Raw genomic sequence first — 230,686 nt, 5'->3', positions numbered from 1 at the left:
GTAGATGCGCGTCTTGAGCATGGCGCGCATGCCTTTGCGCAGGATCTCGGTGGGCACGCCTTCGGCCCACGGACCCAGGGCGTTGCCCTTATCGTCGAGCACGCGAATCAGGCCGCGGGCCAGATCGGCCGTTTCGGCGGGTTCAACGTCGATTGGGGGTTTGCGCACCGTGCCGGCATCGGTCAGATGCAGGTAGGAGAAGTCGGTTTTACAGCCGGGACGGCCCGAAGGTTCAGGGACGTGCAGGCGCAGCGGTTCGTACGCTTGGGTCATGGCTTCTACGCTCGATCTTGTGAATTTCTTGTAGTGAGCTGACAGATTTCGTTCGTTGGAAGAAATCTTGTCCTACAACAATCATAGGCCCGGCCAAGAAGAATATTTCTCTCTGTTTCATTGCGCTCAAGATCATTTGCAGATAAAAAATCTGCATAAACATAAAAAACAGGTGGTTTTGTCTCATGCGCAAACTGGACCGTACCGATATCGGCATTCTCAACAGCCTTCAGGAGAACGCGCGGATCACCAACGCCGACCTTGCACGCTCGGTCAACCTTTCGCCGACACCATGCTTCAACCGGGTCAAGGCGATGGAAGAACTGGGCCTGATTCGCGACCAGGTCACGCTGCTGGACGCCGACCTGCTGGGGCTGCACGTGAACGTGTTCATCCACGTCAGCCTGGAGAAGCAGGTGGAGGAGGCGTTGCAGCATTTCGAGGAAGCTATTTCAGATCGGCCGGAAGTGATGGAGTGCTACCTGATGGCGGGCGACCCGGATTACTTGATCCGCGTGCTGGTGCCGACCATTCAGTCGCTGGAGCGCTTCATGATGGACTTTTTGACCAAGGTGCCGGGGGTGGCGAACATTCGGTCGAGTTTTGCGCTGAAGCAGGTGCGCTACAAGACGGCGCTGCCGTTGCCGGCGAATGGGCTGACGTTGGGTAATTGAAGATCAAAAGATCGTAGGCTTCGCCAGCTCCTACGGGGTTCTATGTGCACCTGTAGGAGCTGCCGCAGGCTGCGATCTTTTGATCTTAAAATTTGTTGATCGGGATTTTCAGGTAGGTCACGCCATTGTCTTCCGCCGGCGGCAGATTCCCCGCCCGCACATTCACCTGAATCGCCGGCAGCAACAGCGTCGGCATGCCCAATCCCTCATCACGCTGGGTGCGCATGGCAACGAAGGTTGCTTCGTCGATGCCGTCGCGCACATGGATGTTGCTTTTGCGCTGCTCTCCGACGGTGGTCATGCACTGCGGTTCGCGGCCCTCGGGCGGGTAATCGTGGCAGACGAAGAGGCGCACGCCGGCGGGGAAGGCCAGCAATTTGTGGATCGAAGCGAACATCTGGTTGGCATTGCCGCCGGGAAAGTCGCAGCGCGCGGTGCCAACGTCCGGCATGAACATTGTGTCGCCGACCAGAATCACGTCGTTGCCGATCAGGTACGCCATGTCCGCGGGGGTATGGCCGGGCACATGCAGCGCCGTGGCCTTGATGTTGCCGATGTGGAAAGTTTCGTCGGGGGCGAACAGGTGATCGAACTGCGAGCCATCGATGCAAAATTCCGGCTCAAGGTTGAACAGGGTCTTGAACACGTTCTGCACCTTGCAGATCGACTGGCCGATGGCGATCCGGCCGCCCAGTTCCCGGCGCAGGTACGGCGCGGCGGACAGGTGATCGGCGTGGGCGTGGGTTTCCAGCAGCCATTGCACCTGCAAGCGGTGCTCGCGCACGAACGCGATGATGCGGTCCGCCTGCGTGGTGTTGGTTCGCCCGGCGGTGGGGTTGTAGTCGAGCACCGGGTCGACGATCGCACACTGCCCGCCATCCGCTTCGTAGATCACGTAGCTGTAGGTGGACGAGGCATCGTCGAAAAAGGCTTCAATCAGGGCAGGCATGAGGGTTGTTTCTTCGTGGACGAGTCATGAGGTTAGTTTCATTTTCCCTGCGCTGACCAGCCCCCGCGTCAATTCTGTTAACGAAAAATCCGGGCGGGCTCTATCCTGTCACTCTATCGATACCGGGCGTTCCCGGCCTTTATCATGGATTACGAGCGTTTTATGTTGCTGGCGAGTTTTTTTGGTGTGGTCATGGGTTTGGTGCTGGGTTTGACCGGGGCCGGTGGCGGCATTCTGGCCGTACCGGCGTTGGTGCTCGGCCTGGGATGGAGCATGACCACGGCGGCGCCCGTTGCGCTGTTCGCGGTGGGGAGCGCGGCGGCGGTGGGGGCCATCGATGGTTTGCGGCATGGCCTGGTGCGCTATCGCGCGGCATTGTTGATCGCGGCGCTCGGCGCGGTGTTTTCGCCGGTGGGCATCTACTTCGCCCATCAGTTGCCGGAAAAAATCCTGATGATCCTGTTCAGCCTGCTGATGGTCATGGTGGCTGCGCGGATGCTGCGGCGTGAGCGCAAGGACGAGGGGCCGAGCGATCACGGCCATGCCAACTGGGGCCAGAAAAACTGCATGCTTGATCAGCACACGGGGCGTTTTTCCTGGACCGCCAAATGCACCGCGACCCTCGCCGCGCTGGGGGCGGTGACCGGTGTCGTGTCAGGGCTGCTGGGGGTGGGCGGCGGTTTTTTGATTGTGCCTGCGTTCAAGCAACTGACCGATGTGCAGATGCGGGGAATCATCGCCACGTCGCTGATGGTGATCAGCCTGATCTCGGCCATCGGCGTGATCGGTGCTTTGCATGCCGGGGTGCGCATCGATGGGCTGGGTGTTGCCTTCATCGTCTCCAGCATTGTCGGCATGGTCATTGGCCGAAAGCTTTGTGCCCAGGTGCCGGCGCGGGCGCTGCAGGTGGGGTTTGCCAGCATCTGTCTGGTGGTCGCCATCTACATGCTGGTGCGCGCCTTATAAGGCTCGGTATTGCAGGGTGAAACCCAGTTCAGCGGTTTGTCCCTGTTCCAGTAACCGCAAGCCTGGTCGACCGGGCAGGTGATGGGCGTTGACCGGATGACTTACCGGTTCGATGCAGAAAAACTCCAGGCCAACCGGGCAGTAGAGCAGATAGTAATCGCTGCCTATGGCTTGGCATTCCAGTGCATAACCAAGATCCGGTTGCTGGATCAGGCATTGGCCATTCCATTCGCAGAAGCCGTTGTCGACCAGCGTTTCGGGGAGCGGCTTGAGTGACTGGAAATCCCAATCGGCGGGCAGGCTGTCGAGCTGCGTCGGCAGCTTGGCGCTATCGCATAACCAGACCTGGCGGGCTGGAGCGTGCAATCGGGTGTTGGCGGTGCGCGGCAGATACGGATGCAATCCCAGACCATGCCAGGCGGCTTGCTCGGCTTGATGGGTCACACTCAATTCGATGCTCAGTTTGCCTTCGCTCAGATGGAAGCGTTGGCGGGCGCAGTAAGCGAAAGGACAGGCGCTATCGAGTTGCAGCACGACTTCATGCGCGGTGGTAGACACCACTTGCCACGCTTGCTGCCAGGCGCTGCCGTGAATCGGTAGTGGATCGGTGAGGCTGTTAGGCGTCAGTGCCAGCCAGCCATCGGGGCAGTCGAAGCCGCCTTCGGCGATGCGGTTGGACCAAGGCACCAAGGGAAAGCAGCCAAGCTTGCCGGGCAAACCGGTGTTGAGGGCATGAGCATCGGCGTGGCGCAACAAGGGTTGGCCAGTGCTGCGCACGGTCCAGTTGACAATGCTGCCGCCCAGTTCAGGCGCGAGGGTGAGGCGGGTGAATTCGTCTTCGAGTTCGAGCAGTGTTGGCGACATATTGACCAGTAATAGAAACGTTGAGTGGGATATGAATGAAATCCCCCGTAGGAGCACGGCTTGCCGGCGATGGCGTACGTGAGATCGCTATCGCCGGCAAGCCGTGCTCCTACAGGACAAGGATTACAACACCAAATGCGGCAACCACAGCGAAATTGCCGGAATGTAGGTCACGGCCAACAGCACCAGGAACAGCACGCCATAGAACGGCAGCAGCGCTTTCACGGTGGATTCGATACTGACTTTACCCACGGCAGACCCCACGAAAAGTACCGCACCCACGGGCGGCGTTATCAAACCAATCCCCAGGTTCACCAGCATGATCATGCCGAACTGCACCGGGTCCACGCCAATGCCGAGAATCACCGGCATCAGGATCGGCGTCAGAATCAGGATCAGCGGCGCCATGTCCATCACCGTGCCGAGCAACAGCAGCATGACGTTGATGCACATCAGGATCACGTAACGGTTGTCCGACAGGGTCAGGAACATCGTGGTGATCTTCGCCGGGATCTGCATCAGCGTCATGATGTAGCCGAAGCTTGCAGCGAAACCGATCAGGATCATCACGATCGAAATTGTCCGCACCGTACGGTGCATCAGTTTCGGCAGCTCGCTCCACTTGTAGTCGCGGTAGATGAACATGGTCACGAAGAACGACCACAGCACGGCAATGGCCGCCGATTCGGTCGCAGTGAAAATCCCCGAAAGAATACCGCCGAGGATGATGACCATTGCCATCAGGCCCCACAACGCTTCACCGCAAATCTTCAGCGCTTCGCGCATCGGAATGACTTCGCCTTTCGGGTAGTCGCGCTTCTTGGCGAAGATCAGGCACAGCACCATCAGGCACGCGCTCATCAACAGGCCCGGCACCACGCCGGCCATGAACAGCGAGGCAATCGACACCGTGCCGCCCGCCGCCAGCGAGTAGAGCACCGAGTTGTGGCTTGGCGGGGTCAGCAGGGCTTGAACCGAACCGCTGACCGTCACAGCGGTGGCGAACTCCCGCGGATAGCCGCGACGTTCCATTTCAGGAATCAGCACCGAACCCACCGAAGCGGTATCCGCCACCGAAGAACCGGAGATCGCACCGAAGAAGGTCGAGGCCATGATGTTGACCAGCGACAAGCCGCCGCGCACGAAACCCACCAGCACCCCGGCAAACGCCACCAGACGCCGGGACATGCCGCCCTCGGCCATGATCGCGCCGGCCAGGACGAAGAACGGAATCGCCAGCAGGGAGAATTTGTTCACGCCACCGGCAACCTGAATCATCAGCGCCTGGAACGGAATGTCGATCCAGAACGCGCCGATCAGCGCGGAAAGCCCCAGCGCATAAGCGACAGGCATGCCGATCAGGATCAACGCGATAAAACTGCCCAACAGAATAAAAGCGTCCATTCAGGCAGCCCCTTCGTTTTCTTCAACGATGTCGAAACGCACGACCCGACGGTTGCTCTGATCACCGAACAGGAGTTTTTCCATAACAAAAATCAGCGTCAGCACGCCGCCCACGGGAATCGGCATGTAGGTGATGCCCACGCGCAGGGTCGGCAGGGCGCTCATGAATTGGTTCCACGTCGACAGGCACAGTTTGGTGCCCCAGATCGCCATGAACAGGCTGATGGTTGCCATCAGCAATTGTGCAAACACACTCATGGCCTTGCGCAGATTCGGTGGCATGCGGTCGGTGAGCATTGCCACCGCCATGTGCGAGCCGGAGCGATAGCTGGCGGCGGCGCCGATGAAAGTGAACACCATCATCAGCAGGATTGCGGTGGGCTCAGGCCAGCTGGAGCCGGTACCGAGTACATAACGGGCAAATACGCCCCAGGGGATGATCAGCGCAATGGCCAATACGGAGAGCCCGGCGACCCAGATACAGGTCATGTAGAGCTTGTCATTGAAACGTAGCAGCAGATTCTTCATCGGGTTCCACCGTAACCGGGCGCGCACTGACAGATACCAACGTCAGTGGCGCCGGGCCTTTCTTGAATGCAGGGAGAGTTACTGAACGGCTTCGATGCGCTTGATCAGGTCGGCGTAAGGTGCGCCGTACTTCTCGCGGATCGAGGCGGTCGCTTCATAGAAAGGCTTTTTGTCGACGGTGATGAACTCGACGCCCGCAGCCTTGAGCTTCTCTTCGCTGCTGGCCGATTTCGCATCCCACAAGGTGCGTTCCTGGGCCTGTGCGGCTTTGGCGGTTTTCTTCACCAGCGCCTGCTGCTCAGGGGTGAGTTTGTTCCAGGTGATCTTCGACATCACGATCGGCTCAGGCAGGATCAGGTGGCCGGTCAGGCTGTAGAACTTGGCGTTCTGGAAGTGGTTGTGTTCAAGCATGGTCGGCGGATTGTTTTCCGCGCCGTCGATCACGCCGGTCTGCAAGGCACTGAAGATTTCGCCGGTGTCCATCGCAATGCCGTTGCCGCCCATGGCGTTGATGGTTTCGATGAACATCGGGTTGCCTTGTACGCGGATTTTCATGCCCTTGAGGTCTTCGAGGGTGCGTACTGGTTTCTTGGTGTAGAGGTTGCGCGTGCCGCCGTCCATCCAGGCCAGGGCGACCAGGTTGAATTCGGAATTGGTGATCTTGTCTAGGATCTCGTCGCCGACTTCACCGTCAATGACTTTGCGCATGTGCGCCTGGTCACGGAACACGAACGGCATGTTGAACACGTTCACGTCCGGCACTACCGGGCCGACGATCCCGAGACTGACGCGAGCCATCTGGATGGCACCGACCTGAGCCTGTTCGACCACTTCCTTTTCCGAACCCAGCACACCGCCGGCGAACATCTTGAAGGTCAGCTTGCCGTCGCTGTCGGCCACCAGGGTTTTACCCAGTTGCTCTTCAGCCACCACGGTCGGATAACCGGCGGGATGGATGTCGGCGAATTTGATTTCCAGCGCATGGGCGGCGCTGCTGAGCGAGAAGGCGAGCGGGAGTGCTGCGGCGAGCAAGGTGCGTTTGAAGTCCATCATTGTGTCTCCGGTTTTATTGTTTTTTTGTTCAAGGCACAGCGGTGTAGCAGAGGGGGTTAAGGCAAATCGTTGAACAGCGGTTCCGGCAAGCCGTTGACGCCGGGGTTGAGGGCGAACACACCACCGGCCAGCGACTGTTCGTCGTGGTCGTCACCGGGGCGAATCGAGGTCACGAACAGCGTGTCCAGTCGACTGCCGCCGAAGGCGCACATGGTTGGTTTTTTCACCGGTACGGCGAGTGAGCGATCCAGTCGGCCGTCGGGGGTAAAGCGGTGAATCAATCCGGCGTCGTTGGCGCAGATCCAGTAGCAGCCTTCGGCATCCACCGCCGCGCCGTCAGGGCGACCGCAGTAGTCATTCATGTCGACAAATACGCGGCGATTGGAGGGGGTGCCGCTGTCGATGTCGTAGTCGAAGGCCCAGATCAGTTGCACATTGGGGTGCGAGTCCGACAGGTACATGGTCTTGCCGTCCGGGCTGAAACCCAGGCCGTTGGGCACGATGAAGCCGCCCAGTTGCGCAGCGAGCGGTCCGCGTTGCCCGGCGCTGTAGCGATAGAGCGTACCGTCAGCGGCATTGGCGCCCATGTTCAGCACCATGCTGCCGGCCCAGAAACGCCCTTGGCGGTCGCAGCGACCATCGTTCAGGCGCATGTCGGTGCGGGCGTGATCAACGTGTGCGAGCAAGTCGCTGTCGAGGCTGCCATCGCTATGCGCGTGCAGATGAAAGAACCCGCTTTCCATTCCCGCGACCCAGCCACCGTCACGGTGCCGGGTGATGCACGCGAGCATTTCCGGCGTCTTCCAGGCGTGGACATGCCCGGTTTCGGCGCTCCAGCGTTGCAGGCCACCGGCGGGAATATCGACCCAATACAGGGCGTTTTCTTCGGGGACCCAGACCGGGCTTTCACCGACGGCGTTACGGGCATCGACAATCAATTCGGCTTGCATGGCAACTCATTCCCTTGGGCTTTTTGTTGTGGGGATCAAGTGGTAAGCGTTGGATGTTTCAGTCGCCGAACGGGCCGGCCGCGCAGAACCCGCCGCCCTGGTAAACCCGCGCCGGGTCATCGGCAGCCGGCATTGGCTGCGCTTCAACCTTTTCGCGAAACACTTCCGAAGTGTCGTTCGGCGCATAGCCCAGGTGCGTGGCATAGCGGTTGTCCCACCAGATGTCCTTGTTGTCGGACATGCCGTAGACCACGGTGTGGCCGACGTTCGGGGTGTACAACGCGCGTTCGAGCAATTGGGTCAGGTCGCCGAAGCTCAGCCAGGTGCTCATCATCCGGCGGTTCTGTGGTTCCGGGAACGACGAACCGATGCGCACGCTGACAGTCTCGATGCCGTAGCGGTCGAAGTAGAACGTGGCCATGTCTTCGCCGTAGGCTTTGGACAAGCCGTAATAGCTGTCAGGGCGATGAGGGGAATGGGCGTCGATCACTTCGTCCTGCTTATAGAAGCCGATGACGTGGTTGGAGCTGGCGAAGATCACGCGCTTGACGCCATGCCGGCGTGCCGCTTCATAGATGTGGAACACACCGCAGATGTTGGCGCCGAGGATCTGTTCGAACGAATGCTCGGTCGACACGCCGCCGAAGTGCAGGATCGCGTCCACGCCTTCGACCAGTTGATGCACGGCTTGCTTGTCGGCGAGGTCGCAGGGCACGACTTCTTCGCGGTCATCGATGGCCGGCGCGATGTCGGCGATGTCCGACAGGCGAATGACGTTGGCATACGGGCGCAGGCTTTCGCGCAAGACTTTGCCCAGGCCACCGGCGGCGCCGGTCAGCAGCAGGCGATTGAAGGGAATGCGGGCGGTTGCAGTGGTCGTCATGGGAATCCCTGGACAAGCGGTTATTGTTATTGAATCGTTGTAGGTTGTCGTACGACTATGCCGAAGTATCGTTAGGCTTTCCGGTTCTTGTCAACGCGACTTTGGTGGAAATGGACGGAGGGTAATCTTCCGCGGCTCGGACATAAGTCTCCAGGCTGGCGCGGACCCTGTGGGAGCGAGCTTGCTCGCGATTGCGGTTTGACATTCAACATCCATGTCGACTGATTCACCGCCATCGCGAGCAAGCTCGCTCCCACAGGGATTGTGTGAATCCCTGCCTTACAGCAACGAAATCGGGTAGCTGATAAACAACCGGTTCTCATCGAACTCGTTGGTGCTGAAGTTCTTGCGGATGCTCGCGTTACGCCATTTGACGTTGAGGTTTTTCAGCGGACCGCTCTGCACGGTGTAGGCCAGTTCCGATTCGCGGCCCCATTCCTTGCCGTCGGTGATGGTCCCGGTGTGCACGTTGTCGCCGCTGATATAGCGGTTCATCAGGGTCAGGCCAGGAACGCCGAGAGCGACGAAGTTGTAGTCATGACGCACCTGCCAGGATTTTTCCTTGGCGTTGTCATAGCTGGAGTTGTAGCTGTCGTTGGCCAGGGTGCCGCCGCTGGTGCCGTTGACCCGCATCCAGACATCGTCGCCGCTGAGTTTCTGCAAGCCGACATAGAAGGTGTTGCCGCCGTATTTGGCTGAGAGCAGGGCGAATGCGGTCTTGTTGTCGAGGTCACCGGCCAGGGCGCTGCCGTCTTCCTTGCCGATGAAGTAGCCGAGGTTGGCGCCGAGGGTCCAGTCGCCGATCGGCTGGCTGTGGCTCAGGTTGAAGTATTGCTGCTGATAGATGTCGCTGAGTTCGGCGTACCACACACCGACCTGGGTGCGTTTTTCGTTGAAGGCGTATTCGCCGCCGCCGAAGTTGAAACGGTCGGAACTGAAGGCCGCCGATTTGCCGTTCATGAACATGTCTTCCATGCTCGCATCGTTGCGCGGACTGTTCTGACGGAACTGACCGCCGTAGAGCGTCAGGCCACTGATTTCGGTGGAGGTCACCTGGCCGCCCTGGAAGGTTTGCGGCAGCGAACGGCCGTCATCGGAGCGCAGGATCGGCAGTACCGGCATCCATTCACCGACCTTCAATTCGGTCTTGGAAATCTTGCCTTTTAACGCAACACCCAGGCGCCCGAAGTTGTCGGCGGGGCGGCCATCACCGTGGATCGGCAGCAGTTGCGTGCCGCCAGTGCCTTTACCGCCGTCGAGCTTTTGCGAGTACAGCCCCAGCACGTCTACACCAAAACCGATCGGGCCTTGGGTGAAGCCGGACTTGGCGTCGAGGATGAAGTTCTGCGTCCACTCTTCCGCCTTGCCCTGCGGGTAGGCCGGGTTGGTGTAGTTGCGATTGAAGTAGGCGTTGCGCAGGTTCAGCGTGGCTTTGGCATCATCGGTGAAACCTTCGGCCTGGCTGGTCATTGGCAGGGCGAGGGCCAGGCTGCTGCAACCGATCAGGCTAAGAGTGTGGCGACGGGCGAAGGTTGGGCGTGGACTACGGACGGAAAAATTGCGGGCGAATTTGCTCACTGTGGCGCTCCATTTTCTTTTTTGTTTTTATTGTTTGTCATACGTCGTCGTACAACATTGGGGCGAATATTTGCGGGATTTTCGAGGGTTGTCAATCGGAAGTTATACGATGACTTGTTGGCTCAGTTCGAAATCATCGGCGGCAGGGTTCCGAGCAGCGAGACCGCCGCTACCGCGCCAAGCCCCAACAACCACTCCAGCATTACGCTGTCGCGCAACGTCGCCAGACGCCGTTCACAATCATCGATCCGCAACCGATTGAACAACGCCAACCCCAACATCGCGGCAACCAGCGACACCTTGATCAACAGAATCAGGGCAAAACCCGACAGCAACGGCGTCGGCCACCAGGCTCCGGTGAGCACCCGCACGTTGATCAATCCGCTGACTATCAGCCCAGCCACTAAGACATAACCAACGCCGCTGAATCGCTGCAACAGCGTGCTGATGGCATGTCCGTCAGGGCGGCGCAGGATCATGACCAGCAGCAACAGGCCGCCGAGCCAGGTGCCGACGCAAGTCAGGTGAATGAGTTGATTGAGGATCAGTAATTGCCCTGCGGCGCCATCGAGCATGGCGCCGTGGCCGACCGGGGAGAGGGTCGCCAATGCCAAGCCGCTGAGGATGACTTGCAATGGCAGATTGTTGCGCTGGGGCGTCAGCAGCAACGCCACCAGCAAGCCATTGAACAGCAGGTGCCAGGTCCAGATTCGCCCAAAAAAGGTATGTGTCAGCACTCGCTGCAAGGTCGACGACTCAAACGCCGCCTCCCACGTGCCAGCCATGCTCGCGGTGACCAGCAGCAACCAGCCAATGCCACTGAGCAGTGCCAGTGTTGCGAGCCAACGACAGACGCGCGCCAGCGACTGATCCAGCGTTGTCTCGCTGCGTAATAGCAGTGGCCTGAACACCCACGCTCCGAACAGCATCAGCACCACGGTGAAATGCAGGAAACGGCACAGCACCATCGCGCTGGTCATGTGTTACTGGGCGACGTCGAACGCGTAAGCGCCTTCGCTCTTGTGAGTATCGACCGACACGACATGCCACTCGACCTTGTAATCACCCGCAGTCAACGGCACAGCCGGGGTGACGATCAGGGTCTTTTTATCAGGGCCTTGGGTGACCAGGCTTTTCACCAGCACATCGGCACCGTCGTGGGTGATCGTGACTTTGCAGAAGTCGGCTTCTACGCCTTCGGAAAACACCAGGCTCAGTTCCGCCGGGGCTTTCACGGTGCTGTCGGCGGCGGGTGTCTGGCTTTGCAAATGGGCATGGGCAAACACCGCTGAAGCGGCAAGCAGCGAGCCGAGCAGGGCGACGGCGGTCAGGGTTTTCGTCAAGCGCATGGTGAGTCCCTCAGCGGCGGGTTCGGGTCAGTTTAGTCGGGCGACGCAGGTTGTACGAAGTTTGCTTTTCCCCTGTCGCCGCAAGCCAGAGCGGATGCTAGTCTTGTTTAACGCTGTTGTCAGGGAGCCCTCATGGGCAATCACAAGATCGAGATTCGTCGCAGTAACGTCGAGAAAATTCTGCTGGGGGCCGAGAAGGTCTTCGCCGAAAAAGGTTTCGGCAGCACTGCCATGGCCGACATCGCCGCCGAAGTGCAACTGCCGCGCTCCAACCTGCATTACTACTTCAGCACCAAGACCGAACTGTACAGCGCCGTGCTGTTCGACCTGCTGGAAGTGTGGAAACAGGACGCGCTGTGCTTCGAGATGTTCGACGACCCGCGCGTGGTGCTCAGCAGCTACATCCGCGCCAAGATGAACCACTCCCGCAGCCGGCCGCATGGTTCGAAAGTCTGGGCCAACGAAATCATCCACGGCGCGCCAACCCTGGGCACAGCGCTGGATGCGAGCCTGTACGACTGGGCCAAGATGAAAGAAGCGAAGATCCGCCAGTGGGTGGAAGATGGCCGCATCCTGCCGGTGGAACCGTCGAGCCTGCTGTACATGATCTGGGCCTCGACCCAGCACTACGCCGACTTCGATCATCAGGTGAGCATTCTCAATGACCATCAACCGCTGTCGGACATGCAGTTTGAGCGGGCGGTGCAGACGGTGACGAGTGTGATTTTGCGGGGGATCGGGTTGGAGCCATAAATCGCAAGATCGCAGCCACGTTTCACTCGACAGCTCCTACAGGATTGCGCGTTCCCTTGTAGGAGCTGTCGAGTGAAACGAGGCTGCGATCTTTTGATCTTCAGCGATCAGACGGCAACATGAAACGGATTCCTCGGATCATGATTCCAGTCCAGAAACGGCTTGCCGTTCTCCATCGGCACCATCTCGATGCAGTCCTCGACCGGGCAGGTGATCTGGCACAGGTTGCAGCCCACGCATTCCTCATCGATCACTTCATAGCTGTGCGTACCGTCGGCTTTTTTCAGACTGGCCACGGCCTGGTGCGAGGTGTCTTCGCAGGCGATATGGCAGCGACCACAACCGATGCACGCCTCCTGGTCGATTTTCGCGATCACCTGATAGTTGATGTCCAGGTACTTCCAGTCCGTGGTGTTGGTTACCGCGCGCCCGGAAAACTCGGCGATGCTGGCGTAGCCTTGGCTGTCCATCCAGCGTGAGAGGCCGTCCTTCATTTCCTCGACGATCCGGAAACCGTGGAGCATCGCCGCCGTGCACACTTGCACCGAGCCGCTGCCCAGAGCGATGAACTCCGCCGCGTCGCGCCAGTTGCCGATGCCGCCGATGCCGCTGATGGGCAGGCCTTGGGTCTGCGGGTCGCGGGCGATTTCGGCGACCATGTTCAAGGCAATCGGCTTGACCGCCGAACCGCAATAACCGCCGTGGGTGCTTTGGCTACCGACCATGGGATTGGCAACCATGCGCTCCAGGTTGACGCTGGTAATCGAGTTGATGGTGTTGATCAGCGACACCGCATCCGCACCGCCGCGATGGGCCGCGCGGGCCGCGACGCGGATGTCGGTGATGTTCGGCGTGAGCTTGACGATCACCGGCAGCGAACAATACGTCTTGCACCAACGGGTGACTTGCTCGACGTACTCCGGCACCTGACCCACCGCCGCGCCCATGCCACGTTCCGGCATGCCGTGAGGGCAACCGAAGTTCAGTTCGATACCGTCGGCACCGGTGGCTTCCACCAGCGGCAGGATGTGTTTCCAGGATTCCTCGACGCAAGGCACCATCAACGAAACGATCAGCGCACGGTCCGGCCAGTCCTTTTTCACCTGGGTGATTTCCCGCAGGTTGATCTCCAGCGAGCGGTCGGTGATCAGTTCGATGTTGTTGAATCCGAGGACCTCTCTGTTAGCCCCGAAGTGTGCCGAATAGCGCGAAGACACGTTCACCGCCGCCGGGTCTTCCCCCAGGGTTTTCCAGACTACACCGCCCCAACCCGCTTCAAAGGCGCGGACCACGTTGTAGGCCTTGTCGGTCGGCGGCGCGGAGGCCAGCCAGAACGGATTCGGGGATTTGATGCCAGCGAAGACAATCGACAGATCGGCCATTTACGCAGCCTCCACGTTGAGCATCAGTTGAGCGTTGATCGCCTCGGCGGCGCGCTTGCCGTGTTGCACCGCTTGCACGGTGAGGTCCTGATCGAGGCTGGTGCAGTCACCACCGGCATACACGCCGGGAATGCTGGTGCGCAGGTTTTCGTCCACTTCAATGCGCTCGCCCTGACGCTTGAGTTCGCGGGCCAGCGGATCGGCGAGGGCGTTGCCGTCGAAGGATTGGCCGATGGCCTTGAAGATCGCGTCAGCCGCCAGTTCGAAAGTTTCACCCGTGGTTTGCAGGCGACCCTCAACCAGATGCGTGCGGGCGAAACGCATGCCGCGCACTTGCCCTTGGTCATCGAGCAACACTTCCTCGGGTTGCGCCCAGGTCAACAGGCGCACTTGATTGGCTTTGGCGATGTCTTGTTCGTGATGCGTGGCGCCCATGTCCTCGACGCCACGGCGGTAGACGAGGTTCACGTCGTGAGCGCCGAGGCGAGCCATTTGCACGGCCATGTCGATGGCGGTGTTGCCGGCGCCGAGCACGATGCAGTGGTCGGCCAGCGGTAACTCGGTCAGGTCATCGGCCTGGCGCAATTCGCGGATGAAGTCGGTGGCGGCGAGCAGGCCGGGCGCGTCTTCGTGCGCCAGGCCCAATTGTTTGCTGGCGGCCAGACCGAGGCCGAGGAACACCGCGTCGAATTGTTGATGCAGGTCGCTGAGGCTCAGGTTCTCTCCGAGTTTTTGTCCGTGCCGGACTTCGATGCCGCCAATGTCCAACAGGAAGTCGAGTTCTCTTTGCGCGTAGTCGTCCACCAGTTTGTATTTGGCGATGCCGTATTCATTCAGGCCACCGGCCTTTTCTCGCGCCTCGAAAATCACCACGTCATGCCCGTGCATGGCGCTGCGGTGGGCGCAGGACAAGCCGGCCGGGCCGGCACCGACCACGGCGATGCGTTTGCCGGTAGCGGCGGCGCGGGGGAAGGGGTGTTCGCTGAAGTGCGCGTTGTCCACGGCGTAGCGCTGCAAAAGGCCGATCAGCACCGGCGCGCATTCGTGGCTGTTATTGCGCACACAGGCTTGCTGGCAAAGGATTTCCGTCGGGCAGACCCGGGCGCAACTGCCGCCGAGGATGTTGGCCGAGAGGATTTTCTGCGCCGCGCCTTGCACGTTGTCCTGATGAATGTTGCGGATGAACGAGGGAATATCGATCTCGCTCGGGCAGGCGTTCACGCACGGAGCGTCGTAGCAATACAGGCAGCGCGAGGCTTCCAGATGCGCCTGACGCTCATTGAGCGGCGGCGCCAGATCGGTAAATTGGCCAGCGAGGACGGCCGCGTTCTCGTAAGGATGCGGGAGGTGGGTCAGGGTCTTGATCACGGTTTTGGCCTCACGGTGATTGAGGTGCTGCCTCTGATGGGCATTTTTTGAATCTTGCTCAGTCCGCTGTAGGAGCTGCCGAAGGCTGCGATCTTTTGATTTTGCTTTTCAAGATCAAGGTCAAAAGATCGCAGCCTTCGGCAGCTCCTACACAGGGATGCGTTTTCCTGTAGTGCTATCCGCGTTTCACAGCAACCGGCTGATTCAACTCAGCCCGCTTGCTCAACAAATCAAACACCGCCGGATACGCCGGCCGTTCTATATACCGCCCGGCACCACGCTCGGCGCGCAAGTCGCCATCGGCCCAGACCACGCGGCCCTGGCTGATGGTATGGCTCGGCACGCCACGCACGGTCTTGCCTTCGAAGATGTTGAAGTCGACTTGCTGGTGATGGGTCTTGGCCGAGATTGTCCGCGTGCCTTGCGGGTCCCACAGCACCAGATCGGCATCGGAACCGACGCGGATCGCGCCTTTGCGCGGGTAGAGGTTGAAGATTTTCGCGGTATTGGTGGAGGTGAGGGCAACGAATTGCTGCATCGAAAAACGCCCGGTGTTCACTCCTTCTTCCCAGAGCACAGCCATGCGGTCTTCAATGCCGGCAGTGCCATTGGGGATTTTGCTGAAGTCGTCCTTGCCGGCGGCTTTTTGCTCGGCGCAGAAGCAGCAGTGGTCGGTGGCGGTGGTGTGCAGGTTGCCCGCTTGCAGGCCATGCCAGAGTGCTTCCTGATGACCGCGCGGACGGAACGGCGGACTCATCACGTAACCGGCAGCGGTCTGCCAGTCCGGGTGCTGGTAGACGCTGTCGTCCAGCAGTAGATGCCCGGCCAGCACTTCGCCGTAGACCGGTTGGCCTTTGCTGCGGGCATAGGTGATTTCGTCCAGCGCTTCTTTGGTGGAGACATGCACCAGATACAGCGGCGTGCCGAGAGTTTCGGCAATCCGGATCGCCCGGCTCGCGGCTTCGCCTTCAACCTGCGATGGGCGTGACAGCGGATGCGCTTCCGGCCCGGTCATGCCTTGGGCCATCAGCTTGCGTTGCAGGTGATAAACCAGTTCACCGTTTTCCGCGTGAACAGTAGGAACAGCACCCAATTCCAGGCAGCGTTCGAAGCTCGCCACCAACGTGTCGTCGGCGGCCATGATCGCGTTTTTGTACGCCATGAAATGCTTGAAGCTGTTGACCCCGTGCTGGCTGACCAGCTCGGCCATGTCTTCGCGAACCTGTTCGCTCCACCAGGTGATGGCGACGTGGAAACCGTAGTCGGACGCCGACTTCTCGGCCCAGCCGCGCCACTGATGAAAGGCTTCCATCAACGATTGCTGCGGGTTGGGAATCACGAAGTCGATGATCGAAGTCGTACCACCGGCAAGACCCGCCGCCGTGCCGCTGAAAAAGTCTTCGCTGGCCACGGTGCCCATGAAGGGCAGTTGCATGTGAGTGTGTGGATCGATGCCGCCCGGCATCAGGTATTGGCCGCTGCCGTCGAGTATTTCGGCACCTGCGGGAATGTCGAGGTTTTCGCCAATGGCCTTGATCACGCCGTCTGCGCAATACACATCGGCGCGATAATTTTCATCATGGGTAACAACGGTAGCGCCACGGATCAACAGAGACATTCCGGATTCCTCGCAGGCAATGACCGACTGATGCCGGTTCTAAATGTTTTATATGAAGCAAGTGCCAACAGGGTTATTCCTGTCAACGCTGTCAGGATTAAACGCTAGCCGCAGTTTGTGGAATCAGCAAGAATATTTTTTATAAGCTTATTGCTGTTTTAACTGATTGATAAATAACGATTTAAAACATAAATCACCAAAATGGTGAGCCCTCTCACCATTTTGACGCACTTGACAGGATCCAAAAATGGTCAAGATTTCTTATGTGAAATCAGCTGTTTGAGTATGGTCTATGGTTGATGCGCGACTTTGAAAAAAAGATCAACGCACCAGATTGAGTCCTGACTGTTCGGACAACTTGCCTGGCATTCGGCCTGAGTGGCACGGCTAATAGTCGAGTCAGTGAATAAAACTGATAAACATCAGTTAGTTGCAAAGTGTTTATGGAACTGCCCGATGCGCAATCGGGGTGTCCGGCACGGTTATTGATGTCGCCAGCCCCTGATGAGCAAAAATAATCAAAAGAACAGTGGAGCGGCCATGCAACAGATCAGATCGCAAGTGACCGAGCGCGACGGCTTGTTTGAGCTTGAAGCCGGCAGCGATGTCCTCGACAGTCCCCGTTATAACCACGACATCGCGCCGACAAAAGTGCGTGAACGAACCTGGAATAAATGGCACATCACCGCGCTGTGGGTCGGCATGGCGATTTGCGTGCCGACCTATACCCTTGGCGGCGTGTTGACCGCGTATTTCGGCCTGAGCGTTGGCGAAGCGCTGCTGGCGATTCTGTTTGCCAACATCATCGTGCTGATTCCCCTGACCCTGAATGCCTTCCCCGGCACCAAGTACGGGATTCCGTTTCCGGTGTTGCTGCGCTCGTCTTTCGGCGTCCTCGGTTCGAACATCCCGTGTCTGATCCGGGCGTTGGTGGCATGCGGCTGGTTCGGCATTCAAACGATGTTCGGCGGCCTGGCGATTCACCTGTTTCTGGGGTCGGTGTTCGAGGGCTGGAAATCCCTCGGCGGCACGGGTGAGGTGATTGGCTTCATGGTGTTCTGGGCGCTTAACCTGTGGGTGGTGATTCGCGGCGCCGAGTCGATCAAATGGCTGGAAACCCTGTCTGCACCGCTGTTGGTGTTGGTGGGCGCAGGGCTGCTGGTCTGGGCCATGCCCAATGTGTCGATGACCGAATTGCTGGCGATCCCGGCCAAGCGTCCGGAAGGCGCCGGCGTGGCCAGTTACTTTGCCGCCGGGCTGACGGCGATGGTCGGGTTCTGGGCCACGTTGTCACTGAACATTCCGGACTTCAGCCGCTACGCAAAAAGCCAGAAGGATCAGATTGTCGGGCAGATCATCGGCTTGCCGCTGACCATGTTCCTGTTTGCCTCCCTCGGCGTGGTGATGACCGCTGCCTCGGTGAAACTGGTGGGCGTGACGGTGTCCGATCCAGTGACGCTGATTGGCCATATCCAGAGCCCGGTGTGGGTGGCCATTGCCATGGCGCTGATCATCATCGCCACGCTGTCGACCAACACCGCGGCCAACATCGTGTCGCCGACCAATGACTTCCAGAACCTTGCGCCGAAGGTGATCAACCGGACTAAAGCGGTGATCCTCACCGGGTTGGTGGGGCTGGGGTTGATGGCCCATGAGTTGCTGAAAAAGCTTGGCCTGATCGTTTCGGACGTCAGCCTCGAATCGGTCTATTCCAATTGGCTGCTCGGCTATTCCAGTTTGCTCGGCCCCATTGCGGGGATCATGGTGGTGGACTATTTCCTGATCAAGAAACAGCAACTGGACCTTGCCGGGCTCTATCGGGATGACGTGTACCCGGCGTGGAACTGGAATGGTTTTATCGCGTTCGGCGTGCCGGTGGTGCTGACGTTGTTGTCGTTGGGCAGCGATGCGTTCAGCTGGTTCTACAGCTATGGCTGGTTTACCGGTTCGGCACTGGGTGGGGTGATTTATTACGGGTTGTGTGCGATGCGGCCCAGTCACTCTGTTGCGAAATCTGCGGTGTGAGGACTGGCCCCATCGCGAGCAAGCTCGCTCCCACAGGGGATTGCATTCCAAATGTGGGAGCGGGCTTGCTCGCGAAAACGGTGACACTGACACCGACAAATTGCCTGAAGAAATCCATAAGAACAGCCTGAGGAGATCATCATGAACGCGGCCGTAGACGTTCTGCAGTCCACCCATCAGCACATCAACCGCGATCGCTTGTGGCAGTCGCTCATGGAACTGGCCAAGCTCGGCGCCACGGTCAAGGGCGGCGTCTGTCGCCTGGCCCTGACCGATCTCGACCGCCAGGCGCGGGACATCTTCGTCAACTGGTGTGAGGAGGCCGGGTGTACCGTCAGCATTGACGCCGTGGGCAACATTTTCGCCCGCCGTCCTGGCCGCAATCCGAACCTGCCACCGGTCATGACCGGCAGCCACATCGACACCCAACCCACCGGTGGCAAGTTTGACGGCTGTTTCGGCGTGCTGGCCGGCGTCGAAGTGTTGCGCACGCTCAACGACCTGAACATCGAAACCGAAGCACCGCTGGAAGTGGTGGTGTGGACCAACGAAGAAGGCTCGCGATTCGCTCCGTGCATGATGGGCTCCGGCGTGTTCGCGGAAAAATTTACTCTTGAAGAAACCCTGGCCAAGGTCGACGCTGAAGGCGTGACGGTTGGCGATGCGCTCAACGCCATCGGTTACGCCGGGCCACGCAAAGTCAGCGGCCACGCGGTGGGCGCTTACTTCGAAGCGCACATCGAGCAAGGCCCGATCCTCGAAGACGAACGCAAAACCATCGGCGTGGTGATGGGCGCCCTCGGGCAGAAATGGTTCGACCTGAAACTGCGCGGCGTCGAAGCCCATGCCGGTCCGACGCCGATGCACCTGCGCAAAGATGCATTGGTCGGCGCCGCCGTGATCGTCGGCGCGGTCAATCGCGCCGCTCTCGGTCATCAACCCCACGCCTGCGGCACCGTCGGCTGCCTGCAAGCGTACCCGGGCTCACGTAACGTCATACCCGGTGAAGTGCGCATGACCCTGGATTTCCGTCACCTGGAACCGGCACGCCTGGACTCGATGATCGCCGAAGTGCGCGCAGTCATCGAAACCACCTGCGAAGAACACGGCCTGACCTTCGAACTCACGCCTACGGCAGACTTTCCGCCGCTGTACTTCGACAAAGGCTGCGTCGAAGCGGTACGCGGTGCCGCACAAGGGCTGGGCCTGTCGCACATGGACATCGTCAGCGGCGCAGGGCACGACGCAATCTTCCTCGCCGAACTCGGCCCGGCCGGGATGATCTTCGTCCCGTGCGAAGGCGGCATCAGCCACAACGAAATCGAAAACGCCGCACCGGATGATCTGGCGGCGGGGTGTGCGGTGTTGTTGCGGGCGATGTTGGCGGCGTCGGCCGCTGTCGCAAAAGGGGAACTGGCGGCCTGAAAAGTGTCGGAGCGAGCCTGCTCGCGATGGACGTCAACGATAACGCGCCCTGTCTGAATAACGGCGTTATCTGGACGTTCTTCGCGAGCAGGCTCGCTCCTACAAGGTTCTTCGCACGAACGCAAAGCCTGGCGGTCGTAAACTTCACAAGCCCTTCGCCCGTGTGGAGTTGTAATGAGCCAGGACGTCCTGACCACCGAAACCAATCGCCGCCAGTTGCAGCAGATCATCGCCGGTCTGTCCGACGGGGTGATTGTGCTCGATCCCGACCAGAGCATTCTCTGGGCCAATGACGCGGCGCTGGCCATGCACGGCGTCGAGCAGGTCAGCGATCTGGGTGCCGATGCCAAGGCCTATGCCAAGCGCTTTGCCCTGCGCTATCGCAATAATCACTTGGTGCCCGCAGATAGCTACCCCGTCAATCGAGTCGCGCGGGGCGAGACCTTCAGTGACGTGTTGGTGCAGGTCACCTCCTTGGCAGGTGAAGACGAGCGTACCTGGTTCCACCGGGTGCGTAGCCTGGTATTGGCCGACAGCCGTGACGAGCCGGAATCGCTGGTGCTGATCATGGACGATGTCACTGACTGGGCCAGCGCCGAGCAGCGTTTCGAGAAGACCTTCGCCGCCAACCCGGCGCCGGCGGTGATCTGTCGCCTCAGCGATTTGCGCTACATCAAGGTCAATCCCGGCTTCCTCGAAATGACCGGTTATGCCCGCGATCAGGTGATCGGCACGTCCACCTATGAACTGGACGTACTGGAACAGGCCGAAAACAAGGACCTGGCCAAGCAACGCTTGCGCGAAGGCGCGACCATTCCGCAGATGCAGGCCGAGCTGTGCATGGCCGACGGTGGTAGCAAGCAGGTGATCGTGGCCGGTCAGCCGCTGGAACTCAACGACGAGCCCTGCATGCTGTTTTCCTTCGTCGACATGGAGCCCCGGCATAAGGCCGAAATGGCTCTGCGCCAAAGCGAGGAACGCTTTGCCAAGGCGTTCCGCCTGTCGCCGGTGCCGATTCTGTTGTGTGGGGCGGGCGATCAGTTGGTGCTGGACGTCAATGAAGCGTTCCTGGAAACCCTCGGTTATCCCAGCGAAGAGGTCATCGGCGAAAGCATCGCGCAGATCGATTTTATCGATGACAAAGGCGCCCGAACCCGGCTGTTCGCAGCGCTCGAGAAGACCGGAAGCCTGGATCGCATCGATGTGCGGGTGCGTAAAAAGGACGCTGGGTTGATCGATTGTGCCGTGTCGGCGGACACGGTGAACATTCAGGATAATCCCTGCTACCTGTTGGTGCTGATGGATATCACCGAGCGCAAACGAACCGAGCTGGAACTGGTGTCCGCGATTGAAGAGGTTATGAAAGACGCCTCGTGGTTCAGTCGCACGCTGATCGAAAAGCTCGCCAATGTGAAAAACGTCAATTCACCGCAATTGCCCAGCGTGTCCTTCACCGAATTGACGGCCCGCGAGCGCGATGTGCTGGGCTTGATCTGCGAAGGTCTGGCCGACAAGGAAATCGCCGCACGGCTCAAACTGGCTCCGAACACGGTGCGCAATCATGTGGCGACGGTGTATTCCAAGCTCGATGTGCACAGCCGTAGTGAAGCGATTGTTTGGGCGCGGGAGCGCGGTCTGTTTTCCGGCACAGGGCGATCGAAAGGCCAGCGGTAAGGTGCAAATGCACTAATGATCGGGGTGCAATTTAGTGTGTTGCTCTGGTGGGGCGGTTCTTAGGCTGGAAGGGTGCGACAGGTATCTGCTGATCGCCTGTATGCCCCTACGAAGCCGCTGAAGGAACCGCCTGATGAATGTGCAATACGGTGTTTCACGCCGCCGGGGTCAATCGCAATGATGACGCTGGCACAGCTGCGAATGTTGATTGAAAGCAGTTTTTCACCTCGAGCCTGTGACTGCAGCATCACGGGCGATCATTCGTTGACCGTGAAACTCTACCACCCGGTGTCGGGACAGGTGGATCTGGTGGTCAGTGGCTTGAACATGGCGACGCTGCAGTCAGCGGACGCGGCGGCTGCGCTGATTGAAGAACTGCGTTACGAACTCGAGAGTAATACCCTGCATCGTCCTGATCCGGTGATGTAAGAACTGCCAGATTTTCAGGGCACTGCTCAATGATTTCGCTATAAGTGTTCCTTCGATATTTTTTTTATGACAGGTGTGAGGATTTTGCACGCCGGTTCTGTTGTCACAAAAAATGTGTCGTTCACTTATCGCGGGTCAACCTATGAAAACTCTTGGGAAACGCGTTTGTACACCTTTGTCGCTGGCATTCTGCGTGGCGATTCTCGGTGGCTGTGCCAGTCCGCCGCCACCACCTCCCGCCGCGCCGCCGCCACCTCCCGTGCGCACCTGCCAGGACCCTATGGATAAAACCGATGTGATGGGGGATGTGCGTGGCGAAAACGGCGAGGTGACGCGAGTCACCACCACTACGCGCTGCGTCACTCAGTAACGCGGGAAACTGGACAATATCCCTGTAGGACCTGCCGCAGGCTGCGATCTTTTGATTTTGTTTTCAAGATCAAAAGATCGCAGCCTGCGGCAGCTCCTACAAGGGAGGGAATCAGGACAGGAAGCCGCCATCCACGTTCAGCGAAACGCCGGTGGTGTAGCTGGAAGCATCGCTGGCCAGGTACAACACGGCGCCGGCCATTTCGCTTGGGTCCGCTACACGCTTGAGCGGGATCTGTTGCAGCGCAGTGTTCAGGATCGCTTCGTTCTTCACCAGGGCCGAAGCGAACTTGGTGTCGGTCAGACCCGGCAGCAGGGCGTTGCAGCGGATGCCGAACTGCGCGCATTCCTTGGCGAAGACCTTGGTCATGTTGATCACGGCGGCCTTGGTCACCGAATAGATGCCCTGGAAAATCCCCGGCGAGACGCCATTGATCGACGCGACGTTGATGATGCTGCCACCACCGTTTTCGCGCATCAGTTTGCCGGCTTCCACCGACATGAAGAAGTAGCCGCGAATGTTCACGTCGACGGTTTTCTGGAAGGCGCTGAGGTCGGTGTCCAGCACGTTGCAGAACTGCGGGTTGGTCGCTGCGTTGTTGACCAGGATGTCCAGGCGCCCGAACTGTTCCTTGATACCGGCGAAGACCTGACTGATCTGTTCCATTTCACCGATGTGGCAAGCGATGGCAGTGGCTTTGCCGCCGGCAGCGATGATCGCGTCGGCCACGTGCTGGCAGCCATCGAGCTTGCGGCTCGACACGATCACATGGGCGCCTTGCTGGGCCAGCAGTTTGGCGATGGCTTCACCGATGCCGCGGCTGGCGCCGGAAACGAAAGCGATCTTGCCGTCGAGGTCGAACAACTGAGTCTTGGACATGGGATTCCCTTGTTATAAGTCTTGTAATGGAACGGATCAGAGGCTGGATTTCTGGATGACCTGCAGGCTCATCTGCTCCAGCAGTTTGTTCATGTGAATGAACTGCGCGAAGCGTTTGTCCTGGGTCTGACCATGGTAGAAGCGGTAGTAGATCTGCTGCACGATGCCGGCCAGACGAAACAGGCCGTAGGTGTAGTAGAAGTCGAAGTTGTCGATCTGGATGCCGGAACGCTCGGCGTAGTAATCGACGAACTCGCGGCGGGTGAGCATGCCCGGTGCGTGGCTCGGCTGGCGGCGCATCAGTTGCACGGGCGCCGGGTCGCCGGCTTCGATCCAGTAGGCGAGGGTGTTGCCCAGGTCCATCAGCGGGTCGCCGAGGGTGGTCAGTTCCCAGTCGAGCACGCCGATGATCTGCATCGGGTTGTTCGGGTCGAGGATCACGTTGTCGAAGCGATAGTCGTTATGCACGATGCTGGAAGTTGGGTGATCGGCCGGCATCTTGTCATTGAGCCAGGCTTTGACCACGTCCCACTGCGGCGCGTCCGGTGTCAGGGCTTTCTCGTAGCGATCGCTCCAGCCTTTGATCTGCCGCGCCACATAACCTTCCGGTTTGCCGAGGTCGCCCAGGCCATAGGCGTTGTAGTCGACCCGGTGCAGCTCGACGAATTTGTCGATGAAGCTCTTGCACAGGGCTTCGGTTTTCGCTGAATCCAGGCCCAGTTCCGCTGGCAATTCCGAACGCAGGATGATGCCGTTGACCCGCTCCATCACATAGAACTCGGCACCGATCACCGATTCGTCGGTGCAGTGCACGTAGGCTTTCGGGCAATACGGAAAGCCGTCGCGCAATTGATTGAGGATACGGAATTCGCGACCCATGTCATGGGCGGACTTGGCCTTGTGGCCGAAGGGCGGCCGACGCAGGACGAACTCCTGTTCGGGGTATTCGAGCAAATAGGTGAGGTTGGAGGCGCCGCCCGGGAACTGGCTGATCTGCGGCAGGCCGCTGAGCCCTGGAATGTGCGCCTTGAGGTAAGGATCGATCAGGCTGGCATCGAGTTCTTCGCCGGAGCGGATACGGGTGGACTGGTCAGTAAGCGCCATGCTTATCCCTTCTGCTTATTCTGGAGGCCTGAAACTATTGGCTAATCTAATGCGCACACCCGGCACCCACAACCACGAACGGCCCTTATAGGTGATCGTGTTGCCGGGCAATCATTGCTTTTGATACAGCTGTTTGAATTGTTCTACACAACCGCGCTGCTGACGCCCTTCGGCATCTCGATCGGAGTCAATACGGGTTGGCCGGAAAAGAACGCCACGAGGTTGCGGCCCACCAGTTCGACGGTGCCTTGGGTGGCTTCGGGTGACAATCCGGCGACATGCGGGGTCAGGACCGCGTTGGGCAGGGATTTCAGCGCATCCGGTACCTGGGGTTCGTCATCGAATACATCCAGTGCGGCACCGGCGATACGCCGTTGCTCAAGCGCGATGATCAGGTCGGCGGTGACCACCACGCTGGCGCGGGCGATATTGACGAGAAAACCCTTGGGGCCAAGGGCGTCGAGTACCTGGCGGTTGATCAGGTGTTTGGTGCCGAGGCCACCGGGAGTGGCGATGACCAGGAAGTCCGAGGCGCGCGCAAGTTCGGTGGGGGTCGAGCAGAAATCGTAGGGCACGTCACTGCGGTGCTGGCGGTTGTGGTAGCACACGTTCATGTCGAAACCTGCGGCCGCGCGTTTGGCGATGGCCATGCCGACGGCGCCGAGGCCGAGAATGCCCAGGCGTTTTCCCGCGAGGGACGGGCGCATGATTTTCGGCCACTCGCCCCGGCGCACAGCGGCGTCGCAGCGAGGAATATCCCGCACCAGCGACAAAAGCAGGGCCATGGCGTGATCGGCGACGGACGAGGCGTTGACCCCCGCGCCATTGGTGACGGTAATGCCACGGTCGGCGGCCGTTTGCAGGTCGACCATCTCGTAGCCCGCGCCGATCACGCAGATAATCTTCAGGTTGGGCAGGGCGGCGATTTCATCGCCATACAGGCCCAGTGGACCACGGGTCAGGACGGCGTCGATCTGGCCGCTGTGGCGGCTGATGGCCTCGGCGCGCTCGGCGGGCGTTGGGGCCAATATCAGGTGAAAACCCTGATGTTCGAGGATGGGCAGGTAATCATTGATGGTTTCAACCAGTACCAGAACGGTCGCGGGCATGCGTGGCTCCTGTGGGCATCGAATATCGGGCTCGAACGTCGCTTGAGATTGCTGGCTCCGCGACGTTTTGGCAATGATCAAAGCCAAGCGTTTCTGGAGCCGCGCTACACAGTGTAGGAGCTGGCGAAGCCTGCGATATGTTCTCTCGATACCGAATATTCAGCAGGAAGCAGGGGATTCAGGCTTTACGGCTGTCAGAAAACGGCGGGTGGCTTCGAGGATTTCATCCGACAGGGCTTCGCCGCGAGTGGCCCGGGCCAGCGTCAGGGCGCCGACCATCATTGAGTACTGCACCAGCGCTTGCTGGCGGTTTTCCTCTGGATCGTCCGAGTCCATCAGTTTGCCGAAGGAGTCGAGCAGCCGGTTGAGCCCCGCCATGAACGGCTCACGCAAACCGCTATCGGCACTTTCGTGGCACATGTCGCCGGCGAAGGCCACCACCGGGCAGCTCTCACCGGGATTGTCACGGCTGTGGGTGGACAAGTAAGGATCGATCAATGCCTTGCGGGCATCGGCTTTATCTTCACCTGTGGCAGCCCGTTCCCGCCAGCGCTCGCCCACCTGCTTGAACGCCCGCTCGCTGGCCTCCCTGGCCAGCGCTTCCTTGGATTCGAAATGACCATAGAAGCCGCCATGGGTCAGGCCGGCCGCGGCCATCACATCGACAACGCTGATGCCATGCAGGCCGCGCTCTCGGAACAGCCGCGTGGCGGCGTCGACGATGATTTCGCGGTTGAGGTCAGCTTGCTTGCGGGAAACTCGGGGCATTGGCGGCTCACAGGTATCAAAGTTGAAAATCAGAGGGCGTACTGGGCAATGCCATTGCCGAACGACCAATTCTCTTTCTTCACTTCCACCAGATTAATGAAAACATCCTCCGGACGCACTGCCAGTTGCTCATTAAGGCCATCGACGATGGTTTTGTAGAGCAGTTTCTTCTTCTCCAGGGTCCGGCCTTCGCTCAGGGTGATCTGGATGATCACCAGATTGCCGGTGCGCTGGATGCCCAGGTACTGCGGGTCAAAGATGAAATGCTGCTCATCGTGTTCATTGAGAATCTGGAAATTATCGTTTTCCGGCACATCAATGGCGCTGCGCAGGGCGGCGTAGATCAACTGCCCGACGCGTTTGGCGTAGGTGGGGTCCTGCTGTTTCTTGAGATCGACGCGAACCAGTGGCATGTGAAGACTCCAGAAGGGTGTGGGTGTATTCAAAATACATGACGGGAAACCTTTATCAAGCATCAATTACGGTTTGGCGATGAAACGCAGGGGTGACATTGCGAATCAACCTGTAGGAGCCGAGCTTGCTCGCGATAGCGGAATCACATTCAACATTGATGTCAGCAAATACATCGCCATCGCGAGCAAGCTCGGCTCCTACAAGGGTTTGTGTCGATCAATCTCATCGAGTTGGCACCACCGTTCCTCACCTAAGTCTTTGCTTCTGTTCACTAATACTCCAGAATCGCGCCCCTGTTTCGGCCAGGGCGCTGCCTGTCGGGTACTCCGACGCGTTCTGGCCGGGTGGAAAGTGACCGGAATGTGGAGATCCCACCGGATGAATGATCAGGCCAATAGCGTTAACGAACGCTATGTAGACGCGACACCAGCGACCCTTTCGAGCTGGAATCGCCAAGACACCACCTGGATGCTGGGCCTGTTTGGCACGGCGATTGGTGCGGGCACCCTGTTTTTGCCGATCAACGCGGGCCTCGGTGGTTTCTGGCCGCTGCTGATCCTGGCCTTGCTGGCATTCCCGATGACCTTCTACGCACACCGCGGCCTGACCCGCTTCGTATTGTCCGGCCGTGAAGGCGCAGACATCACCGAAGTGGTGGAAGAGCATTTCGGCATCAGGGCCGGCGCGCTGATCACCTTGCTGTACTTCTTTGCGATCTTCCCGATCCTGCTGATTTACAGCGTGGCCCTGACCAACACCGTGGGCAGCTTCCTCGAACATCAACTGCACATCATGCCGCCACCGCGCGCCGTGCTGTCGCTGGTGCTGATTCTCGGCCTGCTGGCGGTGGTGCGTTGCGGCGAGCAACTGATCGTCAAGGCCATGAGCCTGATGGTGTATCCGTTCATTGTCGCGCTGCTGTTCCTGGCGGTGTTCCTGATTCCGCACTGGAACGGCGGCATCCTGACCACCGCCACCACGCTGCCTGAGCCATCGGCATTGCTGCATACCCTGTGGCTGGCGATTCCGGTGATGGTGTTCTCGTTCAACCACTCGCCGATCATCTCGGCATTTGCGGTGGACCAGAAGCGTCGTCATGGCGAACACGCCGAGCAGCGCAGCTCGCAGATCCTGTCCCGCGCCCACGCCTTGATGGTGGTGATGGTGCTGTTCTTCGTCTTCAGCTGCGTGCTGACCCTGTCGCCCGCGCAACTGGCTGAAGCGAAAGCGCAGAACCTGTCGATCCTGTCGTACCTGGCCAACCACTTCAGCAACCCGACCATCGCTTTCGCGGCGCCGTTGATTGCCTTCGTGGCCATTTCCAAGTCGTTCCTGGGGCACTACATCGGAGCCAGCGAAGGCCTCAAGGGGCTGATCGTCAAGAGCGGCAAGCGTCCGTCCGCCAAGGCTCTGGACCGCATGACCGCCGCCTTCATGCTGGTGGTGTGCTGGATCGTTGCCACGCTGAACCCGAGCATCCTCGGCATGATCGAAACCCTCGGTGGCCCGGTGATCGCGGCGATCCTGTTCCTGATGCCGATGTACGCGATCCGCAAGGTGCCGGCCATGGCCCGTTATCGTGGTCAGGCGTCGAACGTGTTTGTGGTGGCGGTAGGTTTGGTGGCGATTTCGGCGTTGATCTACTCGCTGAGTGCCTGATGATTTCTTCGGGGCTGTGAATCCGTTATCGCGGGCAAGCCCGCTCCCACAGGGTTTGCGTAGATCCTGTGGGAGCTGGCTTGCCAGCGATGAACGATAACGCGGTCTTCCTGAAGGCATAAAAAAACGCCGCTCATCTCACGATGGGCGGCGTTTTTTATTGCGGTGTAACGTTAGGCTTGAACGACCGGGATGTTGGCGTTCGCTGCAGCTTCACGGAACTCGGCGATCTGGTCGAAGGACAGGTAGCGGTAGACATCGGCCGCCATGCTGTCGATCTTGCCAGCGTATTCCATGTACTCCTCAACGGTCGGCAGGCGACCCATGATGGAAGCCACGGACGCCAGCTCAGCCGAAGCCAGGTAGACGTTCGCGCCGTCACCCAGACGGTTCGGGAAGTTACGGGTCGAAGTCGACACAACAGTCGAGTTCGGCTCAACACGTGCCTGGTTCCCCATGCACAGCGAGCAGCCCGGCATTTCCATGCGCGCGCCAGCCTTGCCGTAGATGCCGTAGTAGCCTTCTTCGGTCAGTTGGTGAGCGTCCATCTTGGTCGGCGGCGACAGCCACAGACGGGTTGGCAGCTGACCCTTGACCTGTTCCAGCAGTTTACCGGCAGCGCGGAAGTGACCGATGTTGGTCATGCACGAACCGATGAACACTTCGTCGATCTTCTCGCCAGCAACGCTGGAGAGCAGGCGGGCGTCGTCCGGGTCGTTTGGCGCGCAGAGCACAGGCTCGTTGATGTCGGCCAGATCGATTTCGATGATTTCGGCGTATTCAGCGTCGGCATCGGCTTCCATCAGTTCAGGGTTGGCAACCCAGGCTTCCATCGCTTGTGCACGGCGTTCCAGGGTGCGCGCATCGCCGTAGCCTTCGCCGATCATCCAGCGCAGCAGGGTGATGTTGGAGTTCAGGTACTCGGTGATCGACTCTTTCGACAGCTTGATGGTGCAACCGGCAGCCGAACGTTCGGCCGAGGCGTCGGACAGCTCGAAAGCTTGCTCCAGCGTCAGGCCTTCCAGGCCTTCGATTTCCAGGATGCGGCCGGAGAAGGCGTTTTTCTTGCCTTTCTTCTCGACAGTCAGCAGACCGTTCTGGATGGCGAAGTAAGGAATGGCATGAACCAGGTCACGCAGGGTGATGCCAGGTTTCATTTTGCCTTTGAAGCGCACCAGGATCGATTCCGGCATGTCCAGCGGCATAACGCCGGTGGCAGCGGCGAACGCGACCAGACCGGAACCGGCCGGGAACGAGATGCCCATCGGGAAACGGGTGTGCGAGTCACCACCGGTGCCGACGGTGTCCGGCAGCAGCATGCGGTTCAGCCACGAGTGGATGATGCCGTCGCCCGGACGCAGTGAAACGCCACCGCGGGTCATGATGAAGTCAGGCAGGGTGTGGTGGGTAGTCACGTCGATCGGCTTTGGATAAGCCGCGGTGTGGCAGAAGGACTGCATCACCAGATCAGCGGAGAAGCCCAGGCACGCCAGGTCTTTCAGTTCGTCACGGGTCATTGGACCGGTGGTGTCCTGGGAACCTACGGTGGTCATCTTCGGTTCGCAGTAGGTGCCAGGACGAACGCCTTGGCCTTCTGCCAGACCGCAAGCCTTGCCGACCATTTTCTGCGCCAGGGTGAAACCCTTGGTGCTTTCGGCCGGTGCTTCAGGCTTCTTGAACAGGTCGAACGCTGGCAGACCCAGTTCGGCGCGAGCCTTCTCGGTCAGGCCACGGCCGATGATCAGCGGGATACGGCCGCCGGCGCGAACTTCGTCCAACAGGACCGGGGTCTTCATTTCGAAGGTGGTCAGGACTTCGTCGGTGCCGTGCTTGCAGACTTTGCCAGCATGCGGGTACAGGTCGATCACGTCGCCCATGTGCATGTTGGAAACGTCGAATTCGATTGGCAGTGCGCCGGCATCTTCCATGGTGTTGTAGAAGATCGGAGCGATCTTGCTGCCGAAGCAGAAACCGCCGGCACGCTTGTTCGGTACGTAAGGAACGTCGTCGCCGAAGAACCACAGTACGGAGTTGGTTGCCGATTTACGCGAAGAACCGGTACCGACCACGTCACCGACGTAGGCGATAGGGAAACCGGCGTTGCGCATTTCTTCGATCTGCTTCATCGGACCGGTGACGCCTTGTGCGTCAGGCACGATGCCGTCGCGAGCCATTTTCAGCATGGCCAGGGCGTGCAGCGGGATGTCCGGGCGGGACCAGGCATCAGGAGCAGGGGACAGGTCGTCGGTGTTGGTTTCGCCAGTCACCTTGAATACGCGCAGGCTGATCTTGTCGGCCAGGGTAGGGCGGTTCTTGAACCACTCGCCGTCAGCCCAGGATTGCAGCACACCTTGAGCGTGAGCATTGCCTTTCTTGGCGCGTTCAGCGACGTCGTGGAACGCATCGAACATCAGCAGGGTGTGCTTGAGTTCTTTGGCCGCTACTGGAGCCAGTTCGGCGTCGTCCAGCAGGTTGACCAGCGTCACGATGTTGTAGCCGCCCTGCATGGTGCCGAGCAATTCAACAGCGCGCTTCTTGTCGATCAGGGGGGATTTGGCTTCGCCTTTGGCGATGGCGGACAGGAAGCCGGCCTTGACATAGGCTGCTTCGTCCACTCCAGGCGGAACGCGATTGGTGATCAGGTCAACGAGGAATGCTTCTTCGCCAGCCGGGGGATTTTTCAGCAGCTCGACCAGGCCTGCAGTTTGTTCGGCGTTAAGCGGCTGGGGAACGATACCCAGTGCTGCACGCTCTTCGATATGTTTGCGGTAGGCTTCAAGCACAGTTATTACCCTCATCAGTGGTCCCAAATGGGTGTCCGGGACGCTCATCCCGAAATTGCCGTACTCATGCGCTGCATGGCGTTGTGGGCCACTTAGCCAGAATTACCGACAATTCCTTACAGAAGCTGCTTTCAAAGTTTTACGCCTGCAGAACGGGAGCTGATGAGGGTTGGCGTTGGACTTTTCCCCGCTGGAAAAACCCCTCGCCAACACCGCTCTGAAGGAACGACTGTGCTCGTGACGCTTTGAAAACAGCTTCTAACGGACATTGGCGCCTAAAAAGGCAGGCTGATTCTACGGCAAAAAAAAATTAAAGGTAAGTCAGTGTTTATTGGACTTTGGTGGTGGCGCTCAGCAGGGGGCCATTGACCATAACCCCTTAACTTTGAGGGGTGATGAATATCGGACAAAGGGCTAACATGCCGGCCTGTTTTGCTTTTTCGCGTTCTGCCTACTTATGCCCAATCAGACCATCAAGACCCCCTGCGTCGGCCTTTGCTCCACTGTTTACGGTGACCTGGTGTGCCGTGGCTGCAAGCGTTTCCACCATGAAGTGATTCACTGGAACGGCTACAACGAGGAAGAAAAACGCGCGGTGTGGCTGCGTCTTGAGCAGCTGTTGTCCCAGGTAATGGCGGCCAAGGTGGAGATTTTCGATCCGGCGCTGCTCAGAACGCAGCTCGAACAACGCAAGATCCGCTTTGTGCCGCATCAGTCCGAGTATTGCTGGGCCTACCAGTTGATCGCGCGGGGCGCGCGGGTGATCAACAATCTGGAAGCCTACGGGATGGTGTTGCTGCCGGAGTTCCGCGACTGGAACCTGCCGGAGTTGCGCGATGCCATTGATCGGGAGTTTTTCCTGCTCTCCGAGGCGCATTACCAGCGCTATATTGCGCCGGGGTTCCTGAAAGACGTCTTCGGCGGCTGAAAAGATCGCAGCCTGCGGCAGCTCCTACAGGTTGAGCGCGATCTTATGTAGGAGCTGCCGCAGGCTCGGGCCGCGATCGGACGATCTTTTGATCTTGCCTCAATGCTTACCCGCAATCTCCTCCAGATGATCCTCGATCTCCTGCGGCTTGAGCACCAGCACATCGCTCTCCACCGCATCGAGCACCACTTCCGCCGTATTGCCGATCAACGTCCCTGAAAACCCGCTGCGCGCCACAGTGCCGATTACCGTCACCGCCGCCTGCAGCTTGTGCACCATGAACGGAATCAGCACATCGGCCGGGCCTTCCTCGATGTGCAGGTGCTCATCGTCGATATCGAATTCCGCCTGGAACGCCTTGCACTGCTCGCGATAGCGCGCCGCGATGGTGTCGCTGAGTTGAAACGTCGGGTCGGCCGACGACAGCATCGGCGACGGATGGGCGCTGATCACGTGCAAGTGGGCCTTGGCCAGGGTGGCGATGTCATAGCCGTGATCGATGATGGTGTTGTGCAGGTGGCGGTGTTCGAGGTCGGAGTTGCCGACGTCGACGGCCGCCAGAATCACTTTGTCCTTCCACGAGCCGGCGGTTTTTACCAGCAGCACCGGGGTTGGGCATTCGCGCAGCAGCTTCCAGTCTGCGGGGGTCAGCAGAGCGCGTTTTAGCGCACTGTCGGGGAAGTGCTGCTTGACCACCAGTCCGCAGCCTTCGGCCTGCTGCACATCGACGATGGTTTCATGCAGGCTCTCGTTCCAGGCCTGTTCAGTGGTGACGCTGTAACCGTCCTCCAGCAATGCGGCCTTGAGCACACCGAGCATGCCGCTGTGATCATGTTTTGGATCACACACCAGCAGGTGCAAATGCGCCTGGGTCACACCGGCAATCAACTTCGCCCGTTTGAGCGCCAGGCTTTCCGAGTGTTCGGGCTCGATGACCACCAGAATGCTGCGTATGGCTTGCATGATCGGGATCTCCTGAAAATGAAAAAGCACGGCGTTGCACAACTATAGTTGCTGCCCACAGGCCTGGGTGTTGATACATATCAACGGTCGGCGACTGGTGGTCTGCCCGCAGGCCGGTATAATCGGCGCCTTTCGTTTTGAACCTTTTATCCCGTGGGCCCCATGATCCTTCCCGAAATTCACGAATTCCTTGGCTGTCGCACCCCCGACGGCTGGGTCCAGGCTGCGCTGGCCGATCAGGAAACCCTGCTGATCGACCACAAGAATTGCGAATTCAAGGCTGCCAGCACCGCGCTGAGCCTCATTGCTAAATATCACTCCCACGTCGATCTGATCAACATGATGTCGCGCCTGGCCCGGGAAGAGCTGGTGCACCATGAACAAGTCATGCGCCTGATGAAAAAGCGCAAGATCGAGTTGCGCCAGTTGTCTGCCGGGCGTTACGCCTCGGGTTTGCGCAAAGTGGTGCGCAGTCACGAACCGGTGAAACTGGTGGATACGCTGGTGGTCGGCGCGTTCATCGAAGCCCGCAGCTGCGAGCGTTTCGAGGCGCTGGTGCCGCACCTGGACGAAGAGCTGGGCAAGTTTTATTTCGGCTTGCTCAAAAGCGAAGCGCGGCATTTCCAGGGTTATCTGAAACTGGCTTACCAGTACGGCGACGCCAAGGACATTGCCCAGGTGATCGACAAGGTCCGTGCCGCCGAGCAGGAACTGATCGAGTCGCCGGATGTGGAATTCCGCTTTCACAGCGGTGTGCCGGCTGCGGCCTGATTTGTTCTCTCTCCCACATTTGGAATGCATTCCCCTGTGGGAGCGAGCTTGCTCGCGATGAGCCATCAGCAACACCACTGAACTCAGCAGCTCAACCCCAGTCGTTCATGCCATTGCGCAATCGACTCTTCGGGATAAACATCAAACTGTTTATCTCCCGGCCGCACCTTGGCCTCGACCCAAGGCGCCCTGGAACTGAGCATCAAATGCGTATTTTCCGGCGGCACCGGCAACGGCGTATCGATTGCCGATGCAAACGGGTGAATCAGTTCCGGCCATTCCGGGCTGAACAGCCACAGCCCCGAACCGCACACCGAGCAGAAATGCCGCTCGGCACTGCTGCGGTGGGCACGCTGCTCACCTTCGCCCTTGAGCAGCGCATGATAAATCGCGATGTTCTTGCGCCCGCGTACTTTCAAGCTGTTGGCGTCGCCGGCAATGTTGATTGCATAACCGCCACCCCCTTGGGTCTTGCGGCAGATCGAGCAATAGCAGCGTTGATAAGGGTAAGGGTGGGCGCTGGTCAGACTGAACGACACTGCGCCGCAATGGCAGGAGCCTTCGAGTTGCATGGCGACCTCCGGCAGGTCTTGGGATTTATCCCATCAGACTAGACCGGTACCAGAATCGCATCGCCGGTTGCGACCAATTTCTGTTGATCTCCCGTTTGCGCGAACAGTTCGGCGCGAGCAAATACCTGCTTTTTTCCGGCCTTGACGACCTTGCCCCGAGCGATGAAAACCTCGCCGACAGCGGGCGCCAGGCAGTTGACCGTAAAGTGTGAAGCCAACACGTTGCCGGCAACCGTTCCGGCGGCGAAACCGCACGCCGTGTCGAGCATTGCACCGATCAGCCCGGCATGCAGGAAACCGGCATATTGCGCCATGTCCTCTTCACGAAACGCCAGGCTAAGTTCGGCTTCACCGCTCTCGGCACGGGTGACTTCGAAGCCGGCCCAGCGGTTGAAGGCTGAGGTTGAGTTGATTTGCTTGAGTGTGTTGAGCATGTCGAATCCCTCCGGTTGAAGCGTCAACATGCGCCGGGATGGAGAGCGTGTCATCGTTGATCAGGAACGGTGATAGTCAGCCGGGATTGTGGTGAATGGGCCGGCCTCATCGCCAGCAGGGCTAGCTCCCACATTGGATTTGTGGCCTTCACAAATTCCCTGTGGGAGCTAGCCCTGCTGGCGATGAACGATAACGCAGACCCACTGGACGACCATGGTCCATCAGGTCAGCATGAACACCCCCGAATCCCGGACCTGACCCGATGCGACGCTTACCCTCCCTGGCAGCCCTCAGAACCTTCGAATGCGCCGCCCGCCATGCCCATTTCGGCCGGGCGGCGGCAGAGTTGTGCGTGACTGACAGCGCGGTCAGCCATCAGATCCGCCAACTGGAAGAACAGCTCGGCGTGTCGCTGTTTGTCCGCGAAGGCCGGCAGATTCGCCCGACCATGGCCGCCGGGCGCCTGATGCAAAGTTTGCAGCAAGCCTTCGAACTGATCGGCGAGGCCTGCGACGAATTGCGCGATCCGTCGTCCCTCGCCGTGTTGCGCCTGGCCGTGACCGCCGAGCTGGCGCAAAAGTGGCTGATGAGTCGCCTCACCGATTTCTACGCGCGTTATCCGCACATCACCCTGCATCTCTACGAACAACCGATCGACGCCACGGCGCCGGGGGAGGACATCGACCTGGCGATCACCTACGGCACCGGGCCGGTGGACAGCAGCGCGTATTTCGTCCGGCCATTGCCCGCGTTGCAGTTCTTCCCGGTGTGCAGCCCCGGCCTGTTCAACCAGGGCTCGCTGAAAACCCCAAAGGATCTCGCGCGCCATTGCTTGCTGCACGACGATCAGGACGGCAAGACCTGGACCGCGTGGCTCACCAGTCATGCCGGCGATCAGCGCCCCGAACGACAACTGTATTTCGCCCACGCCGGGTTGGCGCTGGAAGCGGCAGCGCAAGGGCAGGGCGTGGCCATGGGCGATAACCTGACGGCGCAGGAAGACTTGCTCAGCGGTCGACTGGTGCGCCCATTCACGTCGAGCATGACTGCGTTGGGCCAATATGCGCTGGTGTGCGAACGCGTGCGGCTGGAGCGGCCGGCGGTGGCGCAGATGCTGGATTGGTTCAACGATCAACTGATCGATTGATGAGTTTAATTCAAGTGTTCCGAAATAATCATCGTTGGCGAGGAGGGCGCCGACAACCTTAGCCTGTGGTCATTCCAATCCCCGCTGATGAGGTTTGCCCATGGCACGTTTGCTCGATTCCACTCCCAAACTCGACGGTTTCCGCCTGCCCGGCGAATTCGAATCCAAGTCCGGTTGCTGGCTCGGCTGGCCGGAGCGTACCGATGTATGGCGCAACGGTGCCAAGCCTGCGCAGAAAGTCTGGGTACAGATCGTCTCGGCGATTTCCATGAGCGAACCGGTGACCGTGTGTGCCTCCGCCGCGCAATTCGCCACTGCACGTCGACAGCTGCCGCCGCAAGTGCGGGTGGTGGAGATGACCTGCAACGACACCTGGTTCCGCGACAGCGGCCCGTGCTTCGTAGTCAACGACCAAAGCGGCGAGGTGCGTGGTGTCGATTTCGAATTCAACGCCTATGGCGGACTCGACGGTGGCTTGTACTACCCGTGGGACAAGGACGATCAGATCGCCAGCAAGATCCTCGAAATCGAACGCTTCGACCGTTATCGCGCACCGTTGATTGCCGAACTCGGCGGCATCCAGAGCGACGGTCAGGGCAGTATCCTCACCACCGAGCAATGCCTGCTCAACCGCAATCGCAACCAGCATCTGGGCAAGGATGAAGTCACCCGCCGCCTGACCGATTACCTCGGCGCCGAGCAAGTGATCTGGCTGCCTCGCGGCTGCAAGTTCGACGAAACCGATGGCCACGTCGACGACCTCGCCTGTTTCGTTCGTCCCGGTGAAGTGGTGCTGCAATGGACTGACAATCGCGATGACCCACAGTGGGAAATCTATCAGGAGGCCTACGACATCCTGCGCAGCACCCGCGACAGCCGTGGCCGCGAGTTGACCGTGCACAAACTGCCGCAACCGGATGTGCTGGAGTGGACCGCCGAAGAGGCTGAAGGTCTGGACCAGCAGGACAGCACCCATACCCGTCAGGCGGGAACGAAAATCTGCGCGTCGTACATCAACTATTACGCCGGCAACAGTTCGATCGTGGTGCCGCTGTTCGGTGATCGTAACGACAAAGTGGCAATGGCGACCCTCGCCGAACTGTTCCCACGGCACAACATCGTCGGCATCGAAAATTCCCGGGAAATTCTCCTCGGCGGCGGCAACGTCGCGTGCATCACCATGCCGCAGTACGCGGGCACCGCCAGCAACCAAAAGGGAGCGTAAATCATGGGCCTGCACAAACTGACTCAAGCGTTAATGCTGGTGCTTGCACCCCTGTGTGTGCAGGCCGCTGACACCGCGAAACCGGTGGTCAATCTTTACATCTGGGGCGAGTACCTGGCCCCGGACACCCTGAAGAATTTCGAGGCGAAAACCGGCATCCATGTGGTAGTCGATCACTTCGATTCCCTGGAAACCGTCGAGACCAAACTGCTCACCGGTCGCAGCGGCTATGACTTGGTACTGACGGCGGGGCAGCATCTGTCCCGGGCGATTCAGAGCGGCGCGATCCAGACCGTTGACAAGCAGCAGTTGCCGCACTTTGCCGGGGTCGGCGAGGAATTTCGCCAGCACATGGCGGTGTTCGATCCGGGCAATCGTTACGCCGGAATCTACGCCTGGGGCACCACCGGCGTGGGCTACCAGCAGGAAGCGGTCAAGCAGCGTCTGGCCGATGCGCCGACGGACAGTTGGGCGATGTTGTTCGACCCGGCCGTGGTGTCGAAATTCGCCGATTGCGGGGTCAGCCTGCTCAACGATCCCAACGAAGTGTTCGCGGCGGTCATGAAGTACATGGGCCTGGACATCAACCGCCAGAGCCTCGACGACCTGAAACTGGCCGAGCAGCAACTGGCGAAGATCCGCCCGTACATCCGCTATTTCGACAACGACTTGAACATCAGCGACCTGGCCAACGGCAACACCTGCGTGGCAATGTCGTGGAACGGCAACGTGGCCATCGCTGCCGGCCAGGCCGAAGCGGCGAACAAGCCGTACTCGCTGAAATACCGGATTCCGAAGGAGGGCACGTTGATCTGGTTCGATGCCATGGTCATTCCCAAGGACGCGCCGCACCCTCAGGCCGGACTGGCATTGATGGACTACCTGATGACCCCTGAAGTGATCGCGCCGATCACCGACACCATCCACTACGCCAATGCGATCACGGCGGCGGATGGCTTGATCGACCCGGCGATTCGCGACGATCCGGGGACCTACCCCGCGCAGGCGGTGCGTGCGTCGTTGTATAGCAAGAATGACAATGGCAAGGCCTTCAACCGGGCATTGATCCGGGCGTTCAGCCGGTTGAAATCGGGGTTGTGAGTTCACCCCGATCCCTGTAGGAGCTGCCGAAGGCTGCGATCTTTTGATCTTGATCCTGGAAAAGCAAAATCAAAAGATCGCAGCCTTCGGCAGCTCCTACAGGGGTGAGATGCGGTCTATCGAGTGGACACCCGCCACAAATACCACGCAGCCACAGTCCGATAAGGGCTCCACGGCAACCCGATCTCAATCATCTGCTTGCGCGTCGGCTGCACCTCCAGCCCCTTGAGCCGTCGATACCCCTCACGCACGCCAAAGTCATCGGCCGGCAGAATGTCCGGCCGTTCCAGGCTGTAGATCAACAGCATCTCGACGGTCCAGCGACCAACACCACGCAGGGTAATCAATCGCTCGATCAGCACCTCATCGTCCATGGCCAGCGCCGTGGCGTAATCCGGCACCACGCCATCCAGTGTCGCTTGGGCGATGCCCTGGATCGTCGCGATCTTGCTGGCGGAAAAGCCGCAACTGCGCAGTCGGTCGAAATCGGTGGCGACGATTTGCTCCGGTCGCGGGAACGCGCTCGATGGAAACAACGCCAGCAGCCGACCGACAATCGCATCCCCGGCCTTGGCGTGCAGTTGTTGATAGGCAATCGCCCGCACCAGCGACTCATAGGGATCACGTGCCGCGTGGGGTTGATGCAGGCACGGGCCGACGGCGGCGATATGCCGACGCCAATCGTCATCGATAGACGCCAGGAATTTCGTCGCGGGCAAATAAAGGTCGGACATCAAGCATCCTTGAGTGCTGACGAAGATCAGAGTGCGAGTTGTTCAGTGATCTGCACCGCCGCATTTTCCAGCCTGAGCAGAAACGCCTTGCGCGGCTGGCCACCAGCGTAGCCCGTCAACGAGCCGTCGGCACCGATTACCCGATGGCAGGGCACGACAATCGAGAGACGGTTGTGCCCGTTGGCCAGCCCCACGGCGCGACTGGCGCCAGGCTTGCCGAGGGTCACTGCGATAGCGCCGTAGGTGGTGGTTCGGCCGTAGGGGATTTTTGCCAGCTCGGCCCAGACCTGGCGGGAGAACTCGCTGCCGGGCATATGCAGGGCCACGCTGAATTCAGTGCGGCGACCGGCAAAATACGCGGCCAGTTGCTCTTCGATTTGCTGCAAATGCCCGTTGTGTCCCGGTGCTACGGCGTAGCCATAGCGATTCTGCAGGGCATCCACTTCGCGGGTCAGCGAAGGCTGGTCGAGAAACTCCAGCAGCACCAGTCCACGGCGTTCGGCCATGGCGATCATCGGCCCCAGCGGCGTGGTCAGCCGGGTGAACAGCAAGGGCTCACTGTTGGCGGCGCGGCCCGGAGTGATGTGGAAGGACTTTTGAAACGCATCGCGAAACCCGCTCAAGGATTCGTAACCTGAATCGAACGCCGCGCTGTCGATCGAATCGCCCTGTTTGATCCCGCCCAACGCCATGCCCAGCCGTCGGGTGCGCAGCCAGGCATGAAAGGTCATGCCGAAATGCTGCTTGAACCAGCGGCGCAATTTCAGCGGCTCGATGCCTTCGGCCTGCAACTGGGCATCGGTCCAGCGCAGCTCGGGATCAATGTCTACCGATCTGAGCAGCTTCTGCACCCATTCTGGAGCGATCGCGGCGGCGTCCATGGGTTTGCAGCGCAGGCACGCGCGGTAGCCTGCCGCCAGGCACTCATCGGCGTGGGCGAAGAACTCGACATTCTCCGGTTTCGGGCTGCGAGCGGTGCAACCGGGACGGCAGAAAATCCCGGTGGTCTTGACCGCTGTAAAGAACACCCCCTCGTAGGCAGTGTCTCGTTCGAGCATGGCGCGGACCATCTCGGCGTGGGGCGGCAACAGCGTGTTTTGTAGGTTCATGGGCGCAGCATAGAACGCGTCATGGCCGGCCTCCACCGGAAAATCGACAGGGAATTCAGGCCCGCCGCGCCATCAGCAACACCGAGGCCGCGGCCGACAACAACCCCGCGCAGCAACGGTTGAATATCCGCTTGCCCGACGGCTTGGCGAACCAGCGGCGCATGTGCAGGCCCATGTAGGCGTAGGCTGCGATGGCGATCCATTCCAGCACCAGGAACATTGCGCCCAACACCGCAAATTGCGGGGTGATGGCGCGGGTCGGATCGACAAATTGCGGCAGGAACGCGGTGAAGATCAGGATCGCCTTGGGATTGCCCGCCGCCACCAGAAACTCCTGTCGGGCCAGCGCCAGCAATCCGGCTTGCGCGCCGGTCGATACGTTTTCTACACCGGGGTCAGCTCGCCACAGTTGCCAGGCGAGGTAGAACAGGTACGCGGCGCCCAGAATCTTGATTCCGTAGAACAACAGCTCAGAAGTTTGCAGAACCACCGCCAGGCCCGCCGAAGCGAGTGCGATCATCCCGGCGAACGCCAGCAAACGGCCGACGCCGGCCACACACGCGGTGCGGTAGCCGTAGCGGGTCGAGTTGCTGACCGACAGCAGGTTGTTCGGCCCCGGCGCCATGTTCAGGGCGAAGCAGGCCGGCAGAAAGAGTGTGAGGGTGGCGAGGTCCATGGGGGCGGCTCCTGTAGCGAGAACCGTATTTTTATCACGACTTTCGGGGTGCCCGACCCATACAGTCACGGGAAGAAATCGCCGTACAAGGGGCTGTTTCCTTGCGCCGGTACTGTCCTTGTGAGGCCGGCGGTCTCGTACTATCGTCAATCAGCCGACGTTGGTCCGCGCGGCCCAGTCCTGAGACGAGGGTAGTGCACATGAAACAGGTTCTTGCGTATTTCATCAAACGGGTGATCGCTGGTCTGCTGGTGATCATCCCGATCTACCTGGCCATTCTGGTGTTGCTCAAGGGCATGAAATCCCTCGGGCAACTGGTGCGTCCCTTCACCAAAATCCTTCCGGAGTGGCTGCCTGCCGAACAATTCTTGTCGTTGATCCTGGTGTTGTTGATCTGCTTCCTGATCGGCGCAGGCCTGCGTACGCGATTGGGTAGAGCGGCCCGCGAACGAGCGGAAAAGGGTTTGTTCGAACGCATTCCCGGCTACGGACTGTTCCGCAGCCTGACGCAGCAGGTGGCGGGAGACAGCCACCAAACGGTGTGGAAACCCGCGCTGGTCGAGATCGAAGAGGCGCTGGTCCCGGCCTTCATCATCGAGGTGTTCGAGGATGGCCGCTACACCATTTTCGTGCCGTCGGTGCCCACGCCACTGGCTGGTGCGATCTACATCCTCGAAGCCAGCCGCGTGCATCCGCTGGACGTGTCCTTCACCGACGCCTTCAAGGTCATTTCGAAATGGGGCTCGGGCGCCAAGGACCTGGTGGCGGCCATGGAAAACGCCCGACGGGACCCCGCAGTGACGACGCACAAGGTCGACACGTTGCCTTGAATGTCATTTGGCGAATCGCTTCGCTGCGGCGACGCAGAGGATCACCGCGAGCGTGACGCCAAGCATGCCAATGCTGACGTGTTCGTGCAGCAAGGTCGCCGCCAGTGCCAAACCAAAAAACGGTTGCAGCAATTGCAATTGGCCGACGGCGGCAATCCCGCCTTGGGCGAGCCCGCGATACCAGAACACGAAACCGATCAGCATGCTGAACAGCGACACGTACGCCAGGCTGAACCACGCTGGCGTGCTGATCCCGCTGAACGACGCCGGCATGCGCCACCACGTCAACGCCGCCATCACCGGCAATGCCAGCACCAGCGCCCAGGAAATCACCTGCCAACCGCCGAGCGTGCGCGACAACTTCGCGCCTTCGGCATAACCCAGGCCACAGGCCAGGATCGCCAACAGCATCAGGATGTCGCCCTGCGGTGAGGCGGTCAGGCCTTGGGAGGCGGCGAACCCGACCACCAGCAGACTGCCCAGCACCGAGAAAATCCAGAACACCGGCCGTGGGCGCTCGCCGCCGCGCAGTACACCGAACACCGCCGTCGCGAGTGGCAGCAGGCCGACGAAGACGATGGAGTGCGCCGATGTCACGTACTGCAACGCCAGCGCGGTCAACAGGGGAAAACCGACCACCACACCCAGAGCCACGATGATCAACGGCACAATTTGACTGCGCGCAGGACGTTTTTCCTTGAACAACAGCAGCAGGCACAGCGCCAGAATCGCCGCGATGGTGGCGCGGGCCACGGTCAGGAATACCGGGTCGAATTCGAGCACCGCCAGCCGGGTCGCCGGCAGCGAGCCGCTGAAGATCACCACACCGATCAGGCCGTTGATCCAGCCGCTGGTATTGCTGTCCAGCACTTGGTTTTGCAGGTTCGAAGTCCGTTCCATTTCGCTCACGCTCACTTATTGATTGCACGAAAGCCATCGTATGGCTGAGTATCAATACAATCAAAAAATTGTCATGGATACATCTCGATATGCCCCGTTCCCGCTACAAGACCCTGGTTGACGCCTTTGCCGCCGACATACGCTCGGGGCAACTGCCGCCCGGTACGCGCCTGCCGACGCATCGGCAACTAGCCACCGAGCACGGTCTGGCGCTGGTTACCGCAAGCCGGGTGTATGCCGAGCTTGAGAGCATGGGCCTGGTCAGCGGCGAAACCGGGCGCGGGACGTTTGTCAGGGAAACTTCGCTGCCACCGGGGCAGGGTATTTCGCAATCGGTGATGGCAGCGGGCATGATCGATCTCAATTTCAACTACCCGTCATTGCCCGGTCAGGCCGACCTGTTGCGTAACGCGCTGCGTCAACTCGCGTTGTCCGGCGATCTGGAAGCCCTCCTGCGCTACCAGCCCCACGCCGGGCGTCTGCACGAGCGCGCTTCGGTCGCGCGGCATTTGGGCGAGCGGGGTTTGAGTGTGCCGGCTGAACAGGTGTTGATCGTCAGTGGCGCCCAGCATGGCTTGGCGGTGGTGATGATGACGCTGCTCAAGCCCGGCGACGTGATCGCCGCTGACGCGTTGACCTATCCGGGATTCAAGACGCTGGCCGAGACTCTGCACCTTGAAGTGTTGCCCATTCCCGTGACGGACAACGGGCCTGATTTGGCAGCACTGGAGAAACTCTGTCGCAGCCGTCCGGTGCGCGCCGTTTACGCGATGCCGACTTTGCACAATCCGCTGGGCTGGGTGATGGATGTCGAGCAGCGCGAACGGTTGGTGGCGATTGCGCGCCAGCATGACCTGGCGATCATCGAGGACGCGGCCTACGCGTTTCTCGCCGAAAACGTACCGCCACCGCTGGCTGAAATGGCGCCGGAGCGAACCGTGTACGTCAGCGGTTTATCGAAGAACATCGCCACCGGTTTGCGCGTCGGCTTTATCGCCGCGCCGGTGCAAAGGATTGCCGGGTTTGAACGCACGATCATGGCGACCACCTGGAACACGCCGGGCGTGATGACGGCGATTGCCACGGCCTGGCTCGACGACGGCACCGTGCTCAAACTGGAAGCGCAAAAACGCGCGGACGCTCAGGCGCGGCAAGCGCTGGCGCGCGAAGTATTGACGGGCCTCAGGACCATCAGCCATCCGTCGTCGTATTTCATCTGGCTGCCGTTGGCCGAAGACGCCCGTGCCGACCAGATCGCTATGGCGTTGATGCGTGAGCAAGTGTCAGTGTCGCCCGCCGAACCCTTTGCCATCACCACCCATGTACCGCACGCGATCCGACTGGCGCTGGGCTCGGTGGACATGGACTCGTTGCGCCAGGCGTTGGTGAAGGTGAAGAGGGTGGTTGGCTATTACTCGTAGCGGACGCGCTCAGGGCAGTTTTCTTCAATACGTGCACCACCGGGCTCTTTACCGTGGGGCCTGGTTCAATTGACTAAGAGTAGGTGTGCGATGAGTTTGATCATGTCCATGGCCGCGTTTGCGCTGGCCGCTTCAATCACGCCGGGGCCGGTGAACATCGTGGCATTGAGTTCGGGAGCGCGTTTCGGCTTCAAGGCCAGTCAGCGGCATGTGGCCGGGGCGACCCTGGGGTTTGTGTTGCTGTTGGTGCTGATGGGGCTCGGCTTGCATGAGTTGTTGCAGATTTGGCCGGCGATGACCCAGGTGGTGCAATGGGCCGGTGTGGCGTTCCTGTTGTACATGGCGTTCAAACTGGCGGCCGACAACGGGCAACTGGAGGCGAAGGACTCGGGCCGCGCGCCGTCGATGCTCTATGGCGCGGTCATGCAATGGCTGAATCCGAAGGCCTGGCTGGCTTGCGTGGCCGGTATGGGCGCGTTTGTCGCCGATGGCGAGGCGCGTTTGGTCTGGCAATTCGCGGCGGTGTATCTGGTGATTTGCTACGTCTCGGTCGGGTGCTGGGCCTATGCCGGGACGTTTTTGCGCGGCTATTTGAACAACCCGGCGGGCATGCGCTGGTTCAACCGGGTCATGGCGTTGTTGCTGGCGGTGAGTGCGGTGTATCTGTTGTTGCCTTAATCAACCGCGATACTGTCCCGGCGTCGCCGCCAGATGCTGTTTGAACGCCCGTTGAAAATGCGCCTGATCGGCAAATCCTGCTTCGAGTGCAACATCGGCGATCAGCTTGCCGTTGCGCAATTGATCCCGGGCGAACTGGATGCGCCGGTTGACCAGGAAGGCGTGGGGCGTCATACCGTAATGCTGCTTGAACGCACGGATCAGGTACGACGGCGACAACTGCGCCGCCTCGCAAATGTCTTCGAGCTTGAGCATCTGCGTGCAGTGTTCGCGGATGAAATCGGCGGCGCGTTCCAGTTTGAAATTCGGCTCGCGCAACGGCTGATCGATCGGGTTCAGCCGTAGCTGCACTTCGCTGAAAAACTCCACTGCCGCGCTGTGTTTGCGCAGCACATCCTGCTGCGGATCGACCAGCACTTCATACAAACCCTCCAGCCCCGCGAACAGGTCAACATCAGCGGTATGGGTGATCGCAAATCGGCGAAACGCCAGGTCATCGCTGAAGCCAAGTTGATGCTGCAAATCAGTGAGCCACGCGGTATCGACGTACAGCATCAGGTACGACCAGGGCTGGTCGTCGATCGGATTGCAGGCATGCACATCACCGGGATTCATCAGCACCACGGTGCCGGCGCTGACCTCGAACTGTGATTGCTCGTGGACATAAGTGCTGCGCCCGGCGGTGATCGCACCGATGGAAAAGTGCTCGTGGGAGTGCCGGGTGTAGCAGACCTCGCGCCCATCGGCGATGGCGCGCGCCTCGATGAAGGGCAGGGCGTCATCGCGCCAGAAACGCGGGGCCTTATCGGTGTCCCTGGGCTTGGAGAGCTTCATGGTCAGTCCTTGGCAGATCAGCGTCGAAGTGTATTAGCTCTCGCCATTAAAGGCTCGTTGTAGCTCGGCGATATTCAGTTTTTTCATTTGCATCATCGCCGCCATGGCGCGCTGGGATTTGGTTGTGTCGGGGTCTTTGAGCATCTCCATCATCGCCACCGGCACGATCTGCCACGACACGCCGTATTTATCCTTGAGCCAGCCGCATTGCTGCGCCTCAACCGGCCCGCCAGCGGACAACCGTCCCCAGAAGTGGTCAACTTCTTCCTGGGTCTGGCAGTTGACCTGGAACGAGATCGCTTCGTTGAACTTGAAATTCGGACCACCGTTGAGGCCGGTGAACGTCTGCCCGTCGAGTTCGAAGCTGACCGTCAGTACCGAACCCTCCGCGTGACCGTGAACCTCTTGGCCAGCCTTGCCGTAATGCGTGATGGCGGTGATTTTTGCGTGATCGAAGATCGCACAATAGAAATTCGCAGCCTCTTCGGCCTGACCATCGAACCACAGGCAGGGCGTGAGTTTTTGAGCGTGGAGCATGGCGGGTCTCCTTGGCAGGTTTTTGCATGCTGGACTATCAGCGTAGCCAGCCTCGGCTTGTCTGGTTGTGCCGTAGATCGCCAAGTGTGTTGGGAGATGTGTAAAAAAGAGTCAAATTGACTTCCGCTTTTGTCAATGCGACTAGTTTTTCTTGGAGTCGATATGACTCATGTTTTATCAAGTGATTAATTTATAAGGATTAAAAAACTGGCACGGGACTTGATACACCTTACGTACAACTGAACTGCGACAGGAGTACGGAAAATGTTCCATTTCTTCAGCAATCCTCAGAATGTTCTGCAACTCTCAAGCCGTGTACTCGGCGTCGGCCTGGCGATGCTGCTGGCCGGGATCTACGGCGCTTACCTTTACGAAGGTCACCTGTCGATCATCGCGCTGGTGTCGTTGCACGCCATGACCATCGTCGGTCCGACCTTGCTGAAAATCGGCTATGTGATGCGCCTGTTGTCCCAGCACCGGTTGAGCAAGCCTCTGAAAGTGGCGCTGGCCTGATGCGCAAACTGGCCGCCGCCCCCGTCTTCAGTCTCGGCTTTCGTCCGTTCTTCCTGGCGGGAGCCGCGTTCGCCGCACTGGCGGTAGCGATCTGGGCGCTGTGGCTGTACGGCCGATTACCCGGCGCGCAACCAGTAGGCGGCATGCTTGCGTGGCACCGGCATGAAATGCCGTTCGGGTTCGCCGCAGCGATCATCGCCGGGTTCCTGCTGACGGCGGTGCCGAACTGGACGGGTCGACCGGGGCTCAAGGGCTGGCCGTTGATCGGGCTGGTGCTGGTTTGGCTGCTGGCACGGATCGTCTGGTTGTTGCCGGTTTCTACTGCGGTGTTGCTGTTGCTGCAAGTACCTTTCCTGCCGCTGTTGGCCGGGGTGCTGGGCCGCGATCTGGTGGCTGCACGCAAGCGCGACAATTATCCGATTCTGTTGATGGTCACGTTGCTGGCCGGGTGTCAGGCCATGACGCTGTGGGGGATCTGGCTCGACGACGCCGGCCTGCAACGGCGTGGTGCGTTGGCCGCGCTGTGGTTGGTGGCTGCGCTGATGAGTGTGATTGGCGGGCGGGTGATTCCGTTCTTTATCCAGCGTGGTTTGAATCGTCCGGCTTCACCGATTGCCAATCCATGGCCGACGCGGGTCCTGATGGTGGGTGGTTTTTTTGTTGCGCTGACATTTGCCCTTGGCTCGCACGACGTGCCCAGGCTTTGGCTGGCGGCGGTGTTTTTGTTGATGGGTGTTTTGCACGTATTTCGTCTGTGGCGCTGGCATGACCGCGGCATGTGGGGGGTGCCATTGCTGTGGTCGCTGTATCTGTCTTATGTGTGGCTGGTGGTGGCGGTTTTTGCCATGGCGTTGTGGCACCTGGGCGTGATGCCACAACAGAGTCTGGCGACGCATTCGCTGGCGGTGGGTGGTGTGGGTGGGTTGATTCTGGCGATGATTGCGCGGGTTAGTCTGGGGCATACCGGGCGCGCTTTGGTGCCTTCGAAAGCGATTGTTGCGGGGTTTGTTCTGGTGTTGTTTGCGGGGGTTTTGCGGGTGGTGTTAGTGCCGTTTTCGGGGTTGGGAGTTGCTATGTCGGCGTTGTTTTGGTGTGTGGCATTTGGATTGTTTTTGTTGCGCTATACCGGGATTTTGCTTGGGCCAAGAGATTAGTCAGTTGAAACGCGATACCTGTGGGAGCCAGCCTGCTGGCGATGACGACCTGACAGCCGACCAGAATTTTGCGGATGCGCCAGACCAAAAGATCGCAGCCTCGTTGCACTCGACAGCTCCTACAGAGAAGCGTGGATGCATCAAGAGTCAGCCCGGCCGGTAGGCCGCCTCGCGCCGCCATAAGGGCGGAACCATAACTCGCCGTTACAAAAACAACGGATATATACACCTTCAAAACAACCACCGCCGGCGGCTTAAGTGACCGGTGGTCGATACACCCCAGCCACCCGATCAATTTGCGCTTAGCTGTAGGGATAACCCGAGGCGCGCGTAGGTTCCAGATCACCACAGCGACGCCCCCTTCAGAACACCGTGAGTCTGAGGACCTTCGCAATGTTGACCCTGAACATCAATGGTCAGGACCAGGAGCTGGATGTCCCTGCGGACATGCCGTTGCTCTGGGTCTTGCGCGATGTCGCGCACTTGACCGGGACCAAATTCGGCTGTGGCATGGCCCAATGCGGCGCCTGCACCGTGCACGTCGATGGCGCTCCACTGCGCTCTTGCATCACCCCCGCCACGGCCGTGGCCCATGGGCAAAAAATCCTCACCATCGAAGGCCTTTCAACCGACGGCTCGCACCCGGTGCAACAAGCCTGGGCTGAGCTCGACGTGGTGCAGTGCGGTTACTGCCAGTCCGGGCAGATCATGTCGGCAGCTGCCTTGTTGGCGAAGATTCCGCAACCGACCGACAGCGACATCGATCAGGCGCTGTCGGGCAACATCTGCCGTTGCGGCACTTATCCAAGAATCCGCGCCGCGGTCAAACGCGCCGCCGAATTGGGTTGAGGTGTCCATGAACAGTCTCAACCCGTTATCGCGTCGCGGTTTCCTCAAGGGTTCTGCCGTGTTGGGCGGTGGGCTGGTGGTGGCGTTTGTCATTCCCGGTGCCCATCGTTTTGCCGGGGCGGCCGAGAATCAGGGCAACGTGTTCGCCCCCAACGCCTTCCTGCGCATCGGCAATGACAACAGCGTCACGGTATTGCTCGGCCATTCGGAAATGGGCCAGGGCATCTGGACCGGCCTGACCATGCTGATCGCTGAAGAGCTGGACGCCGACTGGTCGAAAATAAAGGTCGAACATTCGCCAGCCTCAGCCGCCGATTACGGTCTGGCCGGTTTTGGCGGGATGCAGATTACCGGCGGCTCGACCTCGACCTGGATGGAGTTCGATCGCTATCGCCAGGCGGGTGCGGCAGCGCGATTGATGTTGATCGAGGCGGCGGCCAAGCGCTTCAACGTGGCGCCTTCGCAGATTCGCACCGATTCGGGTGTGGTATTCGCCGGTGACCAGCGCGCCACTTTCGGCGAACTGGCCGATGACGCCGGCAAGCTGCCCGTGCCGGACCCGGCGACGATCAAACTCAAAGACGCCAAGGATTGGACCATCATTGGCAGGCCCACCAAACGTCTGGACACACCTGAGAAAATCACTGGTCGGGCGAAGTTCGGCATGGATGTGCAGTTCGACGGCCTGATGACCGCGATGGTCGCGCGCTCGCCAGTGTTCGGCGGTAGCGTCAAATCCTTCGAAGGCGCGGAAGCGTTGGCGGTGCCCGGCGTGCACAAAGTGGTGCAGGTGCCGACCGGCGTGGCGGTGATCGCCGATCACTATTGGGCGGCGAAGCTGGGGCGCGATGCACTGCACGTCGAGTGGGACCTGGGGCCGAACACCGGGCTTGATAGTCAGACACTGCTGGAGGACTTTCGCAAACTCGCCGCCACTCCCGGTCTGCCGGCCAGCAAGGCAGGGGATACTCAGGCTGCGCTGGCAAAAGCGACAAAGAAAATTGACGTCGAATACAGCGTGCCGTACTTGGCCCACGCGCCGATGGAACCGCTCAACTGCACCGTGAACATCACCAAGGATAAATGCGAAATCTGGACCGGCACCCAGTTCCAGACTCTGGACCAGATGATCGCCGGGAAAATCACCGGACTCAAACCCGAACAGGTCGAGATCCACACCGAGTTTCTTGGCGGCGGTTTCGGTCGGCGGGCCAATCCGACGTCGGACTTTGTCGCCGAAGCGGTATACGTCGCCAAAGCGGCCGGTGGACCGGTGAAAACCGTTTGGGCGCGGGAGGACGATATCCGTGGCGGCTACTACCGCTCGGCCTTCCTGCATCAGGCGCAGGTCGGTTTGGGAGCCGATGGCATGCCGGTGGCGTGGAAGCATGTGATGGTCGGCCAGTCGATCATGGCCGGCACCATGCTCGAAGCGGCCATGGTCAAGGATGGCATCGACAAGACCTCGGTCGAAGGTGTGGCGGACAGTCCCTACCTTGAGGGGATGGCCAATCATCAGGTTGAACTGCACTCACCGAAAACCGGCATCAGCGTGCTGTGGTTGCGTTCGGTGGGGCACAGTCATACGGCGTTCGTCATGGAATCGTTGATCGATGAACTGGCCAGCGCGGCGGGCAAAGACCCTGTGGAGTACCGGCGAACACTGCTCAAGGAGCATCCGCGTCATCTTGGTGTGTTGAACCTGGCGGTGGAAAAAGCCAATTGGAAAGCGCCGCTGCCGGACGGCCATGCCTTGGGCGTGGCGGTGCATGAGTCGTTTGGTAGTTACGTGGCGCAGGTCGCCGAGGTGTCCCAGGACAACCTGGCGATCCGCGTACATCGCGTGGTATGCGCAGTCGATTGCGGGATCGCGGTGAATCCGCAGAGCATCGCGGCGCAAATGGAATCGTGCATTGCGTTCGGCCTGGGCTTTACCTTGCACAGTCACCTGACGTTCAAGGGCGGCCAAGTGGTGCAATCCAACTACCACGACTATCAAGTGTTGCGGCTCTACGAGATGCCGGTGGTTGAAGTGCACATCGTGCCCAGCAGCGATAAACCCGGAGGCATCGGCGAGGCCGGCGTGCCGCCCACGGCGCCGGCGGTGGCCAATGCGGTGTTCGCCCTGACCGGTCAACGCCTGCGTGAGCTGCCGTTGCAGCTGTCGGGGGTGTGAGATGAAACGACATCATTGGTTGCTCGGTTCGGTGCTGCTGCTTTGCCTGTTCATCTACGCAACGGAGCTGTTTGCCGATGACAAGTCGGCGCTGAAAGCCTTCGACACCGTGCGTCAGGTCTTCCAGAGCCCGCGTTGCCAGAACTGCCACATTCCCGGCGATTCGCCATTGCAGTTCGATGCCGGAACGCCCCATGCGATGAACGTCGTGCGCGGCATGGATGGCAAAGGCGCGGCCGGTTTGCCCTGCGCCAGTTGCCACGCCAAAGCCAATCCACCAGCCAGTTACGGACCCAAGGCGCCGCCAGGTGCGCCACATTGGAGCCTGCCGCCGGCGGCGCACAAAATGGCCTGGATCGGTCTGCCTCCGGACAAGCTGTGCAGCATGATCAAGGACCGCAAGGCCAACGGTGACCGGGATTTTGCCGCGCTGATCAAACATGTCAGCGAAGACAAACTGGTGCTGTGGGGCTGGAATCCGGGCGGTAATCGCGCGCCAGTGCCGGTGCCGCATGACATTTTCGTCACGCAATTCAAGCTCTGGGCGAATGCCGGTGGGCCGTGTCCGGTGGTGGGTAGCTGACCAACGGCCCGTAAACAGGGAGTCAAACCCGGTATCGAGGGCTCTAAAGAACATACCCACACTGGAGTTTGTGATGCTGATTTCAGGCAAGCCGCACAAAAAAGGCGTCGGCGCAGACCCTTTGCGCACGCCGTTACAGGAACGCGACCTGCTGCGCGACCTGGCCCGCAAGGCTGAAAAAGAGCTGACGGGCGTGCAGATGGCAAGCATGGATGAGCTGACGCTGTTACCCAATCGCCACGGCTTCATTGCGTTGGCGCAAATGGGGCTGGAGGCCTGCGCACAACTTGAGCGGCCGGCGACGCTGCTGTTTTTCAACCTCGATGAGTTCAAACGCATCAACTACCTGTTTGGCCGCGCCGAGGGCGACGATGCCCTGAAAACCTTCGCCGACGTGCTGCGCATTGGTTTCAGGGAAAGCGATGTGATCGGCCGGCTGGAAGGCGCGACCTTTGTAGCGTTGTTGACCGGCTCCGGCAGTATGGATCTCACGGCGATCAAGGCACGGCTTGAAGAGATACTCGATGAACGCAATGCCACGGTGCATCGCGGGTTTGATATTCGTTTCAGCATTGGGCAGATCGAGTTTGATCCGACGCTGCATGGTTCGGTGGAAGAACTGTTGGCTGAGGCTGAAAGGGTGATGGGCCGGTAGCCGTGTGATGCTGCACTGGTCTCATCGCGGGCAAGCCCGCTCCCACAGTGATTTCTGTCGATCACATAGTTTGTGTACACCAAAGGACCTGTGTGCGGGCTTGCCCGCGATGAGGCCCTATCAGGCACTCACTTGGCAAACAACTGCCCAATATCCTTGAACGCCTTGAACTCCAGCGCATTCCCGCAAGGATCGAACAAAAACATCGTCGCCTGTTCGCCCACCAATCCCTGAAAACGAATTCCCGGCTCAATCACGAAGCGCGTCCCCAGCGACTGCAAGCGCTCGGCCAGCGCTTCCCATTCCGTCATCCCCAACACCACACCAAAGTGCGGCACCGGCACATCATGGCCGTCGACGGCGTTGGTGTGCGCGGCTTCTTGTGAGGCGTTTTTCGGCGCCAGGTGAATCACCAGTTGATGACCGAAAAAGTTGAAATCGACCCAATGATCGCTGGAGCGACCTTCTTCCAGGCCAAACACCGAGCCATAAAAGTGCCGCGCGGCGGCCAGGTCGTAGACAGGAATGGCCAAGTGAAAAGGAGAGAGTTGCATCAGGCGAGCCTCGATCATGGGAAGTTGAGTCGAGTTTAGCTCTGTGCATTTTGATTGAAAGGCGATAGTTTTTGCGCCGAGCTCAAATTATTTCGATCAATCGAGGTGTGGCCATGCTGCGCGAGTTGAAGACCTTTATCGCCGTAGCACGCTACGGCACGTTTGCGGCAGCGGGCATGCACATCGGTTTGACGCAGTCGGCGGTCAGCGCGCAGATCCGCAATCTGGAACAGGCACTCGGCATTCGTCTATTCGATCGCACCGGGCGCCAGGCGCTGCTCAATGCGGCGGGTCAACGTGCGTTGCCGATGGCCAAAGAAATGCTCGAGACCTTCAGCCGCATGGCGGTCAGCGATGACGTCAGCGAGTACCGTGGCGAACTGAAGATCGGCGCAGTCGCAACCGTGCAAACCGGGCTGCTGCCCCAAGCGCTGCTGCGATTGCGCCAGCAAGCACCATTGCTGGAACCGAAACTGGTGCCCGGCGTGTCGCTGAATCTGTTGAGCCAGGTGGACACCGGCGAAGTGGACCTGGCGATCATGATCAAACCGCCATTCGAATTGCCCAAGGAATTGTCGGCACAGGTGATCCGTCGCGAACCCTTCGTGCTGATCGTGCCGGCCGATCTTGAAGGCGACGAGCCGTTGCAGTTACTCGCCGCACATCCCCACGTGCGCTACGACCGCAATTCGTTCGGCGGGCGGCTGGTTACACGGTTTCTGCGTGAGCAACAGATTGATGTGCACGTTGCCCTGGAACTGGATGAGCTTGAAGCGATTGTGAAAATGGTTGAGTGCGGTTTGGGTGTTTCGCTGCTGCCCGAGGCCGGGTTGTGGCTTGAACATGGGGCAAAGGTGAGGGTAATCCGTTTAGGCGAATTGACCTTTTATCGGGAGATCGTCTTGTTGCAGCGCTACAGCCAGCGACAACAGCCGATTCAGCAGTTGTTTGCAAGTTGCCTGACGCCGTGAAATCCCAGGCACAAAAAAACCCGCCAAAACAGGCGGGTTTTTTATTGGCTAACCGAAGATCACTCTTCGATGTTGCCCATGGCCGTGGTGTTGAAACCACCGTCCACGTACATGATTTCGCCGCTGATGCCGGAAGCCAGGTCCGAGCACAGGAAGGCGCCGGCGTTGCCGACTTCGTCGATGGTGACGTTGCGACGCAGCGGGGTTTGCGCTTCGTTGGCGGCCAGCATCTTGCGGAAGTTCTTGATGCCGGAAGCAGCGAGGGTGCGGATCGGGCCGGCCGATACGCAGTTTACGCGGGTGCCGTCCGGGCCCAGGGAGCCGGCCAGGTAACGGACGCCGGCTTCCAGGGAAGCCTTGGCCATACCCATTACGTTGTAGTTCGGCATGGTGCGCTCGGCGCCCAGGTACGACAGGGTCAGCAGGCTGCCGTTGCGGCCTTTCATCATTTCGCGGCCGGCTTTGGCCAGGGCCACGAAGCTGTAGGCGCTGATGTCGTGAGCGATGCGGAAACCTTCACGGGTGGTGGCTTCGGTGAAGTCGCCGTCCAGTTGGTCGCCCGGTGCGAAGCCGACGGAGTGAACGATGCAGTCCAGGCCGTCCCACTTCTTGCTCAGTTCTTCGAAGACCTTGGCGATTTCTGCATCGCTGGCCACGTCGCACGGGAAGCACAGCTCAGGGCTCGAACCCCAGCCTTGTGCGAACTCTTCGACACGACCCTTGAGTTTGTCGTTCTGATAAGTGAAGGCAAGCTCAGCGCCCTCGCGATGCATGGCGGCAGCGATGCCGGATGCGATGGACAGCTTGCTGGCGACACCGACGATCAGTACGCGCTTACCGGCGAGAAAACCCATGTGTTGCTCCTCTTTTCAGGTTATTGCGCAGTGGCTGGTGCCAAAAAAGCGGCTTCCAGCAACTGCTGTGTATACGGATGTTGGGGGGCGGCAAAAATGCTTTGCGCGTCTCCCTGTTCGACCACTTGGCCATGCTTGACCACCATCAGCTGGTGGCTCAGCGCTTTCACCACAGCCAGATCATGGCTGATAAACAGATACGTCAGGTTGTACTTGCTTTGCAGTGAACGCAAAAGCTCCACCACTTGGCGTTGCACGGTGCGGTCGAGGGCCGAAGTCGGCTCGTCCAGCAGAATCAACGCCGGTTTTAGCACTAATGCCCGGGCAATGGCGATTCTCTGCCGTTGCCCGCCGGAAAATTCGTGGGGGTAGCGGTTCCGGGTTTCCGGATCCAGACCTACCTCCTTGAGTGCCGCAATGATCGCTTGTTCCTGTTCCGCCTCGGTGCCGATCTTGTGGATCCGCAGGCCTTCGCCAACGATCTGGCTCACGCACATCCGTGGGCTCAGGCTGCCAAACGGGTCCTGAAACACCACCTGCATCTCTCGACGCAGCGGCCTGACCTGTTGTTGCGTCAGGCAGTCTAGCTGTTTGCCTTCAAAACGGATCGCGCCTTTGCTGCCGATCAACCGCAAGATCGCCAGCCCCAGCGTCGACTTGCCGGATCCGCTTTCACCCACAATCCCCAACGTCTGGCCCTGGGGCAGGCTGAAATTGATGCCGTCCACCGCTTTGACGTAATCCACCGTGCGCTTGAGCAGGCCTTTCTTGATCGGGAACCAGACCTTCAGGTCCTCGACTGCCAGCAGTGGCGGGCCGATTTCATTGGTCGCCGGCGTCCCGCTGGGCTCCGCTGCCAGCAGGATCCGAGTGTACGGATGTTGCGGCGCGCGGAACAACTCTTCGCACGATGCCTGTTCGACGATGCAACCGCGCTGCATGACACATACGCGATGCGCAATTCTTTTCACCAGGTTCAAATCGTGACTGATCAGTAGCAGCGCCATGCCCAGGCGGGCCTGCAATTCCTTGAGCAATTCGAGGATTTTCAGCTGAACGGTCACGTCCAGTGCGGTGGTCGGTTCGTCGGCGATCAGCAGCTCCGGCTCGTTGGCCAGGGCCATGGCGATCATCACGCGTTGACGCTGACCGCCGGACAATTCGTGGGGCAGGGCCTTGAGGCGCTTCTCCGGCTCGGGGATGCCGACCATCTCCAGCAGCTCCAACGTACGCTTGGTCGCGACTTTGCCAACCAGGCCTTTGTGGATGCCCAGCACCTCGTTGATCTGCTTCTCGATTGAGTGAAGCGGGTTGAGCGAGGTCATCGGCTCCTGGAAGATCATCGCAATCCGGTTACCGCGGATGTGGCGGATGGTTTTTTCTTTCAGGTTCAGCAGGTTTTGTCCGGCATACTCAATGGTGCCGGACGGATGACGGGCGAGCGGGTAGGGCAGCAAACGCAGGATCGAGTGCGCGGTCACCGATTTGCCGGAACCGCTTTCGCCCACCAGCGCCAGGGTTTCACCGCGCTTGATGTCGAAACTGACGCCTTCGACTACGCGCTGACTGTGATCACCGACGACAAATTCGACGGCGAGGTCGCGCACTTCGATCAGATTGTCCTGATTCATTTCACTTCCTCGGGTCGAAGGCATCGCGAGCGGACTCGCCGATGAACACCAGCAAACTCAACATCAATGCCAACACCGCAAACGCGCTCATGCCGAGCCACGGCGCCTGCAGGTTGGATTTGCCCTGGGCCACCAGTTCACCCAGCGACGGGCTGCCGGCCGGCAAGCCGAAGCCGAGGAAATCCAGGGCGGTCAGCGTACCGATGGCGCCGGTCAGGATGAACGGCATGAAGGTCATGGTCGAGACCATGGCGTTGGGCAGGATGTGGCGGAACATGATCGCGCCATTCTGCATGCCCAGTGCCCGGGCGGCACGTACGTATTCGAGGTTACGCCCGCGCAGGAACTCGGCGCGCACTACGTCCACCAGGCTCATCCAGGAAAACAGCAGCATGATCCCCAGCAGCCACCAGAAATTCGGCTGAACGAAACTGGCGAGGATGATCAGCAGGTACAGCACCGGCAATCCGGACCAGATCTCCAGAAAACGCTGCCCGGCCAGATCGACCCAACCGCCATAGAAGCCCTGCAACGCACCGGCAATCACGCCGATGATCGAGCTGAGCACGGTCAGCGTCAGGGCAAACAGCACCGAAACGCGGAAACCGTAGATCACCCGGGCCAGCACGTCGCGGCCCTGGTCATCGGTGCCCAGCAGGTTGTCCGCCGAGGGCGGCGCGGGGGCCGGGACTTTCAGGTCGTAGTTGATGCTCTGGTAGCTGAACGGAATCGGCGCCCACAACACCCAGGCGTCCTTGGCCTTGAGCAGTTCGCGGATGTACGGACTCTTGTAGTTGGCTTCCAGTGGGAACTCGCCGCCGAAGGTGGTTTCCGGGTAACGCTTGAGCGCCGGGAAGTACCAGCCGTTGTCGTAGTGCACCACCAGCGGCTTGTCGTTGGCGATCAGCTCGGCTCCGAGGCTGGCGCCGAACAGGATCAAAAACAGCCACAGCGACCACCAGCCGCGCTTGTTGGCCTTGAACAGTTCGAAGCGGCGGCGATTGAGAGGGGACAGGTTCATCTCAATGCTCCCGGCTTTCGAAGTCGATGCGCGGATCGACAAAGGTGTAGGTGAGGTCGCCGATCAGTTTCACCACCAGCCCTAGCAGGGTGAAGATGAACAGCGTGCCGAACACCACCGGGTAATCACGGTTGATCGCGGCTTCGAAGCTCATCAGGCCGAGACCGTCGAGGGAAAAGATCACTTCCACCAGCAGCGAACCGGTGAAGAAAATCCCGATGAACGCCGACGGGAAGCCGGCGATCACCAGCAGCATGGCGTTGCGGAATACGTGGCCGTAGAGCACGCGGTGATTGGTCAGGCCCTTGGCCTTGGCGGTAACCACGTACTGCTTGTTGATCTCGTCGAGGAAGCTGTTTTTGGTCAGCAGGGTCATGGTCGCGAAGTTGCCGATCACCAACGCGGTCACCGGCAATGCCAGGTGCCAGAAGTAGTCGAGGATCTTGCCGCCCATGCTCAATTCATCGAAGTTGTTCGAGGTCAGCCCGCGCAACGGAAACCAGTCCAGATAACTGCCGCCGGCGAATACCACGATCAGCAGGATTGCGAACAGGAACGCCGGGATCGCATAGCCGACGATGATCGCCGAACTGGTCCAGACGTCGAAGTGGCTGCCGTGTCGCGTGGCCTTGGCGATCCCCAGCGGGATCGACACCAGGTACATGATCAGCGTGCTCCACAACCCGAGCGAGATCGACACCGGCATCTTTTCCTTGATCAGGTCGATGACCTTGGCATCGCGGAAGAAGCTGTCGCCGAAATCCAGCGAAGCATAGTTCTTGACCATGATCCACAAACGTTCCGGCGCCGATTTGTCGAAGCCGTACATGTGCTCGATTTCCTTGATCAGCGCCGGGTCCAGGCCTTGGGCGCCGCGATAGGCGGAACCGGCCACCGACACTTCGGCACCGCCGCCGGCAATGCGGCTGGTGGCGCCTTCGAAGCCTTCGAGCTTGGCGATCATCTGCTCCACCGGCCCGCCGGGGGCGGCCTGGATGATCACGAAATTGATCAGCAATATGCCGAACAAGGTCGGAATGATCAGCAGCAGTCGCCGAAAAATATACGCCAGCATCTGATTACTCCGTGCCCGCAGGGTCGGCTTGCAATTTGGTTTCGATCTCTATCGCCGGTTTCGCATCGGGCTTGACCCACCACGTGGCCGTGCCGATGTCATATTTAGGCGAGACCTTCGGATGGCCGATGTGGTTCCAGTACGCCACGCGCCAGGTCTTGATGTGCCAGTTGGGGATCACGTAATAACCCCATTGCAGCACGCGGTCCAGTGCACAGGCGTGGGCTACCAGGCTTTTGCGCGAATCGGCGTTGATCAGTTGCTCGACCAGTTGGTCCACCACCGGGTCTTTCAGGCCCATGGAATTACGGCTGCCGGGTTTGTCGGCGGCCGCAGTCATCCAGAATTCACGCTGTTCGTTGCCCGGCGAGTTGGACTGCGGGAAGCTGCCGACGATCATGTCGAAGTCCCGCGAGCGCACGCGATTGACGTATTGCGAGACGTCGACGCGGCGGATCACCAGTTCGATGCCCAGGTCGCTCAGGTTGCGCTTGAACGGCAGCAGCACCCGCTCGAACTCGGTCTGGGCCAGCAGGAATTCGATGCTCACCGGTTTGCCGGTGGCGTCGACCATCTTGTCGTCGACGATGCGCCAGCCGGCTTCTTGCAGCAACTGATAGGCCTTGCGTTGCTGGGTGCGGATCATGCCGCTGCCGTCGGTGACCGGGTTCTGGAACGCCTCGGTGAACACTTGCTCGGGGATCTTGCCGCGGAACGGGTCAAGAATCGCCAGTTGATCGGCGTCCGGCAGGCCGGTGGCGGCCATTTCCGAGTTCTCGAAATAACTGCGGGTACGCGCGTAGGCGCCGTTGAACAATTGTTTGTTGGTCCATTCGAAGTCCAGCAACAGGGTCAGTGCCTGGCGCACGCGCACGTCCTGGAACACTGGGCGGCGCAAGTTGAAGACGAAGCCTTGCATGCCGGTAGGGTTGCCGTTGGGGATTTGCTCCTTGATCAGCCGGCCCTCGGTGACCGCCGGAATGTTGTAGGCGTTGGCCCAGTTCTTCGCGGTCATCTCCAGCCAGTAATCGAACTGCCCGGCCTTGAGGCCTTCGAGCGCCACGGTGTTGTCGCGGTAATAGTCGGTGGTCATCACATCGAAGTTGTAGAACCCGCGATTGATCGGCAGGTCCTTGCCCCAATAGTCCTTCACCCGTTCATAGCGCACCGAACGCCCGGCCTTCACTTCGGCGACCTTGTACGGTCCGCTGCCCAGTGGCATCTCAAGGTTGCCCTTGTTGAAATCACGGGTCGCCCACCAGTGTTTGGGCAGCACCGGCAACTGGCCGAGGATCAACGGCAACTCCCGGTTGTTTTTATGCTTGAACCTGAACAGCACGGTCAGCGGATCTTCGGCAACCACATCTTCGACGTCGTTGTAGTAACCGCGGTACATCGGCGCACCGTCCTTGATCAGCGTCTGGAAGCTGAACACCACGTCTTCGGCGCGCACCGGATGGCCGTCATGGAAACGCGCTTCGGGCCGCAGATAGAAACGCACCCAGTCGTTGTCCGGGGCTTTTTCGATCTTGCCGGCGATCAGGCCATATTCGGTGAAGGGTTCGTCCAGGCTCTGCCTGGCCAGGGTGTCGTAGATCAGGTCGATATCGTTGGCTGACACGCCTTTGCTGATGAACGGGTTGAGGCTGTCGAAACCGCCGAAACCGGCCTGCCGGAAGATGCCACCCTTGGGCGCGTCCGGGTTGACGTAATCGAAGTGCTTGAAGTTGGCCGGGTACTTCGGCGGTTCGTTGTACAGGGTCAACGCATGTTGCGGGGCGGCACTGACCAGCCCGGCGAACAATAGGGCGCTGGCCTGCAAGAGCAGGGCGCTGATGGGTTTCATCGATCTTTCTCCGAAGATTTCAACCACCACGCGCTCAGGCCCAGGGTATAGGGCGGCGTAGTGACGAAGGCGAACCGGTTGCGGTACGCCAGGCGGTGATAATTGAGATACCAATTGGGAATGATGTAGTGCTGCCACAGCAGCACCCGGTCGAGGGCCTTGCCGGCGGCGACTTGCTCATCGCGGGTCTTGGCTGCGAGCAGTTGTTCGAGCAGATGATCGACCACCGGATTGGCAATGCCCGCGTAGTTCTTGCTGCCCTTGACCCCGACCTGACTGGAGTGAAAGTACTGCCACTGTTCCAGACCGGGGCTAAGCGTCTGGTTAAGGGTCATCAGGATCATGTCGAAGTCGAACTGGTCGAGACGCTGTTTGTACTGGGCGCGATCGACGGTGCGCAACCGGGCGTCGATGCCGATGCTGGCGAGGTTCTCGACGTAAGGCTGAAGGATGCGTTCCAGGTTCGGATTGACCAGCAAGATCTCCAGGCGCAACGGTTGCCCGGCCGCGTTCTGCAAGCGCTGGCCGTTGAGCTTCCAGCCCGCCTCGGCGAGCAGGCTCAAGGCCTTGCGCATGGTTTCCCGAGGAATGCCCTGGCCCTGGGTTTGCGGCAGGCTGAACGGTTCGGTGAGCAATCGGGCGGGAAGCTGTTCGCGGTACGGCTTGAGCAGTAGCCATTCATGGCCGACCGGCAGGCCGGTGGCGGAGAACTCGCTGTTGGGGTAGTAACTCATGGCGCGTTTGTAGGCGCCGCTGAACAGCGTGCGGTTGGTCCACTCGAAGTCGAACATCAACCCCAGTGCTTCGCGAACCCGGGCCTCGGCAAACGTCGCGCGGCGGCTGTTCATGAACAGGCCTTGCGTCTGAGTCGGGATCTGGTGCGGGATCTGCGCCTTGATCACCTCGCCACGGCGTATCGCCGGGAAGCCATAACCGTTGGCCCAGTTCTTTGCCTGATGCTCGATGTAGATGTCGAACTCACCGGCCTTGAACGCTTCGAACGCGACGTCGCTGTCACGATAGAACTCGACTTCCATGCGGTCGAAATTGTACTTGCCACGGTTGACCGAGAGATCCTTGCCCCAGTAATCCTTGACCCGCTCGAAGACGATCTGCCGGCCCGGTGTCACCGAGGTAATGCGATACGGCCCGCTGCCCAGCGGCGGTTCGAAGGTGGTCGCCTTGAAGTCGCGACCTTTCCAGTAGTGCTGCGGCAGCACCGGCAACTCGCCCAGACGCAGGATCAGCAAAGGATTGCCGGCGCGCTTGAACACGAACCGAATACGCTGCGGGTTGAGAATGTCGACCCGCAATACTTCCTGAAGATTGGTGCGGTACTGCGGATGGCCTTCCTTGAGCAGCAAACGGTAGGAGAACGCCACGTCGTACGCGGTGATCGGCGTGCCATCGTGGAAGCGCGCTTCGGGGCGCAGGTTGAACACCACCCAGCTGCGATCCTCGCTGTACTCCACCGATTGGGCGATCAGGCCATAACTGGAGGTGGGCTCGTCGCCCGACGGTGCGTACTGGCCGGTGCCGACCATCAACGGTTCGTTGAGCTCGTTGATGCCGTATTGCAGGAAGTTCGGCGTGGCAACCGGGCTGGTGCCCTTGAAAGTGTACGGGTTGAGTGTGTCGAACGTGCCAAACGCCATCACCCGCAACGTACCGCCCTTGGGCGCTTGCGGGTTGACCCAGTCGAAGTGGGTAAATCTGGCCGGATACTTGAGCGTGCCGAACTGCGCATAACCATGGCTTTCGCTGATCGTCGCGCTTGCGTTGGAACTCAAGGCCAGGCTGATCAGGAGCAGGAGCAGGGGACGCTTCAAATAAGAAATCCGATCCGGGCGGCTTGGGCTTGGTGGCCCGTACAGTAACAGCTTGTATGGACAGGAAAAAGACGGCCTTCGAAAGCACTGTTTGGACATAAAAAAAATCGCAGCCTTCGGCAGCTCCTACATGGAATGGTGTTCATCCTGTAGGAGCTGCCGAAGGCTGCGATCTTTTCGGCGCGACATTATTTTAGTGCGGGTTCGATACCGTGAGCATCTGCCCCGGCTTCAGCGCTTGGCCGACCCGCGGATTCCAGCGCTTGAGGTGTTGCATTTCAACGTTGAAGCGCTTGGCCACGATGTACAGCGAATCGCCTTGCTGAACCTTGTACTGCGATTGCGACTTCTTGGCTTTGGTCTTGGAATTGGCCGCAACCACGGTGTTGACGCGACCCGGGCTGCGCTTGCTGGTGTCCTGCAAGACCAGGGTCTGGCCGGGCTTGAGGTTTTTGCCCGACAGCTTGTTCCAGCGCTGGATATCCTTGACGTCGACATTGTTGGCCTTGGCGATGGAGCCCAGGTTGTCGCCGCGTTTGACCCGGTAATTGCGTTTGGCACTGGCCACTGCCGTGTTGTCTGCACCATCGAACACAGGCTTGAGCGGCTTCTTGCTGATCAGCTCTTCCGGACGCATGGTTTGCAGGCTGGTGGTCAGCAACTGCGCCTTGGACGTCGGCACCAGCAAATGCTGGGGGCCGTCGATGGTGGTGCGCTGCTTGAAGGCCGGGTTGAGCTGGAACAGTTCGTCTTCGTCGATGTTGGCCACCGCGGCAACCTTGGACAGGTCCATGCGCTGGTTGATTTCGACGACCTGGAAATACGGTTCGTTGGCGATCGGGTTGAGATTCACCCCGTAGGCTTCCGGCGCCAGCACCACTTGTGACAGGGCCAGCAACTTCGGCACATAGGCCTGGGTCTCGGCGGGCAGCGGCAGGTTCCAGTAGTCGGTCGGCAAGCCCAGCTTTTCATTACGCTCGATTGCGCGGCTGACCGTGCCTTCACCGGCGTTGTAGGCAGCCAGGGCCAACAGCCAGTCGCCGTTGAACATGTCGTGCAGACGGGTCAGGTAATCCATCGCCGCGGTGGTCGACGCGGTAATGTCGCGACGTCCGTCATAAAAGCGGGTTTGACGCAGGTTGAAGTAACGCCCGGTGGACGGAATGAACTGCCACAAGCCAACCGCATCGGCCCGGGAATAGGCCATCGGGTTGTAGGCGCTTTCAATCACCGGCAGCAGTGCCAGTTCCAGCGGCATGTTGCGTTCTTCAAGGCGTTCGACGATGTAGTGAATGTAGAGGCTGCCGCGTTCCCCGGCGTTTTCGAGGAACGAAGGATTGCTGGCGAACCACAGGCGCTGTTGCTCGATGCGCGGGTTGACGCCCACGTTGTCCTGCAACTGGAAGCCCTGGCGCATGCGCTCCCAGACGTCCTGCGGGATCTGCGGGCTCGGCTTTTCGCTGAGCCAGACAGGCTTCTGCTTGGCGCGGGCAGCAATGTTCGGCGTATGTGTCGCTTCAGTCTGCGGAGCATGGCTGGAACAACCCGCCAGAGTGGCGGACACAGCCACCGCTATGGCTTGAGCCAAGCGGGTCAATGCGTCTGAATTGATGGACTTACGTATGGATGACGACATTGGCTGGAAGTAAGTTCCGGGCAAAAATGTCGGGCGATTCTAGAAAGCGCACCCTCTGCGGTCAACCTTTCAGCGTTTTAGGACCATCGTGCAAGCTGTTTAGAACGTGTCTTTCCACGCCCTTAAAGCAGCAAAAACCATATCGGGCGCGGAGTTATCGGTGCCGGTCCGTTCATCCGCTTTTTCTTTAACGGATGTTTCGCCGGTGCGCAAAAACGGATTTGTGCGCTTTTCCAGGGCCACCGTGGAAGGCAGCGTGATGATGCCGGCTTCCCGTTGTCGGGTGACGGTGGCCAGGCGTTCGAGGGTGTCCGGATTACCCGGCTCGACAGCAGCGGCGAAGCGTAGATTGCTCAGGGTGTATTCATGGGTGCAGTACACCCGCGTATCCTCGGGAAGCGCCGCGAGACGCGACAACGAGGTGTACATTTGCTGGGGCGTGCCCTCGAACAAACGGCCGCAACCGGCAGCGAACAGGGTGTCGCCACAGAACAGCAGACCGGGGTGATGATAGGCAATGTGCCCCAAGGTGTGACCGGGTACGGAGATAACATCAAAGTCATGGCCGAGCACGTTGATGCGATCGTTGTCCTTGAGGGCCACGTCCCGCGCCGGGATGTTTTCGCTGGCCGGGCCATAGACTTTTGCGTCCGTCGCTTTCTTGAGCTGTTGGACGCCGCCGACATGGTCATGATGGTGGTGAGTGATCAGAATATCACTGAGTACCCACGTCGGATTTGCCGCGAGCCAGGCTTGTACCGGCGCGGCATCGCCCGGATCGACCACCACGCAGCGCCGGGTGTCGGGGTCTTGTAACAACCAGATGTAGTTGTCGGTGAAGGCGGGCAGGGCAGTGATCTGTATCATCGTCGGATTCGCCAAGCGGAAAACAATGGCGCATCTTAGAACTTCCTGGCGCGTTGGAGAATGCAATGACCGATAAAGCGTTCGCTCAGGCCGATCCTGACTGGCTGGAATTGATCAGCGAGGCCCGCGAGTGGCTGTCCGGTCCGATCGGGCAATTTTTGCTGGATGAAGAACGGCGCATGCTCGAAGAAGAGCTCGGGCGCTTTTTCGGCGGCTATCTGGTGCATTACGGCCCGTCCGCGCAAACTCCGCCGTCGGCACCGCAAGTCCAACGCAATGTACGCCTCGGCGCACCGTTGCCGGGGGTCGAGATTGTCTGCGAGGAACAGGCCTGGCCGTTGAGCGAGCATGCCGCCGATGTGGTGGTGTTGCAGCACGGCCTGGATTTCTGCCTGTCGCCCCACGGTTTGCTGCGCGAAGCCGCGAGCAGCGTTCGGCCCGGCGGGCATCTGTTGATCATAGGCATCAATCCCTGGAGCACTTGGGGCCTGCGTCATGTGTTTGCTCATGACGGGTTGGGCAAGGCGCGCTGCATTTCTCCGTCACGGGTGGCTGACTGGTTGAACCTGCTGGGCTTCGCGCTGGAGAAACGCCGCTTCGGGTGCTATCGTCCGCCGCTTGCCTCGCCTGCCTGGCAGACCCGTCTGGCCGGTTGGGAACGCAAGGCCGGTGACTGGCAATTGTCCGGCGGCGGCTTCTATTTATTGGTCGCGCGCAAGATTGTCGTAGGGCTGCGACCGGTCCGCCAGGAACGCCGCGAACCGATGGGCAAGCTGATTCCGTTGCCGATGGCCAAGGTCAACCGGCGCAATATCGAACCGTAATACCCAATTTCAATTTCCGACCGGGGTTGCCCCGGTCTCGGGCGTTGTCGATCAGCGATCGGCGGGCCACCGCATTTTCTGGATAGATTGGCATGAGCGATAGCGTAGAACTGTTCACTGATGGCGCCTGCAAAGGCAATCCCGGTCCTGGTGGCTGGGGCGCGTTGCTGGTGTGCAAGGGCGTTGAAAAAGAACTCTGGGGCGGCGAAGCGAATACCACCAACAACCGCATGGAGCTGATGGGCGCGATTCGCGGCCTGGAAGAACTCAAGCGTTCGTGCGATGTGTTGCTGGTGACCGACTCCCAGTACGTGATGAAAGGCATCAACGAGTGGATGGCCAACTGGAAAAAACGCGGCTGGAAAACCGCTGCGAAAGAACCGGTGAAGAACGCTGACTTGTGGAAGCTGCTCGACGAACAGGTCAACCGCCACAACGTCACCTGGAAATGGGTGCGCGGGCACATTGGCCATCACGGCAACGAACGGGCCGACCAATTGGCCAACCGTGGCGTGGATGAAGTGCGTGGCTACAAGCAAGACTGATTTTGATCCTGTAGGAGCTGCCGTAGGCTGCGATCTTTTGACTGTGCTTTTCAGGATCAAAAGATCGCAGCCTGCGGCAGCTCCTACGGGGAGCATGTTAATATCCGCGTTTTTTGCACGATTGACCCGTTGAGAGCTGAGCACTGATGGCCACCAGATCCGTTGTACTCGATACCGAAACCACCGGCATGCCGGTGACCGACGGCCACCGGATTATCGAAATCGGTTGTGTCGAGTTGATCGGTCGGCGCCTGACCGGCCGGCATTTTCACGTTTACCTGCAACCGGACCGCGAAAGTGATGAAGGCGCCATCGGCGTCCACGGCATCACCAACGAATTCCTGGTGGGCAAGCCGCGCTTCGCCGAGGTGGCCGAAGAGTTCTTCGAGTTCATCAAGGGCGCGCAACTGATCATCCATAACGCGGCGTTCGACGTTGGCTTCATCAACAACGAATTTGCCCTGATGGGCCAGCACGAACGTGCGGACATCACGCAACACTGCTCGATCCTCGATACCTTGATGATGGCCCGGGAACGTCACCCGGGGCAGCGCAACAGCCTCGATGCGTTGTGCAAACGTTATGGCGTCGATAACTCCGGCCGTGAACTCCACGGCGCCTTGCTCGACTCCGAAATTCTCGCCGACGTCTACCTGACCATGACCGGCGGCCAGACCAGCCTGTCCCTGGCCGGTAACGCGTCCGACGGCAATGGTTCCGGTGAAGGCGCGGACAACTCCGCCACTGAAATCCGTCGTCTGCCGGCCGATCGCAAGCCGGCCCTCATCATTCGCGCCAGTGAAGACGATCTGGCGCAACACGCGACGCGTCTGGAAATCATCAGCAAATCCGCCGGCGCCCCGGCGTTGTGGTTGCAATTGGCCGAGGCGGAAGCACAGGCGTAGGACTTTCGAAAAGATCGCAGCCTCGTTTCACTCGACAGCTCCTACAAGGGAATGCGTAATCCTGTAGGAGCTGTCGAGTGAAACGAGGCTGCAATCCTTTGATCTCCAATAAACCGCACCACTGGCATGCGACGAATGACCCATTTCAGGGCATCACACTCGCCACATCCGCTTCAACCCTCTACCCTGAGGTGATTGGCAGGCTCTGGTCTGCCGCCTCGGGACACTGAGCCTCATGTACAAAGATCTGAAATTCCCGGTCTTGATTGTCCATCGCGACATCAAGGCCGATACTGTCGCCGGCGATCGCGTGCGGGGTATCGCCCGGGAGCTGGAACAGGAAGGTTTCAGCATCGTCTCGGCGATGGATTACACCGAAGGGCGGCTGGTCGCGTCGACGCATCACGGCCTGTCGTGCATGCTGATCGCAGCGGAAGACGCCAGCGCCCATTCTCATTTGTTACACAATATGGCCGAGTTGATCGGACTGGCGCGTGTGCGTGCGCCGGATTTGCCGATCTTCGCCCTGGGCGAACAAGTGACCCTGGAAAACGCGCCCGCCGACGCCATGGCCGAGCTCAATCAGCTGCGCGGGATTCTTTACCTGTTCGAGGACACCGTGCCGTTTCTAGCCCGGCAAGTGGCGCGGGCTGCGCGCAAGTATCTGGACGGACTGCTGCCGCCATTCTTCAAGGCGCTGGTGCAACACACCGCCGATTCCAATTATTCCTGGCACACCCCCGGCCATGGCGGCGGCGTGGCGTATCACAAGAGCCCGGTGGGGCAGGCGTTTCACCAGTTCTTCGGGGAAAATACCCTGCGCTCGGATCTGTCGGTCTCGGTGCCGGAACTCGGCTCTCTACTCGATCACACCGGGCCACTGGCGGAAGCCGAGGCGCGGGCGGCGCGCAACTTCGGCGCCGACCATACCTTCTTCGTGATCAACGGCACCTCGACTGCCAACAAGATCGTCTGGCACTCCATGGTGGCGCGCGATGACCTGGTGCTGGTGGATCGCAACTGCCATAAATCGGTACTGCACTCGATCATCATGACCGGCGCCATTCCGTTGTACTTGTGCCCGGAGCGTAACGAGTTGGGCATCATCGGCCCGATTCCCTTGAGCGAATTCAGTCCGCAGGCGATCAAGGCCAAGATCGATGCCAGCCCGCTGACCAAGGGCCGGGCACCCAAGGTCAAACTCGCAGTAGTGACCAATTCCACCTATGACGGCCTCTGTTACAACGCCGAGCTGATCAAACAGCAGCTGGGCAACAGCGTCGAGGTGCTGCACTTTGATGAAGCCTGGTACGCCTACGCGGCGTTCCATGAGTTTTTCGCCGGGCGTTACGGCATGGGCACGTCCCGCAGTGACGATGGCCCGTTGGTGTTCACCACCCATTCCACCCACAAACTGCTGGCGGCGTTCAGCCAGGCGTCGATGATTCACGTGCAGGACGGTGGCGCCCGGCAACTGGATCGTGACCGCTTCAACGAAGCGTTCATGATGCACATCTCCACCTCGCCGCAGTACGGCATCATCGCTTCGCTGGACGTCGCGTCGGCGATGATGGAGGGCGGGGCCGGGCGTTCGCTGTTGCAGGAAATGTTCGACGAAGCCCTGAGCTTTCGTCGGGCGCTGGCCAATCTGCGTCAGCACATTGCGGCGGATGACTGGTGGTTTTCGATCTGGCAGCCGCCGTCGGTAGAAGGCATCGACCGGGTGGTGACTGAAGACTGGTTGCTGCAACCGGAGGATGACTGGCACGGCTTCGGCGATGTGACCGACGATTACGTGTTGCTTGATCCGATCAAGGTCACCCTGGTGATGCCGGGCCTGACCGCGGGCGGCGCTCTCAGTGAACGCGGGATTCCCGCAGCGGTGGTCAGCAAGTTCCTTTGGGAGCGCGGGCTGGTGGTGGAAAAGACCGGGTTGTATTCGTTCCTTGTGCTGTTCTCCATGGGCATCACCAAGGGCAAATGGAGCACGCTGCTCACCGAGCTGCTGGAGTTCAAGCGCAGTTACGACGCCAATGTCAGCCTGGCGAATTGCCTGCCGTGTGTGGCGCAGCAGAATGTTGCACGCTATCAGGGCATGGGGCTACGCGATCTGTGCGATCAACTGCACGCCTGCTATCGCAGCAATGCCACGGCCAAACATCTCAAGCGCATGTACACCGTACTGCCGGAAATCGCCATGAAGCCGGCGGACGCCTATGATTACCTGGTGCGCGGCGAAGTCGAAGCGGTGTCGATCGATGCTCTGGACGGGCGGATCGCTGCCGTGATGTTGGTGCCGTATCCCCCGGGCATTCCGTTGATCATGCCCGGTGAACGCTTTACCGAGTCAACCCGCTCGATCGTCGACTACCTGGCGTTTGCTCGCACATTCGATAGCAGTTTCCCGGGGTTCGTCGCCGATGTGCACGGATTGCAACATGAAGACGAGGGCAATGGGCGGCACTACACCGTCGATTGCATCAAGGAATGAGGACCTTTCCCAGTATGCAACCGGTCATGAATCCAAATTATCCAGGACTGTCGGTGCGGGTTGCCGACGAAGGTTTTGCCGCTTACATCTGGGGCAGTGATTTCAGTTTTGAAGTCGCTGTCTACGGTGCGCCTGAAATAGGCCAGCCGGTGGAGCAATGGACAGTCACGCCGATTACGCCGTACCGCAAATGCTATGGCATCGATCCTGAAGAGTTCAGCAGTTTCCGCGACGCCGCCGACAGTGCGATTTTCATGGCCTATCTGGATGACGAACCCGTCGGCCATCTGGTGATCAGCACCAACTGGAACGGTTTTGCCCATATCGACGAACTGGCCGTACATGCTCCGGCGCGACGCCATGGCGTGGCCAAGGCATTGCTGGATGTGGCGCAGTTCTGGAGCCGCAAGAAAAAACTGCCGGGCATCATGCTCGAAACCCAGAACAACAATCTCGGCGCGTGCCGGTTGTATGAGCGGTGCGGCTACGTGATCGGCGGCATCGACCACATGCGCTATCGCGGCATCGATCCCAATACCGCCGAGGTGGCGCTGTTCTGGTATCGCGTGTTCGATAACCCGTTGGAAAACCCGATCAGTTCCCCAGCATCGCCGCGGCTTGTTCCGTGATGATCGCCAGCAAGGTCTGGACGGCGGGCGAAGGCTCGCCATTCTTCAAGGTCAAGGCGTAGAGGCTGATCGGAACGGCGGGGGCCAGCGGGCAGGCATCGAGCCCGGCGGATTTGGCGCCGAGGGCGGTGAAAGGGTCGACGATGGCCAGGCCTTCGCCGGCCTCGACCATGCTGCGCATCATTTGATGGGTCTGGACCCGGGTCTGAATCACCGGCGCCGGGCGCAGCGCGTGCAGTTTGTGCTCAAGGGCCGGGCTGAGCGGGTCATGACCTTCCAGACCCACCATCGCCTGACCGGCCAGATCCTGCAGCGAGATGTACTTCTGTTTCGGTTGCAGCCAGCCGTGCGGCGCGAGCAGTTGCAGTTTGCCCTGGGCAATCACCTGGCAATCAATCTCGGCACGGTCCGGGTCATGCAGGCTCAGACCCAGATCGCTTTCGCGCAGCAACAGGCTTTTGACGATATCGCGGGTGGGTTGGCTGAGAAGGGTGCAAGGCGCATCGGGCACGCGTCGACGCAGTGCTGCAATGCTGTGCGGCAACAATTGCTGGGCCAGCGGCGGGGTGCAGATGATACGTAGTGGAGGGGCGAGGTATTGCTTGAGGCTATTGGCCAGACGCTGCACCGGTTCGAGCGCCTCATAGACATGGGCGATTTCAACCTGCAATTCCCGCGCCTCACGCGTCGCCTGCAAGCGCCCGCGCACGCTGGAGAACAGCATGAAGCCCAACTGATCCTCGGCGTCGCGCAAAATGCGCTCGACCTCGGTCACCGGCAACTGCAGCCATTCGGCGGCGGTGCCCAGGTGACCGGTCTGCAGGAGCGCCTGGATCACTTCGATATGGCGTAAGCGCATGCGTGAAGTCCATGTTCAGCAGGTGAAGGAGTCAGTGGCTGAATCCTAACCCAAGTCCGCGCATATGACTTCTGCTCATAACATCGAGTTATGAAACGGCGTTCGTTTCCGGTTCACGGGTCAGGGTGACGCCGGTTTGCACCAGTTGAAACTCGTTTTCATCGAGTTTGTTTACGCGATCGCCAATGGCCAGCTTGTAGGTGGTAACAGGCCCCGAACCTGTCGCCGGGGTGGAATCCTGGAACTCATGCACGGAATAAATGCGGCCTTCCGCGTCTCTTGCATGGAACTGACCGACGAGTACTGCTGCCATCTGCTTAGAACCTCTGGAGATAAAACGCTTGATTTGCGGCTTTGTAGACCGCCATCGAGCACGGTAAGTTTTCCTACATAAAAAAAATAATCAGGACGCAGATATACCTGTGTTCACTGGTTGAACTGTCGTCTGATCATCTATAACTACAGGCTCCCCCCACGGACAATCGAGAGTCTTCCATGAGCAATGTCTATAACGTCGCCGTAGTGGTTGGCAGCCTGCGCAAAGCATCGATCAACCGCAAGATTGCGCTGGCCCTGGCTGATCTGGCGCCGGCCAACCTCAAACTCACTATCGTCGAAATCGGCGACTTGCCGCTCTACAACGAAGACATCGATGGTGATTCACCGCCGGCAGCCTACAGCACTTTCCGACAACAAGTGAGTTCATCCGACGCGGTGCTGTTCGTGACCCCGGAATACAACCGTTCGGTGCCCGCGCCGATGAAGAATGCTATTGACGTGGGCTCGCGCCCTTATGGCAAGAGTGCCTGGAGCAACAAGCCGGGAGCGGTGATCAGTGCATCGCCGGGTGCGATTGGCGGGTTTGGCGCCAACCACAACTTGCGCCAGTCCATGGTGTTTCTCAACGTGCCGTTGATGCAGCAGCCGGAAGCCTATCTGGGCGGTGCCGGTTCGGCGTTCGATGAGGCAGGCAAACTGTCGGAATCGGTCAAGCCGTTCCTGCAGAGTTTCATTAATGCCTTCGGGCAGTGGGTCGAGCAACACAAAAAGATGTGATTGCCGGTTTCCAGCGCTCCAGGCTACGGAGCGCTGGCCAGTCGGCTACAGATCGTCGTTTCCATTTCCGACAGCCAGGCGGCGGTTTGTGCCGCCGTTGGTTGCGCGGTAACGCAATAACGTCGGCCACCCCACGCCATGATCACCCAGGCATCGATGGTCGCTGGCGAGGGTTGCGCTGGCAGGTCGTCACAGGCAGCGAAGGCTTCACGCCATTTTTGCGCCAGCTCATCGAACACTCTTCGATGATGTTTAGGTTCGGCGATCTGGTGTTCGATGAGCAGCACGGCGTGGTTGAACAGGGGCTGGCCTTCATCGTCGGGGTCGCAGGTCAGTCGAATCAGGCGCTTGATTCGGGTTGACCAGTCCTGGTCGTTGGCCTGTACGACAGATTCATCCAGTTCCTGTAGCAGGATATCCAGACGATGGCGGATGTAACCGGATAGCAAGGCTTCCTTGCTCGGGAAGTAGTCGTAAAGCGTGCCGATCGCAACACCTGCTTCCAGTGCCACCTCGCGGGTGGTCAGGCCTGACCAGCCGTCTCGCTGCCAAATCCGAACAAATGCCTCATAAATCGCGTCGACGGTGAAAATCGCCCGGGCCTGAGTCGGCCGTTTCAGCGGTTTTGCGCGGGGATTGACGGTGGGCAACCGGCCCTTGCTGTTTCCGAACCCGTTCTTCATCGGCGGCCACTACGCTGGTGCTACCCGCCACTGTGTCGCAGCAGGAGATTGAAGGATGCAAATCACAAGCACGGTAACACGACTGATTACCCGTAAAGATGCCCTCGACCAAAGCCGCATCGAGCAGATTTCGCGCAGTTTCGTTCCCGCCGCGGGGGAAGTCATTCTGAAGATTGATCGTTGTGCACTGACCACCAACAACATTACCTACGCCGCTTATGGCAATTCGATGAACTACTGGGGCTTCTTTCCTACAGGGTTGGCGGAATGGGGTCACGTTCCGGCCTGGGGTTTTGCCGATGTCATCGCCTCGGATGTCGCAGGCATCAAGGTCGGAGAGCGTTTCTACGGGTATTTCCCGATTGCCAGCCACCTGTGGATGCGCCCGGAACGGGTTACCGAGCGCGGTTTCTACGACGGCGCCGAACACCGGCAAGGTTTGACGTCGGCCTATAACCAGTACACCCGCTGCAGTTGGGACACTTACTACAGCCCCGTTACCGAAAACCTGCAGATATTGCTCAAGCCGCTGTTCCTGACGTCTTCGATGCTCGCCGACTTCCTGCAAGACAAGCAGTTCTTTGGTGCGACTCGGCTGGTTTTCTCCAGTGCATCGAGCAAAACCGCCTACGGCACGGCCGTTTGCCTGGGAAATCATCCTGGTCTGGAAAGAGTGGGGTTGACCTCGGCCGGCAACAAAACCTTTGTCGAGCGTTTTGATTTGTACGAACGCACGGTGTCGTACGAGGAGCTGCTGAACCTGCCCAATGACCGTCCAACGCTGTACGTGGATTTTTCCGGCGACCTGGATCTGCGTGACCGGGTACACCAGCATTTCTCCGGACAGTTGATCTACAGCTGTTTCGCCGGTTCAGCGCAAAGCACCCATGAGGCTCGGCTGACCGCAATCGAGGGCCCGCAGCCGGTATTCTTTTTTGCACCGATCCAGATTCGCAAGCGCAATGCCGATTGGGGGCCGGAAGGGGTCAGTCAGCATATCGGTGAGGGCTTGCTGAAATTTTTCCAGAAGGTCACGGCCACTGAAAAGCCGTTGCTCAAGGTAGTGGAAAGTCGCGGGTACGAAGCGGCGCAGGCCGTTATTTCCCGCCTGTATCATGGCCAGATCAAGCCTGTCGAAGGGCATGTCATAAGCTTGTGAGTTTCAGTTGCATGGCGCTGTGATTTCCAGACAGCGCTTTACTGCATATTCGAAATTCCATATATTCACGCCTCGTTTGTTCAGAGGCGTGTTCTTCATGTCCGACTCCCGCAGTCCCGTCGATGTTTTCAAGGCTTTGGCCGATGACACCCGCAGTCGTGTTGCGTTGCTGATCGCGCGCGAAGGCGAACTGTGCGTGTGCGAACTGACCGCAGCGCTGGACCTCAGTCAACCGAAAATCTCCCGTCATCTGGCGCAATTGCGCAGCAATGGCCTGTTGGCGGATCGGCGACAGGGGCAGTGGGTTTATTACCGGTTGCACCCGCAGCTGTCACCTTGGGTCACCACGATGTTGCAAGAGGCGCTGACGGCCAACGTCGAGTGGCTTGCCGCCGATGTGACGCGTTTGCAGGCGATGGTCGACCGACCGGTCCGCTGCTGCTGATTCTTTCCCATTTTCCGTAAGGCAGTCGCCCATGCTGGTAGCGTCACTGATTTTCCTGCTGACCATCACCCTGGTGATCTGGCAACCCAAAGGCCTCGGCGTCGGCTGGAGTGCGGTGTTCGGCGCAGTGCTGGCGCTGATTTTCGGTGTGGTGCACCTGACTGACATCCCGTTGGTGTGGCAGATCATCTGGAACGCCACCGGCACCTTTGTTGCGTTGATCATCATCAGTCTGTTGCTGGACGAAGCCGGTTTTTTTGCCTGGGCCGCGCTGCACGTGGCTCGTTGGGGGCGAGGCAACGGGCGCAAGCTGTTTGCCTACATGGTGCTGCTCGGTGCGCTGGTCTCGGCGTTGTTCGCCAATGACGGCGCTGCGCTGATTCTTACGCCCATCGTGATTTCCATGCTGTTGGCGTTGCGTTTCTCCAAGGCGACAACCCTGGCGTTCGTCATGGGTGCCGGTTTCATCGCCGACACCGCGAGCCTGCCGCTGGTGGTGTCGAACCTGGTGAACATCGTTTCCGCAGACTTCTTCAACATCGGCTTCAACCGTTATGCGGTGGTGATGATCCCGGTCAATTTGGTGAGCGTGGCCGCGACCCTGGCGATGCTGATGTGGTTTTTCCGGCGCGATATTCCCAAGGCATACGATCCCGAACAACTGGAGCACCCGGAAACCGCAATCCACGACAAGGCGACGTTCTATGCCGGTTGGGCGGTGCTGGTGATACTGCTGCTCGGTTGTTTCGCGCTGGAACCGCTGGGCATTCCCATCAGCGCGATTTCAGCGGTGTGCGCTGCCTTGCTGTTGGCTATCGCGGCCCGCGGCCACAAGATTTCCACGCGCAAAGTGATGAAAGACGCGCCGTGGCATATCGTGATTTTCTCGTTGGGCATGTATCTGGTGGTCTACGGCCTGCGTAATGCCGGGCTTACCGGCTATCTGGCGGGTTGCCTCAACGGCTTTGCCGAGTACGGCGTCTGGGGCGCGGCGATGGGCACTGGCGTATTGACCGCGTTGCTGTCGTCGATCATGAACAACTTGCCGACGGTGCTGATCGGGTTGTTGTCCATTGATGCCAGTCAGGCAACGGGCGTGGTGAAAGAGGCGATGATCTACGCCAACGTCATCGGCAGTGACCTGGGGCCGAAAATTACCCCGATCGGCAGTCTGGCGACGTTGCTGTGGCTGCATGTGCTGGAGCGCAAGAATATTCAGATTGGCTGGGGCTATTACTTCAAGGTGGGGATCGTGTTGACGGTGCCGGTGTTGCTGGTGACGTTGGCGGCGCTGGCTGTGCGGTTATCCCTCTAGACTGTTGAAGAGCAAGATCAAAAGATCGCAGCCTGCGGCAGCTCCTACATTGGAATGCGTACACCTGTAGGAGCTGCCGAAGGCTCGGGCCGCGATCGGACGATCTTTTCGCTACACCTACAAAGTCCGAATCAACCTTGCCCCGGCACATTCGGCCAAAGATCCGCCACCAGAAACAACCGCTCGGCTTCTTCCCAGTCGCCCTTGGCATTTTCGGTTAACCGTACCAGCAATTGCGCCGGGGCCAGCGGGTCGAGGTCGCTCATCCATGCCTTCAGTTGTTCGGCGCCCCAGGTGTGCTCCGCCGTGTAGTGCGCCGGCGCCAGCCAGGCGTGGCGGGGCAGGGGTTGCCAGCGGCCGGGCGGACTTTGTTCGACAAACTCCGGCCAGTCCTTTTGATGCAGCCAGCGACCGCGCAAATGCTGCGGATGTGCGCCACGCGGAGACGCCGCCGGCCCCGGCCATGGATAAAGCAAGTAACCACCCAGCCACAAATGCGCGCTGAACTGGCGGATATCCAGCGCCGCCAGCACTTCGCGGCTCTCCGGGCGCGCCGAAATCGGCAGCTGATGCTCGCTCAGATGGGCCAGTTTGCGGTCCAGCCGATCATGGCAGCCGGGACCGAGCCATTGCGCGGCGTCGTGCCCGTCGCCCTGTTGCGGGCCGAGATACAGCTTGATCGCCAGTTCCAGGTGATGCACGCCGTCGCGATCGCGCAGCAGCATGTCCAGTTCGCCCAGCGTGTGGCCTTCGCGGCGGATCGGCATGTTGGCGGCGATCAGTTCGATGCCGGGCGCGTGCTGCACGGCAAACTGCCAAAGGCGTTCGTAATACAGGCCAAGTCGGCGGGTGCGGGCCTGGGCCAGCCAGTGCAGCAGGCCGTAGCTGTCCTGGTCCAGCCGACGCAGCCAGTGTTCCAGGTGCTCCGGTGCCTGCACCCAGTCGCTGCCGGCCAGCGGATGGCGTTGCGGCCACGGCGTGTCGGCGAGCATCGGCGGCGCGAGGATGACCCACGCCAGGTCGCGCACCTCGGGGTGGCGCAACTGGTGGGGCAACTGCAGCAAATCTGGAAATAGGATCATCTTGCGAGCATAGCCTCAAACAGGAGTACATCCTTGGCGCTGAAAGGATTTTGTCTATCCGCCGCTTTCACCCATAATCGTGTTTTTCGTCGTCGCACAGATCCCCAGCAGGAGCCCCATGGAGCAATTTCGCAATATCGGCATCATCGGACGCCTGGGCAGTTCCCAGGTGCTGGATACCGTCCGCCGACTGAAACGCTTTCTGCTCGATCGTCACCTGCACGTGATCCTCGAAGACACCATCGCCGAAGTCCTGCCGGGCCACGGCCTGCAAACGTCTTCGCGCAAGATGCTCGGCGAAGTCTGTGACATGGTGATAGTGGTCGGCGGGGACGGCAGCCTGCTGGGCGCCGCCCGGGCCTTGGCCAAACACAATATTCCGGTGCTGGGCATCAACCGTGGCAGCCTCGGGTTCCTGACCGACATCCGCCCCGACGAGCTGGAAGTCAAAGTCGCCGAAGTGCTCGACGGCCACTATCTGGTGGAAAACCGCTTTCTGCTGCAGGCCGAAGTCCGTCGCCACGCCGAGGCCATCGGCCAGGGCGATGCGCTGAACGACGTGGTGCTTCACCCCGGCAAATCGACGCGGATGATCGAGTTCGAGCTGTACATCGATGGCCAGTTCGTGTGCAGCCAGAAGGCCGACGGCCTGATCGTCGCCACACCGACCGGTTCGACGGCGTATGCGCTGTCCGCCGGCGGCCCGATCATGCATCCCAAGCTCGACGCCATTGTAATTGTGCCGATGTACCCCCATACCTTGTCGGGCAGGCCGATAGTGGTCGATGGCAACAGTGAGCTGAAAATCGTCGTGTCCAAGGATATGCAGATTTACCCGCAAGTCTCGTGTGACGGGCAGAACCACTTTACCTGTGCGCCCGGCGACACCATCACCGTCAGCAAAAAAGCGCAGAAATTGCGGCTGATCCATCCGCTCGACCACAACTACTACGAAGTCTGCCGGACCAAGCTCGGCTGGGGCAGCAAGTTGGGTGGTGGAGGCGACTGATGCTCGATCCCGCGCGTAGCTACGACCTGATCGGTGACGTGCACGGTTGCGCTCTGACCCTTGAGCATTTGCTCGACCGGCTCGGTTATCACAAACAAGGTGGCGTCTGGCGCCATGCCTCGCGCATGGCGGTGTTCGTCGGCGACATCATCGACCGCGGCCCGCGGATTCGCGAGGCGTTGCATATCGTCCACGACATGGTCGAGGCCGGTCAGGCGCTGTGCATCATGGGCAACCATGAATTCAACGCACTGGGTTGGGGCACGCCCGCGCTGCCTGGCAGCGGCAAGCAGTTCGTGCGCGAACACACGCCGCGCCATGCCCGTTTGCTGCATGAAACCCTGACCCAGTTCGAACACCATCCGGGTGACTGGCATGACTTCCAACAGTGGTTCTATGAACTGCCGCTGTTCCTCGATGCCGGGCGTTTCCGCGTGGTGCACGCCTGCTGGGATGCCGGCCTGATCGAACCGCTGCGGGCGTTGTTCCCCAACGGTTGCATCGACGAGCATTTCCTCCAGGCTTCGGCCGAGTCAGGGTCCTTTGCCTGTACCGTGTTCGACCGCTTGCTGCGCGGCACTGACATGCGCCTGCCCCATGGCTTGACCATGACCAGCGGCGATGGCCTGGTGCGTTCGTTCTTCCGCACCAAGTTCTGGGAAGATGACCCGAAAACCTATGGGGATATCGTGTTTCAGCCAGACGCCTTGCCTGAGCCGGTAGCCCAGACACCTCTGACTTCGACGGAAAAGAACAGCTTGTTGCGCTACGGCGTCGACGAACCGTTGCTGTTCGTTGGCCATTATTGGCGCAGCGGCAAACCGGCGCCGATCCGCCCGAACCTTGCCTGCCTGGACTACAGCGCCGTGCTCTACGGCAAACTGGTCGCCTATCGCCTGGATCAGGAAACGCGGCTCGATCCGCATAAATTTGTCTGGGTCGATGTCGAGCGACCGGAGGTGTTGCAATGAGTTCTGTGGCGGTATTGCGTCTGCCGCTGGCGGTGGACCTGAGCGGCTTCGTCAAATTGCTGCAACGCATGCAAGTGCCGCATCGGGTCAGCGAAGAGGCGGGCGAACAGGTGTTGTGGGTGCCGGACAACATCAGCGAGGACGTTCGCGCCTTGTATGAACGTTTTCCGGCGGGCGATCCCGACCAGCAACTGGACATTCCGGTGGCGCAAACCAGGAAGCGCCCGGGTTTCGTCGAGCAAGTGCGTTATGCCAAGGCGACCGCCGCGATACTCCTGCTGAGCGTGCTGGTCGGTGCGCTGACGATGCTCGGCGACAACCTCAACGCAATGCGCTGGCTGACCTTCCTCGACTTCCGCATCGTCGGCGAATACATCCACTTCACGCCACTGGCCGACAGCCTGGCGGCGGGGCAGTGGTGGCGCCTGGTCACACCGATGCTGATCCACTTCGGCATCCTGCACCTGGCCATGAACGGCATGTGGTACTGGGAGCTGGGGCGGCGCATCGAATCGCGCCAGGGCAGCATCAACCTGGTCGGCCTGACCTTGCTGTTCAGCCTGGTTTCCAACTACACCCAATACGTTTTCAGCGGCCCGAGCCTGTTTGGCGGGTTGTCCGGCGTGCTGTACGGCTTGCTCGGACACTGCTGGATCTTCCAGCTGCTGGCGCCGAACCCCGCTTATCGCCTGCCCCGTGGGGTGCTGGTGATGATGCTGGTGTGGCTGCTGCTGTGCCTGTCCGGGCTGGTCTCGATGATCGGCTTCGGCGAAATCGCCAACGCGGCCCATGTCAGCGGGTTACTCATCGGATGCTTCACCGGTTTGTTGGGTGGTTTGTACAACCGCCGTAAACTGGCCGCCTAATTTCAGAACATGCAATAAAGAGACGGAGACCCAATGTCCTCTTTTAACGAAATGATCAAGAACATCACCCCGGACATCTACCAGAACCTGAAACTGGCGGTGGAAATCGGTAAATGGGCCGACGGTGGCAAACTCACCGCCGAGCAACGCGAACTGTCGCTGCAAGCGATGATCGCCTGGGAAATCCAGAACCTGCCCGAGGAAGAACGCACGGGTTACATGGGCCCGCAGGAATGCAGCTCCAAATCGATCCAGGTGCCAAATATCCTGTTCAAGTCGGATGCCATCCATTGATCGAGATTGGCCGCGGTGCAATCAGCAAAATGTCGGCGCGCCTGGACGGGCCGAACGTGCAATACGCATTTCGTCTGGGTGATACCGAGGTTCCGGTCAATCCGTTGATCGGCACCACGGTGCGCCTGGAATACCTGGGTGCGATCCACTGCACCCATTGCGGGCGCAAGACCAAAACCAGTTTCAGCCAGGGTTACTGCTACCCGTGCATGACCAAACTGGCCCAGTGTGACGTGTGCATCATGAGCCCGGAACGCTGCCATTTCGACGCCGGCACCTGCCGGGAACCGGAGTGGGGCGAGAAGTTCTGCATGACCGATCACATCGTCTACCTGTCGAATTCATCCGGGGTAAAGGTCGGGATCACCCGTGCCACCCAGCTGCCGACGCGCTGGATCGATCAGGGCGCCAGCCAGGCATTACCGATCATGCGCGTCTCGACCCGCCAGCAATCGGGTTTCGTCGAGGACCTGTTCCGCAGTCAGGTGGCCGACAAGACCAACTGGCGCGCCTTGCTCAAGGGCGATGCGGTGTCGGTGGATCTGCCGCAGGTGCGCGACCAGTTGTTCGACAGCTGCGCCGATGGCCTGCAAACATTGCAGGAACGATTTGGCCTACAAGCAATCCAGACAGTTACCGATGTTGAACCGCTCGAAATCCGCTATCCGGTCGAGCAATACCCGGCCAAGATTGTCAGCTTCAACCTGGACAAGCAGCCGATTGCCGAAGGCACGCTGATGGGAATCAAGGGCCAGTACCTGATCTTCGACACCGGCGTGATCAATATTCGTAAGTACACGGCCTACCAGCTCGCCGTGCATAGTTAAGGACTCCAGCATGCGCACCGAACAACCGAAGATGATCTACCTCAAGGACTATCAGGCCCCCGAGTACCTGATCGACGAAACACATTTGACCTTCGAGTTGTTCGAGGACCACAGCCTGGTCCACGCGCAACTGGTGATGCGCCGCAACCCCGAGCGTGGCCCGGGCCTGCCGCCGTTGGTGCTGGATGGTCAACAACTCGACCTGCTGTCGGTGACCCTGGCTGACCGCGAGCTGAGCGAAGCTGACTACCAACTGACCGAGAACCACCTGACGCTGCACCCGACCAGCACCACGTTCACGGTCGACACCAGCGTGCGCATCCACCCGGAAACCAACACGGCGCTGGAAGGCCTGTACAAGTCCGGCACGATGTTCTGCACCCAGTGCGAGGCCGAAGGCTTCCGCAAGATCACCTATTACCTCGACCGCCCGGACGTGATGAGCAAGTTCACCACCACCGTGGTGGCCGAGCAGCACAGCTACCCGGTGCTGCTGTCGAACGGCAACCCGATTGCCAGCGGTCCCGGTGAAGATGGCCGGCACTGGGCGACCTGGGAAGACCCGTTCATGAAGCCGGCGTACCTGTTCGCGCTGGTGGCCGGTGATCTGTGGTGTGTCGAAGACACGTTCACCACCATGACCGATCGCACTGTAGCGCTGCGCATTTATGTCGAGCCGGAAAACATCGACAAGTGCCAGCACGCCATGAACAGCCTGAAGAAATCCATGCGCTGGGACGAAGAGGTCTACGGTCGCGAGTACGATCTGGACATCTTCATGATCGTCGCCGTGAACGACTTCAACATGGGCGCCATGGAAAACAAGGGCCTCAACATCTTCAACTCCAGCGCCGTGCTGGCCCGCGCCGAAACCGCCACTGATGCCGCGCACCAGCGGGTCGAGGCAATCGTCGCCCACGAATACTTCCACAACTGGTCGGGCAACCGCGTGACCTGCCGCGACTGGTTCCAGTTGTCGCTGAAGGAAGGTTTCACCGTGTTCCGCGATTCGGGCTTCTCCGCCGACATGAACTCGGCCACGGTCAAGCGTATCCAGGACGTGGCCTACCTGCGTACCCACCAGTTCGCCGAAGACGCCGGCCCTATGGCCCACGCCGTGCGCCCGGACAGCTTCATCGAGATTTCCAACTTCTACACCCTGACCGTGTACGAAAAGGGCTCGGAAGTGGTCGGCATGATCCACACCTTGCTCGGCGCCGAAGGCTTCCGTAAGGGCAGCGACCTGTACTTCGAACGCCACGACGGCCAAGCCGTGACTTGCGATGACTTCATCAAGGCCATGGAAGACGCCAATGGCGTGGACCTGACCCAGTTCAAGCGCTGGTACAGCCAGGCTGGTACACCGCGTTTAGCGGTCAGCGAGTCCTACGACGCGGCGGCAAAAACCTACAGCCTGACCTTCCGTCAAAGCTGCCCGCAAACCCCGGACAAGGTAGAAAAACTGCCGTTCGTGATTCCGGTCGAACTGGGCCTGCTCGACAGCAAGGGTAACGAGATTGCCCTGCGTCTGGCCGGTGAAGCTGCTGCCCAAGGCACGACCCGGGTGATTTCGGTAACCGAAGCCGAGCAGACATTCACGTTCGTCGACATCGCCGAACAACCACTGCCGTCGTTGCTGCGTGGTTTCTCCGCGCCGGTGAAACTGAGCTTCCCGTACAACCGCGATCAGTTGATGTTCCTGATGCAGCACGACAGCGATGGTTTCAACCGTTGGGATGCCGGTCAGCAATTGTCGGTGCAGGTGCTGCAAGAATTGATCGCCCAGCAACAGAAGGGCGAAGCGCTGGTGCTGGATCAGCGTCTGGTTTCGGCCTTGCGCACCGTGCTGTCCGATGAGTCGCTGGACCAGGCGATGGTCGCCGAAATGCTCTCGCTGCCGAGCGAAGCGTACCTTACCGAAATCAGCGAAGTGGCGGATGTCGACGCCATCCACACCGCCCGTGAGTTTGCCCGCAAACAACTGGCGGATGCGCTGTTCGAGGGTTTGTGGCTGCGTTATCAGGCCAACCGCGACTTGTCCAAGCAAACTCCGTACGTGGCCGAGGCCGAGCATTTCGCCCGCCGTGCCTTGCAGAACATAGCGCTGTCGTACCTGATGCTCAGCGGCAAGCCGGAAGTGTTGGCCGCGACGCTGGAACAATTCGACGCGTGCGATAACATGACCGAGCGTTTGACCGCGCTGGCCGTGTTGATCAACTCGCCGTTCGAAGAGCAGAAGGCCACGGCGCTGGCCAGTTTTGCCGAGCACTTCAAGGACAACCCACTGGTCATGGATCAGTGGTTCAGCGTTCAGGCCGGCAGTGGGTTGCCGGGTGGGCTGGAACGGGTTCGTCAGTTGATGCAGCATCCTGCGTTCAACATCAAGAACCCGAACAAGGTGCGTGCGTTGGTCGGTGCGTTTGCCGGGCAGAACCTGATCAACTTCCATGCGGCGGATGGTTCCGGGTATCGCTTCCTGGCGGATCTGGTGATCAAGCTGAACGGGTTTAATCCGCAGATTGCTTCTCGTCAGTTGGCGCCTCTGACTCGCTGGCGCAAGTATGACGCTGCGCGTCAGGCGTTGATGAAAGGGGAGCTGGAGCGGATTAGGGCTTCGGGGCAGTTGTCCAGTGATGTGTTTGAGGTGGTTAGCAAGAGTTTGGCTTGAGTCTGCTTGCTGTTGACCTTGGCGGCCTTTGGGCCGACCAAGGCCTTGGCTGATTGAGTACATATCCGTTGCTGCGGTAACGGCGGCTTATGGTTTCGCCCTTACGGCGACTCACTTTTTTGACAAACGCCTCAAAAAAGTAAGCAAAAAAACGCTCGCCCCGAGCGTCCGGCCCCTCGCTGGGGCTCGGCGTTCCTTCGCTCCGGCATCCATCCGGGGGCATCGCCTCCGGTTGGCTTCGCTTCAACCTCCTCTCGATGTATGCGGCTTCGCCGCACGGCGCTGCGCGCCTCCCCCCGGATGAACGCCTCCACTCAGCCTTCCGAAGGGGCGGGTGGATCAAGATCAAGAGCGGCAGGCGAGCTAACGCTCGGCCTGTTGAGTGGTGAAGAGCGTGGGTGTACGCCGATCCATTGTAGGAGCCGACAGCCGACCTGATTTTTCGGCTGTATCACGTCCAATGTAGGAGCTGCCGCAGGCTGCGATCTTTTGATCTCGCTTGTAAAAAACAAAATCAAAAGATCGCAGCCTCGTTGCACTCGACAGCTCCTACAGGGAAATGCGCACGAACTAACGACCAGGCCGGCCGGTCGGCCGCCTCGCTTTTGCTTTTGATCTTTTGCCCCTTCGGCAGGCCGAGCGTAGGTGTTCATCAGGGGGTTAGGCGCGTAGCGCCGTGCGGCGAAGCCGCACACATCGAGAGGAGGTCGTCGCGCAGCAGACCGTAGGCGATGCCCCCTGATGGACACCGTAGCGAGGGAACACCGAGCCCCAGCGAGGTGCCGTACGCCGGGGCAAAGCCTTTTGCTTACTTTTTGCTGGGCCGGCACTCCGGCGTTTGAAAAAGTGAGTCGCTGTAAGAGCGAAACCGCCAGCGGCCGTTACCGCCGAAATGGATATGTACACCGAACCCCGAACCCCGAACCCCTAATCACCCCACCTAATACCCAATCATTCAGAGAAAACACATACCCCCCCGGTTAACAAAACATAACGTGCCGTCGATTGTCAGCCCTTCAAAAACACCGATAGGATAAGCCAGCTTCCGAAGGGGCTCTGGATTGCGGGTTTCAGGACTATGCTCTGAAACAGGTGATCCCGGTCAGCACCCTAGCGGCGCCCAGAAAGGTTGAACGACCTAACAATAATAATGGGGGAAGGTCTATGAGTGAGCCTGTCATGGGTGTGGGTATCTGCCGCCCGCTGGCATTACGCAAGTTCGCGTTGCTGGCTACAGCGCTCTCGCTGTTGGGCTCTGCCATGCTGTCAGCACCTGCGCTGGCCGCGGCTGCGCCGGCATCCGACGTTGTTTATTCGATTGAATCGGCCAAGGCCAGCAAAAGCCTGATGCTCGATGTCGTCCACGCAGGCAAGCGCCTGGTGGCGGTCGGGGATCGTGGGCACATTCTGTATTCCGATGACCAGGGCGCAAACTGGACTCAAGCCAAGGTGCCAACCCGGGCACTGCTGACCTCAGTGTTTTTTGTCGATGACAAACACGGCTGGGCCGTCGGTCATGACGCCCAGATCCTCGCCAGCGAGGACGGCGGCGTCACCTGGACCAAGCAATTCGAAGATCTGAAACGCGAATCGCCGCTGCTCGATGTCTGGTTCCAGGACGTCAACAGCGGCTTTGCCGTGGGCGCTTACGGTGCTTTGATGACCACCACCGATGGTGGGAAAAACTGGGAAGATGTCAGCGACCGGCTGGACAACGAAGACCAGTTCCACCTCAACGCCATCGCTGCGGTCAAGGACTCCGGTCTGTTTATCGTTGGCGAGCAGGGCAGCATGTTCCGCTCCGCCGATTGGGGCCAGACCTGGGAAAAACTCGAAGGCCCGTACGAAGGTTCGCTGTTTGGCGTGATCGGCACCGCACAACCTTCTACGCTGTTGGCTTATGGCCTGCGCGGCAATCTGTATCGCTCCACCGATTTCGGTAGCAACTGGGAACAAGTCGAACTCAAGGCCGAACGCGGTGACCTGGAGTTTGGCCTGTCCGGTGGCACGCTGCTCGAAGATGGTTCTATCGTGATCGTCGGTAATGGCGGTTCGGTGATTCGCAGCAGCGACGATGGCGCAACCTTCGAAGTGGTCAACCGTAAGGATCGCATTTCCGTCTCGGCGGTCACGGCGGCAGGCAATGGCAATCTGGTTCTGGCAGGACAGGGCGGCGTTCGCGTCACTTCGCCGAACGGCACCGAGTCGGGCAAATGAGCCGGGTTAATAATAAGAAGGCGCAGCTATGACTTCCTTGAGTACTCATCACCAGGAAAAGGCGACACTCCTAGAGCGCCTGATCTTCAACAACCGCCCGGCAGTGATTGTCATCTGCCTGTTGGTCAGCATTTTCCTGTTCTGGCAGGCGACGCTGATCCGGCCGTCCACCAGTTTCGAAAAAATGATCCCGCTGGAGCATCCCTTCATCCAGAAGATGATGGAGCACCGCAACGATCTGGCGAACCTGGGCAACACCGTGCGGATTTCGGTGGAAGCCACCGACGGCGACATCTTCTCCAAGGAATACATGGAGACCCTGCGCCAGATCAACGACGAGGTGTTCTACATCTCCGGCGTCGATCGTTCCGGCCTCAAGTCGCTGTGGAGTCCGAGCGTTCGCTGGACCGAAGTGACCGAGGAGGGCTTCGCCGGTGGTGAAGTGATCCCGCAGAGTTACAACGGCTCCCAGGCCAGCCTCGACCTGCTGCGCAACAACGTGCTCAAATCCGGTCAGGTCGGGCGTCTGGTGGCAAACGACTTCAAGTCGAGCATTGTCGATATCCCACTGCTGGAGTCCTATCCGGACCCTCAGGACCAAGGCAAGTTGCTCGCACTGGACTACCGCAAGTTCTCCCATGAACTCGAAGACAAGATCCGCAACAAGTTCGAAGCGCAGAACCCCAACGTCAAGATCCACATCGTCGGTTTCGCCAAGAAAGTCGGCGACCTGATCGATGGCCTGGTGATGGTGGTGATGTTCTTTGGCATCGCCTTCGTCATTACCCTGATCCTGTTGCTGTGGTTCACCAACTGCCTGCGCAGCACCGTGGCGGTGTTGAGCACGACACTGGTCGCGGTGATCTGGCAGCTCGGGTTGATGCACTTCTTCGGTTTCGGACTTGATCCGTATTCAATGCTGGTGCCGTTCCTGATCTTCGCCATCGGTATTTCCCACGGTGTGCAAAAGATCAACGGTATTGCCCTGCAATCCAGTGAGGCCGACAACGCCCTGACCGCAGCGCGCCGCACCTTCCGCCAGTTGTTCCTGCCGGGGATGATCGCGATCCTCGCCGATGCCGTGGGTTTCATCACGCTGCTGATCATCGATATCGGCGTGATCCGTGAACTGGCCATCGGCGCGTCCATCGGCGTGGCGGTGATCGTGTTCACCAACCTGATCCTGCTGCCGGTAGCGATTTCCTACGTCGGCATCAGCAAGCGTGCCGTGGCCCGCAGCAAGAAAGACGCGACCCGCGAGCATCCGTTCTGGCGCCTGCTGTCGAATTTCGCCAGCGCGAAAGTCGCACCGGTCTCGATCCTGCTGGCGCTGGTCGCCTTTGGTGGCGGCCTCTGGTACAGCCAGAACCTGAAGATCGGCGACCTTGACCAGGGCGCACCGGAACTGCGTCCGGACTCGCGCTACAACAAGGACAACAACTTCATCATCAGCAATTACTCCACCAGCTCCGATGTATTGGTGGTGATGGTCAAGACCAAGTCTGAAGGCTGCTCGCGTTACGAAGCCATGGCGCCGATCGACGAGCTGATGTGGAAGATGCAGAACACCGAAGGCGTGCAGTCGGCGATTTCCCTGGTGACCGTGTCCAAGCAAATGATCAAGGGCATGAACGAGGGCAACCTGAAATGGGAAACCCTGTCGCGCAACCCGGACGTGCTGAACAACTCGATTGCCCGTGCCGATGGCCTGTACAACAACAGTTGCTCGCTGGCACCGGTGCTGGTGTTCCTCAACGACCACAAGGCTGAAACCCTGGATCGTGCGGTGCATGCCGTGCAGGAATTCGCCAAGGAGCACAATACCGAAAACCTGGAGTTCATCCTGGCGGCTGGTAACGCAGGGATCGAAGCGGCCACCAACGAAGTGATCAAGAAGTCCGAGCTGACCATCCTGATCCTGGTGTACATCTGCGTGGCGGTCATGTGCATGATCACCTTCCGCTCCTGGGCGGCGACCTTGTGCATCGTGCTGCCGCTGGTGCTGACCTCGGTACTCGGCAACGCCCTGATGGCCTTCATGGGCATCGGCGTGAAAGTCGCGACCCTGCCGGTCGTGGCGCTCGGGGTCGGAATTGGCGTGGACTACGGCATCTACATCTACAGCCGTCTGGAAAGCTTCCTGCGTGCCGGTCTGCCGTTGCAAGAGGCGTACTACCAGACCCTGAAGTCCACCGGTAAGGCGGTATTGTTCACCGGTCTGTGCCTGGCCATCGGCGTGTGCACCTGGATCTTCTCGGCCATCAAGTTCCAGGCCGACATGGGCCTGATGCTGACCTTCATGCTGCTGTGGAACATGTTCGGTGCACTGTGGCTGTTGCCGGCACTGGCACGGTTCCTGATCAAACCGGAGAAACTGGCGGGGCAGAAGGGCAACTCGCTGTTCGCTCACTGATCCCGGCGTAAAACAGAAAAGCCGCAACCCAGGTTGCGGCTTTTTTATGGGTCAAATGGCTGGTCCGGGATTACTTGCCCATGGCCTGACGGTATTGCCGGGTGCGCCGGGTGATGTGCAAACGATCGAGAATCAACGCCCAAACCGCTGACACCTGCGGCCGTGTCGTACGCCCGCGACTCAACCGAGCCAGTTGGAATTTCACCACCGCCATGGTCGCCAGCGATGCCAGTGCTTTGCGTTTCCAGCGAATCGGCGGTAGCTGCGGATGGCTGTTTTGGCCTTCGCACCAGTGTTTGACCAGCAGCGGTTCAACGGCCAGCGCGGTGCCGATACCGGCCATGGCGATGCCGCTGTCGAGCACCTGTTCAACGATTGCCAAGCGGCGGATTCCGCCCGTGACCATCACCGGCATCCGCGCCACGCTGGCCAACTCGCCAGCCATTTCCAGAAAGTAAGCTTCTCGCGCCAACGTGCGGCCGTCGCGAGCTTCGCCTTGCATCGCCGGTGCTTCGTAGCTGCCGCCAGAGAGTTCCAGCAAGTCGATCTGCTGTTCGTTGAGCCACTGGATCACTTGCCTGGAGTCGTCGGCGTCGAAGCCGCCGCGCTGGAAATCCGCCGAGTTGAGCTTTACCGAAACGCAAAACTGCGGCGATACGGCTTTACGCACCGCGCTGACCACGGCCAACAGCAATCGAGCACGATTCTCCAGCGATCCGCCCCACTGGTCATTGCGGCGATTGGTCAGCGGCGAAAGGAACTGGCTGATCAGGTAACCGTGCGCGGCATGGATCTGCACACCAGTGAAACCGGCCTTTTCGGCCAAAGTGGCGCTGGTGGCGAAGCGCTGGATCACCTCTTCAATGTCGGCTTCGCTCATGGGTTTCGGTTCGGCGAACATCTTCGAAAACGACCCCAGATCCAACGCCACCGCCGACGGTGCCAAGGCTTGTTGACCGAGGTTGGCCATGGTCTGGCGGCCGGGATGATTGAGTTGCACCCAGAACTGCGCACCACCGGCCCGGCCAATGTTCGCCCATTGCCGAAAGCGCTCAAGGTGTCGTTCATCCTCCAGCACCACGCCGCCGGGGCCGGTCATCGCGCGGCGGTCGATCATCACGTTGCCGGTCAACAACAGACCGGTTCCGCCCTCGGCCCAGGCCTGGTACAAGCGAAACAACGCGTGGTCGGGCGCCTGATCGAGGTCGGCGAGATTCTCCTCCATCGCGGCTTTGGCGATGCGATTGCCGATGGTCTGGCCGTTGGGCAAATTCAACGCTTGGAAGGGCGACATGCTTGACTCCTCATCAGTGATGAGCGGAGGCTAAGCTTAAAGTTAACTTTAATGTCAAGCAGGAAAACGAGGGCACTATGAAGATTGGTGAACTGGCGCAGTTGAGCGGACTGACCGCTTCGCGCATCCGCTTTTATGAGGCTCAGGGCTTGATCCAGCAGGTGCAGCGCTCGGCCAACGGCTATCGGCGCTATCCGCAGCAGGTTCTGCAAACCTTGCAGATCATCCAGTGCGCGCAGCAGGCCGGGTTCAGCCTGGAAGAACTCAAGAATCTGTTACCGGACAATGTGACGGGCGCGTTCAAGCACGATGAACTGATGGTCAGCCTGCAACGCAAAGTCGAGCAGATCGAAGCGATGCAACTGCACCTTGCTCAGAGCAAAGCGCAGTTGCTGGGCTTGATCGAGAGCATCCAGGCACGCCCCGAGGGCATGGCCTGCGATGCGAACGCCGAGCGGGTGCTGGCGTCATTCAAGCACTAGGGACCGTTGGGGCGCAGGAATCGGGTTGCGCATCAGCGTGCCCACCACCAACGCACCGAGTAATGCCGCAAGCCCCGCGACCCACAGCAACAGACTGAAACCTGCGACAAAAGCCTGCCGCGCCAAAGGTTCGACCAGCGTTCGCGCCGCTTCGGGCAGCAGGCTCATTGCCGCGCTCATGTCACCGGCCACCACCCGCGAGGCGACATCCTTGGATTGTTCGAGCAGCGCCGGAGCCTGGCTCGACAGGCCGGTGTGCAGCTGTTGTTCGGTATGACCGGCGAGCAGGGCGCCATAAACGCCGATGGCCAGCATCACCGCACTGAAGCGCATGGTGGTGCTCATGCCCGAGGCCATCCCGGTGCGCTCCCGAGGCACGCAGGCCATGATGTTTTTCTGCGTGTCACCGTTGAGCAGGCCGGCACCGGCGCCGGTCACGGCAATTGCCAGGGCGAAGAGCGGGTAACCGCCGCTGTTGACCGCCCAGGCGCTGAGCAGGTTACCGCTGCCGACCAGCGTCAAACCGATGGCCATCATGTTTGCCGGGGTTACGCGTCCTGTCAGGCGTGCGCCGATTCGCGGGAAGATCAGCATGGTCACCGCAAACGGCAACATGCCCAGCCCGGCCGAAATCGCAGTAAAACCCAAACCGTTCTGCAGATAAAACGGCAGCATCGTCATCATCACCTGGGCGCACGCGGCGTAGGAGAACATCCCGAGCAAGGCGCCGATGAAGCGTGGGTGGCGGAACAATTGCAGGTCGATCATCGGCCGCTGCTGCATCCGCTCGATGATCACGAACAACCCCAGCAGCGCCGCGCCGCCAATCAGGCGCGCATATGTTGCCGGGTTGTTCCAGCCGATGCGGTTGGCTTCGATCAGGCCCCAGATCAGGCATAACAGACTGGCGCTGAACGCGAGGCTACCCCAAGGGTCGAGGCGTGCAGCCTGGGCGTCGCGGGATTCCGGCACCGCGCGCCAGACCATGTACATCAGGAACAGGCCGACCGGCAGGTTGAGGTAGAAAATCCAGCGCCAACCCACGTACTCGGTGATCAATCCGCCCAAGGTCGGCGCCGCGGTCATCGCCACGCCCATGCAGCCGCCCCAGAATGCCCAGGCTTTGGCCCGTTCGACTTCATCGTGGAAGGTGTGGCCGATGGACGCGAGCGCCGAGGTCAGCAGCAGTGCGGCGCCGACGCCCTTGATGGCGCGGGCGATATCGAGAAACAGTGCATTCGGCGCGGCACCGCAACCCAGCGACGCGAGAATGAAAATGCCCAGCCCCCACATCAGGGTTTTCTGTCGGCCAAAACGGTCGGCGAGGCTGCCGGCAGGCAGCAGCAACGCGGCGAAGGCCAGCATGTAGGCGCTGACGACCCATTCGATGTCCGCAAAGTTCGCCCCCAGATCCCGAGCGATGCTGGGCAAGGTAACGGCGACGATGTTGGTGTCGAGCACGATCAACGAGCACACGGCGGATGCGGTGAGCAAGGTCAGGCGTGGGCTTACCTTGGGTTTGACGGACATGGCAGGGGTTCTCTACTGTGGCGGTTCGTGCAGCTTATCGCTCGCTGACGATGTCTTTGTTAGGCGCGCTTCATCACTTCATTACCTTTGAGCTAATGCAAAAATGGACATCCGTCACTTCCGCTACTTTCTGGCCGTCGCCCGGCAGCGCAATTTCACCCGTGCCGCCGAGCAACTGGGCATTGCGCCGCCGACACTGACCCGGCAGATCCAGGACATGGAAACGGAACTGGGCACGCGGCTGTTTTTGCGTCAGGTGCGGGACGTCAACCTGACCGAGGCTGGCGCAGCGCTGCTGATTGAGGCTGAAGCCACGGTGCGGCAATTCGAATCGGCGCAGCGCAATGCCCAACGTGCCGGTCGCGGTGATATCGGTCATATCGAATTGGGCTATGTGGCCTCGGCGGTGTACTCGGGGATATTGCAAAAACAGGTGCAGGGTTTTGCAAGCGAATACCCGGATGTCAGCCTCAACGTGCGGGAAAGCCCCATGGCCAGCCTGCCGAACATGATCCTCGAAGGGCGCTTCGATCTCGGTTACATCCGCTGTCCGATGACCTTGCCTGAGGGCGTCGAAGGCGTGCGCCTCAATGATGAGGGCTTTGTCCTGGCGCTACCGGTCGACTCGTGGCTGACTCGCTTGCCGGTGATCACTTCTGCGCATCTGCAAAATGAGAACTTCATTCTTCCGGAGCAAGTGATTGGCACTTTGCAAGTGGCCGCGCAGGGTAAGTTCGTACCGAAGCTGGGTGCGCAACCGGGTGGATTGGTGGCGGTGATTGCGCTGGTGTCGCTGGGGCAGGGCGTCGCGGTGGTGCCGGAGTCGGTGGTCGGGCATGTCAGTTTGCCGAATGTGGTGTATCGGCAGGTTTCGGACTGCAATTCGTCATCGTGGCTGGCGTTGGTTCATCGGCGGTTTGAGAAATCGCCGGCTGTGGTTCGGTATATCGAGCGTGTGAAAAAGAGTTAAAAGCATCGCGAGCAAGCTCGCTCCCACAGGGATTACGCAATAACCTGTGGGAGCAGCTACAGATCTTGAAATGATTTCCGGCTGTAGGATTTGTCGCTATCACCTGTACGATTCAAGTCCTTTTTTCCTTTCAGGACTTGCATGAACACCCTCACGGAGCCTCCCAGTCATCCTTCCTCCTCGCGCCAACGCGCGGTCTTGATGCACGCGAAACATCCGGTCTTTCGGCTTCTGAACACCCATGACATTGCAGCTCCACGGCCTCTGCGCCGCGCCTTGCCGTGCCCGGCATTCTGAATTCACTGAAGAGATCGAGACGTTTTTATGGAATGGTTAGCTGACCCCACCGCATGGCTGGGCTTGTTGACGCTGATTGTGCTGGAACTGGTGCTGGGCATCGACAACCTTGTGTTTATCGCGATCCTGGCGGACAAGTTGCCGCCGCATCAGCGCGACCGTGCGCGGATCATCGGTTTGTCCCTGGCGTTGTTGATGCGTTTGGGCCTGCTGGCGAGCATTTCGTGGCTGGTGACCCTGACCCAGCCGCTGTTCGAGGTGTTCGACAAGAGCTTCTCCGGGCGAGACCTGATCATGCTGTTCGGTGGTGTGTTCCTGTTGTTCAAGGCCACCATGGAATTGCACGAACGGCTCGAAGGCCATGTCGGTGAACGTTCGTCCAATTCGGCCTACGCGCTGTTCTGGCCAATCGTGGCGCAGATCGTGGTGCTGGATGCGGTGTTCTCCCTCGATGCGGTGATTACCGCCGTGGGCATGGTCGACGAACTGGCGGTGATGATGATCGCTGTGATCATTTCCATCGGCCTGATGATCGTCGCCAGCAAACCGCTGACCCGTTTCGTCAACGCGCACCCGACGGTGATCATGCTGTGTCTGGGTTTCTTGATGATGATCGGCTTTGCGCTGACCGCCGAAGGCCTGGGCTTCCATATTCCCAAGGGCTATCTGTATGCGGCCATCGGTTTCTCGATCCTGATCGAGGTGTTCAACCAGATCGCCCGAGCCCGGCGCAAGCGTTCGATGCAAGGTCTGCGACCGATGCGCGAACGGACTGCCCACGCGGTGATGCGTTTGCTCGGGGGGCGCAAGATGGCGGTGGAGGAGGTGGGTGAAGAAATCGCCGACATGCTCGACAACGGCGAGGCACCGAACGAAGAACTGTTCGATCGCCGTGAGCGGGTGATGATCAGCGGCGTCCTGCAATTGGCGGAACGGCCGATCCGCACGTTGATGACCGTACGCGCCGATGTCGATCACATCGACCTGGCCGATGACGCCGAGGCGATTCGTACGCGGCTGATGCATTCGTCCTACTCGCGCCTTCCGCTGATTCGCGACGGCGCGGTGGATGAGCCGTTGGGCTTCGTACACAAGAAGGAACTGCTCAAGGAGTTCCTGGCCGGCAACGAACCTGATCTGGCGCATCTTGCACGCCAGACGATCAACTTGCTGGAGAGCTATTCGATCCTCAATGCCCTGGAGCAGATGCGCAAGGCGTCGACGCACATTGCGTTCGTGGTCAACGAGTTCGGCGATTTTGTCGGCGTATTGACCATGACTGACATCCTTGAGTCGATTGCCGGTGAGCTACCCGATGCCAGCGAAATCGAAGGCCCGGACGTGATCGAGGAGAAGGGCGGGTTCGTGGTCAGCGGCGCATTGAACCTGGCGCGGGTTCGACAGCACACCGGGTTTGCCGCAGAACCAACCGACGACTATCAAACCTTGGCCGGGTTGGTCGTGAGTCTGCTGGATCGATTACCGATGATCGGTGACAGCCATGAGTGGGAAGGCTGGCGCTTGACGGTCATGTCGGTGGAAGAACGGCGGGTGAAGCGGGTATTGCTGGTGCGCATCGGCGGGTGATTTAGTGGTGGGTTTGAGGGCCCCTTCGCTGGCTTGCCAGCGAAGGCAATGGATCAGGCGACAAAAAACTCAAGCCTGATGATGAAAGGTAAACCGATCCTTCCCCGTATGTTTTGACTCATACAACGCCGCATCGGCCTTGACCAGCGCCTGATTCAAGGTGTCGTCATCCAGTACCCGCGCGAGCCCGATACTGATGGTCACCGGATGCTGTGTCGATTGCTCGCGTACCACCCGGCAAAGCTCCCCGGCCAGCACCTCGACCTCTTCCCGGCGTACCCCCGCCAGATAAATTGCAAACTCCTCACCGCCCAGGCGCGCGTATTCGTGGTGGCTCATTACCGCTTTGATGTCCTGCGCGATGCGCTTGAGTACTTCATCGCCGATGTCGTGGCCGTAGACATCGTTGACCTTCTTGAAGTTGTCGATATCGATCATGGCCAGGTAGTGATCGTGTTCACGTGGCGTGGCGTGCAATTGCTTGTCGGCGCGGGTCATGAACGAACGCCGATTGGGGATTTCAGTCAACGTGTCGATGTACGCTTGATCCAGCAGCAACTTGGACATGATGAAGTTGTAGAGTTTGGCCTTGCGCAAGGTGAGGAAGCTGTAGATGGTCAGTGCGCAAATGAACGTTGTGTAACTGAGCGCCATCACCCCACCGAGCGCCTGCGTTTCGATGCCGGTATCGTAGAAGGGGTTGAGAAATGCCCAAGTGATGAGTTGGGCGGCAAAGAATGCCCAGCGATTCAGGGGCAATACCGATGCGGTGAACAACGTGGTTGATGCCGCCAGCAGCAGCCAGGCGGGTTGGTGGTCTTCGGATACACCTTCGATCAACAAACGCGTGCCTAGGGCGATGGTGAAAATGAACAACAGGTTCAGCTTCTGGAAATGCCGGGCGTCGCGAGTGAACAGCAAGATGATCACCAGGATCGTGAAGACGCCGACAAACATCACTGAACGCCACGTGAAGCTCTGGTTGCCGACAAAGCTGAGAACCAGGTCATAGGTAATCCACACCGCGATACTGGCGATGTAAATCAATACGCAGAATTTGTGCAGGCGGTCGAACTCATGCTGGAGAAACTCGGCTTTCATCGCTGCTGGCGCGGTTTTTTTCAGCACTTCATCTTCAATGGTTTTGTACATCGCTGACCTTGTTCTTGTGTTGATTGTCGAGAATCACCTTGCCCCAAGGCCGGTAACGCAGGGAAAAAACCGCTGTTGGGTGGCAACCCGGCGATGTTTGCAAAATGGCTGGCTCGGCGCGGAAGGGTTGCCCGGCAGCGCTGACCTGATGGAACGCTTCCTGGACGATGCCGATGGAGCAGGGCAAGGCATTGGCGTAGCCGTTGCGCACCAGTGCCGGCAAACGCCCGGTGCCAACCCCGTCCTGCCACCAGACCTGAATCCCGGCGCTTGCCAGCTCACCCAGCCACTGGGCATTCACCTGCGGCGCCAGTTTGCCGACGCTGAAGACGCTGACATGCAGCGGCGCATCGAGTTTGCCGGCGAAGTCCTTGAGTTGGCGTTGCAGGGTTTGCCTGCGGTCAGGTGCCAGAAAGTGCAAATCATCCAGCTCCATCGGCAAGTACCAGCCGTTGACCGGTAGCTTCCATTCTTTGCGCAACTTCTGCTGCTGGGCCAGCGATTGCCCCAATTGTGCCTGCCAGTAACTGGCCAATCCGGCGCTGTCGAGTTCATTGGTGCGTTGGTAATAGGCCGGGTCCATGCTCAAGCCCAGCACCAGGTTCAGGCCTTGCTCGCGGGCGAGTTTCAGGCTGTTGACCAACCAGCCAGTGGCGCCGCCGAAGTCTGAGTCGCCATAAGCGGTCCATTGCACGATCAGCGTGTGGGCACCCTGTTTGGCGGTGTCTCGCCAGATCGTGCGCCATTGGCTTTCGCTGAGGCTCGCGTCGACGTTCAGCGGTTGATAGAAGATTCGCTCGTCAGCTTGGGCCACCGCTCCGCCCAGCAATAGCCACATGATCAGTAAAAATCGCCTCATCAGAAATTCAACTCCACGCCCAGCAGCACGCCGTTGCCGCCCTCATACAAGTTGCCGCCCAACGACTGCTGATACTCGGTGCGGACGGACAGGTGAGCGCGGTAGGCATTGTAGATATCGTCGTCGAACCACCATTGCCAACGCAGGCCGATACCGGTGCGCAGGTCCTGACGCCAGTCGTTGCTCGGGTCCTGACTGGCGAACTCGAGGAAGCCGTAGGGCATGAGGGTTTGTGCACCGTTGAACGGCAGTTTCCAGGCATGACCTTGTTGAAAACGTGAAAGCCATTGATGGTCGCCAGCCTTGGTCCACCAGGCCGCATCGAGGTAGAGGAAACGCTCTTCCCAATCGCTTTCGTCGACGCGCCAATCGTTGCGGAATCGCCCCTGATCGAGAAACGAAGCGGTGGCGCGCAGCAGGTAATCGGTAGTGGTATGGCCGTCCTTGCGGTGATCTTCGACCTGATCCCCGAGTTTTTCCGGAACCAGCATTTGACCCAGGCTCAAGCCGTGGTTGTCCTGATCATCGAACTGACTCTGCTTGTAGATTTCGCCATAGAAGTTGATGTTCGCCGTGCCCCAGGGCTTGTAGCGCAGGCCCACGCCGGTGCCGAGGGATTCGGCGTAACTTGAGCGGCCGACGCCACCGAGCAACACGCGCCCGTAGACCGACAGCGTGCTGCCGGCGCGAGTGGGTTCCTCGCCGAGTGCGTGGTCCCACATGGCCAGTTGCACGTTTTGCGAAGTCGAGCGGCGTCTGGAACCGGTGGTGTCGTCCGGCAGCAGGAAGTCGTTGGTCGAGACACCGGCCGGTGACCAGGTGCTGGCGATGGTGCGTGTGTCGCGGCGGGACAAGGTTTCGTGGGCACGGCGCTGGCGGTAGCGCCGGGCTTCCATGCTGCCGTCCTCGTCGTCGGCGGCTACCGGGTGCTGTTCCAGATCGATCACGCGGCGCAATTCCTTGCGGGCCGAGGCGCTGTCTTCGGCTTCGTCGTAGCGCCAGGCCAGGGTTTCGCCGAGGCGATAGTCTTCCGGAAAGTCTTTGGTCGCGCTTTGCAAATAGGGGATGGCGCGAGCGCGTTCTTCCCGGGTGTCTGCACCGGCCAGGCGCATGCCGTAATCGGCGCGATAACGCGGGTTGTCCGGTTCAAGGCGCACGGCTTCGGCCAGCCACGCGGTGCTCTGTTGCAGGTCGCCGGCCTTTTGCGCGGTGACCGATGCGGCGTAGAAGTGTCCGGCGTCCGCTGACTGTTGCAGAGCGGAGCGCTGGCGCTGCAAGGCGAGGGTGTGATCGCCCCGGGCATCGGCAATCGCCGCGCCCAAAACCCATTCATTGGCGCCACGGCTGCGGCTTTGCTGCCAGTAGCGTTCGGCGGTCTGCGCGTCGCCGGCATTGAGTGCGCTGCGGCTGGCGGTGAGTCGTGCGTTGTCGCTCAGTTCGGACGCCGGGATGCTGCGCCAAATGGCCAAGGCACCGGGTGAATCCCCGGCAGCTTCCAGCGCGTAGGCCAACGGCAGGCGACTGCCACGGTCGCCGAGTTGGTAATACACCACCGCTTCGCCGGGACGCTCCGGCATCGCACAACGACCCAGGGCGCGGTAGTCGCCGGCGCTTTGCGGATGATCGCCGATCGCCTGTCGCACCGCCGTGCACTGGCCACTTTCCGCCAGTTGCGCCAATAGTTGACCGCGAGTTGCGGGGTCGACGCGATTGAGCAGCGACACCATGCGTTGTTGCTGCGCCGGGGTCGGACTCGACGAGGCATACAACCCGGCCAGGCGTTGCAGCAGGGCGGCTGGCAGTTTGCCGTTGTGGCGTTCGTACGCGTTTTCGAGCAGTTGTTGCGCCTGCTCACGCTGTCCGGCATTCAGTGCCAGATAGGTGGCCTGATCGAGAGAACTCAGGCTGCCGGTCTGCTGGTAATGCCGCTCCCAGAGCTGTTGCGCCTCTGCATTGCGCCCCAATGCCTGCACCAGTTCGGCCCGGCGCTTGACCACGTCGGCGGTCTGCGGTTGACCGGCGAGCCAGGCCATGACCTTGTCGCTGCGGCCCTGTTGTTGCCAGACGTTGAGCAATTGCGCTTGTCGACGGCTATCCCACGGCTCGGGCAATCGTGTGCTTTGCAACAGATCGGTGGCTTGCAGGCGCTGGGCGAGGACCAGCCAGGTTTGCGGGTCTTTGTCGGGCCGGCATTTGCGCAGTTGCGTCAGCGCGGCGGGCGGGTCACGCCGGGACAACCACTCGGCTGTCTCCAGGCATGGCCGCTGCAATTCGTCACTCAGGCGCTGGACCGTTGCGCTGTCACCGGTTTCCCTCGCCAGTTCCCACAAGCGCTGGCGCTGGGCCGGATCGGCAAGGTCTTCGGGTGGTAGCGATTGCATCCAGCGCTGCGCCTGCTGGATATGCCCCATGGCAATCGCCCGGTCGACCATGGCCAATCGAGCCTTGCGCGCAGCTTCCGGGCTGGGCGCCTGTTGCAGCAATTGCTGCAAGGGTTGATCGTCGAGGCGTTGCACATAGGCGTTAGCCAGCCGTTGCCAACCTTGGGCATCCAGTTGATTGCTCGCGGCCAGGGGCGCCAGTTCCTTGATGGTGCCGTCCCAGTCGCGCAACTGTTCGGACCAATTGGCGCGGGCCATTTGCAGGATTCGTTGATCACCCTTTGGCGCGAGTTGCGCCAGCCAGTCGTGGGCCCGCGCCGCGCCGCCGAACTTGGCCAGGCTCAAGCTGTAGGCCTGCCAAAGGCGTATGCGCTGGGTCATGTTGCTTGTGGCGATCCACTGTTCTACCTGCTCACTGCCCGGTGGATCCTGTTCGATCCAGGTCAGGCGCAGGTTGAGCAGGGCATCGCTGTTTTGCGGGTTGTCCGGCAGCGCTTGCACGGCGTCCTTGTAGCGCCTCTGTTTGGCCAGCGCCTCCACCAGCAGGGCGCGCGCTTCATCGTTGTTCGGCACGATGCCGAGCAGGTGGCGCATCAATCGTTCGACTTCGGCCCAGTTACCTTTTTTCGCTTCGCGATAGCTGCGGTCCATGTAAGGGAAACTGCGGAACTGCTCAAAATCGGTCAACGGTTCGGCCTGCACCCACGCTGCGGTGCAAAGGCTCAGCAGCAGGCTGCCGACCAGCAGGGCGTGACGCTTGCCTGGCTTCATTCGACCTCCCGGGCAATGCCGAAGGCGGCTTGCTGTTCAGCGGCCTGATCCTCAAGCGCCTGTTCGAGCACTTGCTGGGTAATGATGCCGCGCGAGATCAGGTGTTCGCCCAGCGACATGCGCTCGGCATCAAAATCGATCAAGGCCTGATTGAACAGCGACGGCGGGACCATTCCTCGTACTTGCAGCAAATTCCCCAGCAGCACTTGATGGTGACTGACACGCTCAAGCAAGGCTTCATCGTCCTGATGACGCTCAAGCACTTCAAGCATGTGGTGCACGTCTGCGCTTTGCCGGGCGCTGGGATACCAGAACCGGATGCCCAATGTCACCCGGCCCTGAGGTGCGAGACGGCAGCGAACCGGGCGCTTCAACTGGCGGCTGATGGCGCCCAGCGACACCTGACTGACCGGGCCTTCGGAGGCCAGCACCAAGGTGTTGCCTTCTTCGGCGGCGGGCAGCACGCCGTAGTGGGTGGCAACCTTGCGCGGCACCGCGTCGATCAGGCGTTTGTCGAGTTTGAACGGATTGAGCGGCGCCCATTCCATGTCCAGTTGTTCGGCCAGGGTCTGCACCAGTTGCGTGGTGTCGATGTGGCCGCGCAGCAGCAGCTCGTGGCCGAGGCGCCGACGCACCGGGTTGGTGATCGCCGCGTCCAGTTGTTCTTCACTGAGCACGCCTTTTTCAACCAGCCGATGGCCCAGCGGGGTGCGTTGCGCCTGGGCCAGGGCCGGGAATTCATGGGTGGTCTTGTCCCACGCAACGCGGCGCGAATCGCCCATTTCCATGACTTGCCGCAAGGCCCGCAGATTGGCGAAGAAATTGACGAAATTGCTCCACATCATCCGCGGCGCCGACAGCAGGCCTTCAACGATTCCGTAATAGCGGGTGACGAACCAGCCACGCTGGAACAACCGGTTGAGCAGCATCAGGCCGTTGAGCCAAAGCAGCGTCGTGAGCAGGGTGCTGTCGGTGAGGATCGACGGGTAACGCCAGGCCTCGGGGAAAATAACCGTCACCAGCCACATCGCCAGCAAGACCAGCAACAGCAGGTTGACCAGGAAGCTCAGCAGGTACGCGATCAGTCCGCGACGATCACGCCAGAGGAAATAATTGAGCAGGCCGGTGGGGCTCCAGCCGAGGTTCTTGGTGCCCTGGAACACGATGCCGACGATCCAGCGGGATTTCTGCCGGATCGCGTGCTGCAAGTCGCGGGGGAAATGTTCGCGTACGCAGATCACCTGGGAAAAGGCGCGGTTCATGCCGAACACCCAAGGCTGTTGGAGTGCCAGTTTCGGGTCGCTCACCGAGTAGCGGGCGAAGATGCACTTCATGCCTTTCTGCTTGAGGCGGAAGCCGATGTCGTAGTCCTCGGTCAGGCTCTGCACATCGAAGGCAATGCCATCGCCATCCTCGAGCAAGGCACTGATGGCCTTGCGGCTGAAGCAGGTGCCAACCCCGGCACTGGGAACCTGGCCGGTCAGCGCCTCGCGGACAATCACATCCTTGCCGTGATTTTCGGCGAACTCGTCGACGTAATGACCTGCGGTGAAACCTCTCCATTCGGGTGCATAGGGGTAGACCGGAATCTGGATCAGGTCCTTGTTCGGCAGCAGGTAGTTGAAGAGGCGCAGCTCCATCGGCGAGATCACATCTTCGGCATCGTGCAGGATGAAACCGGCAAACTGGATTTTCGCATCGCTTTCAAAACGCAGGATGGCGTCGATGATGTTGTTCAGGCAGTCGGCCTTGCTGGTGGGGCCGGGGCGGGCGCAGATCACCTTGTGCACATTCGGGTAGTGCTGGCAGACCGCGTCGACGTCGGCCTGGGTCTCGGCATCATTGGGGTAGGTGCCGACGAAAATCTGATAGTTCTCGTAATCGATGGTCGAGGCCGCCAGCCGCGCCATTTCACCGACGACACCGACTTCATTCCACGCCGGGACCATGATCGCCAGCGGCTTTTCGCTGATGGTGTAGAGCCGCTGTTCATCGGCGCGCTTGAATTTTTCATAGTAGCGCCAGCGGCGGATCAGCTTGCGGGTCCAGTAGACGACGTCGATGAACAAGTCATCGAGCCCCAGCACGAACATCAACAGCGCCAGGGCAATTGCGAGGTATTTGAGGCCGAAGAGCACATAGGCGAAGAAATCGACCAGGCCCAGACTCATGCTCCTTTACCCGCTACGGCGCGGTGTTTGAGCCACACACCGAGCCGATTGGCGATCCGTTCGCTGGCATGACCGTCGCCGTAGGGGCTGTGGATGCGGCTCATGCGCTGGAAGGTTGCGTCGTCATCGAGCAACAGGCTGGCTTCCTTGACGATACGGTCGGTGTCGGTGCCCACCAGCAGCACCGTGCCGCCTTCGAGCACCGACGGCCGTTCGGTGACATCGCGCAGCACCAGCAACGGTTTGCCGATGGCCGGAGCTTCTTCCTGGATGCCGCCGGAATCGGTAAGGATGAAATGCGCGCGATCCATCAGCCAGACAAAGTGTTGGTAATCCTGCGGCGCCACCAGATAGATGTTGGGTTTGTTGGACAGCACGCTGTACACGGCATTTTGCACCTGCGGGTTGAGGTGCACCGGGTAGACGAATTGCACATCCGGGTAACGCTCGGCGAGGGTGGCCAGGGCCAGGCAAATATTGCGAAAGCCGCCGCCGAAGTTCTCGCGGCGATGGCCCGTGATCAGTACCATGCGCCGCTTGTCGTCGAGCACCGCCAGTGGAGAATCGGCCGCCGGATGCCACTGGATCTGCTGTTGATGGGTGCGCATCCACACCAGTGCATCGATCACCGTGTTGCCGGTGACTTCGATGTTGGCCTTGGGTACGCCCTCGCGCAGCAAGTTGTCTTCGCTCTTGGTGGTCGGCGCGAAGTGCAGGTCGGCGATGACGGCGGTCAGGTGCCGATTGGCTTCCTCCGGCCACGGGGCGCGCAAATTGCCGGTACGCAAACCGGCCTCGACATGGCCGATGGGCAATTGGCGATTGAAGGCGGCGAGGGCGGCAATGAAGCTGGTGGTGGTGTCACCATGGACCAGCACAATATCCGGCTTCACCCGCTCGTAGGCTTTGTCCAGATGTTCCAGCAACTGCTCGGACAGACCATTGAGGGTCTGGCCCTGAGTCATCACTTGCAGGTCTTCGTCGACCACCAACTCGAAGGAGTCGAGCACCTGCTTGAGCATCTCCCGGTGCTGGCCGGTCGAGCAGATGTTCAGTTCGATACCGGGCCAGTTACGCAAGACTCGAGCAAGGGGTGCCATCTTGATGGCTTCCGGTCGTGTTCCGAACACCACCATGACTTTGAAGGACATGAACCCTCCCGGGACAACACACGCCACCACGCGTCGCCACTGTTAAGACTGTTTATCACTTGTAGATTGAATAAAGCAGTCGGATGGGGGGTTGTCCAATGCCATTGGCTCCGGGAAAGTTTTGGTGTCGGACTGCACCTTATTCGTTCACCGAAGCACACATTGTGAACTTGATACCCGTAGGCTGTAGCCATCGGTAGCGGGTTCTTGCCTGTGCGTTTGGTAACGCATTTTCCGTACGATCGCGCATCCCCCTGATTCAGAACACTTTTCAATCCCCCCTACATTCCCTTCACAACCTGTGGCACACTTTCTGCTGTCTATTCCGTTGTTACATACCAAGTTCCGGTATAACGGAATAAACATCACCCTGGAGTGCTTGCCATGCATCGCCGACCTTCCTTGTTCAAAGCGTGTGTTTTTCTATTTGCAGCGTCTGCTGCTGCCATGGGCGTGGCCCAGGCGGCGGACAGTAAGCTCGATAGCGTTCTGGCCCGTGGCAAATTGATTGTAGGAACCGGCAGCACCAACGCGCCGTGGCACTTCCAGGGTGCCGATGGCAAGTTGCAGGGCTTTGATATCGATATTGCGCGCATCGTGGCCAAAGGCTTGTTCAACGATCCGAGCAAGGTCGAGTTCGTGGTGCAATCGTCCGATGCGCGGATTCCCAACCTGCTGACCGACAAGGTCGACATGAGTTGCCAGTTCATCACTGTGACCGCCAGCCGTGCCCAGCAAGTGGCGTTTACCCTGCCGTACTACCGCGAAGGCGTCGGCCTGCTGTTGCCGGCCAACAGCAAGTACAAGGAAATCGAGGACATGAAAGCCGCCGGCGATGGCCTGACCGTGGCGGTGCTGCAAAACGTCTATGCCGAAGAGCTGGTGCATCAGGCGCTGCCCAAGGCCAAGGTCGATCAGTACGACAGCGTTGACCTGATGTATCAGGCCGTGAACTCCGGTCGCGCCGATGCGGCAGCCACCGATCAGTCGTCGGTGAAATACCTGATGGTGCAGAACGCCGGCCGCTATCGCAGCCCGGCCTACGCCTGGAGCCCGCAAACTTATGCATGTGCGGTCAAACGTGGCGATCAGGACTGGCTGAACTTCGTCAACACCGCCCTGCATGAAGCCATGACCGGCGTCGAGTTCCCGACTTACGCGGCGTCGTTCAAGCAGTGGTTCGGCGTAGACCTGCCGTCGCCAGCCATCGGTTTCCCTGTCGAATTCAAATGATCCCGTGAGAGCGGGGCGGTGTTGAATCGCCCCGCTCAAGGTACTGCCGACCATGAATTATCAGTTGAACTTTGCCGCCGTGTGGCGCGATTTCGACACCTTGCTGGCGGGGCTCGGTCTGGGTCTTGAGCTGGCGCTGGTGTCTATCGCCATCGGCTGCGTGATCGGCCTGCTGATGGCGTTTGCTTTGTTGTCGAAGCACCGCGCGTTGCGGGTGCTGGCATCGGTGTATGTGACGGTGATCCGTAACACGCCGATTCTGGTGTTGATTCTGTTGATCTACTTTGCGTTGCCGAGCCTGGGGATTCGTCTGGACAAAATCCCATCGTTCATCATCACCCTGTCGCTGTATGCCGGGGCGTATCTGACCGAAGTGTTCCGTGGTGGGTTGCTGAGTATTCCCAAGGGCCAGCGTGAAGCCGGGTTGGCGATTGGCCTGGGCGAGTGGCAGGTCAAGGCCTACGTCACTGTGCCGGTGATGCTGCGCAATGTGCTGCCGGCGCTGTCGAACAACTTCATTTCGCTGTTCAAGGACACCTCGCTGGCGGCGGCGATTGCCGTGCCGGAGCTGACCTATTACGCGCGCAAGATCAATGTCGAGAGCTACCGGGTGATTGAAACCTGGCTGGTGACCACGGCGTTGTATGTCGCGGCCTGCTACCTCATTGCCATGATGCTGCGTTACCTCGAGCAGCGTCTGGCGATCCGCCGATAGGAGGCCCCATGTACGAATCCCCCAGTTGGTTGCATGAGTTGTGGGTCGCGCGCGAGCCGTTGATGCAAGGTTTTTTGACCAGTGTGCAGGCGTCGGCACTGGCGATTTTGTTCGGCACGGTGATCGGTGTTTTCGCCGGGCTGGTGCTGACCTACGGCAAGTTCTGGATGCGTGCGCCGTTTCGTTTTTACGTCGATGTGATTCGCGGCACGCCGGTGTTTGTGTTGGTGCTGGCCTGCTTCTACATGGCGCCCGCGCTGGGCTGGCAGATCAGCGCGTTCCAGGCCGGCGCCTTGGGCCTGACGCTGTTCTGCGGCTCCCACGTCGCCGAGATCGTGCGCGGTGCCTTGCAGGCATTGCCGCGCGGACAGATGGAAGCGAGCAAGGCCATCGGCCTGACGTTCTACCAGTCGCTTGGCTACGTATTGTTGCCTCAGGCACTGCGGCAGATCCTGCCAACCTGGGTCAACTCGTCCACCGAGATCGTCAAGGCCTCGACGCTGTTGTCGGTGATCGGCGTGGCCGAGCTGCTGCTCAGCACCCAACAGATCATCGCCCGGACGTTCATGACCCTGGAGTTTTACCTGTTCGCCGGTTTTCTGTTCTTCGTCATCAACTACGGCATCGAATTACTCGGCCGGCACATTGAAAAGCGGGTGGCCTTGCCATGACTCAGACTCAAACCAATCCCCAGAACGGCCAACCGCTGCTGGACATTCGCGGCCTGCACAAACGCTACGACCAGCTCGAAGTGCTCAAGGGCGTCGACTTGACCATGCAGCGCGGCAACGTGGTGACGTTGATCGGCTCCAGCGGCTCGGGCAAGACCACCTTGCTGCGCTGCGTGAACATGCTCGAAGAATTCCAGGGCGGGCAGATCCTGCTCGACGGCGAATCTATCGGCTATGACGAGGTCAACGGCAAACGCATCCGTCACCCGGAAAAAGTCATCGCCCGCCATCGCGCCATGACCGGCATGGCGTTCCAGCAGTTCAACCTTTTCCCGCACCTGACGGCGTTGCAAAACGTCACCCTTGGTTTGCTCAAGGTAAAAAAGCTGCACAAGGACGAGGCCGTGGCTCTCGCGGAGAAATGGCTGGAGCGCGTTGGTCTGCTGGAGCGCCGCGATCACTTCCCCGGCCAACTGTCCGGCGGTCAGCAACAGCGCGTGGCGATTGCCCGGGCGATCGCAATGAACCCGAGCCTGATGCTGTTCGACGAAGTCACGTCGGCCCTGGACCCTGAGCTGGTCAGCGAAGTGCTGAACGTGATCAAGGGCCTGGCGGATGACGGCATGACCATGTTGCTGGTGACCCACGAAATGCGCTTTGCCTTCGAGGTCTCGGACAAGATCGTTTTCATGAATCAGGGGCGCATCGAAGAGCAGGGTCCGCCCAAGGACCTGTTCGAGCGTCCGCAATCGCCGCGTCTGGCTGAGTTTCTTAAAAGCACGCGGTTTTAAACACTCGATTTTCAATCAGGAGAAACACTCATGAGCATTACGCGTTACGGCACCGGCAGCGCCGCCGCAGGCGGCACGCCTCGTCCTTTCGCCCGCGCCGTTGAGGCTGATGGCTGGCTGCACGTTTCCGGGCAGGTGCCGGCGGTGGACGGCGAGATCATTGTCGGTGGCATCGTCGAGCAGACCCACCAGACCATGAAGAACCTGGTCGCCATTCTCCAGGAGGCCGGTTATGGCCTGGAAGACGTGATACGTGTTGGCGTGTGGCTGGAAGATCCGCGGGATTTCACCAGTTTCAACAAGGTTTTCTCCGAGTACTTCAAACCCGAACACGCCCCGGCGCGGGCCTGTGTGCAGGCGAACATGATGGTCGACTGCAAGGTTGAGATCGACTGCATCGCCTACAAGAAAAAGGTCTGAATCGAGGCGGCTCTTGTAGGAGCTGCCGAAGGCTGCGATCTTCTGGCGTTTTTTGAGGCAGCTGCCAGAGCAAGATCAAGAGATCGCAGCCTGCGGCAGCTCCTACAGAGCACTATTGAGTGAGCATGAAAATGACCGAAGACACCATCAAGCGCCGGGCACGCGGTCTGGACCGGGCGTTCGATATCCTCGATTTCCTCAAGGAAGTCGGCCAGCCCCTGCGCCCGAACGACATCGCCAACGGCATCGGCAGCCCGAAATCCACGGTCTACGAGCTGGTGGCTTCGCTGCTGGAACGACGGATTCTTGAGCCGGTCGGCAAGGACGGTCACGTCTACCTCGGTCGTCAGCTGTACTTCCTTGGCCAGGCGCATTTGCGTCATTTCGACCTGACCCGCGAAGCCGATCAGGCGTTGCAGGAAATTGTCAGCCAGACTCATGAAACCGCGCAGATGTGCCTGCTCAACGGGCGCAAATACACCGTGGCGCTGATGAAAGAGGGCGAGCGGCATTTCCGTATTTCCTCGGACATCGGCGAGAACGCACCGATCCCATGGACCGCTTCCGGGCGCCTGCTGCTGGCGCACCTCAGCGATCAGGAAATCATCGACCTGATCGACCACGACGACTTCATCCTGCCCGACGGCGAACGCTTGCCGCTGGAGCAGTTCCTGAAGGAAATCCGTCAGGCCGGTATCGACGGATTCTTCTCGTTCGATAGCGTTGCCGACACCTTTACCCATTGCTTCGCCGCCCCGGTCAAAGACCCCAACGGCGTGGCCATCGCGACCCTGTGCATCGTCGCCCCCCGGGCCGATGCCAAGAACAATTACAACGACTACCGCCGGGTGCTGATCGAAAGTGCGAACAGCCTGGCCCGTCGCATCAACGAATAACCGCGGCCGTTTGCGGCCGCGAAAATGAGGAATTCGACCATGTCTACTGCCCCCAATACTGCCAACGTGGATAAAGGCGCGGCCCGGATCGGCGCCAGCCTGGTGCGTGACGTCAGCCTGCCGGCGCTGGTGCTGCACCGTGAAGCGCTGGAGCACAACATTCGCTGGATGCAGGCGTTCGTCAGCAACAGCGGCGCGGAACTGGCGCCCCACGGCAAAACCAGCATGACCCCGGCGTTGTTTCGTCGACAACTGGACGCCGGCGCCTGGGGCATCACCCTGGCCAGCGCCACGCAAACCCGTGCGGCCTATGCCCACGGCGTGCGCCGGGTGTTGATGGCCAACCAACTGGTGGGCACGCCGAACATGGCGCTGATTGCCGATCTGCTGGCCGACCCGACGTTCGACTTCTATTGCATGGTCGATCACCCGGACAACGTCGCCGACCTCGGCGCCTATTTCGCTTCGCGCGGCGCGCGCCTGAACGTGATGATCGAGTACGGCGTTGTCGGCGGACGTTGTGGTTGCCGTAGCGAACAGGAAGTGCTGGACCTGGCCAAGGCCATCGCTGCGCAACCGGCGCTGGCATTGACCGGGATCGAAGGCTACGAGGGTGTGATTCATGGTGATCACGCTGTCAGCGGGATCCGTGCGTTTGCCGGGTCTTTGGTGCGTCTGGCAGTGCAGTTGCAGGACAGCGGTGCGTTCGCCATCGCCAAACCGATCATTACCGCTTCCGGCTCGGCGTGGTATGACCTGATTGCCGAGGAGTTCGAAGCGCAAAACGCCGCTGGGCGTTTCCTCAGCGTATTGCGTCCAGGCAGTTATGTGGCCCACGATCACGGCATTTACAAAGAGGCGCAATGCTGCGTCCTTGATCGCCGCAGCGATTTGCAAGAAGGCCTGCGGCCGGCGCTGGAAGTCTGGGCGCACGTGCAGTCGTTGCCGGAGCCGGGCTTCGCGGTAATTGCCTTGGGTAAACGCGATGTGGCTTACGACGCCGGTCTGCCGGTGCCGTTGCTGCGTTACAAGGCTGGCGTGGTACCGGCCAAGGGCGACGATGTCGGCGCCTGCAAGGTGACGGCGGTGATGGACCAGCATGCGTTCATGACCGTGGCGCCGGGGGTTGAATTGCGCGTGGGCGACATCATTTCGTTCGGCACTTCGCACCCGTGCCTGACGTTCGACAAGTGGCGCACGGGGTGTCTGGTGGATGAGCAGTTGAACGTCATCGAAAACATGGAAACCTGTTTTTAAAGGTTTGAGACCGAGGTGCTGCCATCGCGGGCAAGCCCGCTCCCACAAGGTTCTTCAGTGTTCCCAAAACCTGTGGGAGCGGGCTTGCCCGCGATGAGGCCCGACCAGACAACACCGAAACACCAGAGACCCCACAACAATGAACACCATCAACACCCTCGGCCCCAATACCCCGCGCATCGCCCTGATTGGCGAATGCATGATCGAGCTACAACACCGCGCCGACGGCAGCCTGCAACAAAGCTTCGGCGGCGATACCTTGAACACGGCGGTCTATCTGTCCCGCGAACTGGGCGAGGCCGGTTCGGTGGATTACGTCACCGCCCTGGGCGATGACAGTTTCAGCGATGCCATGTGCCAGAGATGGGCTGAAGAGAATATCGGCCTGGACATGGTCCAACGCTTGCCCGGACGCTTGCCGGGTTTGTACTGCATCCAGACCGACGCGGCCGGCGAGCGGCGTTTCCTGTATTGGCGTAACGAAGCGGCGGTGCGCGATTGCTTCGCCACCCCGTCTGCCGAGCCGATCCTGGCGGCACTGCCGGATTACGATGTGTTGTATTTCAGCGGCATCACCCTGGCGGTGCTGGGCGTGCAAGGCCGGGAAAAACTACTGCTCACCCTGATCGAAGCCCGGCAACGTGATGCGCGAATCGTCTTCGACAACAACTACCGGCCACGGCTTTGGGCTTCGGTGGAAGAAGCGCGGGCGGCTTATCGCAGTGTCTTGCCATACATCGACCTCGCATTGCTTACTGTCGATGACGAGCAGGCGCTGTTCCATTTTGCCGATGATGAAGCGGTGTTTGCCGCGTACGAGCAGATCGGCACGCCGGAAGTGGTGCTCAAGCGCGGTGCCGAGGCGTGTCTGATTCGTTGTGCTGGTGAGTCATTCCAGGTGCCGGCGCAGAAGGTCGAGCGAGTGGTGGACACCACGGCGGCGGGGGATTCGTTCAGCGCGGCGTATTTGGCCTCGCGGCTCAAGGGCGGGAGCCCGGTGGAGGCTGCCGAGGCGGGGCATCGGTTGGCGAGTCGGGTGATTCAGGTGCCGGGGGCTTTGATTCCCAAAAACTGAAACCCGATCCCCGTAGGAGCTGTCGAGTGAAACGAGGCTGCGATCGTTTGATCCTGTTTTTTAACGATCAAAAGATCGCAGCCTCGTTTCACTCGACAGCTCCTACAAGAGTTTTTGTGTATCTCAATCCCGGTAAAACACCTGCACCAGGTGATAGCCAAATTTGCTCTTGATCGGCCCATGCACCACCCGCAGTGGTTTCTTGAAGATCACCGCATCGATCGCACCGACCATCTGCCCCGGCCGCACTTCACCCAAATCACCGCCGCGCTTGCCGGACGGGCAGGTCGAGTACTTCTTGGCCAGCACATCAAAGGCTTCGCCCTTGGCGATGCGTTGCTTGAGTTGCTCGGCTTCTTCCGAGGTTTTCACCAGGATATGGCGGGCTTGAGCTTTCATGGGGCGAATACCTTGTAACGGTGGTGACAATGCTGGTGAGAAAGAGGGCGCGCGCGATTATGCCCTAACTCACTCGGGTTGGCCGATCATCGTGCGAATCTTGTTGGCCAGCAGATCAATGGAAAACGGTTTGGCTACCATGTCCATGCCTTCCTCAAGGAAACCCTGGCGCTCGGCAGCCATCTGCGCGTAACCGGTCATGAACAGCACTTTCAGTTGCGGGCGATGTTGGCGGGCGATCTCCGCCAGTTGCCGACCGTTCATTCCCGGCAGGCCGACATCGGTGACCAGCAGATCGACGCGTAGGTCGGATTCGAGCAAGGGCAGGGCGGCCTTCGCATTTTCGGCTTCGTGGGCGCGATAACCCAGTTCCTTGAGCAGGTCGAGCACCAGCATGCGTACCGCTGGATCGTCCTCCACCAACACCACGGTTTCCCCGGCAATGGCAGGCGGCGCTTCGCTGATGACTGGCGACAGAACATCTGCCTGCTCCTCATCATGCAGGCGCGGCAGGTAAAGGCGCACGCTGGTGCCCTGGTCCGGCAAGCTGAACAGGCTGACGTGGCCCCCCGACTGCTGGGCAAAACCGTAGATCATCGATAACCCCAGTCCTGTGCCCTGGCCAATGGGTTTAGTGGTGAAAAACGGTTCGAACGCCTTGGCCAATACCTTGGGCGTCATGCCGGTGCCGTTGTCGCTGACGGCGATCATCAGGTAATCGCCGGCCTTGACCGGTTCCAGGGTGTTGATGTCGCTGCTGTCGAGGTAAACGTTGGCGGTTTCGATGCGCAATTCACCGCCATCGGGCATGGCATCCCGGGCGTTGATGACGAGGTTAAGCAGAGCATTTTCCAATTGACTGACATCTGTGCTGACCGGCCAGACGTCGTCGGCCAGTTGCAGCTTGAGTTCGATATGCTCGCCCTTGGTCCGGCGCAGCAGGTCTTCCAGGGAATGGATCAGGTCGTTGGCATTCAGCGGCCTGCGATCCAGCGACTGACGCCGGGAGAACGCCAGCAGGCGATGAGTCAGCGCGGCAGCGCGGTTGGCCGAGGACACGGCGGCCTCGGTGAAACGGCCGATTTCTTCCGTGCGCCCGTCGGCGATGTAGCGCTGCATCAGGTCGAGGCTGCCGATGATCCCGGTGAGCATGTTGTTGAAGTCATGGGCGATGCCGCCGGTGAGCTGCCCCACGGCTTCCATTTTCTGCGCATGGCGCAAGGCGTCTTCTGCGCGTTCGCGCTCGAACATCTCGTTTTGCAGGCGCTGGTTGGTCTCGGCCAGTTGCTGGGTGCGGGCGGCGACCCGTTCTTCGAGGGTTTCGTTGAGGTTGCGCAGGGCTTCTTCGGTCTGTTTGCGCTCGGTTTCGTCGATCACGAAAATGTAGAAACCGTTCACCGCGCCGTCCGCACCATGGCGCGGCAAGTAGTTCATCAGCGCATGCCGGATGCTGCCGTCGCGGTGTGGCGTGTTGATGCTGAAACAGCACGATTTGCCGGTCAGCGCCTGGGCGATATGCTCGGCGCGCAAGGCGTAGGCCTCATCTCCCAGTACCTCGCGAACTGTCCGGCCGAAGAGTTCCTGGGGTGTGAGGCCGTACCAGTCCAGGTACGCGGCGTTGTTCAGGCGAAAGCGCTCTTCGCGATCCACATAGCTGATCAGGATCGGCATGGCGTTGATGATCAGCTGCAACTCGGTCTGGCTCTGGCGCAGGGCCTGCTCGGTGTTTTTGCGATCGGTCAGGTCAAGCGCGGCGCCGAGGAAACGGATCGGCCGGCCGTGATGGTCCTTGTAGCAACGCCCGCGAGCAAATACCCAGCGCAGCTGACCGTCGGCTTGCAACAAGCGATATTCCTCGGCGTATTCGGTGCCGTGGGTGATGCAATGCTTGATGCTGCGGGCGATCAAGGCGCGGTCTTCGGGGTGAACGCCGTGCAGGTAAGCGCTGATCGGCAATTGGCCGGCCATGGCCGGATCGATGCCGTGCAACTGGGCGAAATGCGCGTCGGCGATGAAACGGTCTTCGCTGATGTCCCAATCCCAAGTGCCCACCGCATCGGTGGCGGCGAGGGCCAATTGCAAGCGTTCCTCGGTTTCCTGTTGCGCCTTGAGGCTCGCGGCCGAGCGCTGTTCCAGTTCCAGGGCGATGCGCCTACGCTCGTTGGTTTCGATGGCGGTGACCAGAATTCCCGCGACTTCGGCATTTTCGTCACGGATCGGGCTGTAGGTCAGGTCAAGCCAGAAGTCGGAATCCTTGCCTTCGCGTTGCAGGGTAAAGCGCTGCTCGCTGTAGGTCCGCACCTGGCCTTGTAGGACGGCGCTGTAAATCGGGTCGGCAAAGTCTTTGAGTTCTGGCCAGATCTGGTGTGTCGGCTGTCCGAAAGCGTGCGGATGCTTGCTGCCGGCCAGCAGGGCGAAGCCGTCGTTGTAGATCTGCGTCAGCTGCGGGCCCCAGAGCAACAGCATCGGCATTGGCGAATGAATCACAATGTCCACGGCGGTGCGCAGGCTCTGCGGCCAGGTACTGGCGGCGCCCAAGGGACTGTTTGCCCAGTCCAGTCGGGCAATCAAGGCCTGGGCATCGCTGCCGGTGGGTGATGCGTTCATCAAGGTGTCCTGCACATGAGTCGGTGAGGCGGTATCTACTATTCTTGGTTGACGCTGAATGCCCCGATTCGGGTCATTTTTTTTCATTGAATGCTTCGCAGGTGTTTTTTGCCATGGAAATCGATGCGTTGTTAAAACGCCTGGCCAGCCAGGATGGCTCCGATCTTTACCTGTCCACCGGCGCGCCACCCTGTGCGCGTTTCGACGGGGTTCTTGCGCCCCTGACCGATCAGCCGTTCAAACCGGGGGACATCGCGGCGATTGCCGGGTCCATCATGGACGCCGAACAGCGCCTGGAGTTCGATCGTGAACTGGAGATGAACCTGGCAATCTCTTTGACCGGTATCGGGCGCTTTCGGGTCAATATTTTCAAACAGCGCAACGATGTGTCGATGGTCGTGCGTAACGTCAAACTCGACATTCCGCGCTTCGAAGACCTCAAGTTGCCGCCGGTGTTGCTGGACACCGTAATGCTCAAGCAAGGCCTGATACTGTTCGTCGGCGCCACCGACTCGGGCAAGTCTACCTCGCTGGCGGCGCTCATCGACCACCGCAATCGCCATAGTCGCGGGCATATCGTCACCATCGAAGACCCAATCGAGTACATCCACCGCCATAAAAAATCGATCATCAATCAGCGCGAGGTCGGCGTCGATACGCGCAGTTTCCATGCTGCGTTGAAAAATACCCTGCGTCAGGCGCCGGACGTGGTGCTGATCGGCGAAATCCGCGACCGCGAAACCATGGAACATGCCTTGGCCTTCGCCGACACCGGGCATCTGGTGATCTCCACGCTGCACGCCCACAACGCCCATCAGGCGCTGGACCGCATCATCAACTTCTTTCCCGAAGAGCGTCGAGGGCAATTGCTCAATGATCTGGGGAATAACCTCAAGGCCTGCGTTTCCCAGCGGCTGGTGCGTAGCGGCGATGGGCAACGGCGGGTGGCGGTGGAGGTGTTGCTGGGGACGCCGACGGTTGGCGACTTGATTCGCCGCAACGAATTCTCCGAGCTCAAGGGCATCATGGAAAAGTCGCAGGCACAAGGCATGCAGACGTTCGATACGGCGCTTTATGCATTGGTAATGGAACAAGCGATAAGCGAGGAAGAAGCGTTAAAACATGCGGATTCGGTAAACAATTTGAAATTGCGCCTGAGGCTACAGTCGGAAACATCCGTCGGATCGCAGGTTCCTCCCGATGATTGGGGGCTGATGGAGTGAAAGGCGCTCGTTTGATTGCCGCGCCCCCGAAAACCGGGGCACGATATCAGACTTGGCTTGCAGGCCGTGAATGCTGTTGTCAGCTTTTGAACGAGCTATCAAATGCGTTCACGCCAAACAGTATCCAGGGGTTTTTTTCATTCAGCTGGAATTTATCAAAGTCAGCCTGAGAGAAGAAACCGTTGAAATAGTCGCCGTAGTTATTTGAAGTAAGAATCTGGCTATAGTTTTTTTCAGGCGCGTCAGGAAACGCCAGTTTTTGTCGTTGGGATATTTCACGGGGAAGCTCTTTTTCAAACGCTCGTCGCAACGGCATTTTTTCGATGCCGTTAACTATCTTGTTTTTTGCTGACAGGCCCATGGCCAGACTCGTAACGTTTCTGTCCAGGAAAGGAAGTCGGACCTCAACAGAGGATGCCATCGATAGACGATCTTCATGACATAACATTGCACGCAGATGATTATTTACTGAGAACTGAGTCAGTAATTCTAAGGGGTCTCTTCCTGATGTGTCGGGTAGGTGCTCTTCAATAATTACCTTGATCTCCGATTCGGTAAGGAAAAAGTTTAGTCCGGATTCGATTGCTTTTTTGAAGTAATAGTTATGCCATTCGTGTTTGAGTATCGCGTCAGTTTGGGTTGGAAAATCGTAATGCAGGTTGTAACCACACCAGAACTCATCGGCGCCTTGTCCATTCAATGCTACTCGAAGTCCGTGTTTTGAAACGGCTTGATAAAGCAGGTATTGAGAGATGTAAACTTGATCCAGGAGGGGTTCTTCGAGCGAATAAGTAACTTTCGAGAACAAATTTCTTCCGTCGTCGTGTGACACGCAAACGTCATTTAAAGTTGTGTTCTTCAAGGTGCTTATCAGTTTTTTTGCACTGATGAGGTCTTCGCTCTCAATGCCGTGGTAATAAGCAGTGAATGCTTGAAGGTTTGTAGAGTGCTGGTCGAGTAGAGATGTAATTATGCTGCTGTCTAATCCGCCAGATAAAATGGTGGCCGTTGGAAACCTATCCGGTATCTGACTTTTAACCGCGCTAGATATTGCAGCGTGCAATCCTTCATCTGTGTAGGAGGTGTTGACGGTTGAATTGATTTTTAAAAATTCAGTAATGTTTCCAGCGCAGTCTGCGGCGTAGATAACTCCGGGGTCGGCATTATGAATGTTGTTAAAGTAAGTCTCAGTGCGAGGAGAGTAAAAGCCGAAAATGAAGTCCTGCCACACTCGCTTCGAGTGGGTGTTGAATTCGATGCCAGGAATGTGCTTGAAGGCTTTTGATTCTGAGCCTATGGCTAACACCCCCGCGCGTGTTTGCGTCCAGGTCAGTTGTTTTTCCCCGTAGGGATCACGCCCAAAAAAAAGAATATTTTTCTTGCTGTCATGGATGACTAATGCATAACACCCGGTGATGTTGCGTAAATACTCAAGGCCGAAAAAATATATTGCTTTGATCAATGCTTCGCTATCGGATTGGGTGGTAAGTGTGACGCCTATTGATAGCAGCTTTTGTTTGATCTCTTGAGTGTTGTATATCTCACCGTTATAGACCATTCGCAGATGCTCAAACTGAAGTGGCTGGTGGCTTTTAACAGGTGCATCAGCAATAGCCAGTAATGTATGGCCGAGGGCAATTTTTCCGTCTGTCGAAATGTAACTATGGCTGAAATCCGGTCCGCGATGGTTTAGCTCCGCGAGGGCTTTTGCGACATGTTCAGGTTGCACGCCCGAGATTGGGGAGTATACGGCAAGTATTCCACACATTATGGCAGTCTCATTTATAGGGTTTACAGCTATCTTGGTTGCAGGGAATTGCTATTCAAGAGATGTCAGAACGCTGCTCGGAAGTGGGTTTTGCCAATATGTTGTGGTTACGTCGGAATAGGTTGTTGGGGTCGTATTTTTTCTTCGCTCTAATAAGTCTGCCGTTGTCGCTGAAAATGGACTTGCTGTTTTTGTCTTCGTTAAGTGTGTAGTTTGAGTATGAGGAAAATTTTCGATTGTCTGCAAGACTGGTGGAAGAGTCCTTCACCCAGCAAATATTCGTTTGGTCGTCGCCTGCAGAGGGCCAGCGAGCGGAAAATAATATCCCGAAGGATTTTGTTGTAATGGGGAGTGCTGATTCAGCAGGTTTGCATTTTCTATTGGATGGATTCAGGTGCTCTATAGTAATGCTGCAGTTTTGGCCAGGTGCATTTTTTATACAATCCAGTAATCGATGCGCCACATCATGTTCCATGACGTCAAGGCATATCGATTTCCAATATCCTCTCATGGGTTGGGAGAAGCGATCGTCGGACCATGATTGCCAAAGCACGAAGTCATCCGTCAGAAACGTGTGTTTGATTAGCGGTCCCAGGTGGTCTTCGAGAGTGTACAACTCGGATTGATCGTTAGAATCGCTCAAACAAAAATCGATGGACAGTCGCGACTCTCCGTTACTCTTGTCGTGTTGAAGGAATGGCGCCACAACCAGGTTCATGGGGCAATGGTTTTCCAGATAAGCAATCAGCTTGCTTAACGAGGTCTCAATGTGTTTGTCGGGGATATCTATAGTTCCGCAATAGACTTCGGGGAGTTTGGATAGCTGGAACCTGAACTCGAGCACAATACCAAAATTACCTCCGCCACCTCTGAGCGACCACAATAAATCTTCGTTGCCAGGGTCTTCGGCCTTAACAACAACACCTGTGGCCAGGAGTACATCAGCGCCAACCAGGTTTTCACAGGTAAAGCCGTGTGTTCCTAGAAGCCAACCAATCCCACCGCCTAATGTCAAGCCGGCAATCCCGGTATCACTAACCGTTCCGGTGGGTATGACGTAACCTCTTGGGCAAAGGGCAAGATCAACATCGCTCAGGCGGGCGCCAGGTGATATACGTACAATCTGGTTTGCTTCATCAATGATGATGTCGTTGTAAGGGGATAAATCAAGTAATATTCCACCTTGTGTCGAGCCGAAACCAGCAATGTGATGGCCCCCGCCCCGTATCGCAAGTTCGATGTCGTTCAGTGTGGCGAAGCTTATAATCTCTTTTAGTGCCAATCGATTCATTGTGCGGATTATTATCAGTGGGTAGAGGTCATGCATCCTGTTGTAGACTTGTCTGGCATCGTCATACAGAGAATCGCCGGGGCGGATAATGGTTACGTTTTTGTAGTTGTTTTCGAGGTTGTTGCAAAAATATTCGTAGCTCATGCGTTCTGGCTCGACACTGAAGGATGCAATTAACATTAATAAAGAGAAATGCTGGGATCTTTATTAGCCTGCCATTCCAGCTTATTGAGTCGTTGCCAGATCTGTAAAGCATTTCGCTGAGTGTAATATTCGACCGGATATTACGAGTGGTTTCGTAATTGTTTGAATAATGGTGTTGTAACTTTAATTGTATAATCTTGTGTGCTTTAGAATGTTCCTCTTGGGCTTTCGGGAAGTGGCCGCACCTTGGACAATATTTCGCAGATGGGCCACTTTGAGTGCCGGGTTACGGGCTTCAATCGTTAAGTTCCGTGCGTCCGCGAAACTGCTCTAATGCCTCGGGATTAGCCAGCGCATCGGTGTTCTTCACCTTCTGTCCATGCACCACATTGCGCACCGCCAACTCGACGATTTTGCCGCTGATGGTCCGGAGGATATCCGTCACTGCGACAATCTTCGCCGGCACATGGCGCGGTGTGGTGTTGGCGCGAATGACTTGGCGAATCTCTCGCTCCAGCGTCTCATTCAGCTCGACGCCATCGCGCAAACGCACGAACAGCACCACCCGCACGTCGTCCTGCCATTGCTGACCGATGGCCACGCTGTCCAGCACCTGCGGGACTTTCTCCACCTGTCGGTAGATTTCCGCGGTGCCGATGCGCACGCCGCCGGGGTTGAGCACCGCGTCGGAACGGCCGTGGATCATCATCCCGCCGTTAGGCAATTGCTCGGCGTAATCGCCCTGCGCCCAGACACCGGGAAACTGGCTGAAATACGACGCCTTGAGCTTTTCGCCGTCGGGGTCGTGCCACAGGCCGATGGGCATCGCCGGAAAGTGCCGGGTGCAGACCAGTTCGCCTTTTTCACCAATCACCGGATGACCGTCGTCGTTCCATACCTCGACGGCCATGCCCAGGCTTTTGCCCTGCATTTCGCCACGACGCACCGGTTGCAGCGGATTGCCATTGGCAAAGCACGAAACGATATCGGTGCCACCCGACATCGAAGCCAGGCACACATCAGCCTTGAGATCTCGATAAACGTAATCGTAACTCTGTGGCGATAGCGCCGAGCCGGTGCACAGCAGGGTTTTCAGGCTACCCAGATCATGGCTGTGCATGGGCTTCACGCCGCTGCTTTCCAGGGTTGCAAGGAATTTTGGGCTGGTACCGAAGACACTGATGCGCTCGTCGTCGATCAGATCGATCAGGCGCTCGGAGTCAGGCTGGAACGGCGAGCCGTCGTACAGCACAACGGCGCTGCCCACGGCGAGGGCCGAGACCAGCCAATTCCACATCATCCAGCCGCAAGTGGTGTAGTAGAACAGGCGTTCGCCGGGACCGAGGTCGCAATGCAGGCCATGTTCCTTGACGTGTTGCAGCAACACGCCGCCGGTGCTGTGGATGATGCATTTCGGCACGCCAGTGGTGCCGCTGGAATAGAGAATGTACAGCGGGTGGGCGAAGGGCACGGGGACGAAATCCGGCTCGCCGCCGGGGAAGTAGAAGTCGTCCCACAGCGTGACGTTGGCTGCTGTGTGGAAATCTTCGATGCGCGCTTCGGGCCGTGCGTAAGGGACGATGACCAGTTGCTGCAACGACGGCAGGCGTTCGAGGATTTCGTTGACCTTGACGGTCTGGTCGATCTCTTTGCCGGCGTAACGATAGCCGGCGCAGGTCACCAGCACTTTCGGTTCGATCTGGCCGAAGCGGTCGATCACTCCCTGCGTACCGAAGTCCGGCGAAGAGCAGGACCAGATCGCGCCGAGGCTGGTGGTGGCGAGCATGGCCACCAGCGTCTGCCAGGTGTTGGGCATACACGCCGCCACCCGATCACCCAAGCCGACGCCGGCGGCGATCAAGCCGCTTTGGAAACCGGCGACGTGCTCCGCCAGTTCGGCCCAGGTCAGGTGTTCGCGCTGGCCGTTTTCCGCCACAGCCACCACCGCCACGGCGTCGTCGCGACGGCGCAGCAAATGTTCGGCGAAGTTCAGGGTCGCACCGGGAAACCACTCGGCGCTGGGCATTTGCGCGCCTTCGAGCAGCACCGCGTCGGGTTGGTCATGGAAGCGAATATCGAAGAAGTCGACGATGGCTTGCCAGAAATCCTGGCGTTGATCGATGGACCACTGATGCAGGGCAGGGTAGTCGTCGATGTGCAGGTGATGCCGCTGACTGATGAAGTGCCGAAAAGCCTCCATGCGGGTCTTGCCGATGCGTTCGGCGCTGGGTTGCCACAGGATCTCGGACATGGTTTGCCTCTTTTTGTTGGCGAGTGCTGCGCACTCGATCGCTAGCAAACTCGCTCCTACAGACACCACAAAACCTGTGGGAGCGTGGCTTGCCCGCGATGAACGATAACGCGGTTTAGCGGCCAATCACTGCGCCAACCACCCACCATCAATATTCCAAGCTGCACCCCGCACCTGAGCCCCGGCCTCGCTGCACAAAAACAGCACCAACTCGCCCAATTGCGGCGGAGTGACGAACTCCAGCGACGGCTGTTTCTCGGCCAGCAGATCATGCTGCGCCTGCTGCGGGTCGATCCCGGTCGCGGCGCGATCATCGATCTGTTTCTGCACCAGCGGTGTCAGCACCCAGCCCGGGCAAATCGCGTTGCAGGTGATGTTGCTGGTCGCGGTTTCCAGGGCGACCACTTTGGTCAGCCCGATCACGCCGTGCTTGGCCGCAACATAAGCGGCCTTGCCCGTCGAACCCACCAGGCCATGCACCGAAGCAATGTTGATCACTCGGCCCCAGCCCTTGGCGCGCATGCCAGGCAAACTCAGGCGAGTGCTGTGAAACACCGACGACAGGTTGATCGCGATGATCGAATCCCAGCGCTCCACCGGGAACTCGTCCACCGGCGCCACGTGCTGGATGCCGGCGTTGTTGACCAGAATATCGACGCCGCCGAACTCACGCTCGGCGTAGGCAATCATGTCGGCGATCTGCGCCGGGTCGCTGACGTCGGCCGGGTGATGGCCGACTTTGCCGCCGAACTGCTCGACCTCGGCGATCACTTTGGATGCATCGCCAAAACCGTTGAGGATCAGGTTGGCGCCGGCCTTGGCCAGGCTCAGGGCAATGCCCAGGCCGATGCCGCTGGTGGAGCCGGTAACCAGTGCGGTCTTGCCCGAAAGAGTCGTCATGAATACCTCACACAATGCCAGTGGCGTAGAAAGTACCGATCACCACGAAAACCGCCAGGGTCTTGATCAGCGTAATACAGAAAATGTCTTTGTAAGCCTCACGGTGGGTCAGGCCGGTGACCGCGAGCAAGGTGATCACCGCGCCGTTGTGCGGCAGGGTGTCCATGCCGCCACTGGCCATTGCCGCTACGCGGTGCATGACTTCCAGCGGAATGTTGGCGGCGTGGGCGGCAGCGATGAATTGTTCGGACATGGCTGCCAGGGCGATGCTCATGCCGCCCGATGCAGAACCGGTGATACCGGCCAGCAAGGTCACGGTAACTGCTTCGTTGACCAGCGGATTAGGAATGCCCTTGAGCCAGTCGGCCAGCACCAGGAAGCCCGGCAGGGAAGCGATCACCGCACCGAAACCGTATTCCGAGGCAGTGTTCATCGCCGCGAGCAACGCACCGCTGACTGCGCTTTTGCTGCCTTCGGCGAGCTTGCTGCTGATCGCTTTGTAGCCGAACGCCAACACCATGAGGATGCCCACCAGCAGCGCAGCCTGAACGGCCCAGATCGCGGTGAGCTTGGCGATTTCGGTGGTCACCGGTGCGGCCATGCCCGGCAGCGCCAGGCTGTGGGTCTTGCCGTACCACTGCGGAATCCACTGGGTGAACAGCAGGTTCATGATGCCCACCGCCAACAGCGGCGACAGGGCGATCCACGGGTTGGGAAGTTTGATGTCGGCAGCGGTTTCCGGCTCGTTGCGCAGGTCTGTGCCATAGCCTTCACCGGAACGCTGGGCCTTGTTGCGTTGGCGCTGGAGGAACAGCATGCCGGCGCAGAAGACGAAAATCGTCCCGATCACACCCAGCCATGGCGCGGCCCAAGCGGTGGTGTTGAAGAAGGTGCTGGGGATGATGTTCTGGATCTGCGGGGTGCCGGGCAGGGCGTCCATGGTGAACGAGAACGCGCCGAGGGCGATGGTCGCCGGGATCAGGCGCTTGGGAATATTGCTCTGGCGGAACATCTCAGCGGCAAACGGATAGACCGCGAACACCACCACAAACAGCGACACGCCGCCGTAGGTGAGCAAGGCGCAAACCAGCACAATCACCAGCATCGCCTGACGCGTGCCGAGCAAGCGGATGGCGGCGGCGACGATGGAGCGCGAGAAGCCGGACAGTTCGATCAGCTTGCCGAACACCGCGCCGAGCAGGAACACGGGGAAATACAGTTTGATGAAGCCGACCATTTTCTCCATGAACACGCCGGTGAAGGCGGGTGCAACGGCGGAAGGGTCAGTCAACAGGACGGCGCCGAGGGCGGCAATCGGGGCAAAAAGGATAACGCTGTAGCCACGGTAAGCAGCCAGCATCAGCAGCGCGAGGGCTGCCAAGGCAATGATCACACTCATGGTGTGTCTCCTGGGATTGTTATTTTTTTAGGTAGTACGTTGTGGAGGGGCTATAGCGAGTTTCGTGCCATAAGCCTAAGTCATTGAAGTATAAGGATTTAATATTCTGAAAAGGATTGCTTGTCTCTGTTGGGAGATTTTTTGTGCCTGAAAAGATCGCAGCCTGCGGCAGCTCCTACAGAGAAACGCTGAAACCCTTGTAGGAGCTGCCGCAGGCTGCGATCTTTTGATCTTGAAAAAATCTACAAATAGAGACATGTATCTCTTTATAGAGACTCGACAATCCCCAACGCCACCATCTTCTTGTACAACGTCGACCGCCCCAGCCCCAGCCGCGCCGCCGCGTCGATCACCTTGCCCCCGCATTGCGCCAGGGTCGCTTCGATCAATTGCCGGTCGAAACGCTCCCGCGCCGCGCTGAACGTCTCGTGTTCCAGCGGTTCGATGGTCAACGGCGCCACGCGCTCAACCGGGGTAAACGTGCCGATCGCCGCGCGGATGTCCGTTGCTGAAAGGCGCAGGTCATCACTGAGCAGTGCGGCCCGTTCCAGCACGTTGCGCAGTTCGCGGATATTGCCCGGCCAGGCGTGTTGACCCAGAAGCGCCAGCGCTTCGCTGTGGAGCTCGTGCTGGCTGCGCAGCTCTTCAAGGATTGCTTCGCTGAGGGCGGGCAGGTCGTCGAGACGGTCGCGCAGCGGCGGCACGTGGATCGGCAGGACGTTGAGGCGGTAATACAAATCGGCGCGAAACTCGCCGCGTTTGATCGCCGCTTCCAGGTCGGTGGAGGTTGCGGCAATGACCCGCACATCGCTCTGGATCACGTCGTTGGAGCCGACCGGTTCGAATTCCTTTTCCTGCAACACCCGCAGCAGTTTGCTTTGCAGCGGCAGCGGCATGTCACCGATTTCATCGAGGAACAGCGTACCGCCCTGAGCGATCTGCAATTTGCCGGCGCGGCCCTTGCGGTCGGCACCGGTAAAGGCGCCGGGCGCGGTACCGAAAAATTCGGCTTCAAGCAATGATTCCGGGATCGCCGCGCTGTTGATGCTGACAAACGCCTTGTGCGCACGCGGCGAAGCGTTGTGGATCGCCTGCGCCAGCAATTCCTTGCCGGTGCCGGTTTCACCAAGCAACAACACTGGCGATTCAGTGCTGGCACTGCGCCGGGCGCGACGTTTGACTTCCAGGCTGGCGGCGCTGGTGCCGATGAAGTGAGCGAAGTTGTATTTGGTCTGCCTTGCCCGCAACAGCGAGCGGGTCGACGCCAGTTCTTCCTGCATGCTCATGTAGCGTTTGAGCATCGGCGACAGGCTGCGCAACTCGTCGAACAGGGCAAAACCGATGGCGCCGATCACTTCGCCGGCGTCGTCATGAATCGGCAGGCGCATGACCACCAGTGGCTCTTTGGGGGTGTCTTGCATGTCGAGCAGAATCGGTCTTCCGGTGCGCACCACTTCACGTAACAAACTACCGGGAATTACGCTTTCGCAGGCCTTGCCGATGGCGCCCTCGGCCGATTGCAGGCCGAAACGCCGGGCATAACGCTCGTTCATCCAGACGATGTTGGCGTCGCGGTCGACGATCACCGTGCCTTCGCTCGACTGCTCGATGATCTCGAACAACGAACGGATCGCCAGCAGGCGAACGCGCTGGTAGTCCTTGAGGCTTTCGGTGGTGTTCATGGTGTGCATCCATTTTTAGAATCAAGGTCAAAAGATCGCAGCCTTCGGCAGCTCCTACAGGGGAATGCGGTCGGTGTAAGAGCTGCCGCAGGCTGCGATCTTTTCGGGAAGGTTATACCTGCCCCACATGCGCCGCCGCCAACAGCTCCTTGGTATACGGATGCTGCGGCGAATCGAACACGTCGTGGCTGGCGCCGCTTTCCACCACTTTGCCGTCCTTGACTACGATCATGTCGTGGGCCAGGGCGCGCACCACCGCCAGGTCATGGCTGATGAACAGATAGGTCAAACCGTGTTTTTCCTGAAGCTGGCGTAGCAGGGCGACCACCTGTTTTTGCACGGTACGGTCCAACGCCGAGGTCGGTTCGTCCAGCAGGATCAGCGCCGGTTTCAACACCAGAGCGCGGGCGATCGCGATGCGCTGGCGTTGGCCACCGGAAAATTCGTGGGGATAGCGATGGCGGCTTTGTGGGTCCAGACCGACTTCTTTCAATGCACGAATCACTTCGGCGTTGCATTCCTCGGTGCTCAACTCGCTGTGCACCTCCAGGCCTTCGCAGATGATCTGCTCCACGGACATCCGTGGGCTGAGGCTGCCGAAGGGGTCCTGGAACACCACCTGCATTTTCTTGCGCCACGGCCGCAACTGTTTCTGCGTCAAACCGTCCAGCGCCTCGCCCTGAAAGCGAATGCCGCCCTCTGAGTCGAGCAGGCGCAGGATCGCCTGGCCCAGTGTGGATTTGCCGGAGCCGGACTCGCCGACGATGCCCAGTGTCTTGCCTCGCTGGATGCTCAAGCTGATGCCGTCCACGGCTTTGAGATAGGTCTTGCGCTGGAACAGCCCACCGCCAACGGCAAACTGCACGCGCAGATTTTCCACCTCCAGCACGTTTTCGCGCTCGTCACGGGGCAACGCTTCGCCTTCCGGTTCGGCGTTAAGCAGCACGCAGCTGTACGGGTGTTTCGGTTCGGTAAACAGGGTTTCGCAAGTGGCCTGCTCGACAATTTCGCCGGCCTTCATCACGCAGACGCGTTGGGCGATGCTGCGCACCAGATTGAGGTCATGGCTGATCAGCAGCAGCGACATGCCGAGCCGCCGTTGCAGCGACTTGAGCAGCAACAGAATCTTGCGCTGCACGGTGACGTCGAGTGCGGTGGTGGGTTCGTCGGCGATCAACAGTTCCGGCTCGCAGGCCAGGGCCATCGCGATCATCACCCGCTGACGCTGGCCACCGGACAATTGATGCGGGTAGGCCTTGAGGCGTTCTTTGGGTTTCTGGATGCCCACCAGGTGCAGCAACTCAAGAATCCGCGCCTGCGCCGCTTTGCCGGCCATGCCTCTGTGCACCAGCAAGGTTTCGCCGATCTGCTTTTCGATGCTGTGCAGCGGATTGAGGGAGGTCATCGGCTCCTGGAAAATCATCGCGATGCGGTTACCGCGCAATTCACGCAACTGGCGGGCATCGGCGCCGACCAGTTCCTTGCCGCGATAGCGGATGCTGCCGGTGGTTTCAGTGCCACATTCAGGCAGCAATTGCAGGATCGAATGGGCGGTCACCGATTTGCCTGAACCCGATTCGCCCACCAGTGCCAGGCATTCGCCGCGGCGGATATCCAGGCACAGATTGCGCACCACGGTCTGGCCACTGAAGGCCACGCTGAGGTCACGGATTTCGATCAGGTTGTCACTCATATCAACAGTCCGCGTCAGGCTCTTGGATCAAGAGCGGGGGTCAAAGGCGTCGCGCAACGCTTCGCCGATGAACACCAGTAAAGAAAGAATCAACGCCAGGGTGAAAAACGCTGTCAGGCCCAGCCACGGTGCTTGCAGGTTCTGCTTGCCCTGACCGATCAACTCGCCCAGGGATGCACTGCCGGCGGGCATGCCGAAGCCCAGGAAATCCAGCGCAGTGAGCGTCGAAATGGCCCCGGTCAGAATGAACGGCAGGTAACTCAAGGTCGCGTTCATCGCGTTGGGCAGGATGTGCCGCACGATGACTTTGCGATCGGTCAGGCCCAATGCGCGGGCGGCTTTCACGTATTCCAGATTGCGTCCGCGCAGGAACTCGGCACGCACCACGTCCACCAGCGCCAACCAGGAAAACAGCGCCATTATCCCCAGCAACCACCAGAAATTCGGCTCGACGAAGCCCGAGAGAATGATCAGCAGGTACAGCACCGGCAACCCGGACCAGACCTCCAACAGCCGCTGACCGAGCAAGTCTACCCAGCCACCGTAGTAGCCTTGCAGGGCACCTGCGGCAATGCCGATCAGCGCACTGACGAAGGTCAGCATCAAGGCAAACAGAATCGATACCCGCGCGCCGAAAATCACTCGGGCCAATACGTCCCGCGCCTGATCGTCGGTGCCCAGCCAGTTCACATTCGTCGGCGGGCTCGGGGCAGGTTTATTGAGGTCGTAATTCGGCGTGTCATCGCTGAACGGAATCGGCGGGAACAGCAGCCAGCCGCCGTCCTTCTTGATCAGATTCTGCACGTAGTCGCTGCGGTAATCGGCCTGGAACGGCAGTTGTCCGCCAAACTCCTGCTCGGTGTAGCGTTTGAGCGCAGGGAAGTACAGCGAGCCTTGATAGCTGACCATCAGCGGCTTGTCGTTGGCGATCAACTCGCCGCCGAGGGTCAACAGGAACAGGCCGACAAACAGCCACAACGACCACCAGCCACGGCGGTTTTTCTTGAAACGTTCGAAACGACGACGTCCCAACGGAGAAAGCTTGAACATCAGGCGTTCCTCGCGGCGAAGTCGATACGCGGGTCGACCAGGGTGTAGCACAGGTCGCCGACCAGTTTTATCAGGAGGCCGAACAGGGTGAAGATGAACAGCGAGCCGAACACCACCGGATAATCCCGTGAAACCGCCGCTTCGTAGCTCATGCGGCCCAGGCCATCGAGGGAGAAAATCACTTCGATCAGCAAAGACCCGGCAAAAAACACGCTGATGAACGCCTGCGGAATCCCCGACACCACCAGCAACATGGCATTGCGGAACACGTGGCCGTACAGCACGCGGCGCTCGCTCAAACCCTTGGCGCGAGCGGTGACCACGTACTGCCGGGTGATTTCATTGAGGAACGAGTTTTTTGTGAGAATGGTCAGGGTCGCGAAACCGCCGATCACCAGCGCCGTCACCGGCAGCACCAGGTGCCAGAAGTAATCGGTGATTTTGCCCAGGGTCGACAGCGACTCGAAATTGTCCGACACCAGGCCGCGCACCGGGAACCAGTTCAGCGAAGTGCCACCGGCGAAGACGACGATCAGGAACATCGCAAACAGGAACGCCGGCATGGCGTAGCCGATGATGATCGCGGTGCTGGTCCAGATATCGAAATGACTGCCGTGGTGTACGGCCTTGCGGATGCCCAGTGGAATCGACACCAGGTAAGTGATCAGCGTCGCCCAGAGCCCGAGGGAAATGGTCACCGGCATTTTTTGCAGGATCAGGTCGGTGACGGTGGCGCCACGGAAGAAGCTCTTGCCGAAATCCAGCTGAGCGTAACTGGTCAGCATCAGCCACAGGCGCTCGTGTGCCGGTTTATCGAAACCGTACTGTTTTTCGATGTCCTTGATCAATTGCGGATCAAGGCCGCGACTGGCGCGGGAGGTGGGCATCGCCTCGCTCGAACTGCCGCCGACGCTGGCACCGCCAATGCCTTGCAGGTGTGCGATCGCCTGTTCCACCGGACCACCCGGCGCGGCCTGCACGATGACGAAATTGACCAGCAGAATGATCACCAGCGTCGGAATGATCAGCAGCAAACGTCGCAGTATGTAAGCCCACATCAGTGCGGCCCTCCGGGTCTGCCACGGCGAATGCGCTCGGCGGTCATTTCCTGGTTGGTCAGCGGCGTGGTGCTCACTTCCCACCAGCTCTCGATGGCTTCGTCATTGCTGGCTTGCACGTCGGGAATGCCGAAGCGGTTCCACCACACGGTGGATGTTCCCGGCGGGTAATAGTTGGGGATCCAGTAGTAGTTCCATTGCAGCACCCGGTCCAGCGCATGGGCGTAGCGCAGCATGTCCTGCTGGGTGTTGGCGCGCACCAGACCGTTGATCAAAGTGTCCACTGCCGGGTTTTTCAGCACCATGTAATTGTTGGAACCGGGATCGTTGGCCGCGGCCGAGCCGAAGTAATTGAACAGCTCGCCGCCCGGAGAGGTGGTCACCGGGTAACCGGTGACGATCATGTCGTAGTCGCGGCTCATCAGACGGTTGACGTACTGGGACGAATCGATGCGACGGATATTCAGGTCGATGCCGATCTGTTTCAGGGTGCGCTTGTACGGTAGCAGCAAGCGGTCCATGCCGTTCTGGCTGACCAGGAAAGTGAAGCTCAGCGGCACACCGTCGTTGTTGACTAGTTGATCACCTTTGGGTTTCCAGCCGGCCTGTTCGAGCAGGTCCAGGGCCTGGAGCTGCTTGTCGCGAATCAAGCCGCTGCCATCGGTTTTCGGTGCTTCGAATACCTTGGTGAAGACTTCGTCTGGGATTTGCCCGCGCAACGGTTCGAGAATCGCCAGCTCGGCGGCATCCGGCAGTTTCCGGGCGGCGAGGTCGGTGTTGGAAAAGAAACTCTGCTGGCGGATGTACATGTTGCGCATCATCTGCCGGTTGCTCCATTCGAAATCCCAAAGCATGACCAGTGCCTGGCGTACCCGGCGGTCCTGGAACATTGGATTCTGCAGGTTGAACACAAAGCCCTGGCTCGGTTGCGGGGCTTCTGTGGCCAGGTGGGATTTTTGCAGGCGCCCGTCGCTCAGGGCCGGGCTTTCGTAACCGATGGAATAACCGGTCGCGGAAAACTCGCGATTGTAATCGTAGGCGCCACCGCGCAGGACCTGGCGGGCCACGTCGGTATCGCCGAAATACTCGATGCTGAAATGATCGAAATTGTACAAGCCGCGACTGACCGGCAAGTCCTTGCCCCACCAGTCGGCGTTGCGCTCGAAGGTGATGCTGCGCCCGGAATCGACCTTGCCTACTTTATAAGGGCCACTGCCCAGCGGCGGCTCGTAACCGCCGCCACCGGCGAAGTCGCGACTCTTCCACCAATGCTCGGGAAACACCGGCAGGGTGGCGATGTCCAGCGGCAGGGTACGGTTTTCGTTGTTCTTGAAGTCGAAGCGCACGGTCAGCGGTGACTCGACTTCGACGCCTTTGACGTCGGCAAATTGCGTGCGATAACGCAGGCTGCCCTGGGTCATCAACAAATCGAAGGTGTAGCGCACATCTTCGGCGGTGATGGGTTTGCCATCGGCAAAACGTGCCTTGGGATTGATATAGAAGCGCAGGGACAGTCCGTCATCGGAGCGTTCCATCTGCTGAGCCACCAGGCCATAAACGGTGTAAGGCTCGTCGAGTGAACGCTGGGCCAGAGGCGAGTAGAGCAGGCCATCAATCTGCGTGACGCCGATGCCTTTGTCGATGTATGGCAACACATGGTCGAAGTGGCCGATCTCGATCGCCGAGCGACGCATCGTGCCGCCCTTGGGGGCCTGCGCGTTGGTGTAGGCGAAATGACTGAAGCCGGCAGGATATTTGGCCGGTTCACCGTATACGGTCAGCGCGTGTTGCGGTGCAGCATTCACACCGGTGGCGCCCAACAGCAGGGCCACGGCAGTGAAGAACACAGTAGGGAAAGCCAGTCGCATTGTCAGCCTTAGAGCCGGGTGTCGTTATCGACAATTTGTACGCTAGCGGCGCGTCCCTCGCCAGCCGAATTACGTATATGAAACACAACGGCCCACCAAAAGGCGGGCCGTTGTGGAGCAAAGTCAGGTGGCGATCAGTCCTGACGGCTGGTCACTTCCAGCAGGTGATAGCCAAACTGGGTCTTGACCGGCCCTTGCACGACGTTGATCGGTGCGCTGAAGACTACGGTGTCGAATTCCTTGACCATCTGGCCCGGACCGAACGAACCCAGGTCACCGCCCTGACGGCTGGAAGGGCAAGTGGAGTTGGCCTTGGCGACTTCGGCGAAGTCTGCGCCAGCCTCGATTTGCGCCTTGAGTTCGTTGCACTTGGCTTCGCTGGCTACGAGGATGTGGCGGGCAGTGGCTTTAGCCATGGGAAATTACTCCTTTCAATGTTCGGTAAAATGTCGAGCCTACCGGATTCAGGGAGCTATTTCTCCTCAAAATTCCGTGCAATGCGCCTTGGACTGCCGGCATTCGTTAGAGACCGGCTTTTTTCAGGCGCTCGGCGTGCTCAACGTAGAGCTCAATCGGGTCGATGCCTTTTGCGGTTGGAACGCCTGTCTGACGGAGCGTGCCCAGATGATCGAAAGGGTAGTCGGAACGGATGACGGTCCCCAGGTGAGAGCTGCAGCGACCGACCATGCCATCGTTCTGATCGGCTTCGGTGATGAAGTAACGGGAAAAGGCCCGTAAAAATCCGTGCAGCGGGTCAAGGGCATAGATGCCTTCATCCAGGGGGTTCGCCGACAGGACGCCGCTCCAGGAGTAATAGCGGACGCCGTTGACCCGTTCGCAACCATTGCCTCCCCAGGTTTTCGGCAGTCCTTGCGGGTACTTGTCGTTGAATGTGCCTACACCCTCGGTGGTCAGTGCGTTCAATGCCGCAACAGCGTCTTGCGGCAGGCCGGGATTGCCACTGAGTAGCGACAAAAAGTCTGCAAACAGGGTGGCAACCGTATCGGCAATCTGTTCCGGCAGGCCTCCGGGCGTGAGGGCCTTGCGCAGGAAGTCAGCGAGCTCCGAGCCGTGATTTGGGCCACTGACGGACGTCACCGAAGCTACTGACGTTGGCGCAACCGCGGCTGCATAGCGAGCAGCGAGTGCGCCCTGGCTGTGGCCTATGAGGTTGACTTTTTTTGCGCCGGTGCCTTCCAGAACCCGCTCGATCTGCCAAAGCAACTGCTCGCCCCGGGCTTCGTTGCTGTGGGTCGCCGACAGATGCGGCACGAACACTCTTGCCCCAGCGCTTCTAAGCGCTTGTTTCACGTCATGGAACAGCTCGAAGGAGCCGATCCGGTCGAAGCCGAAAAGTCCGTGAACCAGTAGCACTGGATGAAGCGTGCTTGCATTCCTTTGCATGTTTTTTTCCTTTTTCAGCGGTCAGGGAGTTGCCTTGGACCTCACTCTAAAGCACTCGGACATGCGCGCGATGTATGAAAAAGCCGCTGTAACTTGAGGAAAACGGAATAGAAAAGTGTCGAAAAGTCAGATATGCATGAGGGCCTAGTCGGAATGTATCGCCATCTTTTCAGCGAGTCGGGGGCGCTTTCGAATATTGACCTACCTCGTGGACGTCATTTATCCGTGCGATCCGAAGCGTTCTCCCGACATCGTTATTCGCGCTGATGAGGTTCAATAGGCTTCGCTTTGATGCCCACTCGCACAGGGCATCTATTCCAAGGACTGGAGCCTGTAGATGAACACGTATGAAACCGATTTGAACTTGCCAATACCGGCGATGGAACAAGCTGAAAATGCCATGTTCGATCCCTCCGAAAGAAAAGCCGTCATCAAGGTCGGGCCTTATCTCGACATGGCCTGTGGAGACAAGCTGGTGTTGTTCTGGACAGGACTGGATTTCGAAGGTCTGGTCTACAAACATGAAGTGATGCGTTTTGTCAGCGATGGACAGGCAGGCATGGACATTGTCTTCGTCGTACCTGCGACGCATATCGCGGCACTCGATGGCGGTTCGGTCGAGGTTTACTACACACTTGAAAGCGCACGTCGGCCTCAACCTGTGCAATCCCGGCGTTTGCAATTGAGTGTCGGCGATGCCCGGCAAGACCTGCTGCCAATAATCGCGAATGATTCAGTGGGTAGCAGCACCCTTGACCCCGACCGAGTCGTGGAGGGGACGCTGGTGACCATCAAGCCTTATGCGCGGATGGCCGTAGGAGATCAGGTTTTGCTGAGCTGGGCAGGTGTTTCGGCCCAGGCGAGCTTCAATGACATGCTGAGAGTCGAGTCGTTTGCGGTGGGCGGTGAACTGTCGTTCTGGATCAATCCGGAGTACATCGCCCCGAACCTCGGCTCCAGCGTCACCCTCGGTTACTGCGTCCTGCAAGAGGGGCAGGTCGCTCGTTACTCGGAAACGACTCAACTGTTGATCGGTCCTCTGACGCGTCAGCCACTTTCCGCACCTGAAGTACTTGAGGCCGACGAGGGCGCGCTGGACCTGAAAGACGCGATGGATGGCATCACCGTCGTGATCGATGACGCGCGGGCAGAAGAGGGCGAACTGGTCTACCTGAGATGTGATGGCGACTATTTCAATCACCGGGATGATCGCGAGATATCGAGGGAAACGGCCGGTCAGCCATTAGTGTTTATCGTTCCCTACCGGTTTTGGCGGGAACATCGGGATTCGACCATCCGTGTCTCCTATTCGGTCGAGCGTCTCGATGATGTCAGCCAGTTGTCAGATGTGACGTTGGTGAAGGTGCAGTCTTAGGGCCGCAGTCGCCAACCAGTCTTTTCTGAAGACTGGTTGGCTGACGAGATCATGCCGGTTGTTGAATGCCGCGATGAGCACGCAGGAGCTTCGCCGCCTGTTGCAACAGTTGCTCGGTGCCGCTCCAGCCCAGGCAACCATCGGTGACCGAGACGCCGTATTTCAGGGAGGGGGTCAGCGGTTGACAACCTTCGAACAAATGACTCTCGATCATCATGCCGATCAGCGAGCGATCACCTTGCAGGCGTTGCTCAAGCACATTATTGAACACCGCTGGCTGACGCAGCGGATCTTTACTGCTGTTGGCGTGGCTGCAGTCGACCATGATCCGGGCCGGGATCTTCAGCTTGGTCAAGTCGCTGTGCACCTTGGCAACGCTGGCGCGGTCGTAGTTCGGTCCGTTATGACCACCGCGCAGCACCAGGTGGGTGTCTGCATTGCCCGGAGTCTGGATGATCGCCGGGTGTCCCTGGCTGTCGACGCCGAAGTGGCGATGCGGATGAGCCGCCGAACGCATGGCATCGCTGGCGACGGCGACACCGCCATCGGTGCCGTTCTTGAAGCCGACCGGCATGCTGAGACCGCTGGCCATCTCTCGGTGGATTTGCGACTCGGTAGTGCGGGCACCAATGGCCACCCAACTGAGCAGATCGTCGAAGTAGCCAGCGGCCATGGGTTGCAGCAGTTCGGTTGCTACCGGCAAGCCCATCAGCAACATTTCGCGCATCAGTTCACGCGACAGCGTCAGGCCAGCGGCCATGTCATCGCTGCCATCGAGATGCGGATCGTAGGCCAGGCCTTTCCAGCCGACGGTGGTGCGGGGTTTTTCGACATAGGCACGCATCACCAGCAGCATTTCGTCACTGACGTCAGCGGCCAGGCGGGCCAGATTGCTTGCGTATTCGAGCGCGGATTTCGGGTCATGAATCGAGCAGGGACCGACGATGACCAGCATACGGGAGTCTTCACCGTTGAGGATCGCGCGGACCGCTTGGCGGTGGGCTGCGACTTGCTGGGTCAGAACGCTGGTGAGCGGCAGTTGCTGTTTGAGTTGCAACGAGCTTGGCAGACGCAGGGTCAGCGCTTCATTGGCAGGGCTCAGGGTGGACAGTGGCAGAGCAGAGACGGACGAGTTCATGTTCAGGCTTCCTGGGCTGGCGGCGGGTTCGTTCCCGCGCGCTCGGCCCTAGTGGGGTGTTCGACAATTGGCCGGATTGGCTGCGTGTGTGTGCTTGCCACCTGTGGGTGACCGATCGGAGGCGGCAGGCTGTCCCGAGCGGAGGGTGGTAAATCGCCAGGCGGTAAAACTGTCGTAACGGTAATAAGTGGCGTAGTTCATTTTCTTGATCCTCTGAATGTCTGGTGTGTCGCTAAAAAATATTTGGGGCTGAAAAAACAAAACCCCCGGTCGGGAGGCCGACCGGGGGTTGAGAATTCTCTGGTGGCGACCCGTTTGAAGTGGGCGCCGTGTGGGTATCAGGCGCGCCAGTGGCTAAACCAATACCCAAAATAGAAGCTTGCCGGAGCGCAAACGTCGTTCAGCCGGGCAGCCGCAACCGAGCGCAGGGCGCTGGCGGAAGAAAGCTGTGTGAGGGCGTTGAACATGGTCTGTCTCCGATGGATGCACCGAGCTTACTAGAGGCCGGTGCGTGGATTCAATCAGAAAATGCTATCGGACACAGAAGGCGCTTTCTATCACTTGAGTGGCCTGGAGGTTGTGACACACTTCGTGATCCCGCAATAACACGACATCATCAATGGCCCTGGAGTCCAGATGGAATTTGAATGGCGTCCGGCGACGGATCACGACCTCAATTTCGCCCGCGAGTTGACCTGCCGGAACATGCTGCGCTATTACATTCAGCACGATCTGTTGTGGCAGGACGAAGCCTTTGATGTCGCCTGGGCAGGGCGCGACAACCGATTGATCATGCGCGGCGAAAGTCGGGTGGGGTACGTCAGCCTGAGTCGAGACGCCAGGGCCCTCTATATTCGTGAACTACAAGTCGTCGAAGCGTCACGAGGGCAGGGCGCAGGTTCCTGGGCAATCGATCAGGTATTTACCTTGGCATGCAGCGAACATCGTCCGGCATTGCGCTTGACGGTGTTTGAAAACAACCCGGCGCGGGCGTTGTATGAAAGAAAAGGACTACAGGTGGTCGGTGCGGACGAGTGTTTCCTGAGAATGCAACGCGATGTTGAAGACACGCATCGCTGAAACACGCTTGGCACAGGGCTTTCAAGATAAGTTGATACTTTTTATCTGACGCTTTCCGCTAGGTCTGCCAGTTGCTTTTTTGCTAAGGTGTCGGCAACCCAATAAGACCATATCGCGAGGTGTCTGCTTGATTAGGGTGCTAGTAGTCGATGACCATGATCTCGTTCGTACAGGCATTACACGAATGCTGGCTGACATCGATGGCCTGCAAGTGGTCGGCCAGGCTGAATCGGGGGAAGAATCCCTGCTCAAGGCGCGTGAACTCAAGCCCGACGTGGTCTTGATGGACGTCAAGATGCCCGGGATTGGGGGTCTTGAAGCCACTCGCAAATTGTTGCGCAGTCATCCGGACATCAAAGTCGTCGCGGTGACCGTGTGCGAGGAAGATCCGTTTCCTACACGGCTGTTGCAAGCGGGTGCCGCAGGCTACCTGACCAAGGGTGCCGGTTTGCCGGAAATGGTCCAGGCCATCCGTCTCGTCTTCGCCGGGCAGCGCTACATCAGTCCGCAAATCGCCCAGCAACTGGCGATCAAATCTTTCCAGCCGACCAACGATTCGCCGTTCGACGCTTTGTCCGAACGGGAAATCCAGATCGCATTGATGATCGTCGGTTGCCAGAAGGTCCAGATCATTTCCGACAAGTTGTGCCTCTCGCCGAAAACCGTGAACACCTACCGTTACCGCATATTCGAAAAGCTTTCGATCAGCAGTGATGTCGAGTTGACGCTGTTGGCGGTTCGTCACGGCATGGTTGATGCCAGCCTCTGAAAATGACTGAGACCTTTGATCCAAGCGCTTTCCTGTCGACCGTCAGTGGGCGTCCCGGTGTGTACCGCATGTTCGACAGCGAGGCGCGCCTGCTCTATGTCGGGAAGGCCAAGAACCTCAAGAATCGCCTGTCCAGCTACTTTCGGAAAACCGGCCTCGCACCGAAAACTGCCGCGCTCGTTGCACGAATCGCGCAGGTCGAGACGACCATCACGGCCAACGAAACCGAAGCCTTGTTGCTTGAGCAGACGCTGATCAAGGAGTGGCGTCCGCCGTACAACATCCTGTTGCGCGACGACAAATCCTATCCGTATGTTTTTCTGTCCGACGGTGCGTTCCCGCGTCTGAGCATCCATCGCGGTGCGAAAAAGGCCAAGGGCAAATACTTCGGCCCTTATCCCAGCGCCGGTGCGATTCGCGAAAGCCTGAGCTTGCTGCAAAAGGCATTTTTCGTTCGCCAGTGTGAAGACAGCTATTACAAGAACCGTACGCGTCCATGCCTGCAATACCAGATCAAGCGCTGCAAGGCGCCTTGCGTCGGGCTGGTGGAGCCCGAGGTGTATGCCGAAGATGTACGGCACTCGGTGATGTTCCTTGAAGGTCGCAGCAATGCGCTGGCAGACGAGTTGTCGGCCGGCATGGAAGAGGCGGCGATCAACCTGGAGTTCGAGCGTGCCGCTGAGTTACGCGACCAGATCTCGCTGCTGCGCCGGGTTCAGGACCAGCAGAGCATGGAAGGCGGGACGGGTGATGTCGATGTGATCGCTGCGTTCGTCAATCCTGGCGGTGCCTGTGTGCACCTGATCAGCGTGCGCGGCGGGCGAGTGTTGGGCAGCAAGAATTTCTTCCCGCAAGTCGGTATTGAAGAAGACGTTTCCGAAGTCATGGCGGCGTTTCTGGGCCAGTACTTCGTCAGCAGTCCTGAGCGCGACTTGCCGAGCGAGTTGATCGTCAACGTGGTTCATGAGGATTTTCCGACCCTGATCGCGGCCATCGACGAGCTGCGCGGTCGCGAACTGACCATCAGTCATCGGGTGCGCGGTACGCGAGCACGCTGGCAGCAACTGGCGGTGACCAACGCCGAACAAGCCTTGAGCGCGCGCCTGGCGAATCGTCAGCACATCACGGCACGCTTCGACGCACTGGCAGAAGTGCTGAAGCTGGACGAGCCGCCGCAGCGTCTCGAGTGCTACGACATCAGTCACTCCAGTGGCGAAGCGACCGTGGCGTCCTGTGTGGTGTTCGGTCCTGAAGGCCCGATCAAGTCTGACTACCGTCGCTATAACATCGAAGGCGTTACGGCCGGGGATGACTACGCCGCAATGCACCAGGCACTGACCCGACGCTTCAGCAAACTGAAGGACGGGGAGGGCAAGCTGCCGGACATCCTGCTGGTGGATGGCGGCAAGGGGCAGCTGTCCATGGCACGTGACGTGCTCAATGAGCTGGCGGTGCCCGACCTGATTCTCCTCGGTGTGGCCAAGGGCGCGACGCGCAAGGCCGGTTTTGAAACCTTGTACCTTAATGATGCCGCCCATGAATTCACGTTGCGCGGTGATTCCCCCGCGCTGCATTTGATCCAGCAGATTCGTGACGAGGCTCACCGCTTTGCCATTACCGGGCACCGCGCCCGTCGTGGCAAAACCCGCCGGACGTCTACACTCGAAGGCGTCGCCGGTGTCGGACCGACCCGTCGGCGCGATTTGTTGAAACATTTTGGTGGATTGCAGGAGCTGTCTCGTGCCAGCATCGACGAGATTGCCAAAGCCCCCGGGATCAGTAAAAAGCTCGCAGAGTTGATTTATGCAAATCTGCACAGCGAGTAGAATGCCCCCTCACCTCGTAGCCAGTTGTGCCGATGAATATCCCTAATCTGATTACCGTTCTACGCGTCCTGCTCATACCGATTTTCATTTTGCTGTTCTACCTGCCTTACCAATGGAGTTTCGTAGCCTCCGCCTCGGTCTTCGCATTTGCTGCCGCCACAGACTGGCTGGACGGGTACCTGGCCCGCCGTCTGGAGCAAAGCACGCCGTTCGGGGCTTTCCTCGACCCCGTTGCCGACAAGCTGATGGTTGCCGTTGCATTGGTGCTGCTCGTGCAAGAACACGGCAACCTGTGGCTCACGCTGCCGGCCGCCGTGATCATCGGTCGCGAGATCGTCGTCTCGGCACTTCGTGAGTGGATGGCCGAACTCGGTGCTCGTGCTCACGTCGCCGTATCGAACCTGGGCAAATGGAAAACCGCCGCACAGATGTTGGCGCTGGTGATCCTGCTGGCGAATCCGTCCGACTTCAGCTTCTGGGTCTTGCTCGGTTATGCCTTGCTGATGGTGTCTGCCGGCCTGACATTGTGGTCGATGGTCCAATACTTGCGAGCTGCCTGGCCGCATCTGAAGACCGACGTTGAAAAGAAATAAAACTTTTTTGAATCAAGGGGTTGACGGGGCTTCTGGATTCTATAGAATGCGCCACACCAAGACGCGGGAATAGCTCAGTTGGTAGAGCACGACCTTGCCAAGGTCGGGGTCGCGAGTTCGAGTCTCGTTTCCCGCTCCAATTTGTACGCATTTGATGTCGCGCTACTGACACCAAATGTTTTGAGGCCGAGTAGCAAAATGGTTATGCAGCGGATTGCAAATCCGCCTACGCCGGTTCGATTCCGACCTCGGCCTCCACTAATAAACAACCCCGTAGATTAACGTCTACGGGGTTTTTTATTGCCCTCAGGAAAGTGCTTGGGGGCAGCACTTGCCCGCTATTGGCGACACCTTCATGAAAACCACCCATAAACGGCAGTCATTCGTAGATCCATGATTTACGAAGCTTTTTTTATTTTGGCGATAGTAAGATTTAGTCTCGAAAATCGCACATGCAACCTTGCTTCACTGGAGCTGGGTGTATATATTTCCCCCCTCTGATTCACCGCGCTACCGCCCGAATGGCGAAACTGGTAGACGCATGGGACTTAAAATCCCCCGCTCGTAAGGGCGTGCCGGTTCGATTCCGGCTTCGGGCACCATGAATATCAAGGGCTTGCGTGAGACACCTCATGCAAGCCCTTATTTTTTGCTCCGCAAAAAACCTACCTCTGCTCCGCAATCGAAATTGTCAGAACGTCATTCACACGCGGTGCTGACTGCCTTTTCGGCTCGCTGGATCTCCTGTTTGACGTCGGTGGTTATCCGCTGCTCTTTGAGTTGTTGTCCGAGGAATGGTTGATCGCCGCGCGATTTCACTTCTGCGTCTGTTGCGGCCACCTGCGCTTCGACGGTGGCCGAATGCTCCGTTATGACGGCTTCCGCTTCTTCTTTGTTCTTGGCGTTATCCAGGGCGTGGATGAGTTTGCCCACTTCGGCCTTTTCCGCCTCGGCGTAGCCTTCGACAGACAGCCCGACCGCCATGGCCCGAGCCTGGATTTCAATCGTCTTCAGATGTTCCTGTGCGACCTTGCACAGTTCATCCTGACGCTGGTTTTTGCTGGTCTCAAAGGTGCTCAACCCGTACGCCAGGACGCCCACTACGGCCACGATCACAGTTGCGCCAATCAATCTGCCTTTCACTTTTTACGTACCCACAAAAGACCAGGGAAAGTGGAGTGGTCGTTCAGATTCCATTTTAGAGTTGAAAGACTAGCCCAGTATGCGCGGGGATGATTGCCGATTGAGTCGGCTGCAAAGAAAAGCCCGCGACACGAAACGCGGGCTGGGTGTAGCAGCCTGGTTCTTAGCCGCCGGAATCGACACCACCCTGTTTTTTCTCAACGTCCTTCGGCTTGCCCGAAGAAGCTGCTTCTTTCTCTAGAGTTTTAGAGTCAGCCCCGGAGTTTGAGCCCGACGCTTCCTCGCCTTTCTTGTCGGCCTTGTCCTCATTGGACTCAGAGCCTTGAGCCTGATTGATTCCGGGTAGGGCGGTCGGCGGAAGGGCGGATCCTTGCTTGGTCGTCTCCGCGGCCAATGCGTAGAGCGATCCGCTCGACAACAGGCCGGCGAGCGTGAGAACAGCCAGTTTTCTGTTCATCATTTTTAGTCTTCCGCACAAAGGGGGTGTATAGCGTTGGAAGACCGATATAGGGGAAGGTGCGGAGCGCCTGACGAATGGCAAAAATCAATAAGCCCGGCATGGGGCCGGGCTTGTGAGTGTCAGCAATTTACTGTGGTCGACTCAACCGCCAGTGCGCGGTTCAGCCTTGCGTCGATCACTGCCGTCAGGGTTGCCGCTGTTGATCAGCCTTCTTTCCAGCAGAATGTTTTGCAGCGCCTGACGATCTGACGGGTCTAGCTGATGCTCTCGCTCCTTGAGTTCGAGCAGGATCGGGCTGGACCACTGGCGATAGGTGTGTTCGGCACTACGAATGGATGACATCGTTTCCTCCTTGATCAGGCTCCTGCCAATTAAGGCACCGCAGTTCGATACGAAAGACACCCTAGTCGAGGAAGCTGATTGCCGCCAATGCAGCGCGTCGGCGCTTAGCCCTCATGGGTCCAGATACCGGTTGCCGCGGTGCGCCGGACGTAGTCGGAAAAGTCTCGCGCCGGTCGCCCCAGTGCACGCTGTACGCCATCAGTAACCGGCGTGTTGCGGCCATCGAGGACGGTGGTGAACAGGTATAAGACCAGATCGATCAGCTCGACCGGCAGTTGCGCCTGCTCCAGCGCATGGCGATAGGCGTCCGGCGGCACCGCGACAAAACTTATATCGCGATGTGTCACCCGGGCGATCTCGGCAACCGCCTCGGCAAAGGTCAGCGCGCGAGGGCCGGTCAGTTCGTAGAGTTGTCCTGCATGGCCGGGTTGGGTCAGTGCGGCGACGGCGACTTCGGCGATGTCCTCCACGTCGATAAAAGGCTCGGCGATATTGCCGACGGGCAGCGCCAATTCGCCTTGCTCAAGCGGTTCGAGAAAGTGCGCTTCGCTGAAATTCTGGCAGAACCAGCTGGCACGCAGGATGGTCCAGTCGGCGCCACTGTTTTGCACCACGCGTTCGGCTTGTTCTGCTTCAACTTCACCGCGCCCTGACAGCAGCACCAGTTTGCTGACCCCGCTTTTGACGGCCAGGTCGGTGAACGCCTGGACGGTCTCCAGTGCGCCAGGCACCGCGAGGTCTGGTTGAAAGGAGATATAGGCGGCGTGAATACCCTCAAGGGTGGCGGCCCAAGTGGATCGATCCTCCCAGTCAAAGGGCGGAGTTTCACGGCGAGAACCCAGGCGCACGGACTGGCCGCCGGCTTCGAGCTGTTTTGCAATTCGCCGTCCGGTCTTACCCGTGGCGCCGAGAATCAGGATGGTCTGTTGGCGGGTGTTCATCGCGTTCATCTCCCTCGGTAATGTGAGTGATACTCACGTTTAAAAGATGATAAACCCTCATGTTCCATCGTCAACAAAGCTAGATCTGAAACCGACGTATGGTCGCAGCTCTTTGGGTGCATCGCAGGGCAGTGCTAAGGTGAGTCAATGTCATGTTTATCGATGGGGAGGTGCGGCCGTGCGCAAGAAGACTAGCGAAGTGCTCGAGCAACCTGCTTCAGAGCCGGTTCGACGCAATCCCACGCAGCAACGCAGCCGCGAACGTCAGGAGCGCATTCTTGCCGTGGCAACACAATTGATTGCGACCAAGGGCAGCGATCAGCTGAAAATGAGTGAGATTGCTGAGCGTTCCGAGATTTCCATCGGCTCGCTTTATCAGTATTTCCCCGATAAAAGCTCAATCATTCGCACGCTCGCCGAACGATACAACGCCGAAAGTCGTCGTTGTATCGATGAGGCGCTAAAGGCAGTCGAGGATGGGCCAGGCCTGCAAGCGGCATATTCGGGGTTGCTCGATCTGTATTACGAGATCGTATTGGCGACGCCGGCAATGCGCGACATCTGGTCAGGCATGCAGGCTGACAAGCATCTGTTGGCATTGGAGTTGGAGGAAAGTCGCGTTGCCGGCGAGTTGTTGGCTGAGGCAATACTGCGGGTGTATCCGGACAGTGATGCGCGGCAGGTCCGGGAGTCGGCGTTTCTGATCTGGCATCTGGGCGAATCGACCATGCGCCTGGCCATCGATTGCTCGCCGCAAGAAGGGCGCGGACTGGTCGAGGCGTTCAAGCGCATGTCGTTGCGCGAAATCATGCAGCCAGCAATTGAGTAATCCGCTGCGCTACTTGGCTTTCCAGCTACCACCACCGGTTTCGCAATCGATTTTGGCTTGGGTCAGGTTTTCCGCGTTGTAGTAATACGTCGAAATCTGCGCGTTGGCCGGAATGTTGAGTGCGTTACTGTTCTTGTCTTTGCTTGTGGACTGAGGATTGGCCAGTGACTCCGGCGTCACGGTGCCCAGGCAGGTGGCCTGATAGTGGTCGCTGCATTGGGCGATCTTTTTCTTGGTGCTGCTGAGCATTTCCTTGCTCTCGTTGCTGCATGACCAATCGATCGCGCCCACCGGCATATTTTCGTATTCGTAGCAGCTGTGGGATTCGATCACCGGGACCGAAGGGCTCTGTGAACGCGTGATCACATCGCAGCCTTCAGCGATGGCCAGGGCGGGGCTCAGGCTGGCGATCAGAAGCAGAAGTCTACTGTTCATGCCGATTTCCTCTCCTATAGCGCCCAGTGAATTGATGTTCGGGCCTACAAGGTTGGAAATACAAACGCCTGTCTCGTTCAATCGATTTTCGGATTAACCAGTATCAAACGGCCGCGCCGAATCCGGTCGGCCCGGCCGCCGAAGCTGTCGATTAAACGAAAGGCTGGTCGGTGAAGCCGCGAGGCAGTCTTTGCAGCCCGGGCAGAGCGGTCAGGCGTTCGGTCCAATCCTGGCGCCAGTCAGTCGCGGTCGGGGTAACTTTGGCTTTGCGAGATGCGCGCCGTGCTGCGTTACGCTGGTCTTTGCGCGCTTCTTTATACGCGTCGGTATTTCGACAGCTTCTGCATTTGACACGGTTGAGTTCGCGGGTGGAGGTAAGGTTGTCGCCTTTGTGACCGCAGGCCAGATGCCCGCTGACTTTGAAATGAGTAACCATCAGAACGTCTCCTCGTGACGTGTGATCGTTGGACCCCTCGTGCGCGGTGACGTTCGCTGCTTGCAGTAGCACAAAAAAATCCCAGCGCCTGGCTGGGTTGGAGGGAGCAAGCACAGAACTGACAGACAAGGTCACACTCGGTGACGAAACTGTCGCCGATCATCTGTCTCGCGTCAGGCGGTAGAACGCATTGCGTGCCCGGATCAAATCATCTGAACCGTGGCAGCGGTGGCTCGACAGGTTTGAGCGCCGACAAGGTATTGCGGATCAGCGGCGTGTCCTTTTCGATGTCGTTCAGACGATCGCGAATTCTAAGGGCAGTCGGATGTCCGCCTTGATGATCGACCCAATCGGCGATTTCCTTGCACGCCGCAGCCAAGCGAACCTGGCGGGAATCAAGCAGAGTGAGCAGGGTGGTGATGGACTCTTTTTCGGACATGGGAAACACCTCCGTTGAAGACACCTGGCAGGGCAGTAAAAAGCCCGCTGGGAGCGAGCTGTCTACCGATGGGACACTGATCCTTCAGCTTTCATCAGTATAGACCCGTTAAAGGCACGTGCAGGCTCATCAGCCTTGGCGGGCCGTGACTTGTGACCTGGCATTCAACTGCCGGCAAACATGCCGTGCGTCATCTTCAAGATCGTAGCCGTCACCGATGAAACCGTTGGTTCGAGTATCGGCGATGCGATACCAGACGGCGGCGTCAGGCGGTTGATGAGCTGATTCTCCGGCCCGGCGACCATGAATGATGATCTTGTTGCAGCGCTTCACGACGAATATGTCTTCCATGGCTTCACCGCAGCTGATTCGTGTACAGATCAACTATAGAAGTCATTTGTAATCGTGCAAAAAATAGGCAGGTCAATTCGTCGGTTCAGACGCCAGTTTCTCCAGCAACATGGCCAGGCCGACTTCTTCGGCGCGCAGGCCTTTACGCGTTCTCGGCCGGGGTAGCTCGGCCAATGCGCCCAGCAGAAACCCTTCCAGCACGCCCGGATGGATGTAGCACTTGCGGCATACCGCGGGGGTATTGCCGAGCTGCTTGGCGACGTTTTTCACCATGTCCACCACGTGCCGTTTCGCTTCCGACTCCGGTTGCCATTGCAACTTGCGCAACACCGCCAGCGCCAGGGCGCTGCCGGCCCAGGTGCGGTAGTCCTTGGCGGTGAAGTCGGCACCGGTCAGGGTTTGCAGGTAGGCGTTGACGTCGGCGGAGGTGATGGTGTGTCGCTCGCCGTTTTCATCGAAGTATTGAAAGAGGTTTTGCCCGGGGATTTCCTGGCATTGTTTGATGATCCTCGCCAGTCGCCGGTCCTTCACGGTGATTTGATGTTCGATGCCGCTTTTGCCGCGAAACTGGAACAGGATCGCACTGCCGTTGATCTCCACGTGGCGGCTGCGCAAGGTGGTCAGGCCGTAGGAGCGATTGTCCCGGGCGTATTGGGTGTTGCCGACACGAATCAACGTTGCATCGAGCAAGGTGATGACGGTGGCCATGACCTTGTCGCGGCTGAAGCCCGGCGCGGACAGTAACGTTTCCAGTTGCTTGCGCAGTTTTGGCAGGGCCAGGCCGAAATCCCGCAGGCGCGAGTACTTGTCGCTGTCGCGCACTTCGCGCCAGCGTGGGTGATAGCGGTATTGCTTGCGACCGCGAGCGTCACGGCCGGTGGCCTGTAAGTGTCCGCGCGGGTCGGTGCAGATCCACACGTCGGTGTAGGCAGGCGGCACGGCGAGGGCGTTGATGCGCTGGATTTCGTCCGGCTCGGTAATGCGTTGACCTGCCGGATCGAAATAGCAGAATTTGCCGCGCAGTTTTTTGCGGGTGATGCCCGGCTGGGTGTCATCGACGTAGTGCAGGTCGGAAGGCAGCGCATCGGGCATGGCGATAGTCCTTGGCGTGGGATCAGGGGGCCGTTACAGCCATTGACCCCACGCCGCGGCAGTCGTGCCAGCAAAGTTAGGCGAGTACGGCCACGGCTTTGATTTGCGCCCAGAGTTGCTGGCCCGGATGCACGTTCAACTGATCGCGGGAGAATCGCGTGATCCGCGCCAGCAGCGGCGTGCCCGCAGCGTCCAGGCGCACCAGCACATGGGCGGCGTTGTCGGCGCCCATCTCACTGACCACGGTGACGGGCAAGCGGTTGAGGATGCTGCTGTGTTCAGCGCTGTGCAGGCTCAGGCTGACATCCCGTGCCTGAATCTTGCAGCGCAACGTTTGGCCCGGCGCCATCGGCGTATGAGTCACGCGAATGTTCAGGGCCGTGTCCGGCAGTTGCAGGGTGAGCAACTGGTAGTCGGCGTCATAGGCGCTGACGCGACCTTCGATCACCACGCCAGCGTCATCACCCAACGCCAGCGGCAGGTCGAGGCGCGCCAGTGTCTGGCCGATCGGGCCGCTGGCCAGCGCCTTGCCCTCGCTGAGCAATACGATGTGGTCGGCCAGTTGCGCCACTTCATCCTGGGAATGGCTGACGTACAGCACCGGAATATCCAGCTCATCGTGCAGCCGTTGCAGGTAAGGCAGGATTTCGCTTTTGCGCTTGGAGTCCAGTGCCGCCAGCGGTTCATCCATCAGCAACAGTTTGGGACTGGTGAGCAGGGCGCGAGCGATACCGACACGTTGACGCTCTCCACCGGAAAGATGTTGCGGATGGCGATCCAGCAGATGGCCGATTCCCAGCAGTTCAGTGGCGTGGGCCATGTTGACCCGGCGCTGGTTTTTCGGAATGCGCTTGAGGCCGAACTGCAGGTTGGCCAGCACTGAAAGATGTGGAAACAGACTGGCTTCCTGAAACACGTAACCCAAGGCACGTTTGTGCGGCGCGACGAAAATCTTCTTGTCGCTGTCCTGCCAGACTTCATCGTTGACCTGGATAAATCCCTGATCGGCCCGCTCCAGCCCAGCGATGCAACGCAGGTACGTGGTCTTGCCCGAGCCGGAGTGACCGTACAGCGCCGTGACGCCGCGGCCGGGCAGCTGCAAATCAACATCCAGGGCGAATCCCGAGTAATTCAATTTCAAACGCGTGTGAATCATCGATCAGCTCCAGCCCGCTTTGGTTTTACGGCTGGAGTACAGCGCCAGCAACACCGCAAAAGAGAACACCAGCATCACCCCGGCCAGCCAATGGGCCTGGGCGTATTCCATGGCTTCGACGTGATCGTAGATCTGCACCGAGACCACGCGGGTCTTGTCGGGAATGTTGCCGCCAATCATCAGCACCACGCCGAACTCACCGACGGTATGGGCGAAACCGAGGATGGCGGCGGTGATGAAACCGGGGCGGGCCAGCGGTAGCGTTACGCTGAAGAACGTGTCCCAGGGATTGGCGCGCAAGGTCGCGGCCACTTCCAGCGGGCGAGTGCCAATGGCGGAAAAAGCGTTTTGCAGCGGCTGGACCACGAACGGCATCGAGTACAGCACCGAGCCGATCACCAACCCCGCAAAACTGAAAGTGAGGGTGCCGAGCCCCAGTGATTGGGTGAACTGGCCGACAAACCCGTGAGGGCCGAGCGCCAGCAACAGATAAAAACCGATCACTGTGGGCGGCAGCACCAGGGGCAGGGCGACGATCGCCCCGACCGGGCCGCGCAACCAGGATCGGGTGCGCGAGAGCCATAACGCCAGCGGAGTGCCCACTATCAACAGGATGACGGTCGTCAGGGACGCCAGTTTCAGGGTCAGCCAGATGGCAGAAAAATCGGCACTCGATAGCGACATTTAGATTTGGTAACCGTAGGACTTGATGACAGCCGCCGCTTTCGGCCCCTTGAGGTAGTCAACCAGTGCCTTGGCGGCTGGATTGTCTTTGCCCTTGTTGAGGATGACCGCGTCTTGTTTGATCGGGTCGTGCAGCTCAGCCGGAACGATCCACGCCGAACCGCTGATGATTTTGCCATCTTTGTAGATTTGCGACAGGGCAACGAAGCCCAATTCGGCGTTGCCGGTGGACACGAACTGGTAGGCCTGGGTGATGTTCTGGCCTTCAACGATCTTGTCTTTGACCTTGTCGGTCAAGCCTTGCTTGGCCAGGACTTGGGTCGCCGCCAGGCCATAAGGCGCGGCTTTCGGGTTGGCGATGGACAGGTGTTGGTACTGGTTATCGGCCAGCACTTTGCCCTTGGCATCGACGTAGCCTTCTTTGGCCGACCACAACGCCAGGGTGCCGACGGCGTAGGTGAAGCGAGAGCCCTTGACGGTGTCGCCCTCTTTTTCCAGTTTTTCCGGGGTGGTGTCGTCCGCCGAGAGGAACACTTCGAATGGCGCGCCGTTCTTGATCTGGGTGTAGAACTGACCGGTCGCGCCGAACGAGGTCACCAGTTTGTGGCCGGTGTCCTTTTCGAAATCGGCGGCAATTGCCTGGATCGGCGCAGTGAAGTTGGCAGCGACCGCGACCTGGACTTCGTCCGCGTGGGCAGCACTGAAAGCGAAGGTAGCGATCAGGGCTGCCAGGCAAGTGGGGGCAAAACGTGAGGCACGAATGGTCATGTAACGGCTCCGTGGTAGGCAAGTACAGCAAGGGGGTAAGCGCTATGTATCGAAATATATAGCGAAATGCCTGCAAACGGAATGCGGGAGTTTTTGTAGCAGCCTTCGGCCGCTGCTACAGGGATTTAGCGGTGAAGCAATTTCGCCAAGCCGTCTTCGGCCAGGCGCCGGGTAAGTTCTGCCGTAGTCAACTCGACCCCCAACGTGAAGGCCTGTCCGGCCCAAAGATTGCTGAAGTCGGCTTCGCCCTTCGCGCGCAACGGCATCAGCGCGCCACCGGCGAGTGGGAAAGTGGGTGCCTTGGAACTCATCGGTCCGAGCTCACGCATCACCCGATTGAGAATCCCCCGCGCCGGGCGACCAGTGAAAATGTTGGTGACAGCCGTCTCGCTTTCCTTGGCGGTACGCAACGCCTTGTGATGCGAAGCGCTGACCTTGGCCTCCGGGGTGAACAGATACGCCGTGCCCACTTGCACCGCCGAAGCTCCCAGCATGAACGCCGCCGCCACTCCCCGCGCATCGGCAATACCGCCCGCGGCAATCACCGGCACTTTCACCGCATCGACGACCTGTGGCACCAAGGCGAACGTGCCGACCTGACTACTCAGGTCATCACTGAGAAACATCCCGCGATGGCCGCCCGCTTCGTAGCCCATGGCGATGATCGCGTCGCAGCCATGCTGCTCAAGCCAGATGGCTTCTTCGACCGTGGTGGCCGAGGACAGCACTTTGGCCCCGGTGGCTTTCACTCGATCGAGCAGGGATTTTTCCGGCAGGCCAAAGTGGAAACTCACGACTTGCGGGCGAAACTCTTCGATCACTTCGCAACCCGCGACGTCGAACGGCGCGCGATTGGACACCGGCGTCGGCGCATCGAAGTCGGCGCCCAGTTCCCGATAGTAGGGTTCCAGCAGGTTTTTCCAGTCTTGCGCGCGTTGCTCGTCAACTGGCGGCGGTTGATGGCAGAAGAAATTGACGTTGATCGGCCGCTGGCACTGTTGGCGAATGGTCTTCAGTTCTTCGCGCAACTGCTCGATGCTCAGCATCGCCGCCGGCATGGAACCGAGGCCACCGGCGTTGCTCGCCGCGATGACCATCGAAGAGTTGGTGGCACCGGCCATGGGGCCCTGGATGATCGGCAGTTCGATCCCGAGCAGGTCAAGAATGCGGGTGTCTGGCCATTGACTCATTTTGGGTGTTCTCCGACGTTGAAACCGGGCAGGGCGGCAGGTGCGGATTTGTAGCAGCAATGACTGACCCAAGGCCAGTCATGTTTGCCCCCGATGTTGCCCGTCAGCGTCGATGTAGTTGCCGGTATAGACGTTGTGGACGGCGCCGCGCCGGCCTGCCGCAGCTACGCCGGTGCGCGAGTTGTAGGAGGCGCCGACCTGACCGGCCCCGTTCAGGCGGCATTTCAGGGTCGCGAAAAAAGCATAGCCGCAGGTCATGGAAAAACCCGGCGGATCGGCGAATTGGCTTAAAGTCGAGTACGGTATTTTTTTTGCGATGTGGTATTTAATTCAAACCACAACGGGTGATCCCACCAGGAGGCAGTCATGTTCCAAGGTATTTTGATCGACAAAGACGAAAGCGGTTACCGGGCGACACTGCAACAGATCAATGAAGATCAATTGCCCGAGGGCGATGTGACGGTGCGAGTGGCGTACAGCACGTTGAACTTCAAGGATGGCCTGGCAATCACTGGCAGCAGCCCGGTGGTGCGAAAATTCCCGATGGTGCCGGGGATCGATCTGGCAGGGACTGTCGAAGTCAGCGAGCATCCGGACTACAAGGTCGGTGACAAAGTCCTGCTCAATGGCTGGGGTGTTGGTGAAGGGCATTGGGGTGGTTTGGCGCAGAAAGCCCGCCTCAATGGCGACTGGTTGATTCCATTGCCCGATGCATTCACCGCTGCGCAAGCCATGGCCATCGGCACCGCAGGTTACACGGCGATGCTGTGCATTCTGGCGCTGGAGCACAACGGCGTGACGCCCGAGCAAGGCGAAATCCTGGTCACCGGCGCCAATGGCGGCGTCGGCAGTTTTGCCATCGCACTGTTGAGCCGGTTGGGTTACCGAGTGGTTGCGTCCACCGGCCGCACCTCGGAGCACGACTACCTCAAGCAATTGGGCGCCAGCGAAATCATCGATCGCGCCACGCTTTCCGAACCGGGCAAGCCGCTGGCCAAGGAGCGTTGGGCGGCGGTCATCGATTCGGTTGGCAGCCACACCCTGGCCAACGCCTGTGCCAGCACCAAAGCCAACGGCACTGTCGCGGCGTGCGGTCTGGCGCAGGGCATGGACTTCCCGGCGTCCGTCGCACCGTTCATTTTGCGCGGCGTGACCCTGGCGGGTATCAACAGCGTGACCCAACCGAAGGCCAAACGCGTAGAAGCGTGGAGTCGTCTGGCTCAGGATCTGGATTTCAATCTTCTGCCGCTGATCAGCCACGAAATCGGTTTGAGCGAAGCGATCGAAGCCGCTCCGCGCTTGCTGGCCGGGCAATTGCGCGGACGGGTTGTGGTGGATGTGAATCGCTAAAAAGCAAAGATCGCAGCCTGCGGCAAGCTCCTACACAAGAATGCGTTCCCTGTAGGAGCTGCCGCAGGCTGCGATCTTTTGATTTACTGCGTTTCGCGCTCCAGCAACTGCCGTTTACGCTCCACTCCCCAGCGATACCCCGAAAGATTGCCATCGCTGCGCACCACGCGATGGCAAGGGATCGCCACTGCCAGACTGTTCGCGCCGCAGGCTTGCGCCACGGCGCGAACGGCTTTCGGCGAACCGATGCGCTGCGCGATATCGGCGTAGCTGGCGGTGCTGCCGACAGGAATCTCTTTTAGCGCTTGCCAGACCCGCTCTTGAAACGCCGTACCGCGCACATCCAGTGGCAAGTCAAGGCCGAGGGCCGGGGCCTCGATGAAGCCGACAACCTGCGCGATCAGTTGCTCAAAGTCTTGATCGGCACCAATCAGATTCGCTCGGCGAAACTTGTCCTGCAGGTCGCAGACCAGTTGCTGCGGATCATCACCCAACAGGATCGCGCACACCCCGCGTTCGCTTTGCGCCACCAGAATCGCTCCCAGCGAGCACTGACCGACGGCGAAACGAATGTCGTTGTTCTGCCCGGCAGCACGGTAGTCAGCGGGTTTCATGCCCAGCACCTGATCCGCCGCTTCGTAGAAGCGACTGTTGGAGTTGAAACCGGCATCGTACAAAGCGTCCGTCACCGAAATGCCATCCGCCAGCCGTTCGCGCACCCGGCGGGAGCGATGGGCGGCGGCGTAGCCTTTGGGCGTCAGGCCGGTGACAGCCTTGAACACCCGATGAAAGTGAAAGCTGCTCAGCCCTGCGACTTCAGCGAGCTCGTTCAGCGAAGGCAACGCCTCGGCGGTTTCGATCTGGCGGCAAGCGGCGGCCACGGTGGCGGCGTGTTGCGCGGCGATGTCGCTTTGATCCTTTGCCGTGCGTTTGCTCGGACGATAACCCGCCGCCTGGGCAAGCTCGGCGCTGTCGAAAAATTCGACATTCTGTGGTTTCGGCAAGCGTGACAGGCTGCTGGGATTGCAGTAGACCCCGGTGGTTTTCACCGCGTAGACAAACAGCCCGTCCGCCTGCGGATCGCGAGCGACGACGGCGGCCCAGCGTGGATCGTTTTCGGTGGTGACTTTTTTCGATTGGCTTGTCATGGCTTTACATCCGTTGACCCGTTTGCCGCAGATTAACCACCGGCCAGTACTCCCACACTCCGGCGCTTGCGGTCAAACTCCCGGGTTCATCGCGCAGTCCGAAAAGTGAAGTTGATCCGCTGTTCGCCAAAGCGTGGATGCTGGCCATCCTTGATCGGCAAGACGCCGTGATAACGCAGTCGATCCACGCCGCCCCAGACCACGATATCGCCATGCAGCAACGGCACTCGCTGGCTTTTATCACTGCGTTCGAAGCCACCGAACAGGAACATCGCCGGCAAGCCCAGCGACACCGAAACGATAGGCGCAGCGTAGGATTTTTCGTCTTTGTCCTGATGCAACGACATTTTCGCGCCGGGGACATAGCGGTTGATCAGGCAGGAGTCCGGCACGAAACCGCTGAACCCGGCCTCGCGTGCCGCCGCTTGTGCCAACTCGAAGAAGACGTCGGGCATTGGCGGCCAGGGCAGGCCGGTCTGCGGATCGTTGCGGCTGTAGCGATAACCGCTGCGGTCGGTGGTCCAGCCCCAGGTGCCGCAACTGCTCAGGGCCACCGACATGGTGAAGCCGCCGGGCGTGATCATCTGCCGAAACGGTGCAGCGGCCAGCACCGACTCCAGGGCAGGCAGCAAGCGCTCCAGCCACGGCAGGGCAAAGCCTCGCAAAACGTAGGATTGTTCGCCGATCTGCTCGCGCCGGGGCTGTTGCTCAGGCTCGGCATCGGCAAACAGGTCGAAGGTCGTCGGATTCATGGTGCTCATGACGCGTCGTGAAAGATGATGCCAAGGGTATGCCGTTTTCCGCTGTGCAGGCGACTGACGCCGTGGCGCAGCGTCACTCGATAATAACCGCGCACGCCTTTGACCGGGCGCTGGTTGACCGCGAAGATCAAGCCGTCACCTTTCTTCAGGCCGATGACTTGCGGGCGCGACTGCATTCGCGGGCGTTGCTCGGTCAACACGAACTCGCCACCGGTGAAATCTTCACCCGGCTCTGACAGAAGAATCGCCACTTGCAGCGGGAATACGTGTTCGCCGTACAGGTCCTGATGCAGGCAGTTGTAGTCCTGTGGCCCATATTGCAGCAACAACGGTGTCGGGCGTTGTTGACCTGCGGCATGGCAGCGTTCGAGGAAGTCTTGATGGCTTTCAGGGAACCGGACTGGCAGGTCCATCTGCTCTTGCCAGCGATTGGCAATCGGCACCAGTCGCGGGTAGAGCGCGCTGCGCAGGCGGCCGACGAGACTCGGCAAGGGGTACTTGAAGTACTTGTACTCGCCGCGACCAAAACCGTGGCGGGCCATAATCACCTGCGAACGAAAGGGTTCGGGTTGGGCATACAAGGCGCTGATTTCATCGCAGGCCTTGTGGCTCAACAGAGACGGGATGATCGCGCAGCCGTCCTGATCGAGTTGCTGTTCCAGCAGGGGCCAGTCCAGTCTGTCCAGATATTGTTCACTCATTGCCGGGCCTCACGTTGTTGAGGTGGCGAGTCTAGGAGGCCTTGAGGGTGCCAACACTCCGACACTTGCGGTCGAATTTTCCCAGGGAGCAGACGTCCATGTTGTCGCTCCGGGCGGATGTTACAGCGCTTTGCTGACGCTGATTTCGCTGATCACGTCGTCCTGCCCATGGATGGCGTCCAAGGCTGCCTTGGCTTCTTCGGCAGTGCCGTTTTCGAGTTGGGCGAACTCGAAACGGCGTTCGCCGTTGAGTTTGTATTTGATGACGTACTTGGTCGTTTGAGCCACGGTCATACCTGTCTGTCTGCGTGTGGGGGCGTTACTCAGCTGAGTTTCGTGCTGGAGCGACGGATGATCTTGATCGAGTGAGTCAGGGTCGGCTTGCGGGTCACGCTGATCGCACGACGGTTGACCGTATCGATGGTGATGTTCCAGAAACCGGTGCTCGGCGCGGTAATGCGGGCCGGGAACGTGTCGAACGCGCCGCCGTGGTAAGTGTGGCGGCCGCCATTTTTGAAGCTGCGGAAGTTGGCGTCGTTCATCAAGCGGATGTTGCACATTTGCGAGCATTGAATGACGACGATGTCGTCTTCGTTGAGGTGCTCGCGCTGGTGAATAAATTTCATGGGCGCCTCCAGAAGGGCTTTTTCTACAAAATCAAAACGATAGCAATGGGCGATGGGGCGCAGTTTATCAGCCTCAGCGCGTTATTATCCGGCTGCGGTGAGGCGGTTTGACAATTAAAAACAGTTATTCGGCATTCGAAGCGCAATAAATGCGCTCGTCTTCGGAGAAAAACCGCAATGGCGCTGTCGGAGGGTCTTTATCGGAGGTTTCGTATGAAGTGGGGTGTGTGGGTCCTGCCAGTGGCGTTGGCGACAAGTGGTTGCGCAAGTGTTTCGGAGATCAACGAGTCGCTGCCGACCATGAACGTGATTTCCGGCAAGAAACCCCATGAGTACGCGCAATGCCTGAGCGAAAAACTCGCCGACAGCCGCGGCGCCCTGCAAATCGAACCGCAGAAAGACGGCGTTCGGGTGATCGTGCCGCAGAAGCTCTCATCGGGGCCGGCCGCCGTGTTTGACATCGAAGAGCGCTCCGGCGGCAGCGCGATCAAGCTCCATGAACGCATCTCCAATGTGCCGCTGCGCCCTTGGGATGTGCGCAATGCCGCGACCGCGTGCATTTCCGGCTGATAGACTAGCGATATTCAACACACATGCCGTCAAAGCGCTGCTTTGGCGGCATTGTCATTTCTGGAGTCGGGCATGAAGCGAGAGCGGGTACGGGAGTGCCATGCAGAGGGTCAAATCTGCACCACCCATGTGATTCAGAATCCGGCGAGTTCCGGGGAGTGGATCGTGTTTTTCAAGAAAAGCGCCGGTCGCAGTTTTTTCCTGGTGGATGACAACGACGAAGTCGAATCCTTCACGAGCGTCGACGAATTGATCGAAACCGTGCGCGGCCTCGGGATCAAATTCGCCGAAATCCACATGTAGGGCAGGGCCCCCTACTTGCAGACCACCACCACGCTGCGGTTCTTGTAGTTGCCGACATCGACCCCCAGGGTCTTGTCGCTTTCGGCTGGCGCCGGGCTGCCATCGGTACCTACGATGCGGTAGCCGGTGCCGGCACACGAGGCATCGGCTTTTTCGTAGCAGGTTGCCCAGGAATTGGCTTCTCCGGAGCAATCGATGGCCAGGCCTTGCTCGCCGTTGTTCAGGTAAGTGGTTTCGGACGTCGCGCAGCCACTCAGGGCCAGAACTGCAATCAGTGGCAAAAATCTAGTCATGTGTTTGTCGTCGTCATAGTGGTGGGCAAAGCCTGTGACAGCGCCGCGGGCAAAAGGTTATAGCCAAAGGCCACTTCCTGCACGTATTCGCAAAAAAAAGCCCTGCGCAATGGCAGGGCTGTGGGCGCGTCGGCTGACGTCAGTTCTTGTCCTTGCCGCGGCGCTTGGGCTCCGGGTGTTCAAGCTGCAACACCGATGCCACCTCGATCGCCATCGCTTCGGAAGGGAAAGGCCCGGCGATATTCTCGCCGCCGACGCTGTCTACCCACCACTGGCCGTCTTTCGCCTTGTTGATCAGGTACCCGTTGACGCTTTTTGCTGCCGACATCTATCTGCCTCGTTGGCTGGTTCAAGTGCGCATGATAGCGCCAAACGCACATGGCGGGTGCCGATGGGTGTAGGGTGGTGCGATTGTTGACAATTGATAACCGTGCAAGTCTGCCGGTCTCTGCTATCAATAAGGGGCCGCGCAGCGATCTGCGCTGGCCCGTGCGGAACTATCCGCGAGAATATTTCTCTATGTTGACATCGGTTAGCCAGCGCGGGGCATTGTAAGGTGCACGCCGCCTGATTAGACTGCGCCGAAACTCGTACACACAGCCCTTTCAAGGACTTATATGATCAAGAAATGCTTGTTCCCAGCAGCCGGTTACGGTACTCGCTTCCTGCCAGCGACTAAAGCCATGCCCAAAGAAATGCTGCCGGTGGTAAACAAGCCACTGATCCAGTACGGCGTCGAAGAAGCACTGGATGCCGGTTTGACCGAAATCTCCATCGTCACCGGTCGCGGCAAACGCGCCCTGGAAGACCACTTCGACATCAGCTACGAGCTGGAAAACCAGATCAAAGGCACCGACAAGGAAAAATACCTGGTCGGCATCCGCAAGCTGCTGGACGAGTGCTCGTTCTCCTACACCCGTCAGACCGAAATGAAAGGCCTGGGCCACGCAATCCTGACCGGCCGTCCGCTGATCGGCGACGAACCTTTCGCCGTAGTGCTGGCGGACGACTTGTGCGTCAACCTCGAAGGCGACGGCGTACTGACCCAGATGGTCAAGCTGTACAAGCAGTTCCGCTGCTCGATCGTGGCCATCCAGGAAGTCGATCCGCAAGAGACCAACAAGTACGGCGTGATCGCCGGCGAGATGATCCGCGACGACATCTACCGCGTACACAGCATGGTTGAAAAGCCAAAGCCGGAGGATGCGCCATCGAACCTGGCCATCATCGGCCGCTACATCCTGACCCCGGACATCTTCGATCTGATCGAACAGACCGAACCAGGCAAGGGCGGCGAAATCCAGATCACCGACGCCCTGATGAAACAAGCCCAGAACGGCTGCGTAATGGCCTACAAGTTCAAAGGCAAGCGTTTCGACTGCGGCGGCGCCGAAGGCTACATTGACGCGACCAACTTCTGCTTTGAGAACTTCTACAAGACGGGTAAGGCTTACTAAAGCTTTTGACCTGACAGTATTGAAAAGCCACCTTCGGGTGGCTTTTTCATTTTCCGCCCCAATAACGTTCGCAACGCTTGCCCAACAGACGTCCGCAGGTATGCTGATCGTCTGCCGAGGAGATTGAAAATGGCCTACGATTTTGACCTTTATGTGATTGGTGCCGGTTCTGGTGGTGTGCGGGCTGCGCGGTTTGCAGCGGGTTTCGGGGCGAAAGTGGCCGTGGCCGAGAGTCGCTATCTGGGCGGGACCTGTGTGAACGTTGGCTGCGTGCCGAAAAAACTGCTGGTCTACGGTGCGCACTTTGCCGAGGATTTCGAGCAGGCTTCAGGTTTTGGCTGGACCCTGGACGAGGCGCAGTTCGATTGGCCGACGCTGATCGCCAACAAGGATCGCGAGATCAATCGCCTGAATGGCATCTACCGCAATCTGCTGGTCAACAGCGGCGTGACCTTGCATGAAGGTCACGCCAAGATCGTCGACCCGCATACGGTCGAAATCAATGGTGAGCGTTTCACTGCGAAAAACATCCTGATTGCTACTGGCGGCTGGCCGCAGATCCCGGAGATTCCGGGGCATGAGCATGCGATCAGTTCGAACCAGGCGTTCTTCCTCAAAGAGCTGCCCAAGCGTGTGCTGGTAGTGGGCGGTGGTTACATCGCGGTCGAGTTCGCCGGGATTTTCCATGGCCTGGGCGCGCAGACCACGCTGCTGTATCGCGGTGAGTTGTTCCTGCGCGGTTTCGACGGCGCGGTGCGCAAGCATTTGCAGGAAGAACTGACCAAGCGCGGCATGGACCTGCAATTCAATGCCGACATCGAACGCATCGACAAACAGGCCGACGGCAGCCTGAAAGTCACGCTCAAGGATGGTCGTCAGCTCGAGGCCGATTGCGTGTTCTATGCCACCGGTCGCCGTCCGATGCTGGACAACCTTGGGCTGGAAAACACCGGGGTCAAGCTCGACAAGAAAGGCTTTGTCGAAGTGGATGAGTTGTACCAGACCGCCGAACCGTCGATCCTCGCCCTCGGTGATGTGATCGGGCGCGTGCAGTTGACGCCGGTTGCACTGGCCGAAGGCATGGCAGTGGCACGACGTTTGTTCAAGCCTGAGCAATATCGTCCGGTGGATTACAAGATGATCCCGACGGCGGTGTTCAGCTTGCCGAACATCGGCACCGTTGGCTTGACCGAAGAAGAGGCGCGCGAAGCTGGCCATGAAGTGCAGGTCTACGAAAGCCGCTTCCGGCCGATGAAGCTGACCTTGACCGAATGCCAGGAGCGCACGCTGATGAAGCTGGTGGTGGATGCCAAGACCGACAAGGTGGTGGGTTGCCACATGGTCGGTCCGGATGCCGGTGAAATCGTTCAGGGCCTGGCGATCGCCTTGAAGGCTGGCGCTACCAAGCGCCACTTCGACGAAACCATCGGCGTGCACCCGACGGCCGCCGAAGAGTTCGTCACCATGCGCACGCCTGTCGCTGGTTAATCGTCACTCGTTGCGTCTGACTGTGACAGCAGACGCAACGCCTGCCTTACCGTAGGAGCGAGCTTGCTCGCGAGAAAACCACAGGCGCCGCTGGGTATCAGGTTTTACGTGTCATCGTTCACGTCTTTCGTGAGCAGGCTCGCTCCTACAAGGGCTTCCTGGGTCTTGGTCAATTCGATTTCCAGCGACTTGTTGATCTGCGACTGCTCGTCGATGTTCTGTTTCAGCGCCTGACTTTCCAGTAACGCAACGCGCAGGCGTTCCTGGAGGAGGGTGCGTTCGCCATCGACTCGGGTGGCTTGTTCCAGCAGCTGATCCTGACGGCTGTTGCTCTGCTTGAGCTGTTCTTGCATCAAGCTCAACTCGCGCAGCGTGCCACGGTTTTCGGTCAGCAAACGCTCGTTATCGCGGTGCAGTTGGGTGACTTCATCCTGGCGCACCAAGGCGCTCTGTTGCGCCTGACGCAACTCCATCTGCAACTGCTGCACCTGACCTTCATGGCGACTGTGTTCCTGCTCGCGCTGCTCCTTGACGGCGTTGCGGTAGTGCTCCAGTGCATCGCGGGCATGCAGGTGTTTCTCTTCCAGCGAGCGGATCTGCTCGTCCTTGTCTTGCAAGCGTAATTCGAAATCGGCCAGTGCCTGATTCAGCCCGGCGTTACGGGTTTGTTCGGTTTGCAGACTGGCGCGGGTTTCGTGCAGTGCCTCCGATTCCTGGGTCAGCGCCAGGCTCTGAATCTCGTACTGCTGGTGCAATTCGGTGTTGGCTTCCTCGGCTTGCGCCAACTGCGTTTCCAGTGTTTTGCGCTGCTGCTCGAACTGTTCGCGGGCTTGATCGATCGGCTCTTGCGCCTGTTCCTTCAAGCGTTGCGCCAGTCGTGATACCAGCGCCATCAGTTCGTCATCGATAGGTTCTGCGGGTTCTGCTTCAGCACGCGGAGTGCTGTCATCCAACTCTTTCAGGTAACGATGAATCGTGGTTTTCGAGCCGGTATTGCCCATTTCGATGCGTACTGCATCGATGGTCGGGTTTTCGCCGCGGGCGAGGATTGCCATTCGTGCAGCTTGAACCACTGCTTTGTTTACACCGCCACGGGCCATGATTACTCCTACGATTTCGTGATGTGGTACGTATTACGCGAATACACATTGTACCATTCAAATTAAAAAGATAAATACGACACCGTATTAACACGGGATATACTGGTATTACCCCGTGTGAAACGCCAAAAAACCACTTTTACGGGTAAAAGCAGTACGCATTCGAGAGTTGGACCCATGACAGAGCTGGATCGTTACCTGCAAGCCGCGACGCGCGACAACACCCGTCGCAGCTATCGCGCGGCCATCGAGCATTTCGAAGTGACGTGGGGTGGTTTCCTACCGGCGACCAGTGACAGCGTCGCGCGCTATCTGGTCGCGCACGCGGGCGTGCTGTCGATCAACACCTTGAAGCTGCGCTTGTCCGCGTTGGCGCAATGGCACAACAGCCAGGGTTTTGCCGATCCGACCAAGGCGCCGGTCGTGCGCAAGGTATTCAAGGGTATTCGTGCGCTGCATCCGGCTCAGGAGAAGCAGGCGCATCCGTTGCAGCTTCAACAGCTGGAGCAAGTCATTGCCTGGCTGGAACAGGAAGCGCAAACCGCCAGGGCTCAAGGCGATCGGCCCGGTTTGCTTAGAGCGAAGCGTGACACTGCGCTGATTCTGCTGGGCTTCTGGCGCGGTTTTCGTAGTGACGAGCTCTGTCGATTGCAGGTCGACCATGTGCAAGCCCACGCCGGTTCCGGCATCACCTTGTACCTGCCGCGCAGCAAGAGCGATCGCGAAAACCTCGGCAAGACTTACCAGACGCCGGCCTTGCAGCGCTTGTGCCCGGTGCAGGCCTACATCGACTGGATCTGCGAAGCTGCATTGGTACGCGGGCCGGTTTTTCGCGGCATCGATCGCTGGGGGCATCTGAGTGAAGAGGGACTGCACGCCAACAGCGTGATTCCACTGTTGCGTCAGGCGCTCGGGCGCGCGGGGATTGCTGCCGAGCACTACACCAGCCATTCCTTGCGTCGCGGATTTGCCTCGTGGGCGCATCAGGCTGGCTGGGATTTGAAATCGTTGATGAGCTATGTGGGCTGGAAGGACATGAAGTCCGCCATGCGCTACATAGAAGCCAGTCCTTTTCTGGGCATGACGCACCTCGCCGAAACTTGACGCGACTTGTAGCAGCTGGCGAAGCCTGCGTTCGGCTGCGAAGCAGTCGTAGAGTCATCCGGCGCGGTTTTGCCTGACACAGCGCGAGTTCTGGTCTCACGACTGCTGCGCAGCCGAACGCAGGCTTCGCCAGCTGCTACAAAAATCCTAGATACCATTTTCTTCTATTAATACAGTTGGCTAATAGCGAAAGCCAATCAGCAGCATGAGGTTTGCCAATGAGCTATCGAGCGTTTGGATAGGTAAAGTTCTTTCCATCAACTTCTTAACCCCTGACGGAGAGTCAACGATGCCTATCATCAACAGCCAAGTAAAACCGTTCAAAGCTGACGCATTCAAAAACGGCGACTTCGTAAAAGTCTCGGACGCTGACCTGAAAGGCAAGTGGTCTGTCGTTTTCTTCTACCCAGCAGACTTCACCTTCGTATGCCCAACCGAGCTGGAAGACCTGGCTGACAACTACGACGCATTCCAGAAGCTGGGCGTCGAGATCTACAGCGTTTCCACCGACACTCACTTTGCCCACGCTGCATGGCACAACACTTCGCCAGCCATCGGCAAGATCCAGTACACCATGATCGGCGACCCAACTCACGCCATCTCCCGCAACTTCGACGTGCTGATCGAAGAAGCGGGTCTGGCTGACCGTGGCACCTTCGTGATCAACCCTGAAGGCCAGATCAAAATCGTTGAACTGAACGATGGCGGTGTAGGTCGTGACGCTTCCGAGCTGCTGCGCAAAATCAAGGCTGCTCAATACGTCGCTGCTCACCCAGGCCAGGTTTGCCCAGCCAAGTGGAAAGAAGGCGAGGCCACTCTGGCTCCGTCCCTGGACCTGGTCGGCAAGATCTAAGTCTGTGACGCGCTTCATCAGGGCGGACTTCCGCACCTTCTAAGCAAGCTGCACCGCCCAATAAAAACGCCCGGGCGAGATTCGCTCGGGCGTTTTTTTGTCTCAAAAATTCAAGGAAATCGCCCGTATGTTGGACACCAATCTTAAAGCCCAGTTGAAATCGTACCTGGAACGGGTCACCCAGCCGATCGAGATCGTTGCTTCTCTCGACGACGGTGCGAAATCCCAGGAAATGCTTGAACTGCTGAAAGACGTTGCCAGTCTTTCCAGCCAAATTACCTTGATCGACAACGGTGACGATGCACGCAAGCCGTCGTTCTCGATCAATCGCCCGGGTGCCGATATCAGCCTGCGTTTCGCCGGCATCCCGATGGGCCACGAATTCACGTCCTTGGTGCTGGCCCTGCTGCAAGTCGGCGGCCACCCTTCGAAGGCCAGTGTCGAAGTCATTGAACAGATCCGTTCGCTCAAAGGCGAATTCAACTTCGAGACTTACTTCTCGCTGTCCTGCCAGAACTGCCCGGACGTGGTCCAGGCGTTGAACCTGATGGCGGTGCTGAACCCGAACGTTCGCCACGTCGCTATCGACGGCGCGCTGTTCCAGGCCGAAGTCGATGAGCGTCAGGTCATGGCGGTGCCGAGCATCTACCTTAACGGCGTAAACTTCGGCCAGGGTCGCATGGGCCTGGAAGAAATCCTCGCCAAGCTCGACACCAGTGGTATCGAACGCCAAGCCGAGAAGATCAGCGCCAAAGAAGCCTTTGACGTGCTGGTGGTCGGCGGTGGCCCGGCAGGTGCAGCGGCGGCAATCTATGCCGCTCGTAAAGGTATTCGTACCGGTGTCGCGGCGGAGCGTTTTGGTGGCCAGGTACTGGATACCATGGCGATCGAAAACTTCATTTCGGTTCAGGAAACCGAAGGGCCGAAACTGGCCAGCGCCCTCGAAGAGCACGTCAAGCAGTACGACGTCGACATCATGAATCTGCAGCGTGCCACTGCGCTGATTCCGGCGAAGAATCCTGGTGACTTGCACGAAGTCCGCTTCGAAAGCGGCGCCACCCTGAAAACCAAGGCGCTGATCCTCGCCACCGGCGCACGCTGGCGCGAAATGGGTGTGCCGGGCGAGCAGGAATACAAAGCCAAAGGCGTATGTTTCTGCCCGCACTGTGACGGTCCGCTGTTCAAGGGCAAGCGTGTAGCGGTTATCGGCGGCGGTAACTCTGGCGTTGAAGCGGCAATCGATCTGGCGGGCATCGTCAGCCACGTCACGCTGCTGGAGTTCGACAGCAAGCTGCGCGCCGATGCGGTGCTGCAACGCAAACTGTTCAGCCTGCCGAACGTCGATGTCATCACCAGCGCACTGACCAGTGAAGTGAAGGGTGATGGCCAGAAGGTCAACGGTCTGGTCTACAAGGATCGCGATTCAGGTCAGTTCAACACGATCAACCTCGAAGGCATCTTTGTGCAGATCGGTTTGCTGCCGAACACCGACTGGCTCAAGGGCACCGTCGAGTTGTCACCGCGCGGCGAGATCATCGTCGATGCGCGTGGCGAGACATCGCTGCCGGGCGTGTTTGCCGCTGGCGACGTGACCACCGTGCCGTACAAGCAGATCGTGATTGCGGTGGGCGAGGGCGCAAAGGCTTCCCTCAGTGCGTTCGACCACCTGATCCGGACGTCAGCCCCGGCGTAAACCGGGACGCTGAAAGCACAAAACCCCATGAGTGATCATGGGGTTTTTTTGTAGTTCAAAAGATCGCAGCCTGCGGCAGCTCCTACACCAATCTATGTAGGAGCTGCCGCAGGCTGCGATCTTTTGATTTTGTTTTACAGCGGCGCTGGCTGAATGATTTCAACCCAGTAGGCATCCGGGTCCTTGATGAACGCCAGGCTCTTCATGCGGCCATCGGTCAAGCGCTTCTGGAAGTCGCAACCCAGTGCCTCAAAACGCTCGCACGCAGCAACAATGTCCGGCACCGAAATGCAAATGTGACCGAAGCCACGCGGGTCGGTGTTGCCGTTGTGGTAGGCGAAGTCCGGGTCGTTCTCGGTGCCATGGTTGTGGGTCAGTTCGAGAATGCCGGGGATCGATTTCATCCACTCGGTACGCGCGGCGGCGTCGGCCGGGATCTGGGCCTTGTCGACCAGTGCGAGGAAGTACAGGCTGAATTCGGCTTCCGGGAAGTCGCGCTTTTCCACCAGCGAGAAACCCAGGATGCGCGTGTAGAAGTCCAGGGACTTGGTGATGTCCTTGACCCGCAGCATGGTGTGGTTGAAGACGAATTTCTGGGTGGCGGTATCAGGTTGTGCGGTAACGCCGGGGAAGGTGTTCAATTCTTGCAGGCTCATGGGCCCTCCGGAAAATAAGTGGGGCTGACGAATGGCGACAATGATACGCAAGGGTTGGGACATCACCAAACCCAAAGCGTCGGCTATTGCCTGACGGCCGGTCGAGGCTCAGACTTCACGGCTCATATCGTGAGTGTTCATTGAATGATTCGGTTCGGTAAATCGCTGTTCATCCTGCTCGGTGCGCTGTTTGTGGTTGCCGGCGCGCATGCCGAAGCGCCGGTCATGACCTGGCCCGCTGGCTGGCAGGTCGAAGAGATCGAAGGTGATGCGGCCTCTAACGTGTCTCGCCAACGTGCGGTGAAAAACGATCAGGGTGGTACGCCGGTCATGGTGATGGAGCTGACCATGACGCAGGTGGAAAGCGGCCACCAGGTGAACCTGGAAGGCGTTTTACTGGAGATGCGCAAGTCGGTGCAGAAAGACTTCTTTCAGGGCGGTTATCAAAGTGTCTGCAACCGGATTCATCCGACTACCTTAAGCCGTTTATCGGCGCTGGAAACCACCTGCACCATCACGCAAAACGGTCTTCATGTGCTTTCTCAAACATTGGTCGCCGCAGTGGATGCCGATAAAGCCTACGTACTTTCCTACGCGGGGCAGGCGGAGGCTTATAAGGCGAGTCAGGAAGAAATAGAGACAGCTCGTAACGCCTTGAAACTTTAATCGAAGACTTTAGTGACTGCAGGCTTTACGCCGTTTCTGAAATTTTTAGATACCTGAACGGATTAAGCACAAAGTTAATCGGCAAGTAGCGAGTTGATCGGCCAATATCGTTGCATTTAGATGGTATTCATGAAAAAGCCCTGCATCGGCAGGGCTTTTTTTCACAGCGCGAATGCTTAGCCACGCAGCCAGGAATCAACGGTAGCGGCACCGTATTGTTCCTTCCAGGCTTTCAGGCCGCGATGGTTGCCGCCCTTGGTTTCAATCAGTTCACCGGTGTGCGGGTTCTGATAAACCTTGACCACGCGAGCGCGGCGGGTTTTCGGCGCTGCGGCCTGTTGCAGGCCGGATTTTGCCGGGTTCGGATCGAGAATGGCGATAATGTCGCGCAAGCTCTTGCCGTAAGTTTTCATCAGCCCCTGGAGCTTTTCTTCGAATTCGATTTCTTTCTTGAGCCCGGCATCGTTCTTCAGGGATTCAAGCTGCTTGAGCTGTTCTTGAAGGGCCTTTTCAGCTGCACGAAATTCAGCGAGTCTGGACAATATCTTTACTCCAATAGTGTGTTTGGCTGATACCAACCGCAAACAAAGCTATAAGCCAAGAGCCTTGAAGCGACTCGGTGATAAATGGCTCACCTGCCAGATTTCTGCAGGCATGAAAAATTGTAGTAGTTAATTGGCCAAGAGTAAATCATGTCTTTTTCTTCATGTAACGAGAGTAGTGTTTTGATTCAAATTGGTGCGGTAAATCGTTGTCTCGTCGCTTAAAGCTGCTAGTTAATGGTCACTTAATGCACTAATGAACTCCGCGCCAGGCATCGGTCGGCCGAACAGATAGCCTTGCTGGAAGTTAACGTGGAGGGCGGTCAGGTAATCACTTTGCGCCTGGGTTTCCACACCTTCTGCAACCATTGCCAGATTGAGCTTGGTCGCAAGTTCGATGATGCTGTCCAGAATGTGGCTCGACAGTGTGTCGATGCCGATCATGGCGACGAAACTCTGATCGATTTTCAGAAAGTCGACATTGAACTGGCGCAAATAGCCCAGGCTGGAATGACCAGTGCCAAAGTCGTCGATGGCGATCTTCACGCCAAGGCCGTGAAGCTGCTCGAACAGTTGATGAGTGATGGCCGTGGGTTCGATCAGTTCGCGTTCGGTAAGCTCAAGCACCAAGTGAATTGAGCCCGGAGCGAAAGCCGTGAGGAACTCACGACAGTCCTCGACCAGTTCCAGGTTCTGGCAGTGGCTGGCAGTGATGTTGATGCCGATATGAAACGGCTCTTTGAACGACGTCGACAGTGGCCCGAGCAAGGTTGCAGTCTGTTGCATCAGTGAGCGGGTCATCGGCACGATCAACCCGGAATATTCGGCAAATGGAATGAACAAGTCAGGCGGCACCAGGCCTTCTTTCGGGTGATTCCAGCGCATCAATACTTCGATGCCTGAGATTTGTTTACTGTCGCCATGCACAACGGCCTGGAAGTACGGAACGAACTCCGCAGCGTCCAGCGCCCGCTTCATTTCATGAGTCGGTGATGATGAGCGCTTCTGCAGAACATGCCCGATAAGGCCCGACACAACACCGAAAAAGATCAGCAGACTGAACAGTGGCGGATACTGACTGCTCATGTAGCGCCAGGTTTCGCCTTCGGGGAAACCGGCTGCCACGCTGAACTCATAACGAGATGACGTCAGCATGCTTTGCGCGACGGGAAAGTCGGGCAGGGCGCCGTCGTGAAAGCGGCCGTCGGCAGTCAACCAGTTGGGGCCTACTTGCAGCACCAGTATCGTCTGACGGCCGATCAAGCGCAGCACGTTACTCAAGTGATAGCCGTCCAGCGTGCTCATCGCGCCGCGTTTACCGTCGCTGAGTCGATACACCAGCAATGCCGTGTCAGGCGTGACCGGGTTGCCCTTCATCAATAACAAGCGGCCACCGCTGTAATCCCCGGACGAGATCTTTTCGTGATAATCGCCAAACAGAGAGCTGCAATAAATGGTGTCGTCCCACACCAGATTGGTCGAACGCACGAATGGGCGCCGGGTAACTTGTTCGCGCAGGGCGAGGTTGACGTCGAGACAACTTTGTCCGGCCAGCGGCAGCAACTCGCGTGCAGCCTGGGCCGTGTTGTCGAGCATCAATTCGAATTGGCGAATGGCTTCTTCAGCGGTTTGTTGGGCGCTTTGTTGCAGTGCTCGCTCAGCCTGCATATAGAGGATGCCAAAACCCAATACTACCGGGAGCAGTCCACTGGCGAGGGTGATCGCAATCTTGGTGCTGCGTTTGCGGCTCTTGGCGTTTAGTGGCATTCGCGAAACCTGTGATGATGAATTAGGGCTCTCAAATGCTGGCGGGGCGCAACGCCTCCCAAGAAGAGTTCAGGTAGGAGCCATGATAGTTGGCGCTTGGCAAATATTCCGCTCATGGGTAGTTCAGAGACTGGGCAAGTTGGATGAAGGCAAATGCGGCAGGTGAGGCCTGGCGTTGATCGAGAACGGCCAGGCCGACTTGTCGTGTCACCACTGGCGACAGCGGTTTTTTTACATAACGGTTATCACTGTGTTCGGGAAGCGACCCTTCGGCGACCACGGTCAGAGCATCACCACGGCCCACCGTATCCAGCGTACTGAGCAGTTGCGAGCAGCGAAAACGGATGTTGGGTGTCAGTCTGGCGGCATTGAACAGGCGTGAAACCAGTTCTGATGAACCCGCTTCGGTCAGCACAAAAGGGTCGTTGCACAAGTCCTTCAAGCTCACGCTGTCGCGAGCCGCCAATGGGTGATCGACTGGCAGCAGCGCGACCATCTGGTCTTCCATCAGCGTCACTGTGTCGAAGCGTTCGTCGGGCAGCACCACAAAACCGATATCGATGCGTCGTTCTTCCAGCCACTGGATCACCTGGCGGTCCGGCCCTTCATCTATGTGCACTTCGATGCCCGGATGGGCCGCGCGGTAATGCTGCAGAATCAGCGGCAGCAGTTTGATCGACGACGTCGGCCCGAACGAGCCGATACGCAAAGTGCCGCGCTTCATGCCACGGGCATCTGCCGCTTCCTGGCGCAAAGTGTTGGCCAACCCCAGCATGGCCCGCGCGCGCAGCAGAAGCTGCTGGCCGATGTCGCTCAGTTCAACCTGCGATTGATGGCGGCGCAGCAACTCGACACCCAATTCTCGCTCCAGCGATTTCAAGGCATGGGAAATCGCGGACTGACTGACCCCCAAGCGATTGGCAGCCGCCGTGAAGCCTTGGAGTTCGGCGACGAGGGAGAAGATCTCCAATTGAGTGAGGGTCATGAGTGTTTACTCATTTTACGATGACTGGTTATTAGTTGAATGATACGTCATCCAAGCGATCTTCAGTTCGGAAGACTTATGACCACGTGTGAGCAGAGCCTGACCCAATCCTCCGATGTGCCGGTTTATCTCAAACTGGCGGCGGTGACCATGATCTGGGGCGGTACGTTTGTTGCGGGGCGGTTTTTGGCCGACAGCCTCAGTCCGTTGTTTGCCGCCAGCCTGCGTTTCCTGCTGGCCAGCGCGGCGTTGCTGCTGTTTCTACAGTTGACCCGCGTGCCGCTGGCGCGGCCCAGCCCGAGGCAATGGCTGCAACTGGCGCTGTTGGGGTTTTTCGGAATCTTATTTTACAACATCTGTTTCTTTTATGGCCTGCACTACATCAACGCTTCGCGGGCGTCGTTGATCGTGGCGCTCAATCCCGCCGTGATCGGCCTGGCGTCGTGGTGGTTGTTCAAGGAGCGATTGAGTCGGGCCAAAGTCGTCGGTATCGCCATCTGCATTGCGGGGGCTAGTCTGGTGATCGTCAGCCGTAACCCGCAGTTGTTGGCCGGCAATGCCGACGCCTGGATTGGCGACCTGCTCATTCTCGGCTGTGTGCTCGGCTGGGGCGTTTATTCGTTGTGTTCCAGGGAACTGAATCACAGCCTCGGGCCGGTGCAGACCGTTACGTATTCGATTTTGCTGGGAACGCTGATGCTGTGGCTGACCAGTGCCGTGCGCGGGGAACTGAGTTTTACCGCGCTCATGAGCCTCGGCCCGCTGCAGTGGCTGAGCCTGATGTACCTTGGCGTGTTGGGCTCGGCGCTGGCCTACATCGGCTACTACGACGGCATCCGCAAAATCGGTGCGACGCGCTCGGGTGTGTTTATTGCCCTGAACCCGCTGACCGCGGTGATCCTCGGCGCGCTGCTACTGGGCGAACAACTGACGCTGGCGATGTATCTGGGGGGAGGGCTGATTCTGCTCGGGATCTTCCTCTGCAACAAACCCCTTGCACGCGGGTGAAAAAGGGGGATTTTATACAGAGGGCGGACAAACTGATTTACGCTGTGTAGAATCAGGTTACGCATACAAGAATAATCGTCTTCTGGCAGCAGAAGCCTCGCCCGCAATAGCCTTGGGTCGACAATGAAGATATTTGGGTTTCAATTGATCTACGGTGATTTCCTTGCACGCAGCGTGCGGGGCATCTCCTGCGCGCCACCCGCCGGTCTCAGCATTGCTAGCAACTAACTTTTGTTAATTCTAAAAAGCATGATGAGGCGCCAACCATGGCAGATTTATACGAAAACCCAATGGGCCTGATGGGCTTTGAGTTCATCGAATTCGCATCGCCGACCCCGAACACCCTGGAGCCGATCTTCCAGATCATGGGCTTCACCAAGGTCGCGACCCACCGTTCCAAAGACGTGCACCTGTATCGCCAGGGCGCGATCAACCTGATCCTCAACAACGAACCCAACAGCGTCGCTTCGTATTTCGCGGCCGAGCATGGCCCGTCGGTATGCGGCATGGCGTTCCGCGTCAAGGATTCGCAAAAAGCCTACAAGCGCGCCCTGGAACTCGGCGCCCAGCCGATCCACATTGAAACCGGCCCGATGGAACTGCACCTGCCGGCGATCAAAGGCATCGGCGGTGCGCCGCTGTATCTGATCGACCGTTTTGGTGAAGGCAGCTCGATCTACGACATCGACTTCGTGTACCTCGAAGGCGTCGACCGCAACCCGGTCGGTGCCGGCCTGAAAATCATCGACCACCTGACCCACAACGTGTATCGCGGTCGCATGGCTTACTGGGCCAACTTCTACGAGAAGCTGTTCAACTTCCGCGAAATCCGCTACTTCGACATCAAGGGCGAATACACCGGCCTGACCTCCAAGGCCATGACCGCACCGGACGGCATGATCCGTATCCCGTTGAACGAAGAATCGTCCAAGGGCGCCGGGCAGATCGAAGAGTTCCTGATGCAGTTCAACGGCGAAGGCATTCAGCACGTAGCGTTCCTGGCTGATGACCTGATCAAGACCTGGGATCACCTGAAAAGCATCGGCATGCGCTTCATGACTGCGCCGCCGGACACCTACTACGAAATGCTCGAAGGTCGCTTGCCAAACCACGGCGAGCCAGTCGGCGAACTGCAAGCGCGTGGCATTCTGCTGGACGGTTCGTCCGAATCGGGCGACAAGCGTCTGCTGTTGCAGATCTTCTCGGAAACCCTGATGGGCCCGGTGTTCTTCGAGTTCATCCAGCGCAAGGGTGATGATGGTTTCGGCGAAGGTAACTTCAAGGCGCTGTTCGAATCGATCGAGCGTGATCAGGTGCGTCGTGGCGTGTTGTCCACTGACTAATCTGGCGAAAAAAACCGGTCTTTGACCGGTTTTTTTGTAGATCAAAAGATCGCAGCCTTCGGCAACTCCTACACAATCCCTGTAGGAGCTGCCGAAGGCTGCGATCTTTTGTTTTTAAGGCCTGCGCTGTCGCATCAGATGCTTGAACCCTTCAAACACCAGCACCAGCACCGCCATCCAGATCGGGATGTACGTCAGCCATTCAGTCGGCTTGATGCTTTCCCCCAGCAACAGCGCCACACCCAGCAACAGCACCGGCTCCACATAGCTCAACAAGCCAAACAGGCTGAACGGCAGCAAGCGACTGGCGATGATGTACACCACCAGCGCCGAGGCACTGATCAGACCGAGCAACGGAATCAGCCAGGACAGCGCCGGGTACTGATCGAATACACCGAAGCCTTGCTCCCCACCGTGCACGAACCAGTAGGCGATCGGCAGCATCAGGGTCATGTCCAGCCACAGCCCGCCGAGGTTGTCGGTCTTCAGCCATTTACGCAGCACGAAGTACAGCGGATAACCGATAACCACCACCAGCGTGGCCCAGGAAAAACCGCCGACCTGATACAACTCATTGATCACGCCAAGACTGGCGAAAAACACCGCGACTTTTTGCAGGTAGGACAGGCGTTCGCCGTAAGCAATGCGCCCGGTCAGCACCATGGCCAGCGGCAACAGGAAATAGCCGAGCGACACATCGAGGCTGTAGCCGTTGAGCGGCGCCCACATGAACAGCCAGAGTTGCACGCCCAGCAAGGCCGACGAGAGCAATAAACCTGCGATCAATTTGGGTTGCGCAGCGATCCGGCGCAGCAGGTCGAGCACACGCCGCCATTCCCCGGACACCAGCATGAACACGGTCATGCATGGCACCGTCAGCAGCATGCGCCAGCCAAAAATTTCCACGCCGCTCAAAGGGGTGAGCAGCGAGGTGTAGTAATACATGACGGCAAACAGCACCGAGGCTGAAACCGATAGAGCGATACCTTTAGACAAACTGTCCTCGCGTGATTTTGAGTGAGTGTGAAACGGGCGCAGAGGATACGTGTTTTTTCAGTCGGACATTGACCGATCAATCAATACCTAACCTGTGGGAGCTGGCTTGCCAGCGATAGCGGTCTATCAGCCAACCTCGGCTTTGAAGGTGCAACCGCCATCGCTGGCAAGCCAGCTCCCACAGGGTACATACGTCGTTAGGTATTACGTGGTTTACGGCCCGACACAAAATGGCTCACATCATTGAACCCCGGTGTCGACGCATGCCCCGGTGTCACCAGCGAATCAATGAACGCCTCGTCTTCAGCCGTGATCTTCACCACCTGCGCCTTAGTGTAGGCATCCCACTGCGCTTCGGTACGCGGGCCGACGATGGCCGAGGTGACGGCGCTGTTGTTCAACACCCAGGCAATGGCGAATTCGACGATGCCGACGCCGCGTTGCTCGGTGTATTGCTGGAGCTGCTGGGCGATGCGCAGCGACTCGACGCGCCATTCGGTTTCCAGGATGCGTTTGTCCTGGCGCCCGGCGCGGCTGTTGGCGTCCGGTTTCGCGTCCGGTGCGTACTTGCCGCTGAGTACGCCACGGGCCAACGGGCTGTACGGCACGACACCGAGGCCGTAATTTTGCGCGGCGGTGATCTGCTCGGTTTCTGCCTGACGGTTGACGATGTTGTACAGCGGCTGGCTGATCACCGGCCGGTCGATGCCGAGATTGTCGGCGATACGAATCACTTCGGCGATGCGCCAGGCACGGTAATTCGACAGGCCCCAATAGCGGATCTTGCCCTGGCGAATCAAATCGCCAATGGCCGACACCGTCACTTCCAGCGGCGTGTTGTGGTCTTCGCGGTGCAGGTAATAGATGTCGAGGTAGTCGGTGCCCAAGCGCGTCAGGCTGGCTTCGAGACCGTTGAAAATGTGCTTGCGACTCAAGCCGCTGCGGTTTGGTACGCCGTCCACCGGGCCGAAGCCGACCTTGGTGGCGAGCACCCATTCATGACGGCGATTGGCGATGGCCTCACCGACGATTTCTTCGGAGCGGCCGTTGGTATAGACGTCAGCGGTGTCGATGAAATTGATGCCCTGGTCCCAGGCCTTGTCGATGATTCGCAGGGAATCTTCGGTGCTGGTCTGTTCGCCGAACATCATCGTGCCCAGGGTCAGGGTAGAAACTTGCAGGCCCGAATGACCCAGTGTGCGGTAGCTCATGAGGAAATCCTTTTGCCGGAGGGAAAGGCTCAATCAAATACCAGAAAAATCGGGTGTGGCAAATGAAAAGATCGCAGCCTGCGGCAGCTCCTGCAGGTGAACTCAATCCCCTGTAGGCGCTGCCGCAGGCTGCGATCTTTTGATCTTCGGTGTTTAGACGCGCAGCGTGCGGGTCATACGCAACGCCAGCAAACTACCGCAGACAATCACGCCCGCCAGCAGATACAGCGCCGCATCGGTCGAGCCGGTGCTGTCCTTGACCCAACCCACCAGGTACGGGCTGAGGAAACCGGCCATCTGGCCCATCGAGTTGATCAGCGCCAAGCCACCCGCCGCAGCACCCGCGCTGAGCAGGGCGGTCGGCACTGGCCAGAACATCGGCAGGCCGGTGAGGGCGCCCATGGTGGCGATGGTCAGGCCGAGGATGGCGATGGCCGGGTTGGCGGCGAAGTTCACCGCGATCAGCAGACCGAGCGCGCCCATCAGCATCGGCACCACCAAGTGCCAGCGGCGTTCTTTGCGCAAGTCGGCCGAGCGGCCGACCATCAGCATGAACACGGCGGCCAGCAGGTACGGAATCGCACTCAGCCAACCGATCACCAGGTTATCGCTGAAGCCCAGGTTCTTGATGATCGACGGCAGCCAGAAGTTGATCGCGTACACGCCGCTCTGAATGCAGAAGTAGATCAGGCCGAACGCCCAGATCGCCGGATTCTTGAACACCGCCAGCAGCGAATCAGTGGTGGTTTTCGGCTTGTTGGCCAGGTCTTCAGCGTGGTCGGCTTCCAGCACCGAGCGTTCGAATGGAGTCAGCCATTTGGCATTGGCGTAGCTGTCGCTGAGCAGGAAGTAAGCCAGTGCGCCAAGCACTACCGTAGGCACGCCTTGCAGGAGGAACATCCACTGCCAACCGGCCAAACCGCCTTGCCCGGCCGCGAAGTGGTTGAGAATCCAGCCGGAGAACGGACTGCCGAGCAGACCCGAAACCGGGATCGCCGACATGAACAGCGCCATGATGCGGCCACGGCGGAAGGTCGGGAACCATTGCGAGAGGTACAGCACCACGCCCGGGAAGAACCCGGCTTCGGCGGCGCCGGTGAACAGGCGCAAGGTGTAGAACTCGGTCGGTGTGGTGACGAACAGCAGGCAGGTCGACAGCGTGCCCCAGGTGATCATCATCAACGCAATCCAGCGTCGCGGGCCGAATTTGGTCAACGCCAGGTTGCTCGGCACGCCGCACAGCACGTAGCCGATGAAGAAAATCCCGGCGCCGAGGCCGTACACGGTTTCGCTGAATTTCAATGCGTCGAGCATCTGCAGTTTGGCAAATCCAACGTTCACCCGGTCGAGGTAGTTGAACAGGTAGCAGATGAAAATGAAGGGGATCAAACGCAGGGTAATGCGTTTGTAGACGGCGTTTTTCTCGTCAACGATGGCCTGGGTAGCGGCGGCGCTCTGTGACATGGCGGCTCTCTCTTTATTATGATTTTTTGCGATGCAAAGGGTAACGTTGATCGCCCAGAGAGTCTCGACCACCCTCGGGGCTGCTGTCTTTGTGCCTGAGCACAGGGTTTGTCACCAAGCCCTGTGCGGGTGAACAACCACGCTTTCAAGGATCACCGTTATGTTCGAACTCGATCACGACCTGGCCCAGGACATCGTCGACCGCGCGATGGCGATCCTGCCGTACAATGTCAACGTCATGGACAGTCAGGGGCTGATCCTCGGCAGCGGCGAACCGGAGCGGGTCAACACCCGGCATGAAGGCGCGCAACTGGTGTTGGCCAACGGTCGCGTGGTGGAAATCGATGCGCAAACCGCGGTCCACCTCAAAGGCGTGCAGCCGGGGATCAACCTGCCGCTGATGCTCGACCAGCGCTTGATCGGCGTGCTGGGCATTACCGGCGAACCGGAGCAACTGCGTACCTACGCCGAGCTTGTGCGGATGACTGCCGAGATGCTGGTGGGTCAGCGCAACCAGCAAGCCGAGCAACAATGGCGCCGTCAGCGTTGCGATGATCTGCTGGCATTGCTGCTCAGCGATGCCGGGAGTTCGCCGCGTTTGATCGACGAAGCACAACAACTCGGCCTCAAGCCGCAGATGACGCGGGTGCCGTACCTGTTCGAATTGGGCATGGAACATGGGCCGGGGCAAACCGTCGATGCGCTCAGTGCGTGGCTGACCTCGCGCTATCCCGATAGCTGGTGCGTCAGCTCGGCGAAGTCGTCGTTGTTGTGGTGTCGGCCGGCCAACCAGCCTGTCGAGAATGATCGCTTGCTGGAAAAACTCGACGGCCTGGGCTGGAACATTCTGCGCCTGGCCGTGGGCGGGCAGGCCGATGGGTTGACCGGGTTGCGCCGCTGCTATCGTCGGGTTGGCGACTTGCTGGCTTACGGGCGCGATGTGTTGCCTGGTTCGCGCTTGCTGACGCTCAACCGCTATCGACTGCCGGTGATGCTCTGGCGCCACCGCAACGACGATGCGCTGGACGAATTGCTCAACCCGCTGCGCAAGGTCATCGCCAAGGACAGCAACGGCCAGTTGCTCGCGACCTTGCGCAGTTGGTGCGAACACGATGGCCAGAGCCAGGCCTGTGCCGAAGCGTTGAGGATTCATCGCAACAGCTTGCGTTATCGGATGGAGCGGATCGCTGAACTGAGTGGCGTTGATCCGCTGAAGCTCGATGGCATGCTGGCGCTGTACCTTGGCGTGCAACTGCTTCCCCAGACCGATACCAACTCCTGACCTGAACGCATTCCCCTGTAGGAGCTGCCGAAGGCTGCGATCTTTTGATTTTAAAAACACAACATCAAAAGATCGCAGCCTTCGGCAGCTCCTACAGTAAGGGCATGCACCTTGGATTTTGTGGAAATGAACAATAATCCACATCAGCGCTTGTGCAGCGGACCGGCGTTATTGTTCATGGCGGCTGGCAGCATGTGGGCATTGGAACTGGAGAATTCCCATGAAAATCGTGATCGCCCCCGATTCGTTCAAAGACAGCCTCAGCGCGCAAGGCGTGGCCGATGCCATTGCTCTTGGGCTGGCCGAAGTCTGGCCTGATGCGCAGTTGATCAAATGCCCGATGGCCGACGGCGGGGAAGGGACCGTCGAGTCGATACTGGCAGCGTGCGATGGCCAATTGCGCCGCAACGAAGTGCGCGGGCCGTTGGGGGCCACGGTGAATGCGGCGTGGGGCTGGTTGCCCGACAGCCACACCGCGATCATCGAAATGGCCGAAGCCAGCGGTTTGCAGTTGGTGCCGCTGGCTCAGCGTGATGCCTGCGTCAGCAGCACCTTCGGCACCGGCGAGTTGATTCACGCAGCGCTGGATGCCGGCGCGCAGCGGGTGATTCTGGCTATCGGCGGCAGTGCGACCAATGATGGTGGCGCAGGTGCGATGCAAGCGTTGGGCGTGAAACTGCTGGATGCCCAAGGAAAATCCCTGGCGCCGGGCGGCTTGGCGTTGGAGCACTTGGCGCAAATCGACCTCAGCGACATCGACCCGCGTTTGGTCAATGTGCGTTTCGACATCGCCGCCGACGTGAACAATCCACTGTGCGGCCCTCACGGTGCCTCGGCGATTTTTGGTCCGCAAAAAGGTGCGTCGCCTGAGCAGGTCGAGCAACTGGATCGCGCCCTCGGACACTTTGCCGAGCACTGCGCAAGTGTTTTGGAAAAGGATGTGCGCGACGAACCGGGCAGTGGCGCGGCGGGCGGTTTGGGGTTTGCGGCCAAGGCGTTTTTGGGGGCGCAATTCAAGGCCGGTGTTGAGGTGGTCGCCGAACTGGTGGGCCTGGCTGATGCGGTTAAAAATGCCGATCTGGTGATCACCGGCGAAGGTCGTTTCGACGCGCAAACCCTTCGCGGAAAAACACCGTTTGGCGTGGCGCGTATTGCCCGGCAGCACGGCGTGCCGGTCATCGTTATCGCCGGTACGCTGGGCGAGGGTTATCAGGCGCTGTACGAACATGGCATCGACGCCGCGTTCGCTTTGGCGAGCGGGCCGATGACGCTGGAGCAGGCTCACTCCTACAGGGGAGTTGTGTTTGACGGATTACTCCGGTGAATCAATCTCCGCCAGCATCACGCTGTTGGAAATGCCCGGCAATGCATTGCGTGATCCACCGTCCAGGTAAAATGCAAAGGTTATAGCCGTTCAACCCTCACGCAACTGGCTTCGTTGTGCAGATTCGGTTTGGTGTCCGCAGGCGGGCGTTTCAAACGTCGGGTTTTCATCACGCCGGGCTGCACAACCGAGTTATTCGCGGCGTCCCAGATTGTGAGGAACTGGATCCAGTTGCCAGGAATGTTGACATCGCCATCACCACTGGTAGTTGGGTTCTTGACGGTGGTGACTGCAAACTCCCAGTTGTTGGAGACGTTCCCATCCGGCTCGCAGTTCCTGTCGTCATATACCGTTACGGTCAGCGCCGACGGTACATTGAGAAACATCATTGCGTTGTAATCGTCAGAGGTACATTGGGTGATGTCTCTAAGATAATATTCTCCCACGATGGCCGGGATGTAACACAACGGAAAATCAATCACGCCTTCAACGTCGCCCAATATGATCTGCCCCGAATTTGAACTTGCCGGTGCAGCGTTATCGGCAAAGGAACTACCGCTGAGCAACATTAGGCTGCACCCAAGTGCCAGTGTGGCCGTGAGAATATTTAAGTAACGCATGTCTTGCTCCTGTCTCATCCTGATAAAGCCATCAAGGCTGTTAGACAAAACACTAACAGGATTTGTGACGCGCGAAACCTAGCAGAACTGTTAGTACTTGAAGTTGAGAGTTACATGGAAAATGCGCGAATACTTGAGGGCCAGATGGCAGGGGATACCTGTCAACTTTGACAGTATCGCAGTTCAGTAAAATGATGCTTAATCGGCCCAAGGTTCCGTGGTGCAGATTGAAGGGATGGATAATGGCTGTTCCCTCGTAGTGTTCAGGCCGCCGCATAGCCTCCAAAGCCATTGCAGGATCAATGGCAATTTTCAGTCCTGTGGAGAGCAATGAAATGACCGTCTTGAAAATTCGACGCGCTTCGAAGGAGGCGCGTGATGCCTATCGTGAGTTGCGCAATCAACGCAATCTGGCCCGTGCCTCACAGGCAATGGGAGAAATACCCGATGCGATTATTCCCGCGATCATCGATGCCGATGGCCTGTTGAATGGGCCTGTTATAAAACTCAAGGGTCTGGAGCTGGAAATTCCAATTTGGGGCAACGCTACGGGGCCTGCCGGCCGAACGCAAAGGCTTCAACTATTTATTTCCCCAGGCCATGTCAATGACATTAACTGGCCCGAGTTTGTCAAAGTCTTCGAAGCGGACTATGTGTTGCCCTTTGCCGATGACTGGGATGGGAAATACATCATTGAGTTGAATCGTATTCAGCCTAATGGTGCCTATACTTTCAGGCATCAAGTCGTATTACATACGGCACAAGTCACAACGAGTGAACTCATTCATATCACCAGTGATATTACTGCACCGTATGAATTAACCACGCCACCTGAACCACCCGCCATGACCTTTACGGTGACCGAGCTGGATGACAGCAACATCGGCACGATTACCGGCATCATCCCCGATTACACGGACAAGGCCCCCGGTGATAAATACGTCTACTGGTACGCCAAGGATCCTTTGCCGACTGATCCTTCGCTGCTTGACCCCGTTGCACCACCGGCCAGTGTTCCAGCCAACCGGACTATCACGATTCCGCGAGACTATGTTGAAGGCAAGGGCGACGGTGTGTTTTACGTGCTGTATGCACTGGTCGACAAGGCACTCAACCGCAGTAACCTTTCCGGCTGGACCCGTTTTATCGTCACCTTGGGCAGTTTGCCAACCGCGCTGAAAAAACCTGAGGTCCCGGTGGCGGCCGGTGGTGCGGTGATCGACCTGGAAACAGCGGCAGATGGCGTGATCGTTGAGATCAAGCCTTACACAGGGTGGAAACTAGGCGACAAAATTATCGCGACTTGGGGCGGCATTCCTCTGCCCGTTACTTTTGCGATTGAGAGCGTGAGTACTGAAATACCAGTGCCTGCATCGACCTTGCTCGCTGCCTATGTTGGGGAGACTGGAGAGAAGCTCACCACCGTCAGCTACGTTATCGACCGCCTCGGGCGAACCTTCGGCCCAGAGGCAGATGACTTCCCTGTGAACTTTGATGTCGTCGGCCCACCCAACCCGTTTCCGGGCTTTCCAGACCCGACGAACCCGAATCTGCTACCTGGCGTCGTTCTGGGCTCCACGGGCGACAACGTGCTGGTGGAGGACGACGCGGATAAAGACTTTGAGTTTGAGTTCACCATTTATGACCCGGTCAATGCCGGCGAAACGCTGGAGTTTTTTTGGGAGGGCACGCACATCAACGAGGCCGATCTCACGATTACCAGTGAAACGGCCGGCTCAAAAAAGACCATCAATGTTCCCTGGAGCTACGTGGCTGCGACCGATAACGGCCCGGGCAAGGTGATGTATTACACCGTCGGTGACGCCAGCGTTACACCGAATCGGCAAAAATCCGTGTTCACCCTGGTCAATGTGAACGACGCAATCGTGCTTAAGCCTGATGCGCCAACGTTCCCGCATATTTCGGGTGATTATCTGATTTGCGATTCTCTTCAAGCCCCAGAGAGCGCTGTTGTGGTGGATGTGCCTGATTTGTCGCAATGGTTGCAGGCAGGAGACACCGTCGACATGTCCTGGCAACTGTTTCAGGACTACGACAATACAACGCCGATTGCCGGCACGTTGTTCGAAGACACGATCACTTTGACTGCTGCAGGCGGCGCCTATCCGGTGACAGGCTTCCAATGGCGGGTTCAGCCTTATGCCGATTACATCGCTCCGTCCTACAACCCGCCGCTTCACAAAGAAGCCAATACGGAAGTGACGTATACGTTCGTGTTCAAGGGTAAGACCGTGACTTCCAAGGTGGCGACGGCATTTCTCGGTATGTTCCTGGGCGACACCGGTTGCAATGTACCGTGAACGATTGATCTGTGACACGCCCGTCCTTGTAGGACAACCTCCGGGGGCGGGCACACGGGTTGTTTGCTGTTGGGCAGCAGGCTGAATCCTCGATCAGTGTTGATTCGGATTATTCCTACATAAATCACGGAAAGGTAAACGTAATCTCACCGCCTCTTTAATGTCCGGCCTGTGAGATGACACCAGGTCGGACCAGCGATTTTTACTTGATCGAGGTGTACCTGGAAATGTGGGCAACGACTGTTTTTAATTTGAACCCTGTTTCGCAAGCCGTGAAGTGGGCAAGCCTTGCACCGCTGCTTTTGCTGGCTCAACAGGTCCTGGCGGGACCGATCAACGGTGGTGTCGAAAACATTGACCAGAACACCCCGCTCGATAACTACACGCTGAGCAACGCCGCCACCCTGAATGCCAATGCGGCCACCACGCGGGAAATCACGGCGGGTGGCCGCTCCACCGTCAATCTCACCGGCACGACGGTCAATGCCTCGGGAAGCAGTTCCGGGTTGTCGCTTTTCGACAGCGCGGCGCAGATCAACGGCAGTCGCATCAATAGCAACGCCACCGGCTTACTGTTGGGCTTCACAGCCTCGGGCGGCGGTTCGACGGCGACTGCCCAGAACAGTGTGATCAGTGGTGTCGGCGTGGGTGCCCTTATCGGTGCCCGCAGCACCCTGACACTACTCAACAGCGAGTTGCACGCTACCGGCATCAACGGGGTGGGCCTGGATATGTTCGACGGGACGGCTTCGGCGGTCGGCAGCACGATTGTCGGTGGCCGTAACGGTATCGTCGTTAGCGACGATGCGAGTCAGCCGGGCGGGACTGTGTTGAATCTTGACAGCACGCAGGTCCGGGGTTTGGGCGGTTCGGCGATTTTTGTTGACGGCGGCAATGCTGCGATTACCGCGCGTAACGGCACGACGCTGACGGGGAGCAATGGAATTTTGCTGGACGTTAAGAGCGGTGGTTCGGCCAGTTTCTCTGTCAGTGACAGCAATACGCATCTGGTCGGTGATGTCGTCGTTGAAAGCGGCAGCACCGCCAGTGTCCAGTTGGACAATGCCGCATCGCTGACCGGGCGTCTGGAGAATGTACAAGGCCTGACCGTCAACAATAACGCGCGTTGGGTGATGGTCGGCGATGGCAGTGTCCAGAGTTTGACGCTCAACGGTGGCGGTGTGCAATTCGGCAATCCGGGCGAGTTCTTCAAACTGTCCGTGGGTGAACTGTCCGGCAGCGGCGGCACCTTTTACATGCACAACGATTTCAGCACAGGGCAGATCGATACGCTGACCGTCAGTGGCAACGCCAGCGGCGATCACACGGTAGCGCTCGACAGCAGTGGTTCGGAACCTGTTGCCGCGGGCGCGCGGCCGGTGGTCCATATCGGTAGCGGCGATGCGACGTTTGCTTTGCTGGGTGGCCCCGTGAGCCTGGGTGCCTACGATTACGACCTGATCAAACAGGGTGACAATGACTGGGTCCTGGACACGGCTTCGCGTTCGATCAGCCCAGGCACGCAATCGGTCATGGCGTTGTTCAACGCGGCTCCGACTGTCTGGTACGGCGAACTCAGCACCTTGCGCAGCCGCATGGGTGAAGTGCGCATGGATCAGGGTAAGGCGGGGGCTGGGTTCGCGCCTACGGCAACAAGTACAACGTCAGTGCCAGTTCGCAACTGGCTTATCAGCAAACCCAGCATGGCCTTTCATTCGGTGCCGATGCGCCGCTGCCGTTGGGGGATGGGCAATGGCTGGTCGGCGTACTCGGCGGCTACAGCCAATCCGACTTGAACATGAGCCGTGGCACTTCCGGTGAAGTCGACAGCTACTACATCGGCGCCTACACCACGTGGCTCAATGAAAATGGTTATTACGCTGATGCGGTCATCAAGTTCAACCGCTTCAAGAATTCCTCCGATGTACTCCTCAGTGATGGCAGGAAGACCAAGGGCGACTACGACAACAACGGTGTCGGGGCCTCCGTGGAGTTCGGGCGGCACATCAAGCTGGACAATGGTTACTTCGTCGAGCCCTATACTCAGTGGGCTGGCGTGATCATTGAAGGCGCCGACTACGATCTGGATAACGGCATGGCCGCCGAAGGCGATCGCATTCGTTCAATGCTCGGTAAAGTCGGTGCCACGGCCGGTCGCAATTTCACGGTGGGCAAGGGCTACGAGGTTCAGCCGTATGTGCGGGCCGCGTATGTGCACGAATTCGGCGGCAGCAGCGATGCGCAAGTCAACAACAACTCATTCGATACCGACTTGGCCGGCTCCCGTGGTGAGCTGGGTGCGGGCATTGCGATGAAGGCGACGTCCCGCATCTCGTTCCACGTCGATCTTGAGTACAGCAATGGCGACAAGTTCGAACAACCGTGGGGTGCCAATTTCGGCGCGCGTTATAGCTGGTAATACATTTTCCAGCCGCTGAACAAAAAGTGCAGGTCACCTCGCGGTGGGCCTGCACTTTTTGTGGGTAAACGCTGCTGAAGCCGGTCTGACCTGTCAGATATGACAGTATCCAGACATCTGGATCTGGGCATTAATAGTCACTCCTGCACCCAGGCAGGCGTGACGCTCGTCTGGGGCTCTTCGTTGACGGAGGTCATGATGTCCAGACAAAAAAATTCCAGCGAACAACATACATTTCGGGATCGGCCCAAGCCTTTCACACAGGTCATGCTTGAAGAAGTTGACGGCGGCCAGGAAGGTTTGCTCCCACTAAGTGTCCAGGGCAAACCACTGAAGATTGAATTTGAACGCTGGACCAATACCGATCCTTCGCCAGAATATCCGGAAACGGTGGAGCTGTTCTGGAATGGCTCAACGCTTGAGAAGACATGGACGGCACCGATCGCAGAGGATGATCACTTCATTGAAGTGCCTGCTGACTGGTTGTTCGATGGTGTACATCATGTGCACTATTTGTTGACCCTGCATACCGGGCAAACCGAACCATCGGCAGTCCGTGTTTTGACCGTCGACACCGAGCCGGCCGAACTTGATGCCGAAAGCAAGCTCCAGTTCGATACCGATACCATCGACCAGAAATATCTGGATGAGCATGAAAATGTTGTGAGGGTCGAGGTTCCTCTGCACTCGCCTCGCACCGTTGGAGACGTGGTGGTCGCAACATGGGAAAACCCCTTGAACGGCGCTATCGAAGAGTACAGGACCGAGCCTCTGACCAAATACAACTACCAGTACCCAATCTACCTTGAGTTTGACAAAGACTTGATTCTCAAGAGTGGTGACGGAAAGCGGCAGGTATCTTACCGGGTGGAAGATCGTGCCGGTACTGTGAGCGCCGAGTCCGTTCCCGCCGAGTTGCTGGTGGCTGTGATCAGGGCGCCACGATATTTGCCAAACCCCTGGGTCATTGAAATTGGTGGTTTACCCTCCGACTGGGGCAGCCTAAAGCCGGAGAATACCCTGAGAGGAGCCACCGTAAGCATTCCGGAAGAGGCGATTTACTACGACGACGATCGACTCGAAGTGCAGTTTGGCGAGCCGGGTGTTATCGGTTCGATCACGGTGCCTGTGGTCGCGGGGGCGCGAGAAGTTTCGATTCCCAAGGAGAGTATTGCGGCCTACCTCAACAGTAGCTTATCGGTCACTTATCTCGTTCATCTGCAGGACGGTACGACTGAACCGTCCAGACCCTTGACCCTGGCCATTGACGCCTATCCCGCCTCCAGATTGCCCGGCGCCCAACTCGTGGCACCTCATAGCGATCCTGTATACAAGAGCCTCATTACCGCGGGCCTGCCTCTTTTTCAGCGAAAATGGGCGTACATCAGTACCCAATGCCTGATCACTATCACAGTGACGGGCACCGGTACCGACGGCCAACCGAAAAGCGCAACGATCGTGAATGCCCAGCCTGTCACTAATGCGCAGGTTACGGAGGGCGTCCTGGCGACAGTGCCTCTGGCGTTCATGTACAGCTTGAAGGACGATGCGCGTTTTCGGGTGCAGACCCAGGTTAGTTTCAACAATGGTCGTAGCTGGTTCCCTTTTACGCTGCTGAACCCGATGCTGAGGCCTTGATAGCAACATCAGGCCGCAGACGCCAACTTGCTCGCGATGGTCGGTAACGAAGAAACGTGCCTGGCAAAACACGTGCCTTGAATCCATCACGGGCAAGCTCGATCCTGTAAACAGCATGATCGTATCAGCAGGGCCTGTTGTCGCTCATTGGTAGGTGATGGTGAAACTCAGCGCGCCTTCGGCTTTGCCCGGACGAATGTCCGCGCTGTCTTTGATCTGGTAGAACCGCGCCCGGAAATCCAGGATCTTGTTCCTGCCATCCTCAATGGCGCCGAATGAAACATCGGTGCCCAAGGGAACGGGTGTAACGCCGTCGCTACGCAGCACCTGAATGCCCATGCCGGCGGCGGTCGAGACTGGGCTGAGGTTGATCACGCCGTAGCTGCCGTCATCTTCCGGTACCGAGCCGTTTGCACCATCCAGGCGGATGTGGGCATGAGCCTGGTTGTCGTCGTAAGGATCGGCTATGCAACTGGACAAGCTGATGGTGAAACTGGTTGGGGGCGTGGTAAACCCGGGATAGACAAAATCCTTCGCATCCCAGTCACCCAGCGGTACCGGATCGACACTCACCGGGTTGGCGCCTACCGTGCACAGCGCCTGAACGACCGTACCCCGAATACCATAAGTGAAGCCTTTGCCGATATCCGAGAAATGACCGTCGAATATCTGCTGGCTCAGCATGTGGGGTCCGGGGGCAATCATTGCGGTTTTAACCAGCGTCACTTTGCTCCTCAGCCGAGAAAGCGTAAAAGGCGAGACCAAGGTGCGGCTGATGTGAGCATCGAATGGCACTATCGGTGGGCCACCTATCGGGACGAACGAATTGCCCGCCATGCCATCGAAACCGAATTCCAGCGTTATGCGCGCACCAACACCCGGGATGTTGGTCTTGAAGACCGTGCCGCCGGTGGGATCCCCAATGATCTCGTGGACCCTGCGGTCTGAAGGTGCAATGGGAACGGCATTGAAGTTCAATACGACGCTGCCGTCATTGCTGCACGTGATTCCCTGGGGGCCGGGATGGGGCGTCTGCACGAACTTGTTGATGACACCAATGACGCTACCCACAGGCGCATCCCGCGGAACATAGACATTCCCCACATCCGCCTGGAAATCCAGCGGGCCCGGTGTCGAATCCCATGAGCATGTGTTGCCCATGGCGGGCGCCGCCAGTTGCCAGCCGGCAACGACCACTGCCAGGGCCAAGCCCCGTCGCAGAGAGAATTTCATGAGTGTCTTCCTTCAATGAGCGAGGCGCCGAGACCTGGGGCCGGCGCCATTTCAATAGTTGTGTGTCAACGGCAGGTCGAAGTCTGCAGGCGATAACCTTGTGTCAGCTCCATGCGTTGTGGGTCTACGTCCAACCGGCATTGCTGGGCGGACTGTTCACCCCAGCGGACCGTGAGCGTCTGTGGTTGGTCATCCGTGGTGAGCATCACTTGACCCGCCTGACCGACCAGACCGATCACGGCATCTTCCTCATCGCGGACCTGCGCACCGAAGGGCAGGGGTTGTTCTTTGTATGTGGCGCTGATGACCATGCGGCTCACCGTGCGGGCGGCGAATGTGCTCTTGACCACCGCACCGCGACGCGGCACGACTTGAGTGGTGCCGTTGTCGATTTCGACGTCAGGGCCCAGTTGATCGGTTTGCAGTTCGAGCTGGTTGACCCGATAGGGGCGCAGATACGGCACCAGGGCATAGCCACGTTCATTGGTGCGCACACCAGGCGCGTTGGCGATCCCGATATCCTTGATCCCCGGCACTTCCACCAGGCCTGCGGTTTCTCCCAGGTATGGCCCCAACTCGATGCCTTCGCCATGCAGCAGCACCGCGCCGGTCGCGTTGACGGACAGACTTCGGTAATCGCTGCCCTGGCTCACGCCCGCACCGAGATTGCCAAACGGCGTTTGATAACCCATGGACAGTTCCGCCGATTGCTGGCGGTTGTCCTGGTTGGCCACGGCTGCGCGGTAGTTGAAGCGGTTCTCGTCAAGTACGCCATTGAGGCTGGCGCGCTGGCTGAACGCGTTGCCATTTTTTTGAACATCGAAAGTCGCCGAGTTGGTGTGTCCGAACCCCAAGGGCAGGGACACACTCAAGCCGATCTGGCGGTCGCTGTGTTCGTTTCTGTCGGTCAGGGACTGGCTGGCGAACAGCGAGTAGCCAACACCGCGATGCTGGGTGTTGAAGTTGAACTGAAACTGGCGGCGTTGGTAGTCGCTACGCCAGAACTCTTCCTGGGACAAGGTCAGCGTCAGCGAACTCTGCGGTGTCAGGTTCTGATACACGGCCGCTTCCAGGCGGCTGCGCCGGCTGCCGCGAAAACTGCTGTCCTGACTGCGTTGACGAACGGCCTCATCGAAATCGCGATAACCTTCGGTGGAGTACCGATAACCGGCGAAACGGAGGCTGGTGCGGGTGGCGAATGTTTTGCCGTATTTGATGGCATAACTCATGCCCTGCACTGAGTTCAGATCGCGGGTGTCGAGATCGGCATCGGAACGCGTGATGTCAAAGGCGAGCGCGCCGACGCTGCCCAAATCCCTGGCGGCGCCCATGTTAATGGCCCGATAGTACTCGCCGGTCATCAAGCCGCCATAGAGTGTCGTGCCCCAGCCAGTGCCCACCGCCAGGGTGCCTTGCCACAACAGGGGGTCGTCGATATGGCTGGCGGCGTTGTAGCGGCCGACGGCGGCGCCGTAGCGCCACGTGCCTTCGCGCAGCAGATTGCCCAGGGACGCATAGGGCTGGATGAAACGCCGCACTTGCCCATCGGCCTCGGTCAGCACCACTTCCAGCTCGCCGCTGCCACCGCCGGTGTTCAAGTCGTCGATCACATAAGGGCCGGCACTGACGTAGGTGGAATAGATCGGATACCCGTTCTGCCGCACTTCCAGCCTGACACGGCTCAGTGCCACGCCACGGATGATCGGCGCGTAACCCTGCATTGCGTCGGGCAACATGCCGACGTCCGAGCTGACCAGCGCGCCCTTGATCGGCAGGCTCTTGAACACATCGCCACCGGTGAAGGCTTCACCCAGCGTGAGATTGGCGTTCATGCCGGGCAAATCCCGTTGCGCGTAGGTGTAGGCGCGGGTCCATTCGCGGTCACCGCGGCTGTCCTGGCGCCCACTCTGGCTGGTTCGCAGGCGCCAGGGGCCGAGGTTCAACCCGGCGTTGAGATACAAGTCCTGGCTGTTGTTGGCGCCGTAGCGATTGGAGCCCTGCTGGGCCGACACCTGGTAGTTGAGGAACGCGGCGTTGATGCCCTCGTCCCAACGTTCGGGATCGACATAGCCGCTGACGTCACGGCGCATGGCAATCTGCGGAATGGACAACGCCAGTTGCAATTGCCCGCCGTCAAACTCGCTGCGGGCGCCGTCGATGAGCGTGACGAGGTTGATGCAACTCGACTCCAGTTGTTCGGGGTGGGCAACCGCATCAAGCTTGATGCCGAACTGCTCGAGTTGACCGACACTCAGGCAGGCCGCCAGGCCATCGGAGTCTTGCTGGACGAACTCGAGTTCATGTCGCCCCACATATTCATGGTTGACGCGAACTTCAACGCGGTAGCGACCCGGACCCAGATCCTGATGGTTCGCCAGCACCTGCAATGCCAGGTGACCGGCATCGGTTGGCTGCCCGACGCCCTGACGCATGAAACCGCTCTGAAAGCTCAATGGCGAATTCGCCAGTGCCGGCCCTGCCTCCACAAGGGCGACGCCACCACTGCCGATAAGAATAAGTTGGGCAAAACGCTGGCGAACGGGCACGCGCCTGCGACCCGGGAAAGGGATCATCGTCATCTTCCTGGCTATGAATGCTATGGGCGATCAGCGGTTGTTCTGAAGTGGCTGGCTCATCGGCGGGGTGATGCCGCCGTAGTCGTTGATGGTGGTAAACGACACGCGCATGTCTGGTGCGGACTTGACTTCACCCAGGGCAAACACCTGACGATCGAGCGGCAGGACCATCGGCGGGTTTTCCAGTGTCTGCGACTGGCCGTTGGCGCTCACTTCGACGCGGTGGAAGGTGTAGTGAAAAGGCGTCGGGTTGGTCACCGTAAGGCTGGACTTGCCGTCAATCCGCTGCAGCGACCATTGCAGGTCCTTGAGCCGTACATTCGGGTTGTCCTTTAACTGGCTGGGGCGATAGAGCAGTTTGATGCGCGTGCGGATGGCAATGTTCAGCACATTGCTTTGATCGCTTTCGACTTGCGGGATCTCTTGCGCGTTGAAGTAGAACAGCGACTCCCGATCAGTCGGCAGCGAGTTGGGCAAGCCGTTGATCTGCACTTGCTGTTCTTTACCGGGGTTGACCCGGAACAACGGCGGCGAAACCATGAACGGCACCGCGGTGGTGGTGTCGTCGGTGGTGGTGTTGACCCAGGTCTGCACGGCGTAGGGTTTGTCGCTGGGGTTGGCGACCACCAATGAAACGCTGCGCTTGTCACTTTCGAACAGCACGCGGGTACCGCTGAGGGTCAGTGCGCCATGGCTGGCGGGTGCGTGGACGGCCAGCAGCAGCGCGGCCACGGCGCAGGGGCGCGTCGCTCTGTGACGACAGAATGCTTTGAATGATTCGAACATGAAAATACCTCTGGGCAATACGGGCGCTGGAGCGGTGACGCACGCACCCTTTGAGCGCAAGCGGGCGTTGCGCTCAAAGGGTTTGACGTTACGGAAGGGTGACGAGGAAGTTGATGTTGGCGATCACCGGGCCCGGTACGACCGTCGCAGAGGTGGAGCGATACTTGGCGTTGAAAATCATGCGGGTTTCGCCGATAGCGTTCAGCGGGTAGTCCTTGGATTGTGTACCGCTGTCTACGTGCTTGCCGTCGTTGTCCTGGATGGCCAGCGCAACACCGGTGGCGCCACCGGTCTGGATGCCGTAGTAGCGGCCGCCGGTACCCGCATTACCGTGGGTGCTGTCGAATTGCACGCTGGCGGTGTCGCCAGGGACGAAACCACAAACTGCGCCGTCCTTGATGCGCAGGGCGAACTCGCGACCGCCCACTTCGGTGTCGGCCGCGCCGCCGAAATCAGGCACCGCCACGCTGCCCAGGTTGATCGGACCAGTGGCGCCGGTGCCTGGATCGATCGCATCGATCGGGCAGGTGTTGGCGTTGATGTTACCTGTGAAGTTGATCTGACCGACGCTGTCAGCGAACGCCGAAGTGCCCGCAACGCTTGCAGCCAGACCCAGGGTCAGTGCGAGTAGGGTTTTGTTCATGTTGTTTATCCTTGTATATCCGCCCGGCAAAGTTGAACCGAGACAAATCCGGTGCGGCACTCTTGTTGAGTGTTTTAAAGTGAATGAAGGGGAGCGCAGTGTCTCGGAGGGCGGATTTTAGGAGGGGGAGGGGAAGGGATATATGAGAGAACTCTCAATGTGGCGGATAAAAAGTTGAGAGTTGTTTACTTATGTTTCGGGCAGCAAAAAGCCAGGCAATCATTTGGCTGATTGCCTGGCATACAGTTTATTTTGGTATGTAGGCGAAACTTAGTATTGGCTTGTGAACGGCTTGTCTCATCCCGGGACCAAGCCACTCCTGTACTCTTGGAGCAGGTATTGAATCGATAGTGAATGATTCCGCTGTGCTGCTTTCAATTGTCGACCTGTTGGTGATTTGCGCACTTGGAGTTCCTGAGTATGGAGATGCGATACCAGTGCGCGACCCGGGATCATTTTGTAAATGCGCGTGTTCCAATGTTTGCGCCATTCTGTTTTGCATGAATTGCGGTGGAAAGTAGTTCCCAACTTTCGTAGGTTTGCCTTTCATGCTCCAATTCTCACCGGAAGGGGGTCTATTCATAAAGTCGTAAACATCATTCGACGAATTGGAAGTTGTACTGGCATTGGAGGCGCTGGACGCTTTACGCGAACTGGCAGAGGAACTGCCGCGCGAAAAACTTGAGAAATCCGGCAAAGCAGGTCTGATGTTGGCTTTGAACATCGGAAACATAGTGAAATCCAAGCCAAGACCGACAAATGCCAATTCGTCACTTTGTTTCTGGTCCTTTGCCGCAAATGAGGCCCCTCCTACGCCAAAGCCTGCGCCCAATGACGTCCAGTTCCAGAGTTTTGCAAGGACGGTAATCGCAGTGGTGATGACGAACACGGCGTTGAATATGTTCACTACGGTGGCGGTGGACGCACCGGCGGCGATGGCTAGAATGCTCAATCCGAGTGCCAGTGGCATGGGGTTGAACGTCACAATACTTAAAAAAATTCCCAAACCAACCGCGACGGCGCCACTGGCAACCATGAATCTCGTATCACGAATGATTTTGCTGCTTTGCCCGGTATGCCCCGTCGGATCACTTAAAGCAATCGGATTCCCCGAGCAATACATATAGCTGTTAATGCCACCGGCACCAAACGGGCTCAGGGAGTCCGGGCTATGGAAACGCATCAGGAAGGGGTTATAGGCGCGATAACCACGGCCAAGCAGATACCAGCCACTCATCGGGTCGCGCACTTCGCCGTTGAAGGCCAGCAGGCTGTGCAGAGGGTCATCACTGCTACGTTCGCCATAGGTGTTGTATACCGCCGTGCGCAGTTCGTCGGCCTGGCTTTCACCGATTACCGATTGCTTGGCATCGGTCAGCAGCAACAGGGTTTTACTGTCGTCCCCCGGCACCTGTTGCCCCAGTGGCTGAGCGCCCAGTTGGAGCAGCTGCGTATGCTGACCGTCCTGCACCATGTCGCTTAACCGGGTGCCTTCGTAGAACCGCAGCAACTCGGCTTGCCCCGCCGGTTTGACCGCCACCAGATGGTCATGTGCGTCGTATGCGTAGTCCGTCAACGGTTGCCCTTGCGGCGTGCTGAGGCTCAGCAACCGGCCCTGACTGTCGTAATGCAACTGCTGGCCCAACTCGTCATGGGTCAGGTTGCCGTCTGCGTCATAGCTGTAGTCGGTTAACAAGAGCGCCTTATAGTCCGGATGACTGTGGGTGACGTGGGCCAGTTGACAAGGGTCGTCGACTGCAAAACCGTATTCGGCGATGTTGCGGCGGCCGTCCGCAAAATCGGTGCGGCTGTAGATGATGTTGTCCAGGGCATCGAACTCGAAATACTGCTTGAGCATGGCATGGCCAAACCGGTCCTTGGGCAGGTCGGTCCCCGAGTACCCATGCACTTCCAGTCGCCCGCGCAAGTCGTACTCGAAGGTTTCCAGCAGTGCTGTGATGCCGTCCACGGAAAGGTGTCGGGTGCTGACATTGCCATCGGCCAGGTAGGTCAGTTCGATGCGGCGCTCAGGTTGCAATGCGCGCCCCTGAGCGTTGCGCAGCACCAGCGTACGGCTGGTTTCCCGGCCGATATCGTCAAAAGCCAGGGTGGTGGTCAGATTATTCCCGGTACCGCTGTCAGTAGTGACGGTGCGGTAATTGCGACCGCAATTGTCATAGGAGAAGTCGGCTTGCAACTGGCACTGGCGCACGCTGAGCAGACGTCCATTGATCAGGTCGTAATCAGCGTTGGCGACCTGTCCGCCAACATCGGTGCGACTTAACTGACGACCTTTGAGCGAACTGGTGTAACGGGTGACCCACGGATCCGGGGTGGCGGCGTCTTTCCAGCTCTCTACGCTCAAGTGCCCAGCGTTGGTGTAGCTGAAACTGTTAGTGCCTCGCGCGTTGCTCGACGATTCCAGGTTGCCGTTGAGCAGGTCGTAATCGAAGTTCGAGTCGCCTTCCGGCGGCTTGATCATGGTTGGCTGGGTGGTCAGGCCGGGCTTGTATTCGTAGTCGATCTGTTTGCCGGCCGGGGTGATCCGCCGACTTGGCTGCAAACGGCCGGCTTCATAATGCAATTGCTCGACGCGCCCGCCGACGGTCATCTTCGTCAAGCGTTCCAGCCCGTCAAATTGCTGTTCGCCCACGAGTATCGAGGGCAGCAAGACATTGCCCGGCTGCACCGTCAGGCTGGCGACCAGGGGGGTGATGGTATGGGCGGCGTAGGAGCGGCGGATGACCGTTCTGTCCGGCAGGGTATTGCTGAACAGGCGGGCGTGGGCATCGTAGTGGAACCGGGTGATGCGCCCCATCGTGTCGATTTCTTCTGTGCAGTGGCCCAGCCCATCGTATTTGTAGCGATGCAGGCTGACACGCTGGCCACTCAGGTCGAACTGCTCGCTCTTCACCGGTTTGTCGAAGCGATTGGACAACGTGACAGACTTGCCCATGCCCTCGGTCCATTGTTCCGTGATGAAACCAATCGGACTGCTGCGAGTATGCCGGGTAATGCCGTCCGGCCCGGTGGCGCTGTCCTGATTACCCCATAGATCGTAGGTGTAGGTCGTCGTCAGCCGCAGGTCGATCTTTTCCAGCCAGTCTATTTCCGTTTCACTGGTCACTTCACTGAGGGCGTTGTAACTGGCCTCGTAGGTGCGACGGAACACCGGTGGACTACCGCCGGCATTATCCAGATCCTGTTGCTCTTCGCAGATCGAGCGATTCAACCCGTCGAACCAGGTTCGGACCCTGACCTTCTTGACATCTTCCATTTCCTGGCCGGCCCATTGGCTGACCGGCGTTTCACCCTGGCCTGCCGGACGGATCAGCGTGTAGCTGAAGGTTCGGGATGCGGGGTATGGCGTATTGGGCGCTTCGGTTTCTGTCACCACACGGCCGAGGGCATCGTAGGTGTACTTGAGTTGTTCGTCTTTGTCGGAGATCAGTATGGGTTCACCGTTGAGCAACGAGTGCTCATAGGTGACGCTTTTACTGACGCTGTCGAAATCGGTGCCCAGGGTTTCTACCGTGCGCAGGACTGTTTCACCGGCAAAGGTTGCAAAGGTGGCGGCATGCTTGCTGTAGTTGTAATCGGTGAAGGTTGTATAGCCGGGCGTTTCACCGACGGTCAAGGCCTGCCGCTGGCGACGACCATGGGCGAGGTGATCGGTCGGTGCGTTGATGTAAGAGTACACCGCACGCTGAAGTAAACGCTCGCCCGGATCCTTCACTTCCAGCAACCGCTCTTCAATCAGTGCAACCCACGGCGTGGTGCTGCCGCTGATGGGGGGCATCAATTCGTAACGGTAGCGCGAGCGCAGGGTTGCTGCCCCCTCTTGCAGTTCGGGGATCCGGGCGGAGTCTGCGCTCGGCGTCACGGTTTTTTCCCGGATATGACGGACAAAACCGTACGGGTCTGGCGGACAATCACCCGGCGCACCGATGGCTGGATAGTAGGCGATGGCTTCCCTGATGCCATTGTCCTGGACCGTCAACGTCAGGTTGCCGTGAATGTCGTATTCGGTGATTTTTTTGTTCTGCCGCCAATAACGCGGATCGTCGCTCAGTTGCCAGAGTTCAGTGGCTTGCCGGGGCAGTTGGCAGCGGCGATCCTGTTTTTCGAACGTCTCGGTATCGTTCGCGTAGTAAACGGTTTTCAGGGTTTTTTGTGCGTTTCCCTGAGTCGTTTGTTCCTGGGTCATCAAGTGAAAGCGGTTGAAGGTGCGGGTCACGATTCGCACGGCAGTCTTGGCCACCATCAGGCTCTCGGTGGTCTCGTACTGGTATGGGCCGATGACTTTGTACAGGTTGTCCTCGCCTTCATCGCTCCAGTCGACAGTGGAGTTGTAGCCGAGGAAATTGTTGCCGTTGTCGCTGTAGGTGTATTTCAGTTCGATCGGCGGCTGGCCTGCGCCTGGCTCGGTGACGTGACTGGTTACCCGTGGCAGATTGGGGTAGCCGGGATTGCCCGGATACCCGTGGCCGGCGTCGTTGTATTGAATCGTTTCGTGACCGCCCAGCGGCGTCCAGACTTCCTTGATGCACAGTTGCTCGCGCTCCAGTCCGTACAAAAAGCGCCAGCCGGCGTTGTTTGCGGTTGGCAAGGTAACCCGCGTCATCAGATCGCCTTCCAGTTGCAGGATGAACATGGCCGCCGGCACTCCGGCCACCGGTTTCACCTGGATATCAACCGTCTTGGCGATCAGGTTGCGGAGCACTTCCAGCAATACCCCCTGACTGTCCCTGATCGTGCTCAACATGCGACCCTGGCCCGCAGCCTGATAGGCGAGAGTCACTTCGTGGCCCTGAGGGGAGTACATTTTTACCGGCATGGCGACTTGCGGCGTGGTGCCGGTGAGCTTGAGGATCTCCACCAGCCCCGAGTTATGCACGACCTTGTACTGGCCGAGCGGATTGCCGCTCAGCTCATACAGTTTGAAGGTTTCAATTTTCTGCTCCTTCATGGTCAGTCGACCGGCAATCGCCGGATCACTGCCCGTAACTTTGAAACTTTCTCCCGAATGCACCGAGATAATCTGTGTACTGGGCGTGTATTGCGTCAATCCCAGACGCCATCCCTTGCCATAGCCGTTATCGACCGTGTTGATGGGGCTATAGCCAAGTGTAAGTGGCACCGCCGGACCGCTGAGATCACAGGATTTCACCTCCGGAAAAGACAGCGATACGGTGTACAAACCGGTGCGCTGGTCGACACCGGGTTGAACGAAACTTTGAAAGTTGAATGCATTGGAATGCACGGAGGTGGGCTGGGCGGTGGAGGTGGTCATGCGTCAAACCTCAATACGTAAATGAGCAACCGGTGGCAGGCGTCTCGTGAATAACGCGTCATTAAGAGACATTGTTCTGCCACGGTGATTTTTGTTTGCTTAATATCTTGTACACAGCAATGGCTGCTTTTAATCAAAGCTAATGACTTCATCAGTTAATGTGCTGTTTTGGTTGTCTTTTCTTGCTTGAGCAATTGCGCAATTGACTGAAGTAAAACACTAGCAGCATTTACAGCGATGCGAACCTAGCAGTTCTGATAGTACCCAAGCCCTCTATTCAGGCGTAAAAACTGTTTTCAATGACTGCGGCTCAAGTCAACTTGCCGATAACAACTGCCTTAATGAAGGAAGTTTAACCATGATTGATAACCCTGCGCCGACCGTTCCATCACTAGGCCCCGACAATGCCGTCGATGTGGTCAAGTTGGGCAGTTCGAAGCTTTTGACTTATATCAAGTATCCCGGGATTGAAACCGGCGACGACCATTTGCTCTACCTGAATTTTCGCGGCTGCGCCGCCGATGGCACGGTAGTGGACGAGCTGATTGACCAAGTGGCGGTGGACACGAGCAAGTTGACGCCCTACGGCATGCCGGCCGAAATCGAAAACCATACGATTGTCGCCCTGGACATGGGCTGGGCTTTCTACTCGTATCGGGTGTCAATCGCCGGTGGTGCGCCTGGCGACGAATCCCGGCGAATTTTCTTCTATGTCGGCAAGCGCCCGCGGGCGAGGCCGGCGCTCCCCGTGTTGCAGATTCAGGAATCCCATGATCTGCATCTGGATCTGGGCAGTGCGCCGGCGGCGCTGGCTGTGCGCCTGGTGCCGTATGAGGCAATGTCGGTCGCCGACATCGTCACACTGCATTGCCGACGCTTCTATGCCGACGGCCAGGAATACTTGCCGCCGCTTGCCTATCCCACGACCGTCACCAGCGCCAATCTCGATAAGCCCCTGGCATTGTTTCTCAGCAAGAGTGATCTGCGGCGCGTCGATGGCGGCTGGATCGAGTTGAACTACGGCATTCAGTACGCCGGGACGACCACGGAAAAAACTTTGTCGGCCACGCAAACCATTGAACTCAATCCACCGACGACAGCCCTGCTTCCGGCCTTGACCATTGTGGGTCATAGCGGAGGGCCGATTAACCCGGTGCAATATCCCGCAGGATTGCCGCTACGAGTCGATGCCTGGCCTGATATCAGTGTCGGGGATGAGTTGCTGTGCTACGTCCGTTCGAACCTGGACGAAGTTGTCCCGCTTGTTCTGCAGGCACGGGTCGATGTATCGACTATCGACAAGGGGTACATCGAACTGGTGGTACCGCCGGAGTGGGTGACGGCGAACAATGGCTCGCCCATCGAGTTGCAACACCAGTTTGGCTGGATAGGCAGCGCGTTGTCGGCGATACCTTACCCGGCCACCATCCGCGCGCCGTTGAATCTGCCGATGGCCATTGTGGTGGGCGCACGGCCTGGTGACGAGCCGGTGGAAGGTGAGGGCGAGATCGATGCCGATGTCGTTGCCGTTTCGGGTATCAATATCCAGCTAGACGACGAGGCCAGCTATGGGCCCAACGATAAGGTTGAAGTGTTCTTCGAGGGATTCGGGACGACCGGTGTCCATTCCGTCACTGTGCCCATCACCCCGGGCGGCCGCATCTTCAATATCCCGTCCCAATACATTCCGGCCAACATGGGCAAGTCGGTCAATGTTTATTACAAGGTTACACCGCAGGGTGAAACCTTTGCGTACCCATCGCAAGCGTATGTTTTGCGCGTACTACCGGTACCCCTTAACCGTTATCTGGCGATTCAGTCATTACAGGCCCAGGGGACAGGCGGTCGTATTTCCATTGCAGCCGTTCCTGCGCAGGGTGAGAAGTTTTCTTTCTCTCGTGGTTGGACCTATATCCGTGCGGGCCAGACATTACATGCTGTTTTGGTTGGGAAAGATACGGCAGGCGCTGCACTGACTTATCCGATATTCAACAATCATGTTGTAACCCCGGCGCAAGCCGATGCGAAGTTGGTTGAGTCGTTTGTCAGTAAAACCGAGTTGCAGAAATTTCAGACGGGCCCCGTCACTGTTGAAGTAACGATTATCTATGAACCCGGCGCTGAAACGAAATTGGTCGATGCACGGTTTACCTTGGTCGCTTGATCAAACACAGATTGCACGCTTGAAATTTTCGAAACACTAAACGTTTAATAAATAAGGATGAATATCATGGCAGCCAGAAGAGTCACTTACCAAGAGTATATGGAGTGGGCAGCATTGCGGCCGCGTACCAATGACTGGAGTGCGCTCGTTGCTTACGATAAAGACAAGTGCAATCATCTGTTGCATCAGGAATATATTCAGAAGTTTGATAGCAATTCCTACATGCCTCCGATCGATGACACCTATGCCACCGGTGAAACCACCTGGTATTGGTTGAATGACTACCAGACTGATGTTCCGCGGCTGAGCTTTGAAAACAACCCGGATGGCAATGGCGGCAATGTGGCCGAGGCCAATATGAGCATGTCCATTGTCGGGGGGACCGAAATCGAGCTGTACAGCGGTCCCGGTGGCGGCGTCGAGGTCACCAAAATCAGCTCGTTCGATCCACTTGATCATCCGGAACTCAAGGCCAATCGGGTATCGCTCAAGGACATCGTCGGTCAGGTTGATCAAGGCGGGAGTGTGGTGCTGGACCTGGGTGATCCGGCTGCACAGCGTTACGTCTGGGAATTGACCGGCTCGCGTATCGAGCATGTGCGCCGGGTCGGTGGTGCCTACATGAAGCGCAAGTTCCGCGAGGCCGAACTGGCACACCGGACTTACAAACTGGGGCAGCTGGCCTACACCGAGCAGGAGTTTCTCAAACCGGCGAAGTTCAAGATGCGCACGGTGATGGAGGCGGGGGCGAATGTCAGGAATGCGGCCAATTTCGGCAATGGTGCGCTGGAACTGCGGATTGCAATGAAGGGGGAGTTGGAGGGTGGCTTTCCCAGGGAAGATTGGTTGTATCCGATTCCAAGTGATTTACCGGGGATTGATTCAAGTTTGATCATCAGCAACCAATTGCTTATGCATGAGATCGTTGCCGAGGCTTTGCGGGTTGCTTACAAGGCCCCGGATGCCAGGTTTGATGAAATCAAGGACGCCAATGGTGTTATCCAGAAACTGAAGGTGCAAGCCCATGCCGGTAGCATGACCATTGCTGCTTTTTCATTTCCAGATGTCGGGTTGAATATTCGGGAGTTTGAACTTCCCATCCATATAGATACTGAAAATTTGTTGGAAGTCACAAAAACTGCTCCGCCGTTCGTGGAAACGCTGTCTATGTACGCTGGCGCGGGGGCACGAGGCGTCGATTGTGTAGCTTTTATCGGTAATGATCCTGTTGGAAAAAAATTTGAGCTCTTTTAACGCTTGGAGCGGATGTATTGTTCTCGATCGACAAAGAAGCGCGCAGGGTTGTCATTAAGTTCGACTTGCAACTCGCAAATGTCTACGTTACGGATCCGGGTCAACTTCCAGCGTGGGCAATCGACTACTTAGGCAACAACTCTCCGTATTTCTATCAAGTGAAGGAAGTCTTTCGGCGACAACTGGAGGAAAAACTTAACGAGGCAGCTCATGCCGTTGACGCTTTTGTGCTGCATAGCCTGTTGTTCAACAACACCGACGCCGTGCAAATGAAAACCATAGATGTACAGGCGGATATGATCAGCTTCGGCTCCATCAGCCCACGCCTGACCACCTTCGCCATTGACCCGTCAGAAAAGCTCCTGGGTTACGGTGCCACCCACACCTTCACCACAAACCCTGTAGTGGCCGGTTTGAAATGGAGCGTCAGCAACCTCGATGGCAGTTCCACCGGCGCCGGCCAGATCGATGCCGACACCGGGCGCTACACCGCACCGGGCGTGGACCAGATCGGCGGCACCTACAAAAGGGTCAAAGTCACCGCCACCGGCACAGGCAGCAACCCCCATGTCAGCAAGGCTCTGGTCACCATTGCTGCGCGAGCAGTGACGCTTAATCCACTGGTACAAACCTGCCAGGCCTCCGATAGCCAAACTGAGACGCGTCAATTTACCGCCAACTCCCTCAGTGGCGCATTGAAGTGGACGGTGATCGGTGATGGACGCATTCCGGAAAACGCCAACCCGGATCGCACCAATGTTTACACCGCGCCAACGAAGCAGGATGTGGGCGTTAGCAAGCGTTCGTTCACCGTTGACGAAGTGAAAGTGACGAATACGGCGACGCAACAGACGCAGTCTTCTTTTGTTGTGGTCACCCATGACAAACAGAACCTGGTGCTCAACATGGAGGTGCAGGGGACTAATCAGGCCAAGTTCTCTGCAAAGTTCAACGGACAATCGTTGGATCCCACCTGGGGGCTTTTTCCGGTAACAGGTGCAGGCTCAATTGATTCGACCGGACTCTATACGGCAGACTCAAAAAGCGTACACCAGTTTGTGATTATTACTGCCAGAGCTTCTATGGGGGATTTCTTCCTGGGAGATGCTTTCTCCATTCAAGCCTTGCCACTTGGTGCATTGCCTGAAAAACCAAATCCAGAGGTAGCTCAGGGTTCGCTCGACGGACTTCCGCAGATTTAATACGGCTGTTTTGTAGATACACAAAAGGCGTTGTCGAGCCTTCTGAAAAGTTCAGAGGGCTCTCCAAATGCACAAAAATTATTGTTGTAGAGGGTAACTATCATGACCAGCAATTCACTCGCCAGTATTCTTGAGAAGATGAAAGACCGTTCCATTACAGAAAGATGGGGCGCTGTATGTGCGTTCGATCGTGAACGTCTTAATCGGGTATTGCTTCAACAATGGTTGGAAAAGTATGACGGTACCAATTATGTGCCGGTGTTCTCCGGTGAAGTGCATTTAAACGAGTCCAGGACGGAAAAAGGCGTCCTGAGCGATGTGATGATCGGTAAACCGTTATTGTCTTTTGAGCCGGCGGCGCTCGACAACTCGAGAGCCATTTTGACTTTCAGTATCTTGGGCGGCTCATTTACTGCCCACGAGATCAACTCCGGCGTGATGTACAGCTACCAGATCACTGAGGCTCAGGGGTACACGCTGAAAATCAAACTGGACCTGTCCCTGGTCGTAGGTGCGATCGATCGGCTCGGGCGCGTTACGCTCGATCTGTCCAAGGGCACTGAATTTGTCTGCAACCTGGCGGGACCAGTGGCCAGCCAACAAAAAATCGGCGAGTTCTTTCAGGCAAAATTCAACAATCTGCCTCCTGAGCGCCAGGTCTACGAACTGGGCATTCTCGACCTCAAGGGCGGCAGTGACCTGAGCCCCACCAATTTCATCATCCTGACCCAGCGGGCCCCCGGCGCGGAATTGCCCGGTGCGATGAATGTCGGTGATGGCGCCGTGGTCGTCATGATCAAGCTGCGCGGTAACGCCATGGGCGGTGATATCCCCTCCAGGGACCGTTTCCCTTACCTGATTCCCGACGATATGGAAAACGGCGTTCGCAAATACTCGGCGACCATGGTCCTGACCAGGGAGTTCATCGAGCGTTCCGACGAAGAGAAACTCGACCTGATCCGCAGCGTCCTGTTCCCGGGTGAGAAGAATGTGTTTATCGAACATTCTCGCCACACACCGCATGACATGGTGATCTTCGGCAGCCTTGACCCCTCCCGGACTTCGCTGACGATCGAACCTGGGATGCACAGCCTCAAGGCCGGCGGGAGCCCGGTGTCGTACAAGGCCTTTTTCAACGGTGCGCCGGCCAATGGCGTGACGTGGAGCGTGAGAAGCCTCAATACCATTGAGTCGGCGGGCAGCATCAACCCGACTACCGGGGTGTATCAGCCGGTATCGGCGGCGAACCTCGGCAAGGAGTCGGTGCGCAACATCGTCACCGCGACGTGGACCGAGCCTGCCAACGGCGACATTCCAGCCCGGCTCCATCGCGTGTCGGCCTTGTTGTTGGTCACTGCCGAGGCCATGACCCTTTCACCGGGTTGTGTACCTCGTCAGGTAGCTGGCCCTCAAGTGACTTTCGTGGCGACAGCGCTCAGCGGCAGCACACTGACCTGGAGCCAACCGGCGTACGGCACCTTGGTTGCCACCGGTAATACCGCGACCTACACACCACCGACCAACGCCGACGACTTGCCGGAACACCTGATGGTGCAGCCGATTGAAGTGCGCGATAGCTCCGGTGAAACCGTACGTGCCTGTGTGGTGTTGTCGAAATTCCCGGCCACCATGACGATTGAACCGGCGTTCGTGAGTTCGATCGCGCGTTCGGCAACGGTAAAGCTGGAAACGATTACCGATGCCCCGCCCGAGTTTGAACGGCGCTGGGAAGTGCTGGGCGATGGCACAGTACAAGATGGTGTGTTCACTGCGCCAACCAATAGCTCGTTGCCATTTAGCGTGGTCAAATGCGATATCTCCTACGCCGGGATGATCGTCAGAACCGGCTACAGCATCATCAAACTGAAAAACATCAATGAGGAACGAAGCTGGACGAATCTCACCAAGTTCGAACTGGCAGCACTGCGCTCGGATAAGGTCTACGCCAACGGTTATCAACAGCTCGAACTTGAAGTCCACATCCAAACCGATGGCCTTCCTCTGACAGCCGAGGAAGAGGACACGATGATGATTTATCACCGTCGTTCTGCACAACAGGTCGCTGAGGTTCCGCCCGGTCAAGAAGGTATCCCGTACGATCCGGAGGCTCCGTTACTGTGGGCCCAAACGCGGATTCCCAATCGATTCAAACCCTATCCTGGCAACCTGCAAGACGACACAACCCGCGCTACTGCTACCCCGAACCTGATTACGGTCTATTTGCTGACACGTGATACGCAAGTCACTGACTTCTACGCAACTATCGATGCCCCAGGAGGGCCACTTCGTTCGGACCAGCACCCCGGTAATGAAAAAGGCACCATCAAGCTGACACCGGTGCCATCACCTGACGTGCATGCGGACTCCTTCAAGTTGACACGGCGTCGTGTTGAGGGGGGCGGCCTCGACGATCCGGAAAACGGCGAGGACGAAGATGCATTCGACAAGTTTCTGGAAACCACGGACTACTTCACGCTGACCTACAAAAAAGACGGGCAAGTGGCATTGGATTTCGCGGCGGTCGAATTTCAGACTATTGGTCCGCTCGAGTCTGCAAAAACTTCGATCGTCAAATGGGAAAGCCCGTTCGATAACGAAAAAATGTTCACCTACACCGGTTACGCCTTCAACGACCCAAGGGTTCCACGTGACGAGAAAGTCATGGCGTTTGACTCGATCATCAAAGCCAACCCCCGTCTCAAGTTGGTACTGAACCACACCCTTGACCGTTCGCTGGTCACAGGTGGCTTCCTGATTGGCGTATTCCGCCGCATCGATATTCGCCAGGCGGTTTCGAACGGACAGCCTGGCAACCCGGACCTGTATCCACTCAAGGAAGGCTTGAAGGTGATCCTTACCGATACCGAAGGCCATCGTCATCCGGTTCGGATCAGTTTCCCGGCGAATAACCGCAACCGGCCTTTCGTCGAACCGCTTTTCGAAAATTGAAGACATGCGCGGTGCTATTGCACCGCGCTCGCACCTTCCATTCGTTTTCAACTGTCGAGATTAGAACATGAGCATTTCAAACGAAGAAAAAACCGCCGTTCATTCCAATGCATTCAACTTTCAAAGCTTCGTTCAGTCGGGCGTCGATCCGCGCACCGGCTTGTACACCGTAGGGCTCTCGCTGCATGACGTGGAAGTCAATGACCTGCGCGGACCGGTCGTGCCTTTGAGCCTGAATTACAGCCCGGTCAGCACAATCAACAATGGCTATGGGTCAGGCTGGCGTGTGGCCTTGACTCAATACACGCCCAGTACGCAAATCATCGCGGTGCATTCGGGGGAAAGCTTCAAGGTCACCGGCAACTTCGCAGGCGAGGGGGAGCCCACGCGCCTGAAGATGAAAGAACAGAAAATCCAGAGCTTCAAGCTGTATCAGCTAACCGGTGATCCACTGGGTGATTTCAAGGTAGTACACACGTCCGGCCTGGTGGAAATCCTCAAACTCACCGGCACCACGCCGCAAGTCGCGATGCCGGTGAAGATGTATTCACCGATGGGTCATGAAGTGACCCTGGCTTATCAGGCCGCCGGTGAAGGCCGCATGTTGAGCACGATCAGAGACAGCCAGGGTCTGTTGCTGGAAGTACTCCGTAATCTGACTGCCGGCACCGTCGAGATCCGTCTCAAACCGGTGCTGGGCGTGCCATTGGCTGTTTTCAGCCTGCATCTGGAAAGCGACCGGATGACGCGCATCACCCTGCCGACCGCGAACGGCGCCGGTTGGCGTTTTCTCTATGGGCTGGAACGCGAACAACTGTGCATCAAGGAAGTCTGGACGCCGCTGGGTGCCCACGAAACGATTCAGTACAACGACGCCGGTCATGGCTTTCCGGGTAACCCCGGTTACCCCAATCTGCCGAGGGTGACCGATCATGTCACCGAACCCGGCGGTGGTCAGCCGGCGGTTGCAGTGAAATACAGCTACAGCGACAGCGGCAACAACTTCCTCGGCTACAACTCAACGGTCGATTGGAGCGATGACGGTGAAGACAACCTCTACAAAATCATCGGTAACTACACCTATGGTTCTACTGAAAGTCTGATGGTCGGTTCCAGTGCGGTACGAACCGTGGCGCGCACGTTCAACCGCTTCCATTTGTTGACATCGGAGGTGACGAAGCAGGGGACTCACCAACAGACTGTCACGACCACTTACTACGCCAACGACACTGATTCGTTCGAGAACCAGGTCCGGCAATGTCAATTGCCCAAGCAAGTGGTGACGCGTTGGGAATTGACCAATGATGCTCGGGAGTGGCGTGAAGACAAGGAGTTGAGCGAGTACGACATCCACGGCAACCAGACCTTGAGCGTACAGGCCAATGGCGTCAGCGAAAGCACGTCCTACTATCCGGCCGAAGGGGTCGCGGGCGATTGTCCGGCAGACCCTTACGGTTTTGTCCGCCACGTGCGCGAGAGCACTGTGACTCCTGCGGCTGACTCCACGCGTGTGCCTGATCTGCAAGCGGGTGCCCCCGTTCTGCGCACTCGCTATCGGTATGTGTCCCAACTCGCAATCGGCAGTGGTACGACGCCTTGGGTCGCGCTGGCGGAAGAGCGTCGGCTGGTGGTGGACGGGCAATCCGAAAACCTGTTGGAGCGTACGGTCAATACCTATATCAATGAGCGGGGCAACGCCTTCCTGCACGGGCAACTGCAACGCAAGGCAGTGACCCTGGGGAGCGCTTCGGGTTATACAACTTTTACCGATTATGCCTACAGCAAGCAAAGCGCGACTTATGCCACGTTCGCCGGTGAAACCGTGCTGCGCACGGAACAGACCCTGAGCACCGATTTCGACAATGTCAGCAAAGTCATTACCGAAGAACGCTCACTCACCAGCGGCCTGCCGGTATTGACCAGCGACAAGGATGTAAAAATCCGTTCGACCCATGACGTGTTGGGCCGCGTATTGACCGAAACCGTGGCACCGGACAGCACCGACAACGCCGCGACACGAACCTACAGCTATCACTTGATCCGTCCGGCGGGGCAGGGTGAAGCTCCAGTCACTCAATTGGCCAACCAGGAAGTCGAGAACGTCAAAGGTGTAAAAACCCGCACCCTCTTCGATGGCCTGAGGCGCGCCGTCAAGGAAGAACAACATGACGTCGACAACGCGGGTAGCCGGCCGCCGGTCTATCGCTCTATCTACGAGGCTGCCTACAACGCCTTGGATGAGTTGACCGCTGAAACCGAAATCGACTGGCTGGAGCTCGAGGACTTGCGGCTGACCAGCCGCTACACCTACGACCTGTGGGGTCAGCAAGACAGCGTCACCGCCCCTGACGGCGTGAAAACCCATACCCGCAACAACCCGCTCACCTTCACCCAGGAAGAGTGGATCGAGGGTATGGGAAAGACCGTCACAGTCTCCAACCGCTTCGAAAAACCGGTCAGCGTCGAACGTCTGGATCTGGACAACAAGCGCATCAGCCTGCACAGCTACAAGTATGACGGACTGGGGCGAACCGACTCCGAAAAGAATGCCTCGGGTTTCGAAACCCTGTACAGCTACGACCACTTCGATCGCATGATCGAAACCACGTTGCCGGACCGTGCCAAGGTGGTGCGCCAATATGCCGGCCACAGCCGTGAAGACCTGCCGACCCTGATCAGCGTCAACGGCACGGTGCTCGGTACACAGGCATTTGATGGGCTGGGGCGGATGATCGAGTCGGTCACGGGGGGGCGTGTGACCACCTATGAGTTCGACTCCAGCAACAGCCAGCCTGACCGCGTCATTCGCCCCAGCGGTGATGTGATCGCCTATGAGTACATGCCGGAGCTGACGGAGGAACCGGTCAAACGTACGGCGATTCCAAAATCCGGAGCGTTGGCCCCCATCGAAGCCACTTACGAATACGATCGCAAAAACGCTCGGTTGCTCGAATCGTCGGAACAAGGCCTGGCACTCATCCGCACTTACAACAGCCAGGGTGAAGTGGCCACCGAGACACGCGACCAGGACGACCAAAGCTACAAGATGGAGTATGTGCACAGCCGGACCGGACGACTGCTGCGTTACACCGACGTGCTGGGTCAGGTCCAGCATTACGAGCATGACGCCTCCGGGCGCATGATCTGGACCGAGCTTGGAGAGGAAGGAACGCCGGGCCATGTGAAATCGGTGTTTACGTACAATGACCAGGGACTGACGGCGAGTATCCATACCGAGGATTCGACGGCTGGACAGAGCCTGACCATCACTCTTGAATACGACTCACAAGGCCGCGAGACACTGCGGGTATTTGACTTTGGTGGCTCAGCCCAACGTTTGAGCCAGACCTGGAATGGTCTGGATCAGGTGGAGCGCCGTTTGCTCAGCGAAGGCGCCGCGCCGGACGGTGCGACGCTGCGGGACGAACGTTACGAGTATGAGCTTCGAGGACGTCTTGAGTACTACACCTGCGCAGGGCCGCAATCGCCTGTCGATCCTTATGGCAAAACGATCCAGGAGCAGGAGTTTTACTTTGACGCGATAGATAACCTTGAAGAGGTGAGGACCCACTTCCAGGGCGGCAGCAATCGAGCGAAGTACGTCTACAACAAGGAAGACCCCGCGCAGTTGGGCGCCATCACCAATACTCATGCCGATTACCCGAATGCGGAACAGATCTACGACGACAACGGCAATCTGCTGCAAGACCGGGAGTTCATTTTGAGCTACGACTACCATGGCCGCCTGGAAAGTGTCAGCACTCTCGGTGGTGGCTCGGCGAAAACCTACGGTTACGACGGTGAAGACACCTTGTCCAACGTACGCGGCGACGCGGGTAACGAGCAGCTTTTCTATCGTGGCGATGAACCGGCCAATCGCCTTGATGGCGACCAGCACAGCACGTTCGTGTTTGGTGGTGGAGTTGCGCTCGCCGAGCGCCAGGCAGGTGCTGGCCCAAAGTCCTGATGCTTGCCCCCGACGACAAGAACAGCGTGTTGTCGGAGGTGAGCGGGGCGGGGCGCAAGTCGCGGGCCTATTCGGCGTATGGCTACAGTGCCGATGACGCGACGACCGATAGCGGGCTTGGCTATAACGGCGAATTGCGTGATTTGACCACCGGCCATTACATTCTGGGCAAGGGCTATCGGGTGTTCAGTCCGCAAATGATGCGGTTTTACAGCCCGGACAGTTGGAGCCCGTTTGGGGAGGGGGGGGTGAATGCGTATGGGTATGTTGCGGGGAATCCGGTGATGCATTCGGATCCGACGGGGCATTTCAAGCAGCTGGCGATTTTGCTCTTGGGTACATTGATGCAAGCCCCCGATCCATCAACGGTGGGTCGAGCAGCGCGCAACCTATCTCAGATAGATGACCCGCTGGCAGGTTGGACCATGCATACGACTACCGGATCTACGCGGCTGTCAGCTGGTACACCAAGCCCGCGTGCCACAACTAGCGTAAACGTTTCACAGAATATTGCTTCTCGTTCTGTGGACGTTGGGAACGTACCGAAAGCTGGAAAAAAAGTGGGATTCGACCCTCAAACTGAGATTTTCGAGTACAAACAAAGAATGGGACCAGAGCACTGGACAACCAAGGCTGATGAAAGGCGAGCAGTGGCTGAAGTCATGAGTGAGGAACAAGCAACGACGAGAGCGGCGGGGCCCTCAAACTCCAATCGCCCATCGACAAATCCTGAACGAACGGTACGAGTACAAGAGCGTATCAGGCAAGACAACCCTAAAAAATTAACTGTCAGGCAGCAAGCTATGCTCAGGCGCGCCCAATAATAGTCGGAGATGAAAACGCTTTTTCTCTCACACTCGTTAACGTACGAGCGTTTTCTACGAAGAGCGCCGTGACGCAATACTTACATTCTCAACCCACTAACCCGCGCAAACTCCATCAACCCACCGTCATGGCCAAGTCCCAACTTGTCCATGGCGGTTCTTTTTTGTCGGCTGATGGTTTTTTCACTCCTGTTCAGCTGCGCGGCGATCTGCCGGCCGGACAAGCCCTGCACAAACAATCGCACCACCTCCAGTTCCCGCTCGGAAAGACCCGCCACGGGAATGTCCCGGCCAGAGGCGGACAAAGTCTGCGCCTGCACAATCGCGGCAAAGCTCGGGCAAAGGTATTGATGACCCCTGGCGACGCCATGCACCGCCTGTTTCAGTTCGCTCAAGGCGCTGCGCTTGTCGAACAAACCACACACCCCCGCATTGAGCAGTGCCTGCAGCAGCGACGGATTGCGCAACATGGTCATCACGATCAGCGGAATATGGCTGAAGTGACGTCTCAGGTAGCCCATCAACGCCAGCCCGTCGGGAACGTCCCCATGAGGCATCGAATAGTCGCTGATCAGCACGTCGCACGGCGTGCATTGCAGAAACCCGATCAGCTCATCGGCGTTATGGGCCTTGGCCACAATCGAGAAGGCCGGAGCGGACAGCGCCATTTCAGCACCTGTCAGTACCACTGGATGATCGTCGGCGAGGATGATGCGCAGCGCGCTGTTCGGGCGGTGCCCGCGCGACACGGGCGTATCGTCACAGGCACTGTCACGGGTGGAGTTAAGCGAAGTGGTTCGGGACGTGTAGGGCAGGCTCATGAAATGTCTCACAGGGGTCGATGACACGCCGACCACTGCGCAGACACTGGCTCAGGGCATTTGAATCAACCCTTGTTCCAGCGCCATGACCATAGCGATCCAGCGCGACCTCACGCCGAATTTTCGGCGAATGTTGCAAAAGTGATAATTCACCCCGGCCTCGGTACAGCTGACGATCTGGCCAATCTCCCAGGACGACTTGCCAGCGGCGCTCCACTGCAAGACTTCTTTTTCCCGGGTGGTGAGTCTGACGGGTTTGGTTTGCTGTCTCTCCTGGGGCAGGAAGTTGACCTGGGCGGGTGATGATCGAACTGAAGCCGTATTGGCGCGGTACATAATTGAATCTCCCATTCATCATCATTGACGGCGAGGGCGCGGCAGAATCTTCCTACTACGTAATGGCGGGTTCGCGCGGCCGTCCTTCAGACACCTGTGCAGGGCTGGAGGCACGGTTGTTTTATAGCGCGATTCAATCGCCATGGAACCTGTCACAAATTACAGGTGGCGGACTTTAATCAGACATCATGGAAATGGCTGTCAGCGGAAGCGCCTAGGTTTGTAGGACATATCTCAGAGTTTTTCCTTTTGCAGATCGAGCGCTAAATTTTTGATTGACCGGGATTTTTGTTTTTGCGGAAGACGATTCCGATGGTAAAAAGTCTGGCCAGAAAAACGCAGACGACAGGCCTGGCCATCGCCAGGCAGCGAGGGGTCCGTCTGTCGCCGTGAATGCCGTGCTGGCGCGTTGCGCGATTTGAGATAGGGTTGTGATTGGGAACCCGCGCGACTGGAGAAAGACATGCGCTATTCAGCCTTGACCCAACGAATTGCCGGCGACGGGGCGGCGGCCTGGGAAATTCATGATCGAGCGCTGGAATTGCGCGAACAGGGCGTCGACGTGCTGCTGCTGTCGATCGGCGATCCGGATTTCGATACCCCGCAACCCATCGTTCAAGCCGCGATCGACAGCTTGTTGGCAGGGGATACGCACTACCCTGAAGTGCGCGGCAGTCGAGGCTTGCGCCACAGCATCGCCCGCCGGCATCGGCAACGCAGCGGTCAAGCCGTGGATGCCGGGCATGTGATCGTTTTTCCGGGGGCGCAGTGCGCGGTGTATTCAGTCGTCCAATGCCTGCTCGATCCGGGCGACGAGGTGATCGTTGCCGAACCGATGTACGTCACTTATGAAGGCGTGTTCGGGGCTTGCGGTGCCAAAGTGATTGCGGTGCCGGTCAGGCCGGGCAATGGTTTTCGCGTCGACCCGGCCGATGTCGCCGCACGGATTACCGCGAAGACCCGCGCCATTTTACTCAACAGCCCGAACAACCCTTCCGGCGCCAGTCTGTCGCTGCAGACGTGGCAGCAATTGGCTTCGCTGTGCATTCGTCACGACTTGTGGCTGATCAGCGACGAGGTCTACAGCGAGTTGTTGTATGAGGGCGAGCACATCAGCCCGGCCAGCCTTCCGGGCATGGCCGAGCGCACCGTAACGATCAACAGCCTGTCCAAATCCCATGCCATGAGCGGTTGGCGGGTAGGCTGGATGATCGGCCCCCAAACCCTGGCCGAACATCTGGTGAACCTGTCGTTGTGCATGCTGTTCGGCATTCCGGATTTTGTGCAGAACGCCGCGCAACTGGCGCTGGACCAGGACCTGCCGGAGGTCACGCAGATGCGCGAAGAGTATCGCCAGCGCCGTGATCTGGTGTGCGCGAGCCTGGCGCATTGTCCGGGCATCCGCCCGGTGCGCCCCGATGGCGGGATGTTCGTGATGGTCGACATACGCCAGACCGGGCTCTGCGCTCAGGGTTTCGCCGAACGACTTTTGGAAGGCTACGGGGTGTCGGTGCTGGCGGGCGAAGCCTTCGGACCGAGTGCGGCGGGGCATATTCGGATCGGTTTGGTGGTCGATCGAAAGCAGTTGGCCGATGCGTGCCGGCGGATTGCGCTGTGCGCGATGGACTTGCTGGAGCCGCGTCGCGCTTGAGGTGATTTGCGTTTGATGGGTGGGCCCCATCGCGGGCAAGCCCGCTCCCACAGGTTAAGTGGTGTACACAAACATTGTGTTCGACACCGATCACTGTGGGAGCGGGCTTGCCCGCGATGGCTGCCTGACAGACGCAGAAAATTTCAGGCCTTCCACGCCCGACCATTCACCAGATTCGCCGGTCGCTCACCCGTCAGTGCCGCCAGCAGATTGTCCACCGCACACCTGGCCATGGCTTCCCGTGTTTCATGGGTCGCCGAGCCGATGTGCGGCGTCGCTACCACGTTGTCCAACTGCAACAGCGGCGAATCAAGATTCAAAGGTTCGCGCTCGAACACATCCAGCCCTGCGGCGCGAATTTGTCCCACACGCAAGGCCTCGATCAGCGCCGCTTCATCCACCACCTTGCCTCGGGAAATGTTGATGAAGATGCTTTCCGGGCGCATCAATGCAAATTCCTCAGCGCCGATCAGCCCTTCGGTTTCGGTGGTCAGCGGTAGCGTCAGGCAAATGAAATCCGCCTGCTGCAACAGCTCGGTGAGGCTGCGGTATTGCGCGTTGAATCGTTGCTCGACTGCCGGTTTTGGCGAGTGGCTGTGATAGATCACCGGCATGCCGAAACCGAAATGCCCGCGCTGGGCCAGGGCTTCGCCGATGCGGCCCATGCCGATGATGCCCAAGGTTTTACCGTGTACGTCGCTGCCGAAATGTGCGGGGCCGATGTTGCGGGTCCACTTGCCTTCACGAATCATGTTCGCCAGTTCCACGACACGTCGGGCCGTGGCCAGGATCAATGCAAAACCGGTGTCGGCGGTGGTTTCGGTGAGCACGTCCGGCGTGTTGCTCAGCAGGATGCGCCGCTCGGTCAGGTAGTCGATGTCGTAGTTGTCGACGCCGACCGAGACGCTGGCGATGGCTTCAAGGTTGGGCGCCAGATCGAGCAGTTCGGCATCGAGTTTCAGGCTGGCGCCGAGCAAGCCGTGAGCACAGGGCAGGGCGTCGCGGAGTTTGCCGAGGCCTTTGGCATCGAGGCTGTCGATCAGTGTCACGTCGGTGTGCTCATGCAGGCGAGCCATGAGCAACGGCGAGAGTTTCTTGTACAGGACGACCTGTTTTTTCATCTTCATGATCTCAACTTCAACTCAGGAATGGGCTGTGAGGGGACGCGCTAGCGTGGGACGCTCCCGGTCGCTGGCGCCGGGCTTGAGGAACACCGTCAGCACCACCGACAGCATCAGCGCGCCGCTCATCAACAGGTACGATGCACCCGGCGAACCGGTGGAACTGTTGAGGTAACCGACCAGATAGGAGCCGCCAAACGAACCGAGCGCGCCCATGCTGTTGATCAACGCCATCGCGCCGCCCGCGACGTTGGCCGGCAGGATTTCCGGGATGATCGCGAAGAACGGACCGTACGGCGCGTACATGCAGGCGCCGGCAATCACCAGCAGGGTGTAGGACCACCAGAAATGTTCGGCACCCAACGCGTAGGAACCGTAGAAGGCGAACGAAGCGATAAGCAGCGGCGGCCAGACGAAACGCTTACGTTTTTGCAGTTTGTCCGAGCCCCAGGACACCAGCAGCATGCCGATCACCGCCGCCAGGTAAGGCAGCGCCGACAGCCAACCGGCCTCGACCATGTCCATTTGCGCACCGGCCTTGAGGATCGACGGCAGCCACAGCACGAAGCCATAGACACCGATGCTCCAGCAGAAAAACTGCAAGGCGAGGATGATCACTTTTGGTGAACGGAACGCTTCGGCGTAGTTTTTCACCGCTTTGATGCCGACCTGTTCTGCGGCCAAGGCGCTTTCCAGATCCTGCTTTTCCTGGTCGCTGAGCCACTTGGCCTGGGACGGACGATCATCGGCCAGACGCCACCAGATGAATGCCCAGAGCACCGCCGGCAAACCTTCGATGATGAACATCCAGCGCCAGCTGTAGTGCTGCACCAGATAACCCGAGACCACCGACATCCACAGCATGGTCACCGGGTTGCCGAGGATCAGGAAGGTGTTGGCCCGCGAGCGTTCGGCACGGGTGAACCAGTGGCACAGGTAGATCAGCATCGCAGGCATCACCGCGGCTTCGACCACGCCGAGCATGAAGCGGATGACGATCAGCCAGTAAGCGTTGGAGACGATCCCGGTCAATGTTGCAAGGCTGCCCCACAGGATCAGGCTGACGAAAATCAGCTTCTTGACGCTGTGTTTCTGCGCGTAAATCGCCCCCGGCACCTGGAAGAAAAAGTAGCCGAGGAAAAACAGCGCGCCGAGCATCGACGACAGGCCCGGGGTGATCATCAGGTCGGCGGCCATCCCAGAGGCGGCGGCAAAACCGTAGTTGGCGCGATCCAGATACGCCAGGCTGTAGGTGATGAACACGATGGGCATGATGTACCACCAGCGGCGGGTGGCGAGCGTTGCGGTTTTCATGGGTGGTGCTCCTGAGCTTGTTGTTTTTGTTGCAGCAGGTGTTTGGATCTTCGGTGACTGTTCCGGCCTCATCGCGGGCAAGCCATGCTCCTACAAGAGCATCGCGTTTCCTTGTAGGAGCAAAGCTTGCTCGCGATTGGCGGCCTCAAACTCAACGGACATTTCTGATCGGGTAGGCAAACCCTCCATATCCCCCCGACTTTGCACCGCTCGGCTACCAATCCAGTTGGCCCGTTGCACGGCGTCGGCAAAACTGTGGTTTTCCAGCAGGGCGCTGATCATGCCCACGGCAAACCCATCGCCGGCACCGACCGTATCCACCACCGTTTCAACCGGCACGCCAGCGACAAAACCGGCATCCAGTTGAGTGCGGTAATAGGCACCGTGCGGTCCAAGCTTGATCGCCACGGCTTCAGCGCCCTGATCGAGGTAGAACGCGGCGATGTCGGCCGGGTCTTCGAAACCGGTTAGCAAGCGACCTTCACTCAACCCCGGCAGCACCCAATGGGCGAGGGCGGCGAGGCGATTGATCTCGGTGATCATCTGCTGCTCGCTGGCCCACAGGCTCGGGCGCAGATTGGGATCGAAGGACACGCTGCGCCCGGCTTCGCGCATGCGCGTCATCAGTTCGAATGACATCTGCCGTGCCGTTTCCGACAACGCCGGCGGAATGCCGGTAGCGTGCAGATGCCGAGCCTTGAGCAAGTCGGGAACGATCGAGTGCGGCGACAAGTGACTGGCCGCTGAGCCGCGACGGAAGTATTCGACGACAGGATCGCTGCCATCGTCAGTGCGCGACTTGAGCTGAAAACCAGTGGGGTGCGCGGGGTCGATGTCGACGTGGCGGCAATCCAGACCTTCCTTTTCCAGGGTGTCGATCACGAAACGACCCAGAGAGTCGGCACCGACGCGACTGAGCCACGCCACGTTGAACCCCAACCGCGACAAACCAATAGCGACATTGCTGTCGGCCCCGGCGATATGTTTGTGGAAAGCATTGACGCTGGCCAGATCACCGGCCTGCTCGGCAACCAACATCGCCATGGTTTCGCCGAACGACAGGATATCGATCTCAGACATGAGCGCTCTCCAATTGCGATTGGCCGAGGTGGGCGAGGGCGGCGACGTGTTCGGTGGTCAGTTGCACCAGGTCATCACCTTGCAGCGGATATTCCGCCGCCCGCATAACGCCTTGGGCCATGTGCCGCAGCAGGTGTTCCCACTCCTGCAAGTCACTGGCGGCGGGCGGGATGGCGACGAGTTTGCCGTCGGTGCGGCGCGTCACGGCTTTGCAATGCACATAACCGACATGACGACCCAGCAACCGCGCGGCGATGGCGGCGGACTGATCCTGCCAATGCCAGTTGCCGATATCGAAGGTCATTTCGATCGGTAGGTTGTGTTGCTCGACTTCAGCGAAGAAACGCTGGAAGGGTTCGATGCGGCCACCGTGCAGGGTCTGGTCGTTTTCCACCAGCAATTGCACCGCGCTATCGCCAAGCATACGGGCGAGGGTTTGCAGGTCGCGGTTGTCGGTGAAATACCCCAATGAGACTTTCAGCCACTTGGCGCCGAACGCCTGGGCACGTTGCAGCGCCGTGAGCAGTTCCGGATTGGGCTTGGATTGGCCGGCCAGCCATAACTCCATCGGCGAGGAATACACACTTTCCAGGCCCTCGGCCTGAGTCGCGTCGGCCAGGTGGGCGGGGTTTTCAAAGGTCAGCAGCTCTTCACGCCATTCGATGCGCGTCGCGCCGGCGGCAGCCAGTACCGCGATGAAACTGCCCTGGCCGCGCTGGCGCACCAGATCGGCGCCGTAGCTGGACAGGCTGATGGAGACGGCGGGTTTGTTCATTGTTTTCTACCTCTGAAACCGGTTTCATCTTTGTTCAAAAAAATTTTGCTTTGCTAATCAGGACGCCATCGCGAGCAGGCTCACTCCTACAATGGGACTGTATTCACAAGTCCACTGTAGGAGTGAGCCTGCTCGCGATGGGGCCAGAACTTTCACCGGGAATTTCCAAGGGTCGACCCTCTCACGATCAAACGCGCCGAAAAATCCAGCGTCCGCATCGGACTGTCATCCCCCCGCAACCGCTTCAGCAAACACTCAAACGCACTCGCGCCAATCTCGGTCGTCGGCTGAGCGAGGGCAGTAATGCCACTGCCCACCAACGGATACCAATCCAGATCATCGAGGGCGATCAAGCCCACATCTTCAAACAGATTGCACTCAAGCTCACGCAACGCATGGGTGCCGGCCAGCGCCGCAATCCCGTTCGCGCAGAACAGCGCTTTCGGGCCAGGGCCGGGTGCTTCGAGAAAGGTCTTCAACTTCGCGGTGAGTGCGCTACCGGTTTCGATGATCGTCCCGTGGAGCGCCGGACGCTGTTCGATGTGTGCCTTGAAACTGGCAACCCGTTCGATCCGCGAACTGGTGCCGTCAAACGGCTCGGTCACCAACAGCACATCGCGATAGCCGCGCTCTTCAAGGTGCGCCAAGGCCATTTCCACGGCCGCCGGATTGTCCAGCCCAACCATGTCACTTTCGAGATGTTCGACCTTGCGATCCACCAATACGAGCGGCATCTCGCGGTGCAGTTCATGCAACTCGTCACGGTGATGGCCGAGGGTATTCACGATCAGGCCTTCGATGTTGTACGAGCGCAGCAGGGCCAAGTGTTGGCGTTCCTGCTCGTCATCGCGGTCGGTGTTGCACACCACCAGGCTGTAGCCGTGCTGACGGCAGGCGGTTTCCACCCCGTGCATCACGGCGATTGAATAAGGGTTGCGGATATCGGCCACCAGCATGCCGATCAGGCGGGTGCGCCCGCGTTTCAGGCCGCGAGCCATCTGATTTGGGCGATAGCCCAACTCGGCAATCGATTGCTCGATGCGCTGGGCGATGGCATCGGAAAGCAGGGCGCGGTCTTCGCCAATGAACCGCGAAACGCTGGCCTTGGACACCTTGGCGTGTTCGGCCACGTCGAGCATGGTCACGCGACTGCGTTGGGCGGCGGAGAAATCGTTCACGGTCTGAAACCTTCTTGTTGGATTTATAAGGCTGAAGCGCATGGCGCTGAAACCGGTTTCAGAAGACACCAGAAATGAATCTGCCGTCAAGGGTTCGATGAAACAACGTTCGAGAAAAACCGACAGATGGATGTCAGGCCAGCACACTCAACCACGCCGAACCCAACAGCAGCAGGCCCATACAGCGGTTGAAGCGTTGCATCGCGCGCGGTGAGCGCAACCAGCGGCTGGAGCCGGCGCCGAGCAACGCCCACACCCCGAGGCACGGCAGCGAAATCAGGAAAAACGCTAGCGACAAATACATCACATGCACAAACCGGTCTTCGCCCACCCCGGCAAACACACTGACCACCGCCAGCGCCATCATCCAGGTTTTCGGGTTGATCCATTGCAGGGTGGCGGCGCCGAGTAAACCGAGGCGCTGCTCGGTCTGCTCAGTGGCAATGGCTTCGGCGGGGGCACGAAAAATTTGCCAGGCCAGATAACTCAGCCATGCCACGCCGACCCACTGCATGAATGTTTGCAGCAGGGGCCATTCAGTCAGTGAAGACCCGGCACTTGTACCCACCAACAACACAAGAATTGCAGCACTGGCACAGGCACCAAGGATGATCGGAACGGCAGCGGTCAAACCGAATCGGGCACTGTTGCTCAGCACCAGAATGTTGGTCGGGCCGGGCGTAATCGAGGCCACAAAGGCAAACAGCAGGAAGGGCAGCAACGTCGGAAATGAAGACAGCATCGCAGGCAAACTCCGGTGAAGATCATTGAAGTCGATCTTCACAAGCCGGGCGTTTATCTGTCTGGAAGATTTGAGCAGCGCTTGCGGTACAGCGCCGGTGTCATGCCGTAGGCCCGCACGAACCAACGGCCCAGATGGCTCTGGTCGGCAAAACCCAACGTCATCGCCACGGTCGCCGGTTGTTCCCCACGGGCCAGCAGTCGACGCGCCGTGGCCAGGCGCAGTTGCACCAGGTACGCGTGGGGCGCCATGCCGTAAGCGGCCTTGAACGCACGGGTCAGGCGGAAGCGATCGACACCGGTGACGGCGGCCAATTGATCGAGACCGATGTCGTACTGCGCGTTGGCGTGCAGGTATTCCCGGGCCTTTTGCGCCACCAATGGCAGACGTGGATCTTCGTCGTAGCGCGAGCGCCAGTGCAGGTGACTGGTGAGGCGTTCGAGCAGGCCGTCGAGGGCCGTCTGGCGGACGATCTTCAGTTCACCACCGTGCAGGGTCTCGAACGCGAGGCTGGTGGCGTGGGCCAGACGCGAATCACTGGCCAGAGTATTGGCGAAACTCAACTCGCTGTTGTCCGGCGCGTTGTCGAACACCGCGCCCAGTTCACGCTGCAACCACTGCGGGTCGAGGTACAACATGCGATAGGTGAAGCCGTCGGCGGTCGGCGCCTCACCGTCGTGAATGTCACCCGGCTCCAGCAAAAACACCTTGCCCGGCGTGCTTTGATGTTTTGTCCGTCGGCAGTTGAATTGCTGAACACCTTGCTCAGTGACACCCACCAGATAGCTGTCATGCCAGTGCGGGTCGTAAGCATGGCCTTCGAAATGCGCGCGCAGGGTCTCGATGCCGGTGTCGGCGTCCTGGGCCAGATCAAGCCAGTTGTGAGAAGACATACGGCACCTGTGCGACGGATTTGCCGGCTCATTTAACGCCCGCGCGATGTGCATTGGCTAGAACGTTTGTGCAGGCCTCGAGGGTTTTGAGGTTTATACAACTGTCATTTCTGTCAGGTGTGGGTTGGCGCAAACCGGCGTAAAACAAAGGTCACTGACAAACTGAGAGTTTTCAGAAATGACTGACAATCCCGGTAAATTCGTCCAAAGCCCAATTGCTCGGATCTGCAGCCCTGGCAATGTCCGGGGACAGAGAACATCCCGTACTTCAGCGACCCTGACCTGGGACGAACCTTACGCTACGTGTCATTTGTGCCCCGATGCTGTGGGGTATGAAGTAAGCGGCGAAGGTTTTTCGACATTGAACCTCAGCCACCCTCCCTGCGAGATCACCGGACTGAATCCGGCCGTTGATCTGCATGTCGAAGTTCGGGCCAGGGCCGCTGGCGACAATGTGTCGGACGCCAGCTTTTACGTTATTCCAATGGATCAAACACCACCCTCGCGCCCCGAAAATCTGACCGTGCGGGACATTGGTTATTTTGACGCGACACTGACGTGGGACGCTTCAACCGACAATGTCGGCGTAGCGGGATACCGGGTGTTTTCACAGTCCGGCCTGATAGCCACGGTTGAGGAGACGCGTTATCACGTCAGCCTTCTGAACATCGACACCCCCTACACGTTCAAAATCCGCGCGGTGGATGCAGTGGGCAATTTGTCACCCGAAGCGCAAGTCGAATTCCGGACGCTCAGGGATGTCATCCCTCCTGAAAAACCGACGGGACTTGCAGCTATAAACGTCTCTTCTCAGGCCGCCATGCTGGTTTGGGCGTCGCCTGCAGATGACCTTCGGGTAACGCATAACGTCATCGTGCAGGATGGCCGGGATATCGCGACGATAGACAGGCCGGTCGAATCCAGCGTCGATGGTTATATGGCCAAAGGACTGACGCCGGGCAGGACTTATCGTTTTGCTGTGGTCGCACTGGATGCCGCAGGCAACCGATCCGCTGCGAGCAATCCTGTCATTGTGCAGACACCGGTGCTGGACCCACCGCAGGCGATTGAAGTCGTCAATATCAACAAACAGGGGTTCGAACTGAGATGGAGCCAGCCGCAGGACTCAATCGGTGTCAGCGGATATCGAACGCAAATCGACAACCACGCGGGCTCCACGCGGGAAGTCCACAGCCCGCTACGCAGAGTGCAGTTTATCGGCCTGCGAAGCGCGAGTACCTATTCAGTGGAAATTTGCGCCCATGACGTCTCTGACCGCTACTCGGCACCGGCGACGCTTGAGGTGACGACCTTGAGTTGAACATTCAATCAAGGGTGACGTTCAGTTGAACAGCCCTGCCGCGATATTGATGGAGAAACCCAATATCGCGGTGTTGAACAGGAACCCGATCAGCGACTGCGCCAACACAATCTTGCGCAGCTCCCGCGTGGCCACGCCGACATCCGAGGTTTGCACCGCCACGCCAATGGTGAAAGAAAAGTACAGGAAGTCCCAGTAATTGGGCGTCGTCATACCTTCGGCAAAGCGTAACGCCGGTTCCTTGCCTTCCCAGGTGTAGAACAGCCGTGCGTAGTGCACGCTGAAAATCACCCCGATCAACAGCCACGAACCGATCACTGTCAGTGCGGTAAAACCGTAATGCAGCAGTTTGCGAGTGGTTTCCAGGTCTTTGCTGCCGGCCAGTTCAACGGTGATGGTCGCCAGGCTCGCCAATGCCGCTATGCAAACCAGCATCAACACCAGCCCGGCGTTTTCGTCTTCAATCTCGGCGATGCGTTTCACGTCCGTAGCTTTGGCGCGCGCGGTGAGCCAGAGCATCAGCACCAGATAAGTCCAGACCCCGGCGTTCCAGCCGATGAGGATTTTATTGATGATCGAATCGGCCGGCGCCAGCACACCTGCCGCGATGCCGAGCAGGATGGCGGTGGACAGGCGTGGGTGAGTGTGGGTGAGAAAGGACATGGAGGCTCGATGCGCTGGGGCTTTGCTGACACCTTAGCCCAGCTGAGCACAATCCTGAAATCCGCGCGATCCCTGTAGGAGCGAGCCTGCTCGCGATAGCGGTGTATCAGCCGACATCTTTTTTGAATGTCAGCCCGTCATCGCTAGCAGGCTAGCTCCCACAGTGTTTGGTGTTTGGTCAGGTGTTTTTGTGAGGCTTGCTGACAAGCTTCATCACCACCACAAAAAACACCGGCACAAACACCACCGCCAACGTCGCCGTAGTCATCCCGCCAATCACCCCCGTGCCGATGGCTTGCTGGCTCGCCGAGCTGGCGCCCGTGGCGATCGCCAAGGGCACTACACCGAGGATGAACGCCAGCGAGGTCATGACAATCGGCCGCAAGCGCAGGCGTGCGGCTTGCAGGGTGGCGTCGATCAGGTCGTGGCCTTCGTCGTACAGGCTCTTGGCGAATTCGATGATCAGGATCGCGTTCTTCGCCGACAGGCCGATGATGGTGATCAGCCCGACCTTGAAGAACACATCGTTGGGCATGCCGCGCAACGTGACTGCCAGCACCGCACCGAGTACACCCAACGGCACCACCAGCAGCACCGAGGTCGGGATCGACCAACTCTCGTACAACGCCGCCAGACACAGGAACACGATCAGCAACGACAAGCCGAGCAGGATCGGCGCCTGACTGCCGGACAAACGTTCCTGCAAAGACAGGCCAGTCCATTCCTGGCCTAATCCCGCCGGCCCCAACGCCACCAATCGTTCGATTTCTGCCATGGCTTCGCCGGTGCTATGGCCGGGTGTCGGTTCGCCGGAAATACTGATCGCCGGGTAGCCGTTGTAGCGGGTCAGTTGCGCCGGGCCTTGAATCCATTTGGCCTGGACGAACGCCGACAGCGGCACCATTTTTCCGTTGTTGTTGCGTACGTGCATTTTCAGCAGGTCTTCAACCTGACTGCGCTGATCGCCCTCAGCCTGCACCACGACCCGTTGCATCCGCCCCTGATTGGGGAAGTCGTTGATGTAGGCCGAACCTACGGCGGTGGACAGCACGCTGCCGATGTCGGCAAAGGACACGCCCAAGGCATTGGCCTGTTTGCGATCCACGATCAACTGCACCTGCGGCGCTTCGGCCAGCGCGCTTTCACGCACGTTCATCAGGATCGGACTCTTCTCGGCGGCCGCCAGCAACTCGGTGCGCGCCTGCATCAACGTGGCATGGCCGAGGCCGCCACGGTCCTGCAAGCGGAATTCGAAACCGCTGGACGTACCGAGGCCATCCACCGGTGGTGGCAGCACGGCGAAGGCCATGGCGTCCTTGATCTGGCTCAGGGCGATGTTGGCGCGGTCGGCAATCGAACTCGCCGAATCTTCGCTGCCACGCTGTGACCAGTCGGTTAGCGTGGAGAACGCCAGCGCCGCATTCTGCCCGCTGCCGGAGAAGCTGAAGCCGAGAATCACCACGCTGTCACCGACACCCGGTTCGCCGGCGTTGTGCGCCTCGAGCAACTCGGCCACTTGCACGGTACGGTTCTTGGTTGCGCCCGGCGGCAACTGAATGTCGGTGATGGTGTAGCCCTGATCTTCCGTCGGCAAAAACGAGGAGGGCAGGCGTGCGAAGCACAGCCCCAAGCCAACCAGCAGCACGCCGTAGATCAGCAGATAACGGCCAGTGCGCTTGAGCGCGTAGGCGACCCAGCCTTGATAACGGTCGGTCAATTGCTCGAAGCGACGGTTGAACCAGCCAAAGAAGCCGGTTTTTTCTTGATGCTGGCCCTTGGCAATCGGCTTGAGCAAGGTCGCGCACAGCGCCGGGGTCAAGGTCAGGGCGAGGAATGCAGAGAACAGGATCGAGGTGGCCATCGACAGCGAAAACTGTCGGTAAATCACTCCGACCGAACCCTGCATGAACGCCATCGGAATGAACACCGCCACCAACACCAGAGTGATGCCGATGATCGCCCCGGTGATCTGCTTCATCGCCTTGCGCGTGGCTTCTTTGGGCGACAGGCCTTCGGTGGCCATGATCCGCTCGACGTTCTCCACCACCACGATCGCGTCATCCACCAGGATACCGATGGCCAGCACCATGCCGAACATGGTCAGCACGTTGATCGAGAAACCCAGGGCCAACATGGTCGCGAAAGTGCCCATCAGCGCCACCGGCACCACCAGCGTCGGGATCAGCGTGTAGCGGATGTTTTGCAGGAACAAAAACATCACCGCAAACACCAGCAACATTGCCTCGCCGAGGGTGTAGACCACTTTGGTGATCGAGACTTTGACGAAGGGCGAGGTGTCGTACGGAATCTTGTATTCGACGTTCGCCGGGAAGTAGCGCGACAGTTCATCCATCTTCGCCCGCACCAGTGTCGCAGTGTTCAGCGCGTTGGCCCCCGGCGACAGTTGCACGCCGACGGCGGTCGACGGCTTGCCGTTCAGGCGCGTGGAAAACTGGTATTCCTGGCTGCCGATTTCGACCCTTGCGACATCGCCGATGCGCACGGTGGAACCGTCGGGGTTGGCCTTGAGCACGATGTCGGCGAACTCTTCAGGCGTCGACAACTGACCTTTCACCAGAATGGTCGCGGTGATTTCCTGGGTGGTGCGGCTCGGCAAGTCGCCGATGCTGCCGGCGGAAACCTGGGCGTTCTGCGCGACGATGGCGGCGTTGACATCGGCGGGCGTCAGGTTGAAACCGATCAGCTTCTGCGGGTCGATCCAGATGCGCATCGCCCGTTCAGCACCGTAAAGCTGCGCCTTGCCGACACCGTCCAGACGCTTGATTTCGTTCATCACGTTGCGCGCCAGATAATCGCTGAGCGCCACGTCGTCGAGCTTGCCGTCGCTGGAGGTGAGGGTGATCAAAAGCAGGAAACCGGCGGAGACTTTCTCCACCTGCAAGCCTTGTTGGTTCACCGCTTGCGGCAGGCGCGACTCGACGACTTTCAGGCGGTTTTGCACATCGACCTGAGCCATTTCCGGATCGGTGCCCGGCTGGAAAGTCGCCTTGATCGTGGCGCTGCCGAGGCTGCTTTGCGATTCGAAATACAGCAGGTGATCAGCGCCATTGAGTTCTTCCTCGATCAGGCTGACCACGCTCTCGTCCACGGTCTGCGCCGAAGCGCCGGGGTACACGGCGTAGATTTCGATTTGCGGCGGCGCGACGTCGGGGTACTGCGCCACCGGTAACTGCGGAATGGCCAGGGCACCGGCCAGCAGGATGAACAGCGCGACTACCCAGGCAAACACCGGGCGGTCGATAAAGAACTGCGGCATAAACAAGCGTCCTGCTTACTGGCCAGAAACCTGGGCAAGTGGAAGAGGGGAGTCGTCGATCTGCACTTTCTCGCCGGGCCGGGCGTGTTGCAGGCCTTCGGTGACGATGCGGTCGCCGGGCTTGAGGCCGTTGGTCACGACCCAGCGGTCGTTCTGTACCGGGCCCAGTTCGACCGGCTGCTGACTGATGCGCTGCTCGGCGTCGAGCAGCAGCACTTGCGCGATGCCAGCGCTGTCACGCTGGATCGCTCGCTGCGGCACGCTGATCCCTTGCTGATTGACCGCTTGCTCCAGGCGCACGCGCACGAAACTGCCGGGCAGCAAGTCGAGGTCCGGGTTGGGGAATTCGCTGCGCAGAATGATCTGGCCAGTGCCCGGATCGACGGTGATGTCGGTGAACAGCAGTTTGCCGGGCAACGGATAGAGGCTGCCGTCGTCCTGAATCAGCGTGGCTTTGGCCTGGCCTTGACCGACTTCTTTCAGCTGGCCGGAACGGAATGCCCGGCGCAGGTCGTTGAGTTCGCGGGTCGATTGGGTCAGGTCGGCGTGGATCGGGTTCAGTTGCTGGATCAGCGCCAGTGGCGTGGTCTCGTTCTGCCCGACCAATGCGCCTTCGGTGACCAGCGCACGACCGATGCGCCCGGAAATCGGCGCAGTGACGGTGGCGTAGCCGAGGTTGAGTTTCGCTCGTTCCACCGCAGCTTTGTTGGCGGCAACGTCGGCGGCAGTCTGGCGCACCATGGCCCGGGCGTTGTCGTAGTCCTGAGCACTGATTGCTTTGTCATCGATCAGTTGGGCGTAGCGCTGCTCTTGCAGTTTCGCCTGGAACGCATTGGCCTCGGCTTTGCGCAGCGCCGCTTCGGCGCTATCGAGGTCAGCCTTGAGCGGCGCCGGGTCGATGCGGAACAACACTTCGCCCTTCTTCACGTCAGTGCCTTCGCGGAAGGTGCGTTGCAGGACCACGCCAGCGACTCGGGCGCGCACCTCGGCGATGCGCGGCGCGGCAATGCGCCCGCTCAACTCGCTGCTGATCGACAGCGGTCGGGCTAGGATGGTTTCGACGCGAACGCTGGCTAGCGGCGGCTGTTCTTCGGCGATCGAGGACTTGTCGCACGCGCTGAGCGTCAACGCCAGTGCCAAAAGGCTGAGCCTGGCAAGCAGATTCTTTGACATGAATTACCCCAATAATGACCCCCAGCATCCTACTGGGCGTCGGCGAGGGTAGCGGTGAAGCTTTGTAGGTGCTGTGTGAAATTGTGTAAGGGTTTTGCTCAGGAGTACGCGTGGGCGTATATCCTTCTGTCCTTGAATCTTTTTGCGACTGTCAGGCCGCTATCGCTGGCAAGCCAGCTCCCACAGTGATTGAGGCTGCACACACAATTTGTGTTCACATCAGACCCTGTGGGAGCTGGCTTGCCAGCGATGAGGCCCTGACTGGCGCCACTGCACCTTCTGGAAACATGCATGCCCAACATCCTCCTGGTCGAAGACGACACCGCCCTCGCCGAACTGATCGCCAGCTATCTTGAGCGCAACGGCTATTCCGTCAGCGTCATAGGTCGCGGTGACCATGTGCGGGAGCGGGCACGGCTCAATCCGCCGGACCTGGTGATCCTCGACCTGATGCTGCCCGGCCTTGATGGCCTGCAAGTCTGCCGCTTGCTGCGCGCCGATTCGGCGACGCTGCCGATCCTGATGCTCACTGCCCGCGACGACAGCCATGATCAAGTGCTCGGCCTGGAGATGGGCGCCGACGATTACGTCACCAAACCATGCGAGCCGCGCGTCTTGCTGGCGCGGGTACGCACCTTGCTGCGGCGCAGCAGCCTCAGCGAGCCGCAAACCGCCAACGACCGGATTCTGATGGGCAACCTCTGTATAGATCTGTCGGAGCGCACCGTGACCTGGCGCAGCCAACTGGTCGAGCTATCCAGTGGCGAATACAACCTGCTGGTGGTGCTCGCCCGGCATGCCGGTGAAGTGCTGAGCCGCGACCAGATCCTGCAACGCCTGCGCGGCATCGAGTTCAACGGCACCGACCGCTCGGTGGACGTGGCGATTTCCAAGCTGCGGCGCAAATTCGATGATCACGCGGGCGAGGCGCGCAAGATCAAGACCGTGTGGGGCAAGGGTTACCTGTTCAGCCGTTCCGAGTGGGAATGCTGAGCCGATGTTCAGAATTCTCTTTCGCCTGTACCTGGTGACCATCTTCTCGTTCAGCGCAGCGATTTACTTAGTGCCGGACCTGGTGATCAAGGTCTTCCACGAGCGCTTTATCACCTACAACCTCGATTATTCCCGGGGCCTGCAAACGCTCATCGTCAAGCAGTTCAAAGCCGTGCCCACCGAACAATGGCCGGCACTGGCGGCGGAGATGGACAAGGAATTTCATCCGCTGCACATCGTACTCAGCGGTAATGACGATGCCGATTTTTCCTTGGATGAACAGCAGCGTTTGCAGCGCGGCGAGAACGTGGTGCGCATCGGCGACTGGGGCTGGCGCACGTTGGCGGTGGCGCCGTTGAACGAGCAGACAGTGGTGCAAATGGTGGTGCCGCCGGACCCGATGGACGTCAGCCTGTTGTACTGGAGCATCAACGTGCTGATCGGCGCGACCATGCTCGCGTGCCTGTTGCTGTGGCTGCGTCCGCACTGGCGTGATCTGGAGCGCCTGAAAAGCGCGGCCGAACGCTTCGGCAAGGGCCACTTGAGCGAACGCACGCAGATCGCGCCGAGTTCCAACATCGGCAGCCTGGCCAACGTTTTCGACACCATGGCCGGCGATATCGAGAATCTGCTGAATCAGCAGCGGGATTTGCTGAACGCCGTCTCCCATGAACTGCGCACGCCGTTGACCCGCCTGGACTTCGGCCTGGCGTTGGCCCTGTCCGACGACTTGCCGGCCACCAGCCGCGAGCGTCTGCAAGGTTTGGTCGATCACATTCGCGAACTCGATGAACTGGTGCTGGAATTACTGTCCTACAGCCGCCTGCAAAACCCGGCGCGGGTGCCGGAACAGATCGAGGTGTCGCTGGACGAATTCATCGACAGCATTCTGGGCAGCGTCGATGACGAGCAATCGCCGGACATCGTCATCGACGTGCTGCTCCACGGCCAGCTCGAACGCTTCACCCTCGACCCACGGTTGACCGCTCGCGCCCTGCAAAACCTGCTGCGCAACGCCATGCGCTACTGCGAAAAACGCATTCAGATCGGTGTGCAGGTATGCCCCAAAGGCTGCGAAATCTGGGTCGACGATGACGGCATCGGCATTCCGGACGACGAGCGCGAGCGGATTTTCGAACCGTTCTATCGGCTGGATCGCAGTCGTGATCGGGCAACGGGCGGGTTTGGTCTGGGGCTGGCGATCAGTCGCCGCGCGCTGGAGGCGCAGGGTGGGACGTTGACGGTGCAAGCGTCGCCGTTGGGTGGCGCGCGCTTCCGACTGTGGCTGCCAACACCGGTCCAACACCTGTAGCAGAAGCCGAGCCAGCGAGGCTGCGTCCGGCTGCGCAGCAGTCGCTAGCCGCGTACGCAGGATTCGCGAGGACTGCGTCCTCGAACGCAGCCTCGCAGGCTCGGCAGCTGCTACGCGGTCAGGTGCTCAAGCGACTTCGTAATGCCTTGGCCATCCCTTCCAGATCCGTCATGGAGTTATGCCCGATCAACATCCACGCATGCTCCATGTCTGCCCAATAGACAATGTTCATTCCGCGCCGCCGTTCCTGGGCGAAATGCCGGGTGCCGCTGTCGGAACGGGTGATGCACAGGGCCATGGGGCCATGGACTGGGTCGAGGTAGCTGATCTGGGCGATGGGGACGCCGTCGTATTCAAGGATTTGCGCGCGCCGGAGTTCGGCACGTGGCAGGGTCAGTTGTGCGGGGGTAAGGTTCACGCCCAGCAGTGAATCGATCGTGCGCAGTTGGCTGCGCTGGGCTGCTTCGTCGCCGGGCAGGTGATCGAGGGTTTGCGGCACATAAAGCACCATATAGTCGGCCACCAATTGCCGCCAGTTTTCTTTCTCCTGGCTCGCTTGCCAACCGAGGAACAGACGATCCGACAGCACGCCGCCCATGACCAGTCCGGCAGCCGCCGCAAGGAACCAGCGACGACTGAGCGGCGGGCGGGCCGGCGAGGGCAGGGCGTCGAGCATGCCTTGCAGGCGATCCATCGGTGCTTGCCGACTCACTTCGTCGTAGGCGGCCTTGAACGGCAGGCTGCTGCGGTTCAGCCATTGCAGGCGCAGGCCGAGCATCGGGTCTTCGGCAATGGCGGCTTCGATGCGCTGGCGCTGTTCGGTGTCGAGCTGGTCATCGAGGTACGCCACCAGTTGCTCGTCCGAGAGTTTCGCGTTCATCGATGTTCTCCGCTGGAAGGATTCGGCACGGACTGCAACGGCGGGTGCTCGGCCAGTTTGCTCCGGGCGGCGGCCAGGCGACTCATCACGGTGCCGATGGGCACCTGCAGCACTTCGGCGACTTCGCGATAACTCATGCCTTCGACATAGGCCAGAAACACCGTTTCCCTTTGGGTTTCAGGCAGCGCATCGACGCGGCGGATGACTTGCGCCGCCATGACATGGGTTTGCGCTACGTACTCACCGTCGAACGACAACACTTCTTCACCCTCTATCGTGCCCTGCCCGTGACGCACCCGACGCGCTCGCACTTCGTTGAGCCAGATCGAATGCAGAATGCTCATCAGCCAATGGTCCATTCGCGTACCGGGCGCAAATTGCGCGGCCCGTTCCAGCGCCCGCACGCAGGTGGCCTGCACCAGGTCTTCCGCGACATGCCGTTGCCGGGACAGCAGCAGGCCGTAGCGCCACAAACGCGCCAAGTGCTGGCCCAGTTCTGTTCGTATAGCCTGATCGCTGGCGATAACGACCTCCGTCTGTTCGCGGTGTCAGGTTTTCGATGAATCGTTGATGGCTTCGGCCAGGTCCTGATACTCCTCGCAGGTAGTGTTGCCGCAAATCGATTTGATCTTTTGCAACTGTTCGTGGGCGAGATCCAGTTGACCCTTTATCACATAAGCCTCGCCAAGGTACTCGCGAACCTGCGCGTACTGCGGATCCAGTTTGACCGATTGCAGGTAATAACCGATGCCTTCGTCGGTGCGCCCCAGTTTACGCGTAGCGTAGCCGCGATAGTTCAAGGCTTTGGCGGTGTTGGGCTCGTTGAGCGTATCGAGCAGCGCCAGGGCTTCTTCGTAGCGACCGTCCTTGGCCAGTTGATAGGCGTAATCGGTGCGATCGGCGTCCGAGACCTGTTTGTTCGTCTGTTTGACGCATTTCTGCGCCTTGGTGTCGAACACCTGATCCCTGGGACACTGCGGCTTGGCGGGTGTGTCTTCCTCGCCGTTGGCCCATGCCTGCGAGCCGGACAGCACGACAGCAAGCATCAAGGGTGCCGTGAAAATCAAGAAGCGGTTGTTCATGGGTAAAGCTCCACGGATGTCAGGGTTGGGGCGTCGAACAGGCCGTAAAAGTTGAGTGCTGGTGACTGTCGAAACATGAACACCACAGCGTGAACAATTATTCATTTTTTTGTGACGTTCTCTGCAAGGAAAGCTCAATTTGACGGGTTATGCTCGTTGATACCCTTCATTGATCTGGAGTTCTGCCATGAAAGATCAGGTTCACCACACGGCGGCCGCCGGTTACAAGGTTGGCGCTGATACTTATGTGCGCGGGCGCCCGGATTATCCGCCGCAAATAACCGACTGGCTGACGGACACTCTCGGGCTGAACGCGGATAAAACGGTGATCGATCTTGGCGCCGGCACCGGCAAGTTCACTGGCCGACTGGTGGCGACCGGGGCGCAGGTGATCGCCGTGGAGCCGGTAGCCCAGATGCTGGAGAAACTGTCCGATGCCTATCCCGTCGTGTTGGCCGTGAAGGGTACGGCTGCGGACTTGCCGTTGCCGGATGCGTCGGTGGATGTGGTGGTCTGCGCCCAGGCGTTCCACTGGTTTGCCAGTAAGGAGGCGCTCGACGAAATTGCCCGCGTACTCAAACCCGGCGGCAGATTGGGGCTGGTGTGGAACCTGCGTGACACCCGCGTCGGTTGGGTGCCGAAACTGGACGCGATCGTCAATGCGCTCGAGGGCGATACGCCGCGCTACTACATCGGAGCCTGGCGTCGGGTGTTTCCGCATCCGGCATTCGGGTCGTTGCAGGCGCAGCATTTCAGCCATGGGCATACCGGGTCGCCGGAGGACGTGATTTTCAATCGGGTGCGTTCAACCAGTTTCATTTCTGCGCTGCCGGAGGCCGAGCGTGCGAAGGTGGATGAGCAGATCAGGGCGATGATCGCAGGCGAGCCTGCGTTGCGCGGGCGCGATGTGGTGACGGTGCCTTATGAGACGGCGGTGTTTGTGGCGGTGAAGGGAAGGTAGATCTGCGATGAGGCCCGTCCGGACACCGACAATCAAAAGCAGTCCCGCATTTGGCCGAACCACTGCCTTACTGCCCGCCACCTTGCCTTGTTATAGTTCGGGCCTCTTTTTTGCCCGGTAAAGGATCACTAGCATGTCTCAATACACCGCGTTCAGCGTCGAACTGGTCGATAAAATCGCTCATGTGCAGATCAATCGCCCGGAAAAGATCAACTCGATGAACGCCGCGTTCTGGAGCGAGATCGTCGAGATTTTCCAATGGATCGACGACACCGACGAAGTGCGCGTGGTGGTGCTCAGCGGTGCCGGCAAGCATTTCTCCTCGGGCATCGACCTGATGATGCTGGCTGGCGTGGCCAACGAGATGGGCAAGGACGTCGGGCGCAACGCGCGCCTGCTGCGTCGCAAGATCCTGACCCTGCAAGCGTCGTTCAACGCCGTCGACAACTGCCGCAAACCGGTGCTCGCGGCCATTCAGGGTTATTGCCTGGGCGGTGCCATCGATCTGATCGCTGCTTGTGATATGCGTTACGCCGCCGAAGACGCGCAATTCTCGATCAAGGAAATCGACATCGGCATGGCCGCCGACGTCGGCACGCTGCAACGCTTGCCGCGGATCATCGGTGACGGCATGCTGCGTGAACTGGCTTACACTGGTCGCACCTTCGGCGCCGACGAAGCGCGTGGCATGGGCCTGGTCAATCGCGTCTACAGCGACACCGCCAGCCTGCTCGACGGCGTCATGGACATTGCCCGCGAGATTGCGGGCAAGTCGCCGATTGCCGTCACCGGCACCAAGGAGATGATCAGCTACATGCGTGATCACCGCATTGATGACGGCCTCGAATACGTCGCCACCTGGAACGCCGCCATGTTGCAATCCACTGACTTGCGCGTGGCCATGGCCGCCCATATGAGCAAACAGAAACCCGAATTTCTGGATTGATTGAAAAATGACTTCACGCTGGACCACTGCAGTACTGGACACTGACCAACCCGGCGGCTGGGCCGTGGCGCGTAGCCCGGAAGGCTTTTTGTTCGATGACAATGGCGCGCTGTTTCCGCGTGAGTGGCTCAAGCGCCAGGACCTGTCGATTCTCGCCGAACATGGCATCGGCCACCTCGACGGTGAGCCCGTGTACCTGCTGGAACTGCGCAGTCAAAGCGACGTGCCGGGCTGCAACTGGAAAGGCTTGCGGGCGTTCATGCTCGAAGGCGATCACACGCTGTACAAGGTCCTCGGTTACGCCGCGCAAATCGGCACCTGGGCCCGTGAACACCGTTTTTGCGGTAACTGCGGTCAGGCCATGACTCAGGTGCCGCGCGAACGGGCGATGTATTGCCAGCCGTGCGATATGCGAAGCTATCCGCGGATTTCACCGAGCATGATCGTGCTGGTGACCCGTGGCGATGAAGTGCTGCTGGCGCGCTCGCCGCGCTTCGTCACCGGGGTCTACAGCACCTTGGCGGGGTTCGCCGAACCGGGCGAGTCGGCCGAGGATTGTTTGATTCGTGAGGTGCGCGAAGAAGTACGGATCGAGGTCAAGAACATCCAGTACCTGGGCAGCCAATGCTGGCCGTTCCCGCATTCGATGATGCTTGGCTTCCATGCCGAATACGCGGGTGGCGAGATTGTCTGCCAGGAAGACGAGATCGAGGACGCCCAGTGGTTCAACGTACACGAGCTACCGCCGTTGCCAGCGTCTCGCTCGATTGCCCGTTACCTGATCGACGTCTACGTGGCCCGGCGTTTAGGCCACGCTGAACCAGTGTTGCCAGGCTAGCCGCACGGTCAGCCCCAGCACGACGGTGATGAACACCGGACGAATGAATTTCGCGCCGCCGCTGATGGCGGTGCGAGCACCGAAGAAAGCGCCGACCATCACCGACAGGCCCATGCACAGGCCGATGATCCAGTCCACTTGCCCGGAAAACACGAATACCGACAGCGCAGCGATGTTGCTGACGAAGTTCATGCTGCGTGCCACACCGCTGGCCTTGACCAAGTCGATGGGGTAGAGCAACAAGCTGCTGACGGTCCAGAACGCGCCAGTGCCGGGCCCGGCCACGCCATCGTAGAAACCCAGGCTGAAACCTTGGGTCGATTGCCACTTTTTCTTGATCGGTGCATCGCTGTCCAGCGGCGCTTTCGGCGTACCGCCAAACAGCAGGTAGAGACCACAACCAAACACGATCACCGGCAGCATCTTGTTCAGCCATTCCGCAGGCAGGTAGTGCGCAACCACCGCACCGGTGAGTGCGCCGATCAGCGTGCCGACAATGGCATGCGTCCATTGCTTGGGATGGAACAGCTTGCGTCGGTAGAAGGTGAAACTGGCCGTGGCCGAGCCGAAGGTCGAACTGAGCTTGTTGGTGCCCAGCACCAGATGCGGCGGCAGGCCGGCGGTGAGCAGGGCCGGGGTGGTCAACAGACCGCCACCGCCGGCAATGGCATCGATGAAACCGGCAATGAAAGCGACAATGGCCAGGATGGCCAGGGTAGTGAGGTCAACACTGAGTTCGAGAGGCATGGAATCGGCTTAATCGGCGGGTGCAGCAAAGGGCTGCGGGGAAGGGGCGCTATCTTACCCATATCCGACCTTTGCGGCGACCGATCCGACATGATCCTACGGGATCGGGTGAACTCTTAAATTTTGGACTGCGGCCCATTGCCGATCTGCCACACAAACGGCGGCTCCGTGCCGTTGATCGCCCAATCCCCAACAATCCGCGCCTTGTAGATCACCGGGTTGTGCGAGGACACGGTGCGCGCATTGCGCCAATGCCGGTCCAGCGCCTTGCCCTGGCGAATGTCCGAAGCGCCCAGCGCATTGAACAACTGCGTGGTCGCGCGCTGGATCAGCTCTGTGACCACTACTTGCGCTTTCGCCGATTCGATTTCAGCCGCCACGTTCGCCGCACGTTCCCCTGCTTCGTCGTCCGAGAAGCGCGCCACGTAAGCCTGCTGCGCCGGATGCGCAGCCCTCAAGGCACTGGCCTCGGCGGCATACACCCATGCGGCAATATCACCGACCACTTGTTGAACTTGAGCGTCGTCGCTGACTCGCTGGGCATTGCCATGGCTGTAGATGCGTTGGCGATCGCGCACGTGACGGGCGACATCGCGCAACGCTGCGCGGCCAATCCCGGCCAGGGTCGCCAGCAGCACCAATTGATAGAAGGCGGTCTGGTATTTGAAGCGCGTGGCGAAGTCGATGACGTTCTCGGCTTCAACTTCTGCGTCGACAAAGCGAGACGTGCCGCTGCCGGTGGTGCGTTGGCCGAACCCATCCCAATCATCGCTCTGCACGATCCCGGGCTGACGGGTACGCACCGCAGCAATTACGTCGCCGCCAGTGTCGCTGCGCTGGGCGTAGACATCGATCCAGTCGGAAAACAGGCTGCCGGTGCTGTAGAACTTCTCGCCGTTGAGCCGCCACTTATCACCATCAGGCGAGACTTTGGTGACCACCTCGCCGATGGCTACGTTGCCGATTTCGGTCCAGGCGCAGCCGACGATGTCACCGTCGACGAAGCGCTTGAACCAGACATCCCGTGCCGGGCCCGCTGGCGAATTCAGGCGATCCTCGGCAAAGGCAAAGTGGCCGCGCAACGCCTGGGGCACGTTAGAGTCGGCCTCGGCCAGTTCGATCAGCAGTTCAAACAGCTGCGGCACCGAAGCGCCGCCACCGCCATATTCAACCGGCACCCGCACGGCGCCAAACCCGGCTTCTTTCAGCCATTGGATCGGCTCATGCGGCAGCGTGCGCGACTGTTCACGCTCCACGGCTCCGGCGGCGATGCGCTGGAAAATCGGCCGGAATTGGCTCGCCAGTGTTTCGTAGTCAGTACCCACGGACAGCGGATTGATTACCTGGTGTTCGGTCATGGAACAGTTCCTTGAGTTGGCAGTGGATGCCAGGGGTGTTGCACGGTCCATGCCGAATGAATGGCGCCGGGATTTGCGGGGGGATTCGGGTTTCGAGGCGGTCCTAACTGTTGCTACATCAACAGCGCAACAGCAATTTGCCCCTGACACACCCGAATCATTGTGGGAGTGAGCCTGCTCGCGATAGCGGCAATCCAGTCGACAAATATGCTGAATGTTCCGCCGCTATCGCGAGCAGGCTCACTCCTACAGGGTTTCTTGCATGGCTAGAGTCAGTGGGGTCGCAAGCCCCGTTTCCGCACTGGCACGCTTGCTGCTCTAGCCCCGGGAACTCCCTAAAGTCCCGAGGACATGCCAATGAGTCAGCAAGCCGTCAAATTTGCCTACTGGGTGCCGAACGTCAGCGGTGGGCTGGTGGTCAGCAAGATCGAACAGCGAACCGATTGGGGCATCGACTACAACCGCAAACTGGCGCAACTGGCGGAAGCGGCCGGGTTCGAATACGCCCTGACGCAGATTCGTTTTACGGCGGGTTACGGCGCGGAATTCCAGCACGAGTCGGTGGCGTTCAGTCATGCGCTGCTGGCGGCGACGACGAACCTGAAAGTCATTGCCGCGATCCTGCCGGGCCCGTGGCAACCGGCGCTGGCAGCCAAGCAACTGGCGACCATCGATCAACTCACCAACGGCCGCATCGCCGTGAACATTGTCAGTGGATGGTTCAAGGGAGAATTCCAGGCCATCGGCGAACACTGGCTGGAGCACGACGAGCGCTATCGCCGTTCCGAGGAGTTCATCCGTTCGCTCAAAGGCATCTGGACCCAGGACAACTTCACCTTCCGCGGCGACTTCTACCGTTTCGACAATTACAGCCTCAAACCGAAACCATTGGGTCAGCCGGAAATCTTCCAGGGCGGCAGTTCCCGTGCGGCGCGGGACATGGCGGCGCGGGTGTCGGATTGGTATTTCACCAACGGCAATACCCCGGAAGGCATCAAGGCCCAGGTCGATGACATTCGCACCAAGGCTGCAGCGAACGGTCATTCAGTGAAGGTCGGCGTGAATGCGTTTGTGATCGCCCGTGATACCGAAGAGGAAGCACGTGCCGTGCTGGCGCAAATCATCGATCAGGCCGACCCGGAAGCGGTGAATGCCTTTGGCGATGCGGCAAAGCAGGCGGGCAGAGTGTCACCGGAAGGTGAGGGCAACTGGGCGAAATCGACCTTCGAGGATCTGGTGCAATACAACGACGGCTTCAAGACCAACCTGATCGGCACGCCGCAGCAAATCGCCGAGCGCATCGTGGCACTCAAAGCGGTGGGTGTGGACCTGGTGCTGGCGGGGTTCCTGCACTTTCAGGAGGAAGTGGAATATTTCGGCAAGCGGGTGTTGCCGTTGGTGCGCGAGTTAGAAGCTGAGACGCAGCTCAAACAAACCGCCGCAGTCGCCTGACCAAACCCGTACCCTGTAGATACCGTCTTGAACCTCACCGGGCAAGCGCAAGTTTCGGGTCGTAGGGCTGGCCCGACTTGAGTACGCCGTAAACGAAGTGCAGCAGCTTTCGCATCGCCGCACAAATGATCTGCTTGGGGG

Annotated in this window: 205 protein-coding genes, 3 tRNA genes and 2 pseudogenes (1 of these 210 cut by a window edge); 92 read left to right on the top strand and 118 right to left on the bottom strand. The window is 59.0% G+C overall.

Annotated elements, in window-relative coordinates:
• Positions 1-273, bottom strand: the 5' portion of a protein-coding gene (locus ACM110_RS07120) for a 3-methyl-2-oxobutanoate dehydrogenase (2-methylpropanoyl-transferring) subunit alpha (protein ID WP_338586403.1). The gene continues 963 nt to the left of window position 1, outside the view; the window shows 273 of its 1,236 coding nt (coding positions 1-273); it begins with the start codon at positions 271-273; its stop codon lies beyond the left edge, outside the window.
• Between the two features lie 185 nt (positions 274-458).
• Here ACM110_RS07120 and bkdR point away from each other — a divergent pair, with 185 nt between their 5' ends.
• Positions 459-947 (top strand): Bkd operon transcriptional regulator BkdR, encoded by a 489-nt coding sequence (bkdR, locus tag ACM110_RS07115; protein ID WP_416127195.1) that lies wholly within the window; start codon positions 459-461, stop codon positions 945-947.
• Between the two features lie 85 nt (positions 948-1,032).
• Here bkdR and ACM110_RS07110 read toward each other — a convergent pair whose 3' ends face one another.
• Entirely contained in the window at positions 1,033-1,896 is an 864-nt protein-coding gene (locus tag ACM110_RS07110; protein ID WP_416127194.1) for an MBL fold metallo-hydrolase, read from the bottom strand.
• A gap of 162 nt (positions 1,897-2,058) precedes the next feature.
• Between ACM110_RS07110 and ACM110_RS07105 the strand changes: the two genes are divergently transcribed.
• A complete protein-coding gene (locus ACM110_RS07105; protein ID WP_416127295.1) occupies positions 2,059-2,862 on the top strand; it encodes a sulfite exporter TauE/SafE family protein in 804 nt (267 codons plus the stop codon).
• On the opposite strand, the gene ACM110_RS07100 is transcribed toward ACM110_RS07105, so the two are convergent.
• The 9 genes from ACM110_RS07100 to copC all read right to left on the bottom strand — a co-directional run bounded on the left by ACM110_RS07100 (position 2,857) and on the right by copC (position 11,471).
• Positions 2,857-3,726, bottom strand: a complete 870-nt coding sequence (locus ACM110_RS07100; protein WP_416127193.1) for an aldose 1-epimerase — start codon at positions 3,724-3,726, stop codon at positions 2,857-2,859. The genes ACM110_RS07105 and ACM110_RS07100 overlap by 6 nt on opposite strands.
• Before the next feature lie 123 nt (positions 3,727-3,849).
• A complete protein-coding gene (locus tag ACM110_RS07095; RefSeq protein WP_416127192.1) occupies positions 3,850-5,130 on the bottom strand; it encodes a TRAP transporter large permease in 1,281 nt (426 codons plus the stop codon).
• A complete protein-coding gene (locus ACM110_RS07090) occupies positions 5,131-5,658 on the bottom strand; it encodes a TRAP transporter small permease (RefSeq protein ID WP_416127191.1) in 528 nt (175 codons plus the stop codon).
• 78 nt (positions 5,659-5,736) lie between these two features.
• Complete coding sequence (locus ACM110_RS07085; protein WP_416127294.1) at positions 5,737-6,708, bottom strand: TRAP transporter substrate-binding protein; 972 nt, start codon at positions 6,706-6,708, stop codon at positions 5,737-5,739.
• A gap of 59 nt (positions 6,709-6,767) precedes the next feature.
• A complete protein-coding gene (locus ACM110_RS07080; RefSeq protein WP_416127190.1) occupies positions 6,768-7,661 on the bottom strand; it encodes an SMP-30/gluconolactonase/LRE family protein in 894 nt (297 codons plus the stop codon).
• Between the two features lie 58 nt (positions 7,662-7,719).
• On the bottom strand, positions 7,720-8,544 hold the full coding sequence (locus tag ACM110_RS07075) for an NAD-dependent epimerase/dehydratase family protein (protein ID WP_416127189.1): 825 nt from the start codon (positions 8,542-8,544) through the stop codon (positions 7,720-7,722).
• A gap of 279 nt (positions 8,545-8,823) precedes the next feature.
• Positions 8,824-10,122, bottom strand: a complete 1,299-nt coding sequence (locus ACM110_RS07070; protein WP_416127188.1) for an OprD family porin — start codon at positions 10,120-10,122, stop codon at positions 8,824-8,826.
• A gap of 122 nt (positions 10,123-10,244) precedes the next feature.
• A complete protein-coding gene (gene copD, locus ACM110_RS07065) occupies positions 10,245-11,102 on the bottom strand; it encodes a copper homeostasis membrane protein CopD (protein WP_416127187.1) in 858 nt (285 codons plus the stop codon).
• Between the two features lie 3 nt (positions 11,103-11,105).
• On the bottom strand, positions 11,106-11,471 hold the full coding sequence (gene copC / locus ACM110_RS07060; RefSeq protein WP_416127186.1) for a copper homeostasis periplasmic binding protein CopC: 366 nt from the start codon (positions 11,469-11,471) through the stop codon (positions 11,106-11,108).
• 132 nt (positions 11,472-11,603) lie between these two features.
• Here copC and ACM110_RS07055 point away from each other — a divergent pair, with 132 nt between their 5' ends.
• Positions 11,604-12,224 carry a TetR/AcrR family transcriptional regulator gene (locus ACM110_RS07055; RefSeq protein WP_416127185.1) on the top strand — a complete coding sequence of 207 codons (621 nt, stop codon included), beginning with the start codon at positions 11,604-11,606 and terminating at the stop codon, positions 12,222-12,224.
• 107 nt (positions 12,225-12,331) lie between these two features.
• Here the strand turns inward: ACM110_RS07055 and preA are convergent, their stop codons facing one another.
• The 3 genes from preA to hydA all read right to left on the bottom strand — a co-directional run bounded on the left by preA (position 12,332) and on the right by hydA (position 16,592).
• On the bottom strand, positions 12,332-13,606 hold the full coding sequence (preA, locus tag ACM110_RS07050) for an NAD-dependent dihydropyrimidine dehydrogenase subunit PreA (protein WP_416127184.1): 1,275 nt from the start codon (positions 13,604-13,606) through the stop codon (positions 12,332-12,334).
• The gene (locus tag ACM110_RS07045; RefSeq protein WP_416127183.1) at positions 13,607-14,974 is read right to left on the bottom strand and encodes an NAD(P)-dependent oxidoreductase; all 1,368 of its coding nucleotides are present in this window, start codon (positions 14,972-14,974) and stop codon (positions 13,607-13,609) included.
• A 175-nt stretch (positions 14,975-15,149) separates the two neighbouring features.
• Complete coding sequence (gene hydA / locus ACM110_RS07040) at positions 15,150-16,592, bottom strand: dihydropyrimidinase (protein ID WP_416127182.1); 1,443 nt, start codon at positions 16,590-16,592, stop codon at positions 15,150-15,152.
• A 540-nt stretch (positions 16,593-17,132) separates the two neighbouring features.
• Between hydA and ACM110_RS07035 the strand changes: the two genes are divergently transcribed.
• From ACM110_RS07035 to ACM110_RS07015, 5 genes are all read left to right on the top strand, one after another.
• Positions 17,133-18,617 carry an NCS1 family nucleobase:cation symporter-1 gene (locus ACM110_RS07035; protein ID WP_338586422.1) on the top strand — a complete coding sequence of 495 codons (1,485 nt, stop codon included), beginning with the start codon at positions 17,133-17,135 and terminating at the stop codon, positions 18,615-18,617.
• A 141-nt stretch (positions 18,618-18,758) separates the two neighbouring features.
• Complete coding sequence (locus ACM110_RS07030) at positions 18,759-20,042, top strand: Zn-dependent hydrolase (RefSeq protein ID WP_416127181.1); 1,284 nt, start codon at positions 18,759-18,761, stop codon at positions 20,040-20,042.
• A gap of 174 nt (positions 20,043-20,216) precedes the next feature.
• Positions 20,217-21,716, top strand: a complete 1,500-nt coding sequence (locus tag ACM110_RS07025) for a helix-turn-helix transcriptional regulator (RefSeq protein ID WP_416127180.1) — start codon at positions 20,217-20,219, stop codon at positions 21,714-21,716.
• Positions 21,717-21,893: 177 nt separating this feature from the next.
• The gene (locus tag ACM110_RS07020) at positions 21,894-22,145 is read left to right on the top strand and encodes a DUF1652 domain-containing protein (protein ID WP_416127179.1); all 252 of its coding nucleotides are present in this window, start codon (positions 21,894-21,896) and stop codon (positions 22,143-22,145) included.
• 142 nt (positions 22,146-22,287) lie between these two features.
• A complete protein-coding gene (locus ACM110_RS07015) occupies positions 22,288-22,515 on the top strand; it encodes a hypothetical protein (protein ID WP_416127178.1) in 228 nt (75 codons plus the stop codon).
• A gap of 111 nt (positions 22,516-22,626) precedes the next feature.
• On the opposite strand, the gene ACM110_RS07010 is transcribed toward ACM110_RS07015, so the two are convergent.
• From ACM110_RS07010 to ACM110_RS06990, 5 genes are all read right to left on the bottom strand, one after another.
• Complete coding sequence (locus tag ACM110_RS07010; protein WP_103393686.1) at positions 22,627-23,394, bottom strand: SDR family oxidoreductase; 768 nt, start codon at positions 23,392-23,394, stop codon at positions 22,627-22,629.
• 36 nt (positions 23,395-23,430) lie between these two features.
• Positions 23,431-24,498: a phosphotransferase family protein gene (locus ACM110_RS07005; RefSeq protein ID WP_416127177.1), complete on the bottom strand. Its 1,068-nt coding sequence runs from the start codon at positions 24,496-24,498 to the stop codon at positions 23,431-23,433.
• Positions 24,499-24,641: 143 nt separating this feature from the next.
• On the bottom strand, positions 24,642-25,607 hold the full coding sequence (locus ACM110_RS07000; RefSeq protein WP_416127176.1) for a 2-hydroxyacid dehydrogenase: 966 nt from the start codon (positions 25,605-25,607) through the stop codon (positions 24,642-24,644).
• Positions 25,608-25,766: 159 nt separating this feature from the next.
• Positions 25,767-26,375 carry a TetR/AcrR family transcriptional regulator gene (locus tag ACM110_RS06995; protein WP_416127175.1) on the bottom strand — a complete coding sequence of 203 codons (609 nt, stop codon included), beginning with the start codon at positions 26,373-26,375 and terminating at the stop codon, positions 25,767-25,769.
• 29 nt (positions 26,376-26,404) lie between these two features.
• Positions 26,405-26,788 (bottom strand): tautomerase family protein, encoded by a 384-nt coding sequence (locus tag ACM110_RS06990; RefSeq protein ID WP_416127174.1) that lies wholly within the window; start codon positions 26,786-26,788, stop codon positions 26,405-26,407.
• Positions 26,789-27,167: 379 nt separating this feature from the next.
• Between ACM110_RS06990 and ACM110_RS06985 the strand changes: the two genes are divergently transcribed.
• On the top strand, positions 27,168-28,448 hold the full coding sequence (locus ACM110_RS06985) for a serine/threonine transporter (RefSeq protein WP_416127173.1): 1,281 nt from the start codon (positions 27,168-27,170) through the stop codon (positions 28,446-28,448).
• A 173-nt stretch (positions 28,449-28,621) separates the two neighbouring features.
• Here the strand turns inward: ACM110_RS06985 and acnB are convergent, their stop codons facing one another.
• The gene (gene acnB, locus ACM110_RS06980; RefSeq protein WP_338586500.1) at positions 28,622-31,231 is read right to left on the bottom strand and encodes a bifunctional aconitate hydratase 2/2-methylisocitrate dehydratase; all 2,610 of its coding nucleotides are present in this window, start codon (positions 31,229-31,231) and stop codon (positions 28,622-28,624) included.
• A 457-nt stretch (positions 31,232-31,688) separates the two neighbouring features.
• Between acnB and ACM110_RS06975 the strand changes: the two genes are divergently transcribed.
• Positions 31,689-32,159 (top strand): DUF1289 domain-containing protein, encoded by a 471-nt coding sequence (locus ACM110_RS06975; protein WP_338580445.1) that lies wholly within the window; start codon positions 31,689-31,691, stop codon positions 32,157-32,159.
• A 99-nt stretch (positions 32,160-32,258) separates the two neighbouring features.
• Here the strand turns inward: ACM110_RS06975 and ACM110_RS06970 are convergent, their stop codons facing one another.
• Positions 32,259-33,122: a universal stress protein gene (locus ACM110_RS06970; protein WP_416127172.1), complete on the bottom strand. Its 864-nt coding sequence runs from the start codon at positions 33,120-33,122 to the stop codon at positions 32,259-32,261.
• Between the two features lie 162 nt (positions 33,123-33,284).
• Between ACM110_RS06970 and ACM110_RS06965 the strand changes: the two genes are divergently transcribed.
• Positions 33,285-33,893 carry a tRNA-(ms[2]io[6]A)-hydroxylase gene (locus ACM110_RS06965; protein WP_416127171.1) on the top strand — a complete coding sequence of 203 codons (609 nt, stop codon included), beginning with the start codon at positions 33,285-33,287 and terminating at the stop codon, positions 33,891-33,893.
• 83 nt (positions 33,894-33,976) lie between these two features.
• Here the strand turns inward: ACM110_RS06965 and ACM110_RS06960 are convergent, their stop codons facing one another.
• Together ACM110_RS06960 and ACM110_RS06955 are read right to left on the bottom strand one after the other, a co-directional pair.
• Positions 33,977-34,465, bottom strand: coding sequence for a GFA family protein (locus ACM110_RS06960; protein WP_416127170.1), 489 nt, complete (start codon positions 34,463-34,465; stop codon positions 33,977-33,979).
• Positions 34,466-34,503: 38 nt separating this feature from the next.
• On the bottom strand, positions 34,504-34,899 hold the full coding sequence (locus ACM110_RS06955) for a PaaI family thioesterase (RefSeq protein ID WP_416127169.1): 396 nt from the start codon (positions 34,897-34,899) through the stop codon (positions 34,504-34,506).
• A gap of 263 nt (positions 34,900-35,162) precedes the next feature.
• Here ACM110_RS06955 and ACM110_RS06950 point away from each other — a divergent pair, with 263 nt between their 5' ends.
• The 3 genes from ACM110_RS06950 to ACM110_RS06940 all read left to right on the top strand — a co-directional run bounded on the left by ACM110_RS06950 (position 35,163) and on the right by ACM110_RS06940 (position 38,373).
• Positions 35,163-36,047 carry a LysR substrate-binding domain-containing protein gene (locus ACM110_RS06950; protein WP_416127168.1) on the top strand — a complete coding sequence of 295 codons (885 nt, stop codon included), beginning with the start codon at positions 35,163-35,165 and terminating at the stop codon, positions 36,045-36,047.
• 100 nt (positions 36,048-36,147) lie between these two features.
• Positions 36,148-37,272 (top strand): agmatine deiminase, encoded by a 1,125-nt coding sequence (gene aguA / locus ACM110_RS06945; RefSeq protein WP_416127167.1) that lies wholly within the window; start codon positions 36,148-36,150, stop codon positions 37,270-37,272.
• 3 nt (positions 37,273-37,275) lie between these two features.
• A complete protein-coding gene (locus ACM110_RS06940; RefSeq protein ID WP_416127166.1) occupies positions 37,276-38,373 on the top strand; it encodes an extracellular solute-binding protein in 1,098 nt (365 codons plus the stop codon).
• 116 nt (positions 38,374-38,489) lie between these two features.
• Here the strand turns inward: ACM110_RS06940 and ACM110_RS06935 are convergent, their stop codons facing one another.
• Genes ACM110_RS06935 through ACM110_RS06925 form a run of 3 tightly spaced genes read right to left on the bottom strand, consistent with a single transcriptional unit; the run spans position 38,490 to position 40,892 of the window.
• Complete coding sequence (locus ACM110_RS06935) at positions 38,490-39,107, bottom strand: DNA-3-methyladenine glycosylase family protein (RefSeq protein WP_416127165.1); 618 nt, start codon at positions 39,105-39,107, stop codon at positions 38,490-38,492.
• 26 nt (positions 39,108-39,133) lie between these two features.
• The gene (locus tag ACM110_RS06930) at positions 39,134-40,216 is read right to left on the bottom strand and encodes a bifunctional transcriptional activator/DNA repair enzyme AdaA (protein WP_416127164.1); all 1,083 of its coding nucleotides are present in this window, start codon (positions 40,214-40,216) and stop codon (positions 39,134-39,136) included.
• 55 nt (positions 40,217-40,271) lie between these two features.
• Entirely contained in the window at positions 40,272-40,892 is a 621-nt protein-coding gene (locus tag ACM110_RS06925; RefSeq protein WP_416127163.1) for a LysE family translocator, read from the bottom strand.
• Between the two features lie 200 nt (positions 40,893-41,092).
• On the opposite strand from ACM110_RS06925, the gene ACM110_RS06920 reads away from it, so the two are divergent.
• Positions 41,093-41,722 carry a DUF502 domain-containing protein gene (locus ACM110_RS06920; protein WP_416127162.1) on the top strand — a complete coding sequence of 210 codons (630 nt, stop codon included), beginning with the start codon at positions 41,093-41,095 and terminating at the stop codon, positions 41,720-41,722.
• Between the two features lie 3 nt (positions 41,723-41,725).
• Here the strand turns inward: ACM110_RS06920 and ACM110_RS06915 are convergent, their stop codons facing one another.
• Entirely contained in the window at positions 41,726-42,622 is an 897-nt protein-coding gene (locus tag ACM110_RS06915; RefSeq protein WP_416127161.1) for a DMT family transporter, read from the bottom strand.
• Positions 42,623-42,711: 89 nt separating this feature from the next.
• On the opposite strand from ACM110_RS06915, the gene ACM110_RS06910 reads away from it, so the two are divergent.
• Together ACM110_RS06910 and ACM110_RS06905 are read left to right on the top strand one after the other, a co-directional pair.
• Positions 42,712-44,043 (top strand): PLP-dependent aminotransferase family protein, encoded by a 1,332-nt coding sequence (locus ACM110_RS06910; protein ID WP_416127160.1) that lies wholly within the window; start codon positions 42,712-42,714, stop codon positions 44,041-44,043.
• Between the two features lie 90 nt (positions 44,044-44,133).
• Complete coding sequence (locus tag ACM110_RS06905; protein ID WP_338580461.1) at positions 44,134-44,721, top strand: LysE family translocator; 588 nt, start codon at positions 44,134-44,136, stop codon at positions 44,719-44,721.
• Here the strand turns inward: ACM110_RS06905 and ACM110_RS06900 are convergent, their stop codons facing one another.
• Complete coding sequence (locus tag ACM110_RS06900) at positions 44,722-45,555, bottom strand: AraC family transcriptional regulator (protein ID WP_416127159.1); 834 nt, start codon at positions 45,553-45,555, stop codon at positions 44,722-44,724.
• Positions 45,556-45,588: 33 nt separating this feature from the next.
• Positions 45,589-46,092 (bottom strand): VOC family protein, encoded by a 504-nt coding sequence (locus ACM110_RS06895; RefSeq protein ID WP_338580464.1) that lies wholly within the window; start codon positions 46,090-46,092, stop codon positions 45,589-45,591.
• Positions 46,093-46,356: 264 nt separating this feature from the next.
• Here ACM110_RS06895 and ACM110_RS06890 point away from each other — a divergent pair, with 264 nt between their 5' ends.
• The 6 genes from ACM110_RS06890 (at position 46,357) to ACM110_RS06865 (ending at position 52,022) form a co-directional block, all read left to right on the top strand.
• Positions 46,357-46,605 carry a transmembrane sensor/regulator PpyR gene (locus tag ACM110_RS06890; protein ID WP_338580465.1) on the top strand — a complete coding sequence of 83 codons (249 nt, stop codon included), beginning with the start codon at positions 46,357-46,359 and terminating at the stop codon, positions 46,603-46,605.
• Positions 46,605-47,759 (top strand): NnrS family protein, encoded by a 1,155-nt coding sequence (locus ACM110_RS06885; protein ID WP_416127158.1) that lies wholly within the window; start codon positions 46,605-46,607, stop codon positions 47,757-47,759. The genes ACM110_RS06890 and ACM110_RS06885 overlap by 1 nt, the downstream gene beginning before the upstream one ends.
• 393 nt (positions 47,760-48,152) lie before the next feature.
• Positions 48,153-48,608: a (2Fe-2S)-binding protein gene (locus ACM110_RS06880; RefSeq protein ID WP_160389805.1), complete on the top strand. Its 456-nt coding sequence runs from the start codon at positions 48,153-48,155 to the stop codon at positions 48,606-48,608.
• A 7-nt stretch (positions 48,609-48,615) separates the two neighbouring features.
• Positions 48,616-50,784 (top strand): molybdopterin cofactor-binding domain-containing protein, encoded by a 2,169-nt coding sequence (locus tag ACM110_RS06875; protein ID WP_416127157.1) that lies wholly within the window; start codon positions 48,616-48,618, stop codon positions 50,782-50,784.
• Position 50,785: 1 nt separating this feature from the next.
• The gene (locus ACM110_RS06870; protein WP_416127156.1) at positions 50,786-51,367 is read left to right on the top strand and encodes a hypothetical protein; all 582 of its coding nucleotides are present in this window, start codon (positions 50,786-50,788) and stop codon (positions 51,365-51,367) included.
• 73 nt (positions 51,368-51,440) lie between these two features.
• Positions 51,441-52,022, top strand: coding sequence for a GGDEF domain-containing protein (locus ACM110_RS06865; RefSeq protein WP_416127155.1), 582 nt, complete (start codon positions 51,441-51,443; stop codon positions 52,020-52,022).
• Positions 52,023-52,150: 128 nt separating this feature from the next.
• On the opposite strand, the gene ACM110_RS06860 is transcribed toward ACM110_RS06865, so the two are convergent.
• Positions 52,151-52,576: a VOC family protein gene (locus tag ACM110_RS06860; RefSeq protein WP_416127154.1), complete on the bottom strand. Its 426-nt coding sequence runs from the start codon at positions 52,574-52,576 to the stop codon at positions 52,151-52,153.
• A 113-nt stretch (positions 52,577-52,689) separates the two neighbouring features.
• On the opposite strand from ACM110_RS06860, the gene ACM110_RS06855 reads away from it, so the two are divergent.
• Positions 52,690-53,547 (top strand): LysR family transcriptional regulator, encoded by an 858-nt coding sequence (locus ACM110_RS06855; protein WP_416127153.1) that lies wholly within the window; start codon positions 52,690-52,692, stop codon positions 53,545-53,547.
• Between the two features lie 59 nt (positions 53,548-53,606).
• Here the strand turns inward: ACM110_RS06855 and fabI are convergent, their stop codons facing one another.
• The 8 genes from fabI to gloB form a co-directional block, all read right to left on the bottom strand.
• Positions 53,607-54,401 (bottom strand): enoyl-ACP reductase FabI, encoded by a 795-nt coding sequence (fabI, locus tag ACM110_RS06850; protein WP_034146538.1) that lies wholly within the window; start codon positions 54,399-54,401, stop codon positions 53,607-53,609.
• Positions 54,402-54,421: 20 nt separating this feature from the next.
• Entirely contained in the window at positions 54,422-56,032 is a 1,611-nt protein-coding gene (locus ACM110_RS06845) for an ABC transporter ATP-binding protein (RefSeq protein WP_338580474.1), read from the bottom strand.
• Between the two features lies 1 nt (position 56,033).
• A complete protein-coding gene (locus ACM110_RS06840) occupies positions 56,034-57,053 on the bottom strand; it encodes an ABC transporter permease (protein ID WP_416127152.1) in 1,020 nt (339 codons plus the stop codon).
• 1 nt (position 57,054) lies between these two features.
• Positions 57,055-58,128: a microcin C ABC transporter permease YejB gene (locus tag ACM110_RS06835; RefSeq protein WP_034146535.1), complete on the bottom strand. Its 1,074-nt coding sequence runs from the start codon at positions 58,126-58,128 to the stop codon at positions 57,055-57,057.
• A gap of 4 nt (positions 58,129-58,132) precedes the next feature.
• Positions 58,133-59,974, bottom strand: a complete 1,842-nt coding sequence (locus ACM110_RS06830) for an extracellular solute-binding protein (protein ID WP_416127151.1) — start codon at positions 59,972-59,974, stop codon at positions 58,133-58,135.
• Positions 59,971-61,791, bottom strand: coding sequence for an extracellular solute-binding protein (locus tag ACM110_RS06825; RefSeq protein ID WP_416127293.1), 1,821 nt, complete (start codon positions 61,789-61,791; stop codon positions 59,971-59,973). Before ACM110_RS06825 ends, ACM110_RS06830 begins: the two co-directional genes overlap by 4 nt.
• Positions 61,792-61,996: 205 nt before the next feature.
• Entirely contained in the window at positions 61,997-63,439 is a 1,443-nt protein-coding gene (locus ACM110_RS06820; RefSeq protein WP_338580480.1) for a transglycosylase SLT domain-containing protein, read from the bottom strand.
• Positions 63,440-63,538: 99 nt separating this feature from the next.
• Positions 63,539-64,306 (bottom strand): hydroxyacylglutathione hydrolase, encoded by a 768-nt coding sequence (gene gloB / locus ACM110_RS06815; RefSeq protein WP_416127150.1) that lies wholly within the window; start codon positions 64,304-64,306, stop codon positions 63,539-63,541.
• Positions 64,307-64,371: 65 nt separating this feature from the next.
• Between gloB and ACM110_RS06810 the strand changes: the two genes are divergently transcribed.
• From ACM110_RS06810 to ACM110_RS06790, 5 genes are all read left to right on the top strand, one after another.
• Positions 64,372-65,130: a class I SAM-dependent methyltransferase gene (locus ACM110_RS06810; RefSeq protein WP_338580482.1), complete on the top strand. Its 759-nt coding sequence runs from the start codon at positions 64,372-64,374 to the stop codon at positions 65,128-65,130.
• Between the two features lie 92 nt (positions 65,131-65,222).
• Positions 65,223-65,675 (top strand): ribonuclease HI, encoded by a 453-nt coding sequence (gene rnhA / locus ACM110_RS06805; protein ID WP_056855556.1) that lies wholly within the window; start codon positions 65,223-65,225, stop codon positions 65,673-65,675.
• Positions 65,676-65,821: 146 nt separating this feature from the next.
• Complete coding sequence (dnaQ, locus tag ACM110_RS06800) at positions 65,822-66,580, top strand: DNA polymerase III subunit epsilon (RefSeq protein ID WP_338580484.1); 759 nt, start codon at positions 65,822-65,824, stop codon at positions 66,578-66,580.
• Positions 66,581-66,815: 235 nt separating this feature from the next.
• Positions 66,816-69,071, top strand: coding sequence for an Orn/Lys/Arg decarboxylase N-terminal domain-containing protein (locus ACM110_RS06795; protein ID WP_416127149.1), 2,256 nt, complete (start codon positions 66,816-66,818; stop codon positions 69,069-69,071).
• Positions 69,072-69,085: 14 nt separating this feature from the next.
• Positions 69,086-69,700, top strand: a complete 615-nt coding sequence (locus ACM110_RS06790; RefSeq protein WP_416127148.1) for a GNAT family N-acetyltransferase — start codon at positions 69,086-69,088, stop codon at positions 69,698-69,700.
• Here ACM110_RS06790 and ACM110_RS06785 read toward each other — a convergent pair.
• Entirely contained in the window at positions 69,666-70,559 is an 894-nt protein-coding gene (locus ACM110_RS06785) for a LysR substrate-binding domain-containing protein (RefSeq protein WP_416127147.1), read from the bottom strand. The two genes, ACM110_RS06790 and ACM110_RS06785, sit on opposite strands and share 35 nt — an antisense overlap.
• An 88-nt stretch (positions 70,560-70,647) precedes the next feature.
• Positions 70,648-70,872: a hypothetical protein gene (locus ACM110_RS06780; protein WP_416127146.1), complete on the bottom strand. Its 225-nt coding sequence runs from the start codon at positions 70,870-70,872 to the stop codon at positions 70,648-70,650.
• 182 nt (positions 70,873-71,054) lie between these two features.
• Here ACM110_RS06780 and ACM110_RS06775 point away from each other — a divergent pair, with 182 nt between their 5' ends.
• Complete coding sequence (locus ACM110_RS06775) at positions 71,055-71,615, top strand: NADPH-dependent FMN reductase (RefSeq protein ID WP_416127145.1); 561 nt, start codon at positions 71,055-71,057, stop codon at positions 71,613-71,615.
• Between the two features lie 23 nt (positions 71,616-71,638).
• On the opposite strand, the gene ACM110_RS06770 is transcribed toward ACM110_RS06775, so the two are convergent.
• The gene (locus tag ACM110_RS06770) at positions 71,639-72,298 is read right to left on the bottom strand and encodes a TetR/AcrR family transcriptional regulator (protein ID WP_416127144.1); all 660 of its coding nucleotides are present in this window, start codon (positions 72,296-72,298) and stop codon (positions 71,639-71,641) included.
• A 55-nt stretch (positions 72,299-72,353) separates the two neighbouring features.
• On the opposite strand from ACM110_RS06770, the gene ACM110_RS06765 reads away from it, so the two are divergent.
• The 3 genes from ACM110_RS06765 to ACM110_RS06755 all read left to right on the top strand — a co-directional run bounded on the left by ACM110_RS06765 (position 72,354) and on the right by ACM110_RS06755 (position 75,217).
• Positions 72,354-73,457, top strand: coding sequence for a DUF2855 family protein (locus ACM110_RS06765; RefSeq protein WP_416127143.1), 1,104 nt, complete (start codon positions 72,354-72,356; stop codon positions 73,455-73,457).
• Between the two features lie 97 nt (positions 73,458-73,554).
• Positions 73,555-73,902, top strand: a complete 348-nt coding sequence (locus tag ACM110_RS06760) for a metalloregulator ArsR/SmtB family transcription factor (protein ID WP_416127142.1) — start codon at positions 73,555-73,557, stop codon at positions 73,900-73,902.
• A 31-nt stretch (positions 73,903-73,933) separates the two neighbouring features.
• Positions 73,934-75,217 (top strand): arsenic transporter, encoded by a 1,284-nt coding sequence (locus tag ACM110_RS06755; RefSeq protein ID WP_416127141.1) that lies wholly within the window; start codon positions 73,934-73,936, stop codon positions 75,215-75,217.
• A gap of 131 nt (positions 75,218-75,348) precedes the next feature.
• On the opposite strand, the gene ACM110_RS06750 is transcribed toward ACM110_RS06755, so the two are convergent.
• Positions 75,349-76,299, bottom strand: a complete 951-nt coding sequence (locus tag ACM110_RS06750) for a DUF1853 family protein (RefSeq protein WP_416127140.1) — start codon at positions 76,297-76,299, stop codon at positions 75,349-75,351.
• Positions 76,300-76,417: 118 nt separating this feature from the next.
• On the opposite strand from ACM110_RS06750, the gene ACM110_RS06745 reads away from it, so the two are divergent.
• The 8 genes from ACM110_RS06745 to ACM110_RS06710 all read left to right on the top strand — a co-directional run bounded on the left by ACM110_RS06745 (position 76,418) and on the right by ACM110_RS06710 (position 87,564).
• Positions 76,418-77,308: an NAD(+) kinase gene (locus ACM110_RS06745; protein ID WP_034146463.1), complete on the top strand. Its 891-nt coding sequence runs from the start codon at positions 76,418-76,420 to the stop codon at positions 77,306-77,308.
• Positions 77,305-78,279, top strand: a complete 975-nt coding sequence (locus ACM110_RS06740; protein ID WP_416127292.1) for a metallophosphoesterase — start codon at positions 77,305-77,307, stop codon at positions 78,277-78,279. The genes ACM110_RS06745 and ACM110_RS06740 overlap by 4 nt, the downstream gene beginning before the upstream one ends.
• On the top strand, positions 78,276-79,145 hold the full coding sequence (locus tag ACM110_RS06735; protein ID WP_416127139.1) for a rhomboid family intramembrane serine protease: 870 nt from the start codon (positions 78,276-78,278) through the stop codon (positions 79,143-79,145). Before ACM110_RS06740 ends, ACM110_RS06735 begins: the two co-directional genes overlap by 4 nt.
• A 33-nt stretch (positions 79,146-79,178) precedes the next feature.
• The gene (locus tag ACM110_RS06730; protein ID WP_338580496.1) at positions 79,179-79,439 is read left to right on the top strand and encodes a YeaC family protein; all 261 of its coding nucleotides are present in this window, start codon (positions 79,179-79,181) and stop codon (positions 79,437-79,439) included.
• Entirely contained in the window at positions 79,436-80,266 is an 831-nt protein-coding gene (locus tag ACM110_RS06725) for a DUF2797 domain-containing protein (RefSeq protein ID WP_416127138.1), read from the top strand. The genes ACM110_RS06730 and ACM110_RS06725 overlap by 4 nt, the downstream gene beginning before the upstream one ends.
• Positions 80,267-80,276: 10 nt before the next feature.
• Entirely contained in the window at positions 80,277-82,934 is a 2,658-nt protein-coding gene (gene pepN, locus ACM110_RS06720) for an aminopeptidase N (RefSeq protein WP_416127137.1), read from the top strand.
• Between the two features lie 1,164 nt (positions 82,935-84,098).
• A complete protein-coding gene (locus tag ACM110_RS06715; RefSeq protein WP_416127136.1) occupies positions 84,099-85,151 on the top strand; it encodes a WD40/YVTN/BNR-like repeat-containing protein in 1,053 nt (350 codons plus the stop codon).
• Positions 85,152-85,179: 28 nt separating this feature from the next.
• A complete protein-coding gene (locus ACM110_RS06710) occupies positions 85,180-87,564 on the top strand; it encodes an efflux RND transporter permease subunit (RefSeq protein ID WP_416127135.1) in 2,385 nt (794 codons plus the stop codon).
• A 70-nt stretch (positions 87,565-87,634) separates the two neighbouring features.
• Here the strand turns inward: ACM110_RS06710 and ACM110_RS06705 are convergent, their stop codons facing one another.
• Complete coding sequence (locus ACM110_RS06705) at positions 87,635-88,858, bottom strand: NADH:flavin oxidoreductase/NADH oxidase family protein (RefSeq protein ID WP_416127134.1); 1,224 nt, start codon at positions 88,856-88,858, stop codon at positions 87,635-87,637.
• 77 nt (positions 88,859-88,935) lie between these two features.
• On the opposite strand from ACM110_RS06705, the gene ACM110_RS06700 reads away from it, so the two are divergent.
• A complete protein-coding gene (locus tag ACM110_RS06700; RefSeq protein ID WP_416127133.1) occupies positions 88,936-89,340 on the top strand; it encodes a MerR family transcriptional regulator in 405 nt (134 codons plus the stop codon).
• Here ACM110_RS06700 and ACM110_RS06695 read toward each other — a convergent pair.
• Complete coding sequence (locus ACM110_RS06695; protein ID WP_416127132.1) at positions 89,326-90,870, bottom strand: MFS transporter; 1,545 nt, start codon at positions 90,868-90,870, stop codon at positions 89,326-89,328. The genes ACM110_RS06700 and ACM110_RS06695 overlap by 15 nt on opposite strands.
• A 103-nt stretch (positions 90,871-90,973) precedes the next feature.
• Here ACM110_RS06695 and ACM110_RS06690 point away from each other — a divergent pair, with 103 nt between their 5' ends.
• Both ACM110_RS06690 and ACM110_RS06685 read left to right on the top strand, forming a co-directional pair.
• Positions 90,974-91,840, top strand: a complete 867-nt coding sequence (locus ACM110_RS06690; RefSeq protein ID WP_416127131.1) for a LysR family transcriptional regulator — start codon at positions 90,974-90,976, stop codon at positions 91,838-91,840.
• 324 nt (positions 91,841-92,164) lie between these two features.
• A complete protein-coding gene (locus tag ACM110_RS06685) occupies positions 92,165-93,724 on the top strand; it encodes a TerC family protein (protein ID WP_416127130.1) in 1,560 nt (519 codons plus the stop codon).
• Positions 93,725-93,793: 69 nt separating this feature from the next.
• Here the strand turns inward: ACM110_RS06685 and ACM110_RS06680 are convergent, their stop codons facing one another.
• The 5 genes from ACM110_RS06680 to wecB are packed head-to-tail and all read right to left on the bottom strand — an operon-like array spanning position 93,794 to position 102,209.
• Positions 93,794-94,876 (bottom strand): GGDEF domain-containing protein, encoded by a 1,083-nt coding sequence (locus ACM110_RS06680; protein WP_416127129.1) that lies wholly within the window; start codon positions 94,874-94,876, stop codon positions 93,794-93,796.
• A complete protein-coding gene (locus ACM110_RS06675; RefSeq protein ID WP_416127128.1) occupies positions 94,860-95,735 on the bottom strand; it encodes a DUF4434 family protein in 876 nt (291 codons plus the stop codon). Before ACM110_RS06675 ends, ACM110_RS06680 begins: the two co-directional genes overlap by 17 nt.
• Positions 95,735-98,887, bottom strand: coding sequence for an NfrA family protein (locus ACM110_RS06670; protein ID WP_416127127.1), 3,153 nt, complete (start codon positions 98,885-98,887; stop codon positions 95,735-95,737). The genes ACM110_RS06675 and ACM110_RS06670 overlap by 1 nt, the downstream gene beginning before the upstream one ends.
• Positions 98,884-101,058: a cyclic di-3',5'-guanylate-activated glycosyltransferase NrfB gene (gene nrfB / locus ACM110_RS06665; RefSeq protein WP_416127126.1), complete on the bottom strand. Its 2,175-nt coding sequence runs from the start codon at positions 101,056-101,058 to the stop codon at positions 98,884-98,886. The genes ACM110_RS06670 and nrfB overlap by 4 nt, the downstream gene beginning before the upstream one ends.
• On the bottom strand, positions 101,055-102,209 hold the full coding sequence (gene wecB, locus ACM110_RS06660) for a non-hydrolyzing UDP-N-acetylglucosamine 2-epimerase (protein WP_416127125.1): 1,155 nt from the start codon (positions 102,207-102,209) through the stop codon (positions 101,055-101,057). Before wecB ends, nrfB begins: the two co-directional genes overlap by 4 nt.
• Before the next feature lie 384 nt (positions 102,210-102,593).
• Between wecB and ACM110_RS06655 the strand changes: the two genes are divergently transcribed.
• The 8 genes from ACM110_RS06655 to ACM110_RS06620 all read left to right on the top strand — a co-directional run bounded on the left by ACM110_RS06655 (position 102,594) and on the right by ACM110_RS06620 (position 109,267).
• Positions 102,594-103,442 carry a transporter substrate-binding domain-containing protein gene (locus ACM110_RS06655; protein ID WP_338580519.1) on the top strand — a complete coding sequence of 283 codons (849 nt, stop codon included), beginning with the start codon at positions 102,594-102,596 and terminating at the stop codon, positions 103,440-103,442.
• A 52-nt stretch (positions 103,443-103,494) separates the two neighbouring features.
• Entirely contained in the window at positions 103,495-104,157 is a 663-nt protein-coding gene (locus ACM110_RS06650) for an amino acid ABC transporter permease (protein WP_007941741.1), read from the top strand.
• 8 nt (positions 104,158-104,165) lie between these two features.
• Positions 104,166-104,828, top strand: a complete 663-nt coding sequence (locus ACM110_RS06645) for an amino acid ABC transporter permease (RefSeq protein ID WP_416127124.1) — start codon at positions 104,166-104,168, stop codon at positions 104,826-104,828.
• Positions 104,825-105,619: an amino acid ABC transporter ATP-binding protein gene (locus ACM110_RS06640; RefSeq protein ID WP_338580521.1), complete on the top strand. Its 795-nt coding sequence runs from the start codon at positions 104,825-104,827 to the stop codon at positions 105,617-105,619. The genes ACM110_RS06645 and ACM110_RS06640 overlap by 4 nt, the downstream gene beginning before the upstream one ends.
• Positions 105,620-105,649: 30 nt before the next feature.
• Entirely contained in the window at positions 105,650-106,039 is a 390-nt protein-coding gene (locus ACM110_RS06635; protein WP_416127123.1) for a RidA family protein, read from the top strand.
• A 131-nt stretch (positions 106,040-106,170) separates the two neighbouring features.
• Positions 106,171-106,935 carry an IclR family transcriptional regulator gene (locus ACM110_RS06630; RefSeq protein ID WP_416127291.1) on the top strand — a complete coding sequence of 255 codons (765 nt, stop codon included), beginning with the start codon at positions 106,171-106,173 and terminating at the stop codon, positions 106,933-106,935.
• A 39-nt stretch (positions 106,936-106,974) separates the two neighbouring features.
• The gene (locus ACM110_RS06625; RefSeq protein WP_416127122.1) at positions 106,975-108,192 is read left to right on the top strand and encodes an amino acid deaminase; all 1,218 of its coding nucleotides are present in this window, start codon (positions 106,975-106,977) and stop codon (positions 108,190-108,192) included.
• A gap of 139 nt (positions 108,193-108,331) precedes the next feature.
• Entirely contained in the window at positions 108,332-109,267 is a 936-nt protein-coding gene (locus ACM110_RS06620; RefSeq protein ID WP_416127121.1) for a sugar kinase, read from the top strand.
• 123 nt (positions 109,268-109,390) lie between these two features.
• On the opposite strand, the gene ACM110_RS06615 is transcribed toward ACM110_RS06620, so the two are convergent.
• Complete coding sequence (locus tag ACM110_RS06615; protein WP_007933743.1) at positions 109,391-109,666, bottom strand: peptidylprolyl isomerase; 276 nt, start codon at positions 109,664-109,666, stop codon at positions 109,391-109,393.
• Positions 109,667-109,735: 69 nt separating this feature from the next.
• Positions 109,736-112,273, bottom strand: a complete 2,538-nt coding sequence (locus tag ACM110_RS06610) for a PAS domain-containing protein (RefSeq protein WP_416127120.1) — start codon at positions 112,271-112,273, stop codon at positions 109,736-109,738.
• Between the two features lie 113 nt (positions 112,274-112,386).
• Here ACM110_RS06610 and ACM110_RS06605 point away from each other — a divergent pair, with 113 nt between their 5' ends.
• Positions 112,387-113,496 carry a PilT/PilU family type 4a pilus ATPase gene (locus ACM110_RS06605; RefSeq protein ID WP_416127119.1) on the top strand — a complete coding sequence of 370 codons (1,110 nt, stop codon included), beginning with the start codon at positions 112,387-112,389 and terminating at the stop codon, positions 113,494-113,496.
• Between the two features lie 79 nt (positions 113,497-113,575).
• Here the strand turns inward: ACM110_RS06605 and asnB are convergent, their stop codons facing one another.
• From asnB to ACM110_RS06545, 12 genes are all read right to left on the bottom strand, one after another.
• Positions 113,576-115,264 (bottom strand): asparagine synthase (glutamine-hydrolyzing), encoded by a 1,689-nt coding sequence (asnB, locus tag ACM110_RS06600; RefSeq protein WP_416127118.1) that lies wholly within the window; start codon positions 115,262-115,264, stop codon positions 113,576-113,578.
• A 55-nt stretch (positions 115,265-115,319) separates the two neighbouring features.
• Positions 115,320-116,699, bottom strand: a complete 1,380-nt coding sequence (locus tag ACM110_RS06595; RefSeq protein WP_416127117.1) for an FAD-binding protein — start codon at positions 116,697-116,699, stop codon at positions 115,320-115,322.
• A gap of 295 nt (positions 116,700-116,994) precedes the next feature.
• Positions 116,995-118,950 carry an acetoacetate--CoA ligase gene (locus tag ACM110_RS06590; RefSeq protein WP_416127116.1) on the bottom strand — a complete coding sequence of 652 codons (1,956 nt, stop codon included), beginning with the start codon at positions 118,948-118,950 and terminating at the stop codon, positions 116,995-116,997.
• A 126-nt stretch (positions 118,951-119,076) separates the two neighbouring features.
• Entirely contained in the window at positions 119,077-119,850 is a 774-nt protein-coding gene (locus tag ACM110_RS06585) for a 3-hydroxybutyrate dehydrogenase (RefSeq protein WP_416127115.1), read from the bottom strand.
• A gap of 7 nt (positions 119,851-119,857) precedes the next feature.
• Positions 119,858-121,249 (bottom strand): GntP family permease, encoded by a 1,392-nt coding sequence (locus ACM110_RS06580; protein WP_416127114.1) that lies wholly within the window; start codon positions 121,247-121,249, stop codon positions 119,858-119,860.
• Between the two features lie 266 nt (positions 121,250-121,515).
• The gene (locus ACM110_RS06575; protein ID WP_416127113.1) at positions 121,516-122,931 is read right to left on the bottom strand and encodes a sigma-54 interaction domain-containing protein; all 1,416 of its coding nucleotides are present in this window, start codon (positions 122,929-122,931) and stop codon (positions 121,516-121,518) included.
• A 112-nt stretch (positions 122,932-123,043) separates the two neighbouring features.
• Positions 123,044-124,624: an ABC transporter ATP-binding protein gene (locus ACM110_RS06570; RefSeq protein ID WP_416127112.1), complete on the bottom strand. Its 1,581-nt coding sequence runs from the start codon at positions 124,622-124,624 to the stop codon at positions 123,044-123,046.
• Positions 124,625-124,651: 27 nt separating this feature from the next.
• Positions 124,652-125,674, bottom strand: coding sequence for an ABC transporter permease (locus ACM110_RS06565; protein ID WP_338580535.1), 1,023 nt, complete (start codon positions 125,672-125,674; stop codon positions 124,652-124,654).
• Positions 125,674-126,732 (bottom strand): microcin C ABC transporter permease YejB, encoded by a 1,059-nt coding sequence (locus tag ACM110_RS06560; RefSeq protein WP_338580536.1) that lies wholly within the window; start codon positions 126,730-126,732, stop codon positions 125,674-125,676. Before ACM110_RS06560 ends, ACM110_RS06565 begins: the two co-directional genes overlap by 1 nt.
• Positions 126,732-128,600: an extracellular solute-binding protein gene (locus ACM110_RS06555; RefSeq protein WP_416127111.1), complete on the bottom strand. Its 1,869-nt coding sequence runs from the start codon at positions 128,598-128,600 to the stop codon at positions 126,732-126,734. The genes ACM110_RS06560 and ACM110_RS06555 overlap by 1 nt, the downstream gene beginning before the upstream one ends.
• Before the next feature lie 134 nt (positions 128,601-128,734).
• Positions 128,735-129,016 carry a peptidylprolyl isomerase gene (locus ACM110_RS06550; RefSeq protein ID WP_007984657.1) on the bottom strand — a complete coding sequence of 94 codons (282 nt, stop codon included), beginning with the start codon at positions 129,014-129,016 and terminating at the stop codon, positions 128,735-128,737.
• A 106-nt stretch (positions 129,017-129,122) separates the two neighbouring features.
• The gene (locus ACM110_RS06545; RefSeq protein ID WP_416127110.1) at positions 129,123-130,004 is read right to left on the bottom strand and encodes an esterase/lipase family protein; all 882 of its coding nucleotides are present in this window, start codon (positions 130,002-130,004) and stop codon (positions 129,123-129,125) included.
• A 337-nt stretch (positions 130,005-130,341) separates the two neighbouring features.
• On the opposite strand from ACM110_RS06545, the gene ACM110_RS06540 reads away from it, so the two are divergent.
• Complete coding sequence (locus tag ACM110_RS06540; RefSeq protein ID WP_416127109.1) at positions 130,342-131,379, top strand: hypothetical protein; 1,038 nt, start codon at positions 130,342-130,344, stop codon at positions 131,377-131,379.
• Between the two features lie 49 nt (positions 131,380-131,428).
• On the opposite strand, the gene ACM110_RS06535 is transcribed toward ACM110_RS06540, so the two are convergent.
• Both ACM110_RS06535 and ACM110_RS06530 read right to left on the bottom strand, forming a co-directional pair.
• Positions 131,429-132,517, bottom strand: coding sequence for a 3-deoxy-7-phosphoheptulonate synthase (locus ACM110_RS06535; protein WP_416127108.1), 1,089 nt, complete (start codon positions 132,515-132,517; stop codon positions 131,429-131,431).
• Positions 132,518-132,855: 338 nt separating this feature from the next.
• Positions 132,856-132,984, bottom strand: coding sequence for a hypothetical protein (locus ACM110_RS06530; RefSeq protein ID WP_416127107.1), 129 nt, complete (start codon positions 132,982-132,984; stop codon positions 132,856-132,858).
• A 169-nt stretch (positions 132,985-133,153) separates the two neighbouring features.
• On the opposite strand from ACM110_RS06530, the gene ACM110_RS06525 reads away from it, so the two are divergent.
• The 7 genes from ACM110_RS06525 (at position 133,154) to ACM110_RS06495 (ending at position 137,387) form a co-directional block, all read left to right on the top strand.
• Complete coding sequence (locus ACM110_RS06525; protein WP_416127106.1) at positions 133,154-133,597, top strand: GNAT family N-acetyltransferase; 444 nt, start codon at positions 133,154-133,156, stop codon at positions 133,595-133,597.
• Between the two features lie 127 nt (positions 133,598-133,724).
• Positions 133,725-134,366 carry a UvrY/SirA/GacA family response regulator transcription factor gene (gene uvrY / locus ACM110_RS06520; protein ID WP_008015884.1) on the top strand — a complete coding sequence of 214 codons (642 nt, stop codon included), beginning with the start codon at positions 133,725-133,727 and terminating at the stop codon, positions 134,364-134,366.
• Between the two features lie 2 nt (positions 134,367-134,368).
• Entirely contained in the window at positions 134,369-136,192 is a 1,824-nt protein-coding gene (uvrC, locus tag ACM110_RS06515) for an excinuclease ABC subunit UvrC (protein ID WP_338580546.1), read from the top strand.
• A 32-nt stretch (positions 136,193-136,224) separates the two neighbouring features.
• Positions 136,225-136,785: a CDP-diacylglycerol--glycerol-3-phosphate 3-phosphatidyltransferase gene (pgsA, locus tag ACM110_RS06510; RefSeq protein WP_338580547.1), complete on the top strand. Its 561-nt coding sequence runs from the start codon at positions 136,225-136,227 to the stop codon at positions 136,783-136,785.
• A 63-nt stretch (positions 136,786-136,848) separates the two neighbouring features.
• Positions 136,849-136,924 (top strand) — tRNA-Gly (locus ACM110_RS06505).
• Positions 136,925-136,969: 45 nt separating this feature from the next.
• A tRNA-Cys gene (locus ACM110_RS06500) sits at positions 136,970-137,043 on the top strand.
• 257 nt (positions 137,044-137,300) lie between these two features.
• Positions 137,301-137,387, top strand: a tRNA-Leu gene (locus ACM110_RS06495).
• A 97-nt stretch (positions 137,388-137,484) separates the two neighbouring features.
• Here the strand turns inward: ACM110_RS06495 and ACM110_RS06490 are convergent.
• From ACM110_RS06490 to ACM110_RS06475, 4 genes are all read right to left on the bottom strand, one after another.
• A complete protein-coding gene (locus tag ACM110_RS06490; protein WP_416127105.1) occupies positions 137,485-137,928 on the bottom strand; it encodes a hypothetical protein in 444 nt (147 codons plus the stop codon).
• Positions 137,929-138,091: 163 nt separating this feature from the next.
• Positions 138,092-138,385: a hypothetical protein gene (locus tag ACM110_RS06485; RefSeq protein WP_416127104.1), complete on the bottom strand. Its 294-nt coding sequence runs from the start codon at positions 138,383-138,385 to the stop codon at positions 138,092-138,094.
• A gap of 144 nt (positions 138,386-138,529) precedes the next feature.
• Positions 138,530-138,730: a hypothetical protein gene (locus tag ACM110_RS06480; RefSeq protein ID WP_338580550.1), complete on the bottom strand. Its 201-nt coding sequence runs from the start codon at positions 138,728-138,730 to the stop codon at positions 138,530-138,532.
• A gap of 104 nt (positions 138,731-138,834) precedes the next feature.
• The gene (locus ACM110_RS06475) at positions 138,835-139,671 is read right to left on the bottom strand and encodes an NAD(P)H-binding protein (RefSeq protein ID WP_416127103.1); all 837 of its coding nucleotides are present in this window, start codon (positions 139,669-139,671) and stop codon (positions 138,835-138,837) included.
• Positions 139,672-139,849: 178 nt separating this feature from the next.
• Between ACM110_RS06475 and ACM110_RS06470 the strand changes: the two genes are divergently transcribed.
• Complete coding sequence (locus tag ACM110_RS06470; protein WP_416127290.1) at positions 139,850-140,500, top strand: TetR family transcriptional regulator; 651 nt, start codon at positions 139,850-139,852, stop codon at positions 140,498-140,500.
• 9 nt (positions 140,501-140,509) lie between these two features.
• Here the strand turns inward: ACM110_RS06470 and ACM110_RS06465 are convergent, their stop codons facing one another.
• The 10 genes from ACM110_RS06465 to ACM110_RS06420 form a co-directional block, all read right to left on the bottom strand.
• Complete coding sequence (locus ACM110_RS06465) at positions 140,510-140,935, bottom strand: hypothetical protein (RefSeq protein WP_416127102.1); 426 nt, start codon at positions 140,933-140,935, stop codon at positions 140,510-140,512.
• 151 nt (positions 140,936-141,086) lie between these two features.
• Positions 141,087-141,371, bottom strand: a complete 285-nt coding sequence (locus ACM110_RS06460; protein WP_416127101.1) for a hypothetical protein — start codon at positions 141,369-141,371, stop codon at positions 141,087-141,089.
• Between the two features lie 208 nt (positions 141,372-141,579).
• A complete protein-coding gene (locus ACM110_RS06455) occupies positions 141,580-141,810 on the bottom strand; it encodes a hypothetical protein (protein WP_338580556.1) in 231 nt (76 codons plus the stop codon).
• Positions 141,811-141,939: 129 nt separating this feature from the next.
• Positions 141,940-142,161 (bottom strand): hypothetical protein, encoded by a 222-nt coding sequence (locus tag ACM110_RS06450; protein ID WP_338580557.1) that lies wholly within the window; start codon positions 142,159-142,161, stop codon positions 141,940-141,942.
• A 72-nt stretch (positions 142,162-142,233) separates the two neighbouring features.
• Positions 142,234-143,253 carry a DNA topoisomerase IB gene (locus ACM110_RS06445; protein WP_416127100.1) on the bottom strand — a complete coding sequence of 340 codons (1,020 nt, stop codon included), beginning with the start codon at positions 143,251-143,253 and terminating at the stop codon, positions 142,234-142,236.
• Positions 143,254-143,329: 76 nt separating this feature from the next.
• On the bottom strand, positions 143,330-144,409 hold the full coding sequence (gene modC / locus ACM110_RS06440) for a molybdenum ABC transporter ATP-binding protein (protein WP_416127099.1): 1,080 nt from the start codon (positions 144,407-144,409) through the stop codon (positions 143,330-143,332).
• A 3-nt stretch (positions 144,410-144,412) separates the two neighbouring features.
• The gene (gene modB / locus ACM110_RS06435; RefSeq protein ID WP_416127098.1) at positions 144,413-145,093 is read right to left on the bottom strand and encodes a molybdate ABC transporter permease subunit; all 681 of its coding nucleotides are present in this window, start codon (positions 145,091-145,093) and stop codon (positions 144,413-144,415) included.
• On the bottom strand, positions 145,094-145,861 hold the full coding sequence (gene modA / locus ACM110_RS06430) for a molybdate ABC transporter substrate-binding protein (protein WP_416127097.1): 768 nt from the start codon (positions 145,859-145,861) through the stop codon (positions 145,094-145,096).
• A gap of 125 nt (positions 145,862-145,986) precedes the next feature.
• Positions 145,987-147,051 (bottom strand): NAD(P)H-dependent flavin oxidoreductase, encoded by a 1,065-nt coding sequence (locus ACM110_RS06425; protein WP_416127096.1) that lies wholly within the window; start codon positions 147,049-147,051, stop codon positions 145,987-145,989.
• A 78-nt stretch (positions 147,052-147,129) separates the two neighbouring features.
• Positions 147,130-147,309 (bottom strand): hypothetical protein, encoded by a 180-nt coding sequence (locus tag ACM110_RS06420; protein ID WP_416127095.1) that lies wholly within the window; start codon positions 147,307-147,309, stop codon positions 147,130-147,132.
• 108 nt (positions 147,310-147,417) lie between these two features.
• Here ACM110_RS06420 and ACM110_RS06415 point away from each other — a divergent pair, with 108 nt between their 5' ends.
• Entirely contained in the window at positions 147,418-148,401 is a 984-nt protein-coding gene (locus ACM110_RS06415; protein WP_416127094.1) for an MDR family oxidoreductase, read from the top strand.
• An 83-nt stretch (positions 148,402-148,484) separates the two neighbouring features.
• Here the strand turns inward: ACM110_RS06415 and ada are convergent, their stop codons facing one another.
• The 5 genes from ada to ACM110_RS06390 all read right to left on the bottom strand — a co-directional run bounded on the left by ada (position 148,485) and on the right by ACM110_RS06390 (position 151,637).
• The gene (gene ada / locus ACM110_RS06410) at positions 148,485-149,549 is read right to left on the bottom strand and encodes a bifunctional DNA-binding transcriptional regulator/O6-methylguanine-DNA methyltransferase Ada (RefSeq protein ID WP_416127093.1); all 1,065 of its coding nucleotides are present in this window, start codon (positions 149,547-149,549) and stop codon (positions 148,485-148,487) included.
• Positions 149,550-149,635: 86 nt separating this feature from the next.
• Positions 149,636-150,301, bottom strand: a complete 666-nt coding sequence (alkB, locus tag ACM110_RS06405; protein WP_416127289.1) for a DNA oxidative demethylase AlkB — start codon at positions 150,299-150,301, stop codon at positions 149,636-149,638.
• A 5-nt stretch (positions 150,302-150,306) separates the two neighbouring features.
• A complete protein-coding gene (locus ACM110_RS06400) occupies positions 150,307-151,011 on the bottom strand; it encodes a 2OG-Fe(II) oxygenase (RefSeq protein ID WP_416127092.1) in 705 nt (234 codons plus the stop codon).
• 120 nt (positions 151,012-151,131) lie between these two features.
• Complete coding sequence (locus tag ACM110_RS06395) at positions 151,132-151,305, bottom strand: hypothetical protein (RefSeq protein WP_191630475.1); 174 nt, start codon at positions 151,303-151,305, stop codon at positions 151,132-151,134.
• Between the two features lie 29 nt (positions 151,306-151,334).
• Entirely contained in the window at positions 151,335-151,637 is a 303-nt protein-coding gene (locus ACM110_RS06390) for a DUF1883 domain-containing protein (RefSeq protein ID WP_007912251.1), read from the bottom strand.
• Between the two features lie 213 nt (positions 151,638-151,850).
• Between ACM110_RS06390 and ACM110_RS06385 the strand changes: the two genes are divergently transcribed.
• Both ACM110_RS06385 and ACM110_RS06380 read left to right on the top strand, forming a co-directional pair.
• Positions 151,851-152,207, top strand: coding sequence for a hypothetical protein (locus tag ACM110_RS06385; RefSeq protein ID WP_416127091.1), 357 nt, complete (start codon positions 151,851-151,853; stop codon positions 152,205-152,207).
• Between the two features lie 72 nt (positions 152,208-152,279).
• Entirely contained in the window at positions 152,280-152,510 is a 231-nt protein-coding gene (locus ACM110_RS06380; protein WP_416127090.1) for a hypothetical protein, read from the top strand.
• A gap of 11 nt (positions 152,511-152,521) precedes the next feature.
• Here the strand turns inward: ACM110_RS06380 and ACM110_RS06375 are convergent, their stop codons facing one another.
• Both ACM110_RS06375 and ACM110_RS06370 read right to left on the bottom strand, forming a co-directional pair.
• Entirely contained in the window at positions 152,522-152,803 is a 282-nt protein-coding gene (locus ACM110_RS06375; protein ID WP_338580574.1) for a hypothetical protein, read from the bottom strand.
• A gap of 139 nt (positions 152,804-152,942) precedes the next feature.
• Positions 152,943-153,131, bottom strand: coding sequence for a hypothetical protein (locus tag ACM110_RS06370; protein ID WP_053160755.1), 189 nt, complete (start codon positions 153,129-153,131; stop codon positions 152,943-152,945).
• 289 nt (positions 153,132-153,420) lie between these two features.
• On the opposite strand from ACM110_RS06370, the gene galU reads away from it, so the two are divergent.
• Together galU and gorA are read left to right on the top strand one after the other, a co-directional pair.
• Positions 153,421-154,260 (top strand): UTP--glucose-1-phosphate uridylyltransferase GalU, encoded by an 840-nt coding sequence (gene galU / locus ACM110_RS06365; protein WP_003182953.1) that lies wholly within the window; start codon positions 153,421-153,423, stop codon positions 154,258-154,260.
• Between the two features lie 129 nt (positions 154,261-154,389).
• Complete coding sequence (gorA, locus tag ACM110_RS06360) at positions 154,390-155,748, top strand: glutathione-disulfide reductase (protein WP_416127089.1); 1,359 nt, start codon at positions 154,390-154,392, stop codon at positions 155,746-155,748.
• Positions 155,749-155,852: 104 nt separating this feature from the next.
• Here gorA and ACM110_RS06355 read toward each other — a convergent pair whose 3' ends face one another.
• Positions 155,853-156,848, bottom strand: coding sequence for a DNA-binding protein (locus ACM110_RS06355; protein ID WP_416127088.1), 996 nt, complete (start codon positions 156,846-156,848; stop codon positions 155,853-155,855).
• 177 nt (positions 156,849-157,025) lie between these two features.
• Between ACM110_RS06355 and ACM110_RS06350 the strand changes: the two genes are divergently transcribed.
• From ACM110_RS06350 to ahpF, 3 genes are all read left to right on the top strand, one after another.
• Positions 157,026-157,952 (top strand): site-specific integrase, encoded by a 927-nt coding sequence (locus ACM110_RS06350; protein WP_416127087.1) that lies wholly within the window; start codon positions 157,026-157,028, stop codon positions 157,950-157,952.
• A 289-nt stretch (positions 157,953-158,241) separates the two neighbouring features.
• Positions 158,242-158,805: an alkyl hydroperoxide reductase subunit C gene (gene ahpC, locus ACM110_RS06345; protein WP_007975937.1), complete on the top strand. Its 564-nt coding sequence runs from the start codon at positions 158,242-158,244 to the stop codon at positions 158,803-158,805.
• A gap of 127 nt (positions 158,806-158,932) precedes the next feature.
• Positions 158,933-160,498, top strand: a complete 1,566-nt coding sequence (gene ahpF, locus ACM110_RS06340) for an alkyl hydroperoxide reductase subunit F (protein ID WP_416127086.1) — start codon at positions 158,933-158,935, stop codon at positions 160,496-160,498.
• A 134-nt stretch (positions 160,499-160,632) separates the two neighbouring features.
• Here ahpF and gloA read toward each other — a convergent pair whose 3' ends face one another.
• A complete protein-coding gene (gloA, locus tag ACM110_RS06335; RefSeq protein WP_416127085.1) occupies positions 160,633-161,154 on the bottom strand; it encodes a lactoylglutathione lyase in 522 nt (173 codons plus the stop codon).
• A 144-nt stretch (positions 161,155-161,298) separates the two neighbouring features.
• On the opposite strand from gloA, the gene ACM110_RS06330 reads away from it, so the two are divergent.
• Positions 161,299-161,820: a DUF4946 domain-containing protein gene (locus tag ACM110_RS06330; RefSeq protein ID WP_416127084.1), complete on the top strand. Its 522-nt coding sequence runs from the start codon at positions 161,299-161,301 to the stop codon at positions 161,818-161,820.
• 176 nt (positions 161,821-161,996) lie between these two features.
• Here the strand turns inward: ACM110_RS06330 and ACM110_RS06325 are convergent, their stop codons facing one another.
• From ACM110_RS06325 to ACM110_RS06315, 3 genes are all read right to left on the bottom strand, one after another.
• The gene (locus ACM110_RS06325) at positions 161,997-162,362 is read right to left on the bottom strand and encodes a histone-like nucleoid-structuring protein, MvaT/MvaU family (protein WP_008075430.1); all 366 of its coding nucleotides are present in this window, start codon (positions 162,360-162,362) and stop codon (positions 161,997-161,999) included.
• A 234-nt stretch (positions 162,363-162,596) separates the two neighbouring features.
• Complete coding sequence (locus tag ACM110_RS06320; RefSeq protein WP_416127083.1) at positions 162,597-164,129, bottom strand: EAL domain-containing protein; 1,533 nt, start codon at positions 164,127-164,129, stop codon at positions 162,597-162,599.
• 112 nt (positions 164,130-164,241) lie between these two features.
• Positions 164,242-165,114: a LysR family transcriptional regulator gene (locus tag ACM110_RS06315; protein ID WP_416127082.1), complete on the bottom strand. Its 873-nt coding sequence runs from the start codon at positions 165,112-165,114 to the stop codon at positions 164,242-164,244.
• Between the two features lie 78 nt (positions 165,115-165,192).
• Here ACM110_RS06315 and ACM110_RS06310 point away from each other — a divergent pair, with 78 nt between their 5' ends.
• Together ACM110_RS06310 and hppD are read left to right on the top strand one after the other, a co-directional pair.
• Positions 165,193-166,122: a DMT family transporter gene (locus ACM110_RS06310; RefSeq protein WP_416127081.1), complete on the top strand. Its 930-nt coding sequence runs from the start codon at positions 165,193-165,195 to the stop codon at positions 166,120-166,122.
• A 266-nt stretch (positions 166,123-166,388) separates the two neighbouring features.
• Positions 166,389-167,465 (top strand): 4-hydroxyphenylpyruvate dioxygenase, encoded by a 1,077-nt coding sequence (hppD, locus tag ACM110_RS06305; protein WP_416127080.1) that lies wholly within the window; start codon positions 166,389-166,391, stop codon positions 167,463-167,465.
• A 114-nt stretch (positions 167,466-167,579) separates the two neighbouring features.
• On the opposite strand, the gene rarD is transcribed toward hppD, so the two are convergent.
• The 3 genes from rarD to ACM110_RS06290 form a co-directional block, all read right to left on the bottom strand.
• Entirely contained in the window at positions 167,580-168,461 is an 882-nt protein-coding gene (gene rarD, locus ACM110_RS06300; protein ID WP_416127079.1) for an EamA family transporter RarD, read from the bottom strand.
• A gap of 197 nt (positions 168,462-168,658) precedes the next feature.
• Positions 168,659-169,672 carry an aldo/keto reductase gene (locus ACM110_RS06295; protein ID WP_416127078.1) on the bottom strand — a complete coding sequence of 338 codons (1,014 nt, stop codon included), beginning with the start codon at positions 169,670-169,672 and terminating at the stop codon, positions 168,659-168,661.
• Positions 169,673-169,825: 153 nt separating this feature from the next.
• Positions 169,826-171,136, bottom strand: coding sequence for an MFS transporter (locus ACM110_RS06290; RefSeq protein ID WP_416127077.1), 1,311 nt, complete (start codon positions 171,134-171,136; stop codon positions 169,826-169,828).
• A gap of 160 nt (positions 171,137-171,296) precedes the next feature.
• Here ACM110_RS06290 and ACM110_RS06285 point away from each other — a divergent pair, with 160 nt between their 5' ends.
• Positions 171,297-172,418 carry a sugar diacid recognition domain-containing protein gene (locus tag ACM110_RS06285; RefSeq protein ID WP_416127076.1) on the top strand — a complete coding sequence of 374 codons (1,122 nt, stop codon included), beginning with the start codon at positions 171,297-171,299 and terminating at the stop codon, positions 172,416-172,418.
• A gap of 220 nt (positions 172,419-172,638) precedes the next feature.
• Positions 172,639-173,742, top strand: coding sequence for a glycerate kinase (locus ACM110_RS06280; protein WP_416127075.1), 1,104 nt, complete (start codon positions 172,639-172,641; stop codon positions 173,740-173,742).
• A gap of 80 nt (positions 173,743-173,822) precedes the next feature.
• On the opposite strand, the gene ACM110_RS06275 is transcribed toward ACM110_RS06280, so the two are convergent.
• Complete coding sequence (locus ACM110_RS06275; RefSeq protein WP_416127074.1) at positions 173,823-174,362, bottom strand: hypothetical protein; 540 nt, start codon at positions 174,360-174,362, stop codon at positions 173,823-173,825.
• 335 nt (positions 174,363-174,697) lie between these two features.
• Between ACM110_RS06275 and ACM110_RS06270 the strand changes: the two genes are divergently transcribed.
• The 3 genes and pseudogenes from ACM110_RS06270 to ACM110_RS06260 all read left to right on the top strand — a co-directional run bounded on the left by ACM110_RS06270 (position 174,698) and on the right by ACM110_RS06260 (position 180,740).
• Positions 174,698-176,683, top strand: coding sequence for a hypothetical protein (locus ACM110_RS06270; RefSeq protein WP_416127073.1), 1,986 nt, complete (start codon positions 174,698-174,700; stop codon positions 176,681-176,683).
• A 176-nt stretch (positions 176,684-176,859) separates the two neighbouring features.
• Positions 176,860-179,102: pseudogene (locus ACM110_RS06265) on the top strand (autotransporter outer membrane beta-barrel domain-containing protein).
• Between the two features lie 198 nt (positions 179,103-179,300).
• Positions 179,301-180,740, top strand: coding sequence for a hypothetical protein (locus ACM110_RS06260; protein WP_416127072.1), 1,440 nt, complete (start codon positions 179,301-179,303; stop codon positions 180,738-180,740).
• A 144-nt stretch (positions 180,741-180,884) separates the two neighbouring features.
• Here ACM110_RS06260 and ACM110_RS06255 read toward each other — a convergent pair whose 3' ends face one another.
• The 5 genes from ACM110_RS06255 to ACM110_RS06235 form a co-directional block, all read right to left on the bottom strand.
• Entirely contained in the window at positions 180,885-181,973 is a 1,089-nt protein-coding gene (locus ACM110_RS06255; RefSeq protein WP_416127071.1) for a fimbrial protein, read from the bottom strand.
• Between the two features lie 65 nt (positions 181,974-182,038).
• Entirely contained in the window at positions 182,039-184,552 is a 2,514-nt protein-coding gene (locus ACM110_RS06250) for a fimbria/pilus outer membrane usher protein (protein ID WP_416127070.1), read from the bottom strand.
• A 27-nt stretch (positions 184,553-184,579) separates the two neighbouring features.
• Positions 184,580-185,335 (bottom strand): molecular chaperone, encoded by a 756-nt coding sequence (locus ACM110_RS06245; protein WP_416127069.1) that lies wholly within the window; start codon positions 185,333-185,335, stop codon positions 184,580-184,582.
• Positions 185,336-185,423: 88 nt separating this feature from the next.
• Complete coding sequence (locus ACM110_RS06240) at positions 185,424-185,978, bottom strand: fimbrial protein (protein ID WP_416127068.1); 555 nt, start codon at positions 185,976-185,978, stop codon at positions 185,424-185,426.
• Between the two features lie 247 nt (positions 185,979-186,225).
• A complete protein-coding gene (locus tag ACM110_RS06235; RefSeq protein WP_416127067.1) occupies positions 186,226-191,271 on the bottom strand; it encodes an RHS repeat domain-containing protein in 5,046 nt (1,681 codons plus the stop codon).
• A gap of 358 nt (positions 191,272-191,629) precedes the next feature.
• Here ACM110_RS06235 and ACM110_RS06230 point away from each other — a divergent pair, with 358 nt between their 5' ends.
• The 6 genes from ACM110_RS06230 to ACM110_RS06205 all read left to right on the top strand — a co-directional run bounded on the left by ACM110_RS06230 (position 191,630) and on the right by ACM110_RS06205 (position 203,631).
• Positions 191,630-193,435 carry a hypothetical protein gene (locus ACM110_RS06230; protein WP_416127066.1) on the top strand — a complete coding sequence of 602 codons (1,806 nt, stop codon included), beginning with the start codon at positions 191,630-191,632 and terminating at the stop codon, positions 193,433-193,435.
• Positions 193,436-193,501: 66 nt separating this feature from the next.
• Positions 193,502-194,689 carry a hypothetical protein gene (locus ACM110_RS06225; protein WP_416127065.1) on the top strand — a complete coding sequence of 396 codons (1,188 nt, stop codon included), beginning with the start codon at positions 193,502-193,504 and terminating at the stop codon, positions 194,687-194,689.
• 17 nt (positions 194,690-194,706) lie between these two features.
• Positions 194,707-195,891 carry a hypothetical protein gene (locus tag ACM110_RS06220; RefSeq protein WP_416127064.1) on the top strand — a complete coding sequence of 395 codons (1,185 nt, stop codon included), beginning with the start codon at positions 194,707-194,709 and terminating at the stop codon, positions 195,889-195,891.
• A gap of 102 nt (positions 195,892-195,993) precedes the next feature.
• Positions 195,994-198,840 (top strand): hypothetical protein, encoded by a 2,847-nt coding sequence (locus ACM110_RS06215; RefSeq protein ID WP_416127063.1) that lies wholly within the window; start codon positions 195,994-195,996, stop codon positions 198,838-198,840.
• 67 nt (positions 198,841-198,907) lie between these two features.
• The gene (locus ACM110_RS06210; RefSeq protein ID WP_416127062.1) at positions 198,908-202,807 is read left to right on the top strand and encodes a sugar-binding protein; all 3,900 of its coding nucleotides are present in this window, start codon (positions 198,908-198,910) and stop codon (positions 202,805-202,807) included.
• The gene (locus ACM110_RS06205) at positions 202,807-203,631 is read left to right on the top strand and encodes an RHS repeat-associated core domain-containing protein (protein WP_416127061.1); all 825 of its coding nucleotides are present in this window, start codon (positions 202,807-202,809) and stop codon (positions 203,629-203,631) included. The genes ACM110_RS06210 and ACM110_RS06205 overlap by 1 nt, the downstream gene beginning before the upstream one ends.
• An 80-nt stretch (positions 203,632-203,711) precedes the next feature.
• On the opposite strand, the gene ACM110_RS06200 is transcribed toward ACM110_RS06205, so the two are convergent.
• On the bottom strand, positions 203,712-204,452 hold the full coding sequence (locus ACM110_RS06200; protein WP_416127060.1) for a response regulator: 741 nt from the start codon (positions 204,450-204,452) through the stop codon (positions 203,712-203,714).
• Between the two features lie 51 nt (positions 204,453-204,503).
• A complete protein-coding gene (locus ACM110_RS06195) occupies positions 204,504-204,788 on the bottom strand; it encodes a helix-turn-helix transcriptional regulator (protein WP_416127059.1) in 285 nt (94 codons plus the stop codon).
• Between the two features lie 463 nt (positions 204,789-205,251).
• On the opposite strand from ACM110_RS06195, the gene ACM110_RS06190 reads away from it, so the two are divergent.
• Positions 205,252-206,439 (top strand): pyridoxal phosphate-dependent aminotransferase, encoded by a 1,188-nt coding sequence (locus ACM110_RS06190; RefSeq protein WP_416127058.1) that lies wholly within the window; start codon positions 205,252-205,254, stop codon positions 206,437-206,439.
• Positions 206,440-206,582: 143 nt separating this feature from the next.
• On the opposite strand, the gene ACM110_RS06185 is transcribed toward ACM110_RS06190, so the two are convergent.
• From ACM110_RS06185 to ACM110_RS06155, 7 genes are all read right to left on the bottom strand, one after another.
• On the bottom strand, positions 206,583-207,560 hold the full coding sequence (locus ACM110_RS06185; protein ID WP_416127288.1) for a 2-hydroxyacid dehydrogenase: 978 nt from the start codon (positions 207,558-207,560) through the stop codon (positions 206,583-206,585).
• Between the two features lie 21 nt (positions 207,561-207,581).
• Positions 207,582-208,874 (bottom strand): MFS transporter, encoded by a 1,293-nt coding sequence (locus ACM110_RS06180; protein WP_416127057.1) that lies wholly within the window; start codon positions 208,872-208,874, stop codon positions 207,582-207,584.
• A gap of 90 nt (positions 208,875-208,964) precedes the next feature.
• Complete coding sequence (locus tag ACM110_RS06175; RefSeq protein WP_416127056.1) at positions 208,965-209,954, bottom strand: sugar kinase; 990 nt, start codon at positions 209,952-209,954, stop codon at positions 208,965-208,967.
• The gene (locus tag ACM110_RS06170; protein ID WP_416127055.1) at positions 209,947-210,729 is read right to left on the bottom strand and encodes a sugar phosphate isomerase/epimerase family protein; all 783 of its coding nucleotides are present in this window, start codon (positions 210,727-210,729) and stop codon (positions 209,947-209,949) included. The genes ACM110_RS06175 and ACM110_RS06170 overlap by 8 nt, the downstream gene beginning before the upstream one ends.
• 152 nt (positions 210,730-210,881) lie before the next feature.
• Positions 210,882-211,907 carry a LacI family DNA-binding transcriptional regulator gene (locus tag ACM110_RS06165; protein WP_416127054.1) on the bottom strand — a complete coding sequence of 342 codons (1,026 nt, stop codon included), beginning with the start codon at positions 211,905-211,907 and terminating at the stop codon, positions 210,882-210,884.
• Positions 211,908-212,040: 133 nt separating this feature from the next.
• On the bottom strand, positions 212,041-212,649 hold the full coding sequence (locus ACM110_RS06160) for a LysE family translocator (protein ID WP_416127053.1): 609 nt from the start codon (positions 212,647-212,649) through the stop codon (positions 212,041-212,043).
• A 53-nt stretch (positions 212,650-212,702) separates the two neighbouring features.
• Positions 212,703-213,542, bottom strand: a complete 840-nt coding sequence (locus tag ACM110_RS06155) for an AraC family transcriptional regulator (RefSeq protein WP_416127052.1) — start codon at positions 213,540-213,542, stop codon at positions 212,703-212,705.
• Positions 213,543-213,903: 361 nt separating this feature from the next.
• Here ACM110_RS06155 and ACM110_RS06150 point away from each other — a divergent pair, with 361 nt between their 5' ends.
• Positions 213,904-214,863 carry a fibronectin type III domain-containing protein gene (locus ACM110_RS06150; RefSeq protein ID WP_416127051.1) on the top strand — a complete coding sequence of 320 codons (960 nt, stop codon included), beginning with the start codon at positions 213,904-213,906 and terminating at the stop codon, positions 214,861-214,863.
• Between the two features lie 21 nt (positions 214,864-214,884).
• Here the strand turns inward: ACM110_RS06150 and ACM110_RS06145 are convergent, their stop codons facing one another.
• From ACM110_RS06145 to ACM110_RS06135, 3 genes are all read right to left on the bottom strand, one after another.
• Complete coding sequence (locus ACM110_RS06145) at positions 214,885-215,526, bottom strand: DUF1345 domain-containing protein (protein WP_416127050.1); 642 nt, start codon at positions 215,524-215,526, stop codon at positions 214,885-214,887.
• 178 nt (positions 215,527-215,704) lie between these two features.
• On the bottom strand, positions 215,705-218,803 hold the full coding sequence (locus ACM110_RS06140; RefSeq protein WP_416127049.1) for a multidrug efflux RND transporter permease subunit: 3,099 nt from the start codon (positions 218,801-218,803) through the stop codon (positions 215,705-215,707).
• Positions 218,804-218,818: 15 nt separating this feature from the next.
• Positions 218,819-219,976: an efflux RND transporter periplasmic adaptor subunit gene (locus tag ACM110_RS06135; RefSeq protein WP_416127048.1), complete on the bottom strand. Its 1,158-nt coding sequence runs from the start codon at positions 219,974-219,976 to the stop codon at positions 218,819-218,821.
• A 291-nt stretch (positions 219,977-220,267) separates the two neighbouring features.
• Between ACM110_RS06135 and ACM110_RS06130 the strand changes: the two genes are divergently transcribed.
• Both ACM110_RS06130 and ACM110_RS06125 read left to right on the top strand, forming a co-directional pair.
• Complete coding sequence (locus ACM110_RS06130) at positions 220,268-220,969, top strand: response regulator (protein ID WP_416127047.1); 702 nt, start codon at positions 220,268-220,270, stop codon at positions 220,967-220,969.
• A 4-nt stretch (positions 220,970-220,973) separates the two neighbouring features.
• A complete protein-coding gene (locus ACM110_RS06125) occupies positions 220,974-222,281 on the top strand; it encodes an ATP-binding protein (RefSeq protein WP_416127046.1) in 1,308 nt (435 codons plus the stop codon).
• 118 nt (positions 222,282-222,399) lie between these two features.
• Here ACM110_RS06125 and ACM110_RS06120 read toward each other — a convergent pair whose 3' ends face one another.
• The 3 genes from ACM110_RS06120 to ACM110_RS06110 form a co-directional block, all read right to left on the bottom strand.
• Positions 222,400-223,161 carry an anti-sigma factor family protein gene (locus ACM110_RS06120; RefSeq protein ID WP_416127045.1) on the bottom strand — a complete coding sequence of 254 codons (762 nt, stop codon included), beginning with the start codon at positions 223,159-223,161 and terminating at the stop codon, positions 222,400-222,402.
• Positions 223,158-223,643, bottom strand: coding sequence for an RNA polymerase sigma factor (locus ACM110_RS06115; RefSeq protein WP_416127044.1), 486 nt, complete (start codon positions 223,641-223,643; stop codon positions 223,158-223,160). The genes ACM110_RS06120 and ACM110_RS06115 overlap by 4 nt, the downstream gene beginning before the upstream one ends.
• A gap of 66 nt (positions 223,644-223,709) precedes the next feature.
• Positions 223,710-224,243, bottom strand: coding sequence for a tetratricopeptide repeat protein (locus ACM110_RS06110; RefSeq protein WP_416127043.1), 534 nt, complete (start codon positions 224,241-224,243; stop codon positions 223,710-223,712).
• 187 nt (positions 224,244-224,430) lie between these two features.
• Here ACM110_RS06110 and ACM110_RS06105 point away from each other — a divergent pair, with 187 nt between their 5' ends.
• The 3 genes from ACM110_RS06105 (at position 224,431) to nudC (ending at position 226,988) form a co-directional block, all read left to right on the top strand.
• Complete coding sequence (locus ACM110_RS06105) at positions 224,431-225,204, top strand: methyltransferase domain-containing protein (RefSeq protein ID WP_416127042.1); 774 nt, start codon at positions 224,431-224,433, stop codon at positions 225,202-225,204.
• Positions 225,205-225,337: 133 nt separating this feature from the next.
• The gene (locus ACM110_RS06100; RefSeq protein WP_416127041.1) at positions 225,338-226,150 is read left to right on the top strand and encodes a crotonase/enoyl-CoA hydratase family protein; all 813 of its coding nucleotides are present in this window, start codon (positions 225,338-225,340) and stop codon (positions 226,148-226,150) included.
• A 7-nt stretch (positions 226,151-226,157) separates the two neighbouring features.
• Positions 226,158-226,988, top strand: coding sequence for an NAD(+) diphosphatase (gene nudC, locus ACM110_RS06095; protein WP_416127040.1), 831 nt, complete (start codon positions 226,158-226,160; stop codon positions 226,986-226,988).
• On the opposite strand, the gene ACM110_RS06090 is transcribed toward nudC, so the two are convergent.
• Together ACM110_RS06090 and ACM110_RS06085 are read right to left on the bottom strand one after the other, a co-directional pair.
• Positions 226,956-227,735 carry a TSUP family transporter gene (locus ACM110_RS06090; RefSeq protein WP_416127039.1) on the bottom strand — a complete coding sequence of 260 codons (780 nt, stop codon included), beginning with the start codon at positions 227,733-227,735 and terminating at the stop codon, positions 226,956-226,958. The genes nudC and ACM110_RS06090 overlap by 33 nt on opposite strands.
• 116 nt (positions 227,736-227,851) lie before the next feature.
• Entirely contained in the window at positions 227,852-229,093 is a 1,242-nt protein-coding gene (locus tag ACM110_RS06085; RefSeq protein ID WP_416127038.1) for an acyl-CoA dehydrogenase family protein, read from the bottom strand.
• A gap of 357 nt (positions 229,094-229,450) precedes the next feature.
• On the opposite strand from ACM110_RS06085, the gene sfnG reads away from it, so the two are divergent.
• Positions 229,451-230,545 carry a dimethylsulfone monooxygenase SfnG gene (gene sfnG / locus ACM110_RS06080; protein ID WP_416127037.1) on the top strand — a complete coding sequence of 365 codons (1,095 nt, stop codon included), beginning with the start codon at positions 229,451-229,453 and terminating at the stop codon, positions 230,543-230,545.
• A 34-nt stretch (positions 230,546-230,579) separates the two neighbouring features.
• On the opposite strand, the pseudogene ACM110_RS06075 reads toward sfnG, so the two are convergent.
• Positions 230,580-230,686, bottom strand: a pseudogene (locus ACM110_RS06075) (IS110 family transposase); the annotation flags it as partial.

Source organism: Pseudomonas sp. NFX98 (genome assembly GCF_047784845.1).
Classification (GTDB): Bacteria; Pseudomonadota; Gammaproteobacteria; order Pseudomonadales; family Pseudomonadaceae; genus Aquipseudomonas.
This window is presented reverse-complemented; position numbering and strand designations above follow the sequence as displayed.

Coding starts and splice junctions, on each gene's coding strand:
- bkdR (WP_416127195.1), top strand. CDS start 459: ATGCGCAAACTGGACCGTACCGATATCGGCATTCTCAACAGCCTTCAG.
- ACM110_RS07110 (WP_416127194.1), bottom strand. CDS start 1,896: ATGCCTGCCCTGATTGAAGCCTTTTTCGACGATGCCTCGTCCACCTAC.
- ACM110_RS07105 (WP_416127295.1), top strand. CDS start 2,059: ATGTTGCTGGCGAGTTTTTTTGGTGTGGTCATGGGTTTGGTGCTGGGT.
- ACM110_RS07100 (WP_416127193.1), bottom strand. CDS start 3,726: ATGTCGCCAACACTGCTCGAACTCGAAGACGAATTCACCCGCCTCACC.
- ACM110_RS07095 (WP_416127192.1), bottom strand. CDS start 5,130: ATGGACGCTTTTATTCTGTTGGGCAGTTTTATCGCGTTGATCCTGATC.
- ACM110_RS07090 (WP_416127191.1), bottom strand. CDS start 5,658: ATGAAGAATCTGCTGCTACGTTTCAATGACAAGCTCTACATGACCTGT.
- ACM110_RS07085 (WP_416127294.1), bottom strand. CDS start 6,708: ATGGACTTCAAACGCACCTTGCTCGCCGCAGCACTCCCGCTCGCCTTC.
- ACM110_RS07080 (WP_416127190.1), bottom strand. CDS start 7,661: ATGCAAGCCGAATTGATTGTCGATGCCCGTAACGCCGTCGGTGAAAGC.
- ACM110_RS07075 (WP_416127189.1), bottom strand. CDS start 8,544: ATGACGACCACTGCAACCGCCCGCATTCCCTTCAATCGCCTGCTGCTG.
- copD (WP_416127187.1), bottom strand. CDS start 11,102: ATGACCAGCGCGATGGTGCTGTGCCGTTTCCTGCATTTCACCGTGGTG.
- copC (WP_416127186.1), bottom strand. CDS start 11,471: ATGCGCTTGACGAAAACCCTGACCGCCGTCGCCCTGCTCGGCTCGCTG.
- ACM110_RS07055 (WP_416127185.1), top strand. CDS start 11,604: ATGGGCAATCACAAGATCGAGATTCGTCGCAGTAACGTCGAGAAAATT.
- preA (WP_416127184.1), bottom strand. CDS start 13,606: ATGGCCGATCTGTCGATTGTCTTCGCTGGCATCAAATCCCCGAATCCG.
- hydA (WP_416127182.1), bottom strand. CDS start 16,592: ATGTCTCTGTTGATCCGTGGCGCTACCGTTGTTACCCATGATGAAAAT.
- ACM110_RS07035 (WP_338586422.1), top strand. CDS start 17,133: ATGCAACAGATCAGATCGCAAGTGACCGAGCGCGACGGCTTGTTTGAG.
- ACM110_RS07030 (WP_416127181.1), top strand. CDS start 18,759: ATGAACGCGGCCGTAGACGTTCTGCAGTCCACCCATCAGCACATCAAC.
- ACM110_RS07025 (WP_416127180.1), top strand. CDS start 20,217: ATGAGCCAGGACGTCCTGACCACCGAAACCAATCGCCGCCAGTTGCAG.
- ACM110_RS07020 (WP_416127179.1), top strand. CDS start 21,894: ATGATGACGCTGGCACAGCTGCGAATGTTGATTGAAAGCAGTTTTTCA.
- ACM110_RS07015 (WP_416127178.1), top strand. CDS start 22,288: ATGAAAACTCTTGGGAAACGCGTTTGTACACCTTTGTCGCTGGCATTC.
- ACM110_RS07010 (WP_103393686.1), bottom strand. CDS start 23,394: ATGTCCAAGACTCAGTTGTTCGACCTCGACGGCAAGATCGCTTTCGTT.
- ACM110_RS07005 (WP_416127177.1), bottom strand. CDS start 24,498: ATGGCGCTTACTGACCAGTCCACCCGTATCCGCTCCGGCGAAGAACTC.
- ACM110_RS07000 (WP_416127176.1), bottom strand. CDS start 25,607: ATGCCCGCGACCGTTCTGGTACTGGTTGAAACCATCAATGATTACCTG.
- ACM110_RS06995 (WP_416127175.1), bottom strand. CDS start 26,375: ATGCCCCGAGTTTCCCGCAAGCAAGCTGACCTCAACCGCGAAATCATC.
- ACM110_RS06990 (WP_416127174.1), bottom strand. CDS start 26,788: ATGCCACTGGTTCGCGTCGATCTCAAGAAACAGCAGGACCCCACCTAC.
- ACM110_RS06985 (WP_416127173.1), top strand. CDS start 27,168: ATGAATGATCAGGCCAATAGCGTTAACGAACGCTATGTAGACGCGACA.
- ACM110_RS06975 (WP_338580445.1), top strand. CDS start 31,689: ATGCCCAATCAGACCATCAAGACCCCCTGCGTCGGCCTTTGCTCCACT.
- ACM110_RS06970 (WP_416127172.1), bottom strand. CDS start 33,122: ATGCAAGCCATACGCAGCATTCTGGTGGTCATCGAGCCCGAACACTCG.
- ACM110_RS06965 (WP_416127171.1), top strand. CDS start 33,285: ATGATCCTTCCCGAAATTCACGAATTCCTTGGCTGTCGCACCCCCGAC.
- ACM110_RS06960 (WP_416127170.1), bottom strand. CDS start 34,465: ATGCAACTCGAAGGCTCCTGCCATTGCGGCGCAGTGTCGTTCAGTCTG.
- ACM110_RS06955 (WP_416127169.1), bottom strand. CDS start 34,899: ATGCTCAACACACTCAAGCAAATCAACTCAACCTCAGCCTTCAACCGC.
- ACM110_RS06950 (WP_416127168.1), top strand. CDS start 35,163: ATGCGACGCTTACCCTCCCTGGCAGCCCTCAGAACCTTCGAATGCGCC.
- aguA (WP_416127167.1), top strand. CDS start 36,148: ATGGCACGTTTGCTCGATTCCACTCCCAAACTCGACGGTTTCCGCCTG.
- ACM110_RS06940 (WP_416127166.1), top strand. CDS start 37,276: ATGGGCCTGCACAAACTGACTCAAGCGTTAATGCTGGTGCTTGCACCC.
- ACM110_RS06935 (WP_416127165.1), bottom strand. CDS start 39,107: ATGTCCGACCTTTATTTGCCCGCGACGAAATTCCTGGCGTCTATCGAT.
- ACM110_RS06930 (WP_416127164.1), bottom strand. CDS start 40,216: ATGAACCTACAAAACACGCTGTTGCCGCCCCACGCCGAGATGGTCCGC.
- ACM110_RS06925 (WP_416127163.1), bottom strand. CDS start 40,892: ATGGACCTCGCCACCCTCACACTCTTTCTGCCGGCCTGCTTCGCCCTG.
- ACM110_RS06920 (WP_416127162.1), top strand. CDS start 41,093: ATGAAACAGGTTCTTGCGTATTTCATCAAACGGGTGATCGCTGGTCTG.
- ACM110_RS06915 (WP_416127161.1), bottom strand. CDS start 42,622: ATGGAACGGACTTCGAACCTGCAAAACCAAGTGCTGGACAGCAATACC.
- ACM110_RS06910 (WP_416127160.1), top strand. CDS start 42,712: ATGCCCCGTTCCCGCTACAAGACCCTGGTTGACGCCTTTGCCGCCGAC.
- ACM110_RS06905 (WP_338580461.1), top strand. CDS start 44,134: ATGAGTTTGATCATGTCCATGGCCGCGTTTGCGCTGGCCGCTTCAATC.
- ACM110_RS06900 (WP_416127159.1), bottom strand. CDS start 45,555: ATGAAGCTCTCCAAGCCCAGGGACACCGATAAGGCCCCGCGTTTCTGG.
- ACM110_RS06895 (WP_338580464.1), bottom strand. CDS start 46,092: ATGCTCCACGCTCAAAAACTCACGCCCTGCCTGTGGTTCGATGGTCAG.
- ACM110_RS06890 (WP_338580465.1), top strand. CDS start 46,357: ATGTTCCATTTCTTCAGCAATCCTCAGAATGTTCTGCAACTCTCAAGC.
- ACM110_RS06885 (WP_416127158.1), top strand. CDS start 46,605: ATGCGCAAACTGGCCGCCGCCCCCGTCTTCAGTCTCGGCTTTCGTCCG.
- ACM110_RS06880 (WP_160389805.1), top strand. CDS start 48,153: ATGTTGACCCTGAACATCAATGGTCAGGACCAGGAGCTGGATGTCCCT.
- ACM110_RS06875 (WP_416127157.1), top strand. CDS start 48,616: ATGAACAGTCTCAACCCGTTATCGCGTCGCGGTTTCCTCAAGGGTTCT.
- ACM110_RS06870 (WP_416127156.1), top strand. CDS start 50,786: ATGAAACGACATCATTGGTTGCTCGGTTCGGTGCTGCTGCTTTGCCTG.
- ACM110_RS06865 (WP_416127155.1), top strand. CDS start 51,441: ATGCTGATTTCAGGCAAGCCGCACAAAAAAGGCGTCGGCGCAGACCCT.
- ACM110_RS06860 (WP_416127154.1), bottom strand. CDS start 52,576: ATGCAACTCTCTCCTTTTCACTTGGCCATTCCTGTCTACGACCTGGCC.
- ACM110_RS06855 (WP_416127153.1), top strand. CDS start 52,690: ATGCTGCGCGAGTTGAAGACCTTTATCGCCGTAGCACGCTACGGCACG.
- fabI (WP_034146538.1), bottom strand. CDS start 54,401: ATGGGTTTTCTCGCCGGTAAGCGCGTACTGATCGTCGGTGTCGCCAGC.
- ACM110_RS06845 (WP_338580474.1), bottom strand. CDS start 56,032: ATGAATCAGGACAATCTGATCGAAGTGCGCGACCTCGCCGTCGAATTT.
- ACM110_RS06840 (WP_416127152.1), bottom strand. CDS start 57,053: ATGAACCTGTCCCCTCTCAATCGCCGCCGCTTCGAACTGTTCAAGGCC.
- ACM110_RS06835 (WP_034146535.1), bottom strand. CDS start 58,128: ATGCTGGCGTATATTTTTCGGCGACTGCTGCTGATCATTCCGACCTTG.
- ACM110_RS06830 (WP_416127151.1), bottom strand. CDS start 59,974: ATGAAACCCATCAGCGCCCTGCTCTTGCAGGCCAGCGCCCTATTGTTC.
- ACM110_RS06820 (WP_338580480.1), bottom strand. CDS start 63,439: ATGTCGTCATCCATACGTAAGTCCATCAATTCAGACGCATTGACCCGC.
- gloB (WP_416127150.1), bottom strand. CDS start 64,306: ATGATACAGATCACTGCCCTGCCCGCCTTCACCGACAACTACATCTGG.
- ACM110_RS06810 (WP_338580482.1), top strand. CDS start 64,372: ATGACCGATAAAGCGTTCGCTCAGGCCGATCCTGACTGGCTGGAATTG.
- rnhA (WP_056855556.1), top strand. CDS start 65,223: ATGAGCGATAGCGTAGAACTGTTCACTGATGGCGCCTGCAAAGGCAAT.
- dnaQ (WP_338580484.1), top strand. CDS start 65,822: ATGGCCACCAGATCCGTTGTACTCGATACCGAAACCACCGGCATGCCG.
- ACM110_RS06795 (WP_416127149.1), top strand. CDS start 66,816: ATGTACAAAGATCTGAAATTCCCGGTCTTGATTGTCCATCGCGACATC.
- ACM110_RS06790 (WP_416127148.1), top strand. CDS start 69,086: ATGCAACCGGTCATGAATCCAAATTATCCAGGACTGTCGGTGCGGGTT.
- ACM110_RS06785 (WP_416127147.1), bottom strand. CDS start 70,559: ATGCGCTTACGCCATATCGAAGTGATCCAGGCGCTCCTGCAGACCGGT.
- ACM110_RS06780 (WP_416127146.1), bottom strand. CDS start 70,872: ATGGCAGCAGTACTCGTCGGTCAGTTCCATGCAAGAGACGCGGAAGGC.
- ACM110_RS06775 (WP_416127145.1), top strand. CDS start 71,055: ATGAGCAATGTCTATAACGTCGCCGTAGTGGTTGGCAGCCTGCGCAAA.
- ACM110_RS06770 (WP_416127144.1), bottom strand. CDS start 72,298: ATGAAGAACGGGTTCGGAAACAGCAAGGGCCGGTTGCCCACCGTCAAT.
- ACM110_RS06765 (WP_416127143.1), top strand. CDS start 72,354: ATGCAAATCACAAGCACGGTAACACGACTGATTACCCGTAAAGATGCC.
- ACM110_RS06760 (WP_416127142.1), top strand. CDS start 73,555: ATGTCCGACTCCCGCAGTCCCGTCGATGTTTTCAAGGCTTTGGCCGAT.
- ACM110_RS06755 (WP_416127141.1), top strand. CDS start 73,934: ATGCTGGTAGCGTCACTGATTTTCCTGCTGACCATCACCCTGGTGATC.
- ACM110_RS06750 (WP_416127140.1), bottom strand. CDS start 76,299: ATGATCCTATTTCCAGATTTGCTGCAGTTGCCCCACCAGTTGCGCCAC.
- ACM110_RS06745 (WP_034146463.1), top strand. CDS start 76,418: ATGGAGCAATTTCGCAATATCGGCATCATCGGACGCCTGGGCAGTTCC.
- ACM110_RS06735 (WP_416127139.1), top strand. CDS start 78,276: ATGAGTTCTGTGGCGGTATTGCGTCTGCCGCTGGCGGTGGACCTGAGC.
- ACM110_RS06730 (WP_338580496.1), top strand. CDS start 79,179: ATGTCCTCTTTTAACGAAATGATCAAGAACATCACCCCGGACATCTAC.
- pepN (WP_416127137.1), top strand. CDS start 80,277: ATGCGCACCGAACAACCGAAGATGATCTACCTCAAGGACTATCAGGCC.
- ACM110_RS06715 (WP_416127136.1), top strand. CDS start 84,099: ATGAGTGAGCCTGTCATGGGTGTGGGTATCTGCCGCCCGCTGGCATTA.
- ACM110_RS06710 (WP_416127135.1), top strand. CDS start 85,180: ATGACTTCCTTGAGTACTCATCACCAGGAAAAGGCGACACTCCTAGAG.
- ACM110_RS06705 (WP_416127134.1), bottom strand. CDS start 88,858: ATGTCGCCCTTCCAAGCGTTGAATTTGCCCAACGGCCAGACCATCGGC.
- ACM110_RS06700 (WP_416127133.1), top strand. CDS start 88,936: ATGAAGATTGGTGAACTGGCGCAGTTGAGCGGACTGACCGCTTCGCGC.
- ACM110_RS06695 (WP_416127132.1), bottom strand. CDS start 90,870: ATGTCCGTCAAACCCAAGGTAAGCCCACGCCTGACCTTGCTCACCGCA.
- ACM110_RS06690 (WP_416127131.1), top strand. CDS start 90,974: ATGGACATCCGTCACTTCCGCTACTTTCTGGCCGTCGCCCGGCAGCGC.
- ACM110_RS06685 (WP_416127130.1), top strand. CDS start 92,165: ATGGAATGGTTAGCTGACCCCACCGCATGGCTGGGCTTGTTGACGCTG.
- ACM110_RS06680 (WP_416127129.1), bottom strand. CDS start 94,876: ATGTACAAAACCATTGAAGATGAAGTGCTGAAAAAAACCGCGCCAGCA.
- ACM110_RS06675 (WP_416127128.1), bottom strand. CDS start 95,735: ATGAGGCGATTTTTACTGATCATGTGGCTATTGCTGGGCGGAGCGGTG.
- ACM110_RS06670 (WP_416127127.1), bottom strand. CDS start 98,887: ATGAAGCCAGGCAAGCGTCACGCCCTGCTGGTCGGCAGCCTGCTGCTG.
- nrfB (WP_416127126.1), bottom strand. CDS start 101,058: ATGAGTCTGGGCCTGGTCGATTTCTTCGCCTATGTGCTCTTCGGCCTC.
- wecB (WP_416127125.1), bottom strand. CDS start 102,209: ATGTCCTTCAAAGTCATGGTGGTGTTCGGAACACGACCGGAAGCCATC.
- ACM110_RS06655 (WP_338580519.1), top strand. CDS start 102,594: ATGCATCGCCGACCTTCCTTGTTCAAAGCGTGTGTTTTTCTATTTGCA.
- ACM110_RS06650 (WP_007941741.1), top strand. CDS start 103,495: ATGAATTATCAGTTGAACTTTGCCGCCGTGTGGCGCGATTTCGACACC.
- ACM110_RS06645 (WP_416127124.1), top strand. CDS start 104,166: ATGTACGAATCCCCCAGTTGGTTGCATGAGTTGTGGGTCGCGCGCGAG.
- ACM110_RS06640 (WP_338580521.1), top strand. CDS start 104,825: ATGACTCAGACTCAAACCAATCCCCAGAACGGCCAACCGCTGCTGGAC.
- ACM110_RS06635 (WP_416127123.1), top strand. CDS start 105,650: ATGAGCATTACGCGTTACGGCACCGGCAGCGCCGCCGCAGGCGGCACG.
- ACM110_RS06630 (WP_416127291.1), top strand. CDS start 106,171: ATGACCGAAGACACCATCAAGCGCCGGGCACGCGGTCTGGACCGGGCG.
- ACM110_RS06625 (WP_416127122.1), top strand. CDS start 106,975: ATGTCTACTGCCCCCAATACTGCCAACGTGGATAAAGGCGCGGCCCGG.
- ACM110_RS06620 (WP_416127121.1), top strand. CDS start 108,332: ATGAACACCATCAACACCCTCGGCCCCAATACCCCGCGCATCGCCCTG.
- ACM110_RS06615 (WP_007933743.1), bottom strand. CDS start 109,666: ATGAAAGCTCAAGCCCGCCATATCCTGGTGAAAACCTCGGAAGAAGCC.
- ACM110_RS06610 (WP_416127120.1), bottom strand. CDS start 112,273: ATGAACGCATCACCCACCGGCAGCGATGCCCAGGCCTTGATTGCCCGA.
- ACM110_RS06605 (WP_416127119.1), top strand. CDS start 112,387: ATGGAAATCGATGCGTTGTTAAAACGCCTGGCCAGCCAGGATGGCTCC.
- asnB (WP_416127118.1), bottom strand. CDS start 115,264: ATGTGTGGAATACTTGCCGTATACTCCCCAATCTCGGGCGTGCAACCT.
- ACM110_RS06595 (WP_416127117.1), bottom strand. CDS start 116,699: ATGAGCTACGAATATTTTTGCAACAACCTCGAAAACAACTACAAAAAC.
- ACM110_RS06590 (WP_416127116.1), bottom strand. CDS start 118,950: ATGTCCGAGATCCTGTGGCAACCCAGCGCCGAACGCATCGGCAAGACC.
- ACM110_RS06585 (WP_416127115.1), bottom strand. CDS start 119,850: ATGACGACTCTTTCGGGCAAGACCGCACTGGTTACCGGCTCCACCAGC.
- ACM110_RS06580 (WP_416127114.1), bottom strand. CDS start 121,249: ATGAGTGTGATCATTGCCTTGGCAGCCCTCGCGCTGCTGATGCTGGCT.
- ACM110_RS06575 (WP_416127113.1), bottom strand. CDS start 122,931: ATGAACACCACCGAAAGCCTCAAGGACTACCAGCGCGTTCGCCTGCTG.
- ACM110_RS06570 (WP_416127112.1), bottom strand. CDS start 124,624: ATGAGTGACAACCTGATCGAAATCCGTGACCTCAGCGTGGCCTTCAGT.
- ACM110_RS06565 (WP_338580535.1), bottom strand. CDS start 125,674: ATGTTCAAGCTTTCTCCGTTGGGACGTCGTCGTTTCGAACGTTTCAAG.
- ACM110_RS06560 (WP_338580536.1), bottom strand. CDS start 126,732: ATGTGGGCTTACATACTGCGACGTTTGCTGCTGATCATTCCGACGCTG.
- ACM110_RS06555 (WP_416127111.1), bottom strand. CDS start 128,600: ATGCGACTGGCTTTCCCTACTGTGTTCTTCACTGCCGTGGCCCTGCTG.
- ACM110_RS06550 (WP_007984657.1), bottom strand. CDS start 129,016: ATGGCTAAAGCCACTGCCCGCCACATCCTCGTAGCCAGCGAAGCCAAG.
- ACM110_RS06545 (WP_416127110.1), bottom strand. CDS start 130,004: ATGCAAAGGAATGCAAGCACGCTTCATCCAGTGCTACTGGTTCACGGA.
- ACM110_RS06540 (WP_416127109.1), top strand. CDS start 130,342: ATGAACACGTATGAAACCGATTTGAACTTGCCAATACCGGCGATGGAA.
- ACM110_RS06535 (WP_416127108.1), bottom strand. CDS start 132,517: ATGAACTCGTCCGTCTCTGCTCTGCCACTGTCCACCCTGAGCCCTGCC.
- ACM110_RS06530 (WP_416127107.1), bottom strand. CDS start 132,984: ATGTTCAACGCCCTCACACAGCTTTCTTCCGCCAGCGCCCTGCGCTCG.
- ACM110_RS06525 (WP_416127106.1), top strand. CDS start 133,154: ATGGAATTTGAATGGCGTCCGGCGACGGATCACGACCTCAATTTCGCC.
- uvrC (WP_338580546.1), top strand. CDS start 134,369: ATGACTGAGACCTTTGATCCAAGCGCTTTCCTGTCGACCGTCAGTGGG.
- pgsA (WP_338580547.1), top strand. CDS start 136,225: ATGAATATCCCTAATCTGATTACCGTTCTACGCGTCCTGCTCATACCG.
- ACM110_RS06485 (WP_416127104.1), bottom strand. CDS start 138,385: ATGAACAGAAAACTGGCTGTTCTCACGCTCGCCGGCCTGTTGTCGAGC.
- ACM110_RS06480 (WP_338580550.1), bottom strand. CDS start 138,730: ATGTCATCCATTCGTAGTGCCGAACACACCTATCGCCAGTGGTCCAGC.
- ACM110_RS06475 (WP_416127103.1), bottom strand. CDS start 139,671: ATGAACACCCGCCAACAGACCATCCTGATTCTCGGCGCCACGGGTAAG.
- ACM110_RS06465 (WP_416127102.1), bottom strand. CDS start 140,935: ATGAACAGTAGACTTCTGCTTCTGATCGCCAGCCTGAGCCCCGCCCTG.
- ACM110_RS06460 (WP_416127101.1), bottom strand. CDS start 141,371: ATGGTTACTCATTTCAAAGTCAGCGGGCATCTGGCCTGCGGTCACAAA.
- ACM110_RS06455 (WP_338580556.1), bottom strand. CDS start 141,810: ATGTCCGAAAAAGAGTCCATCACCACCCTGCTCACTCTGCTTGATTCC.
- ACM110_RS06450 (WP_338580557.1), bottom strand. CDS start 142,161: ATGGAAGACATATTCGTCGTGAAGCGCTGCAACAAGATCATCATTCAT.
- ACM110_RS06445 (WP_416127100.1), bottom strand. CDS start 143,253: ATGCCCGATGCGCTGCCTTCCGACCTGCACTACGTCGATGACACCCAG.
- modC (WP_416127099.1), bottom strand. CDS start 144,409: ATGATTCACACGCGTTTGAAATTGAATTACTCGGGATTCGCCCTGGAT.
- modB (WP_416127098.1), bottom strand. CDS start 145,093: ATGTCGCTATCGAGTGCCGATTTTTCTGCCATCTGGCTGACCCTGAAA.
- modA (WP_416127097.1), bottom strand. CDS start 145,861: ATGACCATTCGTGCCTCACGTTTTGCCCCCACTTGCCTGGCAGCCCTG.
- ACM110_RS06425 (WP_416127096.1), bottom strand. CDS start 147,051: ATGAGTCAATGGCCAGACACCCGCATTCTTGACCTGCTCGGGATCGAA.
- ACM110_RS06420 (WP_416127095.1), bottom strand. CDS start 147,309: ATGACCTGCGGCTATGCTTTTTTCGCGACCCTGAAATGCCGCCTGAAC.
- ACM110_RS06415 (WP_416127094.1), top strand. CDS start 147,418: ATGTTCCAAGGTATTTTGATCGACAAAGACGAAAGCGGTTACCGGGCG.
- ada (WP_416127093.1), bottom strand. CDS start 149,549: ATGACAAGCCAATCGAAAAAAGTCACCACCGAAAACGATCCACGCTGG.
- alkB (WP_416127289.1), bottom strand. CDS start 150,301: ATGAATCCGACGACCTTCGACCTGTTTGCCGATGCCGAGCCTGAGCAA.
- ACM110_RS06400 (WP_416127092.1), bottom strand. CDS start 151,011: ATGAGTGAACAATATCTGGACAGACTGGACTGGCCCCTGCTGGAACAG.
- ACM110_RS06395 (WP_191630475.1), bottom strand. CDS start 151,305: ATGACCGTGGCTCAAACGACCAAGTACGTCATCAAATACAAACTCAAC.
- ACM110_RS06390 (WP_007912251.1), bottom strand. CDS start 151,637: ATGAAATTTATTCACCAGCGCGAGCACCTCAACGAAGACGACATCGTC.
- ACM110_RS06385 (WP_416127091.1), top strand. CDS start 151,851: ATGAAGTGGGGTGTGTGGGTCCTGCCAGTGGCGTTGGCGACAAGTGGT.
- ACM110_RS06380 (WP_416127090.1), top strand. CDS start 152,280: ATGAAGCGAGAGCGGGTACGGGAGTGCCATGCAGAGGGTCAAATCTGC.
- ACM110_RS06375 (WP_338580574.1), bottom strand. CDS start 152,803: ATGACTAGATTTTTGCCACTGATTGCAGTTCTGGCCCTGAGTGGCTGC.
- ACM110_RS06370 (WP_053160755.1), bottom strand. CDS start 153,131: ATGTCGGCAGCAAAAAGCGTCAACGGGTACCTGATCAACAAGGCGAAA.
- galU (WP_003182953.1), top strand. CDS start 153,421: ATGATCAAGAAATGCTTGTTCCCAGCAGCCGGTTACGGTACTCGCTTC.
- gorA (WP_416127089.1), top strand. CDS start 154,390: ATGGCCTACGATTTTGACCTTTATGTGATTGGTGCCGGTTCTGGTGGT.
- ACM110_RS06355 (WP_416127088.1), bottom strand. CDS start 156,848: ATGGCCCGTGGCGGTGTAAACAAAGCAGTGGTTCAAGCTGCACGAATG.
- ACM110_RS06350 (WP_416127087.1), top strand. CDS start 157,026: ATGACAGAGCTGGATCGTTACCTGCAAGCCGCGACGCGCGACAACACC.
- ahpC (WP_007975937.1), top strand. CDS start 158,242: ATGCCTATCATCAACAGCCAAGTAAAACCGTTCAAAGCTGACGCATTC.
- ahpF (WP_416127086.1), top strand. CDS start 158,933: ATGTTGGACACCAATCTTAAAGCCCAGTTGAAATCGTACCTGGAACGG.
- gloA (WP_416127085.1), bottom strand. CDS start 161,154: ATGAGCCTGCAAGAATTGAACACCTTCCCCGGCGTTACCGCACAACCT.
- ACM110_RS06330 (WP_416127084.1), top strand. CDS start 161,299: ATGATTCGGTTCGGTAAATCGCTGTTCATCCTGCTCGGTGCGCTGTTT.
- ACM110_RS06320 (WP_416127083.1), bottom strand. CDS start 164,129: ATGCCACTAAACGCCAAGAGCCGCAAACGCAGCACCAAGATTGCGATC.
- ACM110_RS06315 (WP_416127082.1), bottom strand. CDS start 165,114: ATGACCCTCACTCAATTGGAGATCTTCTCCCTCGTCGCCGAACTCCAA.
- ACM110_RS06310 (WP_416127081.1), top strand. CDS start 165,193: ATGACCACGTGTGAGCAGAGCCTGACCCAATCCTCCGATGTGCCGGTT.
- hppD (WP_416127080.1), top strand. CDS start 166,389: ATGGCAGATTTATACGAAAACCCAATGGGCCTGATGGGCTTTGAGTTC.
- ACM110_RS06295 (WP_416127078.1), bottom strand. CDS start 169,672: ATGAGCTACCGCACACTGGGTCATTCGGGCCTGCAAGTTTCTACCCTG.
- ACM110_RS06290 (WP_416127077.1), bottom strand. CDS start 171,136: ATGTCACAGAGCGCCGCCGCTACCCAGGCCATCGTTGACGAGAAAAAC.
- ACM110_RS06285 (WP_416127076.1), top strand. CDS start 171,297: ATGTTCGAACTCGATCACGACCTGGCCCAGGACATCGTCGACCGCGCG.
- ACM110_RS06280 (WP_416127075.1), top strand. CDS start 172,639: ATGAAAATCGTGATCGCCCCCGATTCGTTCAAAGACAGCCTCAGCGCG.
- ACM110_RS06275 (WP_416127074.1), bottom strand. CDS start 174,362: ATGCGTTACTTAAATATTCTCACGGCCACACTGGCACTTGGGTGCAGC.
- ACM110_RS06270 (WP_416127073.1), top strand. CDS start 174,698: ATGACCGTCTTGAAAATTCGACGCGCTTCGAAGGAGGCGCGTGATGCC.
- ACM110_RS06260 (WP_416127072.1), top strand. CDS start 179,301: ATGTCCAGACAAAAAAATTCCAGCGAACAACATACATTTCGGGATCGG.
- ACM110_RS06255 (WP_416127071.1), bottom strand. CDS start 181,973: ATGAAATTCTCTCTGCGACGGGGCTTGGCCCTGGCAGTGGTCGTTGCC.
- ACM110_RS06250 (WP_416127070.1), bottom strand. CDS start 184,552: ATGACGATGATCCCTTTCCCGGGTCGCAGGCGCGTGCCCGTTCGCCAG.
- ACM110_RS06245 (WP_416127069.1), bottom strand. CDS start 185,335: ATGTTCGAATCATTCAAAGCATTCTGTCGTCACAGAGCGACGCGCCCC.
- ACM110_RS06240 (WP_416127068.1), bottom strand. CDS start 185,978: ATGAACAAAACCCTACTCGCACTGACCCTGGGTCTGGCTGCAAGCGTT.
- ACM110_RS06235 (WP_416127067.1), bottom strand. CDS start 191,271: ATGACCACCTCCACCGCCCAGCCCACCTCCGTGCATTCCAATGCATTC.
- ACM110_RS06230 (WP_416127066.1), top strand. CDS start 191,630: ATGATTGATAACCCTGCGCCGACCGTTCCATCACTAGGCCCCGACAAT.
- ACM110_RS06225 (WP_416127065.1), top strand. CDS start 193,502: ATGGCAGCCAGAAGAGTCACTTACCAAGAGTATATGGAGTGGGCAGCA.
- ACM110_RS06215 (WP_416127063.1), top strand. CDS start 195,994: ATGACCAGCAATTCACTCGCCAGTATTCTTGAGAAGATGAAAGACCGT.
- ACM110_RS06210 (WP_416127062.1), top strand. CDS start 198,908: ATGAGCATTTCAAACGAAGAAAAAACCGCCGTTCATTCCAATGCATTC.
- ACM110_RS06205 (WP_416127061.1), top strand. CDS start 202,807: ATGCTTGCCCCCGACGACAAGAACAGCGTGTTGTCGGAGGTGAGCGGG.
- ACM110_RS06200 (WP_416127060.1), bottom strand. CDS start 204,452: ATGAGCCTGCCCTACACGTCCCGAACCACTTCGCTTAACTCCACCCGT.
- ACM110_RS06195 (WP_416127059.1), bottom strand. CDS start 204,788: ATGTACCGCGCCAATACGGCTTCAGTTCGATCATCACCCGCCCAGGTC.
- ACM110_RS06190 (WP_416127058.1), top strand. CDS start 205,252: ATGCGCTATTCAGCCTTGACCCAACGAATTGCCGGCGACGGGGCGGCG.
- ACM110_RS06185 (WP_416127288.1), bottom strand. CDS start 207,560: ATGAAAAAACAGGTCGTCCTGTACAAGAAACTCTCGCCGTTGCTCATG.
- ACM110_RS06180 (WP_416127057.1), bottom strand. CDS start 208,874: ATGAAAACCGCAACGCTCGCCACCCGCCGCTGGTGGTACATCATGCCC.
- ACM110_RS06175 (WP_416127056.1), bottom strand. CDS start 209,954: ATGTCTGAGATCGATATCCTGTCGTTCGGCGAAACCATGGCGATGTTG.
- ACM110_RS06170 (WP_416127055.1), bottom strand. CDS start 210,729: ATGAACAAACCCGCCGTCTCCATCAGCCTGTCCAGCTACGGCGCCGAT.
- ACM110_RS06160 (WP_416127053.1), bottom strand. CDS start 212,649: ATGCTGTCTTCATTTCCGACGTTGCTGCCCTTCCTGCTGTTTGCCTTT.
- ACM110_RS06155 (WP_416127052.1), bottom strand. CDS start 213,542: ATGTCTTCTCACAACTGGCTTGATCTGGCCCAGGACGCCGACACCGGC.
- ACM110_RS06145 (WP_416127050.1), bottom strand. CDS start 215,526: ATGTCCTTTCTCACCCACACTCACCCACGCCTGTCCACCGCCATCCTG.
- ACM110_RS06140 (WP_416127049.1), bottom strand. CDS start 218,803: ATGCCGCAGTTCTTTATCGACCGCCCGGTGTTTGCCTGGGTAGTCGCG.
- ACM110_RS06135 (WP_416127048.1), bottom strand. CDS start 219,976: ATGTCAAAGAATCTGCTTGCCAGGCTCAGCCTTTTGGCACTGGCGTTG.
- ACM110_RS06130 (WP_416127047.1), top strand. CDS start 220,268: ATGCCCAACATCCTCCTGGTCGAAGACGACACCGCCCTCGCCGAACTG.
- ACM110_RS06125 (WP_416127046.1), top strand. CDS start 220,974: ATGTTCAGAATTCTCTTTCGCCTGTACCTGGTGACCATCTTCTCGTTC.
- ACM110_RS06120 (WP_416127045.1), bottom strand. CDS start 223,161: ATGAACGCGAAACTCTCGGACGAGCAACTGGTGGCGTACCTCGATGAC.
- ACM110_RS06110 (WP_416127043.1), bottom strand. CDS start 224,243: ATGAACAACCGCTTCTTGATTTTCACGGCACCCTTGATGCTTGCTGTC.
- ACM110_RS06105 (WP_416127042.1), top strand. CDS start 224,431: ATGAAAGATCAGGTTCACCACACGGCGGCCGCCGGTTACAAGGTTGGC.
- ACM110_RS06100 (WP_416127041.1), top strand. CDS start 225,338: ATGTCTCAATACACCGCGTTCAGCGTCGAACTGGTCGATAAAATCGCT.
- nudC (WP_416127040.1), top strand. CDS start 226,158: ATGACTTCACGCTGGACCACTGCAGTACTGGACACTGACCAACCCGGC.
- ACM110_RS06090 (WP_416127039.1), bottom strand. CDS start 227,735: ATGCCTCTCGAACTCAGTGTTGACCTCACTACCCTGGCCATCCTGGCC.
- ACM110_RS06085 (WP_416127038.1), bottom strand. CDS start 229,093: ATGACCGAACACCAGGTAATCAATCCGCTGTCCGTGGGTACTGACTAC.
- sfnG (WP_416127037.1), top strand. CDS start 229,451: ATGAGTCAGCAAGCCGTCAAATTTGCCTACTGGGTGCCGAACGTCAGC.